This window comes from Paenibacillus sp. MCAF9 (assembly GCF_052114265.1).
In the GTDB taxonomy this organism is placed as follows: domain Bacteria; phylum Bacillota; class Bacilli; order Paenibacillales; family Paenibacillaceae; genus Pristimantibacillus.
The window spans coordinates 115,344-346,029 of record NZ_JBFREL010000007.1; the positions used below are offsets into that span (position 1 = coordinate 115,344).

At 45.2% G+C, this 230,686-nt stretch carries 186 protein-coding genes and 2 riboswitches (2 of these 188 only partly in view); of the genes, 169 read left to right on the forward strand and 17 right to left on the reverse strand.

From position 1 onward, the window contains the following. Window positions 1-2,325: the 5' portion of a helix-turn-helix domain-containing protein gene (locus AB4Z45_RS14645; protein WP_441910097.1), read on the reverse strand. It extends 9 nt beyond the left edge of the window; only the first 2,325 of its 2,334 coding nucleotides appear in the window; its start codon is at window positions 2,323-2,325; its stop codon lies beyond the left edge, outside the window. Between the two features lie 133 nt (window positions 2,326-2,458). Here AB4Z45_RS14645 and AB4Z45_RS14650 point away from each other — a divergent pair, with 133 nt between their 5' ends. The 4 genes from AB4Z45_RS14650 (at window position 2,459) to AB4Z45_RS14665 (ending at window position 11,538) form a co-directional block, all read left to right on the forward strand. After that, window positions 2,459-5,578 (forward strand): beta-galactosidase, encoded by a 3,120-nt coding sequence (locus AB4Z45_RS14650; protein WP_441910098.1) that lies wholly within the window; start codon window positions 2,459-2,461, stop codon window positions 5,576-5,578. A 1,826-nt stretch (window positions 5,579-7,404) separates the two neighbouring features. Beyond that, window positions 7,405-8,577 carry a PP2C family protein-serine/threonine phosphatase gene (locus AB4Z45_RS14655; RefSeq protein WP_441910100.1) on the forward strand — a complete coding sequence of 391 codons (1,173 nt, stop codon included), beginning with the start codon at window positions 7,405-7,407 and terminating at the stop codon, window positions 8,575-8,577. 69 nt (window positions 8,578-8,646) lie between these two features. After that, entirely contained in the window at window positions 8,647-9,021 is a 375-nt protein-coding gene (locus tag AB4Z45_RS14660; RefSeq protein WP_441910101.1) for a hypothetical protein, read from the forward strand. 219 nt (window positions 9,022-9,240) lie between these two features. Next, window positions 9,241-11,538, forward strand: a complete 2,298-nt coding sequence (locus AB4Z45_RS14665) for a helicase C-terminal domain-containing protein (protein ID WP_441910253.1) — start codon at window positions 9,241-9,243, stop codon at window positions 11,536-11,538. On the opposite strand, the gene AB4Z45_RS14670 is transcribed toward AB4Z45_RS14665, so the two are convergent. Beyond that, a complete protein-coding gene (locus AB4Z45_RS14670; protein WP_441910103.1) occupies window positions 11,539-12,027 on the reverse strand; it encodes a hypothetical protein in 489 nt (162 codons plus the stop codon). It lies immediately after the preceding gene. 513 nt (window positions 12,028-12,540) lie between these two features. Between AB4Z45_RS14670 and AB4Z45_RS14675 the strand changes: the two genes are divergently transcribed. Beyond that, on the forward strand, window positions 12,541-14,286 hold the full coding sequence (locus AB4Z45_RS14675) for an ABC transporter ATP-binding protein (RefSeq protein WP_076266316.1): 1,746 nt from the start codon (window positions 12,541-12,543) through the stop codon (window positions 14,284-14,286). A gap of 22 nt (window positions 14,287-14,308) precedes the next feature. Continuing rightward, complete coding sequence (locus AB4Z45_RS14680; RefSeq protein WP_441910105.1) at window positions 14,309-16,330, forward strand: ABC transporter ATP-binding protein; 2,022 nt, start codon at window positions 14,309-14,311, stop codon at window positions 16,328-16,330. Window positions 16,331-16,410: 80 nt separating this feature from the next. Here the strand turns inward: AB4Z45_RS14680 and AB4Z45_RS14685 are convergent, their stop codons facing one another. Continuing rightward, window positions 16,411-18,156, reverse strand: a complete 1,746-nt coding sequence (locus tag AB4Z45_RS14685; protein WP_441910106.1) for a methyl-accepting chemotaxis protein — start codon at window positions 18,154-18,156, stop codon at window positions 16,411-16,413. A 285-nt stretch (window positions 18,157-18,441) separates the two neighbouring features. On the opposite strand from AB4Z45_RS14685, the gene AB4Z45_RS14690 reads away from it, so the two are divergent. Beyond that, window positions 18,442-19,359: a hypothetical protein gene (locus AB4Z45_RS14690; RefSeq protein ID WP_441910107.1), complete on the forward strand. Its 918-nt coding sequence runs from the start codon at window positions 18,442-18,444 to the stop codon at window positions 19,357-19,359. Window positions 19,360-19,467: 108 nt separating this feature from the next. On the opposite strand, the gene AB4Z45_RS14695 is transcribed toward AB4Z45_RS14690, so the two are convergent. After that, window positions 19,468-22,104, reverse strand: a complete 2,637-nt coding sequence (locus AB4Z45_RS14695; protein WP_441910109.1) for an EAL domain-containing protein — start codon at window positions 22,102-22,104, stop codon at window positions 19,468-19,470. A gap of 156 nt (window positions 22,105-22,260) precedes the next feature. Next, a complete protein-coding gene (locus AB4Z45_RS14700) occupies window positions 22,261-22,824 on the reverse strand; it encodes an FAD-dependent oxidoreductase (RefSeq protein ID WP_441910110.1) in 564 nt (187 codons plus the stop codon). Between the two features lie 229 nt (window positions 22,825-23,053). Here AB4Z45_RS14700 and AB4Z45_RS14705 point away from each other — a divergent pair, with 229 nt between their 5' ends. Both AB4Z45_RS14705 and AB4Z45_RS14710 read left to right on the forward strand, forming a co-directional pair. Further along, window positions 23,054-23,494, forward strand: coding sequence for a MarR family winged helix-turn-helix transcriptional regulator (locus tag AB4Z45_RS14705; protein WP_076266311.1), 441 nt, complete (start codon window positions 23,054-23,056; stop codon window positions 23,492-23,494). 27 nt (window positions 23,495-23,521) lie between these two features. After that, window positions 23,522-26,737, forward strand: coding sequence for an MMPL family transporter (locus tag AB4Z45_RS14710; protein ID WP_441910112.1), 3,216 nt, complete (start codon window positions 23,522-23,524; stop codon window positions 26,735-26,737). A 71-nt stretch (window positions 26,738-26,808) separates the two neighbouring features. On the opposite strand, the gene AB4Z45_RS14715 is transcribed toward AB4Z45_RS14710, so the two are convergent. Then, window positions 26,809-27,420: a PadR family transcriptional regulator gene (locus AB4Z45_RS14715; protein WP_441910254.1), complete on the reverse strand. Its 612-nt coding sequence runs from the start codon at window positions 27,418-27,420 to the stop codon at window positions 26,809-26,811. Between the two features lie 196 nt (window positions 27,421-27,616). On the opposite strand from AB4Z45_RS14715, the gene AB4Z45_RS14720 reads away from it, so the two are divergent. The 5 genes from AB4Z45_RS14720 (at window position 27,617) to bcp (ending at window position 33,081) form a co-directional block, all read left to right on the forward strand. After that, the gene (locus AB4Z45_RS14720) at window positions 27,617-29,167 is read left to right on the forward strand and encodes a helix-turn-helix domain-containing protein (RefSeq protein ID WP_441910113.1); all 1,551 of its coding nucleotides are present in this window, start codon (window positions 27,617-27,619) and stop codon (window positions 29,165-29,167) included. Window positions 29,168-29,301: 134 nt separating this feature from the next. Beyond that, the gene (locus tag AB4Z45_RS14725) at window positions 29,302-30,633 is read left to right on the forward strand and encodes an ABC transporter substrate-binding protein (protein ID WP_441910114.1); all 1,332 of its coding nucleotides are present in this window, start codon (window positions 29,302-29,304) and stop codon (window positions 30,631-30,633) included. A 222-nt stretch (window positions 30,634-30,855) separates the two neighbouring features. Then, window positions 30,856-31,914: an asparaginase gene (locus tag AB4Z45_RS14730; protein WP_441910115.1), complete on the forward strand. Its 1,059-nt coding sequence runs from the start codon at window positions 30,856-30,858 to the stop codon at window positions 31,912-31,914. A 1-nt stretch (window position 31,915) separates the two neighbouring features. Further along, window positions 31,916-32,596 (forward strand): VOC family protein, encoded by a 681-nt coding sequence (locus tag AB4Z45_RS14735; protein ID WP_441910116.1) that lies wholly within the window; start codon window positions 31,916-31,918, stop codon window positions 32,594-32,596. A gap of 14 nt (window positions 32,597-32,610) precedes the next feature. Further along, on the forward strand, window positions 32,611-33,081 hold the full coding sequence (gene bcp, locus AB4Z45_RS14740) for a thioredoxin-dependent thiol peroxidase (RefSeq protein WP_339205449.1): 471 nt from the start codon (window positions 32,611-32,613) through the stop codon (window positions 33,079-33,081). 73 nt (window positions 33,082-33,154) lie between these two features. On the opposite strand, the gene AB4Z45_RS14745 is transcribed toward bcp, so the two are convergent. Then, a complete protein-coding gene (locus AB4Z45_RS14745; protein ID WP_441910117.1) occupies window positions 33,155-35,017 on the reverse strand; it encodes an LTA synthase family protein in 1,863 nt (620 codons plus the stop codon). Between the two features lie 340 nt (window positions 35,018-35,357). On the opposite strand from AB4Z45_RS14745, the gene AB4Z45_RS14750 reads away from it, so the two are divergent. After that, window positions 35,358-36,254, forward strand: coding sequence for a M15 family metallopeptidase (locus AB4Z45_RS14750; protein ID WP_441910119.1), 897 nt, complete (start codon window positions 35,358-35,360; stop codon window positions 36,252-36,254). Window positions 36,255-36,347: 93 nt separating this feature from the next. On the opposite strand, the gene AB4Z45_RS14755 is transcribed toward AB4Z45_RS14750, so the two are convergent. Further along, window positions 36,348-36,503 (reverse strand): DUF1540 domain-containing protein, encoded by a 156-nt coding sequence (locus AB4Z45_RS14755; RefSeq protein ID WP_076266302.1) that lies wholly within the window; start codon window positions 36,501-36,503, stop codon window positions 36,348-36,350. Window positions 36,504-36,576: 73 nt separating this feature from the next. Between AB4Z45_RS14755 and AB4Z45_RS14760 the strand changes: the two genes are divergently transcribed. Beyond that, complete coding sequence (locus AB4Z45_RS14760) at window positions 36,577-37,548, forward strand: nucleoside hydrolase (RefSeq protein WP_441910120.1); 972 nt, start codon at window positions 36,577-36,579, stop codon at window positions 37,546-37,548. Window positions 37,549-37,705: 157 nt separating this feature from the next. Here AB4Z45_RS14760 and AB4Z45_RS14765 read toward each other — a convergent pair whose 3' ends face one another. Continuing rightward, complete coding sequence (locus tag AB4Z45_RS14765; protein WP_076266300.1) at window positions 37,706-39,022, reverse strand: deoxyguanosinetriphosphate triphosphohydrolase family protein; 1,317 nt, start codon at window positions 39,020-39,022, stop codon at window positions 37,706-37,708. Between the two features lie 205 nt (window positions 39,023-39,227). Here AB4Z45_RS14765 and cls point away from each other — a divergent pair, with 205 nt between their 5' ends. The 21 genes from cls (at window position 39,228) to AB4Z45_RS14870 (ending at window position 60,234) form a co-directional block, all read left to right on the forward strand. Beyond that, window positions 39,228-40,676, forward strand: a complete 1,449-nt coding sequence (gene cls, locus AB4Z45_RS14770) for a cardiolipin synthase (RefSeq protein WP_339205444.1) — start codon at window positions 39,228-39,230, stop codon at window positions 40,674-40,676. A 1,382-nt stretch (window positions 40,677-42,058) separates the two neighbouring features. Continuing rightward, window positions 42,059-42,454: a Fur family transcriptional regulator gene (locus AB4Z45_RS14775; protein ID WP_076266298.1), complete on the forward strand. Its 396-nt coding sequence runs from the start codon at window positions 42,059-42,061 to the stop codon at window positions 42,452-42,454. Continuing rightward, on the forward strand, window positions 42,430-43,263 hold the full coding sequence (locus AB4Z45_RS14780; RefSeq protein ID WP_441910122.1) for a winged helix-turn-helix transcriptional regulator: 834 nt from the start codon (window positions 42,430-42,432) through the stop codon (window positions 43,261-43,263). Before AB4Z45_RS14775 ends, AB4Z45_RS14780 begins: the two co-directional genes overlap by 25 nt. A gap of 169 nt (window positions 43,264-43,432) precedes the next feature. After that, window positions 43,433-44,887, forward strand: a complete 1,455-nt coding sequence (locus tag AB4Z45_RS14785; RefSeq protein ID WP_441910124.1) for a catalase — start codon at window positions 43,433-43,435, stop codon at window positions 44,885-44,887. Between the two features lie 653 nt (window positions 44,888-45,540). Beyond that, a complete protein-coding gene (locus AB4Z45_RS14790) occupies window positions 45,541-45,717 on the forward strand; it encodes a hypothetical protein (protein ID WP_441910125.1) in 177 nt (58 codons plus the stop codon). 351 nt (window positions 45,718-46,068) lie between these two features. Further along, a complete protein-coding gene (locus tag AB4Z45_RS14795; protein WP_441910126.1) occupies window positions 46,069-46,740 on the forward strand; it encodes a DUF559 domain-containing protein in 672 nt (223 codons plus the stop codon). 267 nt (window positions 46,741-47,007) lie between these two features. After that, window positions 47,008-47,490, forward strand: coding sequence for a CcdC family protein (locus AB4Z45_RS14800; RefSeq protein ID WP_441910128.1), 483 nt, complete (start codon window positions 47,008-47,010; stop codon window positions 47,488-47,490). Window positions 47,491-47,509: 19 nt separating this feature from the next. Continuing rightward, on the forward strand, window positions 47,510-48,856 hold the full coding sequence (locus AB4Z45_RS14805) for a DUF2252 domain-containing protein (RefSeq protein ID WP_441910130.1): 1,347 nt from the start codon (window positions 47,510-47,512) through the stop codon (window positions 48,854-48,856). 235 nt (window positions 48,857-49,091) lie between these two features. Continuing rightward, on the forward strand, window positions 49,092-49,637 hold the full coding sequence (locus AB4Z45_RS14810) for a glutathione peroxidase (protein ID WP_441910131.1): 546 nt from the start codon (window positions 49,092-49,094) through the stop codon (window positions 49,635-49,637). A gap of 1,070 nt (window positions 49,638-50,707) precedes the next feature. Beyond that, window positions 50,708-52,072: a sodium-dependent transporter gene (locus tag AB4Z45_RS14815; RefSeq protein ID WP_441910133.1), complete on the forward strand. Its 1,365-nt coding sequence runs from the start codon at window positions 50,708-50,710 to the stop codon at window positions 52,070-52,072. Window positions 52,073-52,198: 126 nt separating this feature from the next. Then, window positions 52,199-53,872 carry a glutamine--tRNA ligase/YqeY domain fusion protein gene (locus AB4Z45_RS14820; protein ID WP_441910134.1) on the forward strand — a complete coding sequence of 558 codons (1,674 nt, stop codon included), beginning with the start codon at window positions 52,199-52,201 and terminating at the stop codon, window positions 53,870-53,872. Between the two features lie 77 nt (window positions 53,873-53,949). Further along, on the forward strand, window positions 53,950-54,552 hold the full coding sequence (gene mobA / locus AB4Z45_RS14825) for a molybdenum cofactor guanylyltransferase (RefSeq protein WP_441910136.1): 603 nt from the start codon (window positions 53,950-53,952) through the stop codon (window positions 54,550-54,552). A gap of 152 nt (window positions 54,553-54,704) precedes the next feature. After that, window positions 54,705-55,211, forward strand: a complete 507-nt coding sequence (locus AB4Z45_RS14830; RefSeq protein ID WP_441910138.1) for a GNAT family N-acetyltransferase — start codon at window positions 54,705-54,707, stop codon at window positions 55,209-55,211. After that, window positions 55,208-55,921 (forward strand): metallophosphoesterase family protein, encoded by a 714-nt coding sequence (locus AB4Z45_RS14835; RefSeq protein WP_441910139.1) that lies wholly within the window; start codon window positions 55,208-55,210, stop codon window positions 55,919-55,921. Before AB4Z45_RS14830 ends, AB4Z45_RS14835 begins: the two co-directional genes overlap by 4 nt. A gap of 3 nt (window positions 55,922-55,924) precedes the next feature. Next, window positions 55,925-56,377, forward strand: coding sequence for a VanZ family protein (locus tag AB4Z45_RS14840; RefSeq protein WP_441910140.1), 453 nt, complete (start codon window positions 55,925-55,927; stop codon window positions 56,375-56,377). Window positions 56,378-56,451: 74 nt separating this feature from the next. Continuing rightward, on the forward strand, window positions 56,452-57,513 hold the full coding sequence (gene hisC / locus AB4Z45_RS14845; RefSeq protein WP_441910141.1) for a histidinol-phosphate transaminase: 1,062 nt from the start codon (window positions 56,452-56,454) through the stop codon (window positions 57,511-57,513). Next, window positions 57,513-57,950 carry a hypothetical protein gene (locus AB4Z45_RS14850; protein WP_441910143.1) on the forward strand — a complete coding sequence of 146 codons (438 nt, stop codon included), beginning with the start codon at window positions 57,513-57,515 and terminating at the stop codon, window positions 57,948-57,950. The genes hisC and AB4Z45_RS14850 overlap by 1 nt, the downstream gene beginning before the upstream one ends. A 157-nt stretch (window positions 57,951-58,107) precedes the next feature. Then, complete coding sequence (locus AB4Z45_RS14855) at window positions 58,108-58,713, forward strand: TetR/AcrR family transcriptional regulator (RefSeq protein ID WP_339205428.1); 606 nt, start codon at window positions 58,108-58,110, stop codon at window positions 58,711-58,713. Continuing rightward, the gene (locus AB4Z45_RS14860) at window positions 58,665-59,102 is read left to right on the forward strand and encodes a DMT family transporter (RefSeq protein WP_441910144.1); all 438 of its coding nucleotides are present in this window, start codon (window positions 58,665-58,667) and stop codon (window positions 59,100-59,102) included. Before AB4Z45_RS14855 ends, AB4Z45_RS14860 begins: the two co-directional genes overlap by 49 nt. Before the next feature lies 1 nt (window position 59,103). Then, the gene (locus AB4Z45_RS14865) at window positions 59,104-59,427 is read left to right on the forward strand and encodes a DMT family transporter (RefSeq protein ID WP_441910146.1); all 324 of its coding nucleotides are present in this window, start codon (window positions 59,104-59,106) and stop codon (window positions 59,425-59,427) included. A 129-nt stretch (window positions 59,428-59,556) separates the two neighbouring features. Continuing rightward, the gene (locus AB4Z45_RS14870) at window positions 59,557-60,234 is read left to right on the forward strand and encodes a protein kinase domain-containing protein (protein WP_441910147.1); all 678 of its coding nucleotides are present in this window, start codon (window positions 59,557-59,559) and stop codon (window positions 60,232-60,234) included. A gap of 66 nt (window positions 60,235-60,300) precedes the next feature. Here the strand turns inward: AB4Z45_RS14870 and AB4Z45_RS14875 are convergent, their stop codons facing one another. After that, window positions 60,301-60,510 (reverse strand): hypothetical protein, encoded by a 210-nt coding sequence (locus tag AB4Z45_RS14875; RefSeq protein WP_441874673.1) that lies wholly within the window; start codon window positions 60,508-60,510, stop codon window positions 60,301-60,303. 303 nt (window positions 60,511-60,813) lie between these two features. On the opposite strand from AB4Z45_RS14875, the gene AB4Z45_RS14880 reads away from it, so the two are divergent. The 7 genes from AB4Z45_RS14880 to AB4Z45_RS14910 all read left to right on the forward strand — a co-directional run bounded on the left by AB4Z45_RS14880 (window position 60,814) and on the right by AB4Z45_RS14910 (window position 67,242). Further along, the gene (locus tag AB4Z45_RS14880; RefSeq protein ID WP_076266281.1) at window positions 60,814-61,233 is read left to right on the forward strand and encodes an RrF2 family transcriptional regulator; all 420 of its coding nucleotides are present in this window, start codon (window positions 60,814-60,816) and stop codon (window positions 61,231-61,233) included. A 73-nt stretch (window positions 61,234-61,306) separates the two neighbouring features. Continuing rightward, window positions 61,307-61,618: a thioredoxin gene (gene trxA / locus AB4Z45_RS14885; protein ID WP_054025488.1), complete on the forward strand. Its 312-nt coding sequence runs from the start codon at window positions 61,307-61,309 to the stop codon at window positions 61,616-61,618. 284 nt (window positions 61,619-61,902) lie between these two features. After that, a complete protein-coding gene (locus tag AB4Z45_RS14890) occupies window positions 61,903-62,685 on the forward strand; it encodes a glycosyltransferase family 2 protein (RefSeq protein WP_441910148.1) in 783 nt (260 codons plus the stop codon). Between the two features lie 51 nt (window positions 62,686-62,736). Continuing rightward, window positions 62,737-63,081: a DUF2304 domain-containing protein gene (locus AB4Z45_RS14895; RefSeq protein WP_054025487.1), complete on the forward strand. Its 345-nt coding sequence runs from the start codon at window positions 62,737-62,739 to the stop codon at window positions 63,079-63,081. Further along, window positions 63,081-63,425 carry an EamA family transporter gene (locus AB4Z45_RS14900; RefSeq protein WP_339205425.1) on the forward strand — a complete coding sequence of 115 codons (345 nt, stop codon included), beginning with the start codon at window positions 63,081-63,083 and terminating at the stop codon, window positions 63,423-63,425. The genes AB4Z45_RS14895 and AB4Z45_RS14900 overlap by 1 nt, the downstream gene beginning before the upstream one ends. 32 nt (window positions 63,426-63,457) lie before the next feature. Next, window positions 63,458-64,717: a phospholipid carrier-dependent glycosyltransferase gene (locus tag AB4Z45_RS14905; RefSeq protein WP_441910150.1), complete on the forward strand. Its 1,260-nt coding sequence runs from the start codon at window positions 63,458-63,460 to the stop codon at window positions 64,715-64,717. A 140-nt stretch (window positions 64,718-64,857) separates the two neighbouring features. Further along, a complete protein-coding gene (locus AB4Z45_RS14910; RefSeq protein WP_441910151.1) occupies window positions 64,858-67,242 on the forward strand; it encodes a YcdB/YcdC domain-containing protein in 2,385 nt (794 codons plus the stop codon). A 92-nt stretch (window positions 67,243-67,334) separates the two neighbouring features. On the opposite strand, the gene AB4Z45_RS14915 is transcribed toward AB4Z45_RS14910, so the two are convergent. Continuing rightward, window positions 67,335-67,478 (reverse strand): hypothetical protein, encoded by a 144-nt coding sequence (locus AB4Z45_RS14915; RefSeq protein WP_441910152.1) that lies wholly within the window; start codon window positions 67,476-67,478, stop codon window positions 67,335-67,337. A 350-nt stretch (window positions 67,479-67,828) separates the two neighbouring features. Here AB4Z45_RS14915 and ychF point away from each other — a divergent pair, with 350 nt between their 5' ends. The 3 genes from ychF (at window position 67,829) to prmC (ending at window position 71,439) form a co-directional block, all read left to right on the forward strand. Continuing rightward, the gene (ychF, locus tag AB4Z45_RS14920; protein WP_076266277.1) at window positions 67,829-68,929 is read left to right on the forward strand and encodes a redox-regulated ATPase YchF; all 1,101 of its coding nucleotides are present in this window, start codon (window positions 67,829-67,831) and stop codon (window positions 68,927-68,929) included. Between the two features lie 238 nt (window positions 68,930-69,167). Beyond that, a complete protein-coding gene (gene prfA / locus AB4Z45_RS14925) occupies window positions 69,168-70,238 on the forward strand; it encodes a peptide chain release factor 1 (RefSeq protein WP_076266276.1) in 1,071 nt (356 codons plus the stop codon). Window positions 70,239-70,488: 250 nt separating this feature from the next. Further along, window positions 70,489-71,439: a peptide chain release factor N(5)-glutamine methyltransferase gene (gene prmC / locus AB4Z45_RS14930; RefSeq protein WP_441910154.1), complete on the forward strand. Its 951-nt coding sequence runs from the start codon at window positions 70,489-70,491 to the stop codon at window positions 71,437-71,439. Window positions 71,440-71,942: 503 nt separating this feature from the next. Here prmC and AB4Z45_RS14935 read toward each other — a convergent pair. Continuing rightward, window positions 71,943-72,380 (reverse strand): carboxymuconolactone decarboxylase family protein, encoded by a 438-nt coding sequence (locus AB4Z45_RS14935; RefSeq protein WP_441910156.1) that lies wholly within the window; start codon window positions 72,378-72,380, stop codon window positions 71,943-71,945. 170 nt (window positions 72,381-72,550) lie between these two features. Next, window positions 72,551-73,423 (reverse strand): RNA polymerase sigma-70 factor, encoded by an 873-nt coding sequence (locus AB4Z45_RS14940; RefSeq protein ID WP_441910157.1) that lies wholly within the window; start codon window positions 73,421-73,423, stop codon window positions 72,551-72,553. A gap of 184 nt (window positions 73,424-73,607) precedes the next feature. Here AB4Z45_RS14940 and spoIIR point away from each other — a divergent pair, with 184 nt between their 5' ends. The 61 genes from spoIIR (at window position 73,608) to AB4Z45_RS15245 (ending at window position 137,780) form a co-directional block, all read left to right on the forward strand. Beyond that, window positions 73,608-74,372, forward strand: a complete 765-nt coding sequence (spoIIR, locus tag AB4Z45_RS14945; RefSeq protein ID WP_441910158.1) for a stage II sporulation protein R — start codon at window positions 73,608-73,610, stop codon at window positions 74,370-74,372. Window positions 74,373-74,496: 124 nt separating this feature from the next. Further along, entirely contained in the window at window positions 74,497-75,558 is a 1,062-nt protein-coding gene (locus tag AB4Z45_RS14950) for an L-threonylcarbamoyladenylate synthase (RefSeq protein WP_441910160.1), read from the forward strand. A 123-nt stretch (window positions 75,559-75,681) separates the two neighbouring features. Next, window positions 75,682-76,242, forward strand: coding sequence for a manganese efflux pump MntP (locus AB4Z45_RS14955; protein ID WP_441910162.1), 561 nt, complete (start codon window positions 75,682-75,684; stop codon window positions 76,240-76,242). A gap of 142 nt (window positions 76,243-76,384) precedes the next feature. Next, a complete protein-coding gene (locus AB4Z45_RS14960) occupies window positions 76,385-76,963 on the forward strand; it encodes a low molecular weight protein arginine phosphatase (RefSeq protein WP_076266269.1) in 579 nt (192 codons plus the stop codon). 83 nt (window positions 76,964-77,046) lie between these two features. Continuing rightward, window positions 77,047-77,127: riboswitch (ZMP/ZTP riboswitch) on the forward strand. A gap of 98 nt (window positions 77,128-77,225) precedes the next feature. Further along, on the forward strand, window positions 77,226-77,684 hold the full coding sequence (gene rpiB, locus AB4Z45_RS14965) for a ribose 5-phosphate isomerase B (RefSeq protein WP_441910163.1): 459 nt from the start codon (window positions 77,226-77,228) through the stop codon (window positions 77,682-77,684). Between the two features lie 16 nt (window positions 77,685-77,700). Beyond that, window positions 77,701-78,306, forward strand: a complete 606-nt coding sequence (locus tag AB4Z45_RS14970; RefSeq protein WP_441910164.1) for a TIGR01440 family protein — start codon at window positions 77,701-77,703, stop codon at window positions 78,304-78,306. 98 nt (window positions 78,307-78,404) lie between these two features. Next, window positions 78,405-79,652: a serine hydroxymethyltransferase gene (glyA, locus tag AB4Z45_RS14975; RefSeq protein WP_441910165.1), complete on the forward strand. Its 1,248-nt coding sequence runs from the start codon at window positions 78,405-78,407 to the stop codon at window positions 79,650-79,652. Between the two features lie 721 nt (window positions 79,653-80,373). Further along, on the forward strand, window positions 80,374-82,056 hold the full coding sequence (locus tag AB4Z45_RS14980) for a peptide ABC transporter substrate-binding protein (RefSeq protein ID WP_441910166.1): 1,683 nt from the start codon (window positions 80,374-80,376) through the stop codon (window positions 82,054-82,056). 134 nt (window positions 82,057-82,190) lie between these two features. After that, on the forward strand, window positions 82,191-83,126 hold the full coding sequence (locus AB4Z45_RS14985; RefSeq protein WP_054025472.1) for an ABC transporter permease: 936 nt from the start codon (window positions 82,191-82,193) through the stop codon (window positions 83,124-83,126). After that, entirely contained in the window at window positions 83,123-84,046 is a 924-nt protein-coding gene (locus AB4Z45_RS14990) for an ABC transporter permease (protein ID WP_441910167.1), read from the forward strand. Before AB4Z45_RS14985 ends, AB4Z45_RS14990 begins: the two co-directional genes overlap by 4 nt. Before the next feature lie 13 nt (window positions 84,047-84,059). Then, on the forward strand, window positions 84,060-85,058 hold the full coding sequence (locus AB4Z45_RS14995) for an ABC transporter ATP-binding protein (protein ID WP_339209780.1): 999 nt from the start codon (window positions 84,060-84,062) through the stop codon (window positions 85,056-85,058). Beyond that, window positions 85,055-86,017: an ABC transporter ATP-binding protein gene (locus AB4Z45_RS15000; protein WP_076266262.1), complete on the forward strand. Its 963-nt coding sequence runs from the start codon at window positions 85,055-85,057 to the stop codon at window positions 86,015-86,017. Before AB4Z45_RS14995 ends, AB4Z45_RS15000 begins: the two co-directional genes overlap by 4 nt. 515 nt (window positions 86,018-86,532) lie before the next feature. After that, window positions 86,533-87,630: a hypothetical protein gene (locus AB4Z45_RS15005; protein ID WP_441910168.1), complete on the forward strand. Its 1,098-nt coding sequence runs from the start codon at window positions 86,533-86,535 to the stop codon at window positions 87,628-87,630. Window positions 87,631-87,798: 168 nt separating this feature from the next. Then, on the forward strand, window positions 87,799-88,428 hold the full coding sequence (gene upp / locus AB4Z45_RS15010) for a uracil phosphoribosyltransferase (protein ID WP_076266260.1): 630 nt from the start codon (window positions 87,799-87,801) through the stop codon (window positions 88,426-88,428). Window positions 88,429-88,466: 38 nt separating this feature from the next. Continuing rightward, complete coding sequence (wecB, locus tag AB4Z45_RS15015) at window positions 88,467-89,615, forward strand: non-hydrolyzing UDP-N-acetylglucosamine 2-epimerase (protein WP_441910169.1); 1,149 nt, start codon at window positions 88,467-88,469, stop codon at window positions 89,613-89,615. A gap of 190 nt (window positions 89,616-89,805) precedes the next feature. Beyond that, window positions 89,806-90,039, forward strand: coding sequence for an AtpZ/AtpI family protein (locus tag AB4Z45_RS15020; RefSeq protein ID WP_076266259.1), 234 nt, complete (start codon window positions 89,806-89,808; stop codon window positions 90,037-90,039). Further along, window positions 90,032-90,400, forward strand: coding sequence for an ATP synthase subunit I (locus AB4Z45_RS15025; protein WP_076266258.1), 369 nt, complete (start codon window positions 90,032-90,034; stop codon window positions 90,398-90,400). The genes AB4Z45_RS15020 and AB4Z45_RS15025 overlap by 8 nt, the downstream gene beginning before the upstream one ends. A 22-nt stretch (window positions 90,401-90,422) precedes the next feature. Then, on the forward strand, window positions 90,423-91,187 hold the full coding sequence (atpB, locus tag AB4Z45_RS15030; RefSeq protein ID WP_441910170.1) for a F0F1 ATP synthase subunit A: 765 nt from the start codon (window positions 90,423-90,425) through the stop codon (window positions 91,185-91,187). Between the two features lie 76 nt (window positions 91,188-91,263). Beyond that, window positions 91,264-91,479, forward strand: a complete 216-nt coding sequence (atpE, locus tag AB4Z45_RS15035) for a F0F1 ATP synthase subunit C (protein WP_053373757.1) — start codon at window positions 91,264-91,266, stop codon at window positions 91,477-91,479. An 85-nt stretch (window positions 91,480-91,564) separates the two neighbouring features. Next, a complete protein-coding gene (atpF, locus tag AB4Z45_RS15040) occupies window positions 91,565-92,047 on the forward strand; it encodes a F0F1 ATP synthase subunit B (protein ID WP_339205409.1) in 483 nt (160 codons plus the stop codon). Beyond that, the gene (locus tag AB4Z45_RS15045) at window positions 92,044-92,583 is read left to right on the forward strand and encodes a F0F1 ATP synthase subunit delta (protein ID WP_339205408.1); all 540 of its coding nucleotides are present in this window, start codon (window positions 92,044-92,046) and stop codon (window positions 92,581-92,583) included. Before atpF ends, AB4Z45_RS15045 begins: the two co-directional genes overlap by 4 nt. 25 nt (window positions 92,584-92,608) lie before the next feature. After that, window positions 92,609-94,123, forward strand: coding sequence for a F0F1 ATP synthase subunit alpha (atpA, locus tag AB4Z45_RS15050; protein ID WP_076266254.1), 1,515 nt, complete (start codon window positions 92,609-92,611; stop codon window positions 94,121-94,123). A 143-nt stretch (window positions 94,124-94,266) separates the two neighbouring features. Next, window positions 94,267-95,127 carry an ATP synthase F1 subunit gamma gene (gene atpG, locus AB4Z45_RS15055; RefSeq protein ID WP_054025458.1) on the forward strand — a complete coding sequence of 287 codons (861 nt, stop codon included), beginning with the start codon at window positions 94,267-94,269 and terminating at the stop codon, window positions 95,125-95,127. A gap of 78 nt (window positions 95,128-95,205) precedes the next feature. Further along, window positions 95,206-96,609: a F0F1 ATP synthase subunit beta gene (gene atpD, locus AB4Z45_RS15060; protein WP_076266252.1), complete on the forward strand. Its 1,404-nt coding sequence runs from the start codon at window positions 95,206-95,208 to the stop codon at window positions 96,607-96,609. A gap of 24 nt (window positions 96,610-96,633) precedes the next feature. Beyond that, a complete protein-coding gene (locus AB4Z45_RS15065) occupies window positions 96,634-97,032 on the forward strand; it encodes a F0F1 ATP synthase subunit epsilon (RefSeq protein WP_076266251.1) in 399 nt (132 codons plus the stop codon). 301 nt (window positions 97,033-97,333) lie between these two features. After that, a complete protein-coding gene (locus tag AB4Z45_RS15070) occupies window positions 97,334-99,556 on the forward strand; it encodes a methyl-accepting chemotaxis protein (RefSeq protein ID WP_441910172.1) in 2,223 nt (740 codons plus the stop codon). Between the two features lie 159 nt (window positions 99,557-99,715). Continuing rightward, window positions 99,716-101,329 carry a spore germination protein gene (locus tag AB4Z45_RS15075; protein WP_441910174.1) on the forward strand — a complete coding sequence of 538 codons (1,614 nt, stop codon included), beginning with the start codon at window positions 99,716-99,718 and terminating at the stop codon, window positions 101,327-101,329. After that, window positions 101,326-102,582: a Ger(x)C family spore germination protein gene (locus tag AB4Z45_RS15080; RefSeq protein ID WP_441910175.1), complete on the forward strand. Its 1,257-nt coding sequence runs from the start codon at window positions 101,326-101,328 to the stop codon at window positions 102,580-102,582. Before AB4Z45_RS15075 ends, AB4Z45_RS15080 begins: the two co-directional genes overlap by 4 nt. A 9-nt stretch (window positions 102,583-102,591) precedes the next feature. Continuing rightward, entirely contained in the window at window positions 102,592-102,834 is a 243-nt protein-coding gene (locus tag AB4Z45_RS15085; RefSeq protein WP_441910176.1) for a hypothetical protein, read from the forward strand. Window positions 102,835-102,839: 5 nt separating this feature from the next. Next, window positions 102,840-104,075, forward strand: coding sequence for a GerAB/ArcD/ProY family transporter (locus tag AB4Z45_RS15090; protein WP_441910177.1), 1,236 nt, complete (start codon window positions 102,840-102,842; stop codon window positions 104,073-104,075). 136 nt (window positions 104,076-104,211) lie between these two features. Further along, complete coding sequence (locus tag AB4Z45_RS15095) at window positions 104,212-104,526, forward strand: NADH-quinone oxidoreductase subunit A (protein ID WP_256710814.1); 315 nt, start codon at window positions 104,212-104,214, stop codon at window positions 104,524-104,526. Beyond that, window positions 104,511-105,029, forward strand: coding sequence for a NuoB/complex I 20 kDa subunit family protein (locus AB4Z45_RS15100; RefSeq protein WP_076266244.1), 519 nt, complete (start codon window positions 104,511-104,513; stop codon window positions 105,027-105,029). Before AB4Z45_RS15095 ends, AB4Z45_RS15100 begins: the two co-directional genes overlap by 16 nt. Further along, on the forward strand, window positions 105,026-105,667 hold the full coding sequence (locus tag AB4Z45_RS15105; RefSeq protein ID WP_441910179.1) for an NADH-quinone oxidoreductase subunit C: 642 nt from the start codon (window positions 105,026-105,028) through the stop codon (window positions 105,665-105,667). Before AB4Z45_RS15100 ends, AB4Z45_RS15105 begins: the two co-directional genes overlap by 4 nt. Window positions 105,668-105,674: 7 nt before the next feature. Further along, window positions 105,675-106,775 carry an NADH-quinone oxidoreductase subunit D gene (locus AB4Z45_RS15110; protein WP_076266242.1) on the forward strand — a complete coding sequence of 367 codons (1,101 nt, stop codon included), beginning with the start codon at window positions 105,675-105,677 and terminating at the stop codon, window positions 106,773-106,775. Further along, on the forward strand, window positions 106,775-107,791 hold the full coding sequence (nuoH, locus tag AB4Z45_RS15115; protein WP_441910180.1) for an NADH-quinone oxidoreductase subunit NuoH: 1,017 nt from the start codon (window positions 106,775-106,777) through the stop codon (window positions 107,789-107,791). Before AB4Z45_RS15110 ends, nuoH begins: the two co-directional genes overlap by 1 nt. A 16-nt stretch (window positions 107,792-107,807) precedes the next feature. After that, window positions 107,808-108,257, forward strand: coding sequence for an NADH-quinone oxidoreductase subunit NuoI (gene nuoI / locus AB4Z45_RS15120; protein WP_054025448.1), 450 nt, complete (start codon window positions 107,808-107,810; stop codon window positions 108,255-108,257). Beyond that, on the forward strand, window positions 108,258-108,773 hold the full coding sequence (locus tag AB4Z45_RS15125) for an NADH-quinone oxidoreductase subunit J (RefSeq protein ID WP_076266240.1): 516 nt from the start codon (window positions 108,258-108,260) through the stop codon (window positions 108,771-108,773). Window positions 108,774-108,777: 4 nt separating this feature from the next. Then, window positions 108,778-109,080, forward strand: a complete 303-nt coding sequence (gene nuoK / locus AB4Z45_RS15130) for an NADH-quinone oxidoreductase subunit NuoK (RefSeq protein WP_339205398.1) — start codon at window positions 108,778-108,780, stop codon at window positions 109,078-109,080. 8 nt (window positions 109,081-109,088) lie between these two features. Then, a complete protein-coding gene (gene nuoL / locus AB4Z45_RS15135; protein ID WP_441910181.1) occupies window positions 109,089-110,960 on the forward strand; it encodes an NADH-quinone oxidoreductase subunit L in 1,872 nt (623 codons plus the stop codon). Beyond that, window positions 110,957-112,588, forward strand: a complete 1,632-nt coding sequence (locus AB4Z45_RS15140; RefSeq protein WP_441910182.1) for a complex I subunit 4 family protein — start codon at window positions 110,957-110,959, stop codon at window positions 112,586-112,588. The genes nuoL and AB4Z45_RS15140 overlap by 4 nt, the downstream gene beginning before the upstream one ends. A 3-nt stretch (window positions 112,589-112,591) precedes the next feature. Further along, complete coding sequence (locus AB4Z45_RS15145; protein ID WP_441910184.1) at window positions 112,592-114,145, forward strand: NADH-quinone oxidoreductase subunit N; 1,554 nt, start codon at window positions 112,592-112,594, stop codon at window positions 114,143-114,145. Between the two features lie 691 nt (window positions 114,146-114,836). Further along, window positions 114,837-117,995 (forward strand): S8 family peptidase, encoded by a 3,159-nt coding sequence (locus tag AB4Z45_RS15150; RefSeq protein ID WP_441910185.1) that lies wholly within the window; start codon window positions 114,837-114,839, stop codon window positions 117,993-117,995. Between the two features lie 115 nt (window positions 117,996-118,110). Continuing rightward, window positions 118,111-118,377 carry a DUF1146 domain-containing protein gene (locus AB4Z45_RS15155; RefSeq protein WP_076266234.1) on the forward strand — a complete coding sequence of 89 codons (267 nt, stop codon included), beginning with the start codon at window positions 118,111-118,113 and terminating at the stop codon, window positions 118,375-118,377. 300 nt (window positions 118,378-118,677) lie between these two features. Continuing rightward, window positions 118,678-120,114, forward strand: a complete 1,437-nt coding sequence (murA, locus tag AB4Z45_RS15160) for a UDP-N-acetylglucosamine 1-carboxyvinyltransferase (RefSeq protein WP_441910186.1) — start codon at window positions 118,678-118,680, stop codon at window positions 120,112-120,114. Between the two features lie 173 nt (window positions 120,115-120,287). Next, the gene (locus AB4Z45_RS15165; RefSeq protein WP_441910188.1) at window positions 120,288-121,265 is read left to right on the forward strand and encodes a LacI family DNA-binding transcriptional regulator; all 978 of its coding nucleotides are present in this window, start codon (window positions 120,288-120,290) and stop codon (window positions 121,263-121,265) included. A 191-nt stretch (window positions 121,266-121,456) separates the two neighbouring features. Next, window positions 121,457-122,764: an ABC transporter substrate-binding protein gene (locus tag AB4Z45_RS15170; RefSeq protein ID WP_083681614.1), complete on the forward strand. Its 1,308-nt coding sequence runs from the start codon at window positions 121,457-121,459 to the stop codon at window positions 122,762-122,764. Between the two features lie 106 nt (window positions 122,765-122,870). Continuing rightward, a complete protein-coding gene (locus tag AB4Z45_RS15175; protein ID WP_441874703.1) occupies window positions 122,871-123,755 on the forward strand; it encodes a carbohydrate ABC transporter permease in 885 nt (294 codons plus the stop codon). After that, window positions 123,755-124,582 carry a carbohydrate ABC transporter permease gene (locus AB4Z45_RS15180; protein WP_441910255.1) on the forward strand — a complete coding sequence of 276 codons (828 nt, stop codon included), beginning with the start codon at window positions 123,755-123,757 and terminating at the stop codon, window positions 124,580-124,582. Before AB4Z45_RS15175 ends, AB4Z45_RS15180 begins: the two co-directional genes overlap by 1 nt. Before the next feature lie 24 nt (window positions 124,583-124,606). Further along, entirely contained in the window at window positions 124,607-126,064 is a 1,458-nt protein-coding gene (locus AB4Z45_RS15185; protein WP_441910190.1) for a glycoside hydrolase family 32 protein, read from the forward strand. A gap of 11 nt (window positions 126,065-126,075) precedes the next feature. Next, entirely contained in the window at window positions 126,076-127,026 is a 951-nt protein-coding gene (locus AB4Z45_RS15190; protein WP_441910256.1) for a carbohydrate kinase family protein, read from the forward strand. Between the two features lie 649 nt (window positions 127,027-127,675). Beyond that, a complete protein-coding gene (locus tag AB4Z45_RS15195) occupies window positions 127,676-128,056 on the forward strand; it encodes a DUF3846 domain-containing protein (protein ID WP_441910192.1) in 381 nt (126 codons plus the stop codon). A 331-nt stretch (window positions 128,057-128,387) separates the two neighbouring features. Continuing rightward, the gene (locus tag AB4Z45_RS15200; RefSeq protein ID WP_441910194.1) at window positions 128,388-129,893 is read left to right on the forward strand and encodes an efflux RND transporter periplasmic adaptor subunit; all 1,506 of its coding nucleotides are present in this window, start codon (window positions 128,388-128,390) and stop codon (window positions 129,891-129,893) included. Beyond that, window positions 129,890-130,657, forward strand: coding sequence for an ABC transporter ATP-binding protein (locus tag AB4Z45_RS15205; RefSeq protein WP_441910195.1), 768 nt, complete (start codon window positions 129,890-129,892; stop codon window positions 130,655-130,657). The genes AB4Z45_RS15200 and AB4Z45_RS15205 overlap by 4 nt, the downstream gene beginning before the upstream one ends. Beyond that, window positions 130,599-131,789, forward strand: a complete 1,191-nt coding sequence (locus tag AB4Z45_RS15210) for an ABC transporter permease (protein ID WP_441910196.1) — start codon at window positions 130,599-130,601, stop codon at window positions 131,787-131,789. Before AB4Z45_RS15205 ends, AB4Z45_RS15210 begins: the two co-directional genes overlap by 59 nt. Window positions 131,790-131,913: 124 nt before the next feature. Further along, on the forward strand, window positions 131,914-133,104 hold the full coding sequence (gene spoIID / locus AB4Z45_RS15215) for a stage II sporulation protein D (protein WP_441910197.1): 1,191 nt from the start codon (window positions 131,914-131,916) through the stop codon (window positions 133,102-133,104). Between the two features lie 82 nt (window positions 133,105-133,186). Then, window positions 133,187-133,933: a peptidoglycan DD-metalloendopeptidase family protein gene (locus AB4Z45_RS15220; RefSeq protein ID WP_441910198.1), complete on the forward strand. Its 747-nt coding sequence runs from the start codon at window positions 133,187-133,189 to the stop codon at window positions 133,931-133,933. Between the two features lie 194 nt (window positions 133,934-134,127). Next, a complete protein-coding gene (spoIIID, locus tag AB4Z45_RS15225) occupies window positions 134,128-134,415 on the forward strand; it encodes a sporulation transcriptional regulator SpoIIID (RefSeq protein ID WP_441910199.1) in 288 nt (95 codons plus the stop codon). Window positions 134,416-134,539: 124 nt separating this feature from the next. After that, window positions 134,540-135,532, forward strand: a complete 993-nt coding sequence (mreB, locus tag AB4Z45_RS15230; RefSeq protein WP_076266222.1) for a rod shape-determining protein MreB — start codon at window positions 134,540-134,542, stop codon at window positions 135,530-135,532. A 175-nt stretch (window positions 135,533-135,707) separates the two neighbouring features. Beyond that, entirely contained in the window at window positions 135,708-136,571 is an 864-nt protein-coding gene (locus tag AB4Z45_RS15235; protein WP_076266221.1) for a flagellar hook-basal body protein, read from the forward strand. A 32-nt stretch (window positions 136,572-136,603) separates the two neighbouring features. Beyond that, on the forward strand, window positions 136,604-137,446 hold the full coding sequence (locus AB4Z45_RS15240) for a flagellar hook-basal body protein (protein WP_076266220.1): 843 nt from the start codon (window positions 136,604-136,606) through the stop codon (window positions 137,444-137,446). A gap of 16 nt (window positions 137,447-137,462) precedes the next feature. Further along, window positions 137,463-137,780, forward strand: a complete 318-nt coding sequence (locus AB4Z45_RS15245) for a DNA-directed RNA polymerase subunit beta (protein ID WP_083681610.1) — start codon at window positions 137,463-137,465, stop codon at window positions 137,778-137,780. A gap of 144 nt (window positions 137,781-137,924) precedes the next feature. Here AB4Z45_RS15245 and AB4Z45_RS15250 read toward each other — a convergent pair whose 3' ends face one another. Beyond that, a complete protein-coding gene (locus AB4Z45_RS15250; protein ID WP_441910200.1) occupies window positions 137,925-140,129 on the reverse strand; it encodes an Ig-like domain-containing protein in 2,205 nt (734 codons plus the stop codon). A 245-nt stretch (window positions 140,130-140,374) separates the two neighbouring features. Here AB4Z45_RS15250 and AB4Z45_RS15255 point away from each other — a divergent pair, with 245 nt between their 5' ends. The 17 genes from AB4Z45_RS15255 (at window position 140,375) to AB4Z45_RS15335 (ending at window position 170,152) form a co-directional block, all read left to right on the forward strand. Further along, a complete protein-coding gene (locus tag AB4Z45_RS15255) occupies window positions 140,375-140,908 on the forward strand; it encodes a CDP-alcohol phosphatidyltransferase family protein (RefSeq protein ID WP_441910201.1) in 534 nt (177 codons plus the stop codon). A gap of 175 nt (window positions 140,909-141,083) precedes the next feature. After that, window positions 141,084-141,515 carry a 3-hydroxyacyl-ACP dehydratase FabZ gene (fabZ, locus tag AB4Z45_RS15260; RefSeq protein WP_056631018.1) on the forward strand — a complete coding sequence of 144 codons (432 nt, stop codon included), beginning with the start codon at window positions 141,084-141,086 and terminating at the stop codon, window positions 141,513-141,515. Between the two features lie 33 nt (window positions 141,516-141,548). Further along, window positions 141,549-143,276 (forward strand): phospho-sugar mutase, encoded by a 1,728-nt coding sequence (locus AB4Z45_RS15265; protein ID WP_441910202.1) that lies wholly within the window; start codon window positions 141,549-141,551, stop codon window positions 143,274-143,276. 35 nt (window positions 143,277-143,311) lie between these two features. After that, a complete protein-coding gene (locus AB4Z45_RS15270) occupies window positions 143,312-145,456 on the forward strand; it encodes a DUF5693 family protein (RefSeq protein WP_441910203.1) in 2,145 nt (714 codons plus the stop codon). Then, complete coding sequence (gene csaB / locus AB4Z45_RS15275) at window positions 145,420-146,568, forward strand: polysaccharide pyruvyl transferase CsaB (RefSeq protein WP_441910204.1); 1,149 nt, start codon at window positions 145,420-145,422, stop codon at window positions 146,566-146,568. The genes AB4Z45_RS15270 and csaB overlap by 37 nt, the downstream gene beginning before the upstream one ends. 64 nt (window positions 146,569-146,632) lie before the next feature. After that, window positions 146,633-147,337 carry a WecB/TagA/CpsF family glycosyltransferase gene (locus tag AB4Z45_RS15280; RefSeq protein WP_339209776.1) on the forward strand — a complete coding sequence of 235 codons (705 nt, stop codon included), beginning with the start codon at window positions 146,633-146,635 and terminating at the stop codon, window positions 147,335-147,337. 103 nt (window positions 147,338-147,440) lie between these two features. Next, entirely contained in the window at window positions 147,441-148,583 is a 1,143-nt protein-coding gene (locus AB4Z45_RS15285; protein WP_441910205.1) for a glycosyltransferase family 4 protein, read from the forward strand. A 260-nt stretch (window positions 148,584-148,843) separates the two neighbouring features. Continuing rightward, complete coding sequence (locus tag AB4Z45_RS15290; protein WP_441910206.1) at window positions 148,844-152,983, forward strand: S-layer homology domain-containing protein; 4,140 nt, start codon at window positions 148,844-148,846, stop codon at window positions 152,981-152,983. Window positions 152,984-153,499: 516 nt separating this feature from the next. Continuing rightward, window positions 153,500-156,079, forward strand: a complete 2,580-nt coding sequence (locus AB4Z45_RS15295) for an S-layer homology domain-containing protein (RefSeq protein ID WP_441910207.1) — start codon at window positions 153,500-153,502, stop codon at window positions 156,077-156,079. Between the two features lie 214 nt (window positions 156,080-156,293). Then, a complete protein-coding gene (locus AB4Z45_RS15300) occupies window positions 156,294-158,384 on the forward strand; it encodes a hypothetical protein (RefSeq protein WP_441910208.1) in 2,091 nt (696 codons plus the stop codon). A gap of 79 nt (window positions 158,385-158,463) precedes the next feature. Next, on the forward strand, window positions 158,464-158,955 hold the full coding sequence (locus tag AB4Z45_RS15305; RefSeq protein WP_441910209.1) for a hypothetical protein: 492 nt from the start codon (window positions 158,464-158,466) through the stop codon (window positions 158,953-158,955). A 112-nt stretch (window positions 158,956-159,067) separates the two neighbouring features. Then, window positions 159,068-159,343 carry a small, acid-soluble spore protein, alpha/beta type gene (locus tag AB4Z45_RS15310; RefSeq protein ID WP_430056936.1) on the forward strand — a complete coding sequence of 92 codons (276 nt, stop codon included), beginning with the start codon at window positions 159,068-159,070 and terminating at the stop codon, window positions 159,341-159,343. Between the two features lie 158 nt (window positions 159,344-159,501). Next, window positions 159,502-160,716, forward strand: a complete 1,215-nt coding sequence (gene metK, locus AB4Z45_RS15315; RefSeq protein ID WP_076266208.1) for a methionine adenosyltransferase — start codon at window positions 159,502-159,504, stop codon at window positions 160,714-160,716. Between the two features lie 183 nt (window positions 160,717-160,899). Then, entirely contained in the window at window positions 160,900-165,282 is a 4,383-nt protein-coding gene (locus AB4Z45_RS15320; RefSeq protein WP_441910210.1) for an Ig-like domain-containing protein, read from the forward strand. 191 nt (window positions 165,283-165,473) lie between these two features. Then, window positions 165,474-168,179, forward strand: a complete 2,706-nt coding sequence (locus tag AB4Z45_RS15325) for a stalk domain-containing protein (protein ID WP_441910211.1) — start codon at window positions 165,474-165,476, stop codon at window positions 168,177-168,179. Window positions 168,180-168,255: 76 nt separating this feature from the next. Beyond that, the gene (locus tag AB4Z45_RS15330) at window positions 168,256-169,416 is read left to right on the forward strand and encodes a sensor histidine kinase (protein ID WP_076266205.1); all 1,161 of its coding nucleotides are present in this window, start codon (window positions 168,256-168,258) and stop codon (window positions 169,414-169,416) included. 7 nt (window positions 169,417-169,423) lie between these two features. Beyond that, window positions 169,424-170,152, forward strand: coding sequence for a response regulator (locus AB4Z45_RS15335; protein WP_076266609.1), 729 nt, complete (start codon window positions 169,424-169,426; stop codon window positions 170,150-170,152). Between the two features lie 165 nt (window positions 170,153-170,317). On the opposite strand, the gene AB4Z45_RS15340 is transcribed toward AB4Z45_RS15335, so the two are convergent. After that, entirely contained in the window at window positions 170,318-171,907 is a 1,590-nt protein-coding gene (locus AB4Z45_RS15340) for a SpaA isopeptide-forming pilin-related protein (RefSeq protein WP_441910212.1), read from the reverse strand. A gap of 31 nt (window positions 171,908-171,938) precedes the next feature. After that, a riboswitch (cyclic di-GMP riboswitch) is annotated at window positions 171,939-172,022 on the reverse strand. A gap of 245 nt (window positions 172,023-172,267) precedes the next feature. On the opposite strand from AB4Z45_RS15340, the gene AB4Z45_RS15345 reads away from it, so the two are divergent. The 29 genes from AB4Z45_RS15345 (at window position 172,268) to argH (ending at window position 201,455) form a co-directional block, all read left to right on the forward strand. Further along, window positions 172,268-172,729: a glycosyltransferase family 2 protein gene (locus AB4Z45_RS15345; RefSeq protein WP_076266203.1), complete on the forward strand. Its 462-nt coding sequence runs from the start codon at window positions 172,268-172,270 to the stop codon at window positions 172,727-172,729. Between the two features lie 193 nt (window positions 172,730-172,922). Beyond that, the gene (locus tag AB4Z45_RS15350) at window positions 172,923-175,166 is read left to right on the forward strand and encodes a DEAD/DEAH box helicase (RefSeq protein WP_441910213.1); all 2,244 of its coding nucleotides are present in this window, start codon (window positions 172,923-172,925) and stop codon (window positions 175,164-175,166) included. Further along, window positions 175,163-176,047 carry a ComF family protein gene (locus tag AB4Z45_RS15355; RefSeq protein WP_441910214.1) on the forward strand — a complete coding sequence of 295 codons (885 nt, stop codon included), beginning with the start codon at window positions 175,163-175,165 and terminating at the stop codon, window positions 176,045-176,047. The genes AB4Z45_RS15350 and AB4Z45_RS15355 overlap by 4 nt, the downstream gene beginning before the upstream one ends. A gap of 114 nt (window positions 176,048-176,161) precedes the next feature. Then, entirely contained in the window at window positions 176,162-176,578 is a 417-nt protein-coding gene (locus tag AB4Z45_RS15360; RefSeq protein WP_441910215.1) for a TIGR03826 family flagellar region protein, read from the forward strand. Window positions 176,579-176,686: 108 nt separating this feature from the next. Continuing rightward, window positions 176,687-176,953, forward strand: a complete 267-nt coding sequence (gene flgM / locus AB4Z45_RS15365; RefSeq protein ID WP_339205363.1) for a flagellar biosynthesis anti-sigma factor FlgM — start codon at window positions 176,687-176,689, stop codon at window positions 176,951-176,953. Window positions 176,954-176,961: 8 nt separating this feature from the next. Continuing rightward, window positions 176,962-177,465, forward strand: a complete 504-nt coding sequence (locus tag AB4Z45_RS15370; RefSeq protein ID WP_076266198.1) for a flagellar protein FlgN — start codon at window positions 176,962-176,964, stop codon at window positions 177,463-177,465. A 19-nt stretch (window positions 177,466-177,484) separates the two neighbouring features. Continuing rightward, entirely contained in the window at window positions 177,485-179,044 is a 1,560-nt protein-coding gene (gene flgK, locus AB4Z45_RS15375; RefSeq protein ID WP_441910216.1) for a flagellar hook-associated protein FlgK, read from the forward strand. Window positions 179,045-179,068: 24 nt separating this feature from the next. Further along, window positions 179,069-180,040, forward strand: coding sequence for a flagellar hook-associated protein FlgL (flgL, locus tag AB4Z45_RS15380; protein WP_441910217.1), 972 nt, complete (start codon window positions 179,069-179,071; stop codon window positions 180,038-180,040). A 12-nt stretch (window positions 180,041-180,052) separates the two neighbouring features. Continuing rightward, entirely contained in the window at window positions 180,053-180,619 is a 567-nt protein-coding gene (locus AB4Z45_RS15385) for a DUF6470 family protein (RefSeq protein ID WP_441910218.1), read from the forward strand. A 100-nt stretch (window positions 180,620-180,719) separates the two neighbouring features. Beyond that, on the forward strand, window positions 180,720-181,112 hold the full coding sequence (locus tag AB4Z45_RS15390) for a flagellar assembly protein FliW (protein ID WP_441910219.1): 393 nt from the start codon (window positions 180,720-180,722) through the stop codon (window positions 181,110-181,112). A gap of 15 nt (window positions 181,113-181,127) precedes the next feature. Beyond that, complete coding sequence (gene csrA / locus AB4Z45_RS15395) at window positions 181,128-181,352, forward strand: carbon storage regulator CsrA (protein ID WP_430056973.1); 225 nt, start codon at window positions 181,128-181,130, stop codon at window positions 181,350-181,352. A gap of 139 nt (window positions 181,353-181,491) precedes the next feature. Next, window positions 181,492-182,850, forward strand: a complete 1,359-nt coding sequence (locus AB4Z45_RS15400; protein WP_441910220.1) for a flagellin N-terminal helical domain-containing protein — start codon at window positions 181,492-181,494, stop codon at window positions 182,848-182,850. A 166-nt stretch (window positions 182,851-183,016) separates the two neighbouring features. Then, complete coding sequence (locus AB4Z45_RS15405) at window positions 183,017-183,685, forward strand: acyltransferase (protein ID WP_441910221.1); 669 nt, start codon at window positions 183,017-183,019, stop codon at window positions 183,683-183,685. Between the two features lie 263 nt (window positions 183,686-183,948). Then, window positions 183,949-185,475: a flagellar filament capping protein FliD gene (fliD, locus tag AB4Z45_RS15410; RefSeq protein ID WP_441910222.1), complete on the forward strand. Its 1,527-nt coding sequence runs from the start codon at window positions 183,949-183,951 to the stop codon at window positions 185,473-185,475. A 63-nt stretch (window positions 185,476-185,538) separates the two neighbouring features. Beyond that, window positions 185,539-185,907: a hypothetical protein gene (locus AB4Z45_RS15415; protein ID WP_441910223.1), complete on the forward strand. Its 369-nt coding sequence runs from the start codon at window positions 185,539-185,541 to the stop codon at window positions 185,905-185,907. A 191-nt stretch (window positions 185,908-186,098) separates the two neighbouring features. Next, window positions 186,099-186,473, forward strand: coding sequence for a flagellar protein FlaG (locus tag AB4Z45_RS15420; RefSeq protein WP_441910224.1), 375 nt, complete (start codon window positions 186,099-186,101; stop codon window positions 186,471-186,473). 72 nt (window positions 186,474-186,545) lie between these two features. Further along, window positions 186,546-186,971 (forward strand): flagellar export chaperone FliS, encoded by a 426-nt coding sequence (gene fliS / locus AB4Z45_RS15425; RefSeq protein ID WP_430056987.1) that lies wholly within the window; start codon window positions 186,546-186,548, stop codon window positions 186,969-186,971. Between the two features lie 240 nt (window positions 186,972-187,211). Then, on the forward strand, window positions 187,212-187,409 hold the full coding sequence (locus tag AB4Z45_RS15430; RefSeq protein ID WP_028608231.1) for a cold-shock protein: 198 nt from the start codon (window positions 187,212-187,214) through the stop codon (window positions 187,407-187,409). 239 nt (window positions 187,410-187,648) lie between these two features. Beyond that, window positions 187,649-188,194, forward strand: coding sequence for a ribosome hibernation-promoting factor, HPF/YfiA family (gene hpf, locus AB4Z45_RS15435; RefSeq protein ID WP_441874782.1), 546 nt, complete (start codon window positions 187,649-187,651; stop codon window positions 188,192-188,194). Between the two features lie 140 nt (window positions 188,195-188,334). Then, a complete protein-coding gene (gene secA / locus AB4Z45_RS15440) occupies window positions 188,335-190,842 on the forward strand; it encodes a preprotein translocase subunit SecA (RefSeq protein WP_441910225.1) in 2,508 nt (835 codons plus the stop codon). Window positions 190,843-190,909: 67 nt separating this feature from the next. Next, window positions 190,910-192,017, forward strand: a protein-coding gene (gene prfB, locus AB4Z45_RS15445; protein ID WP_339205338.1) for a peptide chain release factor 2 whose coding sequence is annotated in 2 segments (ribosomal slippage) — window positions 190,910-190,981 and window positions 190,983-192,017 — 1,107 coding nt in all. Because the reading frame shifts where the segments join, the coding sequence is not laid out codon by codon here. Between the two features lie 105 nt (window positions 192,018-192,122). Further along, the gene (locus AB4Z45_RS15450) at window positions 192,123-193,007 is read left to right on the forward strand and encodes a YitT family protein (protein WP_441910226.1); all 885 of its coding nucleotides are present in this window, start codon (window positions 192,123-192,125) and stop codon (window positions 193,005-193,007) included. A 319-nt stretch (window positions 193,008-193,326) separates the two neighbouring features. Further along, complete coding sequence (gene argC, locus AB4Z45_RS15455; protein WP_441910227.1) at window positions 193,327-194,376, forward strand: N-acetyl-gamma-glutamyl-phosphate reductase; 1,050 nt, start codon at window positions 193,327-193,329, stop codon at window positions 194,374-194,376. 69 nt (window positions 194,377-194,445) lie between these two features. Next, window positions 194,446-195,684, forward strand: a complete 1,239-nt coding sequence (argJ, locus tag AB4Z45_RS15460; protein ID WP_441910228.1) for a bifunctional ornithine acetyltransferase/N-acetylglutamate synthase — start codon at window positions 194,446-194,448, stop codon at window positions 195,682-195,684. Between the two features lie 9 nt (window positions 195,685-195,693). Beyond that, entirely contained in the window at window positions 195,694-196,521 is an 828-nt protein-coding gene (argB, locus tag AB4Z45_RS15465) for an acetylglutamate kinase (protein WP_441910229.1), read from the forward strand. Window positions 196,522-196,526: 5 nt separating this feature from the next. Continuing rightward, window positions 196,527-197,735 (forward strand): acetylornithine transaminase, encoded by a 1,209-nt coding sequence (locus AB4Z45_RS15470; RefSeq protein ID WP_441910230.1) that lies wholly within the window; start codon window positions 196,527-196,529, stop codon window positions 197,733-197,735. A 37-nt stretch (window positions 197,736-197,772) separates the two neighbouring features. Further along, the gene (gene argF / locus AB4Z45_RS15475; RefSeq protein WP_339205333.1) at window positions 197,773-198,732 is read left to right on the forward strand and encodes an ornithine carbamoyltransferase; all 960 of its coding nucleotides are present in this window, start codon (window positions 197,773-197,775) and stop codon (window positions 198,730-198,732) included. 51 nt (window positions 198,733-198,783) lie between these two features. Then, window positions 198,784-200,013, forward strand: coding sequence for an argininosuccinate synthase (locus tag AB4Z45_RS15480; RefSeq protein ID WP_076266169.1), 1,230 nt, complete (start codon window positions 198,784-198,786; stop codon window positions 200,011-200,013). A 26-nt stretch (window positions 200,014-200,039) separates the two neighbouring features. Next, on the forward strand, window positions 200,040-201,455 hold the full coding sequence (gene argH / locus AB4Z45_RS15485; protein ID WP_339205331.1) for an argininosuccinate lyase: 1,416 nt from the start codon (window positions 200,040-200,042) through the stop codon (window positions 201,453-201,455). 130 nt (window positions 201,456-201,585) lie between these two features. Here argH and AB4Z45_RS15490 read toward each other — a convergent pair whose 3' ends face one another. Then, window positions 201,586-203,052 (reverse strand): VanW family protein, encoded by a 1,467-nt coding sequence (locus AB4Z45_RS15490; RefSeq protein ID WP_441910231.1) that lies wholly within the window; start codon window positions 203,050-203,052, stop codon window positions 201,586-201,588. A 288-nt stretch (window positions 203,053-203,340) separates the two neighbouring features. Between AB4Z45_RS15490 and ftsE the strand changes: the two genes are divergently transcribed. From ftsE to AB4Z45_RS15515, 5 genes are all read left to right on the forward strand, one after another. Beyond that, the gene (gene ftsE / locus AB4Z45_RS15495) at window positions 203,341-204,027 is read left to right on the forward strand and encodes a cell division ATP-binding protein FtsE (protein WP_076266167.1); all 687 of its coding nucleotides are present in this window, start codon (window positions 203,341-203,343) and stop codon (window positions 204,025-204,027) included. Next, window positions 204,017-204,934 (forward strand): permease-like cell division protein FtsX, encoded by a 918-nt coding sequence (gene ftsX, locus AB4Z45_RS15500; RefSeq protein ID WP_076266166.1) that lies wholly within the window; start codon window positions 204,017-204,019, stop codon window positions 204,932-204,934. Before ftsE ends, ftsX begins: the two co-directional genes overlap by 11 nt. A 12-nt stretch (window positions 204,935-204,946) precedes the next feature. Beyond that, entirely contained in the window at window positions 204,947-206,206 is a 1,260-nt protein-coding gene (locus AB4Z45_RS15505; RefSeq protein WP_256710788.1) for a murein hydrolase activator EnvC family protein, read from the forward strand. Window positions 206,207-206,388: 182 nt separating this feature from the next. Beyond that, entirely contained in the window at window positions 206,389-207,846 is a 1,458-nt protein-coding gene (locus AB4Z45_RS15510) for a S41 family peptidase (protein ID WP_441910232.1), read from the forward strand. Window positions 207,847-207,951: 105 nt separating this feature from the next. Beyond that, on the forward strand, window positions 207,952-209,247 hold the full coding sequence (locus AB4Z45_RS15515) for a PDZ domain-containing protein (protein ID WP_441910233.1): 1,296 nt from the start codon (window positions 207,952-207,954) through the stop codon (window positions 209,245-209,247). Between the two features lie 86 nt (window positions 209,248-209,333). On the opposite strand, the gene AB4Z45_RS15520 is transcribed toward AB4Z45_RS15515, so the two are convergent. Further along, a complete protein-coding gene (locus tag AB4Z45_RS15520; RefSeq protein ID WP_441910234.1) occupies window positions 209,334-214,508 on the reverse strand; it encodes a SpaA isopeptide-forming pilin-related protein in 5,175 nt (1,724 codons plus the stop codon). 445 nt (window positions 214,509-214,953) lie between these two features. On the opposite strand from AB4Z45_RS15520, the gene AB4Z45_RS15525 reads away from it, so the two are divergent. From AB4Z45_RS15525 to AB4Z45_RS15570, 10 genes are all read left to right on the forward strand, one after another. Next, window positions 214,954-216,114, forward strand: a complete 1,161-nt coding sequence (locus AB4Z45_RS15525) for a response regulator (protein ID WP_441910235.1) — start codon at window positions 214,954-214,956, stop codon at window positions 216,112-216,114. Between the two features lie 224 nt (window positions 216,115-216,338). Continuing rightward, complete coding sequence (uvrB, locus tag AB4Z45_RS15530; RefSeq protein WP_441910236.1) at window positions 216,339-218,339, forward strand: excinuclease ABC subunit UvrB; 2,001 nt, start codon at window positions 216,339-216,341, stop codon at window positions 218,337-218,339. A 19-nt stretch (window positions 218,340-218,358) separates the two neighbouring features. Then, window positions 218,359-221,241: an excinuclease ABC subunit UvrA gene (gene uvrA / locus AB4Z45_RS15535; protein WP_339205325.1), complete on the forward strand. Its 2,883-nt coding sequence runs from the start codon at window positions 218,359-218,361 to the stop codon at window positions 221,239-221,241. Between the two features lie 241 nt (window positions 221,242-221,482). Beyond that, complete coding sequence (locus AB4Z45_RS15540) at window positions 221,483-222,391, forward strand: carbohydrate ABC transporter permease (protein WP_076266160.1); 909 nt, start codon at window positions 221,483-221,485, stop codon at window positions 222,389-222,391. 21 nt (window positions 222,392-222,412) lie between these two features. Next, window positions 222,413-223,237 (forward strand): carbohydrate ABC transporter permease, encoded by an 825-nt coding sequence (locus AB4Z45_RS15545; RefSeq protein ID WP_339205323.1) that lies wholly within the window; start codon window positions 222,413-222,415, stop codon window positions 223,235-223,237. Window positions 223,238-223,358: 121 nt separating this feature from the next. Next, complete coding sequence (locus AB4Z45_RS15550) at window positions 223,359-224,717, forward strand: ABC transporter substrate-binding protein (RefSeq protein ID WP_076266158.1); 1,359 nt, start codon at window positions 223,359-223,361, stop codon at window positions 224,715-224,717. Window positions 224,718-224,827: 110 nt separating this feature from the next. After that, a complete protein-coding gene (locus tag AB4Z45_RS15555; protein ID WP_441910237.1) occupies window positions 224,828-226,633 on the forward strand; it encodes a cache domain-containing sensor histidine kinase in 1,806 nt (601 codons plus the stop codon). Next, window positions 226,608-228,212, forward strand: a complete 1,605-nt coding sequence (locus tag AB4Z45_RS15560) for a response regulator transcription factor (RefSeq protein WP_441910238.1) — start codon at window positions 226,608-226,610, stop codon at window positions 228,210-228,212. The genes AB4Z45_RS15555 and AB4Z45_RS15560 overlap by 26 nt, the downstream gene beginning before the upstream one ends. A gap of 16 nt (window positions 228,213-228,228) precedes the next feature. After that, the gene (locus tag AB4Z45_RS15565; RefSeq protein WP_441910239.1) at window positions 228,229-230,079 is read left to right on the forward strand and encodes a DUF2264 domain-containing protein; all 1,851 of its coding nucleotides are present in this window, start codon (window positions 228,229-228,231) and stop codon (window positions 230,077-230,079) included. Between the two features lie 9 nt (window positions 230,080-230,088). Next, window positions 230,089-230,686, forward strand: the 5' portion of a protein-coding gene (locus AB4Z45_RS15570; protein ID WP_441910240.1) for a glycoside hydrolase family 88 protein. 518 nt of this gene lie beyond the right edge of the window; the window shows 598 of its 1,116 coding nt (coding positions 1-598); it begins with the start codon at window positions 230,089-230,091; the stop codon falls past the right edge of the window.

The window sequence follows — 230,686 nt, forward strand, 5'->3', positions numbered from 1 at the left end:
ATGGAGAACTTCGGGAGCATTGAGCTTACGGTATTGTCCAGGGGTAAGTCCTGTTTCTTTCTTGAATTTACGAATAAAGTTCGGTGTATCCAAGTATCCGACTTGCTCAATAATGTCTTTAAGTGGAGCATCGGTGCTCAGCAGCAGGCGCATGACCTCATCCATACGGCAGCGCGAAATATATTGTGAAAAGTTGAGGCCTGTTTTTTCTTTGAAGCTGCGGCTCAAATAGGAAGTTGAGATCGCGTATTTCAAGGCGATATGCTCCAGGCTGAGCGTGTAATCCGCATATTGCTGATCCACGTACGCTACGATATCGTCCATTAAAGAATGCTGCTCGGTCTCGGTATTTCGTTCCACCTGGTCGCAAATTTGTTCGGCAAGCCTATTCAGCTTTTGTTCGGTCTCTTCGAGTGTATCGAAGGTTGCCAAGGCAGAAATATGCTGAATAACGCTGTGCATGCCCATTTCAGAGGCTGCCCGCAGCAGGGCATTCAGCAGGTCATAGCAAAAGCAGCGCAGTAAGGATACCGATAATGACTCGTTTTTCATATCAAGGATGATGCTGCTAATCATTTGTCTGGCTACGATTGCGTTTCCTTGCTTTAAGCTTTGCTCTAGCTTGAGCAGCGATTTCTTGGAGATCCAGAATGTCTCTGTATCCGGCGAGCTGAGCTCTGCCAAGTGTTCAAAGTAAGTGACATGGCCATTGCCGCCTGCCAATCGGAATTCCAGCGCGGTAGCCGCTTCGATAAAGGATTGATTAAGCTCTGCCAGATTCTCGTATGGCGTACCAACCCCTAGCGATGGCAGCAACTGCGAGTTCTCCATAATCATGAGCTTTATGGACTCAACGATTTGTTCAATCTGCTCCTGCAAAGGTACGGACTCTGCTGGTACAAGGCTAACCATGAACGCAAATTGCTCTGCTGGGGAGAACTCGATCCCATAAACTCGCGAATGAAGATCCGGCAGCTCCAATTCATGGAGCATTTCCTGCATCTGCTGGCGTTCCTGACGGGAATTTTCGCCCGTATTGGAAGCATTCCAAGCCAAAATAACAGAGAAATAATACCCTTGCCCCTGCGGAAGCTCAAGTCCTGCATCCAAGACTAGCTGCTCGATCTCTGGGTCGTCAGGCTTGCCATGCTTGAGTAGAAGCAGTAAGCACTGATTGCGAACATAAGGCACCTGTATATCTATTCGAGCATTATAATCATGAATGGTCTGCTTGATCCAATCCCATTCGTTGCTGATTTTTGCTGAATCTAATGCAGTGCTTTTGCTCTTTTGTTTGGCGAACTCCATTAAATCTTTAATGGGATGGTATTGACGCTTGGCCAATAACATAGCTGCGGCAATGCCCGTCAGTACGACGATACTGAATACTAGCAGAATCAGAGTCTGAATGTGAACGACACGGCTGAAAAATTGATGGCTCGGCATTGCGGCGACGTAAGTCCATCCATTCTCTTGCGATAGGACAGCAACAACAGACTGCTTCTCGCCGTTCAGTGTCAGGCTGTGAATGCCTGGCTGCAAAGCAGAGAGGATAGCTAAGTCACCCTGCGGCATGCTTGCTCCATGATTATTGGCCGTCAGCATTTTGCCGTCCTGATCAAAGATATAGCTGCTGCCGGAAAAATTGTTGAGGATGGAATCCATCACTCCGGTCAGCTTGGACTCTTTCATCAAATAGACAACGGTTCCATAAGGAAAAGGATCATTTGGCATAATCGGAACGAGCAGCGTAAGCATAGATTCCTTGCGATAGTTAACGTTGACCTGCTCAGCAGGACGCATAATCGGACCTTTGGCTTCATTTAGGTCATGAAGTAAATCCTCTTTACTCACTTGATTAAACTGATAGGTTTGGCTGAATAAAACATCTACATTGGTAAGGCCGCGAGATGAGTAAATAGTAGAATCATCATGGAAATATAGGAATAAATCTTCCAAAATGCTGCTGTTGGCTTTGTAGGTAGAAAGTTGACGAATAGCTTCCCAGCCAAAATAGGGATCACGAACCATATAAGGCGTTAATTGCTCGTCGTAGGCTATTTTGCTGGCGATTTCCTGAAGCTCTCTCATCCGGTCATCAATCGTCATTTTTACTTGATTCAATTGATTTACATTGGACTGCTCTATCTCTGAGCGAAGACCAGTGACTGCGTTTTCATAAACGAATATGGTAACTCCAGTCAATGGGATTAGGAAGATAAGTATGTACGACAAGGCGTATTTCAGAAGTAAGCTTGATTTCAAATGATTCCAATTTATTTTGGCTCGTGACAACGAAGTTGACTTATTTGTGAGCTTTGACACGACTGTGTTCGCCTCCAGTACGTAATTGTAATCCATGTTCAATCATGATGCTTAGTCTTTCATTATGCAATAAATAGCGGATCATGGAAAGTAAAGATCCATAAACAATAGAGAAATGATAGGAGCGAGAACCATGAAAGCAGTACTATTTTATGACCCTACTTTTCCGTTAGAAGGCTGTGCTCCAAATACAGAGGCACTTCAAAAGCTGAATAGTCTGTTTAAAGTAACCGATGCGGATAGATTGTCAGCAGCTCTTAGAGAAGACGGGGTAGACTGCCTCGTTCATTTGCACGGATCGTATTTTCCGAAAGCATCATGGTCGGAAATACTCGCTTTTGTAAAGCGGGGCGGGGGCTTGATTCATGCAGGCGGAGCCCCTTTTAAACAGCCGGTGAGCCGGGATGGCGAGCAGTGGGACGTACAGCAGGAGATGACAGCGTACCATCAGGAACTATTTATTCATGAAGCCCTTGCTGTTGATCATACGCGTTCAACTGAATTATGCCACAATCAGGAGCTGCCTTTGCTGCAGGGCAAGGAGCATTTGTTCACGATTGAACCTACGTTTGGCCTTATTTTGCATGTGACGCATGAGCGGGATCAGTTGAATCAGGCCACGGGCTCGCAGGGACCAATGAATGCACACATTCGCCCGCTTCTGAAGGGAATGTCTGCAGGCGGCCGGGAAGTATCGGCTCCTGTCGTTCTGATCGAGCATAACAAGGGCGATTTTGCAGGCGGACGCTGGTTGTTTGTGAATCAGCAGCTGACTGACCGTTTCTGGTCGGGCGCAGGAGCGGATGCCCTTGCAGAATGGGCGGCATTTTGTGCAAGGGGTGTGACTGAGCTTTGGATTAAGCCGAGCTACGCGGTTTATTATGAAGCAGAGAGACCGCATCTGACGCTTCAAGCACAGCAGATTAAAGCGGCATACGGCTATAATCAAAGCGGCAAGCAAGAGAACTGGTCGATGGCTATTTCTATTTATAAGCAAGGAGAGGCTAAGGCGGTATGGGAGCATCGGTTGAGTGTGAGCGTTGGAAGCGAAATCGAGTATATGAGTTTTAGTGTACCGCTTTCTATTGAGCCTGGCTTGTATGAGATCGTGTGTGAAGCCGAAGCTGAAAGCGGAGAAAAAAGAGTACTGCGGCAGGGCTTCTGGGGGTATGACCGCGATTTGCTGGAGAGAGGTACGCCGCTTGCAGTTGGTCGGGATTATTTTGAGAAAAATGGCGCTCCCTTCCCGATTGTAGGAATGACGTATATGACCTCGGATGTTGGCCGGAAATTTGTGTCTATGCCGAATGCCGCGATCTGGGATCAAGATATGGCGACGATGAAGGAAGCCGGCATCAACCTGATTCGTACCGGTTTATGGACGGCGTGGCGGCATCTTATGTTCGAGGATGGACATGCATCGGAAGAGCTGCTCAGAGCTGTTGATGCTTTTATTTTGACAGCGGCTAAACATGAGATTGAAATGACCTTCAGCTTCTTCGCCTTTGCTCCCGAAGCTTGGGAAGGCAAAAATCCGTATCTCGATCCAAGAAGCGTACAAGCACAAAAACGGTTTATTGCAGCGATCGTATCCAGGCATAAACACACGTCCAATGTACAGTGGGATTTGATCAATGAGCCTTCATTATTTGATCATATGCGCATATTCTCAGGGCCTCGCTCCATGCATGATTCTTTTGAAAAAGCAGCCTATGTGAATTGGCTGAAGCAGCGGCACGCATCGATTGGCAAGCTGCAGACGCGGTGGAATATGACGAGCACGGAGCTGCCGGACTTTGAAGCGGTCACCTTGCCGGAGCAAACGGACATCGCGTTTGATATTCAAGACGTGAAGAAGCTGAAGAAAAATACGCGCTGGCTGGACTATACACGGTTTACGATGGATATGCATAACCGCTGGGTAGGGGAGCTTACGGCAACGATTCATGCCATTTCCCCGCGTCAGCTCGTGACCGTTGGCCAAGATGAGGCGCTTGGCATGGGGCCGCGTCCTTCTCCGCTAATTTATGCGGAAAGCGTAGATTACACAACTGTACACACTTGGTGGCTGAATGACAGGCTGCTATGGGACAGCGTATATGGCAAAGATCCTAGCAAGCCGACCTTGATTCAAGAAACGGGCATTATGTATGTGGAAATGCCGGATAATAGGGCGAAGCGTTCAGAGGAAGAGCTGAGGAACATCTTGGAGCGCAAATATGCATATGCTTTTGCCGCAGGCGGCGCAGGTGCGGTGCAGTGGCTGTGGAATACAAACTATTTCATGGACAACGTTTGCGAGTCGAATATCGGAGCTCTGCGGGCTGACGGGACACAGAAGCCGGAAGCGGATGTATCCTATGATTTCGGCAAGTTTATTGGGCGAATTTCGAGCTTGTTTAAGGAACGCCAGCTAGAGGAGATTGCGGTAGTGTTTCCTTACTCCAATGATTTCTCCAGCCGCCGTTTTGCTTGCGAAGCGACAGGAAACTTGACTCGTGTGCTGGGCTACGAAATGAAGCTTCCGCATCGCGGCATTGGAGAGTTTCACTTGGAAACCTTGCAGCGCGACAAACCAAAGCTCATTATCGTTCCGAGCGCGCACAATTTCAGTGATGCTGCGCTGACGGAGCTGCTTGCGCATGTTGAAGCGCATGGAGGCACGCTGCTCTTCACCGGACCTATTGGGCTGGATGAATATTGGAAGCCAACCTCACGGGCGGAATCGATTGTGGGGCCGTATCGTTTAAGCAATATATCGCGGGAAGAAACGCTGCAAATTGGCGAGCGTACCTTCAAAGCTTCTTTCGGAGGCAAGAAGATTGGCGAGTTGAACAAGGAAATTACTTTGGACAGCAGCGGAAGCTATTCGGATGGCATTTCAACCGTTCGTACTGTAGCCCATGGATTAGGCAAAGTCATGTGGTGTCCGCTGCCGCTGGAGCTTAACGAGCGTACGGATACACTCATTGCACTTTATGAGGCTGCGCTGCATGAGGCTGAGGATTTAAAGCCAGGCATCGTATGGGAAGCAGGCGGAGACCACCCGGGCATCTTTGGCAGCAAGCTGCAATTTAAGCAAGGAAGCTTATATACTTTTATCTCGGAAGCGGGTACGGATTGTCCTGTTACTGTGCGTGACGCAAAAACCAACAAGAGCTACAGCTTCGTGCTGGAGAGCGAACGCTCGGTTCTATTTGCGACAGATTTGGAAGGCAATGTGCTGGCATCTTATCGCGATATTATCGTTTGAGTGATGTAATGGGGTTAGCTTAGACAACTGCAATGTTTAGCGAGGGGCTGCTTCAAAGTTAGATAAATCTACTTTTGGAACAGCCTCTGTTTCTTTTTAGGCAGCTTTTTTTCAAAAAAAGCAGCCTGACTAACTGTAACTGAACGAAGTTAAACAAACATAAGCCTACTTTCTAGCTCTATTTTTGAACAATGGGATCTATTGAAGAAAATAAGGCTAAATTTTAGCTCTATTTTTGATCAATGGGCTTGTTTGTTGATAATAAGGCTATATTTTAGCTCTATTTTCGTTGAATCGGCTCTAAATCATGCTGATTTGCTGGTGATGGGAAAGTATAAGACTACTTTCTAGTTCTATTTTTGATTAATGGACTCGTTTGATGAAAATAAGCCTATATTTTAGCTCTATTTTCGTTGAATCGGCTCTAAATCATGCTGATTTGCTGGTGATGGGAAAGTATAAGACTACTTTCTAGTTCTATTTTTGCATAATGGGCTTGCTTGATGAAAATAATCCTATATTTTAGTTCTATTTTGTTTGAAACGGCTTCATATCATGCTGATTTGCTGGTGATGGGAAAGTATAAGACTACTATCTAGTTCTATTTTTGATTAATGGACTTGCTTGATGAAAATAGCCTATATTTTAGCTCTATTTTGTTTGAAATGGCTTCATATCATACTGATTGCGGGTGATGAGGAAGTTTAGGACTACTTTCTAGTTCAATTTATGATCAATGGGCTTGTTTGTTGAAAATAAGCTTATATTTTAGCTCTATTTTCGCTGAAACGTCTCCAAATCATGCTGATTTGTGGGTGATGCGGACGTTTAGGACTAATTTCTAGTTCTATTTTTGATTATTGGCAGCGTTTGATGAAAATAAGCCTATATTTTAGCTCTATTTTGCTGAAACGGCTCCGAATCATGCTGATTTGCTGGTGATGAGGAAGTTAAGGCTACTTTCTAGCTCTATTTTTGATCAATGGGCTCGTTTGATGAAAATAAGCTTATATTTTAGCTCTATTTTGCTTGAAACGGATTCATATCATGCTGATTTGCTGGTGATGGGGAAGATTAAGGCTAAATTCTAGCTCTATTTAGAATAATAGGCTTGTTTGATGAAAATAGGACTATATTTTAGCTCTATTTTCACTGAAAAGGCTCTGAATCATGCTGAATTGCGGGTGAAGCGGACGTTTAAGACTACTTTCTAGTTCTATTTTTAATTAATGGGAGCATCTGATGAAAATAGGACTATAATTTAGCTCTATTTTCGCTGAAACGTCTCCAAATCATGCTGATTTGTGGGTGATGCGGACGTTTAGGACTAATTTCTAGTTCTATTTTTGATTATTGGCAGCGTTTGACGAAAATAAGCCTATATTTTAGCTCTAATTTCACTGAAAAGGCTCTGAATCATGCTGATTTGCTGGTGATGAGGAAGTTTAAGGCTAAATTCTAGCTCTATTTTTGAATAATGGGCTTGCTTGATGAAAATAAGCCTATATTTTAGCTCTATTTTGTTTGAAACGGCTCCGAATCATGCTGATTTGTGGGTGATGAGGAAGTTTATGTCTACTTTCTAGCGCTATGTTTGATCAATGGCAGCGTTTGATGAAAATAAGCCTATATAAGCAGGGGCGGATGAGCATGCCGCATGGCTTCTTATCTTTTTGGAATGCACCTTCTTTTTGTGCATCGGTTCGTTTCCGTCTAAGAAGCTGCTTATTATGCACGTTTGCTACTTATAGTTTCGGCATAAATCCATGCTAACGCAAATAAAATGGTAGATGGTGGGTGACAACCTGAGGCGAGGCGGGGATCTAATGAACAGAAGAGGGATCATTAAAGGTTTGGCTATTGTTTTATTGCTGCTTGTAATCGTCTATATCGGAGTAGCGGCGATTCCGGATAAGCAGTTGGAACAGCTGTGGACTAGTGAGCAAGGAGAGATTATTGAGATAGCGATCGCAATTGGCATGATTGGCTTTGGGGCCCTGCTTATCCTGATTATTGTATTCGATCTTCCAGCTGGCAACAGCCGCATAAGCAATCCCAGCCATGGAGTGGTTGAAGCCGCTGGAGCTGGAGCGAAGACGGAGTCAAGGCCAGAGGTTGCCGTACCGCCTGCTTGGGAGCCGCCACCCGTCCCTCTAAAAACACCTTCAATCGAGCAGATCGTTAGAGCCGCAAACGCTGCTGCTGAGTTGATATCAAATAGCCGTAATGCTGTCATCACGATGAAGGTCATTACCGGTCATGCCCAGCATATTGGCGAGCGTGAGGAGCAGCAGGATGCTTATGGCTTCTCGTCACTCGATGATGAAGAAGCTATTGAGCGTCACGGTGTGCTTGCTGTGCTTGCGGATGGCATGGGCGGCTACGCTATGGGGAAGGAGGCGGGGCAGCTTGCCGTGCAAACGATGCTGAATGAATATATAGCCAAATCAGCAGAGGAGTCTATCCCGCGGGCATTGGAACAGTCGCTCCATCTTGCCAATCAAGCTGTATATGAGATGGCGCTAAGTCATGAGCTGGAATGGAGCGTCGGAACGACGCTTATTGCGACCGTCATTCATCAAGGAGAGCTGTACTGGATATCTGCCGGCGACAGCCGAATTTATTTGTTTCGAAGCGGAGTGCTCATGCCGCTAACGAGGGATCATATTTATGCGAATCGGTTAAGGGAGTATGTTTTGGCGGGCAGTCTAACACAGAAGGAAGCCGAGTCGCACCCGGAGCGCCATTTATTAACGAGTTATTTAGGTATCCCTCGCATAACAGAAATCGATGCCAATCAAGAGCCGCTGCACCTTTTGACGGGCGATCTAGTTATATTGTGCAGCGACGGGCTCTATGATGACTTATCAGATAAGCTGCTGGAGGAGGCGTCGTGCTTATATCCTCCGCTTGCCGCAGCGTTTATTTTGCAGCATGTGCTTGCAGAACAAAGGCCTTACCAGGATAACGCAACGATAGCCATATTAGCTTGTGTGTAGGCTTATGGTTAGAAACGCCCAGATAGTGGGTAGTATAAGGTAGGTGATATGAAGAAGGAGGTCTTTATAATGGATAATGAACATGATGTGCGGCATGCTAAAAGCCTAACAACGGAAAAGGATATCGATCCTGATTTTGGTTTGTTTACGGAGGATGCGAGTGGCGCAGCTGTGCCTCATGCATCGGAGCTGTTGGAGAAACAGCATCCCGATATTCACGTGCTTGAATCTCATATTCCTGCTTCGCTGGATAATCGTGCGGGGCTGGACGACGAGGTGGATACGCCAGAGGGAATTTCTGAGGAGCTGGCTTCGGTGCCCGATGCGGATGTTATGGCGAAGGACAGTCCGATCGATCCTGCGTCTCCCGGTGAGGAATTCCACGGCATTGACCTATTGAATGGTGTCGGCAATCACCCTGAGGATGAGACGGAAGAGCTCTAACTACTGATCCGAATAGATTAGCTGGAGAATAAGGCTTCCATAATAGACGTCTATGTTGTATTCCATACAATATTGACGTCTATTTGTCGATTTAAAACATGCGATAAGTAGCTTCGCCAAGCGAATAACAAACATAACTGTTGTGCGATGACGATGATGCTTATGTTACAATAGAGGAACAAATGTTCTTTATGGGAGCGGTAGAAGGAAAATATGCTGATAAACGATACGGTCACGATATCGGTGAGAAACTTAGTCGAATACGTATTTCTGAGCGGCAGCATCGATGTAAGGCTTAATGCCATCGATACGATGCATGAGGGCACGAAAGCGCATCAGAGAGTGCAGCTAACCTATGGTGAGCAGGATCAGAAGGAGGTCTATGTCAAAGCGGATATCCAGTTGGATGATCTGCTGTTTGTCGTGGACGGACGATGTGATGGACTGCTTGGGACAGACCCGATATTGACCGTAGATGAAATCAAATCGACTGGCGGTGACTTGGATCGTATAGCGGAGGACGGTTACCCCGTCCACTGGGCGCAGGCGCTATTTTATGCCTATATGTATGCTAAGGAGCATGAACAATCCGCAATGCGCGTACAGCTTACCTATGTGCAGACGAAGACAGAGGAAGAGCGGCGGTTCATGCGGGAAGTCAGCTTCGTAGAGCTGGAGCAATACGTCTATGAGATTACTGCGCGATATGCTCCTTATGTGCAGCAGCTCCGCAAGCATGAGCAGCTAAGGAATGAGAGCATTAAGGGGCTTGCTTTTCCGTTTGAGACGTACCGAGCAGGGCAGCGCAAGCTTGCCGGAGCGGTCTACAAATCAATTGAGGAAGGCGTTCGTTTGTTTGCGAAGGCGCCGACAGGTATAGGGAAAACCATTTCGACGACCTATCCAACGATCAAAGCGATAGGAGCAGGCATGCTGCAGCGCTTTTATTATTTGACAGCAAGGACAACAACAAGAGCGGCAGCCGAGGACGCCTTGATTTTCATGCGCGAGAAAGGGCTCCATCTACACGCTGTGACGATTACAGCAAAGGATAAAATATGCTTCCAAGAGGAAGTCCGCTGCGAGAAAGAGCATTGCCCTTACGCGGAAGGCTATTATGATCGGATTAATGGAGCCGTGCTCGATATATTGGAGCAGGAAACGATTATGACGAGGCCAGTTATCGAAGCCTACGCCCATAAGCATAAGGTTTGTCCATTCGAATTTTCGCTGGATTTGGCGTATGCGTCGGATGCGGTTGTCTGTGATTATAATTATATTTTTGACCCGCGCATTTCATTTAAGCGTCAATATGCGGAGATGAAGAAACGGACAGCGCTGCTGGTGGATGAAGCGCATAATCTTGTGGATCGAGCGCGGGAGATGTTCTCTGCGGAGCTGACAAAAGCTCCGTTTCTTGCGCTGCAGCGTGAGCTGAAGGGCGTGCATAACGATGGGTATCGCACCGCCAAGGCAATCAATGATTATTTCATCGCGCTGCGCAAAAGCAGCGATGGGGCGCCTCATTTGATTCAGCGGCAGCTGCCGGAGGAGCTGGTCGCATTAGTGGATGCATTCGCGTCGGCTGCGGAACAGGCGATAGCTATAGGTGTTAACGGAGACAGCGCGCTGCTGGATACTTATTTTGCAGCGCAAAATTTTGTGCGGACAGCTAAGTTATTTGATGAGCGTTATGTCGTTTATATCGAGCTTTCGAAGAGCGATGTTCGGCTCAAGCTGTTCTGCCTTGATCCCTCTCAATTGCTGCAGCAGGTCGGCAAGGGTTATCGCTCGCATATCTATTTCTCTGCAACGCTCTCTCCCGTATCGTATTATATGGACATGCTGGGAGCGGGAGAAAATGATTATACGCTCGCAGTGCCGTCTCCTTTTGCGAAGGAACAGCTTGATGTAGTCATTAATCCGCTTTCTACAAGGTACCATGACCGCGATCAATCTAAGCTGCCGATAGCGAAGCTGATTATGGAGCTGATGAGTGAGCGTCCGGGTAACTATTTTGTATTTTTCCCATCCTACGCTTACATGAATGCTGTTTATGAGACGTATATGGAGCTGAAGGAATGGTCTGTTCCAACAGGAGCGGCCTCGGATGCAGAGGTACTGCTGCAAACGCCCGATATGGCAGAGGAAGAGCGGGATCGTTTTTTAGGTACATTTCAGGCTGGGAGCGGGAAGTCCTTGATCGGTTTTGCGGTGATGGGCGGCGTGTTCTCGGAAGGCGTTGACCTCGTCGGAGACAGATTGGTCGGCGTTATCGTTGTTGGGGTAGGTTTGCCGCAGCTTGGTGTAGAACGCAATATGCTGAAGGATTATTTTAACGAGCAGGGCAAGAATGGGTACGATTATGCTTACGTATTTCCGGGAATGAACAAGGTGCTGCAAGCTGGAGGAAGGCTCATCCGCTCGGAAACCGATCGCGGCACACTCGTGCTCATCGACGATCGGTATTTGCAGTCCCAGTATCAACGGCTTTTGCCTGAGGAGTGGAAGGGATAATCAATTGACAGAATCGGACTCTGTTTTTGGTTTGCGGCTGAGAAATGACGGCAAATGCACGGAACCAAACCTTTTCTCGACAAATGCTGCAGCCGATAAGGTGATTAATAACCCGAGCAGCGATCCGCATACGGACAAGGGAACGACCCAGAATAACGTGGGATGTGTAAAAAAAGGAATGAGTGCGACGGCCAAAATCGGAGGCGCGTTCCATTTGAAGGTTCGGATGCAAAAAATAACGATGATAAGCGTGAGAAGCAGCGAAAGAGCGCTCGCGTTCCAGTGGGCAAATAAAGAACCGATAAGCGAGGAAAGCACGGCGCCAACGGCGATTTTGCGAAGCTCGGCTTTCTCGAATGGACGCGAGATGAAGAGCAGGCTGAAGGCACCCAAGGTAGGGAAAAACAAGGTGTGCATACTCGGAATATGTAACGAAATCCAATAAATCGTGATGATATATAAGCAGATTGCATAAGTTCTAATACGCATGCTGTAAAATGACCTTCTTTCTAAAATAAGTGGCTGCTGCAAGCCATTTTACATTTTACCTTCCCCATTCTTGTACCGTCAATCGCTGATATATTCCATTTGCCATCTTGCTCGGCATAATTTGTTTTTTTACCAATCGGTATTGACAGTAATTTCTATGGATGGTAAAGTGACTAATATATTTTAGCGAGAGGAGGGTTACGTTACATGAACACTTACGATTACAATCAATTTGCAGCAAAGAATAACCATCATTTGAACATGAATAACGTAATCCATCCGCGCGTTGTTTCACTTTGATTAAGGGTAAACCCCATCATCAGAGGCGCATGATTACGTCATCGTAATTATGCGCCTTTTCTATGACCTCGCGAGACTTGACTATGTTCTAAGTCGCGTTTTTTTGAGGGGAAGAAGCGTGTCGTTACGACGACACGCTTTTTTTTGTGTTCTCGGGAGTAAATCGAAGGTAAACGAAGCTTGGATGGATAGCGGAAGGTGTGGTAGAGAAGCATGTTTAGTGTACTCAAAAAATTAAGCTGGTTTTTTAAATTGCATTGGAAGCGTTATACGGTTGCTATAACACTTCTAGTTCTAACAGGAATTATTGATGTCATCCCGCCTTGGCTTATTGGCTATACGATTGATGGCATACATCAGGATCTGCTCGGTCAAGCCGATTTTAATCGCGTGCTTTACGGCTGGATCGCACTAACGGTAGTAGGCTATGTCATTACGTACATATGGCATTATAAGCTGTTTGGCGGAGCATTCGTGCTGGAGAAGCTGCTGCGGTCGCGATTGATGGGACATTTTTTACGAATGACCCCCACCTTTTATGAACGCAATCGGACGGGCGATCTTATGGCGCGCTCGACCAATGATTTAGGAGCAGTTGCGCAGACAGCCGGCTTCGGTATTTTAACGTTAATCGATTCGACCTTATTTATGATTACGATTCTAATTGTTATGGCAGGCTTGATAAGCGTGAAGCTTACGCTTGCCGCATTGCTGCCGCTGCCGCTTATGGCGCTTGCGATGAAGCATTACGGTAAAAAAATTCACGAACGTTTCATGGATGCGCAAGACGCATTTGGCGATTTGAACGATCAGGTGCTGGAATCGGTATCTGGTGTTCGCGTTATTAGAGCATTCGTTCAGGAAGAAGCAAGCGAGGCGCGTTTCAGCGCCAAAACAAATGAAGTGCTTAACAAAAATATTGCTGTTGCGCGCATCGACGCGTTATTCGAGCCGACGATGAAAATACTCGTTGGAACAAGTTATTTGATCGGGCTTTGTTATGGCGGATATCTTGTATTCCATAATGAAATTACGCTCGGGGAGCTCGTATCCTTCAACGTATTTCTTGGTATGCTGATCTGGCCGATGTTTGCAATCGGTGAGCTCATTAACATTATGCAGCGCGGCAATGCTTCGCTCGATCGTGTAAGTGAAACACTTGGCTATAAGCCTGATGTTGCTGATGCAGCAACGCAGGTGAAAGTAGATGAACCAACGTCCGTTGAATTCAAAAATGTGACGTTCCGTTACCCATCCTCCCAAGTCGACAACTTGGTTGATCTTTCCTTTGCGTTATCGCAGGGGCAGACGCTTGGTATCGTAGGCAGAACAGGCAGCGGCAAGACTACATTGCTGAAGCAGCTGCTTCGGGAATATCCACTTGGACGCGGCAGTATTCATATATCTGGAGAGCCACTTGGCAGCTTGAAAATTGATGACATGCTGGGCTGGGTCGGATATGTGCCGCAGCAGCCTATCTTGTTCTCGAAGACGATTCGCGAAAATATTTTCTACGGTCTAAAAGAAGGCACAGATGCTGATTTGCAGCGAGCACTCGAGCGAGCTTCATTCGCCAAAGATATTAAGTTTTTGCCGGATGGACTTGAGACGATGGTAGGCGAGCGAGGCGTGGCATTGTCCGGCGGACAGAAGCAGCGTGTAAGTATTGCGCGTGCCCTTATCGCCGATCCGGAAATATTACTAATGGACGATGCTTTGTCAGCTGTTGACGGGAAGACGGAATCCGAGATTATTGAGGGCATCCGTACAGAAAGAGCAGGCAAGACGACATTCATTACGACGCACCGGTTATCCGCAGTACAGCATGCGGACTGGATTATCGTTCTCGACGAAGGACGAATTGTGCAAGAAGGCACGCATGAGCAGTTGCTGGAGATGGGCGGCTGGTATCGCGAGCAGTATGACCGTCAGCAGCTTGAGGCTATTATTGAAACGTAATAAATTGGAGGCGTGAAGAGCAATGGGCAACACAGGAAAACGATTGTTTCAATACGCCATGCTTTATAAAAAACCGATCCTGCTTGCGCTTCTTCTGCTTGTGCTTGCTGTATGCGCAGAGCTTGCAGGACCGCTAATTGCAAAACGGATGATTGACCAGAATATTCTCGGCATCGAGAAGAAATGGCATGAAGTCGAAGCAAAACAAGAGTATGCGGTTCTTTATAAAGATAAATGGTATAAGCGCGAGGATCACTTTGCCGCTTCGGAACAGAAGGGCAAGGAGGTTCGCGTGCTGCAGGTTGGACGCAAATTTTATTGGCTGGAGGATGCGCTGGTATCCGATCAAGGCAAACGTGTCGTAGAGGGGAACAACCTCGCGGTGACAAACAAGGAAACGGGCGAAACGGTCTCGTATCCAGTAACACAGCTTACATCACAAGAGCTGTATTCCTTCTATAAGCCGGAGTTTCCGGCGTTAATGAAGCTAGCAGCTATGTATTTCGGATTTTTGCTGCTCGTAGCTGTCTTCACCTACGGACAGCGGCTTATGCTGCAAACGTCAGCGAATCGTATCGTGCGCAAGATGCGTACGGATATATTTGCTCACACGCAGCGGCTGCCGGTCAATTATTATGATAATTTATCAGCTGGGCAGGTTGTCTCGCGGGTGACAAATGATACAGAAGCTATACGCGAGCTGTATGTCGCTGTGCTGGCGAATTTCTTTACAGGTGTTATTTATATGGTGGCTATTTATGGAGCCTTGTTCTTGCTTGATGTGCGCTTAGCGCTTCTGGCTCTGCCGCTTGTGCCAATCCTCATCATTTGGATTATCGTTTACCGCAAATTCGCTGCTCGCTATAACCGTATCATTAGATCAAAGCTGAGTGAAATCAACGGAATGATCAATGAATCGATACAAGGGATGACGATTATCCAGGCGTTCCGCCGTCAGAAGGAAACGACGAAGGAATTTGAGGAAATGAATGAGCATTATTATAAATATCAAAACAAGCTGCTCAGTCTCAACTCGGTAACATCGCATAATCTTGTCAATGTTATACGGAATACATTGTTCCTCATTGTACTCATTATGTTCTGGGGCGATTCACTCCGCGGAGCGGTATCGGTCGGCGTGCTTTACGCATTCATCGATTATATGAACCGTATGTTTGCGCCGATCGTTGGTATCGTAAACCAGCTATCCAATCTCGAGACGGCACGCGTATCTGCAGAGCGAGTATTTAAGCTGATGGACGAGGAAGGAATCGATGTCGTTTCCGGCAAAATGGACCGATATAAGGGCGATGTTAAGTTCGAGGATGTTTCTTTTGCTTATAAGAAGGATGAATATGTGCTGAAAAATATTTCCTTCCACGCTCAACAAGGCCAGACGGTTGCGCTAGTAGGCCATACCGGTTCAGGCAAAAGCTCGATTCTTAATCTGTTGTTCCGTTTCTACGATTCGAACGAGGGCAAAATCATCGTAGATGGCACCGATGTACGCGATATGCCGAAGCAGCTGCTAAGGCAGCATATGGGTATCGTTCTTCAGGACCCATTCCTATTTACCGGAACGATTGCATCGAACATCAGCCTTGATAACCCGGAGATTAGCCGCGAGAAAATTGTACAGTCGCTGCGTGACGTTGGCGCTTACGACATGTTCAGTCAGTTCCAAGGCGGCATTGATGCTCCTGTTATTGAGAAGGGAAGCACACTGTCTGCTGGTCAAAGGCAGCTGATTTCCTTTGCAAGGGCACTTGCTTATGATCCCGCTATTCTTATTCTCGATGAGGCGACAGCCAGCATTGATACCGAGACGGAAGCCATCATTCAAGAGGCACTTGATGTACTGAAGAAAGGCCGCACGACGTTCGTCATCGCGCACCGCCTGTCGACGATTCGCAGTGCAGATCAAATTCTTGTGCTTGATCGCGGCGTCATTGTGGAGCGAGGCAGCCATGATGAGCTTATGGAGCATCGCGGCAAATATTACGCGATGTATCAGCTGCAATTCGGCGCAGCATCTGCATCATAGAAAACGGCAAAAAAAGGCTAAGCGAGAGTCATCCCGCTTAGCCTTTTTTATTTGGGCAGATATTAGCTTTTGTTAGTACATCAGGTCTTGAAGCGGCTGATCGCCTCATTCAAGGTAGAAGCTAAATTACGCAGCTGCTCGGAGGAGCTTGCAACCTCCTGCATGGAAGCAAGCTGTTCTTCTGACGCCGCAGCGACACGCTGCGAGTTTCCAGCGGAATTAGCCGTTATGCCCTCAAGCGCATCTAGCGAAGCTGCAATTTGCTCGCTGCCAGCTGACATTTGCTCCGACGCTGCGGATACTTCCTGTACTTGACTGGAAACATGACGAATGGAAGTAACGATAGAGCGGAAGGACTCGCCGGCTTGTGCCGAGATGTTTGAGCCGAAACGCGCGGCTTCCACAGACTGCTCCATTGATGAAACGGCTGTTGCAGCATAACTTCCGATGCTATGCAGTATAGTTCCAATCTGCTCGGAGGATTCCTTGGAGCGTTCAGCCAGCTTGCGGATTTCATGGGCAACGACAGCAAAACCTTTACCATGCTCGCCGGCACGCGCCGCTTCAATAGACGCATTAAGTGCAAGCAGATTAGTCTGATTGGCTACATCGCCGATCAAGGCGAGGATGCCGCCTATTTTGTCACTCTGCTCCTTCAACTCATGCAAGGTCGTAACCGTTTCGACTACATTGGACTCGATCGTATTCATTTGATGCAATGTTTGATCAATAACGGTCTCGCCTTCTGTAGCCATTGCCGTAGTGTCCGCTGCCAGCTCAGATACAGATGAGGTCGACTCTGCAATTCTTTGAATGCCGATCGTCATTTCTGTCATCGCGCGCTGGCACTCTTGCAAGCTTTGCAGCTGTGTTTCAGAGCCGGAAGCAACTTCTTGAATAGCTTCGGTTACTTCTTCTGTCGCACGGGAGGTCTGCTCTGCACTCTGCTGCATGTTGAAAGCCGAGCCAGCTACCTCATCGGATGTTATTCGAATGCTGCCTGTGAGCTGACGAAGGCTTGCGATCATTTCATTAAAGGCGATAGAAACTTGAGCTATTTCATTGCCTCCTTTGACCGCAACGGCAAGCGTCAAGTCGCCATTCGCTGCTAATGAAGATAATTCCGCGAGTCGTTTGAGCGGCTTCAACGTCATTCTTACCAGTGCAACAATAATAAGTATGGCAATAAAGGCTAGCAGCGAGGCGATCCCTATGCTTTTCCAAAATATAAGATTTAAGGCATCATCGATTTGTTTGAAATCAACATCCATGCCAAATATCCCGATTAGTTTGCCGCTAGGGTCTTTTACACGGGCTAAATAAGAAATCCACTGACCATATTCATCTGTAACGGCATCGGTCAAAGCTGATCCCTTATTCAGCGCATCATCAATTTTGCCAGCGAATGCTTCACTCATTTCATACTCATCTCCAGGTCCAAGGCCTGCGGCGGAGAGAGCCTCATTGCTCTGCATCATCTTTATAAATTTCTTTCCGTCGCGTTCGATTACCTCAGGCATATACACATATGCATTTGCGACGATATCGTTCTTAATCATGACGTCAAGCTGCAGCTTAAGCATCTTGAACGTAGCATTATTGGTATCACGCCCTGCGGATACTTCGTTGTATCCGAAAGTAAGCATATCATGACCAGCCTCGATTTGATAACCAAGCGTTTGTCCAATCCGTTCAATTTCATCTAAATAGGATTTTTTCTGCGTGCTGTAGGATAAATACTCAGTGACGCTAATGACAATAACGAGAAGAAGGGCTAATACGATGGAGCTGGTAACGACTAAACTTCTGTCCTTAATTCGGAACATGCAATCACACCCCATAATGAAAAGTTAAGATAAGATAAGTTATCGTCGAATTATGTCGAAAAATGAATAGTAACGAAACAGTCCATTTTTTTACAATTCAATGAATGACATCTGTTATTACAATAACAAACTTTTATTAGATAAATATGGGGCTTTATGTTAGAAATGTGTTCAATTGCAGCATGTCTTCAGCCAACATTCAGCGGGGATTAAAGGAGGCTTAAGTTTTATTGTCTATGCTAGGTCTTGTAACAACAAATTTAGAATTGAAAGGTGGAATATTCAATGAAGAGAGCAAAAGCTATAACAGCAGGTGCTATTGCGCTAACGCTTGCCTTAGGGGCCGGAGGCCTATGGGCTAGCCAATATGTAAATGCGGCAGCAGCAAGCAGCGACGCGCAGCAAGAGCAAGGTGCACAAGCAGATAGCAGCGCAGCTAAGAAGGATCATGAAGGCAGACATGGTGGTTTCGGATGCGGCTTTGAACAAATACAGGAACAGTTGCTAACGTACTTAGGGCTCGATGAAGCGGCGCTTCAGACTAAGCTGCAAACGTCAACGCTGGCAGAGGTTGCAGTCGCGAGTGGGAAAACGCGAGCTGATCTTAAGGCTAAGCTTGTTGAATGGCTGGAGGCAGCTGAGGCAGCTAATCCGAAACCTGACGCAAAAGTAGAAGCAGACAAGCTTGCAGAAACTGGACAACAGCAAGCAAAGCCGGATGCTGCTGCACAGGCGGAGAAGCTGCTTGATTCCAAAGGATTAGGTTTTGGAAAGCATGGCGGCGGTGGTGAAAGAGGAGGCGGCTTTGAGAAAAACGTAGATGGCATAGCTGCAGCGCTAGGCATAACGGCAGATGTATTAAAGACGGAGCTTGAATCAGGCAAGACCTTGGCAGCAATCGCTGGGGAGAAGGGTGTTGCGATCCAAGTGATCATTGACGTGCAGGTAAAGGATCAAAAGGCGAAGCTAGCGGAGGAGCTGGCAGCGGGAACGATTACGCAGGAGCAATATGATACGAAGCTAGCTGAGGCTGTCGATCATGCAACAAAACATGTAAATGGAGAAATCCCGGCTCGCGAAGGCCATGGCAAGGGTGGACATGGCGGAAAAGGACCGCGTGGCGAACGCCCGAGTGACGATGCAGCGAAGAGTGAATCCACGACGGATACATCCGTAGCAGCAACTCCAGCTCCAACTGCATAACCGTTTTGTAGGCGAAATATTTAATAAGTCAGTGTAGACTTTAAAAAGATGAAGGAGCTGCTCCGGGTCTATGACCTTGAGGCAGCTCCTTCATGTCTGTTGTATAGCTTATTCATTCTTACCGAGAAGAAGCGCCAGCTCCTGTGGCGGCAGCGGTTTACTGAATAAATAACCTTGCAGCTCATCGCACTGCAGCTCCGTACAGAAATTCGATTCGGCAATCGTCTCTACGCCTTCTGCAACAACCTTCATATTCATGCTATGTACAAGCTCAATAATTGCTTTGACGATCGATGATTTTTTCTCGTCATTCGTAATGCCTTGAATAAAGGAACGATCCAGCTTTACGTCTGATATAGGCAGGCGCTGCAGCTGATTCAAGGATGAATAGCCCGTGCCAAAGTCATCGATTGATATTTGAATGCCAAGCCCCCGAAGGAAAAGAATAGTCTCGATCACTTGATCCATATTCCGCATAAATACACCTTCAGTAATTTCAAGGCTTACATATTGCGGATCAAGGCCGGTGTCCTTTAACGCTTTGACGATCATTTCAGATAAGTTCCCTTGGTAGAAATGTCTTGCTGAAATGTTTACTGATACGCATATATGCTGTAGTCCCTCATCCTGCCAAGCTTTATTTTGCCGACAGGCCTCATGGAAGACCCAGCTGTCAATATCTAATATAAAACCGGATTGCTCGGCAAGTGGAATAAACTTATCGGGCGGAATCATGCCAAGCTCGGGATGACGCCAGCGAATGAGCGCTTCAATGCCGCATAGCTCGCCGGTTGCAGCATTTATTTTTGGCTGATAATGAAGCGAGAACTGTTTGTTTTGCAGCGCATTATAAAGCCCGTTCTCGATCTGCATCTTCTCTGTCATCGCGGACACCAGCGTTGGCTTGAAAAACCGGTAGCAGCCGTCACCTTGCTCTTTGGCGCTATACATAGCAATATCAGCGTTTCGGATAATGGTATCCATATCGCCGCCATCCTGCGGGTACACGCTAACGCCGACGCTAACGGTCAAATAAAGCAGCGTTTCGTCGATCATAAAAGGCTCATTGAAAGAATCTACGACGGCTTGGGCATTTGCAGCAAGTTCATCTTCATTCTCATACTGTCCGACAAATACAAACTCGTCCCCACCCAATCGGAAGACGTTGCATTCATCAAACACCGCTGCTCCGAAGCGTTCTGCTGCCTTGCCAAGCAAAATATCTCCTACAGCATGTCCAAGCGTATCATTAATTTGCTTAAAGCGATTGATGTCAGCGAACATGATGGCTATCGGTTTTTTCATAGCAGCGTTCATAGTGATCATGTCTTGAAAATGGAGTGTGAATTGCAGCCTATTCGGCAGACCAGTCAGCATGTCGTAATAGGCAAGCTGATGCAGTCTTTCCTCCGATTGCTGCAATAAATAAGTTTGAGCCTCCAGCCTCTCGTTGCTTCGCTGCGATTCTTGAAACATGTGAATGAGATTGGTTGACATATGCTTGAAATTAGCAATCAACGAATGAATTTCTACAATACTGCTTCGTGGCCATTCCAATGTGTTCATCTCCTGAAGCTTCAGCGGAAGGTTCGTTGTTGCTCTCGCTAACCGAGTTAAACTGCGAGAGAGCCACCAATTAATGAGATACGCTAGAATGACGGCAAAGAAGGCAAGCCCGATCATATAAACAAAATGAATAAAATATTTGGAAAACAAATATTTTTGATGGTTTTTAATGGGGAAGTCAACGTAAACAAGCCAATCCGTTGCCTGAAGCTTATCTTTATATATCAAATTTCCATCATGCCAGGTCTGGAAATGCCAAGAGTATTTTTTTAAGTCAGGCATGACTAAATACGATTTTTTGTTGATGGGAGTAATGCTGCTTTCTTTGGAGAAATCAAGCATTTCACCTACAGTCTCAGGCGCGCTGGATGCAATAACTTTCTGGTCAATATTTGTCACAGAAATGATAGAATTCCCGGAATGTTTGCCAAGGGCCAGTTGAAGGAAAGCAATCTGATCCTGCTTCTCTACATCCGTGCTAACCGCCTGCCATTTATCCAATGATTCTGAAATGCGATTGACTTCGATCGAGGAGATTCGCTCGGCATATAGACTTACTTCTTTAATGGAGCTCAAGCTGTTAATGAAAATGTTGAGTATAAACGAAATGAATACGATACCGATGGAGAAATGAAACAGTACCTTGCTGAAGGAATTTGGCCCTTGCTGCGAGCGGGCAAACCCACTCCATTTGCGCAGTGGCATGTACTGGTAGATAATCTCAGCGAACAGTGCGTTAAATAGGCCATTCATGGCAACAATTCCTGCGATAAGAAGCAAATCCTGCGTTATGAGCGTTGAATGAAAGGAGTAGAACCAATAGATAGCGGGCATTCCGACTAGAACCCAGAAAACGGCGTCAATCCCAAACAGTTGATTCTTGTATTTGCGAAGAAGCAAGCCCGTAAAGGCAACTTCAATAAGGATGATGTAATGAAAGAGGGGCTGCTTTAATAAAAAAGTGCCTAGGAATAGGACAACTGCGCTCATTAAGAGTCCTGGCCAGTAACCGAATAATCGCAAGCCAAGAAGTGTAAATAGACTCGTTAATGAAAAGGTAATACCATACAAAAATTGAAAATGGTTCGACTCGGCGATTAGCGCAAGAAGCGCACATAAGGCAAATGCGAAAGCAATCGTCAATTGTTTGTTGTGCTGCTGAAACAATGGGTTGCTCACCGTCGGCCTCCTGGAAGTGTGACAAAACCTTTTACGTTCAAATAAAAGGGTGCCGAAGCACCCTGACAAGGATAGGAACATAAAAAGAGTTTGATTATTTTCCCTGTTATTCGACAATTTTTTCTAATATCCTGCTTTTGTTTCAGGAAGATACTGTTAAACCTTTAAAATATCGTGATCCACATAACGTTCGCCGTTTAATTCGCTAATGATGTTAATGGCAGCTTTTGCCCCATCCCCTGCAGTAACGACTGCATGCACGCTTACCCCAGCAACCGTTCCTGCCGCCCAAATGTGATCAATATTCGTTTTACCAGCCGCGTCTACCGCAATAACGGTTTTGATACGAGGCTCAGTACCCGGTTTTGTAGAGATCCCGATATGTTCAGCCAGCTCTGTCGAAACGCCTGTTGCAATAAGTACATGCCTTCCTTCATAGCTTCCGCCGTCTGTTTCCACCCGCAGGCCGTCAGTGATGGTAACGATATTTTGTACGGTTTCCTCCTTGAACTCTGCTCCGAATTTCTCAGCCTGTCGTTTGCCTGTATCCACAAGGTCAGGTCCGCCAATTTCTGAAATTCCGTAGTAGTTCTCGAACCAAGCGCGTTTTGTCATTCCTTTGTTGTTCTCAAACACGAGCGTCTTTTTGCCTGCTTTTGCAGTAAAAATGGCTGCACTTGCTCCAGCCGGACCAGCACCAATAATAACGATATCGTACATACGACATACCTCCAATAATGGTTGGTTTGATTACTTCACTAGTATATAAACGGCAGCTTGAAAAAAGCAAATGGCTTGTCCTTCTCTTGTTCACATCTGTTCACAATATATTCTAGATTAAGGCGTTGTTTTAAATAAAATCGTTTGATATAGTTCTATTATCGAACAGTTTCATAATAGAATTAATTTCGTGGATATTTAGAAACTACATATAAAGGGGGACACCAGTGTGGATCGAGCATCATTGAAACAACTCATCGATCGCTACGAAGCGGCTAATTTTCTTGTAAACCGTCGATTAAATGCGATGATCCGCGAGTTAATGCCAGATGATCTGACGGTAGACCAGTTTGCGACACTACGTTATTTGCATTCGAAGGAAATGAGCACATCATCCGAATTAGCGGACATTTTTTGCGTGGGCAAAAGCTCAATAACCGCGATCATTACGCGATTATTTGATAAAAATTTGATTCAAAGATTTCCAGATGAGAAGGATCGCAGGGTCATCTATTTAGCGCTAACCGAGGAAGGCAAGCAGGTTTGCGATCTCATGGAGGATAAGATACAAGTGCTGCTGGCCAAATACATTAATCGTTTTGAAGAGCAGGAAGCGAACTGTTTTATCGAAACCTTCGAGAAGCTTGCTAAAGAAATGATGAATCCATAGTTTTATTATATTTGAGGGGGAACAAAGATGAGAACCGTTTTGAAATTTAGATGGTTTGTTCTTATATTGTGGCTTGCTGCTGCCGTAGGCTTGATGCTCAGCGCGCCGAATATGGAAGAGCTTGTTCGTACGAAAGGGCAAATCAACGTGCCTGATGGATATTCTTCGTCGGTCGCCAGGGACTTGGAGAAATCGATTGGCGGAGGCGATAATGCAAGCGCCAGCAGCGGAATGCCTACCGTGCTTGTATTCCATAAGGATGGCGGTCTGAAGGACGCCGATTTAGCGGAAGTGAAGAGAGGAATCGATGAGCTGAAGAGCAAAGGCGAGGCTATCGGAGTTCTCTCCGTGACGACTCATTTTGATACCAAAGAGCTTGAGGAGCAAATGGTATCGAAGGATGGAAGCACCATCCTTGCGCTCGTTAATGTCGAGGCTGGCGACCGTGAGCTTGCTGAGCTGAGAGACGGTCTCTATGAGACGATTTCAGATGTGAAGGTAGAGCATTATTATACAGGAAACTGGCTTATTTCTGAGGATGTTGTACAAAGCTCGCAGGAAGGGCTTAAGAAAACCGAGTTTATTACGCTTGGATTTATTTTAATTATTTTGTTTGTAGTATTCCGTTCTGCGATTGCGCCGCTCGTACCGCTAGTGGCCGTTGGATTTACTTATTTAATATCACAATCCGTTATTGCGTTTTTAGTTAAATATTTTGATTTTCCGCTTTCCAACTTCACGCAAATTTTCCTAGTTGCCGTATTATTTGGGATCGGCACAGACTATTGCATCCTGCTCATTAGCCGTTTCAAGGAAGAATTGACGCATAGCGGCGGCGACAAGACAGAAGCAATTGTTCAAACTTACCGCACTGCGGGAAGAACCGTATTATTTTCTGGCTTAGCTGTGTTGGTGGGATTCTCAGCAATCGGATTCTCAACGTTTATGCTTTACCGCTCTGCCGTAGCCGTTGCAGTTGGAGTTGCGGTACTGCTTATCGCATTGTTTACGATCGTGCCGTTTTTTATGGCAGTGCTGGGTACAAAATTGTTTTGGCCGGCGAAAGGCTCGCTTGAGCATAAGCCGAGCAAGCTTTGGGGTACGGTGGGTAAGTTTTCACTAAAACGCCCTTTGTGGGCGCTCGTTATTTTGGCAGTAATTATCGTACCTTTCCTTACAGCGTATAAAGGTACAATTTCTTTCAACTCGCTGGATGAGATTGGCGATAAGTATGACTCCGTTAAAGCGTTCAACATTATTGCGGATAGCTTTGGACCTGGTGATTCACTGCCTACTACCGTTGTGGTCAAAGCTGATAAACCGATGGACACACCTGAGGGGCTTGCTGTACTAGAGCAAATCAGCCGCGAGCTTGCGAATTCTGGAGGCATCAAGGCCGTTCGCAGTGCAACTCGTCCTACAGGTGATGTAATGGAGCAATTTCTCGTGGCAGATCAAGTTACCACCCTTGAGAGCGGGCTTGGTCAAAGCGGCGAAGGCTTGGGCAAAATCGGTGATGGTCTCTCCGAGGCAAGCAGCGCGTTAAGCGAGAATAAGCCAAAATTAAATGAAGCTGTTGACGGCGCTGGTAAGCTCGTTAATGGTACGAATGAGCTGAAGGCTGGCATTGTACAGCTTGGCGCAGGTTTGAAGAAGATTCAGCAAGGGTTGCAGGATGGATCTGCAGGTGCGGGAGAGCTTAGCGAGGGCTTGAAGCAGGCGCAGGCGAGTGCGGAGCAGCTGGCAGGCGCGAGCCGTAAATTGCTTAGCAGCTACGAGCAGCTGGGCGGCGGTCTTGGTCAGCTTACAGGTGCATATAGCGCGATTGCATCCGAACAGGAGAAGCTGGCGAGCGGGTTATCCGGCGTACAGCAAAGTCTGACTGCACTTCAGGAAAGTCACCCAGAGCTGCAAACCGATGAGACTTTTAAACAAACGATGCTTGCTCTTGGAAATCTCCAGCAAGGAGCAGCAGGAATCAGCGGGCAGTTGTCTCAGCTTAATGAGCAGCTGACAGGCATTTCAGCGGGAATGACACAAGCAAATGCTGGTTTCTTGCAAGCAAGTGAAGGGCAAACGGCACTAGCTTCGGGTCTTGGCAAGCTGGCTGCAGGACTTGGAGAGCTGCAAAAAGGAATTGAGCAGGCAGCCGCAGGCCAAGGTCAAATTGTATCGAAGCTGCCTGGTGTCACACAGGGCTTTAATGAACTATCGGATGGTCAGAAGGAACTGCAGGCTGGGTTTGCATCGCTAAACGATCAGCTGGGCGAATTGACCGGCGGTTTGGATCAAAGCGTTGACGGCTTAACGAAGGTAACCGATGGACTCACATCCGCTGGCGGATATTTGAATAGTCTAGCGGAATCGCCGAATAAGCAAATGACGGGCTTTTATATTCCCGAGGAAGCCATCGCAAACAAGGAATTTCAGGCTGCCCTTAATGTGTATATGTCGGAGGATCGCCAAACAGCGAAGTTCGATGTCATATTTAAAGGCAATCCGTATGCACAGGAAACGATGGCGCAAATCGATGGACTGGAAGCAGCTGTTCACCGCGCGATTCAAAACACCGATTATAATGGATCACAGGTAGCTGTCGGCGGTGTAACGAGTATGAATAACGATTTGAGCAATATTTCAGCGTCGGATTATTCGCGTACGGTTATTCTCATGCTCATCGGCATTTCAATTATCCTTATCCTTTTGTTCCGCTCGATCGTCATGCCGCTTTATATGATCGCATCGCTTCTCGTTACGTTCTATTCCTCGATGGCGATTGCAGAGGTCATATTCGTAAGGCTGCTTGGGCAGTCGGGAATTAGCTGGGCGGTTCCATTTTTCGGATTCGTCATGCTCGTCGCACTAGGAATTGATTATAGTATTTTCTTGATGGATCGCTTTAAAGAATACCGACATCTGTCGCCTCAGGAAGCTATATTGGAAGCGATGAAAAACATGGGTACGGTTATTATGTCTGCAGCCGTTATTCTAGGCGGAACATTCGCAGCGATGCTTCCTTCAGGAGTTATGTCACTCCTGCAAATTGCGACTATTGTGCTTTGTGGACTGTTCATCTATGCATTGTTGATGCTTCCATTATTCATTCCAGTTATGGTACGCACTTTCGGTCCTGCTAACTGGTGGCCGTTTATGGGACGCAAACAGGATGCTGAGAAAACGGATCGTTTGCATAGCGGTCAAACGCTTAAGGGTCATCATGTTTCGCATGATTCAACTCACTAATTAATAAAGCAGGGTTATCCAGGGTCTTTGGTGCATGACAAAGACCTATGCGATAACCCTTTTCTTGTTACTTAACGTCCGGCCATTTCGTATGGAACCATAGCTGCATTTGCATTTTGCACGGACCCATCGAGAAAGGCGCTGATTTGCTGCTGCTGCTCAGTTAACAGACGCTGCAGCTCTTCTGCTTGCTCTTTGCTCGCCGATGCTTCTTGTTCGGCGCGTGTTACCAGCTTAAGCAGATTAAAGGATTCAATCGATAATCCAAGCTTAATCCGAATTTTCTCATTCCGGAATGATTCGGCTTTTGGTGATGCGCTGCCGCCCCCGGCGTTATTATGTCTCGTTTTTTCAGGAAGCAGCTGCAACTCAGCACGACCTTGCTCGGTAATTTTATAGACTTTTTTGGCGCTATCCTCTAACTGAACGGAGACGAAGCCGGATCCCACAAGCATCTGAAGCGTAGGATAAATGGAGCCGGCACTTGGTACATAAAGTCCGCCAGACTGCTCCTCTAAAGCCTTCATCATCTGGTAGCCGTGCATTGGCTGGTCGATGAGCAGCTTCATAAGCGCAATCTTCACGCCGCCGCGGCCAAAATAACGCTTGCTGCTGCGCGGATTGACTTTAGGCTCTTGCTTGCTATGTTGATGATGCTCATTGGAAACATCGTTAGTAGACATCTTCAAGTTAAGTCACCTCGATTTTTATGATAAGGAAAGCTTCTGTTTTTCAATGCTTGAGGGTGAAGTGAAACATAAGGGATCGCTCATCAGCTGTCATTTGGAATAAGCTTACTCTACTTACAGCATTGACAATGATAATTATTATTATTTACAATTTATAAAATAAAATTGTTTATTAAGGATGTGAGCGCGCATGTCGCAGCAACCGAATCAAACAAAGTACGGTGAAATGCTCTATATTGGCACGGAGGAAGTAAAGCTCCCGTCGCTGCACCATATGCAGTTGAACAATCGTGAGGAGCAATGCTTTGCGTTTGTGCTTCAACATAAAATAAAGGTTTCCATTGTGAAGAAGGGGCAGCACACGACTAAAAAAGCCGTTGGCGGTGAGTTGTTTCTCATTCCGTCCCATTGTGAATGTACGCTGCTTAATGAGGGCAACCATCTAGCTGAAATCGTACTTATCCGCTTCCGAAGCGGTTCGACAGCAGCAGGCGCAGAGATGCTCCCTTACCGAGACAGTATGGGATTAAAACTGCTGAGGCTGCCACAGGCGAGAAGCTGGCTTCAGGACTTTCAAAGCGACTGCAGTACTGATGATGTGGTTTTATACTATCAGCTGCAATCACAGCTTTATGCAATGGTCGCTGCGCTCATTCAGTCCGTCCAGCAGCCGAGAGAGACCGAAGCTGATTTAATTGGCTACGTCGAGCAAGCCAAGCAGTTTATGATTGAGCAGTTAAGCACACCGATGGATATGGAGGAGCTTGCAAGATCCTCAGGGGTGAGTACGAGCCGTTTTTATCAAGCCTTTCGCAGTTATACAGGACTTACACCGCTTAAATATATGACCAAGCTGAGGCTCGATGCTTCTATGCGCATGCTCTCAGGTACGTCTTCTTCCATCGTCGACGTGGCCCATTCCGTCGGCTATCCTGACGAGTACTATTTTAGCCGTCTGTTTAAGAAACATATGGGACTGGCTCCTACGGAATATGCTCAGCTTGCGAAGAAACGAGTAGCCACGCTTGTATCTGTGTTCGCGGGCGACCTATCAGCTATCGGCATGCCTACTTGCTTGTCCTTTATTCGGTTGAGCACTCACCAGCATGAACGGGCTCTTCAGCAGCTGCGTGAAGCAGAGCCGGATCTCATATTGGCAGGTATGCTGGATGAGGAAATGTACGCGGCATGTTCGGCTATCGCTCCGGTTCTGATGCTCGATTGGAAGGCTTATTCCTGGAAGGAGCGGCTGCTTGAGATAAGCAATGCATTAGGCTTGTCCACCGTAGCAGAGCGCTGGTTATCCTATTATGAGATGAAGGTGCAAAACGCTCGTGAGCAGCTCAAAAACAGTCTAGGTAATGAGCCTATCTTAATTGTTCATGCCGGAAAAACGGGCTTTCGTATATTTGGCCCGCGCCGCCGCAAGATGAAGGATCTTTTTTATGATGATTTGCAAATGACCTATCCGAAGTCGGCACACGAGATCGGATTTCTTGATACGAGCTCGCTAAGGGAGATCGCTGAGCTAGGCTGCAGCAGCGTTCTCTTCCTCGTACCAGCGGAGGCTTCCCGTGATTATTGCAATCAGCTGGAGGAGGGCTGGCGCCGCTTGAGGGAAAAGGATGCGCGTAGAAGATGTATCTTTATCGGCTATCACGACCGGCTGAACTATAATCCGACCGTCCACGATGGGCTCATCGATGAGACAGTGAGGCATTTGATGAGTTACGCGCAATAAATAAGAGCGCTCGTTCAATTTTATCTGTGGTAGTCTGCAAAAAAAGAAGAGGTCAGCTGTATTGATTGAAGCGCGTGCAGCCGATAAATAAAGTAATGGTTATGCATCATTACTTTTTGATCGGGAGGGAATTTATGAAGCTCACTCAAATGGGCAAAGCACTATACCCGCTCTCGTTAATTATCATGATATCTTTCATAAGCGGTTGTACGCTTAATCCAAATAGTCCGGAACCCCTTGAACAGACACCAGCTCCGAATAAGGTGACTTTAAAAATTGTTGAGAGCCTAATGACGCCGCTGCGGACAGTGGAATTAGACAAATTAATTGCACAATTTGAACTCGACAATCCAACCATTGAGATTGTGAGAGTGACATCAGAATACGAGACCGCTGATCAGACGATCTTGACGATGCTGGAGCAGAACCAAGCGATTGATATTGTTGAGGTGCGTGACGTTACGGTACATCAGCTTGCGGAAAGTGGTCTGATAACCAGCTTGGAGAGTTATATTTCATCATGGAGCAACTATATGCTGCTTAACAATAATGCAAAGCTGATGTCTAGAGATGCAGGCGATGTTGCTTATTATATTCCGAGCAGTCTTTATCAAGTGCAGCTTTATTATCGCAAGGATTGGTTCGATGCCAAGGCGCTGCAAGTGCCAGAAACATGGGAGCAGCTCTTCTTTGTCGGCAAGCAATTGACGAAGCCGATGGAGAGGATATATGGCTTTTCCTTTCGCGGAGGCAGTGGTGCCGTTAATACGTTGTCTTCAATCGTTCAGGACTATAACGGAGAGAAAGTCGATATAAGCGATTCCATGTTTAATACGGATGGCTCGACGATATTCTCAGGCAAGCGGGCAGCAGAGGCTGTTGAGCTTTACAAGAAGATTTATACAGAGATTTCAGACCCTGCGTCCATAGATTGGGGCTTTAATGAACAGGTTCAAGCATTTGTGAACGGCAATGCGGCTTTGCTTATCCAAGACTCAGACGTGATAGAGATGATCAAGGAAAAGCTGGAGAGCAGCCAGTGGGCAACAGCCCCTTTGCCTACAGGGCCTGATGGGATCTCCCATTACAACGTTGGTGCAGCCGGCTGGGGGATTGCTTCCCAGTCTAAGCATAAGGATGAGGCTTGGAAATTCATTTCCTATTTGTCATCGATTGAGAACAATCGCGCCTTTGCTGATGCCTCAGGCGTTATATCCATCTATAACAATACGATTGAAGAGGAGAAGTATTCAACTGGGCCGTATGCTCCTTATATGCTGATGGCAAATGACCCCGATCGATTTCAGGGCGTAAGAAAACCGAGCTATTATAAAAATTATAGTCAATTTTTTCAAATGGGAACGGATTTGGGTCGACAACATTTGATGAATGTCATTTCTACGGAGGAATTGCTTAAGCAGTTCGATGTTTTTTGGCGGAAGCAAGGAAAACAGGAGCGAGATTAAATGAATGGAGGATGCTGTAGGCATGTGAGTTGCAAATGCCCAGCACCTCTTTTTTTAATTGGATGAATAGGCGATGTGATCTCGTATGAAGCGAGTTGCACAGGGCAACATGTAAGGATAGAGCTTGTGCCTTGACCAGAGTGTAGAGCCGCATATACGATAGTAGAAGTTATCTTTTTTTATCGCTGGCTAGCGATTGCAGGACAATAAGGAGGAACATTTGTGAAGCAGTTATTGGTTGTTTTTACAGGCGGGACCATTGGAAGCAAAAAGCAGGGAAACGGCATCGATGTTAATGACGCGGGATCTTATTCGCTTATAGATGATTATATCAACAGTGCTGAGCAGCGCGATGATGTTAGACTTGATGCGATACAGCCGCTTAACTTGTTAAGTGAAAATATGACGACCGAGGATTGGATCGCGCTTGCAGAGGCTGTCCATGGAATAGATACAGACTCGTATGCTGGGATAGTCATCACCCATGGTTCGGATACGCTGGCTTATAGCGCAGCGATGATCGGTTATTTGTTCGCAGATACAAAAATTCCAATTGTGCTGACCGCCAGCAATTATCCGGTTGCCGATGAAAGAAGCAATGGGCGCCGTAATTTTGCAAACGCAATCGATTTTGTAGTGGATGCACAGCTGCCGGGCGTATTTGTCGTTTACGAGGATGACAAAGGGGATGCACTTGTTTACTTAGCAACTAGAGTAACGCAAGCGATGTCCTTTACGGATCAATTCGGCAGCCCCTACGGCGTGCCGTACGGAAAGATGGCAGACCGAATGTTCAACTGGCTGGAGCATGATAGAAATCCAAGACCGGAAGCGCTGAGTACTAAGCCTAAAGCGTCGTTTGCATGGGAGCCGGATACTCTTAAGCTCGATTCCAGCATCGTCTATATTCGGCCATATCCGGGCTTGAACTATTCGCTGTATGATTTTACAACGATTCGGCCGAAGGCGATCCTCCATGATTTGCATCATTCGGGTACAGCAAGCGCAATAGAAGCAGGGCCGTACTCTCTTCCTGCGTTTATTGCAAACTGTAAAAAGCTTGGCATCGATGTATACATATGTCCGATCCGAGATCGTTCGGCAGCCCTATATTCGTCGTCGCTGCGCCTTATTGAAGCGGGTGCCATTGTCATTGAGAAGCTGTCGGTTGAGGCTGCAATAACTAAGCTCATGCTCGCATATGGTCTATATGATGATAAAGCACAGGCAAAAGCTTTCGTAACGGAAAGTGTTTTGTATCACGAACATAACGAGGTGTAAAATGATTATAGAAAAGCTGGTGCTTTTGACTGAAAAAGCAGCAAGCATTTTGCCTTTTTATAGGGATGTGCTGGCATTGCCGGTTATTCGCTCCGAGAAGGACAGCTTTACCGTTAAGGCAGGCTGGAGCGAGCTGACCTTCCAAGAGACTGGTGATCAAGCTGCTGAAGCGTATTGTTATCACTTTGCCTTTACGATTCCTGAGAATAAGCTCGAGGAAGCAAAAAAGTGGATCGAAGCGCTTGTTCCAATTGGTACGGAGGCAGGTCAGGATGTGTCGTATAGTGAATCATGGAACTCGCATTCTGTTTATTTTGAAGACCCGTCGGGTAATATTTTAGAGTTGATTGCTCGCCATACGATGGATAACGGTGTTGAGCGTCCCTTTGACCCGCAGCAAGACATTCTTTGTATCAGTGAAATTGGCATAACGACCAGCGACGTTCCTACAGCAGTCGATCAATTTGCAGAGCTTGGCATCATGACCTATAGGACGCGCAATGATAATTTCAATCCAATCGGCGATGATAATGGTATATTTATAGTGGTTGGAAAAGGAAGACGCTGGCATTTTACGAACAAAACCGCAGAGAGCTTCCCAGTTCATGTGACCGTGCGCGGGCTGGGTGAGTTGTACTTGGCGGAAGGCGAGCAAGGTTTGTTGATTGAAAATAAAAAGTAGAGGAGCATTCAACGATGGGAGAACATTTAAAAGTAGGGGACCAGGTCCCGAATTTTAAGCTGCAAGCATCCAATGGCAAAGAAGTTGAGCTTGCAGATTACTCAGGCAAGAAGCTCGTTATTTATTTTTATCCGCGCGACATGACGCCCGGCTGTACGACTGAATCATGCGATTTCCGTGACTTTAACGGCGAATTCGGCACGAATAACACGGAGGTAATCGGAATCAGCCCAGATGATCTTGCATCTCATGAGCAATTCGTAGACAAGCATGAGCTGCCATTCCTATTGCTGTCTGACACCGAGCATACGGTTTCGGAGCTGTTCGGCGTATGGAAGCTGCGGAGCTGGAACGGTGAAGAATTTATGGGTATCGAGCGCTCGACTTTCCTGCTTGATGAGCAGGGCAAGCTTGTTAAGGAATGGCGCAGCGTAAGCGTGGATGGACATGTGAAGGAAGTACTTGAGGCGGTAAAAAGCAGCTAGCTTTGTCATTTGCGTAAAAAGAGGCTCCTCTCGAAGCGTGATATTCGCTTCAAGGGGAGCCTTTAGTTTTTTATTATTTGGTTTTCCAAGAAGGCAATTGGCTAACATAGCTGTCAGACAAGTTGAGGAGCTCTAATGCACGCTGATACTCATCTTCTGTCGCAGCCTGCTCCGTAATGCCGTCTCCGGCTAATGAATAGTGCTTGCCGTCCTCATATCCGCTGCCTGACATGAATAGCTCTTTGCTGCTTAAGAATGAGCCAGTCGGGAGATAATAACGTTGTGGCAATACGTTATACGACTGATTAAACAAGTCTTGGCCGAAATGGATATGATCATCAAGTGAAATGCCAAGCATGTTCGCGATCGTAGGCAATACGTCAACTTGACCGCCTAGCTGATCGAATACTTTGCCTTCTGTTACGCCTGTAGATGCAACAACGAGCGGAATGTTGATCATATCGGTGTAGCTGTATTCATGACCATAAATTTCAGCCATAAGCGCTTTGTCATCACGATCCAGCGAGTATACTGGAAGGCCGAGATGGTCGCCGTATAACAAGATTAAGCTGTTGTCCCAAATGCCGCGTTCCTTCAAATCTGCAATGAATTCGCCAAGTGCGAAGTCAGCGTAGTTTTGTGCACGGATATAATCACCAACAAAAGTTTTCTCATAACGCTCAGGGAGCGTCATTTTGTATTTGTCAGCAGGAATGGTGAATGGGTGATGCGATGTCATCGAAATAACATGGGAATAAAATGGTTTGCCATTCTCGCTCATGCGTGACATTTCAGCAGCTGTTTTCTTGTAAAGCTGCTCATCGGAAGCACCAAAAAATACGGTATCTTCATCTCCAAAAAACTTCTGATCGTAGTAACGGTCGAAACCAAGCGCTTTGTAAAGCTCGCCGCGATTCCAGAATTCAACAACATTCGTATGGAACGTAGTTGTGTCATAGCCGTTTGCTTTCAACAGTTTCGGCAAGCTCGGAAGCTCTTTGTCGGCATAAATCATCGTTGCCGCGCCGCGTGGCGGAATATAGAAAGACGTGTTTACGACGAATTCCGCATCGGATGTATTGCCTTGGCCGACTTGCTGATAGAAATGCTTGAAGTAATAGTTTTCGTTAACCAGCCTATTAATGTTAGGCGTAATCTCTTTTCCGTCAATCTTCAAATTGACGAGGAAGTTTTGAAATGACTCCATTTGAATAATGATGACGTTTTTGCCTGCTGCTGTTTTCCACAGCTGCGGAGCGGCAGGTGTTTCGATCTTTTTGACGGAATCGATTTTTTCTTGCGTGATATGGTTTGGATCAACAAAGTCAATCGTTTTGTTCTTGAAAATCATATAAGCCTCGTAATTGAGTATGCCCATTTGCTCCGCTTTGACGATCTCATTCATGCTGGCGCGGTTAGGCAAAATGTTGAACAAGCAAAGCGCAATTGAAATGCTGAACAGGGCAAGGACAAGTCGTTTGCTTTCCTTGACGGAGCTTTGTTTCTTCCAATTCACGGCTTTCTTAGGTCTAAACAACAGCACAGCCATAATGATAATGTCGATAAAGATGAGCAAGTAGTAAGGGTCCATCAGTGAAAATACGCTATTTTTTACCGCGGTGACTTGGTTTACCTGCTCTAGAGCGAGATAGGTTACAATAACACCGTAATACTTGTAATACATAATGACGGCAAATAATATGAGTGTCATTACTAGATTTGCTATTAAATAGTAAATAAGTTTACGTTTCGAAGCGAACCACTCTATGAGACAATAAACAATGAGGACAAACGGAATTTCTTTTAAAATAGTAGTCCACGAAAAACCATCCTCGAAAATGACCATCCAAGCCAGATAGCTTTTGAGAAGCATGATAAATGAAAAGAAAAGGATGGGACGAGTGCTTAATAATCGTTTTGGAGTTAAAAATGTCATATAACCGCCTACCTTTCACAGCAAAAACTGGCCATCTCACAGAGGCAGCCAGGCCGCTAATCATAATATACGTTCGTTCTGTAAATTCTTATCCATTATGCTCCTAATTATAGTCGAATGTCAAAAGGCAAAAGGCTCCTCCATGTCCAATCATAATTTATTGTAAATAACAAATTTATAAGGATTTTTGATTATTCCTATTCATTACAACATTTCCAAGCTATTAGATTGAAACATTATTGCTGATTTAGTAGTCTATTAATTAGATGCTATTAGACAAACCATGAATACAAGTATAATTACATGAAATATATGTAAAAAATTATGTTGGAGGCTTATCATGAAAAAAAGAAGAAGAAGGCTGCTGCTGTTTATTATTGTATGCGCAGGAATGGTGTTTGGTTACTCTTTATTTAATAAGGATGAGACAACCACGATTCCGCCAAAGCAAGCTTCCGCTGATGGTTCCACTAACGGCGGGGAAGTGTCGGGCAGCATAGGTTCTGAGCCTACGGATAAGCCGAGCGGCGGAACTCCAACAGATGGACAGCCAACAGCTACGGATAAGCCCGGTTCAAGCAATAATGGTAATGGCGGCAAGGGCTCTGGCACAGGAAAAGCAGAGCAGACTGAGGATGGAATGGTCGTTATTGCCAAACCAGAGGATATCGCGGTGCTTGTGAATAAGCAGCACAAGCTTCCGGAGGAATACAATCCCACGGATTTAGTTTATCCAGACGTTCGGTTTATATTTGCTGAGAAAATTGAAAAACGCATGATGAGACAGGAAGCAGCTACAGCGCTTGAGAAGCTGTTTGCAGCCGCTGAGGATGATAACATCCAGTTGGCTGGTGTATCGGCTTATCGCTCGCATAAGACGCAAACAACGCTCTTTGATCGCTATGTGAAGAGGGATGGACTCGAAAAGGCAAGAACCTATAGCGCTTTTCCGGGAACAAGCGAGCATGAAACGGGACTGGCGATCGATGTGTCGGGTAGTGACGGCAAGTGTGCGGCTGCCGATTGTTTTGCAGATACAAAGGAAGCGCAGTGGCTTGAGAAGTATGCGCATGAGTACGGATTTATTATTCGTTACTTGGAAGGCAAAGAAAAGATTACAGGCTATCAATATGAGCCTTGGCATTTGCGGTATGTAGGTGTGGACGTGGCTACTGAGATGGCGAAGAGCGGAGAAGTGCTGGAAGAGTATTTTGACGCGGTTCCTGTCACAAAATAAGAAGCAATAGCGCAGCGCAAGCTGTATTCGGACAAGCCTTATTGTTCATGAAGGATAGTCGCTTGCGCTGCTTACTATTGGTAATGCCCTTCGTTAGATCTTTGCTTCAAACGTTTTGCAATCTGTTTCTTCGGAGTTGCTGGCTTGCTTGCCGCGATTGCTGACCACATAAATAGAAGAGGCGCCGCAGTGATTACCTGCTGCCCAGAACTTGCATGAATTCACTTCGCACAGTACATCCTTAGCCATTGACAATTCACCTCCTCTCTATATAGGATGGACAAACGATATATCGTTTTATACTCAGGAAGGATGGATAGATATGGGAGTTAAGCTTTATTTTAATCATGACGCCGGTGTAGACGACCTGGTATCGCTTTTTCTTCTTTTGCAAATGAAAGATGTTGAACTGCTTGGGGTTTCCGTTATTCCAGCCGACGGCTATTTGGAGCCTGGCATCAAAGCCAGCAGCAAAATCATTGACCGCTTTGGCGACCCTGTCAAAAATAAATCGCTTGAAGTGGCTAGATCAAATTCACGCGGTGTAAACCCATTCCCTGCTGAATGGCGTATGCATACGTTTTTTGTGGACGCGCTGCCTATTTTGAATGAATCGGGAACGATTAACACGAAAGTATCTGCGCTGCCAGCGCATCAACATATGATTGAACAGCTTCGCAAATCGGATGAGAAGGTGACATTGCTGTTTACAGGTCCGCTTACGGACCTAGCAAGAGCGCTGGATGAAGCTCCGGATGTGGAAGCGAAGATTGAGAAGCTTGTATGGATGGGCGGCACGTTTAATGAGAAGGGCAATGTTCAAGAGCCTGAGCATGACGGAACCGCAGAATGGAATGCTTTCTGGGACCCTGAATCTATGCACCGCGTATGGGCAAGCAGCATTCCGATTTTGCTTGTTGCGCTTGAGAGCACGAACAAAGTACCTCTTACGATGGATGTACGCAACCGCTGGGCATCGCTTCGCAAGCATGAAGGACTAGATTTTGTCGGTCAATGTTATGCTGCATGTCCTCCACTTGTTTATATGGAGACGAACTCGACATATTATTTGTGGGATGTGCTTACGACAGCTGTTGTCGGCAATCCGGATCTTGTGGAAATTAAGACGGTACACAGCGGCGTGATTAAGGATGGACCTAGCCAAGGCCGTACGGTGGAAGTGGAAGGCGGTCGCCCGGTCAGCCTTGTCTATGATGTTGATCCTGTTCGATTCTTCGATTATATTACTGACCTTTCTGCAAGTGCGGTTAGCTACAATGTTAAGCATGACTAAACCATAACAAAAAGCGCAGCTTCGAATGAGTTACACTCATTCAAGGCTGCGCTTTTTTTAAAATATAAGAAAGTATATTATTTTCTCATACTTATCTTATATTTCACCGTCTAAGCTGCTTCAGCGTCAGAAAAACGCCGAAGGCGCTTTAGCTTGTTTAATCCATTTCATAAATCGAACCTGATTTGCTGGCATAAAGCTCGGCGTACACCTTCTCAGCGTAAGCATCGGTCATACCCGAAATATAATCCGCAACAAATCGCGGCCAGCTCCATTTGTTCTTATGGATCTCGTAATTTTCTATCCAGTCTGGCGGAATGATAAGGCGACCAGATTCTTGAACCTTGAAGCTGTCCCATAACCGTCTTATCATAATTTCACTGCGCATTTGCAAGCGCTGAACACGGAAATCCTTAATGAGTGTTACCCATGCAAGCTTCTTCAAAATCTCCATCGTGCGGAGCAACTCGATATCCTGTTGTCCATTGTTGACGAACGTGACCTTTTTCCAGCTGCGCGATGTATCGTCTATAATGCCGACTTTGCCTGCAAACAAGCTGACCCAGCGCGCTTTCATCTCCCGCCTTGTGCGCGAAGCTTCACGATCACAGCTTGCATACAGCTCCTGCCACTGCTCGAAATAGGAGACGAGTACACGCTTCACCATCGCAGGGATATCGACCTCACCCCAGCCGATTCCGGTGTTGCCTTTATCCTCGACAATTTCCTGAACAACATGGTCGATAAGTCTGCTGTCTTCAAAGAAAGTACGGTTCATTTGGATTTTACCTGCACGTATGCCGTCTTCGATGTCATGTGTGGAATAAGCGATATCATCACATAAATCCATGAGCTGTGCTTCCAATGTAGAACAGCCTTCTGGGATTTTCCATAAATGGCGAAGCTGTTCAATCTCTCCCCACTCTGTGCTGTAAAGCCCTTTTAGACGGCCAGGCTCACTGAGACTAAAAGGATATTTATTAATAGCAAGCAAGACAGCTGCAGTTAAATCAAGGCCGCTCCCGCTTCCTGCCCTTTTCTCTAAAAACATCAATATTCGAAAATTTTGCGCATTGCCCTCGTATGGTATGCCATACTCCTCCATGAGCAAATGGTTGAGCACTTCTTCACCTTTATGTCCAAAAGGGGGATGACCCAAATCATGCGCGATCGCGGCAATCTCGACGACAGCGGGATCTAATATGAGCCCCGGATGCTCCTTGCGCGCAAGGAAATCATATTGTTTGCCTAACTTGCGAGCAACCTCGCGTGCAATTTGCGACACTTCGAGAGAGTGGGTTAGCCTTGTTCTATAGTAATCGCCCGTACCTGCGCCAAATACTTGTGATTTACCTTGCAGGCGGCGAAAGGCGGGAGATTGAATGAGTCTCGCATAATCTCGTTCATACTCATCTCGCTCCTCGCTTAAAGTACCGAGCGCTTTCTCGTCCAATCTAAGCTTGCGTATGTCCATCGTAAGTCCTCCAGTGCCGTTTATGCGGGTATTATTGAAATATATTAGCTCATCTAGTACATGTTGTAGATAGGTTTTTTTACGTCTTAAATTAGGAAAAATGCTTTGTTGCTTGAATTGTAGCATATAATGAGGCTTGAACATACACCGTGCTTGGAGTATGATCGCATTAGCTTTAACATAAAACTGAGGTGCTATAATACGGATGGTCATAATGCAAAATGCATCTGCAATTATTATGCTGCTAAACATTTTTTTGGCGATTACGGTTATCTTTCTAGAGAGGCGCAGCGCAAGTACAACTTGGGCATGGCTGATGATTCTTTTTTTCATCCCCGTTTTCGGCTTTGTTTTGTATTTAATATTAGGGCAGAAGGTACGTAAAAGAAAGCTGTATAAGCTGCTGGGCGATAGTCAGCGCATTATCGAGCATACGGTCGAGAGGCAAATGCGCCAGCTGCGAGAAGATGAAATTGTATATAATGATCCTGCGATGCGAAGTTATCAAGACATGATCTATATGAGTCTGAAAACGAGCTATGCGGTATATACGAGCAATAATGCGGTTGAGATCTACACGGAGGGCAATCAGAAGTTTGATGCTCTGCTTAAGGATATAGAATCAGCCCAGCATCATATTCATCTCGTTTATTATATCGTCCGAGACGATGAGCTTGGCAGAAGATTGGTTAAGGCGCTGGCAGCGAAAGCGGCAGAGGGCGTAGAAGTCAAGTTTTTGTACGATCATATAGGAAGCTCAAGCTTGCCGAAGCGTTATTTTGCGGAGTTGATTGCAGCAGGCGGCAGGGAAGCGGCGTTTTTCCCATCGCGAATTCCTTATTTGAATTTAAAAATCAATTATCGCAATCATCGCAAGCTCGTTATCGTTGACGGGCAAGTCGGTTATATTGGCGGCTTCAACATCGGTGATGAATATTTAGGATTAAACGAGCATTTCGGCGAATGGCGGGATACACATCTTAGAGTTCGCGGCAATGCCGTGCTGCAGATGCAGGCGCAGTTTCTGATGGATTGGAATTTAGCGGCTTCCGGTCGAATTGAGCTCAACGAGCTGTATTTCCCAATAATGAGCGATGATACGGGAACGATTGGCATGCAGCTTGTAGCGAGTGGTCCGGATACGCAATATCAGCAAATTAAAAATGGCTATATCAAAATGATTTATTCAGCTCGGAAAACAATCAGCTTGCAAACGCCATATTTTGTACCGGATGAAAGCTTGATGACCGCGCTGAAGATCGCTGCATTGTCCGGGGTAGATGTACGTATTATGCTGCCGAGCAAGCCAGATCATTTCTTTGTATATTGGGCAACTCATTCTTATTTGGGAGAGCTTCTCGCAGGCGGAGTGAAATGTTATATGTACGAGAAAGGGTTTCTTCATGCAAAAACGCTTGTCATCGACGGCAAGGTGGCGTCCGTTGGAACGGCCAATGTCGATATTCGCAGCTTTAAGCTTAATTTCGAGATGAATGCGTTTATCTATGATACGCAGACATCGGCGAAGCTGCAACGCATTTTTGAAGATGATGTCAAACATTGCACGCAGTTAACGGAGCAAGTTTATGCTAATCGTCCAATCATCAATCGATTGAAAGAATCGATTTCCAGGCTGCTTAGTCCAATATTATAGACGCGACATCAGTCAAATTCAATAGACGTGACATGAGTCCAATCCAATAGACGCAAATCAGTCCAACCCTATAGACGCACATAAGAAGGGCTTCTGCTTATCTGAGATAACCAGAAGCCCTTCACGTGCTTGGTAGAGAACTATTCAATTTATTCTAACGCTCCAATCCGCTGTTTGCCTCTTCTTCGTCCTTTCGAATTTGTTACAAACCCTATCGACTTCGATCCTAATTTTATTGACCTCGATCAACTTCCTTTCGATTTGTTTCAAATCCTTGTTGCTTGTAAGTACTTCTCATCCAAATGATCGACTACATCCGTCTTCGCTATTGTCCCAGCATGTCCGGCAGTGATTGAATACTCCTTCCCGAGATTATGAGACATGCATCGCTAACCTACTTCAATGGGCTATCCCCTCTCGTTTAAGATAGGCTTAGTATACACCTTTATTTGAATTTTGTAAATATTCAGATTATTTAATTCGACAAAAAATTTTGAGTTGTTTTTTAGGTGTGATTTTGCGTGTGAGGTGGGGAGGGTTTTCATCTTAAAGTAGTATATTCTGCAGCTACTGGTTATGGTGAATAGAATTAGGCGGGATGGTGGCGGGTGTAGAAATGGTTGCTTTTATTGAATGAAGGTCATGCGGGAATATGAAGGATCGGAGTAATGGAGGATGGAGCACGGGATGATGGATTGTAATGGACGTAGAAGTTGAAGTATTGGTGAATGGAGCTCGGGTAGAAGTTTGAGTAACGGTGACGGGATGCTGACTGGATTGCGATAGACGTAAAAGTGGAAGTAATGGTATTCGAAACTTAAGAATTACAGTCTGGATGGTGATGGACGCAAAGTTGCTGTTGAGATGTATCAAGTTCAGGCTGAACACTGGCGGGTAATAGTAGTAATCAAAGTTTTGTTACGAGTAGAGCTCAAGTTGTTTTGTAACGGGTGTAGAAGCCGAAGTTAATGATGAACTGTGTTCATGCTTGCCTCTAACGAACTTAGAAGTCGCTATTATAATGATTTAGGCATAATCTGAATTCTAACGAACTTAGAGAGCGCTATATGCTCAAAAATGAGTTAAATCATTGATATTGGAGGCTAATAGGGTTATCTGGGTTCGTTACGTTTGCAAGTGTGTGGAATTGAAGCAAATAAGACTTCTGGGGTTCGTTACAACTTTTCGCGAGGCGCTTTAGCAGAGTTCGTGTGGCTTCTGTGTGAAGTTAATGAGTTTTCATATTGTTTCGTCAAATATTGGCTGTGGCTTTGAGCCGCCTTTTTGAATAAGGAGGATAAAGGAAAGCCTGTGAGGTTGACCGTATTCGACCTTCAATTTATACTTAGTCTAAAATCAGTAGTAAAAGGAATGATCTTTTTATGAATAAAATTAACTTAACGATACAGCGCAAGGCCATCTTTGAAGTTGTGCAGCAAGCCCATGATCACCCGACGGCGGCCGATGTCATTGAACGGCTTCGGGGCAAAGGCTTCAACTTCGCTTACGGCACCGTGTACAACTCATTGCGTTATTTGACAGACGTGGGTCTCATTAGAGAATTGAAGCTTGGAGAAACGGTTAGCCGCTATGATGCTCGGACGGATGAACATCAGCATATTGTATGCACTGTATGCGGGCGTGTGGATGAAGTGCTGACCGACTTGCCGAGTGAGTGGATGGAGAAAGTGGCTTTGGAGACGAAATACAAGATCGAGCATGTGCAAGTTGTATTAGAGGGGGTTTGTGATCAATGCGCGACGAAACAACCACAATGAACAACGATTTTATGAACGAGGGCATGCCACTCGACCAGAGTGCTGCCGCAGCCGCTGGCTATTCAGAGGAAGAGCTGCTGCAAAACGGGATGCTTTGCTCGATCACGAAGCGGGTCATGATTATTAGCCCGTTTCCAGAGAGGGTCAAAAGCCTGCTCGTCGCGCTTTCATCCGAATGTTTTGATGTGTTTTCACTGCATGATTTCAATAAAAGCATGCTCCAAAGCTTGCAGCCGGAGCTGCTCGTATTTGATGCAATCCCTGTAGCTCAAGCTGCCACGAGCCATACGCTGCAAGCAGGTGCAGAACTGGTGGAAGCAGCTGAGCTGCATGCGGTTCCTGTCCTCATTTTAATGGATCAAAAATCGTATGAGAGCCGTGAGACTTTTGCCCTCGGCGCATCTGAGCTGCTGGTCTGGCCAGCTAAACCTGAGCAAGCGATAAAACAAATCAACCGTATGCTTCTGAATAAACCAGCAGCAGCTGCGAAAGCGGATAGCGATATTCGTGTGTTTAAGGATATTGCAGTTGATCTCAAAAAAATGACCGTTGATCGGGCGGGGCAGCGAATTGAGCTTACGAAGACGGAATATGATTTGCTTCTGCATTTCATGACATCGGACGGCTCCGTTCTAACGCGTGAATCTTTGCTCGATACCGTTTGGGGGCTGCATTTCTATGGAGGCAGCAACTTGGTGGATGCTCATATTAAGAGCTTGCGCAAAAAACTAAAGGACAGCGCCGTAGCGCCAAAATATATAGTTACCGTGCGTGGTGTAGGCTACCGGATAGCGGATATTCGTGACTAAGGGGTAAGTGCATCATTTTAGGTAATGAATTTCACCAGCATGTTGTGGTTCATGAAATATTCATTTTTCATTCATTAGGCTTTCATGACAGTTGACCGTTGATTCGATAAGATTGTTTTATGAATTTAGATCAAGTCTAAATATATAAAATGATTGATGAGGTGCTATCATGGAAAACTATATGACAACGAACCAAGGCACGCCGGTTGGCGATAATCAAAACTCGCGCACAGCGGGGCAGCGTGGACCAACACTAATAGAGGATTACCATTTGCTTGAGAAGCTTGCGCATTTTGATCGGGAGCGTATTCCAGAGCGTGTCGTGCATGCCCGGGGAGCAGGCGCACATGGAGTATTTCGTACGGAAGTTAGTATGAAGGATCATACGAAGGCTCTTTTTATGCAGGAGCCGGGAGTAGAGACGCCTGTATTTGTGCGCTTTTCAACGGTTATTAACGGAACAGGTTCGCCGGAGACGGCGCGCGACCCACGCGGCTTTGCGGTAAAGTTTTATACGCAGGAAGGTAACTATGATCTTGTTGGAAACCATTTGCCGGTATTTTTCATTCGAGATGCGATGAAATTTCCTGATATGGTGCATTCCCTCAAGCCGGCGCCAAATACGAATGTCCAAGAGCCTGCGCGCTACTGGGATTTCATGACGCTCTCCCCAGAATCGACGCATATGCTCACCTGGTTGTTCTCCGATGACGGAACGCCTGCTACTTATCGTGAAATGGACGGATTCGGCGTTCATGCCTTCAAGTGGATTAATGATGATGGTAAGCCGACCTATGTTAAATACCATTGGAAGTCGCTGCAAGGAGTACGAAACTTTACAGCAGCGGAAGCTAGCGTGATGCAAGGCAAAGACTTCAACCATGCGACACGTGATTTACATGATGCAATTGAACTCGGCAACTTCCCAGAATGGGAGCTTCATGTACAGCTTATGCCTGTCGATCATGTGGAACGGTATGCGTTTGATCCGCTAGATCCAACGAAGGTGTGGCCGGAGGATATGTATCCGTTGCAAAAGGTAGGCACGATGACATTGAATCGCAATCCAGTAAATTATTTTGCAGAGGTTGAGCAATCAGCTTTCTCGCCAAGCACACTTGTTCCAGGAATCGAGCCATCGGAGGATAAATTGCTGCAAGGCCGATTGTTCTCTTATCCGGATACTCAGCGCTACCGCCTTGGAGCGAACTACCTGCATATTCCGGTAAATTGCCCGTATGCACCTGTTCGCAACTATCAACGAGATGGTGCAATGACAATGCATGCAAATCCTTCTCCAGTGAATTACGAACCTAATAGCTCATCAGAGAGTCCAAAGGAAGCAAAGGCTTATGCTGATTCTTACGCACCTCCTCTGGGACAGGCTGGCCGCCAAAAAATCGATAAAACTGACGATTTCACTCAAGCGGGCGAGCGCTATCGCTCACTGCCTGAAGATCAACAAGCAAACCTAATCGCCAATTTGACGGGTGAGCTAGAGCAAACTAATGATGATATAAGACTCCGCGCCATCTGCAACTTCTTCCGGGCTGATCGCGAATTAGGCATGAAGCTTTCGCAAGCGCTGGGCGTTGATATCCGCAAGTTTGTACCTCAGAGTTAATTCAGAAGCAAACGGGAATATGATGACAGAAGCACGCTGAATATGCGTGTTTCTGGGTTTCCCATCTACATATTCTTAAATCCACTAGAAGCCATGAGCAAGCTTAAAAGCAACCTCCAGCTGTGAGAAACCACAATTGGTCAAACCAAACTTTAAAAGATATCCCGTTCAAGACGAACGATTTAACCAAGAATGAAGAAACTTTTAACCACCCAGTACTCTACTCAACAATCTACGAACTATTGAACCGACGTATCGACGAACCCAAGAACCAATGAAACACGAACCCACGAACCCACGAACCCGCGAATTGATGTATCGATCAACCCGCGAACTGATGAACCGTTGTATCGATGAACCTACGAACCTACGAACCCACGAACTGATGAACCGACGAATCCACCAAACAAACTAACCCATTTTTTCAATATCAACTAACACTAACAGGAAAACCTCCATCTAATTTTACTAATTCGGCTGATTTTAGTCATTTAGAAGGAAAACCTCCCGTTAATTTGTTGGATATTAGCAAATTCCGCTGAAATGGACTGAATTAACAGGAGAAATTCCTGTTAAATTAATATTTTCCGTAAAAAAGTGTGAATTAGCGGTAGAAATTCCAGTTAAGCTACTTTTCTTTGAGGAGACAAGTTATGGAAGCAAATAAGTTAAATTTCTTATGCGAAGGATACGTTCATTTTAACCAAATCACTCATCATCAATTAACACTAACAGGAAAACCTCCATCTAATTTTACTAATTCGACTGATTTTAGTCATTTAGAAGGAAAACCTCCCGTTAATTTGTTGGATATTAGCAAATTCCGCTGAAATGGACTGAATTAACAGGAGAAATTCCTGTTAAATTATTAATTTCCGTAAAAAAGGGTGAAATAGCGGTACATATTCCAGCTAAGTTTCTTTTCTTTTGAGGAGACAAGTTGAGGAAGCAATTTAGTTGCGTTTCATGCAAACTGATCGTTTTTATGAGGTGGATAAGGTTGGACTTTCAGGCAACGGATAAGTTTGATATAACGTTAAAAAGAATGCAAGAACAACACTTTCCATATGATTCCAGATGCCTTATAATCAAAGACAAGAGACGAAGAACGTCCCGTTACCACTCACTCTAGAGTGAGTGGTAACGGGACGTTTTCTATTTTCCAGAGGGGATGATTGAAGGTGACTTATGAGGAGGCGCATCGCTCATTTATTCAATACCATGTAGATAAAAGGTCAGGGGAACGTCGCGGAAGGCTGGAAAGAGGGCATGGACATGCGGAATCCAAATTTTTGTGTAATGTCTGGTGGCCTTTGTGTGGAGATTTTCGAAACCTACATCCTGAGTATGAAGTATTGGATTGGCGCGGCAGATCCTATTTTGCAGATTTTGCTTGGTTTTCCGGTACCGTAAAGCTCATTATTGAGATCAAAGGATTTGCATCTCATGTTAGAGACATGGATCGACAAAAATATTGTCATGAACTAAACCGCGAAACCTTTTTGCATGCGATGGGTTACCCGGTCATCTCTTTCGCTTATGATGATGTTGAGAAAAACCCTGAGATATGTATGACCATGCTCAAAATGGTGATGAGCAGGTACCAGGCTAGGCGAGCACCAATAACACGAATTCAACTAGCAGAGAAAGAGATCATGCGGCTTGCTGTTCAACAGGCTCGTTTAATCAGGCCGAGGGATGTGGAGCGTCATTTTGGTATTGATCATAAAACAGCAGTAAATTTATTGAAAAAGTTATGCTCAAAAGGAGGGCTTATCCCTCTCTATCGTGGCAATCGACAACGAGTCGTAGGATATGAGCTCGCTCATGACTTTCTTCATTTTCTGGAGTAATGGTTCAATCATTATTGCGACCGGCTTCAGCTTCTTACTTACATCGCAGCTTCCAAGAAGCTAGACGAAAATGAGGAACTTTTAGATTAGAAAAAAAGCCTCCATAGACGGTCATAGTCTTAAAAAAATAGCGTATGTTTGCGATGTTTATGGTTTTGAAGTACGATGGAATAAAGAGTAATTTATTGCTGCCTTGTAAAGGATTAAGAGCATTTTCGCGATTATAAAAATAGGGCATCCACACCATGAAAACGGGGGTAATTAGCGGTGCTGCTGTCAACGCAAGCGATTCAAGTTGGTTCCATCGTCATATCAGCTCTTGCCGGTCTTACACTTATTATCCTGCGTATGCGCGCTGGTAAACGGCCGACCTCATTGCGCAAAATCATCATACCGCCGTTAGGCATGGCTACAGGCTTCGTCATGTTTGCCTTTTCCCAGACGCATATTCCATGGTTTTGGGGGTTAGCCGCTTTTTTGACAGGCATGCTGATCTTTGCTTTCCCATTAATCGTCACGACCCGTTTGGAACGCGTGAAGTCGGAAATCTATGTAAGACGATCTAAAGCGTTTGTATTTATTATGCTGACGCTGTTCATAATCAGGCTTTCTCTGCATAGTGTCGTAGAGCAATATATGTCGATTCCGCAAACCGGGGCGGTTTTCTATTTGCTCGCTTTTGGCATGATTCTACCATGGCGTTTGGCTATGATTAGTGATTATATGAGACTGCAAAAAGTAGAAATGTAAGTTGAATGGGGGAGAATGTATGGATTCGAAGCTGACAGAACGAGTGAAGCTGACCCAGAGCAAACTTAGAAGACGAACACTATCTGCGATTTTTCAAGAATTTGATCAAAAAATAATGAAGCTTGAGCGCGGCAAACGTGAAGAAAAGTATCTTAAAATGTCGGAAACGCCATTTTCTTTTTTTCGCGGCAGCGCTTATTTGTTTTATTTTGACGCATCACGAATTTGGTTTCCCTATCATACGCCAGAGGGGCGTCCCACTTGGGTTCAGGGCGATCTGCACTTTGAGAACTTTGGTGCTTTCCGCAATGAGCAAGGTACGCTCGTCTATGATGTGAATGATTTTGACGAAGGTTATCTGGGCTCGTATTTGTATGATTTGATGCGAATGTCGGTAAGTATAGCGCTCGTCGGCAGGCTTAAAGGACAAACCCATGCTAATCAGATTAGCGCGATTGAAGCTTATCTGCAGGCCTATTCCAAACAGATGCGACGATTCGCAAAGGGCAAGGATGATCCTGGCACCTATGTGATTGATATTGAGCGTGCGGAAGGTCCCGTCAAGAAGCTGCTCAAAAAACTGCAAAAACGCAAGGATCAGCACTTCCTTGAAAAGGTTACTGCGCTCGTACAGGAGCATAGGCAGTTTGCAACGACAGATGAAATTGTATCTCCGACTGACGAAGAACGTGAGGCTTTATTGCAAGCATGGCCGATGTATTTAGATACCGTCAAAGCCGATGACTCAGAAGAATTGCGTCATTTTCAGGTGAAGGATATTGCAGTGAAGCATGGATCAGGGACAGCATCTATTGGGCTCGATAGATACTATGTACTGATTGAAGCAGGCGAAGATGCACAAGGCGAGGACGATATCGTGCTTGAGGTAAAGGAAGTGCGCGTTCCGGTTCCAGCTTATTTTATGCCTTATGATGAGACATTTTGGTCTATGTTTGAGCATCAGGGACAGCGCGTAACCATGACTCAGAGAGCGATGCACCATGAGGCAGACCCGTATCTTGGATGGCTATCCATTGGAGAGCGGCAGTTTTATGTGCGTGAGCGATCACCCTATAAGAAGCGGCTTAAGCTAGAAGCGCTTGATACGGCTGGAGATTTGCTGTCGGTTACGACAAGCATGGGCAGGCTGACCGCAAAAATGCACGCGAGGGCGGATGCCGATGTAGCGCAAGGTATTCTTGCGTATCACAGTGAGATTGAGATTGTGAAGGCGATGGGCAATGACGAGGATGCTTTTTGCACGTCAATTGCCAATTGGGCGCTTTCCTACGCAGATCAAGTGGAACAGGATTATGCTTTGTTCACGGAATGGCTGGGCAGTAGAAAGAAGCAATCGCAATTATAAATAATGGGACTGCACCTCGGTGCAGTCTTTTTTTGCGTAGCAGCTATAAAAAAAGGGTTCAGCGCAGGGGATTACATATAGCGACTGGATAATTGGTTTTAGAACCATGCTTCGTTTTTCCTATATAGGCTTTAGGTTTGACATTCATTTGTTCCCCATGGTATTCTATGTAATAATTAAATTGTGTACAATTTAATTTATTATAACTCACATATTTTAGAGGAGGCAACAAACAATGAGCATTTACTCACATGAGCTGCAAAGCATTGATGGTAGACAACAAAGCATGGAACAATATAAAGGTAAGGTGCTAATTGTCGTCAACACAGCAAGCAAATGCGGCTTTACACCACAATACGCGGATTTGCAAAAACTATATGAACAATATAAAGATCAAGGTCTTGAGATTCTTGGTTTTCCAAGCAATCAATTTGGCGAGCAGGAGCCGGGTGCAAACTCTGATGTTCAAAGCTTTTGCCAGTTGAACTACGGTGTGACATTCCCTCTTTTTGAGAAAACCGATGTACGGGACGAAACCGCTCATCCTCTTTTCAAGCAGCTAACGGAAGATGCGCCTTTCCAAGGTTTTGATACAAGCAACCCTAGCGGTAAAATGCTCAATGCTTTCCTCTCGGAGAAGCTGCCTCATTATCTCGAAGGCAACTCAGTCAAATGGAACTTTACTAAATTTCTAATTGACCGTGAAGGCAATGTCGTAAAACGGTTCGAATCGACCGATGAACCTGCCGATATGAAGGCTAATATCGAGCAGCTGCTATAGTGCTCCCTCACTTAAAAATGAAATAGATGCGGCTTCCGGGCGAAAAAAAGCCCATTTAATGGTTTTTTTAGTCGTTTTGTAGGTAAGACTGTTGTCTAATGACGAATAGCTTCCGTATATCCAAACATTCTTCGATGTGAAGGACTATGCTTCGACCTTTGGAAGTGAATGCAAAGCTTACTTCTATATACGTGAATCGGATGGTTCATAGAAGTGATAGAGAATAAACTAGCCTCATTACGGACAACGAGATGTGCGAAGCTTAATCAATATGCTATCGCAATGCCGTAAAATCAACGGTTAATTGCTGAGGTTTTGATAGAGTGAACAACGAGCAATAGATGGGTTTTAATTGGGAGAACAACGGATGCAACTGCACGTTCACACACCGTCTATTAAGCAAAATGAGATTGGCCTAACCTCAGTTTAAGAGTTAATTGTTGGGCTTATCATACACTTCATACTGTGTCATTTGATCCTGCAATTCTTATGGAAATATCGTACTTACACTCTATTCAATTAATATAAAACAGAAGTTGAAAATGGACAGAAACGATAAATTGTTTCTGTCCATTTTTTGCTGGTCTTAAATATCTTGAAACTCAATATTTGAGCATTTTTTGATCTCAGATTGAAGTTGTAAATATGCAATAATATTCAGATAAACTATGTACTGAATTAACATATTTCTTTAATATATAAGGATTTATCCATTTCATGTGCGTGTGTAATTCGAAGTTTAAAAAGGTTTATATATACAAAAATAAAAGTTACTCAGTCCTGTTGACTAGAATCAAATGAATAAATAGAAGCGAAAACGGAGCGGCAATGAGGCAGTGTGAAATATGCTGATTTATGATACCGTTCGTGCCACCATTCTGATGATTGGCGAAGCACAAAGCAACCATCGTCAATACACGTTCCAGCCTGTCGGACTCAGTGTTTTTCAAATGAAACTATACCGGCTCAGACCGTGCGCTTGCAGATATATTTTTTGAAAAAGGTTATACTACCCATCGGAGCAATAGATAAGTCGCAGACAGCTTAGATTACTACAGGAGGAATGGCTTATGAAGGATCAAAAACAAGAAGGAGCCTCGCAAAGCGGGGAAATCGGTACAGGGGAGCGGTTTACGTCCTCGGGTTTTATTTTGGCAGCAATAGGCAGTGCGGTCGGCCTCGGCAATATGTGGAGGTTCCCGTATATTACAGGTAAATATGGAGGAGCGGCCTTTTTTCTTCTATTTTTTATATGCATGCTGCTAGTAGGACTGCCGGTGCTGCTAGCGGAATTATCAGTAGGTCGAGGCGGCCGCGGCAATGCGTCCTCTTCGTTCACTCGGCTGGGCGCGCATAAGCTGTGGAGCGGCTTCGGCGTTATTATCATTTTGGGAGCGTTCGTTATATTGTCGTTCTATGCGATAGTTGCAGGCTGGACTTTGCATTATGCGATGTTGTCTTTTACAGGCCAACTGTTTGAAAATAATGATTTTGCGCAGCAGTTCAGTGATCTTAATGGAAGCTGGATGCCGGTATTCTGGCAATTCATCGTCTTGCTGCTAACGGGTCTCATCATTATTCGAGGTGTATCGGCAGGTATTGAAAAGGTTAATAAAATTTTTATTCCAGGGCTGCTTATACTGCTCATTGTACTTTGTGTGCGTGTAATGTTTCTGGATGGAGCCGGCGAAGGCGCAGCCTTTTTTCTAAAGCCTGACTTTAGCAAGCTGACAGCGGAGTCTGCATTCGTAGCGCTTGGCCATGCCTTCCTATCCCTTTCCCTTGGCATGGGTACCATTATTACTTATGGGGCGTACGTGGATAAACGGCAGTCGCTTTCTCTAGCAACAGCAGCAGTAGGTACAGGCAATATTGTTTATGCACTTCTTGCAGGACTGATTATTTTCCCTACTACCTTCGCATTTGGACTCGAGGCTTCGCAAGGCCCTGGTCTCGTATTCGTAGCCTTGCCTGCAGCATTCTCAGCTATGCCGTTAGGGTGGCTGTTTGGAGGGCTGTTCTTCGTAATGATCGCCTTTGCATCGCTTACTTCAACCATCTCACTGCTTGAGGTGCCGGTTGCTTTCGTTCGCGAGAAATTTGGCTGGAGCCGGAGCTTTTCAGTTATTTTGTTATCCATTCTTTGCTTCGTTATTGGGGTGCCATCGGCTTTATCGCTTGGTGACAAAATACCTTGGCTTACGTTTGGCGGGAAGTCGTTTTTTGACTGGGTCGATTTTGTATGCACAAACATCGTTCTGCCGCTTGGCGGACTAGTCGTTACTATATTTGTCGGGTATGTATGGAAAGGCGGAGCTAAGGAGTCAGGCTTGTCTGCATGGTGGGTGCGAGTATGGTTATTCATGCTGCGTTATGTGGCACCTATTCTGGTATTGCTCGTATTTCTTTATTCTTCCGGCATTATTTCGTTCTAGTCCTCTGGATTGCTATTCTCGGGAGCGTGCTCTGAAAGTGGCTGATACATACTAAGTATTATAATTTGACGGGAATTTGTGTATTATAAGAGGATAAATATTTTCCGTGGGAAAGGTTGGTCGCAGATGGAGAATGCAGTAGATAACAAGTCCTCATCCTCGAATTTTATAAAAAGCATCGTAGTCGAAGATTTGAAGAGCGGCCAAGTGAAAGAAATCGTCACTCGTTTTCCGCCAGAGCCAAATGGCTATTTGCATATTGGACATGCCAAGTCGATTTGCTTGAACTTTGAGCTGGCTGATGAATTCAAGGGCAAGACAAACTTGCGTTTTGACGATACGAATCCGTTAAAAGAAGATACTGAGTATGTAGAGTCCATCCAAGAGGATGTTCGCTGGCTTGGCTTCGAATGGGACGACCTTCGCTTTGCTTCCGATTATTTTGAAGAGCTTTACAACCGTGCGGTGTTTCTTATTCAAAAGGGCAAAGCATATGTATGTGATCTGACAGCTGAGCAAATGCGCGAATATCGCGGCACGTTGACTGAGCCTGGCAAGGAAAGCCCGTATCGGAACCGTACAGTAGAGGAAAACCTTGATTTGTTCGCACGCATGCGCGCAGGCGAATTTAAGGACGGCGAAAAGGTGCTGCGCGCAAAAATTGATATGGCTTCACCGAACATCACATTGCGTGATCCTGTGCTGTATCGCATTGCGCATACGCATCATCACCGCACGGGAGATGCTTGGTGCATCTATCCGATGTATGACTATGCTCACCCGCTAAGCGATGCCATTGAAGGCATCACGCACTCGATCTGTACGCTGGAATTTGAGGACCACCGTCCACTCTATGATTGGACGATAGCTGAATGTGAGATGGCTTCCACACCGCATCAATATGAATTTGCCCGCCTGAACGTAACGAACACCGTTATGAGCAAGCGCAAGCTGAAGCAATTGGTGGATGAAGGGGCTGTAGACGGCTGGGATGATCCGCGTATGCCAACGATCAGCGGTTTGCGCCGCAAAGGCTATACACCGGAATCGCTGCGTGCTTTCTGCCGTGAGATCGGTGTATCGAAGAGCAACAGCCTAGTGGATGAGCGCAACCTGGAGCATTTTATAAGAGAAGACCTGAAGCTGAAGGCGCTTCGTACGATGGCTGTATTGCGTCCGCTTAAAGTGGTCATTACAAACTATCCAGAAGGTCAAACCGAGCTGCTTGATGCCGAAAATAATGCAGAAAACGAAGAGATGGGAATCCGTCAAATTCCGTTTTCGCGTGAGCTATACATTGAACAGGATGATTTCATGGAAAATCCTCCGAACAAATATTTCCGTCTGTTCCCTGGCAATGAAGTGCGTCTAAAACATGCTTACTTCATTACATGCCAAGAGGCGATCAAGGATGCAGAGGGCAATGTGATTGAGCTGCGCTGTACCTATGACGTGAAGACGAAGAGCGGATCCGGCTTTAATGAACGTAAAGTGAAAGGCACCATCCACTGGATTGAAGCTTCTCAGGCGATAGCTGCTGAGTTCCGTTTGTTTGAACCGCTCATTACGAGCGAAGCGGAAGATGAAGGCAAACCTTTCATGGAATGCATCAACCCGAATTCACTTGAAGTATTGCAAGGCTTTGTTGAGCCTAATATGAAAGATGCAGTCGGCGGCGATAAATTCCAATTTTTCCGTCACGGCTACTTTAATGTAGATCCGAAGGATACAACAAGTGAGAAGCTTGCCTTCAACCGAATCGTTTCATTAAAGAGCTCGTTCGATCCGTCCAAGGCGTAAACCCGTCAAAAATAATACAAGCCTGCCTTGCCTGAGTGCTCGGCAGGCTTTCTTTCTGTTTAGAGGGGGATGAGAAGATGGCGAAGCATAATATTTATGGCTTAATACTAGCCGGAGGCTTAAGCACGAGAATGGGAGCCGACAAAGCGCTGCTGCTTATTGAAGGCAAACCGCTCCTATATCGTCTCGTACAACAGCTAACAGAGCTTGTGCAGCATGTAGTTGTTTCAGTAGGATCGCCTGAGCGTGAAGAGCTTTATCGTAAAAGCCTTGAAGATTTAGGAGAGACGGTAAGCTTCGTGACGGATCATTATCCAAAATGCGGCCCGTTATCGGGAATGCACGCGGGTTTGTCCATGATTTCAGAGGGTTATGTATTTGTTATGGCGTGTGATATGCCGCAATTGTCCGAAGGATTGCTGGCTGAGCTAATGACTCATGTGGAAAAAGGGGTAGACGTAATCCATGCGTCTGACCAGCCTTTCCATGCTCTCTATCATGCTAGCATTGCAGTTCAAATAGAGGAAGCGCTAAAGGATCAAGATTATCGTCTCATGGGTCTATTGCACCGGCTTCAAACCATCGAGGTTTCTCAGTTAGAGCAGCACGGGGTATCTGTTTTTACGAATCTCAACACGCCTGAAGATTATAACAAGTATAGGCAGGAACAAGGGGACTGAAGAAGCTCGCCCTTTATAGGCGGAATTAGACGGAATCTACCATGCAGCATAGATGCTTAAACATTCAGCGATGTGATATAATTTGTCAAAGTTGTAATAGGCCTATTTAAAGCAGCATCCATCTAGACGTAGAAGGGTAAGAGGTGGCAGGTATGACCAAAGAACTCAAATATGAAATTATCGATGCGCAGCTAAGTGATCTAAGGCGTATTGTTGATATTTATAATTCAACAATTGCAAGCAGAATGGTGACGGCTGATCTTGAGCCAGCTACTGTAGCTAGCAAAAAAGCGTGGTTTGATGACCATTCTCCTGATTTCAGGCCGCTATGGGTATTAACGATTGAAGGGGAAATCGCAGCTTGGTTTAGTTTCCAATCGTTTTATGGCAGGCCGGCTTACAATGCGACTGCCGAGATAAGCATTTATATAGCGGAAGAATACCGTAAGCTTGGTCTTGGAACGGTACTGATTCAGAAAGCGATTGAGGCAAGTCCGGGCTTGGGGATAAATACGCTGCTTGGTTTTGTATTTGGACATAATGAGCCGAGCCTCGCTCTGCTTCGTAAGTTTGGATTTGAGGTTTGGGGTCATTTGCCTAAGGTAGCGGTACTGGACGGTGTAGAAAGAGATCTGGTGATCTCGGGGAGGCGTATATGAAGCGAACGCTTGTGATTAGTGATATTCATGGATGTTATACACCTTTTAATGATTTGCTTGAACGTATGAATTATTGTCCCGGCGAGGATCAGCTTATGCTGCTTGGTGATTTCGTTGATCGGGGGCCGCAAAGCAGAGAAGTGGTAGAGCAGGTCATCGGCTTAGTCCAAAAGGATGGAGCAATTGCCATTCAAGGCAATCATGACGAGAGGCTCGTTGATGTTATGCTGGAGCGAAGCGAGCAGGCGCTGCTTAAGTTTACCGGCCATGGCGGCAGGCAAACCGCAGAGAGCTATGCTGGCATTAAGCAAGGTCCGATTGAGTATGTTATCGATCAAGCCAAAATAGCTGTTCAGGAGCGTTACGCGCATCATATGACTTTTCTGGACAACCTGCCCTATTATCATGAGGATGAACACTTTATATATGTACATGCGGGTCTTAATCCGAATTACTTGAATTGGAAAGAGCAGCCTGCTAGAGATTTTCTTTACATAAAACAACCATTCCTTGAGAGGCCGACCAATGTAGAAAAAACGGTTATTTTCGGCCATACAAAAACCATCGATATTCATGGAAAACCAGATGTTTGGTTTGGCGCAGGGAAGATTGGCGTTGACGGAGGATGTGCAACAGGACATCAGCTTAACGGACTAGCGATTACAGGAGCGGCAGAGTTTAACGTGTATTCTGTCCCTTGGAGATTGTAAGGGATGCGCGGGTATTCGAAAGCCATATTCAAAAGCTCTCTGCTGAATATGTTGATTACCGTAATTGCTTTGTTCTACACCTTGATCATGTGCTGGCTTTTATTTCATCGTGGCCGTCATTTTGGCGAGGGGTATAACTATAATTTGGTACCGCTTTATACGGTAAAAAAATATATCATCCATTATGATCATTTCAATCCTGACATTTGGTTCAAAAACTTATTCGGAAACATTGTCTTGTTCATACCGATCGGCATATTCCTGCCCTTATTAAATAAGAAGTACTTGAAAGTATTTAGACTGACAATGGTCACGATTATGTTGATTACAGCCGTTGAGCTTACTCAAATGTTGACGCGGGTGGGCAGCTTCGACATTGACGATATTATTCTTAATACGTTTGGCGCGCTGCTTGGACTGCTGATGACTAGGCTTGTCGTTCGTCGGACTCTGTAATTAACAAATCTTTTAATGTTAAAATAATTGAAAAGAAGCGATAGAAATATCGATTACGAAAGGAAGAAATGTCATTGAGTAAATTTTGGAGTCCGCTTACTGCTTCACTGGTGCCGTATGTCCCAGGCGAGCAGCCTAAGGATAAGACGTATATCAAACTGAATACGAATGAGAATCCGTACCCGCCATCTCCGAAGGTAATTGATGCGATCAAAGGAGCAGCTAATGCTGATCTGCGGCTATATCCTGATCCTACTTGCGAGGGGCTCGTGAAAGCAGCTGCCTCCTATTACGGATTGCGATCAGAGCAAGTGTTTGCAGGCAACGGTTCTGATGAAATTTTAGCTTTTGCTTTCGCAGCTTTTTTTGATCCGGCTAAGACGGTACTGTTCCCTGATATTACTTACAGCTTCTATAAGGTGTATGCGAAGTTATATGGCTTGCAGACAGAGCTTATCGCATTGGACGAGCAATTTAACGTTCAAGTCGAAGCTTTCCATTCGGACAACGGTGGTATCATCATACCGAACCCGAATGCGCCAACGGCTCAATTGCTTCCGCTCGATGATATACGTACATTGCTTGCAAGCAATCCTGATCAGGTTGTTATCATCGACGAGGCGTACATTGACTTCGGCGGACAATCAGCAGTGGAGCTTATTCACGACTATCCGAATTTGCTTGTCGTTCAAACACTCTCGAAATCCCGTTCGCTCGCTGGCCTTCGCGTTGGTTTTGCTTTTGGCAGCGAGGAGTTGATTGATGGATTGAACCGAATCAAAAATTCATTTAATTCCTATACGATGGATCGGCTTGCTTTGGCAGGCGCCATTGCTGCTCTTGAGGATGACGCTTATTTCCGAGATACGACGGAGAAGGTCATTGCTACACGAGAACGTGTAACGGAGCAGGTGAAGGAGCTCGGCTTTGCTGCAACAGACTCGAAGGCAAACTTCGTCTTCATTTCGCATAAAACGATAGCAGCTAAGGACATCTTTGTGCAGCTGCGCGATAAGGGCGTGCTGGTCCGGTATTTCGATCAACCTCGAATTAATGAATATTTGCGGGTGAGCATTGGAACGGATGAAGAAATGGATGCCTTTATTCGGGCACTCCAAGAAATCGTAGGCAAGTAATGGAAGAGGTTACGAAGGAGCAATTGTTGTTTCGGCGGTCGATGCGGTTGGTACTAGCTTTAAGTGCCATCTATGCTGCTGTGAGTAATGTGTTTCTATATACAGCTTATTATTATAGCGGGATTGTGGAGCAGAGCTACATCATTTGCATGATTATGATTATTGCGTTCTCTTTGCCGATCGTAAAGTTTTTTCGAAATCAGCATTGGTACTTTCCGATCTTCATATTTTTGTTCTGGATCCCGTTTAGCGTGCTTCTCGCATTTATACTAAGCCAAGTGCTTCCTCTTTCGGACAATACGGTCGATTTTGGACTGCTGCTTGTTTACTGCCTTATTTTGAACGTTATCGTTACGCTGCTTGGCATTACACTCGGCATGATCTTTAATGGAGGATCTACCCTTTGGAAGAAATATAGCCAAGCCTCAAAGCAATAACAATAAAGCCATGTATGATCTCCAATGAAGGGGGAGCATGCATGGCTTTATTTGATGATCGTTATTTTCATCTTGACTAAATGATTATTTCATTTTAAAATTTGTAAAAACTAACGTTCGTTAGGCAGGGGAACGAAAGCGGATCGGAGGGAATGACATGAGTGCTGAATTAACAACGTCGGAACGTATAAAGCTGGCGGCGCTGACGATGTTTGCAGAATCAGGCTATGAGGGGGCATCCTTGTCTGAAATTGCTAAGGCAGTGGGCATTAAGACGCCGTCCATATATGCACATTATAAATCGAAAGAACAACTGTTCTTGCAGCTCATTCAGGAAATGATTGTTGAAGAGCATAATCAGTTTATAGAGCTTCTTCAAGATATGGATCAGGCGCCGATTAAGGAGCAAGTACATCGACTGTTTACTTTTTTTACCGATCTCACTCATTTAACGACAGGTCAAGCTTTCTTGAAGAAAACGATGCTTGTACCGCCGCGCCATTTGCGCGAACAGCTCAATCAAGATTTATTGCGCTATGAGTATGAGCTGAACAAGGGAATTATTAGCGTGCTGGAAAAGGGAGCGTCGCAAGGGTTGTTTAACCTGGAAGAGACGGAACGGTTAATTGCTACCTTTTATGTATGTGTAGATGGCATCCTTGTTGAGAATCAAATATATGGAAAAGAGCTGCTTGAGAAAAGGAAGCAAATGGTGTGGCAATCATTATGGCAGATTTGGACGATGACAGCGAGAGAGGATTGAAAAAAATGCAATGGGTCTTTTTATTATTAGCGGGGTTTCTTGAGGTAGGCTGGACGTTTGGCCTCAAATATTCGGAGGGCTTTACAGTGCTTGTTCCAAGCATAATAACAGTGGTGCTGCTTGCCATAAGCTTTATGCTGTTTGCCCGCGCAATGCGTACGATTGAGATTGGCGTTGCCTATGCTATGTTTACGGGAATTGGAACAGTAGGCACTGTTCTCGCAGGCATTATTATACTGAATGAGCCGGCTGATTTTTGGCGCTTGTTCTTTATCGCATTGCTTGTAGGGGGCATAGTTGGACTTAAGCTTGTGTCAAATGACAAGCCGGCTCCTGACAAAGCACCAAAGGCTGTAACCAACATAGAACAAGATAAGGTGGGTTCATAAAATGGCATGGGTCTTTTTAATCATATCAGGCTTCGGCGAGGTCGCCGGCGTTACTTTCATGAAGCTCTCTGATGGCTTTAAACGCTGGAAGGGAACGGTAGGGGCGATTGGCGCTGGTTTCGTGAGCTTTTTCTTCTTATCTAAAGCGTTGCAGACGATACCAATTAGTACGGCATATGGGATATGGACCGGAATTGGCTCTATAGGCAGCGTAGTGCTGGGTATGGTGGTTTTTGGAGAGTCGAGAAATTGGCGCAAGATGCTGTTTCTCTCTATGATTATTTCAGGCGTTATCGGGCTGAAAGTAGTAAGTGGAGGCCATTAGGATCAAGTGTGAAGCGAGACCGTGCAAAAGGGCTGTAAAGCTTTTTGGTGCGGTCTTTATTTTTGCAGCTGCTGGTCTTACAATGAAAGGAAAGCATGTATGTAGATAGGGAGAAGAGGAGTACTTACTATGGAGGAGAAGCAGCTGAATACGTTTATAGCTCTTATGGAGCAGTCATTGCTCTCGGAGCTTGTGCTTGATAGCGTTGACCCCACAAATCCAATCCGAGTAGCGGAGACGCCGCATGGTTGGAGACTGCTTGGGGCGGGCAATTACGCCGGCGTATTTACACATCAGGATTACTCGGATATAGCTGTGAAGGTTTATGCGCCAGGCCGCGACGGCTGGGAGAGTGAATGCGAGGTTTACCGGAGAATTGGCACTCATCCTGCTTTTTCAACTTGTTATCATGCCGGAGAATATAAAGGCCATTATTATCTGGTTTTAAAGCGACTAAAGGGAAAGACCTTATATCAGTGCATCATTGATGGAGCAGCAATACCAAAAAAGGCAATAGAAGATATTGATCAAGCGCTGGAGTATGCAAGATCCCGCGGTTTGTTCCCTCATGATGTGCATGGAAAAAATGTAATGATCAAGGATGGACGAGGCATCGTACTTGATATTTCAGATTTTTTGAAGGAAGAGCCTTGCACGATGTGGGATGATTTGAAGAAAGCCTACAATCGTATTTACATGCCTTTTCTATCCAAAAAACCGATTCCGGTTCCCGAATGGGTGCTGAACGGCGTTCGCAAAGGTTATCGTTTTATGAGGAATTCATCCGTAGTGGGACGCTCGTCCTAGGGAAGCAGCACAAGCAGCGGCTGCCCTGCAAGGGTGCCGCTGCTTGGCAAAGCTTTGCCGCACATCTTAATGCTCCTCGTCAAACGCGTCCAGCAGCGTCTTGGCGAGATCGGCATCCTTTTTAAGCACATGAATCCGTTTCAAGGAATTGCCCTCAATGGTGATTTTGGTTTTCAATCCATTAGTTTTGAAATGAGCTTCCAATCGGTCTATGAGCTCCGATCTAGAACCCCCTTCCGTACGAATGACTATCCATCGATTCCAAAATAACGCCATTATGCGTCACCTCCTTAAAGTTTTACATTGTAAAACTAGTGTAGGAAGCCATGTGCCCATTGGATTTGAATGTCTTCTTATACGTTCAAATCAAATAAGGATGCACCTTTCATATTTATTCAGCAGAAGCCTTCAAACATGACAGAAAACCCAAAAAAACATTTGCCTTTAATCCAAAATCTGTTGGGGAATAACGTGATTGCTCCTGCCGTATCCTAAGAAAGCGAGATGGCGACCTGACCTATTGACAAACTTAACTGTAACGGATAAAATTACAGTATAAAGCAGGGAGGCCCTTAAACAGTGAACAGCGAATTTACGATTGCCGTACACAGTCTCGTTTACTTGGCTTATTTACCGGAAAGAATGGCTAGCAGCGATATGATCGCCGAGAATGTCGGCACACATTCTGCTCGTGTTCGCAAGGTAATGGGTGGTTTGCGCCGCAGTGGATATGTGGATACCCGTGAAGGCTCAGGAGGCGGCTATAGGCTGACGATTGACCCGAATGTGGTAACACTTGCCGATATCTATCGCGTGATGGCACAAGGCTCGCTAATTCCGAGCTGGTGCTCGGGCAACCCAGAGATGGATTGTGTTGTTGGGTCGAATATGAATCAAGTGATGTTCGGCATATTTTGTACAGCGGAGAAGCAGCTGGAAAGTCATTTTAGCGCGATTACGATTCAGGATGTGTTGAAGCAAATTCACGCATGCGGTTAGCAAATGATGTTTCATTTAACGGTGAGACGGGTATTCCCTTTATCATACACATTGTTTGGAGAGGATGATTGAAATGGCAGTAGCATTGACGAAAGAAAACTTTAACGAGTCCATTCAAAACGGCGTTTCCCTTGTAGATTTCTGGGCACCTTGGTGTGGACCTTGCAAAATGCAGCTACCAATCGTTGAGGAGCTTTCCGCTGAGCTGGAAGGCCAAGCAGTAATTGCTAAAATTAACGTTGACGAGCAGCCAGAACTTGCTTCACAATTCGGCGTAATGAGTATCCCAACATTGATTTTGTTCAAAGACGGTCAACCCGTTGACAAAATGGTTGGCGTACAATCCAAAGATGCTTTGAAAGCAAAAATTTCCGGCCAAATGTAAGCAACATTTTGTAATAAATAACCGTCTTAATATCGTCTGGTATCAGTGAGCAACTGGTGTCAGGCGATATTTTTTTTCTGGAAACTCTTATTTTCAGTAAGATAATATTGGTATAAAAGGTTCTAATTGTGAATGTAAAATTCGACCTAATTAAGCAAATGTTAAGGAAATAATAAGCGTTTATACCAACCTTATCTGTTGCTTTATACTAATTTAGTTAGTAGAATTAAAAATAATTGTACGCAGCAGCGTACCCTAACTTTGATTTATGGAGTGGTGATGTAGTGAACGCAGTCAGTACGAAAAAGGACAAAACGGTTACCGGAGAGTCCCTGCGGCAAGGTATAACATCTTCAAAAATTTTGATCATTATTCCGGCTTATAATGAAGAGCACAGCATAAGCCATGTGATACATGATGTGAAGACACATTGCCCAACTGCTCATATTCTGGTCATTAATGATGGCTCCAAAGACCGTACACGTGAAGTAGCTGAAGCGAACGGTGCTTCTGTTATTACACTCCCGACCAATTTGGGCATCGGCGGAGCTATGCAGACGGGATATCGTTATGCCCATCGTTATGACTATGATGTTGCCGTTCAAGTGGATGGCGACGGTCAGCATAAGGCGGAGCAGCTTCATTTGATTTTGGACCCCGTGCTTAGCGGGAAAGCGGATTTGGCGATTGGTTCACGTTTTATTGAACAAACCGGCTTCTTGTCCTCTGCAACGCGCAGAGTCGGCATCAAGATTTTATCTACTATTGTTACTGCAATGACACGCAAACGTGTGCTGGACGTTACCTCAGGGTTCCGCGCTGCAAATAAACGTGCGATTGCTGTATTCCAAAGCGATTATGCGACAGACTATCCAGAAGTGGATTCCATCGTGCTCATTCATCGCAGCGGATTGCGTACAAGCGAGGTAGCTGTCGTGATGGAAGCACGTACAGGCGGTACGTCATCAATAAATGCGATGCGTTCGGTTTATTATATGGTTAAGGTAACATTGTCGCTATTCATTCGCAGCTTGAAAGCAACGAAGCCAGTCGAGGTTCAATCTTAGAAAAATGCTTACGATGAGAGTTTGCTCTGCAAACTTTAAGGAGGATACACCATGCAAGCCTTGTGGATTATCACAAGTGTGGTTTTTTTGTTCGTGCTGATTATGTTGATTAACCGGAGATTGCTCCGTGAGCAGTATTCTATGCTCTGGCTGTTGTTTGGTGTAGTGATGCTGATTTTGTCTGTACGCGTCCAGATTATTGATACGCTGGCCCACGCGATTGGTATTGCTTATGCACCGGCGCTGCTTTTTCTAGTCGGAATTTTATTTTGTATTATGCTTATTTTGCATCTTACAGTCATTGTATCCAAATTGTCAGAGAAGGTTATTCGTCTTACACAAGAGCTTGGAATTTTACATCACGAGCTGCATGAACGCAAAAGGTCGGATTCATAATGGCATATATCATATTGTTTCTTAATATTTTGCTGCTTGTTTCTGGCCAGTTATTGTGGAAAACAGGAATGAACAAAATGGATACGGCGAAAGGCGACACATGGGTCTCGTTATTGTGGTCGCCTCATATATGGTCGGGACTTGTTTTGTACGGAATTGCTACCGTTCTTTGGTTGTACGTACTTAAGAAGCTTCCGCTTAGCCTTGCCTATCCGCTGCAAAGCTTGGCTTATGTAATAGCGCTGGTTGCAGCTGTATTTATATTTAACGAATCGGTACCGCTGCAGCGCTGGATAGGCGCAGCTATTATTTTGGCGGGTGTAATCGTACTCGCTTGGAAATAAGCCGCTTTCAACATTGGGGAGGATCAATTTACGTGGTGGAATGGGTTAGGAAAAACAAAGCATGGACGATAGCGATCGTTCTTATTTTTATGCTTGCCTTGTGGCTGAGGGTTGATTTTCTTACATCGGTCAAACATAACATTTCACATGATTCGAAGTATTACGATGAGATGGTGCACCGGTTGCTTGATGAAGGCATTTACGCCTACAAGGAAGAGGTTCCAAATGCAAGGGTAACACCGGGTTATCCACTATTTATGACTGGTATGTATTTAGTGGCTGATCAAATCGGCGTAGAGCCGTTCCCGCTTATTCGTTGGGTACAGGTGTTAATTAGCATGGCTACACTCATTATCATTTATATGATTGCGATGCAGGCAACAAGAAACAAATGGGTTGCTATTGTAGCGTTTTTTATTAGTGCAATTTATCATCCCTTTATTTGGGCAAATGGAGCAGTTCTCACAGAAACGCTCGCATTATTTCTCTTAATGGCCTATCTGTCTATGCAGTTATATGCCTTTCGTACGGAACGAAAGCGCGATGCTGCGCTAGCGGGTATCTTGTTAGGCCTGACAGTACTTGTTAGGGCGGAATTTCTACCGATTTTTGTTCCTTTGTACGGAGTGTTTTTGCTTCAGAAATGGTACAAGAAGAAATCGGGTGTGCAGACCGAGGTCTCCAAATGGGCTATTTTCAAAAAAGTTCTATTAATGGGTGTTATTACGGGGCTCTGCCTATCGGCTACGATGCTTCCTTGGTGGATAAGGAATGTCGTTTCATTAAATGAGTTTGTATTGACTGCTTCACAGTCCAATCCGTTCAAAGCGGGTACTTATCCGAATAAAGATTATACAGACAAGATCGTTGATCCAACGGGATTGACGCAGGATGAGGTCGCTTGGGCGCGCATCAAAGCAGGCTTCACGCAGCAAACCTGGAAATATGTAAAATGGTATACGGTAGGAAAGCTTAAATATACTTATACGCATATGTTCTTCGGCTCGGGACATGCTCCTTTATACCATGCTTATCCGAAGGTAGCATACTTGCATGTACTGATTATATACAGCACGATTATTCCTCTGCTTGCGCTGATATGGAGATGGAGACATCCTGCAGCCATGCTGGCGGTGGTCATCTTCGTCATGACGATGATTAGACTTGTGTTCGTACCGGAATATCGTTATAACTTTACCGTTATGCCCCTGTTTATTATATTGTTCTCTTGGCTCGGTATTTATATTTTGCAAAAAATATGGGCATATATTGAACGTAGAAAAACGGCGTAGCAGTTTTAACTGTATATTATCAAAGACTGCCTAAAGGACAAGCGCCTTGGGGCAGTCTTTTTTCGCTTATTGTGCAACTTCCGCAATGTATGGCGCGTCTAATTTATGAATAAATTGGAAAAGCATTGGAGGGTGAAGCAGTGAGGATCAATCATCGAAAGAGGCTTGCGGTAGTGCTATCAACAGCGATGCTTATGAGTATGTTGCCAGCAACGGCATTTGCTGAAAGCTCAAACAAGCCAGCAGTGACGAATGCAGCAGCAAAAGCCGTGCCATCGTCGGAAGGAGACATCATGAAAGAAGGATTTGCAGCTCCAGTTGATGTAGCAATAACGAAGGAGAAAGCGGAAGCGCTAGCGAGGCAGTATGTAAGCATTCCGAAGGAGTATGTCCTCCAAGGAGCTAGTCTTAATATGGAAGTGATGGCTAGCGGCAAACGCAATGCTTGGGGACTGGATTTCGTGAAAAAGGTGAACGGCAAGCATTTGGGAAGCATCTACGTTCGTATTCATGCGGATAAAGGTCAGCTTCTTGAGTTCAACTCTTATACCGATAACCCATCTGCCAAACCAACGTATCCGCTTAAGGTTGAACGTGATGCCGCTCAGCAGATTGCGCTCCAATTCATAGATAAAATCGCAGCTGATTATAAAGGACAAATTCAATACAATCCTGACTATGGTGTTCAACTGCGTCCACCGCTAACGGGTGAGGTTGTGCATTCCATTCGTTATGATCGTTTGGTGAATGACATACCCTATGTAGATAACTACATAGAGCTTGAAGTGGATAGTGAGGGGCATGTCCGAAGATTTTCCTTGCAGTGGGATGATACAATTATTTTCCCAAAAGTAGATGCAAAGCTGTCGGCAGCAGAGGCAAATGAAAAGCTGAGGGCAGCAGCAGCTCCACTGCTAGCTTATATCGTGCCTTACAATATGCAGGGGAAAAGGAAACCTTTGCTTAGTTACGAGCTTCAGCCTATATCGATCGATGCGGTGACTGGCCAGTTAAAGGATCAGTCGAGAGAAAATTATTTTAGAGCGGGAACGATATCGGAAATTCCTATATCCGAGAAACCTTTAGGCGAAAAGCCGAAGGCGGGGGCAGTTACCGAGAAGCAAGCGATAGATGCGGTAAAAGCTGCTTTTGCGCTGCCGGCAGGGGTGGAGCTGAATGGTTCCAACTACAGTGAAAATAGCAATGAGAGCACGGGTGAAACCGAAGCCTATTGGCAGCTGAATTGGACAGTGAAAAAGGATGGCAAGGAAGTGGGCTCAGCTTCAGCTTCCGTTAACGGTCGCACTGGAGAGGTTCGCCATTTCAATACGTATATGTATAACGAACAAAGTCAATCAGGCGGGACAAAGGTGACGCTAGAGCAAGCGTCAACAGCAGCGGTAGAAGCGATTAAGAAACGTCTGCCATGGCTGACGGATGAGCTATATTTGGTCAAACCTGATCCGAAGCAATATGAGGGGATTGTCGCAGGGCAACCTAGTCAATACTATTTCAATTTTGTACACAAAATCCATGGCGCAGTGGTTGAGTATGACAACATTAACTTGTCGATTCATTCAAGCACTGGGGAAGTTGTAAATTACGATGCTAATTTGTCAAACTTTGAATATCCAGCTGAGGCTCCTGCCTTGATTAAGAAGGAGCAGGCAGTTGACAACTGGCTGAATTATTACCGAACACAGCTTACGTATCGGCTTGTGCAAAGCTTCGCATGGAACGGGCAGCCTATTCCAATTGAAAAATATAAGTTGATGATTGCTTCAGGAGAAATAAGAGGCGACGAAGTGGATAGAAAGACAGAAGCAGAACTAGTTTATCAATTAGTGCCTAAGCTAATGGATGAGTCGGTGTTCCTCGATGCGGAGACAGGCGGCTGGCGAAATCGGGAAACAGGTGATGTCACACAGCTCGAGAAACCAAAGGCTAAGGATATTGATGGACATTTTGCACAGCGTCAGCTTGAACTAATGGTTGCATACAAAGCGCTTGATGTGAAAGATGGTCTTGTACGTCCTAATGAGGCCGTTACACGCGGAGAGTTGATTAAAATGCTGGTGCTAGCGCGCAGCAGCGGAGTATCGCCGCTCGCCATGTCCTCTAGTAAACAGCTGAAAGGTGAAGGCTCATTTAACGATGTAGCTGCGGATTCCAGCTATTTCGTATATGTTGAAAGTGCATTGGAACAAAATTTGATAGATGTTGGGGATGGCTCCTTTAACCCTAACGGTAAAGTATCCCGTGATGAGATGGCTGAGCTTATCGTGCGAGCACTTGGTTATAATGCGCTTGCGAATTATGATCATATTTTTAAAGCCTCGTTTAAAGACTCGGATCAGATCCAGAATAAGGGGCAGGCAGCCATTGTTGTAGGTCTCAAAATTATGAGCCTATCCGATGGCAAGTTTTTGCCTAAGAAACAAGTGACGCGAGGCGAAGCATCGGTAGCGTTTTTCCGTTACCTTCAATCGCGCGCAGAGCTGCAAGAAGCGCCGCTTCGGATGTAATGTATTCTTCATACAAGAAACCTGGATTCTACAAGTGGATGATACGCTTGTAGATCCAGGTTTTTTATAGATAAGGGCTCGGAAATTATCCTTTAATCCGTTTTCTTCTTTTTCGAGGTAAAATTTGTTACAGATTTTGTATCCTCAATGGTATCGTTTACGAATGCCATATCTTGATTTTTGGCTTTCATATTCGTCGTTCCTTTGTAATTGCCATTATGAGTCTGATTTTCCATTAACTTGCCTCCTCAAATTTTAGGTGCTTGCGTGCACAGCTTAAGCCAGCGCCAACATAGTATTTCCGAAGCGCGGCTTATCATTCTCAGCAGTGACTATCTTGCGGCGAGGCACAAATAAGATACCGTTTAGGGGTATAAAACGGGTTAAAAACAAACGTCTGTTCAAATCAGGGTTTTATAGGTTTTCACAACATACAATGCTTTTATCGATCAGAAAACCGTCTTCATTTGCCAAGGAAGCCATCAAATGCCGTTTAGGCTTAACGGATGGCACTTTCAAAGTAGGTGACGCTGGGGTATAATAGCTGGAGTTGTTTACTTTCGGGAAAATAGGGGTGTCTTATAGCATGGCATTGAAAGCAGGAATAGTAGGTTTGCCCAACGTCGGCAAATCAACATTGTTTAACGCAATTACGCAAGCAGGAGCAGAATCTGCCAATTATCCTTTTTGTACAATAGATCCTAACGTTGGTGTTGTTGAAGTACCGGATGAGCGTTTGGACAAGCTGGTTGAGCTCGTTGTTCCTAAAAGCATCGTGCCTACAGCGTTTGAGTTTGTCGATATTGCCGGCTTGGTTGCTGGCGCGAGCAAAGGTGAAGGATTGGGCAATAAGTTTTTGGCGCATATCCGCGAGGTAGACGCCATTGTTCATGTGGTTCGCTGCTTCCAAGATGACAACATTACGCATGTATCTGGCAAGGTAGATCCAATTAGCGATATTCAAACGATTAATTTGGAGCTTATTTTGGCGGATATTGATTCGGTTGATAAAAAGATTGAACGCTCCCGTAAAAACCTTAAGGGCGGAGACAAAAAAGTTGCTCAAGAAATCGAAGTGCTTGAACGCATCAAGGAAGCGTTGTACAACGATAAGCCTGCTCGCAGCCTAGAGCTGAGCGATGATGAGAAACTGCTTGTTCGTGATTTGCATTTGCTGACAATGAAGACGGTTTTGTATGCCGCTAACGTGAGCGAAGACGAGGTTTCAAATTCAGACGGCAATGAGTACGTACAAAAAGTACGCGAATTCGCAGCTGCTGAAGGTGCTGAAGTTGTACCAATCAGCGCGAAGGTTGAAGCTGAGATTGCTGAGCTTGAAGGCGAAGACAAAGAAATGTTCCTTGAGGAGCTTGGCATGTCGGAGTCGGGCTTGAACCGTTTGATCAGTGCGGCTTACAAACTGCTTGGCCTATACACTTACTTCACAGCAGGTGTACAAGAGGTTCGCGCATGGACGATTCGCAGTGGAACAAAAGCGCCGCAGGCGGCTGGAGTTATTCATACCGATTTCGAACGTGGATTCATTCGTGCTGAGGTTGTTTCCTTTACAGATCTTGCAGCTGCGGGTTCGATGGTAGCGGCTCGTGAGAAGGGGCAAGTTCGTCTTGAGGGCAAAGAATATGTCGTTCGTGACGGCGATGTTATCCATTTCCGTTTTAACGTGTAAATATTAGGGGAATAATAGAGCCCTGTAAGTGCAGCTTTGCGCTTACAGGGTTTTGTTGCAATCAGGATCTTGCTGGATGCTCAGTAACCAATGGCGGTTGCCTGGCATATGAAGATTGAGGCGGTTCGTAAAAATGGGCATGATTAGCTGGCTGTAAATCGAAACCAGCAGTCGATAGAAACTCGATGATATGGTATAATGAACATTATCCTAATGGAATAAACAGAGGTGAATGATCGTGTTTGACCGTTTACAAGCACTCGCAGACCGGTATGAGAAGCTGAGTGAGCTATTGTGTGATCCAGATGTATCCAGTGATCCCAAGCGGCTTAGAGAGCTTTCCAAGGAGCAGTCGGATTTACAAGAGGCATATGATGCCTTTACGGAATATAAACAAGTTACCGAGCAGCTGGACGACGCTAAGCTGATGCAAGCTGAGAAACTCGATGACGAAATGCGTGAAATGGTTAAAATGGAAATCGACGAATTGAGCAAACGCCAAGCTGAGCTTGATGAGCAAATTCGTATCGTTCTATTGCCGAAGGACCCTAATGATGACAAGAACGTTATTGTCGAAATTCGTGGTGCGGCTGGTGGAGACGAAGCAGCATTGTTCGCATATGAGTTATATCGTATGTATACAAAGTTTGCTGATGCACAAGGCTGGCGTGTAGAGCTAATGGATTTCAGCGAGAACGACGTTGGCGGATTTAAAGAGGTAATCTTTATGATTACGGGCAAAGGCGCGTACAGCAAGATGAAATTCGAAAGCGGCGCTCATCGCGTACAACGGATTCCAGTAACGGAATCAGGCGGCCGTATTCATACATCAACATCTACGGTAGCTGTTATGCCTGAGGTTGAAGATGTGGAGATTGAAATTTTCGACAAGGATATTCGCGTGGATACGTTCTGCTCCAGTGGAGCGGGCGGTCAATCCGTTAATACGACGAAATCCGCGGTACGTGTATTGCACGTTCCAACCGGCATTATGGCGACTTGCCAAGATGGCAAATCACAGAATGAGAACAAAGCGAAGGCACTTGCCGTGCTTCGTGCACGTATCTCTGATGTTCGCCGTCAAGAGGAAGAAGCAAAGTATGCGGGCGAGCGTAAGAGCAAGGTTGGAACGGGAGATCGCAGCGAACGTATTCGCACATACAATTTCCCGCAAAGCCGTGTAACGGATCACCGTATCGGATTAACGCTTCATAAGCTGGATTCAGTGATGAACGGCGATTTGACAGAGGTTATTTCCTCCCTGACGATTGCAGAGCAAGCTGATCTTATGGAACGTGAAATGGCTTAACAAATTTGCGCTGGGTCGCTGGTTGCTTACAATAAGCAATCAGCGGTCTGGCGTTTTGTTCGGTTTGGGGAAGCGAAGGCGTGGCAAAGGCAAAGCATGTGGTTGTGTGGAGCACATAAATAGATCGGACATGGAAGCAAATTATTGTCGTATGTGCTGCTAGCTGTGAGGCAGTAATGGCAAAAGAGTGGCTATAGTTGCTGCATGATGGAGAAGGAAGTTACTTTAAAGTGGGAAGGGCGATACAGGGATGAGCAAGCATTCGGAGGAGCAATGGTTTGTTGCGCCATTAACATTGCGGCAAGCAGGCATGCAAGCGACAGCGATTTTGCAATCGGAAGCGGTGGAAGAGCCGCGCAACAATGCAGAGCTTCTGCTCATGCATTTGCTGAATATGGATCGAGCGGCATTGCTGCGTGATGGCAGTGAGTTTTTTCCTGCAGAGCGGTTAGCAGAATGGGAAGGCCTCATACGTCGTAAGGCTGCTGGGGAGCCTGTTCAATATATTATTGGTGAGCAATGGTTTTATGGGCGGCCATTTACAGTCTCGCCTGCCGTGCTCATTCCGCGTCCGGAAACAGAGCTGCTCGTCGAGGCTGTGCTTGAGGCAGCTGATCTTATTTGGCCCCCTGCGTTGATTGCAGGGGATATGCAGCCGCCGACCATTGTCGACGTCGGCACAGGCAGCGGCGCCATCGCCGTGACGCTAGCTTCGCAGCGTCACGCATGGCGCGTATGCGCGTCCGATCTATCGCCGGACGCGCTGGCAGTCGCCCGCACGAACGCGATCCGCCATGAAGCGGCGGATCGGTTGACATTCGTGCAGGGCGACCTGCTCATGCCATTTGTACATGGGCATGAGCAGGGTGAACTGCAGCACGGCGAGCTTCGCATCGACGTGCTTGTATCCAATCCGCCGTATATACCGGCGGCGGATATGTTAGAGCTGCAGCGCGAAGTTCGCGACTATGAGCCGCATCTCGCGCTGGAAGGCGGGCCGGACGGGTTGATCCCGTACCGGCGCATGCTGGAGCAGCTTCCGCTGCTCGCGCAGATGCCTCGCATCGTCGCATTCGAGCTCGGCATGGGCCAGCCTCGCATCGTTGCCGACATGATGCGCGAAATGTCGCAATGGGACGACATTCGAATCATCAGTGACTACGCTGGAATCGAGCGCCATGTCATTGCAACGAGGAGTTAGCTTCGCTTGCAGCAAAAGAGGCTTCCCCAAAAGTAGAATTATCTACTTCGGGAAAGCCTCTATTTCATTTCAAGCAGCCATTTTCAAGCAGCAGCCTGACTGGGCTCAGCAAAATAAATCTATTTCATAGATTTATTTTCACTCGAACGTACCATTTAGCGCGTTTTTATGGGCGTTGCGCAAACATAAGCCTACATTCTGGCTCTATTTTCGAGAAAATGATTACTTTGACGAAAATAAGACTATATTTTAGTTTTATTTTTGCTGTACCACATCAATTAGCGCCTTTTTGAGAGTGATGAGCTAACATAAGCCTACATTCTAGCTCTATTTTCACGGAAAGGGCTACTTTGACGAAAATAAGCCTATATTTTAGTTTTATTTTTGCTGTACCACATCAATTAGCCCCTTTTTGCGGGTGATGAGCAAACAATAAGCCTACATTCTAGCTCTATTTTCTCGAAAAGGGTTCCTTTAATGAAAATAACACTATATTTTAGTTTTTATTCCGGCATCATACCGGTGCTTATCGCAAGACGGTTCCACCCGTTGATCGTAATAATAGCCATAATAATCTCGCCGACTTGTTTGCTCTCGAAATACCGGGCAACTTCTTCATATACCGCATCAGGCACATGTTCCTTCGTAATGACAGTGACAGCCTCCGTCAAAGCGAGTACCGCTCGCTCCTCCTTCGTAAAGTAAGGCGTATCGCGCCAAGCGCTCAATGCATAAATCCGCTGCTCAGTCTCGCCTAAGCTTCTAGCGTCTTTCGTGTGCATATTAATGCAGAATGCACAGCCATTTATTTGCGATGCGCGAATTTTAATCAATTCTAGCAGCTGCTTGTCGATGCTCGTAGTGCCTAGGTATTTTTCCATTCCGCTCATTGCCTGATATGCAGCAGGTATTTCTTTAGCTATTTGGACTCTTTCTGTCATGTTCCTCATTCTCCTCTATGTTCTAATTATTTGCTTTCATCCTCTAAGACAAAACACAGTTATCGGATGTGACAGAAGATTAAAAAATTTTTTATTTAGTCGTCCTTGTCTAGTCGTCTTTGTTTAGTCATCCGGTGTTCACGATTGGCGGATCGTAAATTTTCAAATGGTCATTCGATCCGAACATGCTTCAGCTTATCAGGGTTCAACATGACATAAATCCGCTCAACCTTCTGCCCTTCCTCATCGAGCCGAAAGCTGATAACACTTCTAGGCATACCGGCTTGGTTAACGATGACGCCAGCTTGTCCGTTCACGTCAGCGAATTGATGGCCATCTCCCAAGAAGGTCTTCGGAATAACACCCTTCAAAAAGGCGATGACTCTTTCTCTGCTAATAATAGCGAAAATAGCTGCACGTACCTTGCCTCCTCCATCGGAGACAAGAATCGCTTCTTCGGATAAAAGAGAAATCAATTTCTCGAAATTTCCAGAAGAAGCTGCTTCCATGAAGGCAACAGCGAGGGGCTCGGCTTTATCCGTGTTCATGGGTAGCATCGATCTATCTTCCTGAAGCTTCTCTTTGGCTCGGCTGTATATTTTACGACAGTTTGCTGTCGTTTTATGTAAGCATGCAGCGATATCCTCATAGTCGTATTGAAGTGATTCTCTTAAAATAAACACAGCCCGCTCAACTGCTGTTAGCTGCTCAAGCATGACAAGCAGCGCGTAGGAAATCTCTTCATGCTCCGCATAAATTTCAGCAGGATCCAGCTCAACGGTGCTGACGTCTGGTTCGGGCAGCCACTGTCCAACATATACTTCTTTTCTTTTGCGCGCGGATTGGCTGAGATTGATCGAGCGGTTAGTGAGCATTCGAACGAGATAGGCCTTCTCATTTTTAATTTCACTAGGGTCCAAAAGGCTGTAGTCTGCAAACACATCCTGGACCAATTCCTCGGCCTCGCTGAATGTGCCAAGCATCCGATAAGCAATGGAATGGAGCAGCGGTCGATACGCTGCATAAGTTTTTTGGAAATCCATTCTTCATCCATCCTTCTCATTTATTGAAAATAGTATAGCCTGCTAGAAGAGCGTCTGCGATAAGATAAAAAATAGATAGATTGATAGGTTTATATATTAAGCAAAGCGGACATAATGACGGATAGATACGTTCCGGAACGCAAGCAGACGCACTGACGGGTGCGACGAGAGGAGCTTGTGTTATATGTCCAGCCATTATTCTATTCATTCCTATTCCAATATTTCTAAATCCGCTCATTCTAATTCGGGTAAGGCTAATAAATTTGTTTATCGCAAATCATATGGTTTTATTATTTTTGCACTTATCATTTTAATTATGAGCTGGGAAGCTCAGCAAATGGATGCTGCGGTTGCAGGCGGAGAGATCCCACAGGAAGCCATTCGCCTTCGTATTTTAGCCAATTCCGATAATCCTGCTGATCAAGTCGTGAAACGTCTTGTCCGGGATGAAATCGTTAAAGCGATGAATAGCTGGGTGACGGGACCTCAGACGATTGAGGAAGCACGTCAGACGATTCTCGCTAATATGCCTGAAATTGAACGCATTACAGCAGAAGTGCTAAAGAGCCGCGGCTTTGAATATGGCTCATCCGCAGAGCTTGGAATGGTACCGTTCCCGACAAAAATGTACGGCAATCAAGTTTACCCTGCTGGCGACTATGAAGCCCTTCGTATTACACTTGGCGAAGGCGGCGGACAAAATTGGTGGTGTGTATTGTTCCCGCCGTTATGTTTTATCGATGCTGTAAGCGGTGAAGCATCAGCAGCAGCTGGAACAGAGACAGAGCAAGCATCAGTTGTGAAATCGAATAGTGCAGCGGCTAAGACAGCTTCATTAGCAGCAGCTCCAGCAGATACTCCTTCCCAAGGCGAAGCGCCGGAAGCAAAATTTTTTATTTGGGAAATGATTGAATCTTTTATCAATTGGATTAAATCACTGTTTTCATAAGAAACGACAGCTGCACCTTTGAATGTAAAGGTGCAGTTGTCGTTTCTGCTTGTTTGCGGGTGCTTATGCTATAATAACGAATGAATGAACAATTTCAATTAAGAGCAAGGATTGAAGGATAGAGATGACTAAAACAAATGTATGGCGCGTAAAACAGGCTCATGATTCTCAGCTGCGGGAACAATTATCGGAGGCTGCCAGCCAATTAAGAGAAGGCGGTATTATTGCTTTCCCTACGGAGACGGTTTATGGGCTTGGCGCGGATGCTCGCAGCTCGGCGGCGGTTGAGCGGATATTCACCGCAAAGGGACGTCCATCGGACAACCCTCTTATTGTGCATATTGCGGGTCGCAAGCAGTTAGATGAGCTGGTGCTGCCGTATTCGGAGCTGGCTTCATCGTTGATGGAACAGTTTTGGCCAGGACCACTTACCATTGTACTGCCCGTTCGCGAGGATGCGTTATCGCCGCTCGTAACGGCAGGACTGTCTACCGTTGGTATTCGAATACCGGATCATAGAACAGCGCTTGCGCTGCTTGAGATCGCAGATTGTCCAATTGCTGCACCAAGCGCCAATCGTTCTGGAAGGCCAAGCCCAACACTTGCTGAGCATGTGCTGGAGGATTTGGATGGGCGGATCGATGGTCTTGTTGATGACGGTGCAACAGGCGTCGGCCTGGAATCTACTGTAATTGAGCTTGCTGGCGAGCATGGCATTCGAATTTTACGGCCAGGCGGCATTACGCGCGAAGCGCTTCAAGAAGCGGCACCCCATGCGTTGGTTGATAGTGCCTCGGTAGATGAACCGGAGTCGGCTCCGCGATCGCCAGGCATGAAATATACTCATTATGCGCCACAAGGGGAGCTTGAGCTTGTGCAAGGCCAATTTGAAGCTGTGTCAGCGTACATTCGAGATCAAGTAGAAGCTGCAAAGAAGCGCGGCGAGGTAACTGGCGTACTTGCTTTCGAAGAGAGATTGAATCGCTACGATGCAGATCATGTTTTCTCATTAGGCAGCGAGGCGGAGCTTGGCACAGCAGCGCACCAGCTTTATGCGGCATTGCGAGATTTTGACGGGGCAGGCGCTCAGCGTATTTGGGCAGAGGGCTGCACGGAGCATGGGATCGGCGCAGCGCTTATGAATCGGTTAGCCAAAGCGGCTGGAAACCGAATTATTCGTGTATAGAAAGCACTGTAAGGGGAACGATCATTTTTGAAACAAAATTAGCTTGAAACCGCACTAGTATGTTTGTCCTCATGTCCGCATATGTTTGGTAAAGACTACAAGCGGACATGGGGGAGATAGGCTGTGATTGAAGCACAATTACAAGCTGGACAGTTTTTGACGCTGCTTTTTATTGCGGTGGCACTCAGTCTAGACGCATTTTCTCTGGGACTCGGAATAGGGCTCAAAGGCATAAGGCTGCGAGATGTTTTGAAGCTTGGCATTGTAACTGCATTGTTTCATATGATCATGCCGCTGGCAGGTATTTTTACAGGTCAATACGTCGGCTCCTTGCTTGGAGATGTAGCCACGACTGCGGCAGGCATTTTGCTAGTGCTGCTCGGCGGACATATGATTTATAGCTCGCTGCGCGGCGAGGCGGTTCAATCTTTTGACCATAAATCTTTTTGGGGCTTGCTCGTGCTTTCGCTTAGCGTCAGTATCGACTCGTTCTCAGTAGGCATTACGCTTGGGATGTTCGCTGCAAACATGTTGATGACGGTTTTACTTATCGGTCTGCTCGGCGGGCTGATGTCGATATGTGGTTTAATGCTGGGGCGTAAAGTCAGCGGTCAGCTTGGCGAATATGGCGAGGCCATAGGCGGAGGAATTTTGTTCGTGTTCGGCATCTTGTTTATCTTTTAGAATACAAGTAAGAAAGCGGAACAAAATTTCAGTCTTATTTTAAATTTCAAGCCAAAGCTGCTTTAGCATCTAAGGAATGCTGCAGGTGTTTTCGCTTAATCGTTGAACAGCTTGGAATAACGTGCAAAAAGGAGTTGGCAGTGTGAAACGTATTTTATTTGTATGTACAGGCAATACATGCCGCTCACCGATGGCAGAGGCTATGCTTCGCCGAATGGCTGCATTGAGAGGGATCACCGTAGCCGTTCGCTCCGCAGGCATATCTACTATTGATGGACTGCCCGTGTCAGCTCATGCTGTGGAGACCCTTAGGCAGCGGGACATCGAGCATAAGAGCACGTCGCTGGCGCTGACGAGCGAAGCGGTTGGTTGGGCTGATATTATTTTGACAATGACGGTTAATCATAAGCGCGGTTTGCTGCAATGGCATCCCGAAGCGGTCGACAAAATCTATACGTTAAAGGAATATGCAAATCAAGACGCACAAGTGCTCGCCGATATTGAGGAGCTGGAGCAGCTTTATACAGAGCTTCATATGAAGCAGGCGCTTGGCCAACAGCTGACGACTGGCGAGAGAAGACGATTGCTTGAGCTGGAGCGTCGCATACCGAGCTTTGACATCGTTGATCCTTTCGGAGGCTCGCTTGCTATATACAGCAGCAGTGCTAACGAAATAGAGGACGCGCTCGTCAAGCTGCTGGACAAGCTGGCCAAAAGATAAGTGTTCAGGGTTGCGGAAGTCATTTTTGTTCCCGTTCGATTGATTTTTGCAGCTGTATAAGATATAATAAAATGACAATATACGGTTTCCGATGTAACTGGCGACGGAAGTGGGTAACCACGGTGGAGCATCGGAATATACGGCCGGTCGCCTGGGCAAAGAGCAGCATGCTAATAAGCATGTCATGCTCTTTTTTCGTCTTTTTGGGCAAAAATAGGTATACTAGCACTGTGATGTTTCATTTCTAAGGAGGTCTTTTGCGTTGAAAATTGCTATTGGTGCTGACCATGCAGGTTATCGTTTGAAGGACGAAGTTGTACCGTTTCTTCGATCGCTTGGTCATGAAATTGAAGATCTTGGCTGCAACTGTGACCAATCCGTCGATTATCCGGACTATGCATTGCCCGTATGCGACCTTGTTACGAGCGGCAAAGCAGAGCGCGGTATACTCATTTGTGGAACAGGTATCGGCATGTCGATTGCGGCTAATAAAGTACGCGGCATCCGCTGTGCGCTTGTGAATGATATGTTCTCAGCCAAAGCCACTCGGGAGCATAATGATACTAATGTTTTGGCGCTTGGGGAACGAGTAATCGGTCCTGGAGTGGCACTCGAAATTATTCGCATATGGCTTGAAACGCCGTTCTCAAATGGAGAACGCCATGTCGGTCGTGTTAGTAAAGTGAAACAAATTGAAGAACAGTACATCAGCCAGTCCTAATTAGGGGGCATTCGCAATGAACGTAGACGAAAACGTACAGCTTGGAAGCATTGCAGAACAGGTTGAGCAAATTGTTCGGGAACTGGCAGCGGCAGGCAAGCTTGGCATGAGTCAGCTGCTAGTAATCGGTGTAAGTACTAGTGAGGTGCTTGGTCATCGCATCGGGACTTCGGGCACCATTGAAACGGCTGCACAAATTTACGCAGGCGTTGAAGCGGTTCGCAGCGAAGTTGGCTTTATTCCCGTTTATCAATGCTGTGAGCATCTGAATCGCGCGCTTGTCATTGATCAAGCTTCTGCAGAACGATTGGGGCTTGATATTGTAGGTGCAGTGCCAGTGCCTAAAGCGGGCGGCTCCATGGCAGCTTATGCCTATCGTCAGCTGAAGGAACCTTGTTTGGTGGAAACGGTGCAGGCGCATGCGGGCATCGATATTGGTGATACGTTTATCGGTATGCATTTGAAGCGGGTGGCTGTTCCCGTTCGTCCGACGATTCGTGAAATTGGAGGAGCGCATGTCACGATGGCTATCACAAGGCCAAAGTTAATAGGCGGCTCCCGAGCGGTATACGAGCTTAGCGAGAATCTAACGGCAGAGCAATCTGCTGGAACTTGCGAATAGTTGATTTATAGCGATAATTTTTTGATTTTCAGCGTCTAAAGGACACCGAAGACGTTTTTGCTTGATAAAGGGTATCTAATTTGAGGAGGAATTTAATCATGGAAAATTTGCGCAAACAAGACCCAGAAGTATTGAAAGCTCTAGGACTAGAACTTACTCGTCAACGTGACAATATCGAGCTTATCGCATCCGAGAACATCGTTAGCGAAGCGGTTTTGGAAGCTATGGGAAGCGTTTTGACGAACAAATATGCAGAAGGTTACCCAAGCAAACGTTTCTATGGCGGTTGTGAGCATGTTGACATCGTTGAGGATATTGCCCGCAACCGTGCGAAAGAGCTTTTTGGCGCTGAGCATGCGAACGTGCAACCACACTCCGGCGCACAAGCGAACATGGCTGTTTACCTTGCAGCTTTGCAGCCTGGCGACACTGTGCTTGGTATGAATCTAGCACATGGCGGACATTTGACACACGGCAGCCCTGTTAATGCATCTGGATTGCTTTATAACTTTGTTGCATATGGTGTACAAGAAGATTCCTTCACTATTGATTATGAAGAAGTTCGCAAGCTTGCTTTCAAGCACCGTCCTCGTTTGATCGTTGCAGGCGCTAGTGCATATCCGCGCACAATCGATTTCGAGAAGCTTGGCAAAATTGCTAATGATGTAGGCGCATTGTTTATGGTTGATATGGCTCACATCGCTGGTTTGGTTGCTGCAGGCCTTCACCCGAGCCCGGTGCCTCATGCGCATTTTGTAACAACTACAACCCACAAAACCCTTCGCGGACCTCGCGGCGGTATGATCCTTTGTCGTCAACCTTGGGCTGCTGCGATTGATAAAGCAGTTTTCCCAGGCTCGCAAGGCGGTCCTTTGATGCACATTATCGCTGCTAAAGCAGTAGCTTTCGGCGAGGCGCTTCAACCTGAATTCAAGCAATACGCAACCCAAGTTGTTAAGAACGCTAAAGTTCTTTCGGAAGAGCTTGTTGCAAAAGGCTTTAATATCGTATCTGGCGGAACAGACAATCACTTGATGCTGCTCGACACACGCAATCTGAACATTACAGGAAAAGTAGCAGAACATGTGCTTGATGAAGTAGGCATTACGGTTAACAAAAATGCCATTCCGTTTGATCCAACAAGCCCGTTTGTAACATCCGGTATTCGTATTGGTACACCTGCAGCGACAGCTCGCGGCATGGAAGAGAACGCAATGAAGGTTATTGCTGAGGTTATTGCACTTGTGCTTAACAGCCCTCAAGATCAAGAGGTGCTCTCCAAAGCGCGCGGCATGGTTCGTGATCTTACTGCACAATTCCCGCTTTACCCTGGCATGACTTACTAATCATAAATATATTATTAATTAAAAAAAGACCTATTTGTGCATATGCATGAATAGGTCTTTTTTTGATTATATGCCGTGCATAAATAATATATCTAAAAAAATAATACAATTAGAAGCTGCGTGGAATAAATGAGCAAACGTCAATGTTGAAATGAAAAAACGTTCATTTTGCACAAGCGAAAAATAATAATTAAATATAATGGTCGTTATTATTTATGTTATAGTATAAACACCGAAAAAATACGTTATATATTTGTGGAATATATATGTAATTTAAAACAATATGGAAATATAAAGGATTTTCAATTTAATCTGTATTTTTAAGTATTAGTGCTATTTTTGTAAATAAATGACTGTAAAAATATTAAACTGAAATATTATTAAAATAATTAACTGAATAAACGCTGTACAGCATTAACGCAACAGAATAATTAATTGAATAAACGCGTTAATGTGTTAAAGAACAGTGTATAAAAGTAATTATAAACAAAAATTTACAGCTTACATATTCTTGATAAATAATTAACATGGTTGTATAGTGAAATTTATTATTATATTTAAACTCATTGTTTAAGTGGGGAAAATGTTTAGCATTGCTCAAAAGGATACGTATATTTGCATTGGACAAGCTAGAAGAAGATGCAAACGTTTGTGTACAAAGCGAGTAAGTTGGACGATTTTGCCATGTTGAACTGAGCAGAAAAAAAACGGGAGGATTACAATGAGAACAAGAAAGTCTGCTTTATCATTTATTGCTGCTTTACTCATTCTTGCTATTGTCGCTGTTGGTTGTACGCCTAAAGAAGAAACAGGCAACAACGGTGCTACGAACGGCGCAACAAACGGCGCTACAAATGGAGGAGCATCCGAAGCGAAAGTTTTCAGAATGAACATTCACTCTGAGCCTTCGACACTTGACCCGGCACTTATGGAAGACAACGTATCAGGTACACTTGCAACTGGTATCTACGAGGGTCTAACTCGTAAAAACGAGAATGGTGAATCCATTCCTGCAACTGCTGAAAGCTGGGTAAAATCAGAAGACGGCAAAACCTACACATTTAAAATCCGCAAAGACGCAAAATGGAGTAACGGCGACCCTGTTACTGCAAATGACTTCGAATTCTCTTGGAAACGCGCACTTGATCCAGCTGTAGGTTCAACTTACGCGTACCAATTCTACTACATCGTTGGCGCACAAGATTATAACGAAGGCAAAACGACAAACACGGATGCTGTGGGTATCAAAGCTCTTGATGCTCAAACGCTTGAAGTTAAGCTCGTTTCACCTACACCATACTTCTTGAGCCTTACATCATTCTATGTTTACAACCCTGTTCATCCTTCTGTGAAGGACAACGAGGCTTGGGCAGCTGATGCTAAAACAATCATCGGTAACGGTCCTTTTAAAATGAGCGAATGGCAGCACAATACTTCCATTAAGCTTGTTCCTAACGAAAACTACTACGATAAAGCACAAGTGAAATTTGCAGGCGTTGACTTCACAATGATCGCTGAATCTGCAACTGAACTTGCTAACTACGAGACAGGCAAACTTGATTACACTGGTAAACCAACTGGTGAAATCCCAGCTGAGCAAATTCCGGTTCTAAAAGAATCGAAAAAAGACGAGATCGTTACTAAAGGTATCGCAAGCTCGTACTACTACCAATTCAACACAGAAGAAGTTCCTTTCAACAACGTAAAAGTACGTAAAGCACTTGCAATGGCGATTGATCGTCAAGCAATCGTTGAGAGCGTAACAATGGCTGGCGAAGTTCCTTCGTTTGGTTTTGTACCACCAGGCATCATCGGTTTGAAAGAAGATTACCGTAACGAAGTGAAAGATGATTTCTTCACTGAAAATGTTGACGAAGCAAAAACATTGCTTGCTGAAGGTCTAGCTGAGCTTAAGCTTGCTAAGTTCCCTAAAGTAACATTGACGTTCAACACAAGCGACGGCCACAAGAAAATTGCTGAAGCAATCGTTGAAATGTGGCGTCAAAACCTTGGTATCGAAGTTGGTATCGAAAACCAAGAGTTTGCTGTTCTATTGAAAAACCGTACTGCAATGAACTATCAAATCGCTCGCGCAGGTTGGGGAGCTGACTACAACGATCCAATGACTTACTTGGATATGTTCGTAACTGGCGGCGGTCAAAATAATACAGGTTTTGCTTCACCTGAATACGACGCTTTGATCAAAAAAGCGAATGCAAGCGGAGATCAAGCTGAACGTATTGCGGCTATGACTGAGGCAGAAAAAATTCTTATGGAATACATGCCGATTATGCCAATTTACTACTACAGCAACGTTTACATGCTTAAACCTGGATTCAAGAACATCTTCTTGGACTACAAAGGGGACATCGACTACACAAGAGGTTTCTACGAAGCGAAATAGTCGTCCTTCCAGCACCTGAAGCTAGGGATATATGCGGGGTGTCCGCATATATCCCTTTCTTGTTGACAGATTCAGGCTTTATCACTTTTTAGCATTACTTCTTGTTTATATTCTGTAAGGAGGTGTCCATTGCGTTGATAAAATATGTATCCAAGAAGTTTCTGTCCATGTTTGTCTCGTTGTTTGTTCTTGCGTCCGCTACGTTCTTTCTTATGAAAATTATCCCGGGCGATCCCTTCATTAGGGAGAAGGCTATTCCCGAGAAAATAAGGGAGCACCTCTTGCAAATGTACGGCCTTGATCAGCCGGTATGGAAACAATACTTGATGTATTTGAACAATTTGCTTCATGGCGACTTAGGGATGTCAATGAAGCAGCAATATATGTCCGTTACTCGTATTATTAAAGAAAGCTTTATTTACTCTGCGCAAATCGGTCTTTTTGCCGTTATTGTGTCGCTAGCATTAGGTTTGATTCTGGGCATCATTGCGGCTCTTAATCATCGTAAATTTTTGGATAGCTTTACGATTGTTATTGCAGTGCTTGGGGTATCGATTCCCAACTTTTTGGCAGCATCAATTTTACAGTTCGTCCTAGGCAGCAAGCTGCGTTGGCTCAATGTATCGGGACTTAACGATCCTACAGATTTTATTATGCCTGTTCTTGCACTTTCGTTTCTTCCGGCTGCATTTATCGCGCGTCTGACGCGCTCAACAATGCTAGAAGTACTATCCGCTGATTATATTAAGACCGCTCGTGCTAAAGGTCTCAGCGGCCGCATTATCTTGGTTCGTCATGCTCTACGCAATGCTATTTTACCAGTAGTAACTTATATCGGACCGATGACCGCTAACATTATTACCGGTTCTGTCGTTGTCGAACAAATTTTTGGTATAGGTGGAATTGGGAAATATTTTGTACAAAGTATTACTAACCGCGACTATACGCTCATAATGGGGCTTACTTTATTTTATGGAATTATCCTGATGGTTGCGCGGTTCTTGACTGACGTTGCTTATGGCTTTGTCGATCCGCGTATCAAGCTAACAAGAGGAGGCGGAAAAGGATGAAGGATAAGACCTTTACGCCGGATCAATTCGCAAAGCTGAACAAAGATGAGAAGCACACGGAAGTAGTTGTTCGTGAGAGCATCTCAGCATGGAAAGATGCTTGGCTGCGTTTGCGTTCCAACAAAATAGCCATGTTCAGCTTAATAGTTTTGCTTATCGTCTCCCTTACGGCGATTTTTGGCCCGATGATATCGGAGCAGGATTTTCAAACGAATCACTTGAAAGAAAAAAATCTGGGCCCTAACGCTACCTACTGGTTTGGTACAGATGATCTCGGACGGGATCTTTTCACCCGTACTTGGATGGGTGCTGGAATATCTCTGCAGGTTGGTATATATGCTGCATTAGCTGACTTGGTACTCGGAGTTATTATCGGCGGGATTATGGGTTATTTCGGCGGACGTGTCGATGAGATACTGAACCGTTTTTGTGAAATTCTATACTCCATTCCAAGCATGCTTATTATCATTCTTTTGATTGTCATATTAGAGCCAAGCATGTTCACGATCGTGCTTGCGCTTAGTATAACCGGTTGGATCAGTATGGCTTGGATTGTGCGCGGCCAGATCATGCAGCTCAAAAATCAAGAATACGTTATGGCAGCTCAAGCGCTCGGCGCAAGCACTCCACGTATTCTATTCAGACATCTTATTCCTAACGCAATGGGTCCGATTATCGTAACGTTGACGCTTACTGTTCCAAGTGCGATCTTCGCAGAGGCATTCCTCAGCTTCTTGGGACTAGGTGTTCAATCCCCGGCTGCGTCTTTGGGTACGATGATAAATGATGCAATTAAAGCATGGACACTGTATCCGTGGAGAATGATTTTCCCAGCAGCTGTTATAAGCATTACGATGCTTTGCTTTAATATTTTTGGCGATGGTCTGAGAGATGCGCTTGATCCGAAAATGAAGAAGTAGGAGGTGGTCAATGATGGAGAAATTACTTGAAGTAAAAGACCTTCGTGTTAATTTCAAAGTTCGAGGCGGTATCGTTAAAGCGGTTCGCGGTGTGAATTTTCACGTCAACAAAGGCGAGGCAGTAGCCATCGTTGGGGAGTCCGGTTGCGGCAAAAGTGTAACTGCACAATCGCTCATGCGTTTGATTCCATCGCCTCCGGCCGATACTAAAGGATCGATTATGTTTAAAGGCCAAGAAATTTTGAAAATGTCCAATAATCAAATGGAGGACATTCGCGGTAAAGAGATGGGGATGATCTTTCAGGATCCAATGACCTCTCTTAACCCTACGCTGACGATTGGCCGTCAAATTACAGAGGGACTAATCAAGCATCAAGGAATAAGCGGTGCAAAAGCGACTGCACGCGCGATTGAGATGCTTGATCTTGTAGGTATTCCGAACCCTGCTTCACGAGTTAATCAATATCCGCATCAGTTCTCTGGGGGCATGCGTCAACGGGCGATGATTGCTATCGCGCTTGCATGCAATCCATCGCTTCTTATTGCGGATGAGCCAACAACGGCGCTAGACGTTACAATTCAAGCGCAAATTATGCGAGTCATGAAGGACTTGCAGCAAAAGCTTGGCACTTCTATTATTCTTATTACGCATGATTTAGGCGTTGTAGCAGATATGTGTGACCGCGTTATCGTTATGTATGCAGGCAAGGTTGTGGAAACCGGTACGAAATGGGAGATTTTCAAAAACCCTAAGCATCCTTATACAAGAGGTTTGCTGCGCTCCCTTCCTCGTCTTGACCAGAAGAAGGAAGAGCCGTTGGTACCGATTTACGGTATGCCGCCGGATTTGATTAAGCCGCCGACTGGCTGCAGCTTCTGTGCTCGCTGTGATGAAGCCATGCGGGTTTGCGTGGACAATGATCCTGAATTGCTCCCAGTGGACGGCAATGAGAATCATGAGTCGGCATGCTGGCTAGCACATCCTTATGCAAATCGGGAGGTGTCAGTATGAGTGCGCCATTAATTGAAATTAATAATTTGCGTAAATCGTTTAATTTAGGCGGAGGAGCGACGCTCCACGCTGTTAATGATATATCTTTCTCCATCAAAAAAGGAGAAACGGTCGGCGTAGTTGGTGAGTCCGGCTGCGGAAAATCAACAGCTGGTCGTACTATTATGCGGCTGTATGAACCAACTAGCGGCGGTGTTAACTTCGACGGGCAAGATATCTATAAGTTGAAGGGTCCTAAGCTAAAGGAACTTCGCCGTGATATGCAAATGATATTCCAAGATCCTTACGCATCATTAAACCCGCGTATGACGGTTATGGACATCATCGGAGAAGCACTTGATATTCACAAGCTTGTTGCAAGCAAGAAAGAACGCAAGCACAGAGTTGAGAACCTGCTAGATGTCGTAGGTCTTAATCCAGACCACGCTACAAGGTATCCTCATGAATTCTCTGGCGGTCAAAGACAGCGTATTGGTATTGCGCGCGCGCTTGCCGTTGATCCGCGCTTCATCATTGCAGATGAGCCGATCTCAGCGCTCGACGTATCTATCCAAGCGCAAGTTGTTAACTTGATGATGGATCTACAGCGCAAGATGGGTTTAACTTACTTGTTTATCGCGCATGATTTGTCCATGGTTAAGCATATAAGCGATCGTGTAGCCGTTATGTATCTTGGTAAAATCGTTGAGCTTGCAGAGAGCAGCGAGTTGTATGCGAGCCCTGCTCACCCTTATACAAGGGCTCTGCTTTCGGCTATTCCAATTCCAGACCCGGAAATTGAAGCGACTCGTGAGCGTATTGTATTGACTGGCGATTTGCCTAGCCCAATCAATCCGCCTACAGGCTGCCAGTTCCATACGCGTTGTCCGATTGCGACAAACAAATGCAAGGTGGATGAGCCAGCTCTGCTTGAAGTGAGAAAAGGGCATTTTGCTGCTTGTCACTACGCGTCAGTATAATCATTATCAATTCTCTAGCATAAAGCTAGTTGTGAATAAGTTTTTGAAAAAAGATGGGGCAAGGATGATTCCTGCTTCATCTTTTTTTATTTTTAGTAGGTTGTGCACAAAAATGTTGATAACATGTGGACAATTGTGAATAACTCATGCCAAAAATGTGGATAGTTTATCGTTTAAACGTTTTTTCAATAAATAATTTATTATTTTTATACTGATTGTGGATAGAAGTTTACATGATGACTTCAAGGTTCACTATATAAGCTTGAGGAGAGCGGCTTCGCCGTGTGTAAGTGCAAGGAGCAGGATCGTAGAGCGGTTGTACTGGACATTGCGGGGTTAACAGAGGGAAACTCTCCCGTATCATGAAGCAGGCATACAGGGCAGTACAACGCTGTTTAAAGGCTTCTATTCAGAAGAGAGCCTCGAATTTATAGTGACCTTCATTATCCTGATGACCCGTGCGATTAGGAGATGTGTTAATATATGGGTAAGACGAACCGACGTGGAGGGTTAGGATGGATCAAGTGGTAACGATATTGATTATTGTAGTTTTGGTTATTGTTGTATTAAGTGCACTATCAAAATCGAATAGTTCAAACAGCAAAGCTAAATCAGGCGGCAGAGGCAGAGAATATGCTGGCCGTACCAATGCGTTTACACCTTGGCCAAATGCCGAGCTGCCGACTGCACTTGGCGTGCCGTACGGGCACCCTGCGAGAACCGCGGCGGAACGCTTGGAGTCCGCGCTAGGTATCGATTTTGAGAGCCGAGTGAAGGACAGGGTATTAAAGGAATTCCCAAAAATATCAGATAAAGAATGGAATTGGACCTGGTTTGATCTGAAGCGATATTTTCTTATGTGCGGTATCATGCGCAGTGTTCCTATGTATAGCAAGCAGGTTGATGCGGTATGGCATGAAATGCTTATGTTCACGAGGGAGTATGAACAGTTTTGCATGAAATTCTCCGGTGCAATGATTCATCATGCACCTCATGCGCCAGGTGCGCAGCCGCTCCCAGGAGAAAGAGCGATGTTCGACTGGGCTTATGGCGAGCTGTTTGGGCAGGCGCCGGTTAGCGGCAGAATATGGGGAGCCTTTTACCGAACGCAAATGTCGGAGCAACGGCTGGAGGAGCTTGCTAGCTGGAGTACAGAAGAGCTGCGCAAGCAATGGTTTAACGTGAGTACGACAGAGAGACACTCTGATTTGAAAGCTACAGCTAACTACATGATAGACAGAGCCAAATCTCAGCTTTTGGCTGCTGGAAAGGGCAAAGCGCCTTACGGGAAAGAGCCTAGCTCCGCAAGCAGCTATGGGTATGATCCTGTTTTAGGAGCAACCGGCCTATTATCAGGTCTTCTCATTTACAATTCTATATCGCACCCGAATGATTTTGCCCAGCAGATGGATCAAGCTCAAAATGAAGAGGAACGTAAAGCGAATGGAAGCGGTGATACCACTTATGCTTGCAGCGGCTCATCCGACGATGGAAGAGATGACCATTCGTGTGGAAGTGACGGCGGTGATAGCGGATCAGGCGGTAATTCCTCCTGCGGAAGCGGTGGAGACGGCGGCGGATCATCCTGCGGCGGCGGAGGCTGCAGCAGTTAAAAGGAATATACTTACAGTGGCCTGTGGCTCCTAATTTTGGAATCACTGGCCTTTATTTGCGAAAACACAAAACTCAAGATGCAAGGGCTTGTTTACAATGCTATAATATACGGGATTGTGTGAAGACTACTATACAATAACAACAACAAACGGGAGGAATACGGCTCCATGAGCAAAGTAATTATTTGCGACCATCCGTTAATTCAGCATAAGCTGACTTTTATTCGGAATAAAGAAACGAATACAAAAGATTTTCGGGAATTGGTTGATGAAGTTGCAACATTGATGTCTTACGAAATTACGAGAGAAATACCGCTTGATACGATTAAGGTGCAGACGCCTGTAGCCGAGACGGATTCGAAGGTTGTATCCGGAAGAATGCTTGGGCTTGTGCCTATTTTGCGCGCTGGCCTTGGGATGGTTGACGGTATATTGAAGCTGATTCCATCGGCAAAGGTAGGGCATATCGGTCTAGCGAGAGATCATGAAACGCTCCAGCCTAAAGAGTATTACATTAATTTGCCTACAGATGCACCGAATCGTCTGCTTATTGTTATCGATCCGATGCTTGCTACGGGCGGCTCTGCTATCGCAGCGATCAATTCACTGAAAAATCATAATTGCGATCAAATTAAATTAATGTGTCTTATTGCTGCTCCGGAGGGCGTGAAGGCTGTTCAAGAAGCGCATCCTGATGTCGACATTTATATCGCCGCACTTGATGAGCGTCTGGATGAAAGAGGCTACATCATCCCTGGTTTAGGCGATGCTGGAGACCGCATGTTCGGAACAAATTAGCACAGTGTCGTATGAAATGATAATAGGAGTGGAATCTTTTGTCTAAACTGAAGGTAATGACTATTTTTGGAACACGTCCGGAGGCAGTCAAGATGGCGCCGCTCGTACTCGAGCTCCAGAAGCGAGAGGATGAAATCGAATCGATCGTTTGTGTAACTGCGCAGCATCGCCAGATGCTTGATCAGGTACTCGATTTTTTTGAAATTCATCCAAATTACGATTTGAATGTGATGAAGGATCGTCAAACATTAACGGAGACGACTGTTCGCGTGCTGGAAGGGCTTGATCCTGTTCTAACGCAAGCGAAGCCTGATATCGTGCTAGTTCATGGCGATACACAGACAACGTTTCTAGCAAGCTATGCAGCGTTTCTTAAGCAAATAAAAGTTGGCCACGTTGAGGCGGGGCTTCGTACTTGGAATAAGCTTTCTCCGTATCCGGAAGAAATGAATCGGCAGCTTGCCGGCGTGCTCTCAGATGTGCATTTTGCTCCGACAGAATGGTCGGCCAACAATTTACGCAAAGAGAACAAGTCGGATGCTGCCATTTATGTGACTGGGAACACCGCTACTGATGTATTTCAATATACGGTGGATGAGTCTTTCTCGCATCCGGTCATCGACTGGGCAAAAGGGAAACGGATGATTCTCATGACAGCACATCGTCGTGAAGCGTTAGGAGAACCGCATCGCAATATTTTCAGAGCGGTGAAACGAATCGCCGACGAGCACGAAGATGTAGTCGTTGTGTATGCGGTCCATCCGAATCCAGCTGTAAGGGAGCCTGCGAATGAAATTTTGGGCGATCACCCGCGTATTCGCTTAATAGAACCGCTTGATGTATTCGAGTTCCATAATTTTTACCCGCATGCCTTTATGATCATGACGGATTCCGGCGGTTTGCAAGAAGAGGCTCCATCGTTTGGCGTGCCGACTCTTGTGCTTCGCGATACGACAGAGCGTCCAGAGGGCATCGAAGCTGGAACGCTAGAGTTGGTAGGTACAAATGAGGAGCTGGTGTACAGCAGAGCTCATGCACTGCTAACCGATTCTCAGCTGTATTCTCGCATGAGTCAAGCTGCTAACCCATATGGGGATGGCACCGCTTCCGAGCGTATTGTAGATGCGATCTTGCATCATTTTGGCAGACTAAAGGATCGTCCTGTTTCGTTCACAGAACGTTCATAGATTACACAGGAGTGATGAGCTGAGAGGCGAATGTACAGCATACAGTAGTACTGTACGGTTTCCGGGACGCACAACACCTTATGTATCAAGGGTTTTGGTCGATCAATTCACCAAAAGTTTGCAGTGATTTCAATTGACAAACATGTTGTGGCTTGGATAAAATAAATGAGGATTGACAGGGGTATGAACCATGAATAAAAAGGACAGAAGGGACAATCCACTGCTCGCAGCCGGACTAGTCGGCGCACTCGGATTGCAAGTCGCTGTATGTATCTTTTTAGGCTATTGGATCGGCTCTTCTCTCGGGAACCGTTTTGGGGACGCGAAGGGATGGACGCTCGGTGGCATACTGGTCGGTCTGGCTGTCGGACTACTCTCAGCCATTCTGCTTGTTAAGAAGGTTATGGAGGACGCCGATGGATAAAATAATGAAGACAGCATTACGTACGCTTATTTATGCAATGGCGGTATGCCTAATTGTATGGGCTTTCTTGCCGGACTGGCGTACGGTGTCTCTCGGTCTTCTTGTGGGATTGGCAGCAAGTTCCATGAATGCGTTTTTACTAAGACGCAGAGTAGAAATGGTCACCCTAGGAGCAGCGGGGGTTGGGCCACGCAAGAGAGGTCTTGGTCTAGGAAACCGCATCGCAACAGTGTTGCTGGTTGCCATGATCGCCTATCGTTTTCCGGAGGATCTCAGCATGCCGGCCGCGTTAGCTGGCTGTATGGTCATGCCGTTTATTCTTTTGGTAGCAGCATATATTCACAATAAACGACAATCTTAGCGGAAAGGGGTGAAAATTTTAGATGCATGAATTTCCGGTGATGCCACTGGGGCCGTTTAATATTGACATTTCGACCTTGGTAGCACTTGTGGTTTCAGTCATTGTGACGTTCTTGATCGCTAAGCTGGCTGTTCGCAACCTTTCGGTGGACAACCCTTCGAAGATGCAGAACTTTTTGGAATGGGTCGTTGATTTCGTTCAAAACCTTATTTCGAGCACAATGCCTGCAAAACGAGTCAGACCGTTCGTTTCTTTAGGAATGACGCTGATTATGTTCATTTTCATCTCCAACCTGCTCGGTTTGCCTTTCGGTATTGTAACCGAAACTAGTACTGTTAATGAAAATATCGGTGTTACGCAGGAGTTATTGGATGAGAAGCATGGACATGTTGAACTTGCTTGGTGGAAATCGCCAACTGCTGATATTTCAGTAACGGCAGGGTTAGCGCTTATCGTATTCGTAATGGTCCATTTCCTTGGTCTGAAACAGAATAGAAAGCACTACTTGAAGCATTATTTCCATCCTTACCCAGTATTCTTCCCAGTTAACCTTATTGAGACAATCGCTAAGCCAGTAACACTCGCGCTTCGGTTGTTCGCTAACATCTTCGCAGGTGAAGTACTGATTGCAACAATCCTGATGATGGGCTGGATTGGTACGCCGTTCCTGGTTGCATGGCAGGGCTTCAGTCTTTTTGTAGGCGGTATTCAAGCTTTCTTGTTCACGATTCTTACGATGGTATATATTTCACAAGCTGCCATTCACGATGAAGAGGAAGCACATTAATTTTCGCTTTATGCCTTAATTCAACATTGAGGTTGGTTATACAAAAAAACAACAATTTTCGAGGAGGATTTTAAAAATGGAATTATTAGCAGCAGCTTTGGCAGTAGGTTTGGGTGCAGTTGGCGCGGGTGTAGGTAACGGTATGATCGTTAGTAAAACAGTTGAAGGTATCGCTCGTCAACCTGAACTTCAAGGTAAATTGCAAACAACAATGTTCATCGGTGTAGGTATCGTCGAAGTTGTGCCTATCATCGGCGTAGTTATCGGCTTCTTGGCTTTCTTCCAAGCTTAATAACTGAAATTGGCGGGGAAGGCCTTAGCCCTCTTCGCCTTCGTTATGATTAAGACAATATTGTGGTGAGAAAGGAGCGGCATCTATGTCATGGGTTTGGGAATCTACAGTAATCGCAATGGTTGCGTTTGGTGTTTTGTACTGGTTACTCAATAAGTACGCATTTGGCCCATTATTCGAAGTAATGGAGAAGCGCAGACAGCTTGTGCTTGAACAAATGAATACAGCTGAGAACAGTCGTAAAGCGGCTGAGCAGCAAATGGAAGAGCAGAAGGCTGCACTCCAACAAGCTCGCAAAGAAGCTTACGAAATTATTGAACAATCCAGAACAACGAGCTCGAAGCAAGCAGACGAGATCGTTCAAACAGCAAAAACAGAAGCATCCCGTCTGAAAGACGATGCTCTCAAAGATATCGAAAGCGAGAAAAACAAAGCAATTGCAGCGCTTCGTACTGAAGTTGGCGGCATCTCCGTAAAAATCGCATCGAAAATTATTGAGAAGCAAGTGGATGAGAAATCACAAGAACAGCTTGTTGGTCAATATTTGAAAGAAGTTGGAAATAAATGAGCCGCGATGCAGTCGTAGCGAAGCGCTACGCTAAAGCACTGTTCGAGGTTGCACAGCAGCAAAAGGTTGTTTCAGAGGTTCAGGAGCAGCTTAAGCTGATCGTGCAAGCTCTTGAGCAGGACGCTGACATTGAAAAGTTCCTGTCTGTTCCAAGTATTGCTCCAGAACAAAAGATTGCCGTTCTAAAAGCAGCATTCGGTGATCGAGTATCTTCACTGGTATTCAACACTGTACAGATTCTTATTACTCGCAGACGCCAAGATATTATTGCTGAGGTTTATGCAGCATATACGAAGGTTGCGGGAGATTCGCTCGGTCAAGCACATGCTACGGTTTATTCCGCACAAGCTTTGTCTGATGCTGAGCTTGCTAACGTAGCGGCGCAGTTCGGACAATTGACTGGCAAAGCTATTATTGCTGAGCAAATAGTAGAACCTTCATTGCTTGGTGGCGTACAAGTACGCATCGGCGACCGTCTTTATGATGGAAGCTTGTCCGGCAAGTTGGAACGTTTACAAAAATCGTTTAAAATCTAATGCACTGTAGATAGGGGTGAACGAATTGAGTATCAGACCTGATGAAATCAGCACGCTGATTAAACAACAGATCGAAAATTTTAAATCCGAAATTCAAGTCGTAGACGTCGGCACCGTAATCAATGTCGGTGACGGTATCGCCCGCGTACACGGTTTGGAAAATGCGATGCAGGGTGAATTGCTCGAATTCTCAAACGGTGTAGTCGGTATGGCTTTGAACCTCGAAGAAAGCAACGTCGGTGTCGTTATCCTTGGACCATACACGGATATTCGCGAAGGCGATCAAGTTAAACGTACAGGCCGTATCATGGAAGTACCTGTCGGCGAAGAGCTTCTTGGCCGCGTAGTAAATCCACTTGGACAGCCACTAGATGGTAAAGGTCCAATCAACACGACTCAATTCCGTGCGATTGAATCTCCAGCACCAGGCGTAATTGACCGTAAATCGGTTCATGAGCCTATGCAAACAGGTATGAAAGCTATCGACGCAATGGTACCAGTAGGCCGCGGACAACGTGAGCTTATCATCGGTGACCGTCAAACGGGTAAAACATCCATTGCAATCGATGCAATCATCAACCAAAAAGGCAACGGCGTAAAATGTATTTACGTTGCTGTTGGTCAAAAACAATCCACTGTTGCAAACGTTGTGGAAACACTTCGTCGCCACGGTGCTCTTGAATACACGATCGTAGTAACTGCTGGTGCATCTGAGCCGGCTCCATTGCTCTTCCTAGCTCCTTATGCTGGTTGTACAATGGGTGAGTACTTCATGTACAAAGGCGAGCACGTTCTTGTTATCTACGATGATCTATCGAAGCAAGCTGCTGCTTACCGTGAGCTTTCCCTATTGCTTCGTCGTCCACCGGGTCGTGAAGCATACCCAGGTGATGTATTCTACCTTCACTCCCGTTTGCTAGAGCGTGCGGCTAAACTAAGCGACGCTAGAGGCGGCGGCTCAATGACGGCATTGCCATTCATTGAGACACAAGCATCAGACGTATCGGCATACATTCCTACGAATGTAATCTCCATTACAGACGGTCAAATCTTCCTAGAAGCAGATCTGTTCTACTCCGGTCAGCGTCCAGCGGTTAACGTTGGTATCTCTGTATCCCGTGTAGGTGGTTCCGCTCAAATCAAAGCAATGAAAAAGGTTGCTGGTACGCTTCGTCTGGATCTTGCGGCTTACCGTGAGCTTCAAGCGTTCTCGCAGTTCGGTTCCGACCTTGACAAATCGACGCTAGCTCGCCTTAACCGCGGTGCGCGCACGATGGAAATTCTTAAACAAGACGTTAACAAGCCGATGCCTGTTGAGAAGCAAGTTATCTCAATCTTCTCTGCTGTTAAAGGTCATTTGGATGAGATTCCAGTTGGCGATATCCTTCGCTTTGAGGAAGAGTTCCACGCGTACCTCGATTCGAACAGCCCTGAAATTGGCCAATCGATCCGCGATACTAAGGATCTTGTTGCTGACAACGAGAAAGCTCTCGTTGAAGCTATCAATAAATTTAAGAAAAGCTTCTCTGTATCGGCATAATTAAGCATATACGGGTGAAACTTATACCTTCTTATAATCCAATATAAATCGAAGCCCGTTCTTTATGTTCGGGCCTAGATAACTTTCTCCACCAACACCAGGCTTTGGAGCAGGTCCAAAGCAACAAAGGCGGGTGAAACCAAATGGCAAAAGGTATGCGCGATATTAAACGCGAAATCAAGAGTAAACAAAATACGAAGCAGATTACGAAAGCAATGGAGATGGTTGCCGCTTCCCGCCTAAGAAAGGCACAAGAAGCAGCGCAAGCATCACGCCCATATGCTGAGAAGCTGAAGGAAGTTGTAGCAAGCATCGCAGCTGGCACTAAAGATGTGAAGCATCCGATGCTAGAGAAGCGTCCAGTGAAAAAAACGGGTTATCTCGTTATTACATCGGACCGTGGACTAGCGGGCGGCTACAATGCGAATATTCTTCGTAAAGTAACGCAAACGATTCGAGAGAATCATAAGTCGACGGATGAATATGTATTGTTCGTTATCGGACGGAAAGGTCGCGACTATTTCCGCCGCCGCAATATGACAATCGTTGAGGAAGTTATCGGCTTGCCGGATGCTCCTACATTCGCAGACATTAAATCGGTTGCTTATTCAGCCGTTAATATGTTCTCAGAAGGCGCTTATGATGAGTTGTACTTGTACTATAACGAATTTGTTAATGCGATTACTCAAGTGCCGACAGACGTACGTTTACTGCCTCTTGCAGAAGTAGGCGGGAACACGGCTGTCACATCGTATGAATACGAGCCATCACCGGAGGGCGTGCTTGAAGTGCTGCTGCCTAAATATGCGGAAACGCTTATTTACAGCGCAGTTCTAGACGGAAAAGCAAGTGAGTTCGGGGCACGTATGACTGCCATGGGAAGCGCCACGAAAAACGCGACGAAAATCATCAACCAATTGACGCTCACTTACAATAGGGCGCGTCAAGCAGCGATTACACAAGAAATTTCCGAGATCGTTGCTGGGGCAAATGCTCAATCTTAATATATACACTGCAAGGGCCAGGCGCTTGCGATAAGCTGACCGGCGTGCAGTTACAAGAAGGAACCAGGAGGGAAAACCATGAAAAAAGGACATGTTGTATCCGTCATGGGTCCGGTCGTAGACTTAGAGTTCGAACGCGGCAATTTGCCGGAAATTTTGAACGCTGTCAAAATCGAGCAAAAGGGCGAAGCAGGCGGCATTGATATTAACTTGACGCTTGAAGTAGCCGTTCACCTCGGTGACAATAAGGTACGTGCCGTAGCTATGAGTACGACAGACGGTCTTGTACGCGGTATGATTGCCGTAGATACAGGCGCACCTATTACTATTCCGGTTGGTGCTTCTACGCTTGGTCGCGTATTTAACGTGCTAGGCCAACCAATTGACGAAGCTGGCGATGCTTCATCGGTAGTTAACCTTCCGATTCACCGCGCAGCACCTGCTTTCGACGAATTGTCCACGCAAGCGGAAATTCTTGAAACAGGAATTAAAGTAATCGATCTTCTCGCTCCATACGCAAAAGGCGGTAAAATCGGCCTCTTCGGCGGCGCGGGTGTAGGTAAAACGGTTACGATTCAAGAGCTTATCAACAACATCGCACAAGAGCACGGCGGTATCTCCGTATTTGCGGGTGTTGGTGAGCGTACTCGTGAAGGTAATGACCTTTACCACGAGATGAAAGATTCCGGCGTACTAAGCAAAACAGCGATGGTATTCGGCCAAATGAATGAGCCGCCAGGCGCACGTCAACGCGTAGCCTTGACTGGTCTGACAATGGCTGAGTATTTCCGTGACGAAGAAGGAAAAGACGTACTATTGTTCGTCGATAACATCTTCCGTTTCACACAAGCAGGCTCCGAGGTTTCGGCCCTTCTAGGCCGTATGCCTTCCGCGGTAGGTTACCAGCCAACATTGGCAACTGAAATGGGTCAATTGCAAGAGCGTATTACGTCTACGAAAAAAGGTTCGGTTACTTCGATCCAAGCGATCTATGTACCTGCCGATGACTATACGGATCCAGCTCCAGCAACGACGTTTGCCCACTTGGATGCTACAACGAACTTGGAGCGTAAAATTTCCGAGATGGGTATCTTCCCAGCGGTTGATCCACTCGCGTCATCTTCACGTATCCTAAGCCCATCTGTATTGGGTGCAGAGCACTATAACGTAGCTCAAGGCGTTAAGAAAATTCTTCAGCGCTACAAAGAGCTTCAAGATATTATCGCAATCCTTGGTATGGATGAGCTAAGTGAAGAAGATAAATTGACCGTGTCTCGCGCACGTAAAATTCAACTATTCCTTTCTCAACCGTTCCACGTTGCTGAGCCGTTTACAGGAACTAAAGGTAAATATGTACCTGTAAAAGAATCGGTTCGCAGCTTTAAAGAAATTCTCGAGGGCAAACATGACGACCTTCCGGAAGAAGCTTTCCGATATGTTGGTGTGATTGAAGAAGCCGTGGAGAAAGCCAAAACGCTTTAATAGCGAAAGGCGGGAGGAATCCACATGAGTTCTTTTTTAGTAGAGATTGTAACACCTGAGCGTAAAGTATACGCAGAGACTGCGAATATGGTTAGTGTAACAGGCGTTGAAGGTGAGCTTGGCATATTGCCAAATCACATTCCACTTGTCACACCGCTTCGTATTGCACCTGTCGTTATCAAACGCGGTAATCAAGTAGATGTAGTAGCAGTTAATGGAGGCTTCATCGAAGTACGCAAGGATAAGATCGTTATCCTTGCTGAGAGCGCTGAGCTTGCAACTGATATTAACGTTGAACGTGCAGAAGCCGCTAAACAGCGTGCTCAGCAGCGTCTTGCTGCGAAGCAAGACCAAGTTGATTTCCGCCGTGCAGAGCTTGCTCTGCAGCGTGCGATGAATCGTCTGCATATTAAACACAAATAAGCAACAACCACCAAAGCACTGTCAGCGCCTTAAAGGCGCTGGCGGTGCTTTTTTTATAGGAAAAGAGAGGTTAGATGTAAAGATAGCTAATATGTAACATATTATAGTGTAGATGAAAGTCAGTGCTGAATTCCAATGTCAGGTTGATTCGAATATTCGTGTTTCACCCCCTATTCGGTGTTATGTATTCTGAAATATGCGTATTTTCGACAAAAAAACTAATTATTTGTATATAATTCCCTCTAATATATGTTAATATAGTTAACATCATAGACAATGAGAATAGCGGGGGGAGAATCATATGTTTGACTGGCTAGGTATGAAAGTAGGGTTTCCGCTCTGGGTTTCATGGCAATTGAATAAAGATATGAAAACAGATGTCGAGCAAAGCTTTGAGGGGATTGCGGAGACACGTAAGGAATTGCTAACTGCATGGGCAATGGAGTATTGGAATTACATCGATCAATTGGGTGGCCAACTGACAGAACTCCTCGCTCAAAACAAAGATTTTACTACTTCTACTGAACAGTCGCAAATAGAACGATTATTTGAAAGAACATATGCTCGAGCGATCGATATAACCGAGCTGTTTTTACTCGATGTGAAGCAAACCGTTATCAGCTCCACACACATTCCGCATATTGGGACAATCTATCAAGAAGATAGCAGCTTGCAGCTTGGACTGAGCTACACTAAGCAGTTGAGCAGCCCTCGTCGATGCTTGTTTGGGCCTTATAGTGATTCTCTCACCTTAAAGCTAGGAGCACGTTCTTCCTCTTTTCATGACAAAATGACTCTATTATTTATGCTTCCAATTACGGTAAATGGCAGCTTTGCAGGGACGTTATGCGCGCGTGTGCCGAATGATGTACTAGGAGATTTAATTCAGCGAGAATCGGGCCACGTCTATCCTGATTCGGGTGATAATTATATCTTTATGGCGAAGGCAGGCTTAAATACTCATATAGCGCCAGGGACGGCTCTATCTCGAAGCAGGTTCGAGGACCGAACATTCACACATGGTGAAAATCTCAAGGATGGCGTAACAACTGATTGGGGCAAAGTTTCGATCAAGGAGCATACAGAGCTTGAAATTGTCTTTAATGATCCGGCAACTGGGCAGCTTCATCCTGGGGTTGCGAATACCATTGTAAACGACAGCAATCTATTCGTTGAATATCCAGGTTATTCGGATTATAGGCATATATCGGTTATTGGTAAGGGAGTGACCTTTCAGCTGCCGCATTGTCCGGACAAATGGGGGATGATGTGCGAGGGAGATTTGGAGGAAGTATATCGCATTCGCAGTATAGGATGGAGACAACGCAAGCTGCAGCTTATATCGATTACGAGTGTTAGTATTTTGTCCGCATTGCTTATGTTTTTTATTGCCGTTCATGCTCCGGTTTGGGTGACTGCAACAGCGGCAGGTTTATTCAATCTTGTATTTGGATTGTTATTCATTGCTGCCTTTCAAAATAGGGAGTCGAAGCGTGTCGTATCGCATCTGCGCCAAATTAATCGTTTTATTCGCATCAATGCAGAAGGAAAGGGCGATCTGACCCAGCGCTTGCAGCTTAATCGTTTTGATAATGATGAATCGAAAGAATTAGCCAAATGGATTAACAATATGATAGATTCCTTGGAAGGCATAATGCTGCAGGTTAAGCTTGCTTCCTCTGATGTTCTATCCAGTCAATATGTACTGAACGAATCAGCAGCTGTCACTTCAGCTTCAACGGAACGAGTTAGCGGGAAAGTGTCCGATATGATTGGAAGCATCCGATTGCAATTGAAGGATATTGATATGGCGAAGGATGCTGCAGGCGATATGCAGGCAACGCTGAAACAGATCGAAGAGCAGGCAGCAGGGCAGATTGAGGTAGCCAAAGCCGAGGTTGATCGCATCGGGGAGAAGATGCTTCACATCTCTGCCAAGGTAGGAGAAACCAACGGTACCATTCATAAATTTATGGATACGGTGCAAGAAATACAAGGGGTCTTGCATGTTATTGAAGAAATATCTGCACAGACGAATTTATTAGCGCTTAATGCATCGATCGAGGCAGCGAGGGTTGGTGAGCAAGGCAGAGGTTTTGCCGTTGTGGCGTCGGAAATCCGCAAGCTTGCCGATCTGACCAAAAAGTCGACCGAGGAAGTGCATGAAATTACTCGTCACATTTATGATGAAGCGAAACAAGCGTACGCCTCTATGGATGAAGGCACTCGCGTGGTTGAAGAGGGCAATCAGCTTGTAGCAGCCGCTGCCAGTACTCTTGCTTCAGCACATGCCGAGGATCATCGCAAGACACAGGTCGTTGATGAGGTCGTGCAGCTAATGGAGAAAATCGCACTGGTAAGCAGAGAAAATCGGAGGATTTCTTCCGATGTAGAGAGCAAAGTACAAGAGCTCATAGGCGAAATGACGAATGTGAGACAAACGTCTCAGAGCGTGGAGTCTATAACGACGCTGCTTCAACAGCTTGTTGGCCAGTTTAAGCTGACAGAATCACGAATAAGATAAGTGAACGAGATAGGGTTGCAGAAGTCCGTGTAAAACGGAGCTGCGGCTCTTTTTTTATGCGATGCATTCTTTAATCAACTAAGACACAATACATAATAATGCCATGGAAGAGTTATCCTAAGCATCAATCCAATTGAGCAACAGAAAGGAGATGGGTAAATGTTCCGAACCTATAAGCAGGGCAATGGCAGCGCTGGTCAAAAGGCTGATAAGCGTATAACCAAAGCAGAGATGCATGAAAAGGAGCAGCTTCAGCCTTTTGCGGAGAAGGCCCTTTTCACTTCTCTGGAGCAAAATATGGAGACCATGAAGCGTGAGCTGGGCGAGAGCCAGGATATTATTTATCGGGAGCTGCAGTTAACGGATAGAGGTCACACGAAAGCGCTAATTGTTTATGTACAAGGGATGATTGATGATGAACGCTTTGACCATTTTGTCATTCAACCCATGCATGTGGGCAAATATCCAGAGGATATTGATTTAGAGCCTGTTGAGCTGCTTGCGTTTATGAAAAACAATTTGCTCTCAACGGGTATTGTTAATGATTTATATGATTGGAAGCTACTTTTTCAAAAATTGTTTATGGGTTATTGCGTCATCATGATAGAAGGTGCAAGCCAGGCGATAGCAACCAATGTAGTTGGGGGAGCAAGAAGGAATGTAGAAGAGCCGAAAACCGAGATGGCCATTCGTGGTCCTAGGGAAGGGTTTACGGAGTCGATTAGAACAAATACATCGCTGATTCGCAGGAAGATACGAAGCCCGAAGCTGTGGATGGAGCAATGGACGATCGGAGAAATTTCACAAACTCCCGTATGCATTATGTATGTCAAAGATTTGGCGGATGAGAATGTGCTTACGGATTTAAGAGAACGCCTGGAAGAAATACAAATTGACGGCATACTTGAATCCGGTTATATCGAGGAATTAATTACGGATCAGAAGTGGTCGCCGTTTCCTACCATCATGAGTGTAGAGCGGCCGGATGCTATCGCAGGCAATTTGCTTGAGGGCCGAATAGCGATTTTTGTTGATGGGACGCCATTTGTTCTCATAGTGCCTACGATTTTAAATATGTTTTTTCAGGCTTCAGAAGATTATTATCAGCGGTTTGATATCGCGACGTTTCTGCGGATGCTTCGTTTTGTTTCCTTTTTAATCGCACTGCTTATGCCGTCGATATATGTCGCAATCGTTGGATATCATCAGGAAATGATACCGACTCAGCTGCTGCTAAAGCTTGCAGCACAGCGGGAGGGTGTGCCTTTTCCCGCCTATTTGGAAGCTTTTATTATGGAATTTGTATTTGAAATATTGCGGGAAGCCGTTGTCCGAATGCCTAGTGCTGCGGGTAACACGATATCGATCGTTGGAGGTCTCGTTATCGGACAGTCGGTCGTAGAGGCAGGAATCGTCTCGCCAGCCGTCGTTATCGTCGTTTCCTTCACAGCGATTGCCAGCTTCGTATCTCCTAACTACAGTCTTGGAATTGCGGCTAGGCTCCTGCGCTTTCTGCTGCTTCTAGCAGCGTCGACACTCGGTTTTTATGGAATTGGATTAGTGGTGCTGCTGCTTCTGCTGCATTTGAGCAATTTAAGATCGTTTGGCATGCCCTATATCAAACCATTCGCCCCGATGTATTTAAAGGATATGAAGGATACGCTGGTTAGGGCGCCACTTTGGATGATGCGGGAACGGCCAGTGAAGCTTGCTTCGAGTAATAGAGTTAGACAAGACATTGAAACGGAGCATAGGAAGGAGCCGCAGCAATGAGCCATGGCAGCGTCAATGCAAGGAAACGGATATTTTCATTCAGGAAAATAGGACGGAAGCTCATTCTTGTATGGACAGCATGTATGCTGGCACTATTGAACGGCTGTTGGGATTTACGCTATTTGGACAAGCTCGGTGTTGTATACGCCATAGGAGTGGATGATGATCCAACTGGAAAAAATAAGCTTCAATTGACCGTTCAGGTCGTATTGCCCCAAAACGTTGCAGCGGAGACTAAAGGGGCCATTGGCGGCACCGCGGTGACAACGTTTACGGAAAAAGGGGACACATTGTTTGAGGCGATTCGAAAAATGTCGACTAAAACATCTAGACGGCTTTTTTTCTCCCACACACAAATGCTGATCGTCAGCGAGAGTATGGCTAGAAAAGGCATCTATCCCTTAGTTGATTTAATTGAGAGAAATCCAGATATACGGACTGATATTTCAGTGCTTATTACACGGGGGACGAGGGCGGAGAATTTGCTACGGTTAACGACGCAAACAGAATCAATTCCTGTGAATCAGCTTCGGGAAATGATTGAAGTGAATCAGTCTGCGTATGCGTCGAACTATGTCGTGTTAGTCAAAGATTTAACGAGACTATTGGGAAGAGGGAAGCAGCAGGCTGTATTGCCCTCTGTTCTGATAGAAGGGAATAAGGAGCAGGGCCATTCGAATGATAATTTAAACACCATACCTGCTAAAGCGATTCCGGTATTGTCGACGATGGCTGTTTTTCGCGATGGCAAGCTTGTTGGCTATTTGAAGTCCAAGGATTCAAGAGGTCTATCTTGGCTTCAAAATAAAGTGGAGAGCACTGTCGTAAAGCTTGGATGCCCGGAGTCAGAAGGGGAGCTCATTGTTGAGGTACAGGATACGGCGACCGTGTATAAGGTTAAACAAGATCCGGATGGTCATCCAATTATACAGGTCCATATTAGTATAGGGGGTGGAATTCAAGAAATCATGTGCCACGGCGTCAACATCACGGAGGAAAGTGTACTGATCAAGATCGGCAAAATGACAGATAAAGCGATCGAGGAAGAGGTAGCGGGCACAATCAATAGCGTACAGAAGAAATTCCACACGGATGTATTAGGGTGGGGAAAAGAGGTTTATTTTCAAGAACCTAATATTTGGAGGGAAATCGAAACGGACTGGGAAGATATTTTCCCTCAAGTGAAAAGCGAAGTCATCTGTACGACTCAAATAACAGGCTCAGGTGTACGAGGCGAATCTATATCGAAATGAGTGAATAGTATGATGGCTCTCATTGTCCTCTTCTTATTTTCCGTTACGGTTGGAACGGCAATATGGAGAAGGAACAGCAAAAAAAACCGTCATCGCGAGGGGGGCTGGGCTTTGGTTATTTTGGTCATAGGGGTGGGGATTATGATGGCAAAGCTAATGCATCTACCGATACCCAATCCAGCAGATTGGCTTACGGCTATTTTCTCGCCTGTATATAAACCCATATTAAAGTGGATTGAAGAGGGGACATAGCATAGATGAGCAAATTTGCGGGAATAAACAATGCCGAGATTACATCGGGGCAATGCGCTAAAATATTGTTTTTATTTGCACTTGGAAGTGCAGCGCTCATATTGCCAACAATGGTGACGTCGATTGCCAAGCAGGATGGCTGGATTTCAATGGTGCTCGCAGGACCGTTTAATTATTTCATACTGCTCACTTATCTAGCGCTTGCTGATCGTTTTCCAAAGCTGACTTTGGCGCAATACTCGGAAAAACTGCTGGGGGTTTGGCTAGGAAAAGTAGTAACTTTACTGTATATTTCTTATTTTTTGTTGTTAAGCGCATTGGTACTGCGGAATATATCCGATTTTTTGAATTTATCCGTATTGCCAGAGACACCGGAGTGGTTCATTAACCTCACCTTTATGATTGTGGTTATATATGGTGTTCTTTTAGGCATTGAGACGATTGCAAGAACGGGTGAGATTTTATTTGGATGGGCGGCCTTAGTTATTGGGATTGTTCTCATTGCTTTGTTCAATCAATTTAATTTTCAAAACTTTGAGCCTTTCTTGTACGACGGCTGGATAAGGCCGATTAAGGGGGTCTATCCGATTCTCGGGTTCCCTATTGCGGAATTCGTGTTTATAACGACGATTTTCCCGCTTGTACGTCAGGAGGATCGCAAAAAATTAAGAAAAAAACTGAAGCTCTCTGTTTTTGCCATTGCGTTTGTAAGTACGCTGATTACGATTTTTTTGGTTGCTGTAATGGGGGTGCAAGAAGCGGGCAGAAGTCCGTTTGCCGTCTATGATATGGCGAAAAACATTAATATCGAAGAGATATTGGTACGTGTTGAAATATTAGTTGCGATGGTTTGGATCGGAACGGTCTTTATGAAGCTTGCGCTTTGCGTTTATGTACTGACGGTTTTAACGGCTCAAATGCTTAAGCTTTCTACCTATCGTCCATTGGTCATTCCCTATGCTTTTGTCATTGTGCCTATCTCGCTCATGGTATATCGAAATGCGGCTCATGCGCATGAATTTGGCATTGGAGTATGGACGGTCTACAGCTTGCTGCATGGTTGTGTTGTACCATTATTGCTGCTCCTGGTTGCTGTTATTAGGGGGAAAAAGGATACGAGCGACGGTCGGTTTCAAGATGAGCAGAAGTCCAGCAGCCGCAGGCAAAAAGGGAATGAAGCAGCAGAAGGGGATTCCGATAAAACGAACAAGGAACCTGCCCTAGGCACAACTCCATCATAGACGGCGGTGGAAGCATTTGTTATAATTGTGAGGAAAATTGACCAAGCGGCTACCTACTCAAATTTACGGAGGCGATCGTGTGGAACACTACTCCAATAATTATGTCGTCGTGGCTATTTTTATCGTGCTTGGCATTATGCTTCCCGTCGTTGCATTAACTGTAGGAAGACTGCTAAGGCCGAATAAGCCAAGTGAGCTCAAACAAACCACCTATGAAAGCGGAAATGAGCCGGTAGGTGAGGGACAGGTCCGTTTTAACATCCGCTATTACTTGTTTGCACTAATGTTTGTCATCTTTGATGTAGAAACCGTTTTCTTATATCCTTGGGCCGTCGCATATAATAAGCTCGGCTTATTTGTGCTAGTCGAAATGTTGATTTTTGCGGGAATGCTGCTTATTGGTCTTCTATATGCCTGGAAAAAGAAGGTGCTGAAATGGAATTCAGTTTAGAATCAATTTCGTTAGAGGAACGCAAAGAGCTGGAACGCAACGTATTTATGGGCACCTTGGAGCAATTGAAGGCTTGGGCAAGAAGCAACTCGTTATGGCCGCTCACATTCGGTCTTGCTTGCTGTGCGATTGAAATGATGGGAACGGGAGCATCGCATTATGATCTGGATCGTTTTGGAGTGATGTTCCGTACCTCGCCGCGACAGTCTGACGTGATGATTGTGGCCGGTACAGTTACGAAGAAGATGGGTCCCCTTTTACGCAGGCTTTATGATCAAATGCCAGAGCCGAAGTGGGTTATCGCAATGGGATCCTGCGCAACGGCTGGCGGACCTTATATTAAGTCCTATTCAGTCATCAAAGGCGTCGATCAGATCGTACCTGTTGATGTGTATATTCCGGGCTGTCCGCCTAATCCGGCCGCGCTGATCTATGGCATCAATAAACTGCAGGAGAAAATTCGCTATGAAGCGAAGACTGGGAAGCGGGTGACCAGTCGATGAGTGAAGAGGATAAACCGGTCGCAGAGACGCCTCCCGTAGACCCGGAGAAGGAAGCCAAGCTGAAGGCAACTGCGGAAGCACGCGCAGCGAGAGCGGCAGCAAAAGCTAAGGCCGAAGCAGAAGCGAGTGAAGCAGAGCCGGAGCAGCCGAAAGCACCTTCGCCAAGGCAGCCTGAGCTTGATGCCATAGTCGCGCTTCTGAAGCAGGAAATCGCAGAAGCTTCGGTAGAGGATGCCTATGTAAATGAACTGAATGGCGATATGCCGATGATTATTTTACGCAATGAACACTGGCGTGAAGCTGCAAAGCTGCTTAAGGAGCACGAGCAGCTTCAATTTAATTATTTGCGTAATGTGTCAGGTGTCGATTACGAGACCCACATAGAAGTGGTATATCATATGATCTCGCTTGGAACCAAAAGAGAGGTCGGAATTAAGATAAAGACGGAACGGGAAGCGTCAGCCGTCTATTCGGCAACACCAGTCTGGGCAACAGCGAATTGGAATGAACGTGAAATTTACGATTTACTGGGAGTTGATTTTCCTGGACACCCCGATATGCGGCGGATCATGATGCCTGATGATTGGGTGGGCCATCCGCTGCGCAAAGATTATGAGTCGATAGATTCGGAGGTGTAGGCAGCCCTTGATTCGTACAGAAGAACTGCTACTAAATGTAGGTCCTCAGCATCCAAGCACGCATGGCGTATTCCGGATTATCGTTAAGCTTGATGGTGAAGTCATAACCGAAGCGACACCTGTCATGGGTTATTTGCACCGAGGCACAGAGAAGATCGCGGAAAACTTGAATTTCACGCAAATCATCCCCTACACCGATCGAATGGATTACGTCTCTGCAATGACTAATAATTATGTTCTCGTACATGCAGTGGAAACGATGATGGGGCTTGAAGTACCGCAGCGGGCGGAGTATCTCAGGCTTCTCGTTATGGAACTGCAGCGTATAGCCAGCCATCTAGTATGGTGGGGAACTTATCTGCTTGATATTGGGGCAATGAGTCCGTTTCTTTACGCATTCCGTGACCGGGAAATCATTATCGATTTATTTAATGAGCTGTGCGGCGCAAGATTAACTTACAACTACATGCGAGTTGGCGGAGTGAAGTGGGATGCGCCTCCGGGCTGGCTGGACAAAGTGCGCGACTTTATTCCTTATATGGAGAATAAGCTGCAAGAGTATGATAAGCTCGTCAGCGGCAACGAAATTTTCCTTGCCCGCATTAAAGGGATAGGAAAATATGATGCGGCAACAGCAATTGATTATGGCTTATCTGGAGCCAACTTGCGTTGTACAGGTGTAGACTTTGATATTCGCAAGGCGGAGCCCTACAGCTTGTACAGCCAATTTGAATTTGATGTACCGCTTGGAAAAGTGGGAGATTGTTATGATCGCTATCGGATTCGGCTGGAAGAAATCCGCCAAAGCTTGCGTATTTTGAAGCAGGCGCTGGAGCAATTCCCTTCAGGCGGGGAGACGATGGGGAAGGTTCCGCGCGCAATAAGGCCCCCTGCAGGCGAGGTGTATGTGCGGATCGAATCGCCGCGCGGCGAAATTGGCTGCCATATCGTATCCAAAGGCAAAGCAGAACCCTATAGGCTCAAATTCAGAAGACCGTCATTCGTTAATTTGCAAATACTGCCGAAGCTGCTTGTAGGCGAAACGATGACAAACCTCATTACGATACTAGGCGGCATTGATATTGTCGTCGGGGAGGTCGATTGCTAATGCAGTCATGGCTTAACCAATCGCTAACTTGGGGAAATGCACTTGTGCTGTTCCTTTGGGCTGTCGTATTTTTATTCATTGTGCTTGGTTTCGTCACGTACGCCATTTATTTCGAGCGTAAAGTAATCGGGTGGATGCAGCTTCGCATCGGTCCCAATCGCGTAGGGCCCTTTGGCTTGCTGCAGACGGTAGCGGATATTTTTAAGCTGCTCATTAAAGAAGACACGATTCCGAGCAAGGCAGATCGGGCATTGTTCATTCTTGCGCCTGCCCTAGCATACATACCGGCATTCTCCGTACTCGCTGTACTTCCCTATACACAAAACTTATATTTCGCAGATCTGAATGTTGGTTTGCTCTATTATGTAGCCCTTTCAGGCATCTCGACGCTTGCCATCGTGCTTGGCGGCTGGGCTTCCAATAATAAGTATGCGCTCCTTGGGGGTATGCGCTCGGCGGCACAAATGATAAGCTATGAGGTACCGCTTGTTATTTCGGTAGTAGGCGTTATTTTGCTTAGCGGAAGCTTGAATCTGCGTGATATTGTAGCGGCGCAGGATGGCGGCTGGTTTTGGAATTGGAACTTCATTCCTCAAATTATCGGTTTTATTGTCTTTATTATTGCAGCTGTATCCGAGCTCAATCGTACGCCCTTCGATTTGCCGGAGGCGGAATCTGAGCTTGTTGCAGGTTATCACGTTGAATATAGCGGCTTTCGGTTTGCATTTTTTATGCTCTCGGAATACGTATACGTTTATGCCATTGCTGCATTAACAACAGTATTGTTTCTGGGCGGCTGGCACGCACCGGCGCCATTTCTTGATTTTGTACCGGGTATTATATGGTTTTTGCTCAAATTTGCGTTTATTGTGTTTTTCTTATTTTGGATTCGTGCTACACTGCCGCGCATACGGGTAGATCAGCTTATGGGTCTTGGCTGGAAGGTGCTGCTGCCGGTGTCGCTGCTTAATGTGTTTCTAACGGCTGTATATTTGGAGCTGTTTATTAAGAATTAGCAAAGGGGAGAAGGAAATGAAAGGAATGCTGCAAGGACTGGGTGTAACGCTCAAATCAATGACGGCTCCAAAAGTGACCACCTCCTATCCTGATGTGCCCTTTGTCATGCCGGACCGCTTCCGTGGTATTCAACACTTTATCCCGGATTTATGTATCGTTTGCAACCAATGCGCACGCATTTGTCCAACCGACTGCATTACGCTGACAGGCAAACCGAACCCGGACCCTGATAAAAAGGGCAAGGTAATCGATACTTTTGATATTAATTTTGAAATATGCATCTTATGTGATCTGTGCACCGAGGTTTGTCCGACCGAAGCGATCGTTATGTCCAATCATTTCGAGCTGGCAACCTTCAGCCGCGATGATTTGTTCAAGGATGCAGAATGGCTGACAGACAATAATACACTTACTCGGCAGGACAATAACAATATCGGAGCGCCGGCCAAAGGGGGCGCAAAATAGTTGTTCAATATTGATTTTACAGGCGAATTTGTCGCTTTTTTTATCTTCTCAGCCATCATGATATGCGGCGCTGTCCTAATGATCAGCTTAGAGAAGGTCGTACATATGGTCATCTCTATGGCTGCTGTATTTCTAGGCTTAGCCGGAATGTTCGTGCTTCTGGAAGCTGAGTTTGTCGCATTTGTTCAGGTGCTTATCTATGCTGGAGCAGTCTCGATTCTAATGATATTCGGTATTATGATGACGAAACATCAGCCAGGCGAGCGTGAGCCGGTGAAGCCGCTCCATGAAACGCTTGCCGCCGTAGGCGCGCTCAGCTTGTTTGGCCTATTGTTTTATGCGATCCGTTCAACAACTTTTCCAGAGCCGCAGTCTTTTCAAGCTGGAGAAGACAATACGATGGCAATTGGCGAGCTCTTATATACAGGGTATGTGATACCGTTCGAGCTGCTCTCGGTGCTGCTGACGGTAGCATTTATTGGAGCAATCGTACTTGCTAAAAAGGAGGAGGAATAATTACATGCTTCCTTCCTATTTAACGATGGCGGCTATTTTGTTTTGCATTGGGCTATATGGCGCATTAGTGAAAAGAAATGCAGTCGTCGTACTGCTCTCGCTTGAGCTAATGTTGAATGCGGTCAACTTGAATCTTATTGCCTTCTCCAAATATGGTGTTGTTCCGTCATTGACGGGGCAAATTTTTTCATTATTTACAATTACAGTCGCAGCGGCAGAAGCAGCGATTGGGGTAGCTATATTAATAGCATTGTTCAGATTGCGCGGGACAGTTAATGTCGATGAGTTTGACAAAATGAGGAGGTAGCGCGGCGTATGAATATGTACTCACAGACGGCTTGGTTAATTCCGCTGTTTCCGCTGGCAGCATTCCTCGTTTTGACGGCGCTCGGTCGAAGCTATCGACGAGCGGGCGTTATCATCGGTTCGCTTGGATCATTTGGCGCCTTCGTTCTATCTTTGCTTATTATGATTGATCGACTTGGTACCAATGAAGTGGATTATAATTATTCCTTTGATTGGATTGCTATCGGAGATTATACGCTGAAGATTGGTTTCGAGGTGACCAACCTGACAGCGCTTATGCTGGTGGTCGTGACACTCGTCAGCTTTCTCGTGAATGTATACTCGGCCGGTTATATGAAAAATGATGAGCGAATAACCGTGTTTTTTGGTTATGTTGCCTTGTTCACATTCTCTATGCTGGGACTTGTATTATCCGATAATTTATTATCGCTTTATATTTTCTGGGAACTAGTCGGCGTATGCTCGTTCTTGCTCATTGGCTTCTGGTTTACACTGCCCAAAGCGCGAGCGGCGGCCAAGAAGGCATTTATTGTAACAAGAATCGGCGATGTTGGCTTGCTGATCGCTATTATGCTCCTTTTCTGGTATATGCCGGATCATGCCCTTGATTTCACTACGATTCAAAGCGTATTTGATGGGCAATCGGGTGCGATTACGAACGGGATTACGACTTTGATTGCTTTGCTTATTTTTGTAGGCGCGATCGGCAAATCAGGCCAGTTTCCGCTTCATGTGTGGCTTCCTGATGCAATGGAGGGCCCGACACCGATCAGTGCACTGATTCATGCTGCTACTATGGTTGCGGCAGGCGTATTCCTTATTGCACGAACGTATGATATTTTTCAGGATTCTGCAGCTGCTATGGAGACCATCGCATATGTAGGCGGTTTTACAGCTATATTCGCTGCGACGATTGCACTCGTACAAAAGGATATTAAACGGATATTAGCCTATTCCACGGTCAGCCAGTTGGGTTATATGATGATGGCGCTTGGTCTGGGTTCCTTAACAGGCGGCATCTTCCACCTGTTCACGCACGCTTTCTTCAAAGCGCTGCTCTTCCTTGGTGCTGGCAGCATTATTCATGCGGTACATACACAGAACATTCATGAGATGGGCGGACTTGCCTCGAAAATGAAAGTGACGACATGGACGTTCGCAATCGGCGCTTTAGCGCTTGCTGGCATTCCGCCATTATCCGGCTTTTGGTCGAAGGATTTAATTTTGACGGTTGCTTGGGAGACGAATCCACTATTATTTATTGTAGGTTTGGCAGCCGCTTTCTGTACGGCGCTTTATATGTCTCGGTTGTTCTTCCTTGTATTTATGGGAAAACCAAACGAGGCCTCTTCTCATGCGAGTGAATCACCAGTTTCGATGACGCTGCCGATGATCGTGCTGGCTGCTCTCGCCATTGTTGTTGGGTTTATTGAGACGCCATGGAACGGCGCATTTGGCTCATGGATCACTGATGGGGGAGAGTCCTTGCATAAAAGCGGCATCGCCATTGTTGCATCCATTGCGGTTGGCCTTTTAGGTATCTATATTGGCTGGCTCATCTATGGAAAAAACAGTGTGAACAAAGATGTGCTGCAAGAAAAAATGCCTAAGCTAGTCAAGCTGCTGGAAAATAGTTATTACATCGATGAGCTTTATGCCGTTATCATAGTGAAGCCGCTGAAGCTGATTGGCTCTGCGCTTATGGCGTTTGATTCTTATGTCATAGGCGGAATCGTGAGGATGACAGGCACGGCTGTAACCTCGGCTGGGAGAGTGGCTGCCCGTCTGCAGAACGGTCAAGTACAAACCTACGGTTTGGCAGCTGTTATCGGGTTCGTCATTCTTGTGGCTGCTATCGTTGGAAGGAGGTTCCTGCCATGAGCATCCTGAGTGACATTCCGATATTATCACTTATATTACTGGCACCGCTGCTTGGTATCATCGTTCTGCTGCTGCTTCCGAAGCAGCGCAGCAGCTGGATGAAAACAACGGTTGTCATAACCACATTAGTTCCTTTGCTGCTCTCCTTGTGGCTTTATGCTGATTATAATAAGCAGCAGGGCGGGGCGGCATATGACGAGCAATATAGCTGGGTGGAAGTGCCGCTAAATAAAGAGGTGCCATCGGGCGTATCCGAATTTAAGTTTACGTTTCAATATGAGCTCAGCATTGACGGTCTGTCGCTTCCGCTTCTGCTTCTCGCAACGCTCGTATCTGCAATGGCTGCACTTGCAGCAGTTCATATCAAGAAAAGATGGAAATCTTTTTTCGTATGGTTTCTGCTGCTGGAGCTCGGAATGCTTGGCGTATTTTTAGCCCGTGACCTATTTTTGTTTTTTGTATTTTTCGAGATTACGCTTGTTGCGATGTACTTCTTAATCGGAATTTGGGGTTACTTCAATCGCGAGCGTGCGGCTAATCAGTTTTTAATCTATAACGGAATTGGTTCAGCCATTATGCTGATTGCGTTCGTTATTCTCGTGAACACAGCTGGCTTCCGCGTGGATCAAGTAGGCGAACAAGTTAGCTTTATCTACAGCGGCAGCTATACAGACATCTTCCGCAACATGGCGGACGCATCCGCTTGGGTTAACCTGACTAATGAGCAGCTTGGTTCAATTAATCCATTCCAGTTGACGGATACGATGCAATGGGTGCTGTTTATTATGCTGCTGGTTGCTTTCGGCATCAAGCTGCCGATATTTCCATTCCATACTTGGATGCTTAAGGTGCACACAGAAGCTCCGACCTCGATTGTCATGATTCACTCCGGGATATTACTGAAAATGGGCGCTTATGGATTACTGCGATTTGGGATTATGCTCTTCCCTGATCAAGCGCGACAATTTGCGACAGTGCTCGCTGTGCTTGGCGTCATAAATATACTGTATGGAGCGCTGCTAGCCTTCAGGCAGCGGGAGTTTAAACTAGTGCTTGCTTATTCCTCCATCAGCCATATGGGTATCGTATTGCTCGGGATAGCTGCAATAAACGAGATTGGCTTGCAGGGAGCTGTATACCAGCTTATATCGCACGGACTCATATCTGCCTTGTTATTTCTGATTGTTGGCAGCATCTATGAACGAACGGGAACGACCGAGCTGCAAGAGCTGGGTGGGTTAGCGCGGTCTATGCCATTTATAAGCGGCGTACTGCTGACTGCGGGGCTCGCTTCACTCGGTTTGCCGGGCTTATCCGGTTTCATAGGGGAGTTTCTATCGCTGCTCGGCCTATTCGAGTCGCATCGCTGGTTGACTGCGGCTGCGGCGCTGGGCATTATTTTGACCGCTGTCTATATGCTTCGCGCTGTACTTAAGATTACATTTGGTCCACAGCGTGAGTCGTTTGGAGCATTTAAGGACGCAAGGCTAATTGAGGCGGCTCCCATGATTGTGCTGCTTGCATTCATTGTGCTTCTCGGCTGTTTTCCTTCCGTCCTTACGGATACTGTGCAGCATGGCATGGATAAGCTGTTCGGACAATTACTTGCATCAAGGGCGGGGGGATAAACCATGTACGAAGGCGTTTCATTTATACCACTAACATGGACGGATATGCTCTACCTTGCCCCTGAGTTTATGCTGGCCGCCATGTTTTTGTTTCTTGTTGTATTGGATTTGTTCTTGCCGAAGCGTGTGAACAGAAAATTCACAGGGTGGCTGACGTTAGCGGGCATTCTTGCATCACTGCTGCTAGTCGTGCTCCGGGTGTTGGATATGAATCAGGGAGGAGCATCTGCCGACTCTATCCATCTGCTAAGCAACAGCTACCGCATTGATGATTTCGCCAGCCTGCTGAAAATTGTATTTTTAACGGGTACTGCGCTTATCATCCTGCTCGCCATTGGATCGGATCGGGATGAAGTGGAGATAACAGACAAATCAGAGTATTTCTATTTGGTGCTTCCCGCGCTTATGGGCGCGATGATGATGGCTTCATCAGGAAACCTGGTTACGTTGTATATCGGATTAGAGCTTCTTAGTATTACAAGTTATGTATTGGTTGGCATTAGGCGCAAATCAACTTTGTCTGCTGAAGCGGCATTCAAGTATGTCATTACGGGCGGGATTTCCTCGGCGATGGTGTTGTTCGGCATGTCGTACATTTACGGCATAACCGGATCAGTCGATTTGGGTGTAATTGGGGATGCTTTGCCGCGGGCGATGCAGGATTTCAAAGCGCTTGCTTATGTGGGCTTCCTGTTTATGATTGCTGGATTCGGCATTAAGATTGCAGCGGCTCCGTTTCACGCGTGGGCGCCTGATGTATATCAAGGGGCTCCAACGCCTGTGTCGGCTTTTCTAGCGGTTATTGCCAAAGGTGCTGCGCTGGCTGCTATATTTAGGGTTATGTTTAGCACTAGTTTATTCAGCGCAGCGGGAGAAGCGGCAAAAATATCAAATGATCTCTTCCTGGTCCTGCTGGTGATGGCTGCTGCAGCGATGCTCGTCGGAACGACAGCTGCGCTTAAACAAAGGAACGTGAAGCGATTGCTGGCCCTATCAGGAGTAGCCAATGCGGGTTACATGCTGGTGCCTATCGGTATTTCAATAACGATGGTTCATAGCAGCAACTTCTCTGAATTTGTTTATTATTTGGTTGCTTACTTGTTTATGACGATAGGAGCGTTTGCTGTCTTTACGGTAGTTAGCCGCGCATCGGGGCATGAGGAGCTGAAAAGCTTCGCGGGCATGTACTACCGAGCGCCTTGGACGGCAGCGGCTATGGTAGTATTTATCTTGTCTTTATCAGGCTTGCCGATTTCCGGCGGATTTTTTGGGAAGCTGTTTATCTTGCTCGGTGCAGCGAATGCTAAAGCTTATTGGCTCGTAGCCGTTATCGTCGTAAGCAGCGTCATTTCTTACTATTTCTACTTTGGCATTGTTCGTCAAATGTTCATGCGCAGCGGAGAAGAAAATAATGAAGTGCGAATATCTGGAGCAACGGGAGTTGTGATCTGGCTGTGTGCAGCAGCAACGATTGCACTAGGTATTTTCCCAGGACCGTTAATGCAATGGATTGATGCCATATTCTCGATCAAGGGCGATTTAATGATGATGGGATAAGCAGATTGTAGTAGAGTGATGCGAAGCATTCGTATTCTAGAGGTGTGAAAATAATAGGTCGTTTAAGTAGATGATGAACGGATGTCTATTTAAACGATCTATTTTTTTGTTTAATCGATGAAGGGGATTTTCGAAGCGGCACAGAGGAAATAGAAAGTAGTTTATAAGCTGAAAATTAGCCTTAAAGTTAAAGTTACTGTTAAGGACACAGACTGTAGCAGCAGTTTTAGATATGATGATAGTAATGGCTGGATTATAGTCATTTCTTGCATATAGCAAGAAATGAGGAAGCTGTCTGATGCTGTTTTTATCAGGAATTACGAGCAGAAATATAATTACAGTGTTTCAGCGGAGAATGTTGCGGGTAATGTGCAGCAGGGGAAGTGTAGGTTCATAGTATAGTAGACATGAAGTACTATTCTTTCTATGTGAACCAGTGTTGCCGCTCGTCTATATTTACCGGGAAATAATAGTTTGTGCCGAATACTGACGTTCCGAGCTGTGGAGCGGGATAGTTGTAGGACTTTTGTCCTTTTTGTCTTACAGAAACAAGGGAATTGATACCTGCAAAGAGAAATTGTAGTTAAGGAATATCCAATTGAAAGTGGGAACAAACCATAACCCGTTTCATACGAAAAGGCAGAAAATGATGAGCACTCAAAAAGAACCAAAGCGATTACGAAATTCACAAATGATTAGTCAGAGCCCATCTGATGATCGACAGGGCTCTGCGCTCAAAAAGCATACAGCTCGCTTGTCTATGCAAGCAATCGCCATTGCCACGCTCGCCGCGCGCAAGCTCCTTCGTCGCGCGCTGCCCGCGCTGCTGATCGGGAGCATCACCCTCGGGGGCATAGCCCCCGCAGGGTTCGCTCCCGGAGCGGCGCCTACGGCGCTGGCCGCAGCATCCCCTGCGGCTGAGGGCGCCGAAGGCGCCGATGCAGAGCAGCCGCAAAGCTGGCTGCTCAAATGGCGTGACCCCGCGCTAGCGCATGAGCTGCGCGGGACAGAGGTGCTCCGCCGCCAGAATGAGGCGGCGGTCATGCTCGTACGTCCGGCCGCTGAAGGCGCGGACGTACAGGAATGGCTCGACCGGCTGCGAAGCCTGCCGGGCGTAGAGTACGTGCACCCGAACAATAGGGTGCATATGCTTGCTCTGCCTGCCGGCGAGTCGGAGGACGCAGCCTCGGCAGGCTCAGAGGCCGCGCGCAGCAATGCACGGCCTAAAGAGTCTTCACCATCCAATGTATCACCCGCAGCTTCTGTACCTAACGAAGCATCGCCCTCAGAGACACCTTCGACTCCGCCAGCGGCGCCGCAGGAGTCTGAGGCTGCTTCCACAGCGAAGATTGCCGCAGCGGCTACAGCATTGAAAGCAAATGATCCTGAGTTGTCTAAGCAGCTTTATCTCAGTCAGATCGGCGCGCAAAAGGCGTGGGAAACCGTTCGCGAGCAGCAGCAGCTTACGATAGCGATCGTGGATACAGGTGTTGATTTGGAACATCCGGATTTGAAGCCTAATCTTGTTCCAGGCGCTAATCTAGTGAGCCCTGGCGAGTCGCCCGATGATGACAATGGGCACGGTACAAGTGTAGCAGGTGTTATCGCAGCTGTAGGAAATAACGGCATTGGCGTATCAGGCATACTGTGGAAAGCCAAAATCATGCCGATAAAAGCGCTGGATCACCGAGGTGACGGAACAGAACAGGAGCTCGGCGAGGCCATATTGTATGCCGTTCGCAGCGGAGCAAGCATCGTTGTGCTGTCGGTTGGCCTGCATCGATTTTCTCCGTACATGCTCGACATTGTACAATATGCGGAAAGCAAAAACGTACTGCTCGTAGCAGCGGCAGGCAATGACGGCGTCACCTTTGGAGAGAAAGCTGCGGTAAAATACCCGGCAGCTTATCCGACGGTACTCGCTGTCGGTGGCGTCAAGTCGAATAATACGGTCGATAGTCGATCGAATCGAGGCACTGAGCTTGATCTTGTCGCACCTTGGAATGTATATACAACAGCCATTGGTGGACTCTATAAGAAAGAAGAAGGAACTTCAATGGCGGCTCCGCAAGCCGCAGCTGCTGCAGCGCTCATATGGGCTCGCTACAAGGACATGAAGCCTTACCAGATACGCGAGCTGCTGCGCCAAACAGCTAAGGATATTGGACTGCCAGGTGCGGACAGCACGTCAGGCTACGGTGTGCTGCAGATCGACCAAGCGGTACGTTCAACCTTGAAGCCAGACGGCTTTGAACCGAATGACACCCAATCAACTGCTGCACGGTTTCCGCTGAACAGCCAAATTTCGGCTTTGCTGCAGGGCGTATCCGACCATGATTGGTATCAAATCGATGCGCCGTATGATGGCACGCTGACCATACAATATGAAGGGCTTGTTCCTAGCGGAAAGATTGTTCCGCCTGTTAGGCTCACCCATTACATGAATGGCGTGAAGCAAAGCACGAGCGATACGAAGCTTGCAAGCAGGTCCATTGATCTTGAGGTTAAAAAAGGGCGGCAGCTCATTCATCTGGAGCTCATCAATCAGAGCAGCAATGATGAATTGCCTTATCTGCTCACGTCTTCTTTTACGATGAAGCCGGATGATTACGAGAAAAATGATAAATCGTTTGAAGCCTATACATTGCAGCCTCGTACGCAGTCGATTACGGGAAACTTTCATCAAACCGCCGATCGCGACTGGTTTACGGTAACCTTTACGCAGAGCGGGAAGCTAAGTCTTACGCTTAGTACGAATACGGCACGTATTGATCCTGGGCTTGCTATACAGAAGGCAGGGCAACAATTAATGGTGTACGATGATGAGGGTGAAGGGGAGACTGAGCAGTCGCCAGTCATAACTGTGACTCCTGGTAAATATTATATTCGTGTTCACAATGCGATCTCCTCAGAAGCTAGTCCGACCATAGGCACCTACATATTGAAGATGGATTATATGCCAAAATATGATGATCCGAATGAACCAAACGATAAATCGTACGAGGCGTTTATGATTAATCCAGGTACGGAGTACCTTGGTGTAATTAGCAGCTACTCCGACGTAGATTGGTTTCAAATCCGGGTTTCAAACGCCAGCATCATCAGCATGACGGTAAACGGTGTGCCGCTTGACGTTGATTTGAGCCTCTTGCTCTATGATAAACGGATGAAGCAGCTTACGGCATCCAAAACAAAAGCAAGCGGGAAGCTGCAAACCGAAGAAAAGCTGCTGCAGCCTGGAGTGTATTACGTGAAGCTGGAAGCAGATGCTCCTTTTGACAAGCAGTATTATCGCTTAAAGGTAAAATCAGAGGAGTTGGTTGCTGGATTCCGTGATATTAAAGGTCATTGGGCTCAAAATGAAATCATCGCGTTAAACAAAAAAGGCATTATTAACGGAACAGGACAAAATCGTTTTGAGCCTAGACGCTCCATAACGAGAGCTGAGGCTGTTTCAATGGTTGTGAAGGCATATAAGCCAGCTTCATCAAGTCGCGTGCAAGGGAAGCGATTCAAAGACGTCCCATTAAAACATTGGGCTAATGATGCGATTACGAGGGCTGTAGAGCAAGGCTGGGTAAAAGGATTCCCGAATGGCGAGTTCAAGCCGGATCAGCCGATTACAAGGGCGGAAATGGCAATGATTATCGGTTATGCGGAAGGTGTACGGCCTAAGCTGCCTGTTATTGATCCGTTCGCTGATGTACCAAAGTCTCATTGGTCAGCACCCATGCTGTATGCCATGAAGTTGAACAAACAAATTGAAGGGATAGAATCAAATCTGTACAAACCAAGCCTGCAGGCTAGCCGTGCAGACTACACGGTGCTGCTCCACCGATTTATCACCTAATATTTTCATCAAACAAAATGGCTTCCAGTTACGTTAATAATATGAAGCAATGAAATGCTGCTTGTAAAGCTGCTTGAGTTTGAAGCTTAAAACATGAAAAAGCTCAGGAGGCATCATGGACGTTAATTATGGTCTTATAAATGGTTTGCAAAACTACACCGGAATGACCGGGTTGTTTTCTATAATCATTGTTATTCTCAGCATTATTCTGGTGTGGTTTGTATTGCAAGAGGTGAAATGGGAAGCTTTTTTCCGTTTTCCAAAGAGTCCAAAGGCCCGTTTGTTTCAAGTATTTGTTGCTATTATTATGGGTCATTTGTTAGCAAAATTCATCTTGGAATATTGGGGCTACACCGTTCTTCTCAAATCGTTTGTCGAATAACAAAAGCGAAACATGTCAACAATGGGTAATACATGACGGTCTCAAAAAGCCGATGGCTTGCGAATAGGTATAAATCAGGACCCGTAATCGAACCGGAAACGTAGTTTTTTCGTGAAAAAGAGACGTTTTTGGAGAAAAAAGTCATAAAATGCGCTGGGAATGACATGTAAAAAATGGTAATAATATAACGCTTGTCGATTGGTGTAATTGAGTGATAAGATGAAGGTTGGGTAAAGTGAGATAAACCTTTTTTTTCACAAATAGGAAATAGAAAATGCAGTTCGCGGAGGGAACCAAAAGATGACCAAAATTATCGTCCGCGGAGGCCAGCGTTTGAAGGGAACGGTCCGTGTTAGCGGAGCAAAAAATGCAGTACTCCCCATTTTAGCGGCCTCATTATTGGCGACAGAAGGAGACAGCGTCATCTATGACGTACCCCTCCTCGACGACGTTATGACGATTCAGAAGGTGCTTGCCTCTTTAGGCGCACAATTATCCTATAATAATGAAACGATGCGCATTACAGCGCAGTCCATTACGAATTATGAAGCTCCTTATGAGCTTATTCGAAAAATGCGGGCATCCTTCTTAGTTATGGGTCCTCTTCTTGGTCGGATAGGCAAGGTAAGAATTTCATTGCCTGGCGGCTGTGCGATCGGCACTCGTCCGATTGATCAGCATTTGAAGGGCTTTGAAGCGATGGGCGCTGAAATTACGCTTGGACAGGGCTTTATCGAAGCCAGTACAAAGACGCGTCTTAAGGGTGCGAAAATTTACCTAGACGTAGCCAGCGTAGGCGCAACGGAAAATATTATGATGGCAGCTGCTTTAGCAGATGGCACAACGATTCTTGAGAATGCAGCCAAAGAACCGGAAATCGTGGATTTGGCCAACTATATCAATGCTATGGGCGGCAAAGTTCGTGGCGCTGGTACAGGAGTTATTCGTATTGAAGGCGTGGACCGGATGTATGGCGCAGCCCATAATGTGATTCCTGACCGTGTTGAAGCAGGCACGTATATGATTGCGGCTGCTATTACAGGCGGTGACGTATTCGTTGAAGGTGCAATTTCTGATCATTTGACGCCGGTAATCTCTAAGCTGCAGGAAATGGGCGTAGAAATTACGGAGAGCGATAACGGAATTCGTGTACAATCGAGCAAGCAATTGAAATCGGTTGATGTGAAAACATTGCCGCATCCAGGTTTCCCGACAGATATGCAATCTCAAATGATGGCTCTTCTCCTCGTATCTGAGGGAACAAGCGTTGTGACGGAAACGGTTTTCGAAAATCGTTTTATGCATGTCGAGGAATTCCAGAAGATGAACGCTCAAATTAAAGTCGATGGACGTACAGCTATCGTTAATGGCGGTATGCCGCTAACGGGTGCAAAGGTATGCGCTACCGATTTAAGAGCAGGAGCAGCACTTATTTGTGCGGCTTTGCGGGCGGAAGGCGAGACTGAAGTAACAGGTCTGCATCATGTGGATCGCGGTTATGTCAACATTACAGGCAAGCTTGCAGCTCTTGGGGCTGATATTCATCGTATTGAGCTGATTAGCGAGGAAGACACGGCGGCAAGCAAGACATCCGTTTCGGTCCAAGTTACATCGGCAGTGCGTGATACCGCTGCTGTAGTGGCGATCTCTTCAACGTCTTCTGATGTGGATACAGCTGCTTCCTTTAAGCGTGAGAAAGAGGTTGCGGTTCTCAAAGTTCAGCCGACGTGGGCTTAATTTTCCGTTAAGAACAAGATAAAGAAGCTGTTTCAAATAAGTCGCAAAGGGCTTATCTGAAACAGCTTCTTTTTGTTTGGACAATCTATACTTTTGAATTATTTATTAAGTATAATAAGGCTAACCATTTAGCTATAATGGTTACTACTACTGCAATAAGCAAAGGGGCGGCCATGGCAACGATACACGATGTGGCAAAAATAGCGAACGTATCCGTGACGACGGTTTCCCGCGTTTTAAACAATCGGGGTTATATTAGTGAAGCAACGAGAACGAAGGTTTATCAAACGATGGAGCAATTAAATTACCAGCCGAATGAGATTGCCCGCTCTTTACTAAGAAAACAATCTAACGTTATTGGTCTTATTATACCTAGTGTAGCTCATCCTTTTTTCAGCGAGCTCGCGAATCACATAGAAAACTATGCTTATGAGCTCGGCTTCAAAATGCTGCTTTGCAATTCCCAGCTTGACCCGCAGAAAGAAAAGGATTATATCGAAATGCTGAAGCGCAATCGTGTGGATGGCATTATTATGGGCAGCCATACGCTTCAGGTCGATGAGTATAAACATTTGAACTCGCCAATTGTTACGATTGATCGTCAAATCAGCAGTGAAATTCCGTATATCTCTTCCGATAATTATGCAGGCGGGAGCCTTGCGGCACAATTGCTGGTTGGTGAGGGCTGCAAAAAAATTGCGCATATATGCGGTAATTTGGAGCTTCATTTGCTTGCAAATCAGCGTACAGAAGCGTTTCAAGCCGTGATGAAGGAGAAGGGGATCGAGCATGTCATTATTCAGACTGATATGAATGTGTTTGATCAACTCCAGTACGAGCAAATTATACATCAGCTGTTTCAGGATCATCCCGATCTGGATGGCATTTTCGCAACGAGTGATATTATTGCTGCTTTTGCAGTTAAGGAGTGTGTGATCGCCGGCAAACGAATCCCGGAGGATGTGAAAATTATCGGTTATGACGATATTAGCGCAGCCAGATGGCTCACGCCTGAGCTGACAACGGTGAAACAGCCGATTGCAGGAATTGGAAAAATGGCGATTGATTTGATTATGAAGCAGATGAACGAGGAAGCTTTCGAATTCGAAAATATTTTACCGGTTGAACTGATTAAACGAGCTTCTACATAGATTGAAAAAACGTGAAAAACCCAAGCGCAGCAAGGGTTTTTTGTTTTTTTAAAAGTTATGTCAATCGTTTAACATGTCAAACGATTGACATACTCTTATTCACAATTATATAATACGTTTTGTAAGCGGTTTACACGATCGGTAAATCGTCTTTCAATCTTTTTCAATCTCAAAAAATTGGGGGCAATCAAATGAAATCATTGAAATGGATGCAGGCGATAGCATTATCGCTAATGGTAGTTATGGTTGTAACGGCATGTGGCAATTCGAATAATGCGGGATCGTCTAATGGAGGTTCTGCAGTAAAGATATCGTTGCTTAACTCGAAGGGCGAGATTCAAGCCCAGCTCGAAGAGGCTGCGAAAGTATTTAAAGAGGATAATCCTAACATTACGCTTGAAATTATACCGGTACCGGCTGGACAGTCACCTTTTGAGAAAGCGTCTGCGCTTTATGCATCAGGAAACCCGGCTACCATTACGATGCTCGATACAGGAGATGTTGAGAAATTCAAGGATCGTGTTCTTGATCTTAGCGGTGAGAAGTGGATGGCGGATGCCGTTGACCGCAGCACGGCGCTAACGACATTTGATGGCAAAAACTACGCTTTCCCGCTTGCAGTTGAAGGTTATGGTTTTATTTATAACAAAGCTGTTGTAGATCAAGCGGTAGGCGGAACATTTGATCCAGCAACGATTAACACAACAAGCGCACTTGAAGAGCTGTTCAAGAAAATCGAAGCTTCGGGAAAAGCGCCGCTTATTATCTCGCCGATGGATTGGTCTCTGGGAGCACATTATTTGCCGCTGGCTTACGCGGGTCAATCAGCTGATACGGCTGCAGTTGCAAAGTTCATAGACGATTTGAAGGCTGGAACAATCGATTTAGCTAGCAATACGGTTTTCAATGGACTAATGGATACATTCGACATCATGACAAAATACAATATCGACAAAGCTTCCCCATTGTCCGGTACCTATGAGCGCGGTCCAGAGGTGCTTGGTAAAGGAGAGGTGGGCATCTGGTTCCAAGGGAACTGGGCTTGGCCACAAATTAGCAGCTTTGATACGGCAAGCGGACAATACGGCTTTCTACCTGTCCCTATAAGCAACAATCCAGATGATTTTGGCAATACACAAGTGTCTTCTGCGGTTTCGAAGCGTTTGGTCATCGACAAGGAAAAAAATACGGCTGAGCAGCAGGCTGCTGCAAAAACGTTTTTGGAGTGGATGGTATACAGCGAGAAGGGGCAAGACTTCCTCGTGAACAAAGCGAATATTATTCCAGCATTCAAGAACATTACACTTGAAGCGAAAGATCCGCTTGCAAAGTCTATTTCTGAACATATCGCAAACGGCAAAACAGAGGATTCAATCAGCACGCTGCCAGCTGACCACTGGGCTAAGCTTGGCGCATCGATGCAGAAATATTTAGCAGGTGCTTCGGATCGTGCGGAGTTGACGAAAGATATTGTGGAGTATTGGAAGACGGTTAAATAATCCTTAATAGCTTATAGAAGGCTTACCCCGCCAAACGACGGGGTAAGCTGTTTACTCTTTATCGTATTTTGACTTACAAAACCATGCTTGAATGTGAGGGATCATGATGATAACGGAAAAAGGGCTGTGGAATCGATTGCGATTGCGGCTGCTGTTTACCGGACCGACTTTGTTTGCTTTTCTTGCTGTAATGATTATTCCATTCTTGTATGGGATTTATTTGACCTTTACGAATTGGGATGGCATATCGACGACAAGCAGTTTGGTTGGATTTGAGAATTACGTAGCGGTATTCAAGGATGCTGTTTTTTGGAAATCCTTTTTGCTTACGTTAAAATATGTTTTTATTTCAGTTGCCCTTATTAACGTCGTTGCGTTTTTGCTAGCCTACGTATTAACGAGAGGATTGAAGGGGCAAAGTATTTTTAGAGCAGGCTTCTTTATTCCCAACTTGGTAGGCGGCATTGTACTCGGCTTTGTATGGCAATTTATTTTCTCGAATGTACTCGTGTATCTAGGCAAAGAATGGGGTATTCCGTTATTCAGCTCCTCATGGCTGGCTGACCCGGACAAAGCCTTCTGGTCGATGATTATCGTCACGGTATGGCAATATGCCGGTTATATGATGGTTATTTATGTAGCTGGGCTTATGAATGTGCCTAAGGATATTTTGGAGGCAGCAAGTATTGATGGTGCGAGCTTATGGACGAAAATGCGCAAAATGATTTTGCCGCTGATGGTTCCATCGTTTATCGTCTGTATTTTCCTATCACTGCAAAGATGCTTTATGGTTTATGACCTGAACGTTTCACTCACAAAAGGCGGACCGTTCAAAAGTACGGAAATGGTATCGATGCATGTTTACGAGAAGGCATTTCTATCGCGGGATTATGGCGTAGGCCAAGCAGAAGCATTTGTCCTGTTCCTGCTTGTGGCGACGATTACCATAGCACAGGTTTATTTTAGCAAGAAGCTGGAGGTTGAGGCGTGATGGAGAAAAAGAACCAATGGCTCGCATGGACGAAGTTCATCGCCCTCTTCGTTATTTTAGTTCTGTTCGTCGTTCCTTTCTTTATGCTGCTCATCAACTCATTTAAGGAAAACAAGGCAATCACATCAAGTCCGCTTTCCTTGCCGGATAGCCTAAGCTTCACGAACTATACAAATGCATTTGAAAAAATGAATTTCATATCGGCATTTATGAACTCTGTAGTCATAACTGTGCTTAGCGTTGTGCTTATCTCTATTTTAGCTGCAATGACGGCTCATTATTTTGTGCGAAACCAAACAAAAACGAACCAATACATGTTTTTTCTTATGGTTGCGGCCATGATCATACCTTTCCAAGCCATTATGATCCCTCTCGTCAAAATATACGGAACCATTGGTCTTCTTAATAGCAAATGGGCCCTTATTTATATGTATGTTGGATTTGGCAGTCCGCTGGCCGTCTTTATTTATCATGGGTTTGTAAAAAGCATACCAGCCGAGCTGGAAGAAGCGGCGCTTATCGATGGCTGCACGCGGACGCAAACTTTCTTCCGTATCGTATTTCCGGTGCTTGCTCCGACGACGGTTACGATTGCCATTTTGAATGTATTATGGATTTGGAATGACTTTTTATTGCCTTCCCTCGTGTTGATTTCGCCGGATGAGCGGACACTGCCGTTGTCTACTTTCTATTTCTTCGGTACGTATTCGGTTGATTATGGACCATTAATGGCAGGGCTTATGCTGACCATATTGCCTGTGCTTGTTGTCTACTTGTTTGCGCAGAAATATATTATCCAAGGAGTCATGCAAGGCTCAATTAAATAATAAGTAAGGGTTGGATGCTTTATTTTGTATACAAGAGAAAATGCCGACACATTTATTGCAGAACGCAAGTATTTGTTGAAAGAGGAATACCGCCTTGCTTATCATTTAATGAGCGAGTTTGGCTGGATGAATGATCCGAATGGTTTTGTTTATTATAACGGTGAATACCATATGTTCTATCAGCATTATCCCTATCAGCCCGTATGGGGGCCTATGCACTGGGGACATGCGGTTAGCCATGATCTCATCAAGTGGAAGTACCTCCCGGTTGCACTTGCGCCCGATCAGGACTATGACCGTGACGGCTGCTTCTCTGGCAGTGCTGTTGAGCGGGATGGCAAGCTGTATTTGATGTATACGGGACATTTGATAACGGGCCCTAATAGAGAGCTTGATTATAGTCAAAATCAAAATATCGCAGTTTCCGACGATGGCATCCATTTTGAGAAGCTGGCTAGCAATCCTGTCATTGGTTCAGATCAAATACCGTCAGGATTCAGCCAGAAGGATTTCCGAGATCCGAAGGTATTCGAGCACGACGGTGTTTATTATGCAGTTTTAGGGTCAAATGATGGACAGGGACACGGACTTATTTTGCTATATCGTTCAACGGACCTTGTGAGTTGGAGTTTTAGCGGGGAAATCGCGCGCAGTGATGGGAAGCTTGGCGACAACTGGGAGTGTCCTGATCTGTTTGAGCTCGGAGGGCGTGACGTGCTGGTGATGTCGCCGCAGCGTATGCCTGCGCAAGGAGATGACTATCGTAATCTGCATTCCACGACCTATATGATTGGACGCTTGGATATTAAGCAAAGCAGATTTCAGTATGATCGGTATGAGCCGGTTGACTGCGGCTTTGATTTTTATGCTCCGCAGACAACAGTTGATGAAAAAGGCAGACGCATTATCATCGGCTGGATGGAGGCATGGGAACAAGAAATTCCGACGCAGCTTGGGCATTACTGGGCCGGCGCTATGACTTTGCCGCGCGAAGTTATTTTGCAGGGTGAGTCGTTATTGTTCAAACCGCTTGAGGAAATGAAAAATTACCGGAAAAATGCTTATGAGGCAAGCGATATTAACTTATCAGATATTGTTAAAGATATGGGAGTTAGCGGCGATTGTTATGAGCTGGAGGTCGTATTCCACGCAGATCAAGCCAAGGAATTTGGATTGAAGCTGAGGGTGCACGGCGAGGAAGAAACCGTATTGTCTTATCAGCAAGCAGAAGGCAAATTCCGTTTTAATCGCGATAAGTCAGGGATTGGTCTTGGCGGTGAGCGCAGGACGAGTGTTGAACTGAAGGATGGTTTGCTGGCTTTGCGCATATTCGTCGATAAATCCTCCGTCGAGGTGTTCATTCAAGGCGGCGAGAAGGTGATGACAGGCCGTATTTACCCAGGTACTGAATCTCTCGGCATATTCGCCTACGCAGAAGGTGCTTGTAATATGGTATCCTTTAAAAAATGGGACATTAGCTAGGGGGGCTTAATCTGTCTAAACTATATACGATTGGTGAAGCGTTAATTGATTTTATTCCGGATACTCGCGGCATTGAACTCAAAGATGTCGTTGGTTTCACGAAGGAAGCAGGAGGCGCTCCAGCTAATGTTGCTTGTGCGGTTGCGAAGCTAGGCGGCAGCAGTGCCTTCATAGGTAAGTTGGGTAAAGATGCTTTCGGTGACTTTCTCTTGGAAACGATGAAAGCGTCAGGTGTTGATACCCAGCATGTGCTTCAAACGAATGAAGCAAATACTGCTCTTGCGTTTGTAAGCTTAAAAGCCGACGGGGACCGCGATTTTTCTTTCTACCGAAATCCAAGTGCCGATATGCTGCTTTCAGAGGATGAGATTAACGAAGAGTGGTTCGCTAAAGGAGATATTTTACACTATTGCTCAGTAGATCTTATTGAAGCTCCTGTGAAATATGCACATCTCAAAGCGATTGCGGGAATGAAAGCAGCAGGAGGACTCATCAGCTTTGATCCTAACGTGCGCCTGCCGCTATGGGCAGATCATGAGCAGTGCAGACAAACGATACTGCAATTCATTCCTTTGAGCCATCTTGTCAAAATAAGCTCGGATGAGCTTGCTTTTGTGACGGGAATTGAAGACGAGAAAGAGGCTATTGCTTCTTTGTTTGTCGGAGACGTTCAAGCTGTTATTTACACAAAGGGAGCGGATGGTGCGGTGTGGTATACGTCTTCCTACGAAGTATCTACTCCTGGCCAGAAAGTAGCCGTTGTGGATACGACTGGGGCTGGCGATGCTTTTATTGGAGCGCTGCTGTACCAGATGCAGCGAAGTGAAGAAGCGTTAAGCGAAATGAATGGCGATACGGCCAAACGTTTGGTTTCGTTTGCGAACGCCGCCGCTGCTCTTACGACAACAAGAGCTGGCGCGATTTCGTCGCTGCCTGTTTTGCAGGAGCTTCCTCCTTTATAAGTGCACTTTATGAGAGTATGTTTCTTTCTCGTCAGTTTGGGTGAGGGGGACATGCTCTCTTTTTTATGTGTTAAGGTATGGATAGATGGCAGGTATGGCAGGTATGGCAGGTATGGCAGGTATGGCTGTAAGCACGTAGGTGTTCTTACAGCGAAGAAACGGCGTGGTTAGCTGTCTGTAAGCACGTATACGTTCTTAAAGTGCTAATTTGGTGTATGCGTCGGCTAAAAAGAATGGCTGTAAGCACGTATGTGTTCTTACAGCGAAGAAACGGCGTTGGTTAGCTGTCTGTAAGCACGCATACGTTCTTATAGTGTGAATTCGGCGTATGTGGCGGCTAAAAAGAATGGATGTAAGCGTACCTGTAGTACTTGAATAAGTAGAGAGCTCGTGAAGCTTGAAATTGCCGGTTACACGATGTTTATAGTGCGTGGTTACTTCCTGTTAAGCCCGGAAGATACCCGAAAGTTGTTTTTGATACCCTGTAACTTTCTTCTAACATATATTTGTTCCTATTTGATATCTAAATAGGGCTATTTGACGCACACCTTGCTCGCATGTACTCAAGTGATAGTTTGTAATGTGGTAAGCACTTGTCATAGAATTAATAAAAATCATTCATTTTGAATATCGAAGGGTGCGTTGTTGTATGGCTGCCATGAAGGTCATTGTCGCTGAAATCGAAAAAGACATAGAAGTAAAAGAAATAGAAATAAATGAGAACATCTACGATGGATTAGAAGAAATTGCAGAGGGCAACGTCGAGTCTATTACTATATGGAATGACGTTGTTTTATGGATTAACATGGACTTGCAGACAGATGGATCAGCATACAATTTCCATCTTACAGAGAAATTGCGAATCAGAAATCAGGATGAGTATGAACCTAAAGTATCCATTATTGGAAATGCTGTCTTCACTGGAACCGATGAAGACGGCGAACCGGTTGGGTTGACAGAAGACGAGATTAAGGCTGTCATGAGCAACTTCATCGACCGTAAGACCTATCACCAATTTACTAGAAAATAATACGAACGAATGAGGACGGAGAGGGATCTCCGTTCTTTTTTTATTTCTTTTCTTTATTTAGTAACATTGCCCCTGCTGACGATTTCTTGCCGCCTTACATATTATTTCATAATGATATGTATGCTCCCATCCGTTCAATAGGCGGGAGCTATTTAACGTACAAGTTTAGAGCAGAGGAAAAGCAATGATTAGTTGTTTGTAAGCACGCATGCGTTCATGTATTTACGCCAAGCTTCCTACAGCATAAAAGGAGCAAGCTTGTTCATCTTCCGTTCATTTTTGAATGCTATAGTCGATCTCACTAAGACCAATGGAAGGTGGATTAAAGCAGATGAAGAAGTGGACGATAGGGCTCGGCATTTTAATTATTTTAGCCGCGGCTGGAGCAGGTGCCTATTATTTTTATTTTGCTAAGGATAAGGAAGCAGCAGGTGTAATGCCTACGTCTCTGACGGTGCAGGCGACAAAAGGGTCAATCGTAAAACAAATTAGCGGGACAGGCTCGGTAGCAGCTAATTCGAGGGAATCAGTGACTGCTGGCAAGAGCGGCACCATAGCTACTGTGAATGTCAAAAAAGGAGATAAGATTAAAGCGGGACAAATTCTTGTTACCTTTGAGTCTGCGGACGACAATGATGACAAAATTAAATCGATCAATAAAAGCATCACAAAACTACAAGAAACGATTACTGAATACCAACAAAGCTATAAGGAAGCAACGGGCACTGAAAATGAAGAGGCCACGAAGGCATCGCTTCAAAAGAATATTGAGAATGCAAACGATGAGATCGCAGACTACCAAGATCAACTGCAAGATATCTATGAAGCACAAGAAAAAGAGGAAAAAGTAGTGACAGCCTCCATAGATGGCGAAGTTACCGAAATGTCTATTGAGGTAGGCGATGAGGTGAATGCCAATACGGCAATAGCTACAATTGTAGATTATACGAAGCTGGAATTTGTTACATCTGTGGATGAGCTTGATATATCTGCTTTAAAGGTTAATCAATCGGCAGATTTGTCCTTAAGCGCGCTGACTGACAAGAAGATCAATGCAACCGTATCGGATATTGCGATGGAGGGTACTTCCAATAACGGTTCATCTTCATTTGAAGTGAATTTATTGCTAAAGAACATTGAAGGCGTGAAGGCGGGGATGTCTGGTGAGGCAGCCATTACAATTGCGTCTAAGGAAAACATCATTCTTGTACCAGTAAATGCTGTCGTCGAAATGGGCACACGGTCTTTCGTTCGTATTCCGTCCGAAAATGGCGGAGCGGGTGCATCGGCAGGCGCTGGACAGGCTGGGCAGCAGCAAGAAGGGGCAGCTGCTCCTGGTGGAGCTGTAGACGGGAAACAAGGAACGGCGACCGGACAAGGCACTACAACAAGCGGAGTACAGAAAGCCCCGACGGGGGGAACAGGAACAGGGGCAGCGAGGCAAGGTGCTCAGGGTGCGCAAGGCAATGGTGCAAGAGCAGGCACGGGTCAATCCATTGCAGCAGATGGAGCGGCTTCAGCAGGACAATCGGGAGCAGGTCGTGCAGCCGCTGGCGGCGGATTTGCAGCTGGCGGTCGTGGCGGCCGCATGCCGGATGCGCTTGGCGGCCAGCTGGTTGAGGTGACCACAGGACTCAGCAATGAAAATTTTGTGGAAATTGTTTCCGGGCTAAAAGAAGGGGACAGTGTGCTTGTTCCGATTGCCCAAGGAACGGCTGGCATGGGCAGCAGCTCTGCGGAGACGACAATGCGGCAGGGCGGCTTTGCTGGCGACGTAATGGTCTTCCCAGGAGGCATGGGCGGAGGAATGCGGACAGGAACAGGTGGTCCACGATGAGCTCAACGCTGAATGGTCCATTAATAGAAATGAACAAGATCACAAAGTTTTATACGATGGCGCGTGAAAAAATGACAGTGCTCCATGAGGTCTCTCTCACGGTTGCACGAGGTGATTTTCTAGCCATCGTGGGTCCATCCGGCTCTGGAAAATCGACGCTTATGAATATTATTGGCTGTCTTGATTTGCCGAGCGAAGGAAGCTACAGGCTTGAGGGGCTTGAGGTGACTGGACAAAGCGATAATAAACTGACGGAAATACGAAATAAAAAAATTGGATTTATTTTTCAAGGGTATCATTTGCTTCCGAAGCTCACAGCACTTGAGAACTGCGAGCTTCCGCTTATTTATCGGGGGCTGCCGGGCAAGGAGAGGCGTATGCGCGCGATGGAAGCGCTGAATAGAGTAGGGCTCGGTGATCGAATGAACCATCGCCAAAACGAGCTGTCGGGCGGGCAGCAGCAGCGTGTTGGCATTGCGCGCGCTCTGGCGACTAATCCGCCTATACTGCTTGCCGATGAACCAACAGGCGCGCTTGATTCTAAGACAGGCATGGAAGTGCTCAATATGATGGATGAGCTCCATCGCGCGGGCCAGACTATCGTTTTGATTACACATGATATGGAAGTAGCCAAACGAGCAAGCCGTACGGTCATTATACGGGATGGGGTGTTGACGGAGCGGGAGCAAGAGAGGAGGGACAGCGATGAAGCTTACGCAAGGTCTCAGGATGGCAGTCAAGAGCGTCTTATCCAACAAGCTTAGAACAATATTATCGATGCTCGGTATATTGATCGGTGTTGCAACAGTTATTGCGCTTGTAGCTATGGGGAAGGCTTCCTCCAATGAAGTGGCTAAGCAGGTATCTTCCCTTGGCAGCCCAAACTCGCTCTCCGTTAATATTCTTGGACGTGGAACAGTTACGACGCTGTCAGTCGATGAAGCGAATGAGCTTGGAGATGTCATGAATATTGCGGGTGTTGCGCCTGTGACGAGCACAACAGGATATGCGAAATACGGCAAGACGCAGGTATCCGTTACCGTAGAAGGAATAACCGCCGCTTATGAGGAAGTGAAAAGCTTTCCCGTACAGGATGGCAGGTATATCGCCTCTCCAGATATAACAAACAACACAAAGGTTGCGCTTATTGGGGTGGAGACCGCGAAGGATTTATTTGAGGACGAGAGAGTGGACCCTGCGGCGGCAGTAGGGAAAAAGATAACGATAAACGGTTATAATTTCACGATTGTTGGATTGCTGGAATCGCAAGGAAGCTCACTCAGCGGCTCAAATGACGAGAAAATATTAATTCCGATAACGACAGCTCAGAAAATATTCCAAACAAGCGGCGTTTCTACTATTAACTTAATTGTCTCGGATATAGATCGTATGGCTGCGACGGTTACTGCCGTCGAAGCTGTTCTCTATGAGAAATTCCGTGGCAATGAGAATGCCTACAGGGTGTTTAATCAAGAGGAAGCGATGAAGACATTAAATTCCGTTAATGAAACGATGAACAGGCAGCTCATTTATGTAGCGATCATTTCTCTTATTGTAGGTGGAATCGGCATCATGAATATTATGCTAGTGTCTGTAACAGAGCGAACGCGAGAGATTGGCATTCGTAAATCATTGGGAGCAAAAAAGCGGGATGTTATGTTTCAATTTCTAGTAGAGGCGGTGTGCATCAGCGGTTTGGGAGGCGCACTAGGAATTGGACTTGGATATATCGCCTCTTTTACTATTGGAATGATTATGAAAACGGAAACGGAAGTACCTTTAGATACTGTATGGTTAGCTTTTGTTTTTTCTGCCCTCGTAGGCGTTATATTTGGCTATTTGCCTGCAAATAAAGCGGCCGGTCTGCGGCCGGTTGACGCGCTTCGGCATGATTAGACTTTAAGGTTCTACCCTATTATTTGTGCTCATAGAATGAACCATCAGGACCCGTATTAAGAGAGAGGAGGCGGCAGCGGCAGCTTCCTGCTTCCTTTTTCCGGCCAAGATGGAAGGAGAGCTCATGAGGCGAAGAAGAGGGACGTTTTCAATAGTTTCGATGATCGATCGTATGCGGACAAGCAGACCGATGGCCTTGTTTGCAATCGGAGCGATGCTTGGCGCATCTGTCATTCTAGTAAGGCTTTCAGTTGAAGAGCTTCATGATGCGAAGGCTGCTAGGTCTTTAAAAGACAACGCATCTATTAAAGCGGGTAATCAAACGATGCCGAAAACGGGCATATTGGATGATGCGGATGCGCTCATTCCAGCTTCTGAAAATGATCTTTTAAAACGGCCAACGGCTGGTGATGGGAAGAATGGAGAAACGCTTGATGCGATTGATCGTCTCGTTATTCGCGTTTATTTGACGAAGGAAAAGCGGATAGAGCGAGTTCCGCTTGAAGCGTATGTTCGCGGTGTAGTAGCTGCGGAAATGCCAATCGGCTTCGAGCTTGAGGCGTTAAAGGCGCAAGCCATTGCAGCACGTACGTATATGATTCGTAGAATTTTTCTTGGCAATGACAGCGGAGTTCCGGTAAAAGGAGCGGATGTGACGGACACAACCGATCATCAAGTGTATATTTCAGTTGCAGAGCTCGCAGCCAAATGGCCAAAGAATGAGCAGAAAAACAATATGAGCAAGCTTAATGAAGCAATCCTTCAGACGAAGGGCAAGGTTATCACTTATAAAGGCGAACCGATAGATGCCGCTTTCTTCTCTACCAGCAATGGATTCACCGAAAACTCGGAGGACTATTGGACGCAAGAAATTCCATATTTGCGCAGCGTGGCAAGCCCCTGGGACAAAGAGCTGTCGCCGAAATATAAAGAAACGGTCAAGCTGTCGCTTAACGAGTTTTACAGTAAGCTAGGAGTAGCAAAGAAGAACTCTGCCAAACCTTCCATTCGTGTAATAGAGAAGACGGAAGGAAATCGAATCAGCAAGATAATTATCGGAGACAAAACGTTCACAGGCCGAGAAGTGAGAGAGCTGCTAGGACTTGCTTCCTCTCAATTTATTTGGAATATAAAAGATAAATCGATATCCATAACGACTTTTGGTTATGGGCATGGCGTCGGCATGAGCCAGTGGGGAGCCAATGGAATGGCGCAATCAGGGGCAAAAGCCGAAGCTATTCTGGCTCATTATTATTCTAGCGTTCAAGTGGAACAAGCTTCGAAGCTATCGGAAGAGCTGAGAGCTCGCTCGTAATTTGAACTCTTTCAATATTTCGTATTCACCTCACGTATAAACCTAGCAGATCTGGTAACAATGGCTAGTGAGGTGATAGAAAATGAATGATCAAAATCAAAGTAAACCGAAGCAAAGACCAGAAGAAACTCCCAAAACTGTTCTGGGAGGAACGTCTGCCGCCAAATCTAGCAGTGGATGGAAGAACCTTTTTGCAAAGCGATGGGTATCTCCAGCAATCTTCATGGCCGCGGCAGCAATTATCGTAACCTTAATGTGGATCTATCAGGGGGCGGATACAAAACCGACAGCGACAACAGGAAAAACCGAGCCTTCTGAAGTTACACAAGGGGAAGCGTCAGGAACGCAAGGCAAGGATGAAGAAGTGCAAGAAGTTATTGCTGCCAACGAATCGATCCATTGGCCGCTAGCTGACAAAACCGTGCTTAAAGAAGTGCTTCCATTCTACGATGCAAAAGCAAGTGACGCAGAACGCGAAGCTGCATTGATCCAAACGGGTGACAAGTTCTCTCCTCATATGGGTATCGACTTTGTTGACCCAAATGGAAAAACATTTGATGTGCTTGCAGCATTATCAGGCAAGGTTACTTATGTGGAGCAGCATCCAACTAACGGCAACTCCGTCGAAATCACACATGAGGGCGGTCTAGTGACTGTTTACCAAAGCTTAGCGGATGTAACAGTTAAAGAAGGCGATGATGTTACGCAAGGTACAGTAATCGCAAAAGCCGGTCGCAATGATTTGGAACGCGATTTGGGCATCCACCTTCATTATGAAACAAGAAGCAATGGCAAGGCGATAAACCCAAGCTCGTTAGTCCAAGAGTAATACAAGTTAAACCATAACGTCAGCTTAGTATAAAAATAGGACTTTAGTCGTACAGGCAGGGAGCAATTCCCTGCCTGTTTTATGTTTTTATGAAAATTTATTCACATTCCTGCCTGTCAAGCTTGGCCACAACGAATATATACGGTGCCTACTCATATAATGTACCAAACTATCTCGAGTAGGGAGGCGGGAACGTGCACGATTACATTAAGGAGCGAACCATTAAAATAGGCCGCTGCATCGTGGAAACGAAGCATACGGTGCGGACGATCGCCAAGGAGTTTGGCGTGTCTAAAAGCACTGTGCACAAGGATTTAACTGAGCGGCTTCCTGAAATAAACCCCGATTTGGCCGATCAGGTAAAGCACATTCTCGAGTACCACAAATCGATTAGGCATCTGAGGGGAGGAGAAGCGACCAAAATTAAATATAAAAAAACGAGTACAAAAAAGCGTGAAGTACTCGCAGCAGGGAAGCGTTGAAGTTTTTTCACGAATTATAGAGGAATTTTGTCTTTTTTGGCGAATAATAAACGTTAGCGGTTTCTGTGTCAAGGGAACCAAATGTACGTTTTGTAATTATTATTCGTTGGGGGACTTAAGCCTTATGTTGAGCAAGGATATTGGGATTGATCTTGGTACTGCTAATGTATCTATACATGTAAAGGGAAGAGGCGTTGTACTCGATGAGCCTTCTGTAGTTGCCATTGAGAGTGATTCAAAACGCGTGCTGGCAGTTGGCGAGGAAGCGCATCGCATGGTAGGCAGAACGCCGGGCAATATTATTGCGATTCGTCCGCTGCGTGATGGTGTTATTGCGGATTTTGAAATTACGGAAATTATGCTTAAAGCATTTATTGATCGCGTGGAGGGACGGAAATGGTTTAGCCGTCCCCGTATTCTTATCTGTGCTCCAACCAACATTACTTCTGTAGAGCAGAAGGCTATTCGCGAAGCTGCAGAACGCAGCGGAGCAAAAGAAGTATTTCTTGAGGATGAACCAAAAGCCGCTGCGATAGGGGCTGGAATGGATATCTTCCAGCCTAGCGGCAATATGGTCGTTGACATTGGCGGGGGCACGACAGATGTAGCCGTTCTTTCTATGGGCGACGTTGTCACTGCCTCCTCCATTAAAGTCGCAGGGGACAAGTTTGACGATGCGATTATGAAGTTTATCAAGAACAAATACAAGCTTCTAATCGGTGAAAGAACAAGCGAGGATATTAAAATTAAAATTGGTACTGTGCTAGAGGGCGGAAAACAGGAAGAGATCGATATTCGCGGTCGCGACATGGTTTCAGGCCTTCCTCTCACATTAACGATTCGTTCAGGAGAAGTTCGCGAGGCGCTATGGGATTCCGTAATGTCCATCGTATCGGCTGCTAAGGCTGTGCTGGAACGCACGCCGCCTGAGCTGTCAGCGGACATTATTGACCGTGGTGTTATTTTGACAGGTGGAGGCGCTTTGCTTGGCGGACTAGATTCGCTACTAGCAGAAGAGCTTAAAGTGCCTGTGCTTATTGCGGAAGATCCGATGCACTGCGTCGTTAAGGGAACCGGAATCCTTCTAGATAACTTGGACAAGCTCGGGAAGAAGTAAAGACCGTATGCGGCCTATATAATAGATGATTTGCGCGGGTAGGGAGCCTTAGGGGGGCGTAGCCGAGGCGTAAATGAGCCATAGGTCGCATGGACAAGCTATTCAGGCAGCCTTGCTTTCAACCGATAACATATATAGCTAGGATCGATTGGAAGCACTAAGGGGGTAACAACGGATGTTAAGAGGATTGTACACCGCGGCGTCAGGCATGATTTCTCAGCAGCGCAGACATGATACGGTGACGAACAATATTTCGAATATTAATACGCCTGGTTACAAGCAGACAAACGCTGTCACACGTTCTTTTCCAGAGATGATGCTGTCATTGACAGGCGCTGGTCCGGAGAATTTCACCAAGATCGGTAAACTGACTAACGGTGTATTTGCGGAAGAAAGCTTGTCTATTCATTTGCAGGGCGATCTGACACAGACAAATAACTCGTCTGACTTTGCTTTGATCTCCAACATTGAAGTAGACGGGTTGTCCTTTGACGCCTCCGGTAAAAATATAAGCCCGGACGGTGAAATTACTTTTCAGCCTCAAGCCTTTTTTACACTGCAGGATCAAAATGGCGAGGTTCGGTATACGCGGGGCGGTAAGTTTACGCTGACCGAGGATGGCTTTCTTATGGGAAGTGACGGATCGAGCGTGCTTGGAACGAATGGTCAGCCGATTCGGATGCCTGCCGGTGTAGGTCTAGACAGACTCGTACTGACTGATAATCAACGCTTCGTTGATGCCAATGGGCAAGATATCGGCGTTCAATTGCTAATTAGCCGTGTTGATAATCCGAATATGCTTGTGCGCGAAGGAAACGGAAGCTTCCGATTCTCGGGTGAGGGCGGCGAAGCTGTCGCTATCGCTCCGAATGAACGCGTGGAAGTGAGACAAGGCTACATAGAGCGTTCTAATGTTGATACTGCGCAAGCAGCTATTGACCTTATGTCGGCGCTGCGTGCTTATGAAGCTAACCAGAAGGTTATCCAATTTTATGATCAAAGCTTAAGCAAAGCCGTCAACGAAGTCGGTCGCGTGTAACAACAGGTTGAAGCAGCGGAGGTGCACGAAACATGAACAGTTCAATGATTAACGCTATGGTATCCATGAATGGTCTTCAACAAAAGCTGGATCTTCTAGCCGATAACATAGCTAATGTGAATACGGTTGGTTACAAAAAGAAGGAAGCTACCTTTGAGGATCTTCTTACGAACTTAAGAACTCAGCCGGAAGCTTTCAATCAGCCTGGCCGAAAAACGCCGATGGATTTCACACAAGGCTGGGGCTCAAGAATGACAATGGTTCAGCCTAATTTGTCCCAAGGTCCAATGCAGGGAACCGATAAGGACACGGATATTGCGATCGAGGGAAATGCATTGTTCGAGGTGGAAGTGGACAACGCTGGCAACCGTGCTTATACACGCAATGGAGCGTTTCAGTTGACGGTCGGCGCAAACGGTGATACGATTTTGGCAACGGAAGACGGATATCCAGTCGTAGCTAATGTGAGAAATGCTGTGACAGGAAACGTGGTTGAGGGCAATATCGTAGTACCACAAGGGTACAGTTTGCGGGTTAATCCAGATGGAACGGTGCTAGGAGTATCTTCCGAACGCACAATTCCGCTTGGCAGCATTAAGCTGCTCCAAGCTTCGCGTCCTGCGGCACTAACTGCTGTTTCTGATAACCTGTTTGTCGTTGCAAACGGAATTAATGCTGGTGATGTCGTGCAGCAGACCGTGCCGAACTCGGAAAATAACATTGTGCTGCGTCAAGGTTACTTGGAGCAGTCAAATGTCGAGCTGACGGACGAGATCACCGAGCTTATTAATGTGCAGCGCGCTTATCAATTGGCAGCTAGAGCGTTATCGTCAAGTGATACGATGATGAGTCTTACCAACGGGCTGCGCGCATAAGGATAGGATGATGTGAATGAGTATGGCCGATGAGCGAATGGACCACGAAGCAAGCGGATCCGGGAGTAAAGCGGAAGAGAAAAGCTCAGGGAGGCAGAAGCGCGCCAGTCGCGTGAAGGCTGAAGAGAAGAGCTCCAATAAGAAGCAACGGCCCAAAGGGGTAAGCATGCTGCTGTGGCTTTTGCGCAAAAGCATCGTACCGCTCATAATGATCATTATGCTTGTGGCAGGCTTGTACATTGGTTACGCTGTAATAGGCAAGCAGCCTGAGGATGAGGTTTTTAGCTGGGCAACATGGCAGCATCTCTATGACTTAGTGTTTGCTGAATCGTAATCAATTAAATAGAAAAAGGGATGTCCGCTTTGCAGTGTTTGCTGCGCAGCGGGCATCCTTTTTTTGATATTATTCATTATTTGTGCAAGTGAAAAACTCGTCGTGTAACGAGGCAACGAGCTTCTCACTTGCTGCATTTTTGAACTATTTTACACTTACTCTAATCGTCACGCTTTTACCTGCATAGGTTGCTTTAATGGAAGCGGAACCCTTGCTAACAGCGACGATCTTGCCATTTACGACTGTTGCGACACTAGCTTTGGAGGATGTCCAAACGGCGTCGTCCGTAACGTCAGCCGGGTTGCCAGTCGTAAAGTTTGCCTGAAGCTTAGCCAAATAGACTCCTCCAGGGCTGAGCTGAACCGATTTGCTGGATAGAACAAGTGATTTCAGTTTAGGTGAAACCACGATAGGAACGATGACCGTTTTGCCTTGGTATGAACCCGTAATCTTAGTTGTTCCTACGGCAATTCCTTTAACCGAGGTACTGCTAACGGTTGCGATATTAGGATTGCCAGACTCCCAGTTCATTTTTGAACCTAGTGAAACCTGCTTGCCGCTCTTGTAATAACCTGTAACCTTAACGGATTTGGATTTGCCAGGGTAAAGATCTAGAGAGATCGGGTCAACAACAAGCTTGACGATTTCTTCCTCTATTCTTACACGTACCGTTACGCTCTTAGTCAGGTAAGTAGCAGTGAGCGTGATGCTTGTCACATCTAAGCCCTTCATCGTCGTTTCTTTCAATACGATATCATCTGATGAAGCCTTCCATTTCACTCTGCTCGAAATATTCTCTTCTTCTCCGTCTTCATTAATAACGTTTACGGAAGGGAGAGGCGTTTCTTTTCCTAAAATAATGCTAAGATCCTTAACGTCGGCAATCAGCTTTAACGGCTTCATGTGAACGACTAATTTTACATCCGCTTTATAGTTTTGAAGGGATGCGGTAAGAACGGACTCTCCAAGAGCTTTGGCTGTCCATTGACCATTTTTAATCGTTGCAATCTTCTCATCTGCGGATGACCATTTTACGATTTTGGATACATCTACCTTCGAGCCATCAAATGTTGTTGCCATGACTCTAGGAAGATCCTCGCTAATATCGGTATAACCATCGATAGTTTCCGTTTCAATACTAAGTTCAGTTATGCTCGGATACACTGTAATCTCGATGCTGCGGCTTACACCTTTGTAGCTGGCTGTAATTCTAGCTGTACCGACGGATTTAGGTTTTATCAATCCTTTAGAAACCGTAGCAACCACGACGTTCGAAGACGTCCATTCGGCTTCATCAGTAACATCGTCAGAATCATTTTTATTATTCAGGACATCTGCTCGTACCTGTAAATCCTTGTCCTGAAGCTGCAGATGGTATTCCTTCTCTGGTGAGAGCTTGATCGACTGGTAAGGTGTACGTATGACCACATCGATCGTTGTACTAACCCCTTTGTAGGATACTGTGATCGTCGTTTTTCCGGCACCTACTGCAGATACTACGCCTAGTTTAACTGTGGCTACTTTTTCATTAGCACTAACCCATTTTGCATCTTTTGTTACATCCAGGATCGAACCGATCTTTGGATCGACGGATGCCGTTAATACTTTATCATCACTGCCAATGTCGATTTCGACCAGTTTGCCAGAAGTACCTGAATCGATCGTAATCGACTTGTAAGGTGAGGTTACATTTAATGTAATCGCATCGGATTTGCCCTTATACTTTGCCGTAATTGTAACGGCTCCAACACCTAGCAGCTTAATAACACCTTCATCTACGGTTGCGATCGCAGCATTCGATGTTGTCCAAACAGCTTCACCTGTCACAGGTAGCGGATCTTTGTTTCCTTTCAAGCCGTTAAGCGTGAAGGCCAGATTTTGACCAATCTCGATATCCAGCGTTGTTGGAGCGGTTACTCCGTTCTGCATCAAGCTTACGGAATCATAGATATAGTCTGATGAAGCCTTGATAGAAATGGTGAAGCCTTTATAAGTAGCGCTTATCGTTGCGGTTCCCTTGCCTACACCCGTTAAGACGCCTTTTTCCACTTTGACAAGAGCGGTATTCGATGATTTCCATGTCGCATCGGCAGTAACTTCTTTTCTAATGCCTGTACCTGTTGCATAAACGGCTAGATTAACCTTATCATCTTCAACAAATGTTTCCAGTGATGATGTGCTGCTGTTGTAATCCGATGGGTCATAGGTGAAATCAATGCCGGTGATCGTATCTTCAGCGGCGTTGACAATGCCGGTCATGGAAGTCATAACCATTACGATTGCAAGCGTAGCTGCGAGCCACCTGCGAGTTACTTTCAACGACTTATACAAGCGTAAACTAAAATTCACTACATCCCTGTCCTTTCTTGTTTAAAGTAATTGGTATTCTATTTATAACGGTAAGAAGATGGTGAAAATGAATAACGATCACAAAATGTATACATAAAAAAATTGCAAATAGTCAGTTAGAACTAACTTCTGCAATTTGTTCCGCTTATTAGGAACAGCGGATAGTTTTATTTTTACGGAAGGTAGTTGTATAATAGTTGGGAACCATGGTGGACCGTCAGTTATAGGTAGAGGAGCGTGAATAGTTGAATCTGCCGAATCTATTAACATCATTGCGTTTTTTATTAATCCCTGTCTACATCGTGATTTTTGCGGAAGGACATATGATTCCTGCCTTTTTGATTATGGTTGCTGCCGGTATTACCGATGTTCTTGATGGTTATATCGCACGCAGAACCGGTCAGATCACGACGGCTGGAATGATGCTTGATCCGCTTGCGGACAAGATGATGCTGATCACTGTTATTGTATCGCTGCTCGTATCCGGCCATATTTCCTGGGCTGCGGCTGCAGCGATGTTTGTGCGCGATTTGGGCATGATAGCGGGGGGATTCTATTTTCACTTTCAAGGGAAAAAGACGGTGCCTGCCAACTGGATGGGAAAGCTGACAACTGTGCTCTTTTATGCAGCGATAATGCTCATTTTCTTTGAAGCGCCGAATGCTCATGTCTATTTGTGGGGCGTTATTGGCTTTTCATTCATTACTTCAATGATGTATATCGTCATGTTTAAAGCGCTGAATAAACACATAACAGAAACACCTACTGGACATTCGTGATCATCAAGTCACTACATATGAACAAAGAGGCTTGGCGGAGGACACTTCGGGTCCAAGCAGCCAAGCCTCTTATCTTAACCTTCATAAACTGCAGTTTATGAGGGATATGTATAGTGTCGTACAGAATGACACTTTTTATACTTCCTAACTTAACTTTTGAGAGGGGTTTTTTTTCATGTTGGATATTAACCAAATTCAAGAAATCATTCCGCACCGCCCGCCGTTTCTGCTAATCGACCGTATTTTGGAGGTTGAGCCAGGCGTACGTGCAGTCGGTCTTAAAAATGTTACGATGAATGAACCTTACTTTGTTGGTCATTTTCCGGGTTATCCGGTTATGCCAGGCGTGCTTATAGTAGAAGCGCTTGCGCAAGTAGGTACTGTAGCGATGCTGATGATTGAAGCCAATCGTGGAAAGCTTGGTTTTTTTGCAGGCATCGACGGCTTCCGCTTTCGTGGTCAAGTTAAGCCTGGCGATACGTTGACGCTTGAGGTCCAGATTACAAGACTGAAGGGCTCTATTGGAAAAGGACAAGGAACAGCACGGGTTGGCGATCAAATCGTTGCCGAAGGCGAGCTTATGTTTGCTTTATCTAATCCTTCATAAATTAAAATTCATGAATGAAAGAGGCTGCTAAATATGACGAACGAAACGAATGCTAATGTTATTGCTAAATATGAAGCGTGGCTTAATGATCCGTTGATTGATGCAGGAACAAAGGACGAGCTTCGCAGTATTGAAGGACAAGAAAAAGAAATTATGGATCGTTTTTATCGCGACCTTGAATTTGGAACGGGCGGCTTGCGCGGCGTAATGGGTGCAGGAACGAATCGTTTGAATACTTATACGGTTGGTAAAGCAACACAGGGACTAGCAAATTGGCTGCTTGCTGGCAAATCGGCGGATGGAGCGGCTCCTTCTGTTGTTATCGCTCACGATTCCCGCAATAATTCACCTGAGTTTGCACTCGATGCAGCGCTTGTGCTTGCGGGCAACGGTATCACTACTTATTTGTTCACAGCGCTTCGTCCAACACCGCAGCTTTCTTTTGCGGTACGTGCGCTGAATGCAGCAAGTGGAATTGTCATTACGGCAAGCCACAATCCGCCTGAATATAATGGTTACAAAGCATATGGCGCTGACGGCTGCCAGCTTATTCCTGAGGAAGCTGAACAAGTTATTTCTGCTATCAGTCAAATCGCGGGTTTCGATGAAGTGAAACGGGTTTGCCGCGAAGAAGCGGAAGGAAAAGGATTGCTGCGCTGGCTTGGAGATGACGCCGATCAACAATTTATTGATACGGTTGTTGCTCAGAGCTTGAATGCTAATCTTATTAAAGGTGAAGTTGGAGAAAAAATTAGTGTTGTCTTCACACCTCTACATGGCACTGGCAACATGCCTGTTCGCGAAGTGTTGAAGAAGGTTGGTTTTAAAAATGTACACGTCGTACCGGAGCAAGAGCAGCCGGATGGATATTTTAGCACTGTAAAGTCTCCTAACCCGGAAGAGCGCGAAGCGTTCACGCTTGCGATTAAGCTGGCGCAGCAGGTGAATGCCGATATCATTATCGGTACTGATCCTGACGCAGACCGTATGGGTGCGGTTGTGAAAAACAATGAGGGCGAGTACGTGGTACTCACTGGGAACCAATCGGGTGCGCTAATGGTTCATTATGTGCTAAGCCAGTTGAAGGAACGTGGACAGCTGCCAGACAATGGCGTAGTGATCAAAACGATCGTAACAAGTGAACTAGGCGCAGATATTGCCCGTTCCTATGGTGTAGCGGTTGAGAACACGTTGACCGGCTTCAAATATATTGGTGAAAAAATGACTCGGTATGAGCAAACAGGAGAGCATACCTTCCTATTTGGCTACGAGGAAAGCTACGGATATTTAACAGGAACTTATGCGCGTGATAAAGATGCGATCGTTGCTGCGCTATTAATTGCTGAAGCTGCAGCTTATTATAGCAGTCAAGGAAAAACGCTATATGATGTTCTTTTAGAGTTATACGCTGAGCATGGCTTTTATTTGGAGGGTTTGGAATCACGTACACTAAAGGGACTTGATGGCGTGCAAAAAATAGGCGCTATTATGGATGACTGGCGTCAAAACCCGCCTGCAGAAATCGGCGGCGTCAAAGTGGAGCGCGTGCTTGATTACGGCAAAGGCCAAGATGGCTTGCGTCCGGAAAATGTATTGAAATATTTGCGCGCGGATGGCTCATGGTTCTGCCTTCGTCCATCTGGCACGGAGCCAAAAATCAAAGTTTATTTTGCGGTTAAAAGTGAGTCGAAGGATGCTGCTGTTGAGGCGCTGCAAACATTGCAAGCCTCCGTTATGGAACGGGTAGACTCTACCGAATAGTACAATAATTAACCTGTTTAGAACGGAGGAATTGTGTGTTTTTACGTTGGCAGCAATGGAATCGGCGCGCAAGATTCGCATTATGGATCATTGCAATTATCGGGGTGGCGGCAGCATTGCCGCTCGGTGCCGTTCGGATGGAAATGGAAAAATCGTCGAAGCAAGTAGAATATGTATTTGATTATCGGGATATTATTGAGGTGGCGGAGCGTCAGGCTAGGCCGCAGCAATTTTTAACGGAAAAGCTGGAGATGCTCAAGGAAGCTGGCGTCACTACAATGGCTGTTTATGAGAGCTCTCTGAAGGATCTGCAAATCTCCGGCAGACTTACTTTCTACAGTTCCAGAGATGCTGCACTCCTGCAAAGTAAATTTGAGCCGGTAGGCCAAAACTTTACTTATATTTTGTTCAATGGGCCCAAAGAAGAGGAAATGATTGGTCCTATTGTGCGCGAAGCGCTTGATCGTTCAGAGGCTGTGTATAGCAATTGGTCGTACGGTGGCCGAAATGGCTTAGTTGTTGAGATGCCAATTGCAGAAGCAGTTATGAAAACGATGGATTTTGATCCGATTTCACTTGAAACGATTCATAATGCCGGACTTCAAATATTGCCTCGCTTATCTGACCGTATTAAGCCTTATGATCAGCAGGCAACAGATGCTATGCTTGCGAAATTGAAGGAATACGATGTAGACCGCGTATTGTTCGACGGTGACAAAGTAAAGGGTGCATCCGATCAAGCGATGGATAACAGCCTTTATCAGTTCGGAGAACTGCTCAAAAAATACGATATGGGCGTAGCGACCATAGAAAATTTGAAAAAACCGCAACAAGGCATAAATAAATTAGCTTATATTACAAATTATAATGTAGTCAGATTATATTCATTGTCGGAGAACGACGGTATGACGATGACGCCGGAAGCTATTGCTGATCGTTTTCTTTTAGCGGCAAAGGATCGAAATATCCGGATGTTTTTCTTGAACGGGACAGCTCAGTCCAATACGGATAAAGCAAAGGTGGTTCACTCCTTGGACCGCATTGCTGAGGCAATGAGTGAAGAGGGCGGAATCGTAGATAAGCTCTCGAACGCCGGCTTTACGCCAGGCAAGCCAAAACCGTTTGATCATGAGCAGCCTTCATGGAATAAACCGCTGCGTGCAATCGTTGCTGCGGCAGCAGTAGCACTGATTACTTTGTTAATCGGCGCATTTATTCCAGGCGTGTATATTCCAGTTTATGCGATTGGCTTAGTTGGAAGCGCAGGCTTGTACAAGCTAAACAGCTCGCTTATGGAGCAAGGACTTGCATTAGGTGCTTCAATTGCCGCTCCTACGCTGGCTCTTATATGGGTAATGAATCGGATTTATTCCCGTACCGTTGGCGAGCGTCGTGTTATTGGCGGAACGAATTGGTCAGTAGGAAGAAGCCAGCAAGGGCAGACTCCTCAGCAGCCAGGTGCTGTATATGAGAACGGCAATCGTATGAAATGGATATTCCCTGCCATATCTACGGGAAGACGTTTTGGTCTTGCTCTGAATTGGTTTATTGTGGCGACGCTCATCTCTCTTATGGGAGCGCCGATGATATTCGGATTGTTGAACAATATTACGTACAATCTTGTATTGGAACAATTCCGCGGCGTAAGTGTGCTGCATTTGGCTCCGATTATCCTTGTGGCCATTTATGTGTTTTTCTATAACGGTCAAACATCAATCGGAAAGCTGCGCAAGCTGCTCTCACAACCTATTACCTTAACGTGGATTATAGTAGCTGGAGTTATTGGCATAATCGGCTTCTATTACTTGTCTCGTACAGGTAACGGTGGACAAGCGCCTGCTATTGAGCTGCTTATTCGCGGCTGGCTGGAAAATACATTCGGCGTACGACCGCGCTTTAAAGAGTTCATGCTTGGTCATCCGCCGCTGCTGCTTGGCTTGTTCCTTGCCCTTCGTTATCGTGCGGCATGGCTGCTTGTAATCATTGGTTCGATTGGTCAATTGACGATGGTTGATACGTTTGCACATCTTCATACACCACTTTACATTTCTATGATTCGTGTAGCGCTCGGCTTGGGTACAGGTATAATAATCGGATGTATCTTGATTTTGGCATGGCAGATCGTGGAAGGAGCAATTCGTAAATGGGCACCAGCCATCATCCGCAAGTTCGTCGAATAGTAATTTCAGGCTATTATGGCTTCTACAACAGCGGTGATGAAGCGGTGCTCAAATCGATATTGCTAGCACTAGAAGAAGAAGGCAAGGCGCAGGGCGTGCAAATTCAGCCGATCGTTTTATCAGGTGATCCAGATTGGACAAGCCGCATGTACGGCGTTGAAGCTGTTCGCCGCATGCACCCAGGAGATCTATGGAAAGCATTGAAAGGCAGCGACGGTCTAATAAGCGGAGGCGGAAGCCTCCTGCAGGACGTTACAGGCGCCAAAACGATTCCTTATTATACTGGCGTCATGAAGCTGGCCCAATTGCTGGGTAAGCCAACATTCGCTTATTCGCAAGGGATTGGTCCTGTGATTCGGCGCTGGATGGACCCTATGATTCGCGGAGTGATGAAGCAAAGCGCATATGTATCCGTTAGGGATGAGGAATCCGCCGCTTTGCTTGGACGAATCGGCGTGCCTAGTGATCGGATCGATGTTGTTCCTGATCCGGTCATGGGCTTGCCGCTCCCTGCAGGTTCATCAGCGGCTGGACAAGCTTCCGACCCTACTGCTGCGCCGCTGGTCGGTGTATCGCTGCGCCCCTGGCGCAGTGACGGCGCCGATCTCGAACGCGCCGCCGATGCGCTAGTCGCGCTGTCGAAGCGCATGCCTGTCCGGCTGCGCTTCCTGCCGTTCCACACACCCTCCGACACTGTAGCGTCGGAGCAGGTGCTGGAACGGCTGCGCGGCAGGCTCGGCGATGGTTCCACCGCCGAGTTGGCCGCGCCCGGCGACGACCCCCAGCAAATGCTGCTTGAGGTCAGCCGGTGCGACGCTTTGCTTGGCATGCGCCTCCATGCGCTTATTTATGCCGCAGGCCAAAGAGTTCCCATGCTTGGCCTCTCGTACGACCCGAAGATCGACCAATTTCTGGGTCGACTTGGCATCAAAGCCATCGGCACGACGGAGCAGCTCGATGCCGAAAAATTCGCAGAAGCAGCGGGTTTGCTGCTGTCTGACAAAGAGGGCTGGCAGGCAAAGCACAAGCCAGCAATCGATCTTTTAAAACAACAATCGCAAAGACCGGCGCAACAAATTGTACATTTGCTGCGTCATACATTATCGAGGTGAGTTCCTCTTGTCGAAACAACTACCAACTGTGCCGTTATACGGCATACCATTCTCCAAAGTGGGCATGGATGACACAGTCAATTACTTAATAGAAGCGATCGAAGAAAGACGCGTAACCCATGTGATTACCGCTAATCCGATCATGATTATGTCTGCCGTCGAGGACCCCAAGTATAGTGCGATGATGCGGCGCGCAGATCTTATTGTGCCTGATGGTGCAGGAGTTGTATGGGCGGCCAAATACGTAGGACAGCCTGTTGCAGAACGTGTGACGGGGTTTGATCTCCTTCACCGCTTGCTGCATGAGGGTGAAAAGCGTAGATGGAAGGCTTACCTGCTTGGCACCTCACAGGAGATTATTGAAGCGGCGGCAGAGAAGCTGCAGCTGCAATATCCTCAAGTGAAAATTGTAGGCTATCGGAACGGATTTTTTGGCCCTGATCAGGATGAGGAAGTCATCGAAGAAATCCGTGCGGCTGCTCCTGATTTATTGTTTGTGGCACGAGGTGCGGATACGCAGGAGCCGTGGATTGTGAAATACAAGCAAAAGCTGGGCGTACCATTGATTATGGGCGTTGGCGGAAGCTTCGACGTTGTTTCGGGTAAACTAAAGCGGGCTCCGAATATTTTCCAAAAACTTCGGCTTGAATGGTTTTATCGCTTGCTGCAAGAGCCTAAACGCTACAAAAGAATGCTTGTTTTGCCGAAATTCGTAGTGAAAGTGGTTCGCGACAAAGAAAACGTTACAAAACCTCGACCTACACCGTGAAATTCTCGTTAAAACCATGAAAATTGGTTGAAAACGGGGTTGGAGTTTCCTTTCCAATCGGAGTATAATTCACTTCGGTAGAAAGAAAAGGGGAGTTGCACACATGCCGGTAGGCTTGCTGTATTCAATTGGGTTCATAATCGCTCTTGTTCTAGCCATTGCGATGACGCCGCTTGTTAAGAAGTTTGCTTTCAAAGTAGGCGCAATAGACAAACCAAATCACCGCAAGGTACACACGCGCATTATGCCGCGTCTTGGCGGTCTAGCTATTTATATTGCATTCGTTGGCGCATTCTTTATTTTATCGCCATTTATACCAGACGGCTTGCTCCGTCCGCAAGATTCCAATATGATCAACGCGCTGCTAGTCGGCGGTACGATGATTATTATTTTAGGTGCATTCGATGACCGCTTCGAGCTTTCAGCTAAAGTGAAGCTGCTCGGTCAAATCGCGGCGGCATGCGTAGTCGTTTTCGTCTTCGACGTTAAGATCAACTTGCTGAACATTCCGTTCGGCGAAACGATGCAGCCAATTGCCGGATGGATCAGCATTCCACTTACGATTCTCTGGATCGTCGGTGTAACGAATGCCATTAATCTGATCGATGGCTTGGACGGGCTTGCTGCCGGCGTGTCAGGCATCGCGATTGCAACGATTGTTGTGATGGCATCACTGATGGGCTTCCAACCAGTTATCTTACTGAGTACATTGCTGCTGGGCGGAATTGTCGGCTTTCTCGTTTTCAACTTTCATCCCGCAAAAATATTTATGGGCGACTCGGGCTCGCTGTTTCTCGGCTTCAGTCTAGCAACGCTTTCGATGCTTGGCTTCAAGCAGGTAACGATGGTATCGTTTGTAACACCGCTGCTCATTATCGGCGTTCCGCTTTCGGATACCTTCTTCGCAATCGTTCGCCGCTGGGTAAACAAGAAACCGATATTTGCACCAGACAAAGGGCATTTGCACCATCGTCTGCGCGACCTTGGCTTCAGCCACCGTCGTACCGTACTTATCATTTGGGGAGTAGCTGCTATATTCGGCGGACTCGCAATCGTGCAATCAGCTGTCGTGCAGTCGAGCGCAGCGAACTGGATTACTTTTGCCGTCATATGTATGCTAATGTTTTTCTTGCAGATTGGGGCAGAAATAACCGGTATCGTGGACAAAACACGCAGGCCGCTTATTAATTTCCTAGCTCGAATGAGACTTCGACTCAAGCTGGATGCTGAATCCCGTTCCAAATAAATAAGAGCTCTGAATCCTTTAACGGAATCAGGGCTCTTTTTTTGATGGAAATCGACCAAATAGCTAAAAAATTGGGAGCCAAAAGCCGATAACAACTGTACAGAACTTTTCTGCGGTCAGATCTCCTAACTGCAATTGCATCAAAGCTGACTAAAGAGGAAAAGGGAGGAAGATTTATTCAAAGGTAAGCCGCATAGTCGTCAGGCCATTTATCATTCAAATACCCATGCTCGCCATATACATAAAGGAGGAACATTGTTTTGAAAAGATTACTATCATTAGCGCTAACGCTGGCACTGTTGATTACATTGTTGCCGCCGTTCGGAGCTTCACAAACGGTAACAGCTGCAACAGGAAGCTTCAGCTTTCCGACGGAAAAGGAACTATCTACGGAAGCAAGAGTCACAACCGATCCGCGTTTTACATTGAATGGATCAATCACTGGTGTAGATCCTACTTCGGTTTCTTACAGTATTGTTCAAGTTATTAATAACAAGGGCACTGCTGACCCTACAGATGACGATCTTGGCTCTAAACGTGAGAACATAACGAGCAATATTTATATTAGCGGATTTAATATTCAGGTATATAACGTAGAATTATTTCCTGGCTTGAACCGCATTACGTTCAGAGGTATTCAAGGCGGCGGCGAAGTGACAAGCTCGATCTATATTGAGTATCACAACGGGCCTGTATTTTACGATTTAGTTGCCCAATTAGACGGTAACAAATTTGCAATTGAAGAAGTTGGAACAACGGTTGTACATTCAACGACTTCCGCTGGCAGACAATCCGCTGATATCAGTATTACTGGTTTCGCTCCAAATGCGCAGCAAGTAACGGTGGATGTGAACGGGAGCAGCAAAACCTATTCGGTTAACAGCTCCAACAATTATCAGTTTGCCGCTTCTCCGATTACGGTGAACAAAGGAAAAAACTTGGTTACTATTAAAGTAAAAAACGCGAATCAGACAGTTGAGACAACACGCGAGATCGCCTTTTATAACGGACAAGTGACCTTTTTAGATGTGAATCTTAATGGTAAAAATGGTGCGGTTAATACGGCGGAGCCTTTAGAGTACAATCCAAACCTACTAGTTACGGATTTGAATTCAGCAAGTGTCACAGGAAGAATTATCGTGCCTAACTTCTTAAAGGACGATGACGGTGACGGTAAGCTTGATCCTCATCCAGATCCAACGAAGAGCATACCTATCGAATATACGATTACGCAAAATGGAGACAGTTCTTTTAAATTGACACAACCAGCAGGTGCTACTGCTACACCAGCACCATTAGGTACTTATACGGGTCAGGAAGCATTCTTTATTTATAATTTCACTCGACCAATCGGTACGGATCATACGGGTAAGCTGGATTATAATAAGGTCTATAATATTCAATTAACAGCAAAAAACGCAAAAACAGAATCGCTTGGCCAAAATGGCAGTGAAGGTACTGGGCTAATGAGTTTCTCGCTTCGCAATGGAGCGGCTCAGTTCATCGACAATATTAATTATTTAAATGGTTATAAAACAGGGACAGGTGAATCACTCACAGGTACTCCGCTTGAAGGAGCTAATATCTATAGTGTTCCTTTCGCGATGGAAGTGTTGGTTGGTAATGCTGATGTATCGAAGACGGCTAATCTAGTTTCAGTTACAGGGATCAAAAATGTTTCCAATGCAGCTGCACCGAGCAGCTACGATTTCGATGACGTAAGCAACATCAAAAATGTATCGAGTGATTTGATCAATAAATTTGTAAACATTAATGGAAAAGTATATAAGCGTGAAATTCTTGTATTTCACAAACTCCCGTTTGAAGGTACTCAAACGGTAACGCTTAAAGTTGGCGGCGTGACGAAAGATGTTAAGTTTACAATGCTCTTCGGACCTTATGTAAGCTATACAAGTGTATTTGACAACATGACTGTATATGATGACACGAACAAGCTGCAATCTGAACGAATCACAGCGGCTATTTCAGGCGCTTTGAGTGACTTTAAAGGTATTATGAATAATATTAATAATACTTCTGAGGTTCGTTACACTTTTCAAGCAAATGAAGCTCAAACAGTATTTTTCTATGTGAATAACACGCCGATTCAACTGCAGCAGCAAGCGGGCAAACCTGTAACTAATTTTGAAATTGTTCCAGGCCAAAGGACAAATGCATTCAATGCATTGTTTAGTGGCGAGAATGAGATAAAATTCGTATTCCAAGGAAGTAAAAACTCTTATGAGAAAAAGATCAAATTATATTTGATTCCAACAAACCTGCCGGTTATACCAGTAGAAGGAACAAGTATCTATCCTTACAGCAGCAAATATACGGAACCAGTTCCGAATGATCCAAACTTCGTGAAGCGCGGCGCAATTTTCACGACTAACGAAGCAAACATGAATATTTTTGGTACGTTCGATTTTATCGATTTGATAGCTACTGGCAGCACGAACACGGATATTTTGGCTAATATCCAAGCTAATATTAAATTGATGAAAGATAGTACAGAACTTACAGATCCAGATAAATACATTTTGAAGATTGAGAGCAGCTCACTTAAAACGCCAATTCGTTGGAATTTGAGCAATGAGTTAGTCATTATGAAGGGCGCAACAGTTCTAGGTAAAGTTAATGAAAGTACTACCAATAATATTGCTAACCTAGCTGTACGTTATGATATAGACACCAAGACGTTCTCGTTTGTATTAAACTCGCAGGCTCTAAATCCTGACGGCAGTTCGAGTGTGTATACTTTCACTGCATACAACAATGGAGAGACTGGTCCTAAAGCTTCTTATCGACTTGAAGTGGATCCAACCTCGCTTCCTTATACGATTTTGCGTCCGATTTTGCCAAACAAAGCGATCGTGAACCAAAATTTCATTGAGGTTATTATTGATGCACCAGGTGCAAGCTCTGTTACCATCAACAAGCAAATTGCTGAGAAAATTGATTATGATTCGGATAATAATCCAGCAACTATTGAAGAGCTTTATAAAAACACCTATCGTGTCTATGTAAATAAGCTGAAAGTCGGTAAAAACAAAATTGACTTTATTATTTCAAGTGCAAATGACAAGGTGCAAAGCAGCATTGAGATAACGTATGCTCCAACGAATATTCCGGGTGCTCAATTCATGGAGCCGATGGATAGCAGTCACAAAATCTTTGATGGAGCGCTTTCGTTAAAATTCGAAAAGGGTACAACGTTGATCCGTACAGATTTTAACGTACCTGCAAATTTAAAGAACCAAGTATTTAGTGGTCATAATTTATTGTTTGCAATTGCCAATCCAGAGGATGGGGTTGTTGATCGCCGTGAATTAGAAGCGTGGCCGCCGAATTTTAATATTATTATGGAAAGCTTCGGGACAAGATTCAGATTGTCTTACCCGACAAGGTTTACAAAGGCAAGCCCTGTTTACTGGATTGATGCAGGTTTGGCAGATGATCCTGCTACGGGTGCATACGATCCTTTGAAAATGGGTGTAGACCCTTATCAATTCCCGAACGCTAAGGGCACGGGCGGAACAAAGATTCCTACTTATGATGATCGCCCTGACAATCGCGAGTTGGTAACATCTAAGACGGGAACCTTGACGCTTGGCTTCGATCCGAACATGAAGGACAGCATTGGAACGATTATCACCGTTTATCGTTACGATGTTAAAGCAAAGTATTGGGAAAATATTGGCGGTAAAGTAGATGTGAAGAAAAACACAATTACGGTTCCGTTCAGTAAATTTGGTTATTATGTAGTTGGTAAAATGGTTTATTCCTATACAGATATGACGTCTCATCCGTATGCTAGAAACTTCCTTGAAGCGATTTACGCCAAAGGAATTATGAATGCAGCAGGTTTTGATGATTTTGGTTCCAATATTTATATTTCTCGCGGTGAATTTGCAAGAATGATGGTTAAGGCGCTAGACATTCCGCTAAACTATGAGCTTAGCAAGCCGCATTTTGATGATGTACCGGCTATCGTTAATCCAGATGCATTATGGGATTATAGATATGTAGAGACAGCAGCGAGGGAAGGTATCATACGAGGCACGGGTCCACGTACGTTCCAGCCAAGCGCTGCTCTGACTAGGGAAGAGGCATCTGTTATTATTGCAAGAGCACTGGACATGAAACTAGCAACTGATTCCTCGAAGATCGATAAAGATCTCGAGAAAACATTTAAAGATGCTGGCAACGTCAATTTCTATGCGAAAAGTTCTGTACTTGCTATTGCAAAGAAAAAATATATTCTTGGATCTCCTGTAGATCCAAGCAATCCAAAAGGTGGTTCAGTGTTTGAACCGCGTTCGAATTTGTTGCGCTCTGATGCTGCGATTATCGTAGCTCGAATTTTGGCGGATTTAGGTAAGCTTCCTAAAATCGGTTAAAAATAAAAGTTAGAAAAATCTGGTCGTAGGATTTTTATGCGGCCAGATTTTTTTACGCCATTAAAGCATTTGCCTCGCGAGAGAAACTTTATCCATGGAAAATGTTTAGCATCGACGAGCTCTATGAAAACAAGCTATACTAACAAAGCAGGGAGTAGATTACAGTTAGATGTACATAATTAAGAAAAAACGGAAAAAGAAAAAACTTTTAAAGTTTTTTTAAGAACATCGCAACTTTTCATTGTCACGTGCGTTTAAATACATGACGTTGTAACAAACACATGATTTGATGCGCGAGACCTACTCATGCTGGAAACAAATTGGAATGAATTCTCAACTTCCTCTTTACGGTACGACCTGCCCATTGTATAATGTTAAAGTGGTGCCGTGACTCTAGCAATGTTCTCGCATTTTTTACAAGTTTCTACGACATGATTTTACAAATGGGTTTATCATGATTGTAGACATCATTTATATCAAATCTGTGCTCAACTCTGGAAAGGGGGTGAATCGGCTATGAGGGAAAAGAGCAATTCACTATTTAAACAAAACTCTCAACAACCGCACGTATTTAGAGGAGGAGAAATAAAGGTTATGAAGAAAAAAATAGCAGCATTTGTGCTAGCTACCGCGCTAGTACTACCATTATCCGTTCCAGCTTTTGCAGCAACACCATCTGATGTTGTTGGCAAACCGGTACAATCAGCAGTTGAAGAACTAACTGCACTAGGAATCATTTCAGGTTATGAAGATGGTACATTTAAACCAGAAAACACAATTACTCGCGCTGAACTTGCGAAAGTAATCGTTATCGGTTCCGGTAACGAAGGCGCAGCTAAATTGATGGAATCTGTTAAACCTACGTTTAAAGATGTTAAAGCAAACGTTTGGTACACAGGCTACATCAACGCAGCTGCAACTAAAGGCTTCATCTTGGGTGATGCTGGTACTAAAAACTTCCGTCCAAGCGATGCAGTTAAGTTTGAAGAAGTTGTAGCAGTATTGGTTCGTTCCCTTGGTTACCAAGAGAAAAAGTTGTCAGGCGTATGGCCTTATAACTACCTACTGAAAGCACAAGACCTTGGCTTGTTCGACAACGTTGATCTTAATGTTGGCGCAAAAGCACTTCGTGGTGTTGTAGCTCAACTGACTTCTAACACTCTTAACGCTAAATTGGTTTCGTACAACGTTGATGGTAACGAAGTACTTTCCAACAGCACATTGATTTCGAAACTTGGTAATTCTTCTTCAGCTGAGCTTCTTGCAGCTTCTGTAGTTGACGGCAAAGTTAAACTTCGCTGGACTCAAAAGAATACTGCAGGTAACGACGAGTTGAAAACTGATACTATCGCTACTGCTTCTAACTTCATCGTTACTGGCGGTAAATCACTAGTTGATTTGCTTGGTCACAACGTAACAGTTGTTAAAGGTAAAGATGGTAAAGTTCTTGCAATCACTGATGCACAAGACACTGCTGCTACATTGACTGGTACTTTGGAAGCTGGCCAAACTGCTGGTTCCGTTAAAATCAAAGTAGGATCAGAAGTTAAAACTAAAGCTACTGTTGCTAGCACAGTTTACTTCGTAAACGGCGAAGAAACAGCACTTTCAACTGCAAGCACAGGCGACACTGTAACATTGTACTTGGTTAACGATCAAGTTCGCGTTGCAACTGCTGAAAAATGGTCAATCAAAGATGCTCTTGTAACTTCGGTTGAAGAGAAAAATGCTTACCGTGATGCTCGTGTTAACACGAACCAAACTAGCGCATTCATCAATGATGCTACATCTGTAACTATTGACGGTAAAGTAGCTAAAGTTACTGACCTGAAAAAAGACGATGTAATCAGCGCTGTTTCCAAATCCGGTAACGTTGCTATCAAAGTTAATGCAGTTCGTAACACTGCTACAGGTAAACTTGAAGCTGTAGGTACTTCAAATGGTACTGCTAAATACACTGTTGCTGGTAAAGTGTATGAAAAATCAGACAAAGCTGCAAATGATAACATTGCTACATTGATCGCTGCAAACATTGGTAAAGAGTTTACTCTTCTACTAAGTGCAGACGGTAAAGTTGTTAAAGCATCTGCTCCAGAAGCAGCTGTTAACAAACCATACGTAGTAATCCTTGAAGCTAAAACAGCTCAAATCCTTGAAAACGAAGCGATTGTTAGCAAAACTAAAGTAACTTACTTTGATGTTAAAGCTAACAAAAACGAAGTGAAGTACACTGATGTTGCTCTTTCAACATTTGCTGGACTTGAGGGTCAATTGGCTGAGTTGGTATTCACTGATACTAAACTTACTGGCGTTTCAGCTAAAACAGATGTAAAAGGCGCTGGATACAATGTTTCTAAAGTATCTGCTTCAGAAATCGTTCTTGATACAACTGCAACTGACACTACTAAATACATCATCAATGCTAACACTGTTGTAATTGATGCTACTAAGCTTGGTGCTGAGAAACTTGAAGACCGTAAATTGGTTGTTGGTACACTTGCACAAGTAACAAAAGCTGATAAAGCGTATGTAAATGCTAGCGGTGCAACTGCTAACTACATCATTTTGAAAACTGATACAGATGCAAATGCAGAAACAGGCGCTGCAATCTACGGCTTGTTTGTATCAGCTGACAAAACTGCTACTTCAGCAACAACTTCTACGTACACTGTTACATTGAACGTAAATAATCAAAAAGTTACAACTGAAGTAACTGGTGCAGCGTTCTTCACTAACATTGAAAACACTGCTAAAAACACAATCATTAAATTGACTGATACACCAAACACAAGCAAACTTTATGATGTTGTATCTGTTGTTGGAACTTCATTGACTTCAGTATCCATTGCTGCTAACCAAAACGACAACACGTTTGGTAGCAACAACGGTAACTACATCATTACTCCTAACACTGTTGTATATGTAGTCTCTGCAGATGGTAATAACATCTACACAGGTGGATACACAGATGTTAAAGAGCAAAATGGTACTATTGCAAACAGCACAACAGTTTCTAGCGTAACTGTAGCTGAAACTGGTAGCGTTTATGATGTAGATCATAAAGAAGCTGCTGTAATCGTAGTAAAAAGAAAATAGTAATCATGTTCGCATGATGGAAGAAGGCTGAGAGCTCGTCTCTCAGCCTTTTTTTTTGTTCATACATCGTTCATAATAAAAGGTTATATTTTAATTAAGATATATTGATTATTGTTGCGAAAGGAGGATATGAAGGAATTTATTTTTATGCGAAACTTATTGGTAAATGTTTGCGTCTAGATATGTATACCAAAAGATACGGAGTGAAATGAAAATGCAGAAGAGTTTTAAAAGATTGTCTATGATACTATCGTTCTTTCTTGCATTAGTGGTACTGGTAAGTGCAGTACCTGTATCAAAGCCAGTTGAGGCTGCAACGGCTTCCAATGTTTTTAAGAAGGTAAATATTACAAAGTCATCCTATATTCAATTAACAGACGCGAATTTAATTCCAAGTGCAACCGGTGCGACTGCTAGCTTTACCTTTACCATTTATAATGGCGACAGCAGCGCTATTAACTTGGTCGATTATTGGGCCCGATTAAAGACAACGGGAGGAACAAAATATACGTTAACCTTACTTGAAGCCGACAAAAAAAAGAAGGCTTTGCCCAAAACAACAACAACTTTAACTTACTATAGTGAAGTTGGATCAAAAGTTACATTAGATCAACTTGTTGTAAATATTATTAAATTTGATTTTAGCGTTTCTGGATATGAAAAAACTATTGGGCAGTATACATTTCCAAAAGGATACTCTAATTTTGTTAAAGCAGGTGGGTATCAGGGTGTACTTGCTAATAACTCTTTAGTCAACTTGCGCATTGATCAAATTAATATAACAAAGTCTGCAAAAAACTATAATGTCAATTTGACTTACGTAGCACGAAATACAGGGAAATTCGGTGTACCATTGCCGCAATATAACTATTATGCCCAAACACCTAAAGGATTATATAAGCTAGCTTTAAGAAATAAAACAGATGAAACGCTAACATTAGAACCATCCGTACTTAATGCGGTTCAGCTAACTGGATCCATCCCTTTGTCTGTTGCGACAACTGGCTGGAAGCTTATAGTTACTAATAATGTTGGCGCAGAAACTAATAAAGTCGAGATACCAGTTGTCGTTTTTGATATTCCATTCAAAGTGACAACAACAACATCTACTTCAACCAAAACAACATTTACGAATGATGATGGTACATATGAAGTAGAACTAAATGCTGTACAGAGGTTCCCATGGAACAATGATGACAATGTAATCGCGGATCTAATAGTTAGAAATAAGGGTTCAGTATATCTGCCTTTACCTGATCTAACAGGAATGCTCATTGTTGATGACAACATCAAGTTGAACGGCAAAGCAATTAAGAAGTTCGGCGATATTGGATTAGCACCTGGAGCTTCAACAACGATTAGTTATGTTGGATCAATACCTTACAGTTATACTTGGAAGAAGCTTAAACTAAGGTTGTCTCAGAAATCTGGAGAAACAGTTACGGAAATTGGGGAACTTACCAAATCAACAATCGTACCCGTTAAGCAAGTAGATGTAGGTGCTATATTTGTTCAGCAGAATAATGGTGCTCCATATAATGCAATTGTCACTGATGTTAAAACTTTCAGAGGTGACAAAGCGGATATGTTCGCCGTATTCGTTGAGTTGACAAATAAACAAAAAAGAATTGGGTCACTTCCATTACTTGCAGGGTACTTTAAAACTACAGATGGAAATCTTTATGAAGCGAAATTTACGAAAGCAACAAACGCTATCAAATCAGATAGTAAGGACCAACTCATCGTATGGGCAGAACTACCTGAAAATGTAGATCGTACAGGTATTCAGCTTTTGATGGGAGAAGCATTTGATGAGAATGGTTTATTGCAAGGAACTGCAACTGCTAAAGGGTACCTGCGAGCAGCACAATTTACTTTGCCTGAAGAGAAATTAGCTAGCAGCAACTTTACAGGATTAGAGGTTGGACCGTATACCGTCGATATGAATATGTTTAATGTATGGATGAATGGTACAAGAATGGATATAAAGGTCGGAGGTAATGTTAAAAAGGATACTAATTTTGACGGATATACACAATCACAATTGGTGTTTGAAGTTGAGCATGAGGAAACAAAACAAGTTCTTATTTCGCAAGCGATAGATCTAGATGGAAAAGATGAAAAAAGCTTGAAGTGGAAAGTTGGAGCAAATTACAGTGATCCTGATAAAGAAATGGGAGACACATTGCTTTGGGAAAATTACCAATTGAATATCTATGAGACTTTTAACGGCAATAGAAAAAAATTAGCTACAATGCCTATTTCATTCTCATCTTCAATTAACTGGCTAGACGGAAAGCACTAAACTTATAAAAAAACTGGTTTCTCCTACTTAAATCTAGTATCTTTATAGGAGATGAGAGATAGAGAGGAGACTTCCAAAAGTGAAGAAAAAGGTAATACGCGGTTTAGTTGCAGTTGTTTTAGTAGGAGCAGGTGTGTGGGTCGGCGTAAACTTTGCATCACCGCTTGAAGCGGAATCAAATGCGCTGACTCCGGGCTCTGTAGAAGACCCTGTTGTCACTAAAAGCTATGTGGATGAACAACTCGCCAAGCTAAGCGGAGGCACTCCTGGAGGCGGTACGACGACGCCTGTCGAGGACACCGCGCTAGAAGTTGTCACAGTGCCAGCTGGCAAGACGCTAATGGCTGGCCAAGGCACAGAGGTCATTGTACGTGTAGGAAAGGCAATTGCTTACAGCTCTGACGCAAGCGGTATAGCTGACCTAACTGGCGGTACGGATTTAACTAAAGGGAAAGCTGTTCCAACCAACCATTTATTGCTTTTCCCACGTGAGGGCCGCGGCATATTGCCAGATCCTAATCAAAAGAACGGCTTGACGGTATTGGTTAAAGGGAAATACAGCTTGCAATAATATGGATGGATGTTCAACATTTTACCCGAAATGACAATAGATTATACGCTTCAAAGAAGATGAAAGGATGCACAATACAATTGTGTTCCTATATTCTTTGGAGGTGCCATTTATGAGTCGTTCGAATAAAGTAGTAGTACCAACAAGTAAAGCAGCATTAAATCAACTGAAATATGAAATTGCTGCAGAATTTGGTTTAACCTCAGGCGGTTATGCAAGCGAAGGAGCGGACACTGAGTTTGCTGGCGAACTAGGGGCATCCTCTGGAGCCGGAGGCCACAGCGTACACTGGTCAGCATTATCAACGAGGCAAGCTGGTTCAGTGGGCGGAGAGATCACCAAAAGGCTGATAGCTCAAGCAGAATCAGTGCTTGGCGGTTATCAATAATTATTGGAAATTCCGGCGTCCATTGACACAAAGCGACATTTTCGGTATCATACTGTTTTAGAAGAGTTGTAAAACAACCTTTTCCTACGGGAAAAGGTTCATTTTTTGTGTAGAATGTCCGCACTTATTAATATTAAGGTTGTAGGAGGTTGATACGGATGTCGGTTAAAGGACGCCATTTGTTTACATCAGAATCAGTTACTGAAGGCCATCCGGATAAGATTTGTGATCAAATATCCGATGCTGTCTTAGATGCATTTCTAGAAGCAGACCCATACGCTCGTGTAGCTTGTGAGGTTTCTGTAGCAACAGGCCTTGTACTTGTTATTGGTGAAATTAGCAGCCGTGCTGATTTTATTGATATTTCTTCAATTGCACGCCGTACGATTAAAGAAATTGGTTATACACGTGCCAAATACGGCTTTGACTCCAGTACATGCGCAGTATTGACTTCGCTCAATGAGCAGTCCGCTGACATTGCGCAAGGCGTTAATGCTGCGCTTGAAACTCGTGATGGCAAAGACATGAAGCAAGAGAACGAAGATATCGGTGCAGGCGACCAAGGTCTAATGTTTGGTTTTGCTACAAACGAAACACCTGAGCTTATGCCGCTTCCAATCGCGCTATCTCACCGTATCGCTCGCCGCTTGTCGGAAGTACGTAAAAACGAGACGCTTGCTTACCTTCGTCCAGATGGTAAAACGCAAGTTACAATTGAATACGCAGATGGTAAACCCGTTCGCGTAGATACTATTGTCGTTTCTACACAACATGCGGAAGAAATCACGCTTGAGCAAATCCAACAAGATATTCTTGAGCATGTTATTAAGCCGGTTGTTCCAGTGGAATGGCTTGATGCTGATACAAAATATTTCATTAACCCAACTGGCCGCTTCGTAATTGGCGGACCTCAAGGTGATGCTGGTCTAACTGGCCGTAAAATTATCGTTGACACGTATGGCGGCTACGCTCGTCATGGCGGCGGCGCATTCTCCGGCAAGGATCCTACAAAAGTTGACCGTTCAGCAGCTTATGCTGCCCGTTATGTAGCTAAGAACATCGTAGCTGCAGGACTTGCAGACAAATGCGAAATCCAACTGGCTTACGCAATTGGTGTTGCACAACCGGTATCAATTAACGTAGATACGTATGGAACAGGCAAAATTGGTGAAGATAAACTTGTTGATATCATCACTAGCAACTTTGACCTTCGTCCTGCAGGCATTATTAAAATGCTTGATCTACGTCGCCCAATTTACAGACAAACAGCTGCATACGGTCACTTCGGCCGTACAGACGTTGATCTTCCTTGGGAACGCGTTGACAAAGCGGAGAAGCTTAAAGCAGACGCTGGCGTTCAAAGCGGAGTTTAAGATTCGATATACAATATAAAAGCCTCTATAGGCTGAAAAAAGCTGTCCACAAAGTAGTATGACTACTTCATGGACGGCTTTTTTGTTATTCAATCGGTACAAAAAAGTAGTTTAACCTAAATTTTTCATGCTTAGAAACCGACAAATAAGGTACGAGTGTAATTTTTTGAGGAGTGAATTGAAATGAATCGAACGAGCAAGCTATCTTCGTTTATCGCTGTTATGCTGTTGCTCCAATTAAGCCTAGCAGGCTGGTCATCGGCTCCGCAGCAAGCGGCAGCAGCGGCTTCCGGCCCTGTCGTACTTAGTTTGAGCCCAGCCGACGATCTAATTAACGTGTCGATCTCCGCTGATTTAAAGATGACCTTTGATGAAAATGTAAGCAAAGGCTCTAGTTCAACGTCTATTAATATTTATGACTATGCAACAAGCAACTTGGTAGAGAGTATACCTCTATCGTCTAATCGTATTACTATTGATTCATCACAACGTGTCGTGACAATAGATCCGTCTAATAATTTTGCTTTAAACACGAATTATTACATATTGGTAGATGCCGGTGCGTTTGTTAACCAATCCAATGGTGTTGGTTATGCCGGTATAAAAAGTGCCAGCAGCTGGAATTTTCGTACCGTTGCTGAAGTTGATGTAACCAGGCCTTCTCATACGGGCTTGGCGCCAACTGTCGCTCCAATTGCGGTGACTACACCGATTACGATTTCATTTAATGAGCCTGTTTATGTTGCAAGTGGCAACATTCAAATTAGCTCGGTTGAGGACAGCCGTACTATTGCTGTTACATCCAATGCGGTAAGAGGCAGCGGGACGAACCTAATCGTCATTCAACCTCCTGCAGCGCTGCAGCCTAATACAACATACACCGTTACAATTCCAGATACTGCATTTCAAGATGCGGCGGGGAACCTATATTACGGCACATCATGGGTTTTTACAACGGATGCAGCACCGGTGAACGTAGCTGCACCATTTGTTCCGGCAGATAATGCTACTTCCGTACCAGTAAACTCAGAGCTGTTTATCACTTTTGATAAAGCTATACAAGCACGTGCGGACAAATATATTGAAATACGCAGAATTAGCAATAATACTACTTTTGAGCGTTTTAGTGCTCTTTCTTCGAGAATTACAGTTACCAAAAATCAAGTAAAAATAACTCCAAGCTCTAACTTTGAGCCGAATACAGCTTACTATGTTTTAATTGATGCTGGAGCCTTCACCCAGACAGACCCGAATGGGTCTCAATGGTATCACGGTATTGCTGGAGCATCCGTTTGGAATTTCAGTACAGATCCTGGCTATGAAACCACTCCGCCTCTTGCAACAGAATTATTGCCGGTAGCGAATGGATCCATCACCAGCTTAAATTCTGTACTCAAAATTAATTTTAATGAACCGGTCTTCCCAAGCAGCGGAGTCATTGAAATAAGAGAAACTGCAACAGGATCTTTGTTCCGTACGATTCCAATTACTTCGGAACGCGTGACTGGCGGCGGTACCTATCAAATAACGATAGACCCCAATAAAGCGATAAACGGAGAGTCTGAGAAGGCTTTCGTAAACAATACGAAATACTATATAACGATTGGCAATCGCGCTATTCGTGATGCAGCAGGTAATCATTTTGCCGGAATATCCTCATCGACGTATTGGTCTTTTACGGTTTCTCAAGACACGGTAAGACCAACGCTTTCTTTATTGAACCCGCTTAACAATGCGGTTTCAGTAGGGCTAAATCAAGCCTTTACAGCGACGTTTAGCGAACCGATAAAAAAAGGGGCAACGGGTTCGATCCTATTTAACCCAATTGGGGACAAATCACTGCAGCCGATCCCAGCAAACTATTATGTAGATGGCAACAATAATAATATGTTAGTCATAGCGCCAACACAGCCTTTTACTGCAAAAACTTCTTATTATGTAACGATTGATGCGAGTGCAGTAACCGATTTGGCTGGCAATAGTTTTGCTGGAATATTAAATGAATATCAATGGACTTTTCAATCATTTGGTTCTGATACGACAGCTCCTACATTAAGCAAGCTCGAGTGGAGCGGATCAACGATTACAATGACCTATAATGAAGATCTGAATGTGCACGCGGTACCTTCTACAGGAAGTTTTTATGCGACAGTTAATGGGGCGCCTCGTTCTGTTGTCGGTGTTCAAGTTCGCGGAGAAACAGTCATTCTAACGTTAGCTAGCCCTATTGTAGCGGGACAAGTGGTGAAGCTCTCTTATTCCAAAGCAGCAGTTAGCCCAATTCAAGATACTTCAGGAAATGAAGCAATAAGTATTGCAAATCAGGACGTATCAGGTGCTAAGGATGTTTCAGCACCAACCATTGTAAGCGGGAATGCTTCGGGTACAGCGATTACTTTATCTTTTAACAAGGATCTAGCGACTGTGAACAGCTACGCCTATTTGCAATTTACAGTTAACGCAGGCGGAGTAAATTACAGTACAACCTCGATCTCAAGCACAGGCGGCAATATTTTGTTAACGATTAATGGCTCGATACAAAATTACCAGAACGTCTATGTGACCTATGCTCCGGGCACGTATCCCATCCGTGATACGGCAGGCAATTATTTGGCAGCGTTTAATAACTACAGCCTCTATAGTACGCCAGACACAGGTACACCTAATCTTCAGTCCATTAGCGTGAGCAGTAATATCGTTACGCTGAGCTATAATAAAAGTTTAAATCCACAAAGCGTTCCATCAGTGGGGCAATTTTATGTTTTGGTAGATAATATTGCACGCTCTGTTATTCAGGTTCGGATTTCTGGAAGTTCAGTTTTATTGACTCTTTCATCAGCTGTAACAGGGAGCCAGATTACGGCAGTTTCCTATTTGGCATCCGTAACGTTAATAACAGATCTTGCCGGCAATGCAGCACCTTCGTTTAACAATGTAACCACAGGTGGTGGAGGCAGCGGAGGGCAAAATGGCAACATTTATGGCGTCATTGCAAAAGGCTCTACGCTTACGATTAATTTTGCAGAATCATTAAATCCAAGCTACGTGCCGTCTACCGTTCAGTTTGCTGTTAACGCAAGTAATTCTGTTAAATCGATATCGAGGGTAGATGTTAGCGGGTCGTCCGTTATACTAACGTTAACCTCTCCTTTTGCCATAGGAGAGACGGTTTCAGTAACTTACTATTCAACTGCGTCAGGGCTTCGAACAAACAGCGGTTCAACGATCAATAGCTTTACGAACATAAACGCTGCGAACCAAACGACGATACTTGATGGGTTATCAGGTGATTTTGAAACGTCTGATGGCGGCGGCATCGGCTTGAAAACAACGGCAGCAACGACAATGTTTGACGTATCACCTGCTGGTGTTCAAGCCAACCGATATACCATTTCGAACGATAAGCTCCTTACAGCTTTTCAGACAGCTCGCTCAGCTGGCTTAACTAGTCCGCGTGTAGCCTTTAAAGTGCCAGCATCAGAGAGAGCTGCTATTGTAGCTGTTCCAATCAATGCGCTTGACGCAGCGTATCGCTTGAATTCGAACTCGATATTTGCTGTTCAATATGGAGATGTCACATATGAGCTGCAATTAAATGCTGCAGATTATATGAAAATTAATACGTTACTAAACGGTAATAGCGCGACTGGTCAATTAATCATTCGCATTGACCAAGGGTTATCAACGCTAACTGGTAGTATCAGTACAAAAATTAATAGCTCAAATACGAGCTTGCTTGCAGGTCCTTATCATTTTGATATTAATGCTGTGAGTGGGTCGATTCAAAAGCCATTCAATGATTTTAGCGGTTATGTTTCAAGAACAATCCAGACGTACCAAAATGCAGATTTTAAAAATACTGCCGTTGTATGGTTCGACCCAACAACAGGAGGGCTCTCCTATGTTCCGACCGAGCTTACGACAAGCGGCGGGAAGACGACAGCAACTTTTAAAAGAAAAGGAAACAGCGCTTATGCGCTTGTTAGCAATTCATCCAGCTTCTCCGATCTATCGAAGCATTGGGCAGCTTCTGCTATCCATATCATGTCGCGCAAATTCATCGTGGAAGGGCGCTCGGCAACGAAGTTTGAACCAGAGAAGGCAATTACACGCGGTGAGTTTGCGACCTATATCGCTAAAGGGCTTGGCCTCAGCAGCGACAGGAGTGCAGCAGCTAAGTTCAAGGATGTAAATGCAAACACAGCGATGGGGGCGTATATTGGAGCCGCCTCAGCGGCTGGTATCGTCGCTGGCAATACGGACGGCACCTTCAAGCCAAACAACCCGATTACACGTCAGGAAATGGCCGTTATGATGATTAGAGCAGCGAAGGTGGCTGGTCTAACGGTGCAGCTGCCAGAATCGGCCGCATCTTATCTCAAGAAGTATACGGATCGAGGCAAGGTTGGCGCTTGGGCGCAGACAGACATGGCGAAATCAGTGTACATTGGTGTGATTAGCGGTAAAACAGCAACAACATTGAGCCCGCAAACCAATGCAACTCGCGCAGAAGGAACGGTTATGCTTCTTCGTTTACTGCAGAAGGTGAAATTCCTTTCGTCATAATAAATGAACCAAAGCAGAGCAGCTCGCCCAAACGGCGAGCTGCTCTTTTTATGTCATTCATTTCCACGATGTACATAGCTGATATCTATCACCCTATAGAAAGCGATAGCAGTCTTCTATCATGCGTAACTTTTCTACTACTCTTGTAGTCTATAACTAATAGATTAATGGATGGGAGAGTTGTAAATCTAATGAGTAAGTTTCAAAAAATCATAGATCGGCAGTCAGAAGGCTTAGGAAAACGGGTTATAATTGTCGTATTAGGTGGAGCACTGCTAGTACAGCCTTTAGCTTCAATCTTGCCTAGCAGCTGGCAGACGGCAGTCATTCAATCAGCAGAGGCTGCTGCCGACCCTACGCTTAAGCTGTCGCAGCAATCATTTATAACAGCAGGTGCCAAGCGCCTTGACTATGTATTCCAAACGACGCGCGGCAGCTCCAAGGTGCAAACCGATGTGCATGTCATTGAAATCGATCTTACCAATCCCTACGTATCCATAAATGCGATGAGTGGAAAAAATAATAGCATAGGTCAATTAAATACGATCCTTAATATGACAAAAGAAAACGGAGCCGTAGCTGGCATTAATGCAGACGTATTCGTAATGGGCAATGAGGGCGCCCCGCTTGGCGGGCAAATCGCAAGCGGCATGTTTATGTCGAGTCCTGCGAAGCTGAAGGGGATGTACGCATTCTCGGTTTCTAAGGACCGCAAACCTATGATTGACAACTATAGCTTCAATGGCCAGGTAACGGCATCAGACGGCTCTACCTTCCCGCTGGAAGGGCTTAACCAATCTGCTTATATTCCGGAGACAACGGGCTCTAATTATAGCCATGTCAATATGATGTATATTTATACAAGTGCTTGGGGCGGTACAGAACGCCCGAAAAACTCAGGCTCCACGCCTACCGAAGTATTAGTTCGCAATGGCGTAATTGAGGAGATTTCAATCGATAAAGCAATCGCAGGTCAAGCACCTGCTGATGGATACATACTCCGGTCGCATGGCCTTGCTGCTAATTATGTGAAGGAGCATTTACAGGTTGGGCAAACGATCAATGCGGATTATGCGCTCGTTTCGCAAACGACGGGAGCGAAGGTTGATCCGAACTCTTTTGAAATGATGGCTGGCGGTCATACATTGTTAGTCAATGCGGGTGCAGTAGCTCCATTCTCACGCGATATTACAGGCGTAAGCGGCTCTTCCTATACATCTCGTTCAGCGGTTGGCTATTCACAGGATGGCACTAAAGTATATCTCATCACGAGTGAGCGCAGCGGCGGGAATACGGGTGTAAACTTGAAGGAGCTTCAGCAAATTATGCTGCAGCTAGGCGTATATAAAGGCGTCAATCTGGATGGCGGCGGTTCTACAACGATGATCGAACGTCCACTGGGAACAAATGATTTGAAGCTGTCGCATCCTACGCAATACGGCACCACCCAAAGAAGTGTTGCAAACGGCATAGGCGTATTCACAACTGCTCCAGCAGGTTCGTTGAAAGGCATTTCTGTGAGCGGCGCTAATGTTATGTTTATCGGTCAAAAATCGTCGTATTCATTAAAAGGCTATGACACGTACTATAACCCGTTTGAAGTAGACAATTCATCTGCCGTATGGAGTACCGAGAACGCTATTGGAACGTTCAAAGGCAATGAATTCACTGCCACAAAGGCGGGTAAAACGAATCTCACTGTGAAATCAGGAGCGATCTCTACCAAACAAGAAATTGAAGTGATTGGACAGGATCAAATTGCATCGCTCTCCATTGATACGAGTGCAGGTGTGCTGGCAAAAGGAGCAACGATTTCTGTTCCGCTTACTGTAAAGCTGAAAAACGGTAATTCATATAAGCTTAGCGCTGACTCCGTGAAGTGGGAGTTTGTTGGATTTACCGCATCTAGAAACGGCGATAACCTAACTGTGCAGTCGGTTAACGCAGGTACAAGCACCGGGTATGCCATTGCTCGTTATGATGGTTTTCCGACAATGATTCCATTCACACAAGGGGAAGCAGTGAGCACCTTTGAGGATTTTGAAAAATCGACCTATCCCATTACATCACAGGTCACGCCTGCGACAACGACAGGAAGCGTAAGCTTGGTATCCGATTTCCAAGGACAAGCTTCTTCGAAAGCATTAAAGCTGGATTATGATTTCACAAACGGCACTGGAACTAAAGCATCGTATGTAGTATTTAATACAAACGGTCGCGCGATTGAAGGTTCACCTACTTCCATGACTGTAGATCTTTATGGCGATAACAGCCTGAACTGGGTGCGCGCAGAGTTCATTGATGCGGATGGCAAAGCACATCTTATCGACCTTGCCAAACAGCTTGATTGGAGCGGCTGGAAGAATGTGAAGATGAATTTATCCTCTGCAGGGATGAAATTCCCTGTTAAACTAAAAAGAATTTACGTTGTGACGATCGCCGAAGGGCAGGATGAGCGTTCTGCAACAGGTTCTATTGGACTAGATAATATGAAGCTGCAATATCCGCCTTCCGTAACGGTTGATTCACAAACTAAGGTCGTAATGACTGTAGGCAAATCTGCTGCGACGGTTAATGGAAAAGCGATTACGCTTGATTCAGCACCCATCGTTTTGAATGGAACGACATTTGTACCTGTCCGGTTTGTATCCGATGCCATGGGAGCGAAGCTGTTATTTGACGGAAAAACGGGACAAGTTACCGTTCTTCGCGGCAATAAGCTGATGGAAATGACACTCGGCAAAAAGGATCTTATTTTAAATGGCGCACTCCAATCGTCAGATATTACGCCTATCGTTCGTAACAATCGGACGCTCATTCCGGTCCGTTTATTTTCAGAGAAACTAGGCCTAAAGGTCGGGTATGACGGGAAAGCGAAAAAGATTACCATCGATTAACGATGGACGAAATATATCCAATCTGTGGTATGATAGAGTAGATTAACCTTTAATATAGAAAGGTTGCCGATCTACAGTGGACCACCTTACAGTCGATATAAATCGAGTCATTAAAAACGCAATCGAAGTGATGGAAGACAGCAAATACCAGATTTATGAAATATGTGAATCCGCGCGCACGGAGCTAGAATCACTCGAGCAGGAGCTTGAAATTGTCCTTCAAGAAACGGTGAAGACAATTGACAAGGTTGACCAGCTGGAGCAAGACTATCGCCGTGCGCGTATAAGGCTGACAGAAGTGAGCCGGGATTTCGTACGCTACAAGGAAGATGACATTAAGTCTGCCTATGAGAAGGCTACACAAATCCAGCTGGATTTGATGGTCTACCGCGAGAAGGAATCCTACTTGAAAGCGCGTCGAGATGATTTGCAAAAACGTGTTCGGAATGTAGAAAATTCCATCGAGCGTGCTGAAACGATTGCTTCGCAAATAAATGTCGTACTTGAATATTTATCGGGTGATCTTAATCAGGTTACTCGTATTCTTGAGTCTGCCAAAACCAGGCAGCTGCTGGGATTGAAAATTATTTTGGCGCAAGAGGAAGAGCGTAAACGGATCGCCAGGGAAATCCATGATGGTCCCGCGCAATCACTCGCTAATATCGTTCTTCGAACAGAAATTGCAGAACGTATGCTAATCAAGCAGGAATTTGTGATGGTGCAGGAAGAATTAGTAGATTTAAAAGGACAAGTGCGCTCCGGCCTTGAGGAAATTCGCAAAATTATATTTAATTTGCGCCCGATGGCGTTGGATGATTTGGGACTTGTGCCGACTCTTCGTAAATTCACACAGGATTTTGAAGAGAAAACAAAAATACATACCATATTCGAGCTTATAGGTAAAGAAACTCGGATGCCCTCTGCAATGGAAGCGGCGATATACCGCTTAGTTCAGGAAGCTTTTACCAATGCACTAAAACATGCGAGCGCTTCACATGTAATGCTCGAGATTAACTATCAGCCACAGCATATTTCACTCGTAATTCAAGACAACGGCGTTGGATTTAACAGCGATTTAATCGAGCAGGATGCTACTCGAAACGCACATTTTGGATTGGTAGGGATGAGAGAACGCATTGAGCTAATAGAGGGAAGGATGGATATAGACTCAAATCCCGGTAGAGGGACGAAAATTATAATAGATATACCTACTACTGCCGAATCTAGAAAGGAGTAAGATGATGATGATCCAAAGAGCTGCAAGCAATGTGAATACAATCAAAATTTTACTTGCGGATGACCACCAGCTGTTTCGTGAAGGACTTAAGCGGATTCTAAACATGGAAGACGATCTTGAAGTTATCGGCGAATGCGGAGACGGCATTCAAGTTTTAGAATTTTGCAATCATACCATTCCTGAGATTGTCCTGATGGATATTAATATGCCTATAGAGAACGGTGTCGTGACGACTGAACGATTAAAAAGTATGTTTCCTGATGTTAAGGTTATCATTTTATCTATCCACGACGATGAGAGCTATGTATTTGAAACCCTTCGTAAAGGGGCTACGGGTTACCTTCTGAAGGATATGGAGGCAGAATCGCTAATTAACGCCATTCGTTCCGTTGTCCAAGGTCATGCCTATATCCATCCTAAAGTGACAGGCAAGCTCATTAACCAGCTTCGCCGTATGACGTATTTGGATGAGATGGGAATTGTCTCAGGTGCTGCAGCTGCTCAGGAACCGGGAGTTAAGTTCGTTGCTGGCGATGAAAGCCCATTAACACGCCGTGAGGCAGAGGTGTTAAGGCTTATGGCAGAGGGCAAGAGCAATAAGCTTATTGGAGAGTTTTTATTCATTAGCGAAAAAACGGTTAAAAACCATGTGAGCAGCATTTTGCAAAAGATGGAAGTTGATGATCGTACGCAAGCTGTTATCCAATCGATCAAATATGGATGGGTTACACTGTAGTAGCCTTTTTGATCATTACTTACATATCGAGCAAAACCCCGTATCGGTTGATGCGGGGTTTTTTGTTTGCATATAAGGTTGCCTTGCAATGGTTGTGTAAAAGAAAAACACTCCTAAGCTGTATAAAACCAGCCTAAGAGTGCGTGGTAAAACCTATAATCTTAACTATTTTCTTTGTTTTTGTCTGCGAAGAGAAATAAATCCCGCTGAAAGGGCAAATGCCCCGATGAGATAATAAGGAACCGGACTGCTTTCGCCTGTTTTTGGCAGAGTAGCAAGCGGGACTTGATCTTCATCTACAGCAACAACAGGATCGATTGGCGGCTCGCCTTCCCCACCTTCAGTAACTCCTCCAACAGGTGGATCTTCATCATCAATTTCGACGATTGGTGTTGCTTCAGGTGACGATGTAGGTGTTGTCGTTACCGTAGTTGTTGCAGTAGGCGTGTTGTTAGGCGTGCTCACAGGTGTGGAAGGTGGTGTATTGTTAGGTGTGCTCTCAGGTGTTGGAGTTGGTGTAGCTGTAGGCGTGCTCTCAGGTGTAGGAGATGGTGTAGTTGTAGGAGTGCTCTCAGGTGTAGAAGATGGTGTAGTTGTAGGAGTGCTCTCAGGTGTAGAAGATGGTGTAGTTGTAGGTGTGCTCTCCGGTGTAGAAGTTGGAGTAGCAGTAGGTGTCGCTGACGGTGTTGGAGTAGGCGTAGAGCAGGTTTCGCCTGCGTTCACAAGTGAAAGCTCTTTCTCCTTGCCCCAATGGATCTTCAGCGTATTAGGTACAGCTTGTGGATCAGTTGGGTTGACAAGCTCCGTATTCGTTGAAAAGCTTACGGAACCTTTTCCAGGAATTACGCCATTTCCTGTTTGAGCAGAATTCGGAACTTCCCATGAATAAGAAACCTCAATGTTACTCTCATTGGTTACTTTCCAAGCTCTTGTTTTATTCGGGTCGGCGGAGCAGGCCGTTTCAAGTTTGAGCTTAGCCGTATTGATAACTGCTTTTCGCACAGAGTTATCTGTGGTTACTACGATCTGCTGGGTAGCCACTAAATCGGTGGTAAAGCCATCTAAGGTTAATTCTTTTAATGTGTAGGTGCCGATAGGCAATTCGTTGAATTGCAGAATACCGTTACTATTGGTAACGCCGCTTTTGACTAATTTACCGTCTTTCCAAAGCTCGAAGGTAATGCCAACATGAGGAGCCCCTTCGACATTATTTAAAAATTTGTTGATGATGATACTGCCCGTACAGCTGTTCGAAAGCTTTAGATTCCATGCTAAAATTTTGTCACCATGAGCGCCGGGACCTAATGTCTTAATTAAATCTCCGCTATAGATATCTAATTGATAAGGCAAGCATCTGGGAATGTTAATCGTAACGGAGTAAGTACCTGCTTTTGGATATATAATAGACTGTCCCTCAAAAAATGTTTGCTTGTTGTATGGAATGGTTGTATCGCCGGGTCCAGGTGCCCAGTCAGCAGGGCCTTCATAGCCGGAGAAACTGACTCTAACACAATCTTTTGTCGTCTGGAACGTAGCGGTAGCTGTTCCGTTATTATTGACTACGATATTGGAATGCGTGGCAATGACATCCTTGCGATCCGATGAATACTGTGGACAGCTATTCTCATCTACGAGTGCCGCAGCATTTGTACCTTGATTGCTATCACCTTCCGCCATGGCAAGGGAACTAAGCGACAACGAAAAAATTAATAACAGAGCCAGGGCTAAACTGATTTTTTTCCTAAAATAACGCATCTTTCACTCTCCTCTTAGATACGTAGTGGGGTTCCAAGAGGGCCGGTTACACTACTAGCTCCATATAATCCAAGTGTCCAATTGTAGATTATACTTCATCGCTTCCCTAGTTATTTTGATTGTGAAAATCCACTCTCCCTTTCTATATGCGTGCACCGGTTAGATATGCATGCTTTCATATTAAAATGATAACATGTATTGGAAATTGCTCAAGGGTGTTTCTTTGTCAGAAAATGACTAATAATCATCATAAAGCAGGATATATTTTTGGCATAACACACATTTTGTCACCTTGTCCCTTGATTGCGGAACCAGTGGGCTCTTCATGGCATATAGTGTCACAAAGAGGAGGTGGCCGCCATGTTTGAACTTCTACTTCTTGTTATTGGCTGTTATGCTTTGGCTGCATTGTCGGTGCATCTGGCGTATCGAATTTGGCGAGGGCGCCAGCAATCCAGCAAGCATTATGTGCTCGTAGCTGACGTTCAGCAAAACAATATGGAATGGTATGTACGTTCGCTGTTTTCTTTCTCTCGGCGAATGGGAAAAAACGTTCGTTTGACGATCGTAGATCAAGGGGTTACAGAGGAGACACTGGCTATTGTTGAACGATTAGCTAGAAAGGGCGATGAGGTCAGGATTCACTCTAATGGATCTAATCCTTTGTCTGAAAGCGAAGGCAGTAAGCGCTCTCAAACAGAGGGTGTGGATGGAACTCAGCTGCTATGGCTGCTCCAGGCAGAAGGAGTTGTGTCGCTTTCTGATCATGCGGTGCTAATTGATTTGCAAAATCCGACAGATTTGTCGAAAATGCCATTTTAGTATATAATCTACGGTAATGAAATAGTCGGAGTGAAGCACACTCAATAACGCAAATGCGTTGTTGGGTGTGCTTTTTTTGTTTACAGTGCTTTCCAACATCATTCTCCTTTTGTCTGGGAAGGGAGAGGCCGTATTTAACTTAACAGATGAATAATGAAGTCAGTTCTATAAAGTGTCAAGGGAGCGAATAGAGATGAAGGCTCAATTGTATGTTGTTAAAGTGAAAGGCTGCTGGCAGGCTCGACTGACTATCAAGGCAATGGTGGATAAATACTTCTGGATGCATGGAGCGTTTGGTGAAGCGGGATTCTTGAACAACGAGATCGCAGAGGAGGGATGGCTGCTAAAAGAAGAACTGCCGCTCGGGGATGCGTGCATTGCAGTGGAGCTTTGGGATGCGGCTATTAAACGTGGCAGCGGCGGCAGAAACAGTGCGAGTAAAAGCTTGAATGAAGGAGGACGAAATGCTGATCATGAGGCGATTGAGCTATTGGCCGCATGTGCGGAGGAGGCAAAAGCTGATGGGGCGGGTGGAGATGCAGCAACTGGCGGGTTGAATAGTAGTAAACAGAAATACAGCGAGCTGGAGAGAAATTATCGGAAATACAGTGGAGAAGTAGAGCAAGCAGGTGAAAATAGCAAGATTAGTTTGGGGAGTCGTTGGCGCTTTTTGAGTAGTCGAGGGAAGCGGAAAGGAGCGTTGGCGATAGAGAAGCTTTTTGGTTTAGTGGAGAGGTGGGAGAAGGTAAGGGGCGCTGTGGTTGGGGAAATAGGAGGAGCAGTGCTTGCGAATAATGGTGAAAAGCGTAGCAGCGCTAAGCGTGTGGGTGGCGAGGAAGCGGGAGTTTATAGCGCTGAAGAGCTGGGAGAGATCGCGGCAGGAGCGAAGCTTGCCGCGGGTATGCTGCAGGGACGTGCGCTTTTGCGAAGCGAGGCGCACGCCCTGTTGTCTAGCGCAAGCTGTCCCGGTGCCGCGGCAAGCTGGAGAGAATTGCTCCAGCTTGCTTCGCTGCTCGGGCAGGTGCGCCTGAGCGGATCAATCGTCGCCGTTGGTGGCGGGCGATTGAACGCTTTGGGGCGCCGCAGGCGCGAGCGCAGCTGTTTGCGCTGTGGGAGCGGCGAGGCGCAAATGCACCGCACGGCATGTGCAGCGTGCGGGAGGCACTGCGCCTATTGTATGGCGTGCATTGGAATGGGGCGAAGCCGGGAATGTGAGCTGCTCATTACGGGGCAGCGCGCGGGGTTGAATTGGGCAGAGACGACGGTTCGCGGCTCTGGTAAGGGGTTGAGGCCGCTGTCGTATAAACAGCGGCTTGATAAATGGGGGCTTAGCCCTGCGCAGACAGCTGCAGCAGCCAAGGCGCTGCAGTTTGTGGAAGAGCCGCCGATAGATGCGGCTTTATCAAAGCTGGACAAGCAGCGACAGATGAGAGAGTTTCTTCTTTGGGCTGTAACAGGAGCGGGCAAAACGGAGATGGTTTTTCCGCTTGTGGAGTCTGTCCTGCTGCGCGGCGGGAAGGCGCTTATTGCCACACCGCGCCGTGATGTGGTGATCGAGCTTGACCCGCGTATTCGGAAAGCTTTTCCTAAGGCGTCAGTCGTAACATTATACGGTGGTAGTGAGCAGCGCTGGGAAAGCGGAGATATTACGCTTGCGACTACGCATCAGCTGATGCGGTTTTATCAAGGCTTTGATCTCGTTGTAGTGGATGAGCTGGATGCGTTTCCTTTTGCGGGCGATCCGCTGCTGCATTTTGCAGCAGACAAAAGCTGTGCGCCAGGCGCTGCTCGTTTGCTGCTGTCTGCTACGCCGCCAAGTGAGCTGCAAAGAGCAGCAAAACGCGGGAAGCTGCCTCATGCAAGAGTACCTGTTCGTTATCATCGTCATCCGCTTCCTGTGCCCAAGCTTCTTCAAACGCCGACAGTAAAGCAGATGCTTCAGCACCGCAAGCTGTCGTCAAAGCTGCTAGCAGCCATGGTATCATCCCTTGATCGAGGCGCTCAGCTGTTTGTATTCGTGCAGCAAATTGCTCAAACCGAGCCTATGGCGGCTTTATTGCGTGCTGCTCTTTCACATGCTGCTGTTGCGGCAACCTCTTCACAGGATGAAGAACGAACGGAGAAGGTGCAGCGTTTTCGCTCGCGGGATATACGAGTACTAGTCACAACTACTATTCTAGAGAGGGGCGTAACGATTCCTAAAAGCGATGTTTACATCCTTGATGCGGACGGAAGGTTATTTGACGAGGCTTCACTGGTTCAAATGGCTGGAAGAGCAGGCCGCTCTGCGGATGATCCATTCGGTCGTGTGTACTTTTGCAGCCATGATCGCAATCGACCACAGCTGCAGGCTGTACGCCATATTCAAACGATGAACCGCATGGCTCGCAAGCAAGGCTACTTGCTCCCCACAGCCAAAGGAGGCTCGCCGAAATGAACGTCTCGCCAAGAGCATGGCTGCAGCGTCTGCAATCCGCTTTCACCACATCCGCGCAGCTGCTCGCTCCAACGTCTGCCGCATGTCTCCTATGCGGCAAACCGCAAAGCGAGGCTCGCAGCGCGAGCAGCTACAACCACGCGAAGCTGACGACCCAGCTTCGCAAATCCCTTTGCGGAGCGTGCCTCTCCGCAATACCATGGCTGACCCGCATCGCCTGCCGTAGATGCGGGCGCGGCATCCCATGCGAAGACTGCATACGTCGTCCGCATGGCGCATTCATATGCAACCGCAGCGCGGTTCATTATAATCAAGCCATGCGAGCGATGCTCGCTTTGTACAAATATAGGGGCAATGAGCAGCTTGCTCCTTTGCTCGGGGATATGCTTCTGCCTGCTTTCGAGGCGATGACCTTTGAAATTATTCAACAGTCTATCGTGGCAAGCAGCAGCAGCCGCAAACCAAAAATATCGATAGCAGACTGCTGGGATGCTGTTACCTACGTTCCTGTAAGTGAAGAACGAGCAGCTGATCGGGGGTTCAACCAAGCGGAGCAGCTAGCCAGCCATATCGCGAGGCGTTTTCAGCTTCCGATTATGGAATTGCTCATTCGTTCGCGGCATTCAGAGAAGCAAAGCTTCAAAACGCGCTCCGAAAGAATGCGCGATACGCAATCTCTCTTTGAAGTGAATACGAACAATTTGAGCTTATTAGCCTCTGAATCACATAGCAAGAAGCATCTAAACGATAAAGCTATTCGTATACTTTTAATCGATGATATCTACACAACTGGAAGCACAGCAGAAGCCTGCTCTAAGGCTCTGCACCATTATATGGAGCTTTCGCTCGATATCTATATTTTGACATGGGCTCGTTCATAATCCAGCTAGGCTGATAGATCTAATAATTAGATTCATAGTGAAAAAGTTAGTGCTATCGATTAGAATGTAACTAATAGCTAGTATGGTTTTACAAAAAAAGGAGGGCTCAGAGCGATGAACCTAGATAATTGTCCTCGCTGCGGTAAGCTTTTTGCAAAAAACTTTAGAGACGTATGCCCGGCATGCATGCGAGATATTGATAAAGAGTATGAGCTTTGCGCAAACTATTTGCGTGAATTTAGAGGCTCAATTATTACTGAGGTATCTGATGCTACGGGTGTTTCGATTAAACAAATTACGAAGTTCATACGCGAGGGACGCATCTCCATTATGAATGCACCTAATATGTCATACCCTTGTGAATCTTGCGGAACTCTGATTCGTGATAATCATCTTTGCGACACTTGTCGCAATAGAATTGAGAAGGACAAGAAGCAGATGTTCCAAGACATATCGCGAAAAGAAGATTTAAAAAGTGCTTACAAGCAAACGGGTGTTTATAAAGGTTTAGAGAGATACAACGATAAATGATTTAAGTTAATATTTTGATGACTATAAAATTTCACTTGACTGAAGCCGATAATACTTGTAAAGGTAATCGGCTTTTTTAGTTCCTGTAAATAATGAGGTGGGTAAACAATGAAAATAAATGAGACGAATCGTATCGGAGCACTTAATCCATACCAGAAGCATTCGGAGTCCAGAGTAGGCGGGACAGACAAGGCTAAGCAGAAGGACGAAGTCCAAATCTCTGCTGCAGCTAAGGAATTGCTATCGACAAGCAAAGCAAGCGGAGCGGACAGAACAGAACATATTGAGCAGCTGAAGCGTTCGGTAGCAACAGGCAACTATCATGTGGAAGCTGGCAAGATAGCCGAGAAGCTGCTTCCCTTCCTGAAGGAGTAATCCTCTAAATGAATGAGTACATCCAGCAAATCATCGTGATTTTGCAAGAGCTTTTAGACGAGCACCTGCAGCTTATTGAATACGGCAACGCGAAGACGTCGGCTATTACTGTGAACCAAGTAGAGACGCTCTCGTATATTTCCAGCAAAGAGAAGAAGAGTCTTCAGCGGATCATGGATCTGGAGCAGCAGCGTATCTTTTTGATAGGGAAATATATGCTTGATCAGAAGCTGACTGCCCATCGTTCGTTCAAAATGGAGAAGCTCATACAAGCTGTATACCAAGCGAATGAGAAGCAGCAGCTTCAGGCGATATGGAATGAGCTGTCGGCAGCACTTAAGAAACTTCAAGATATTAACGAATTCAATCAACAGCTCGTAAGGATGACTCTGGAGCATTTGCATTTTACGCAAGATTTGCTGCTTGGTCCGACTGAGGAAGAAGCGACCTATCATCGTGCTGTTCAAGGCATGGCCTTAAATCGTAATGGCCGCTTTAATATGAAAACGTAACAAGAGAGGACAATATACGATGGCATCCACTTTTCATGGCTTAGAAACGGCAAGGCGCAGCTTATTTACTACTCAGTCTGCTCTGAATACAACTGGGCACAACATTTCAAACGCGAATACGGCAGGCTACTCACGTCAAGTGGTGAACATGACTGCATCAAGACCGATTGACGCGGTTGGTTTCTCCAAATCAACAGCAGCTGGTCAGCTTGGTACAGGTGTTGAGGCGTCTTCCATCACTCGGATTAGAGAGAAGTTTCTGGATAATCAGTATCGCAACGAATATAAATCACTGGGTAATTTCTCAGTTCAGCTCGATACGCTCTCTAAATTAGAGGGTATCGTTAATGAACCAAGCGACACGGGCCTTAGAACGGTGATCTCGAATTTTTGGAATTCGTGGTCAGACCTCAGCAAAAACCCTGAGAATGCGGATGGCCGCAAAGTCGTTATGGAACAAACGATGGCACTTGTGGATTCTTTTAATTACACAGCTAAGCAGCTCAGCGATTTAAAAGCTGATTTGACGGAAAATGTAGAGATTAACTTAAATACGGTTAATTCGATTACAACAAGCATCGCCCAGTTAAATGGCGAGATTAGACGGGTTGAAAGCTTAGGCGATAATGCAAATGATTTGCGGGATCAGCGTGACCTGATTACAGATCAGCTTTCGGGATTAATCAATATTCGCGTAGAAGACCAAGAGAGCGGCTATCGCATTACGATGGGCGGTACGGAGCTGGTGCAAGGAACAGCTACTGCTTCTCTAGATTCAGCAGCAGTTACTACAGCGGTTGCTAATGGTGATTTAAATAGCGGTGCTATTTATGGAACGATATATGCAAGAGATCATTACGTCGAGGGGTACATCGGAGAACTCAATAATCTCGTTCAAACGATGGCGAATGGCGAGTTTGAGGTTACGCTGCCTAAAGGATCTGTTTTGCCAGAAGGAACAGTATTGAATAACGTAACCTATACAGGCACAAATCGTACACTGAACGAAGATACAAAGGTTACGGTAAAAGGGTTGAATGGTTTGCATCAGCTTGGCTATTCGTTGGCTGGACAAGAAGCGGGTTTGCCTTTCTTTACAGATGCAAACGGCAGTACTGCTGGATTGAATGCCGGCAACATCACGCTTAATCCTGCAATTGTTGCAAATTCAAATTTGATTGCGACATCTATGCGAGTAGCTACGAATGCAGATGGTTCAGAGTCAGTTATAAGCGGTAACAACTCTTTGGCTGTCCTTTTCTCACAAATGAGAGATACTCGTTTCGACTTCGACGCGGGGACAGGTGAAAATAAAAACACGGTTGATGCTTATTTCCGTTCTGTTGTCGGTCAGCTAGGTGTACAAGCTGCGGAAGCAACTCGTATGCAAGCGAATCAACAAATTATCGTCGACCAAGTTGAATCCCGCAGACAATCGGTTAGCGGAGTTTCGCTAGATGAAGAAATGTCCAACATGATTAAGTTCCAGCATGCATACAATGCAGCTGCTCGAAATATGACGATGATTGATGAAATTTTAGATAGAGTTATTAATGGGATGGGCCGAGTAGGACTATAATTTTTAAAGCGGAGGTGAGACATTATGTCGTTTCGTGTAACGCAATCAATGATGAATACGCAGTTGCTTCGTAACATTACAAGCAATATGGGACGTATGAATAATTTGCAAAACCAGCTGTCTACGGGTATGAAGATTAATAAACCATCAGATGATCCAGTTGGTATCACTTTTGCACTGCGCTATCGCAGTGAACTTGATTCTAATGACCAATATTCCAAAAATGTAAGTTCTGCTTTATCTATGCTGGAATATACGGATACTTCTATTGGTCAAGCAGGAGATATTATGCAGCGCGTTAGGGAGCTGTTAGTCAAGGGTGCCAATGGAACTCTCGAACAAACAAGCCTTGATGCGATTAAAGTTGAAATGTCACAAATGTATAACCAAATGGTGGAAATCGGAAATAGTCAATTTAACGGAAAACAAGTATTTAATGGTGAAATGACAGGTGAGAAGCCTTATCCAACGATGGGTGTAGAAGGTACAACTGATTTGACAGTTGATCCGCCTTTGTTAAAAGCATACCAAGTCAGCTCGGATAACGGTTCAATTAAATATGAACTATCCGCAGGAATGAAGCTGGGAATTAACATTACAGGTAACGAAGTTTTTGGTGCGGGTATATCTCCTACGGCAACAAAAGCGGAAATAGAGAGCAGTGACAATGTCTTTTTACTGCTTCAACGAGCAAATGATATGCTTAGTTCCGGCGATCAAGATGGAATTTCTAAGTTGATAGGACAGGTAGAAAGCCGTATGAATACGATGCTTACGAAACGGGCTGAAGTAGGGGCAAAAGTAAATCGCATCGATATTGTTCAAAATCGGCTTTCGGATATTGAAATTAACTTAAAAACGGTACAGGCAAAAACGGAAGATGCAGATATGGCAGAAGTGATTACGAATATGAAGACAGAGGAAAATGTATATCAGGCTTCCCTATCTGTTGGAGCACAGCTTATACGTCCAAGCTTGGTTGATTTCTTGAGATAGGTGGAGATTAACATGCAAATTCCTCAGATTCAGATTCGTACGCAGGATGCCGCGCTCTCTATTGATGCCGATATGGGCAAACAGCGTCTTGAGCAGCCCGCTGCTACTGTAGATATGGAGCAAATCAGGCCAGAGCAACATTTTCAAACCACCAAAGGACGACTTGAAATTAATCAAGATCGATTATGGGATGCGTTAGCGCTTGGAAACAATTTGCAAACGATGAGCAAAATATATTCAATGGCTGCTGATATTGCATTGCAAGGCATTGCAAGGATTGTGGAGAAGGGCGATCAAATGGCCTCGATTCATTTAGGCGGAAATCCCATTGCAGAAATGGCAAGGGATTGGAAACGAACTTTTCCTGAATATGATTTCCGCGGGGAAGCCTCCTATGATAATATTGATATCGAGTATATTCCAGGTGAACTCACGATTGATACCACTCCAGGTCGAGTCGACCTTAATGTTCAAGTGAACAAGCCTATTCATGAATATGAGCGCGGCAAGCTGGACATTTATATGAGTCAATATCCTAAAGTGGAGATTATTCCACCACAGCTCGATCAGCTTATTTAGACGTTACTGTTTTTTTAGACTATAGATCATTTGCGCACGACGCATGAGATCTATAGTTTTTATTTTTAATAAATGAGGAATCCTAATAGGGGGTTATGAAGTGAATACAGAACAGCTAATTTATCAATTTGAACAAGGTATTCCAGGTTTCGAACATTTGAATGACTTTGTATTCGAAGAAGTAGGAAACGACCTTCCAATGAAGCTTATGAAGGCTTCTGAGGACGAAACGATATCGTTGCTGGTTGCGAGTCCATTTTTATTTTATCCAGATTATGAATGGGAACTCCCAGAAACCGTGAAACAAGAACTAAGTATTAACGGTGAAGAGGATGTCGAGGTTTGGTCTGTTATAACCATATCCACAGATTTTGCTAATGCAACAATTAATTTGCTTGCTCCGATCATTTTGAATAAAAGAACATTAGCAGGCAAACAGCTAATTCTTCACGATAATACATACAGTTCGCGCGCTCCACTCAATCGAACCTAAGGAGGATGAAAAGCCATGCTCGTTTTATCACGCAAAAGTAATGAGTCTATCATGATCGGTGCGAATGTTGAAATCATCGTACTCGGCGTAGAAGGCGATAATGTTAAACTAGGCATACGGGCACCGAAGGAAGTGGATATCTACCGCAAAGAAATATATATGGCGATACAAGCAGAAAATCGTGCGGCAGCAACTAGTGCGGTATCCATAGAGGATGTATCAAAATTTTTTAAAAAATAATTGTTTTTTTAAATATAAGCTATAAACAATTGATGGAGAAATCCGATAAATATAATAGCGCGATAATAGGACGGCCGAACTATTATCGTAAGCTTCCGCAAGGATGCGGAAATACGAAAATTTCAAGGAGGAAATACTAATGATTATTAACCACAATATCGCAGCTCTTAACACACACCGTCAGTTGTCTACTAACACTGCAGCAACTAGCAAATCCATCGAGAAATTGTCTTCTGGTCTTCGCATCAACCGTGCAGGTGACGATGCAGCTGGTCTAGCAATTTCCGAAAAAATGCGCGGTCAAATCCGTGGTTTGGACATGGCTTCCAAAAACGGACAAGATGGTATCTCTCTAATTCAAACTGCTGAAGGCGCTTTGAACGAAACTCACTCGATCTTGCAACGTATGCGTGAATTGGCAGTTCAATCTTCCAATGACACTAACACTGCTTCTGACCGTGGCGAGCTTCAAAAAGAGATCAACCAGCTTACAGCTGAAATCGATCGTATCGGTACTACTACTGAGTTCAATACTAAGAAACTTCTTAATGGTGGAGCTTCTGTAGCAGGTACTGTAACTGGTGCAAATGCAGCTAACATTAGTATTCTTGGTGGTACTGGTGATACAAAAGTTGGAGCACTAGCGAACATTACTGCTACTACTGCAGCTACAGCTGACAAAGGTAGCTCAACAGCTACATCGTTCTCTACAAGTGCAGTACTAACTCAAGCAAGTGCAATGACAGTTAACGGAATAACCTTTTCATTCGGTACTACTGATACAGGTCAAAATGTATTGGATAAAATCAATGATGCAAATATTGGCGTTAAAGCGACTATTTCTGCTGGTGGTAAACTAGAATTAACTTCAACAACTGTTGGTAGTAAATCCGACATGACAGTTACTGGTGTTACTGGTGACTTTGCTGGTATCGACACTACACTGGCTACTGGTCAAGGTACAGACGCAGTAATTGCAATTGCTGGTACTTCTTATACTGCCGAGGGTAATATTATTACTATTCAAAGTGGTAACCAAAAAGGATTGCAGTTACAGGTTAATGGTACTGCTGCTACTACAGCTTCAGTAGCGGTTACAGCTAACGGTGGCTTGAATTTCCAAATCGGTGCTAATGAAGGTCAAAACATGTATGTTTCTGTTGGTGACATGCGTGCAACCGCTCTGGGAGTAAATCAAATTGATGTTAGTAGCGCTACTTCTGCTAATACAGCAATTACAACAGTTAACAATGCTATCGAGAAAGTTTCTGGCGAGCGTTCGAAACTTGGTGCTTACCAAAACCGTCTTGAGCACACAATCAACAACCTTAACACTTCTTCTGAGAACCTAACAGCTGCTGAGTCGCGTGTACGTGACGTAGACATGGCGAAAGAAATGATGAACCAAACGAAGAACAACATCCTTGCACAAGCTGCACAAGCTATGCTTGCACAAGCTAACCAACAACCACAAGGCGTTCTTCAATTGCTTCGTTAATCTCCCCTTCCTATTTAAATTGATATTAAGCCTCAAGATCCGCATTTATAATGTGGAGCTTGAGGCTTTCTTTAAGATAATGGAATTACTAGATAAGTTTACATTTCTTTTAATAAATAGATTCATTCTATTTGAAATGATTATAAATTAGAAAAGGGGTATGTACGTGCTTCAACAGTATAAAAGTCAGTTTTATCATTTGGGTGAAAATATAGTTTGTAAAGAAGGTATTGTAATTGAAGGTATTGATAAAATGTCCATCGGTGACAATGTAAAGCTAATGCCTAATGTTACGCTTTTAGTAAATCCATATTTCGAGAATGACAAACAAGATGTAAAGGTTAGTATTGGAGATAGGTCATTTGTCGGAAGAAACGTTATCATTGAATCTTTTAATCAGGTTGTTGTTGAAGAAGATGTCTTAATTGGTCCTAGAGTATATATCTCGGATTCACAACACACGTATAGTAATCCTCAATTACCGATTCACTATCAGCCATCTAAATCTATGAGTAATAGATTAGTAGTAAAAAGAGGGGGATGGATTGGAACAGGTGCTGTGTTAGTTGGGGGAATTACCATTGGATATGGTAGTGTAATTGGTGCTAATTCTGTGGTTACCAGTGACGTTCCTTCTCACTGCGTTGTATTCGGAAACCCATCTACTGTGCTGAGAATTTATCATTACAAGGAACAACGATGGATTAATCCTACTAGTGAAGATGAATTCATTCAAATTTTACAGGAGCGCGGTGAGTTTCTTGGGTACGATGATAAAATAATATTGGAGCATATGCAATCACAATTAAAAGAAATAAAGGAAACTTCTAAATAATCCGAAGTATATAATAATGTTTACTGATAAGGGGCTTCTTTCGGAAGGCCCTATTTTGTTACTTGTAAATTAAAAAAACGAGAAAAAGATGTTAATAAATGGGTTGCCACAGTAAGTGCTACAAAAATGATGTAAACTTTATACTGCTATTTTATCTAATTTACCAATTCCCCTAAACAATATTCTATTTCAATCCGATACTACTAGTATTATACTCTCGGGATATTGATTTTAAATGAATGAGAAAAGGTAGGAGGATTATCATGGTAAACTCAATTCGTATGGGTGGCTTAGTCTCAGGTTTGGATACAGAATCTATTGTTAAAAAACTAATGAAGGCAGAGAGTGCTCCGTTAAATAAGCTTCTTCAGAAGAAGCAAACTGAGGAATGGAGACGAGACCAATATAGAGAGATGAACGCTCTCTTATCAGACCTAAAGAACAAAACATTTGATATGAAACTACAAGGAACTTATCAAAAAAAGGTTCTGGCATCTGACAATGATACGATCGTATCAGCAAAACAAAAAGGTAACCCAACCGCTTCTGTATATAATGTTGAAGTAGATGTGCTTCCAACAGCAGCTAAGGCTGCGACTGTGAAATTTTCTGCAGATAAAAATTTGAAAGATGGAACTATTGCACTTAATGAAGAGTATTCCTTTTCTATTGGTTCAGATCCTAATGATATTATTAAAGTGGAAAAAGGGGATTCCATTAACAGTATATTAGCAAAAGTTAATGCTCTTTCTTCGAAAACAGGTGTCACCGCAAGTTATTTGCAGGATGATAAATCCATTACATTTACAACAAAGGCTACTGGGGCAACAGCGGCTATCACGATTAAAAGTACTGATTTGCCAGCTATTAACAAACTCGGTTTATCAACAGGAACAGTGAACAGTAATAAAGCAATAACAGATTTTTCTACAAATCAAGGTTTCCAGTCATCAGCAGATGCTGAAGCACAAACCGTGAAGATTAACGGTATTCCTTATTCTGTTAATAGTACAACCTTCACATTTGATGGTGTGGAATTTAATATCAAAAGCAAAGGAACTACTAAGGTCGATTTGAAACCTGATGAAGATGCTATGTTCAAATCAATTAAGGATTATGTAGATAAGTATAATGAAATAATTGAGAAAATAAACAAAAAGGTCGATGAACGTACCTACAAAGATTTTAAGCCTTTATTAGCAGAAGAGAAGCAATCCTTATCTGACAAGCAAGTTGAGCAATGGGAAGAGAAGGCTAAGAGTGGTTTATTACGTCAAGACACACTGCTCTCAACTGGACTATCTCAAATGCGTCAAGCTTTGATGTCTAATGTAAAAGGCAGCGGTATGGATACGAAGCTTGATAGTCTAAGTGAAATTGGAATTACTACTGGTGCATATAACGAGAATGGTAAACTATATATTAGTGAAACCAAGTTACGTGAAGCTATTTCGAAAAATGGAAATGCTGTAATGGACCTGTTTACGAAGACGAGCAGCTCCACTGATCCTGCTACAAAATTTAATGAGAGCGGACTAGCAGAACGCTTATACAATCAGCTAAATAGTACGATGACTAAGCTTACTGAAAAAGCAGGCAGCAATGCTTCACTTGTAGATAAGAGTATCCTTGGTGAGGGCTTGAAAAGAATTAATTCGGATATAAGCAGATGGGAAAGTCGATTGCAGGATAAGGAAAATAGATATTGGAAGAAGTACACTGCGATGGAGACTGCAATGAATAAAGCAAATGCTCAAGGAAACTGGTTATCACAACAACAACAAGGTTGAGTTAGCTAAGTCATAAAGAAGTATTCAGTTTATCGAAGCTTCAGAAAGAGAGGGTTAGTGCTTATGAATGCCCCTCTAGATTCTCTACTCAACGATTTTTTGATATACACGCTTTCGTTAGAGAAGAGAGTATTAGACGAATATAGTGAACCCGAAGAGTGGCTTGAGCTTCTTAGTAAGAGACAAGAGCTTATAGATCATATTTCAGAATTGTTAGAGCAAGGTGTATCTTTCACAGATACGCAAAAAAAGGTGTATCTTCAGCCAGCCTATGAAGCGGATAAGAAAATTACTCCGCTCATGGATATCAGGAAACGAGACCTTGAATCAGACATGGTCAATATGAAGAAAACACAAGCGGTAAATCAGCAGTATGGCGAATATGGCAGCTCCTATTCGGCATACGGTGCGTTTTTTGATAAAAAGAAATAAAGCAATCATGGGCTTCTCCTTGGAGAAGCCCATTTTTATTTCATAAATATAGCAAAAATGACTCTAACAAAACACAAGTTTTCATCTAACACAAAAGTGAATAGTTGCCGATATATAAACTAGGACTATTGATGCGGAAGGAATGATAGGTAATGAACACTAATATACCGTCAACAGGGGCGATTAACTCGTTGAGTCGAAGTACTGCTAGTATTGAAAGTAGTAATTCTGTAGTAGAAAAAGTAAGTGTTAACGGGGCAAGCGACTCGCAAAATCTATCTAAATTTACTAGCTCAGCAGAATTGAAAAAGGCAGAGGCACGCGGTGAGCATGTCGCTATTAGCGAAGAACAGCTAGTTAAGGCCATCGATAGAGCGATTAAGGCCATCGAAGGGAAAAGCACAAACCTAGAGTTTTCTGTGCATAAACAAACGAATATCATTTCAGTGAAAGTATTAGACAGTACATCGGGTGAAGTCATTCGTGAAATTCCTCCAGAGAAAACGTTGGATTTTGTCGCTAAAATGTGGGAAATGGCTGGTATACTTATCGATAAGAAAGGCTAATTCATTATTGTAAGATGATGAACTCACACAGCACATAAATGACATTTTAATTTAGTTCTAGGAGGATAAACAATGCAACTTCAACAACGTAATAAGTATCTTCAAAGTACGATTCAAACAGCTACCCCAGGACAACTACTTATTATGCTCTACGATGGCGCTATCCGTTTTTGCCGTCAAGGAATTGAAGCGATCAAGGAACAACGCTATGAAGACGCAAATATAAGCCTTTTAAAAGTACAGGACATTATAAGTGAGTTCATCATTACGATTGATCGCTCTAACCCTATTTCAGAAAACTTGCTTAAATTATACGAATATTTTAACACTCGCCTAATTGAAGCGAATATGAAGAAAGATATAGAGCCGGCAGAAGAAGTGCTTGCTCATCTGATTGATTTAAAAGAAACTTGGATGCAGGCTGCTAAACAATACAATCAATTAGCTGCTCAAGCGAATGGCAATACATTCAAACAAACACAATCAACAGTTGTTTAATTAAAATAACGCTTGAGAGCCGCCCAATGGGTGGCTTTATTTTTTTCTGCATATCCCACGACCAGGCATTAAAATCCAGCTTTCGACACGATCCGATAAACGGCATAAACAGCTCAAAACCAAAATGTATTCGCTTACAATAAATTGTTTGACAATTCAATAAAGTGGGTGTTATAGTCAAATTGTGGGTTATACAAAGCGATGCCTCACAGTATTTGAAGATGAAGGGAATGTTTGCACATGCAAGGTAAAGTTAAATGGTTTAACGCAGAAAAAGGTTATGGATTTATCGAGACTGAGCAAGGCGGCGACGTATTTGTTCATTTCTCCGCTATCCAAACTGAAGGTTTCAAAACTCTTGAAGAAGGCCAATCCGTCGAATTCGATATTGTTGAAGGCGCTCGTGGTCCACAAGCAGCTAACGTAGTTAAACTGTAATTATCCGGCTGATCCAGCCAACCTATAATTTGGATCATTAAACAAGTAACTTACCAAGCTCCGGGAAACCGGGGCTTTTTTTTGTTGTCTGAAGTAAAATAGGGTGTCCGTGACTAAGTTGTGACAAGTCTACTAGTTCTATAGTTTTATTTATCTGAATATTCTAAATTGATAAAAAACTATTTTGATTTGAACGCTTACATATGCTATAATAAGACTATGTAAAGGAGGAGTTCCCCATGAACTACAACATTCGAGGTCAACACTTTCAAGTGACAGACGCATTGAGAGACTACGTCGAAAAGAAACTCAGCCGATTGGATAAATATTTTGAAGCACCAATCACCTCCGAAATTAACGTAACACTATCCGTCACCAAAGGGAAACATGCAGTTGAGGTGACCATACCGCTCACCGGTGTCATGCTAAGAGCCGAGGAGAAAAGCGAGGATATGTACGCATCGATTGATCTGGTTGCGGACAAACTCGAACGACAAATACGTAAACATAAAACTAAAGTAAATCGTAAGTTCCGTCAAAGCAGCGGTGTACGCGCTCTATTTAAAGAAGAAGGCTCCGCGGTGGGCGTCCTGGAAGAAGAGGATGATCTAGAGCTCGTTCGTACTAAGCGTTTTGCACTCAAGCCTATGGATGTGGAAGAAGCGATTTTGCAAATGAATATGGTCGGACATAATTTCTTCGTCTTCTCGAATGTGGACAACAAAGAGGTCAGTGTTGTGTACAAACGAAGTGACGGGAAATATGGTTTAATTGAGCAAGGCTAGCAATCATTATACACAACATTGAAGAGCCTTTTCTCCTTTATGGAGAGAGGCTTTTTCTTTTACAATCATCCTCGTTGCGGCGGTGTCGACAAACTGATACAATTTAATGCAAAGAGGCGTTACTACGAAAGGGGAATTCCATGCTCGGATTAGTGAAAAAGATATTTGGTGACCATAACGAGCGCGAGGTAAAGCGGATCCAACGGACGGTAGATGAAATAAATGCGATTGAGTCAAAATTCACTGCTTTATCTGACGATGCGCTTCGCGCGAAAACTGAGGAATTCAAAGCAAGAATTGAAAAAGGCGAGACATTAGATAAAATATTGCCTGAAGCTTTTGCAACAGTTAGAGAAGCATCCAAGCGTACGCTTGGCATGCGTCACTTTGATGTGCAGCTGCTCGGCGGTATCGTTCTTCATGAAGGTAAAATTGCGGAGATGAGAACGGGTGAAGGTAAAACGCTCGTTGCGACGCTTCCGGTTTATTTGAACGCATTGCTTGGCAAAGGCGTACATGTTATCACGGTCAATAATTATCTAGCGCAACGTGATAGTGAGCTTATGGGACAGCTGTATGGCTTCCTAGGCATGACTGTCGGATGTAACCTTCACGGCTTGTCGCATGACGAGAAGCAAGAAGCATATGCATGCGATATTACGTATGGTACAAATAATGAATTTGGTTTTGATTATTTGCGTGACAACATGGTGCTATACAAAGAACAAATGGTTCAGCGTCCTCTTTATTTCGCCATTATCGATGAAGTGGATTCCATTCTTGTCGATGAAGCGCGGACTCCGCTTATTATTTCTGGACAGGCTGCTAAATCAACAGAGCTCTACTTCGCCGCAGACCGCTTTATTAGCCGTTTGAAGCCTGAAGAGGATTTCACGATCGATATTAAGCTTCGCAGCGTTATGCTGACTGAGGCAGGCGTTGAGAAGACGGAGAAGGCATTCCAAATCGAGAACCTATTCGATCATGCGAATGTAACGCTCAACCACCACATACAGCAAGCGCTAAAAGCGAACTTCATTATGAAGCGCGATGTGGATTATGTTGTGGAAGAAGAAGAAGTTGTCATCGTTGATGAATTTACTGGTCGTTTAATGTCTGGACGTCGTTATAGCGATGGTCTTCACCAAGCGATTGAAGCGAAGGAAGATCTGAAGGTTCAGAACGAGAGCATGACCCTTGCGACAATTACATTCCAAAACTACTTCCGTATGTATCGCAAGCTTGCTGGTATGACGGGTACTGCGAAGACAGAGGAAGAAGAGTTCAAGCGTATTTATGGACTCGACGTTATTCAAGTGCCTACTAACCGTTCCATGATCCGTAAGGATATTGCAGATGTTGTCTACAAATCCGAACTCGGTAAATTCAAAGCGGTCGTGGAAGAAATCGTAGAACGCCACAGTAAAAATCAACCAGTGCTCGTAGGTACAATTTCTATCGAGAACTCGGAGAAATTATCAGATATGCTGAAGCGCAGAGGCGTTACGCACAAAGTGCTCAACGCGAAGTTCCATGCGGAAGAGGCAGAAATTATTTCGAGAGCTGGTCAAGCAGGCTCCGTAACGATCGCAACGAACATGGCTGGTCGTGGTACCGATATTTTGCTAGGTGATGAGGTTGCTGAACTAGGCGGTTTGCACATCATTGGTACAGAGCGCCATGAAAGCCGTCGGATCGATAACCAGCTGCGTGGTCGTGCTGGACGTCAAGGCGATCCAGGTTCATCACAGTTTTATCTATCGCTTGAGGATGAGCTGATGCGCCGCTTCGGTTCTGAGAATATTATGGGCATGATGGATAAGCTAGGACTGGATGAGGATCAACCGATTGAGAGCCGGATGATTTCTAGAGCGATTGAATCCGCGCAGAAACGCGTTGAGGGCAATAACTTTGACATTCGGAAAGTTGTTCTACAATACGATGATGTTATGAACCAACAGCGTGAGGTTATCTATAAGCAGCGCCGTGATATTCTTGGTTCGGAGAACATCCGCCAAGAAGTTATGGAAATGCTTAAGCCTGTCATCGAACGTATAGTTGAAGCTCACTGTTCGGAGGATATTCCAGAGGAGTGGGATCTTCAAGCAATCGTTGATTATGCGCAAGCGAACTTCCTGCAAGAAGGATCTTTGACCAAGGAAGAGATTTGGGGCAAAGAGAAGGAAGAAATCATCGATTACATTTATGCTGAAGTTGTTGCTTCCTATGATGAGCGTGAAGCAGAGCTTGGGGAAGAAACGATGCGCGAATTCGAGAAAGTCGTTGTGCTTCGTGCGGTAGATAGCAAATGGATGGATCACATCGATGCGATGGATCAACTCCGTCAAGGTATCCACCTGCGTGCATACGGCGGTACTGATCCGCTTCGTGAATATCAATTTGAAGGCTTCGAGATGTTCAAGGAAATGATCGAGAGCATCCACGAGGAAGTTGCAAGATACATTATGAAGGCACGCGTAGAGAGCAACCTGGAGCGTCAAGAAGTAGCTCAAGGCCAAACGACTACAACAAGCGGCGGCGGAGAAGCTATGGAGAAGCGCCCTGCTAAACGTGAGGACCGTGTAGGTCGTAATGATGCATGTCCTTGCGGCAGCGGCAAGAAATACAAGCAGTGCCACGGCAAGTAAGGAACGGCATTAAATAGCATGGCATAAAATAAAGAATGAACCATTATTTTGAGGTGAAGCGGAAGCTATGATAGACATAACGGTTAAACAAGACCTGCGTGAAATGGCCAAGCGGCTCCAAGAGCTTAGGGGGTCCCTTTGACTTAGATCTTAAGCAAGAAATGATTGCTAATTTCGAGGAGAAGATGACTTTCCCTGATTTTTGGGATGATAATGACAAAGCGCAAAGCGTTATTTCTGAGCTTAATGCGGTGAAGTCAGTTGTGGATCATTACGACGGGTTGAACAGCGAGCAGGAAGATCTTCAGATGATGCTGGAGCTGGCGGAAGATGAAGGCGATGAGTCGCTTGCATCAGACGTCGTGAGCGGCGTGGAGAAGCTCATGCGCAAAATTAGCGAGTTCGAGCTTCAACTGCTGCTTAATCAGCCTTACGATAAGCTTAATGCGATTCTTGAGCTTCATCCTGGTGCTGGCGGTACGGAGTCTCAGGACTGGGGTTTAATGCTTTACAGGATGTACACGCGCTGGGCGGAGAAGAGCGGCTTCAAGGTTGAGCTTCTTGATTACTTGCCCGGTGATGAGGCCGGCATTAAAAGTGTCACCATTTTGGTGAAGGGCTTTAATGCTTACGGGTATTTGAAGGCAGAGAAAGGCGTACACCGTTTGGTTCGCATTTCTCCGTTTGATTCTGCTGGTCGACGTCACACGTCGTTTGCTTCCTGTGATGTAGTCCCAGAAATCGATGACAGCATTGAGATCGAAATCCGAACTGAAGATCTTAAGGTGGATACGTACCGCGCAAGTGGAGCAGGCGGTCAGCACGTCAATAAGACGGAGTCGGCTATACGTATTACCCACATCCCTTCAGGCATTGTGGTTGCTTGCCAGCAGGAGCGTTCACAAATTCAGAACCGGGAACGTGCGATGAAGATGCTTCGTTCTAAGCTGTATGATCGGAAGATCGAGGAGCAGATGAAGCATTTGGCGGAAATACGCGGCGATCAATCGGAAATCGCGTGGGGAAGCCAAATCCGTTCTTATGTTTTCCATCCCTATAGCATGGTGAAGGATCACCGTACTTCTGTAGAGACAGGTAATGTCGGCGCGGTTATGGATGGCGACATCGACCCTTTTATCGATGGATATTTGCGTCATCAGATTCGTCACGAGTAATTTGCGACCATATACAAATGGATAGCTTCAGTGAAGAGTTCCAACACGGTAAACGTGTGGAACTCTTCTTTTTGCGATAATCGGCTTGCGAGGAGATAAAAAGGGATGAAAGAAAGCACGGCGAAGCGGAGAAAAGGTGGACGCAGTTATAGTCCGCGAACCCAATCCGTATGGAATATAGTTCAGCTTCTGATTGGTTCAGCTATCGTAGCGATTAGCTTCAATATGTTCATGGTACCCAATGGAATCGCTTCCGGGGGCGTATCGGGTATATCTATTCTCGTCCAAAGAGCAGCAGGCATTACTCCTGCTATCACGCAATGGGCGATTAATATACCGCTGTTTATCGCGGGTTTGTGGCTGCTTGGCAAACGATTTGGCGCAAAAACAGCGCTAGGATCGATTATTTTGCCGCTATTTGTGCTGCTGTCAAATGGCTGGCCATCACCTACGGACAATCCGCTGCTTGCGGCTATTTATGGCGGTATCGGGGTTGGTCTAGGGCTCGGACTTGTTTTTCGAGGAGGGGCTTCAACAGGCGGCTTGGATTTAGCTGCGCAAATTTTACATCGCTACACAGGCCTTCCGCTTAGCTTAGCGATCGTTTGTTTCGACGGCTGCGTCATTATTGCGGCTGGAATAATCATTTCTCCTGAGGTTGCGCTATACGCTTTGATTGGTTTATTCGTGACAAGCAAGACGATTGATTTTGTACAAAGCGGATTGCAGCTATCTAAGGTAGCTTTTATAATCAGCGACCATTCGGATGATGTTGCTGAAGCGATTCTTAATGATTTGGATCGTGGTTTGACGCGGCTTGATGGTCATGGCGGATATACTGGCGTAGGGCGAACGGTATTGATGGTAGTAGTCGGCCAGAATGAGGTGCCGAAGCTAAAGCAAATTGTGAAGTCTATTGATCCTGGCAGCTTTGTAATAATTAGCAATACAGCAGAGGTAATTGGTCAGGGCTTCAAGCTGGACAGCTAACAAAATAATATCCAAACGATACCATTAACGAGTTTTTTGTGCTAAAATGAAAAGAGAACATTTGTTCTTGTTTTAATGAATCCATCTCTCAAACAATTCATAAATTGAGCAAAATTATCATCATTTGTTCGTTGTATTAATATGAATTCGAATGTATAATAATACGAAACAATGTGCGTATTTCCATCAACTTCCGAATGTTGTACAATTATAAGTTGTGGAAGAAAACATCCTTTCCGCGTGCGGAAAGAGCAATAGATGAAGCTGCATAGTAGGGGAAAAGATAGCTTGCAGCATCTAGTTTCGGGGAGAGATTAACATGAGCATAAAGGTGAAAATAGCGATTATCGGTTCAACTGGCTATGGCGGTGTAGAACTCATTCGATTGCTCGCATCCCATCCGCTGGCAGAGGTGGCATCGGTCATTTCGTCATCCAGCGCAGGTACGTCAATAACAGAAGGATATCCACACCTCATCGGCATTAGCGAAGAGCTTCTTGATGATGTCGATCCTGCTGCGATTAAAGCAAAGGCAGATGTTGTATTTCTAGCTACACCTGCTGGCGTGGCAGCTAAGCTGGTTCCAGCTTTGCTTGAAGTTGGTTTGAAAATTATTGATCTATCAGGAGATTTCCGTTTGAAATCGCCAGCATTATATGAGCAGTGGTATAAGAAGCCTGCAGCGGATGAGGCTTACTTGAAGCAAGCGGTGTTTGGCCTTGCGGAAATATACGGCGACCAAGTGAAGGATGCTCCATTTATTTCTAATCCGGGTTGTTACCCAACTGCGACGCTGTTAGGTCTTCTCCCAGCTGTCAAAGAAGGCTGGATTGACCCGTCTACCATCATCATTGACGCCAAGTCAGGCGTTTCCGGTGCTGGCCGCGGTGCGTCGCTAGGCACTCATTATTCAGAACTTAATGAAAATTTAAGAGCATATAAGCTAAATCAGCATCAACATATTCCAGAAATTGAAATGGTGTTATCTCATACGGCTAATAAGCCGGTCGTGACTACCTTTACAACTCATCTCGTGCCAATGACACGCGGCATTATGTCTACGATGTATGCTGTCATTCAAGGCGAGCGGAGCACTAGCGATTTTATTGATCTCTATCGTTCCTACTATGAAGGACGCAAGTTTGTGCGTATTCGTCCAGAGGGACAATGGCCTTCTACTAAAGAAGTTTGGGGCTCCAACTATTGCGATATCGGCTTTGCCGTCGATGAGCGTACGAATCGTGTAACTATCGTTTCTGTTATCGACAACCTGGTTAAAGGCGCTGCGGGTCAAGCGATTCAAAACTTGAACCTGATGATGGGCTGGGACGAGACGCTCGGTTTGCAATTCGTTCCCGTTTATCCTTAATTAATAACGAAAACATTCCTACTGATCTTATAACCATACTCATACAGGTGAAGGAGATACGATTTTACGATGGGACAGGATAAAACAGCCTTGTTCTCGGTCGTCGCTGACGGCTCGATAACAACGCCTCAAGGCTTCAAAGCAGGTGGATTGCACTGTGGTCTCAAAAAAACGACGCGTCACGATCTTGGCGCAATCGTATGCGAGGTTCCAGCAGCAGCAGCGGGCGTATATACAACGAATGTATTTCAAGCTGCTCCGCTTCAAGTAACTCGTGAGAGTATCGGTGCTGGCGGCGTTCTGCGTGCTGTGCTTGTAAATAGCGGCAATGCGAATGCGTGCACAGGCAAGCAAGGCGAAGCGGACGCATACGAAATGCGCTCTAGATTTGCGGAATCAATCGGCGTATCTTCTGAACAGGTAGCCGTAGCATCTACAGGCGTTATTGGCGAGCTTTTGAAAATGGACAAAGTACGCGCAGGCATCGATGGCCTGCCTGCTAAGCTGGGCGGAGATCGCGCAGGCGCGGATGATTTTTGCCAAGCGATTTTAACGACAGATTTGGTTCAAAAGATGGTATGCGTGGAGCTTGAGCTGGACGGCAAACGTGTATATGTCTCAGGTGCTGCCAAAGGCTCTGGCATGATTCATCCGAATATGGCGACGATGCTTGGATTTGTAACGACAGATGCAGCCATTGGAAGCGAAGCGCTTCAGAAGGTGCTGCGCCTTGCGACGGATCTGACTTTCAATATGATTACCGTTGATGGAGATACAAGCACGAACGATATGCTGGTTGCTATGGCGAGTGGACTTGCTGGCAACTCGGAGCTGACAGAAGCCCACGAAGGCTGGGCAGCTTTTGTAGCGGCTATCCGTCATGTATGCGAGGTGCTTGCCAAAGCAATCGCCCGTGATGGCGAAGGCGCAACTAAGCTCGTTGAGGTGCAAGTGAACGGTGCGGTAAGCGACGATTCAGCACAAGCGATTGCAAAGACGGTTATCGGGTCGTCACTTGTGAAATCGGCCGTGTTTGGAGCGGACGCGAACTGGGGACGTATTATTGCGGCAGTAGGCCGTGCGGGCCAGCCGGTTAATCCAGAGACAGTTGACATTCGACTTGGCGATATTTTGACGCTTGAGCAATCCCGTCCTGTTGTATTTGATGAAGAGGTTGCCTTGGAATATTTGAAAGGCGATACCGTTGTTATTCGCGTTGACTTACATAATGGCGAAGGAACGGCAACAGCATGGGGCTGCGATTTGACCTATGACTATGTTCGCATTAATGCGGCATATCGGACATAAGCAAAGTAGATGCTTGGAGGGTATGGAACAGTGACGGAGCAACGATTTGTAATGAAATGCGGAGGCAGTACGCTAGCGGCGCTTCCTAACAGCTTTTTTGACGAGTTGCGGGAGCTTCAGCTCTCCGGCGTTCTTCCGGTCATTGTACACGGCGGTGGCCCAGCAATATCGGAAACGCTTGGCAAGCTGGGGATCGAGACGGGATTTGTTAACGGTCTGCGTGTAACAAACGATGCTGTGCTTGACATCGTTGAGATGGTGCTAGCAGGACGTATCAATAAAGAAATTGTGCGTAAAATTCAAATCAACGGCGCGAAGGCACTCGGACTATCCGGGGTGGACGGCAAGCTCATTCAAGCGCAGCCAGTTGCGAATGCTGCCGAGATTGGTTTTGTTGGCGACGTAACCGATGTAAATGCTGAGATTATTGAAGGTGTCATGGGCATGGGTTACATTCCGGTTATTGCACCAATTGGTATTGATGATCAAGGGCAGCGCTACAACATTAATGCGGATACGGCTGCAGGCGCTGTTGCGTCCCATCTCGGAGTAGAGCGAATGATCGTTGTAACGGATGTGCCCGGCATTCTCAAAACAATAGATGGACAGAAGCAGGTGCTTCCCGTTGTCTCCGTTGCTGAGATCGAAGAGATGATAACGAGCGGCGAGATTTACGGCGGCATGATTCCAAAAGTTCGCGCAGCCATTCAGTGCATTCAAGGACGTGTGCGTGAAGTTGTGATCGTAAGCGGCGAGGAGCCGGGTGTGCTGACGAGAGCGGTACGCGAAGGCGGCGTCGGTACACGAATTGTTCAAATCCATGAAGGGCGGGTGTAAGGTCGATGAGTGAAACGAATGCAACAGCTGCAGCTGACCAATCTCTTTTTCCAACCTATGCAAGATATCCAATGGCATTGGTAAAAGGTGAAGGCAGCTGGTTATGGGATGATAAAGGAAATAAATATCTTGATTTTATGAGCGGTATTGCTGTTACAAATCTAGGGCATGCTCCTAAACAAATCAAAGCGGCGCTTGTTAAGCAGCTCGATGAATTGTGGCATGTATCAAATCTGTTCCATATTCCGAACCAAGCGGATGCAGGCAAGCTCATTACCGACAATAGCTGCGCGGATGCTGTATTTTTCTGCAACTCGGGCGCTGAAGCGAATGAAGCGGCTATCAAGCTTGCACGCCGTTACAATCAGAAGGTACTGAACAATGGCCGGTTCGAAATTATTACTTTTGAGCAATCGTTTCATGGCCGTACGCTAGCTACGCTTACGGCAACTGGCCAGGATAAGGTGAAGGAAGGTTTTGCGCCGCTGCCGGCTGGCTTCAAAACCATCCCGCTGAACGACCTAGCTGCGCTTGAAGCGGCTGTATCTGATCAGACTGCAGCAGTCATGCTGGAAATGGTGCAAGCGGAGGGCGGTATTTATCCAGTTGATCCAGGTTATATGAAGGAACTTGTTGCGTTATGCGAGAAGCAAGGCATCCTTCTTATTGTGGATGAGATTCAAACAGGAATGGGGCGTACAGGCAAGCTGTTCGCATATGAGCACTACGGCATTGAGCCTGATATTTTCACGATGGCGAAAGGTCTTGGAAGCGGCTTTCCTGTTGGCGCGATGGCAGCAAAGGAAAAGCTTCGTGAAGGCTTTACCGCAGGCAGCCATGGCTCAACTTTCGGCGGGACGCCGATTGCAACAGCAGTTGTAAAGGCAACTCTAGAGACAATTGTTGGTGACAATTTATCGGAGCGCGCAGCGCAAAAAGGCGAATATCTCATTTCGCAGCTTCGCGAGAAGCTTGCAGGAAATGAATTTGTTCATGAGGTTCGCGGGCTTGGCCTGCTAGTAGGCATTGCATGCGCAGAGCCGATTGCCGATATTTTGAACGAGGCTCAGACACGTGGTCTAATCGCCATTTCGGCAGGGCCAAATGTCATCCGCCTATTGCCTAATTTACTCGTTACGGATGAAGAAATAGATATTGCTGTTGCGTTATTAGTCGAACTATTGGAAGCGAAGCGACCAGTCGTTAAATCATAAATGCTAGAACATTGTTTTAAGCTGAAGGAGGGCTACCATGCAAGGAATAGTAAACGAGGATTTGGCGCAAAGCTTGAAGGGGCGCGACTTTCTCATGCTGGTTGATTTTAAGCCAGAGGAAATTCGTTACTTGATCGACCTAGCGATTGATTTGAAGCAAAAACAAAAAGCAGGCGAAACTCACCATATTCTAAAAGGCAAGACGCTTGGCATGATCTTTGAAAAATCGTCTACACGTACGCGCGTTTCGTTCGAAGTTGGGATGTACCAGCTTGGCGGTCAAGGTCTATTCTTAAGTGGAAATGACCTGCAAATCGGTCGCGGCGAAACGATCTGGGATACAGCCCAAACGTTGTCCCGTTATCTAGATGGTATTATGATTCGTACATTTGCGCATCGCAAAGTGGTTGAGCTTGCTCGTGGAGCGACGATTCCGGTCATTAACGGTTTGACGGATCTTTCACATCCATGCCAAGCGCTTGCGGATTACCAAACCATTCTTGAGCAAAAGGGTCGTTTGGAAGGGTTGAAAATTGCCTATATCGGCGATGGCAACAATATGACTCATTCCCTGTTGATGGGCGCTGCGAAGCTTGGCCTTCATATGTCTGTTGCGACTCCTGAGGGTTACGAGCCGGATGCCGACATTATTCAGCAAACGAAGGATCATGCTGCTGAGACAGGCTCGCAAATTCACATTTGCCGCGATCCGAAGGAAGCTATTGCTGACGCTGATATCGTGTACACGGATGTGTGGGCGAGCATGGGTCAAGAAGCAGAGCAGAAGGAACGCGAGATTGCTTTTGCGGCCTATCAGGTTAATGAGGCGATTACAAAATATGCGAAGAAGGACTATCTCTTCATGCACTGCTTGCCTGCACACCGCGGCGAAGAAGTGAGTGAAGGCGTAATCGACGGCGATCGTTCGATTATTTTCGACCAGGCAGAGAACCGTCTTCATGCACAAAAAGCGATTATGGCAGCAATTATGTCCTAGCTTAAAAGCTATAAATATATGAATTTATTCGAAGGGAAGTAAAACAATACTATGGCAAAAGAAAAAATCGTACTCGCCTACTCCGGAGGCTTGGATACTTCGGTTATCCTCAAATGGTTGAAAGAAACTTATGACGCAGAAATCATCGCATTTACAGCAGATATCGGTCAAAAGGATGAGCTGGACGGCTTGGAAGCAAAAGCACTCGCAACGGGCGCTTCTAAAGTGTACATCGACGATCTTCGCGATGAATTTGCCAAAGACTTCATCTACCCGATGTTCCAAGCGGGAACGCTTTATGAAGGTCAATATTTGCTCGGTACTTCCATTGCCCGTCCGCTTATCGCTAAGCGTATGGTTGATATCGCTCGTGCAGAAGGCGCAGCTTATATCGCACACGGCGCTACAGGCAAAGGCAACGATCAGGTTCGTTTTGAGCTGACTGCTGCTGCACTTGCTCCTGAGATCGGCGTTATCGCGCCATGGCGCCTTGAAGCATTCCGTGAAGAATTCCCGGGTCGTGCGGAAATGATCGCTTATGCAGAGAAACACAATATTCCAGTTACGGCGTCTGCTGCGAAGCCTTATTCGACAGACCGCAACCTGCTGCATATCAGCTTTGAGAGCGGCATGCTGGAAGATCCTTGGTTCGATCCTAGCTCTGAAGAAAACGAAAGCATGTATGTGCTAAGCGTATCTCCTGAGAATGCGCCGGATAAAGCAGAATATGTTGAGCTTACTTTTGCAGAGGGCAATTGCACAGCTATTAACGGCAAAGAGCTTAGCCCGCTAGAAGTTATGGATACGCTGAATGAGCTTGGCGGCAAGCACGGCATCGGACGCGTTGATATGGTTGAGAACCGTTTCGTCGGCATGAAGAGCCGCGGCGTGTACGAAACACCAGGCGGCACAATTTTGTTCACAGCTCACCGCAAAATGGAATCATTAACAATGGACCGCGAGGTTATGCATCTTCGTGATTCGTTGATTGCAAAATATAGCCAGCTCGTATACAACGGCTTCTGGTTCGCGCCTGAGCGTCTTGCTTTGCAAGCACTTGTGACGGAATCGCAAAAAAATGTGAGCGGCGTTGTTCGCTTGAAGCTGTATAAAGGAAATGTTATCGGAGCAGGCGTACAAAGCCCAGTGAGCTTGTACAACCCTGATATTGCAACGATGGAAGCTGATCCAACGCAAGCATACGATCAAGGGGATGCGACTGGCTTCATCCGTCTGAACGCATTGCGTCTAAAAGTATCGTCGGCAGTTAGCAATAAATAAGGTTTACAAGGGAGTGTTACGAACCAGTGAGTAAATTATGGGGCGGTCGTTTTACAAAAAAAACGGACCAATTGGTAGAGGAATACACAGCATCAATCATGTTCGACAAGGAACTCGCTGAAGAGGATATTCAAGGAAGTCTGGCTCATGTAACGATGCTGGGCAAGCAAGGTATTCTTCCGCTGGATGACGTTGAGAAGATTAAGGACGGGCTGCACCGCGTCCTTCAACGCATCAAACGTGATGATATCGAGTTCTCAATCGGAGACGAAGATATCCATATGAATATCGAAAAGACGCTAATCGACGATGTTGGTTCTGTAGGCGGCAAGCTGCATACAGGACGCAGCCGGAACGATCAAGTGGCGACGGATATGCATTTATGGCTTCGCAAGCGCGTTGTCGAGTTCGTAGATATGCTTTATAAGCTTCAATCTGCACTTATCGAGCAAGCAAAAGCTAACATTGATACCATTGTACCTGGTTACACGCATTTGCAGCGTGCGCAGCCGATCCTGTTTGCACATCATTTGATGGCTTACGTATCAATGTTTGGACGCGATATTGAGCGTTTGCAGGATAGCTACAAGCGCATCAATGTACTTCCACTTGGAGCAGGCGCTTTGGCAGGCACAACCTTCCCAATCGATCGCCATTATGTGGCGAGCCAGCTTAAGTTTGACCGTGTTTATGAGAACAGCTTGGATGCGGTAAGCGATCGTGACTTCATTGTTGAGTTTCTTGCGGACGCATCGATCATCATGATGCATCTTTCGCGCCTTAGCGAGGAGCTAATCCTTTGGTCGAGCACGGAATTCCACTTTGTTGAGCTGGACGATGCATTCTGCACAGGCAGCAGCATTATGCCGCAAAAGAAAAACCCAGACGTACCCGAGCTTGTTCGCGGTAAAACGGGACGCGTTTACGGAGACCTTGTTGGCTTGTTGACGGTTCTTAAGTCACTGCCTCTTGCTTACAACAAAGACATGCAGGAAGACAAAGAAGGCATGTTCGATACGGTGAAGACGCTGCAAGGCGCGCTTCAGCTGTTCGCTCCAATGATCGCAACGATGAAGGTGAACAAGGAACGGATGCGTCAAGCCGTTAATCAGGACTTCTCGAACGCAACAGATATTGCGGACTTCCTTGTTGGCAAAGGCTTGCCTTTCCGCCAAGCGCATGAGGTTATCGGCAAAACGGTATTGTATTGCATCGAGCAAAACAAATACTTGCTGGACCTGACGCTGGAAGAGTTCAAAAAGTTCTCATCGTTGTTCGATGATCGCATTTATGCCGTGCTTCAACCAGAACAGGTTGTTAATGCTCGTAACGTTTACGGCGGCACAGCAAAAACACAAGTGCAAGATGCGATTGGTCGCGCAGAGGTGGCTCTAGAGCAAACTGCAGCTTGGGTGACCGAGTATCTTGAACGCAGCAGATAATGGATATCGCTCTTTAGCGAAATAAGGTTTATAAAATAAAAAGCAGTTCAGCGTTGCCTTGGAGGCAGCGATCTGAACTGCTTTTTTTGCTATATTCGTTAGCAGCCCGCACTTTGCTTGCACCGTTCTCCTAAAAAACGCCGTCCTCAAGCAGCGGCTCTGTCGTTTGCTGTGGCGGAGTCGGCGTTGCCGACGGCCCTTTCCCGCCTTTCATTGGACCAACCTCAACGATGGTTGGCTGAGCCTTGTACGTATCGCGCGACAAGCGGTCACGGGAGATAACCTTGCCGTCACGCGTAAACGTACGGTATGTTTCTACAACATAACCTTGTTTTCCTGATTCCACAGTAACCTTCTGGCCTGGCGATAGGCGAGCATTTGTTTTCTCCTGAATGGCAGGGGCAATCGATTTGAGCGTTACCGATTCGATATCATATTTTTCGTTTTCTTTCATCGTACCGAACAGCTTGATCGTCAGTTTGCGATCATCTACTGAGGTGCGAATGATGAGATATTTACCCGTTGTGTTTTTGAACCGAAAGTTAATCGCACCACCTGCATAAGTAGCATCTTGGCCAATAGGCAAATAAGCAACAGGCAAAGAGTGATTCCGCCGCTCAACAATTTCTAGCCCTGCTCGAAGAATAGCGTTATAAAGTGTACTTGAGACTTGGCAAATACCGCCGCCGATACCTGGAACAAGCTTGCCGTTCAAAATAACGGGCGCCTCCCGATACTCATATAATTCCTCTGCTCTCGTAATGAGCTTGTCATAATCAAATATTTCATCTGGCGCAAGCACCCAATCATTGAGCGTTTCTGCCGTTACAGTCACGTTATGGGCACGTCCTTCTGCGCTCGTCCTGAAATCAGTGGAAAATGATATGATTTTTCGCTCAATGCCTTCATCCCTCAATTTCTCAAGCGTCACTTCCGGATGAATGACGGTAATTGGCAGCTCAGCTTCAAAGGCCTTCTCAACAGGTGCTCCGATATTCTCCCTTTTTATGATAACCCAATCATTTACCTGATCGGCAAGCTTTCCAGTATCCAAGCGAAAAGCATCAACATGCGGTTCGTAGATGACTTGGTCGGTATCTGTGATCCTTCGGACAGCATTTTTGGTAGCACTCTTTTCAATCCAGCTCCACTGCTTGCGAAGTGCGGCATCAAAGGCGTCTGAATTCCAAGCTTGCGAGAGCTCATATTGTTTGGGGAACTGATAGCGGTAAACGGCACGATCCCATATTTCACCTTCGTCCAGCTTCAATAATGCCTCGCGAATGGTTTTGAATTCCGCTTTATACCCAAGCTCGTTTACGGTCCACTGCTTGCTGTCGCCGGCATTGGCAGCTGCATGAATGGTAATGGTGCGCTGCTGCAGCGAGCTCTCATATTCCTCAAGCAGCTTAAGGGCATCTGTTACTTTCATGCCGCCAACAGCGATGCCGCCGGCATCAACCCCATCAGGAACTGTTTTTTGCTGTGCATAATTCCAAATAAAGCCCCAACCTACTGCTGCAATAAGAAGCAGCGATGCTGCGATGATAATGCCAATATGGATACGTTTTATGATATGAATCACTCCTTTCTGCATGTCAAGCAAAAACGCCTTCGGCGACCTCAGGACGCTGAAGCGGTTTTTGACGGAGAAATATAAGCCCTTTATAAGCTAACAAACTTATAAATGCTTATATGTTAAAAAAGCAGTCTTATATGTATATGCAGCTTACTCTGCAATTTTGTCTAATACGTAATAGGAGGTTGATTCGACAATTGCTTCGATTATGAGATTTGTGAAAAATGAGGAAAGCGAGCTCCTTATGAAGGAATTCAGCACAAACTGTCGAAATAGTAGTACTGACTATAAACAGGATGTGATAATGTGATTGAGATGCAAGACATATGGAAAACGTACACCGACGGAACGCATGCGTTAAAAGGCGTCTCTGTTCGTATAGATCGCAACGAGTTTGTTTATCTAGTAGGACCATCAGGTGCAGGGAAGTCAACATTTATGAAATTGATTTATCGCGAGGAAGTACCGACAAAAGGACAGATTTCTGTTAATGGATTTAATATAGGAAAGTTGAAGCCGCGAAAAATTCCATTTGTTCGACGAAATATTGGCGTTATTTTTCAGGACTTTAGACTATTACCCAAGTTAACCGTATTTGAAAACGTTGCATTTGCCATGGAGGTTATAGAAGCCCCAACCCGCGTCATTAAGAGGCGAACGATGGAGGTGCTTGAGCTCGTAGGACTGAAGCATAAGCATGCAAGCCTGCCGGCACAGTTGTCGGGCGGTGAGCAGCAGCGTGTATCGATTGCACGAGCGATTGTAAATAACCCATCTGTTATCGTAGCGGACGAGCCCACAGGCAACTTGGACCCGGAAACGTCGCTGGGCATTATGAACTTGCTTGAGGAAATCAACTTCCGCGGTGCAACCATCGTAATGGCTACCCACAATAAAGATATCGTTAACTCCATACGCAAGCGCGTCATTGCAATCGAGAACGGCAATATCGTACGTGACGAGGCTAGAGGGGAGTACGGCTATGAAGCTTAGAACTATACTCCGTCATCTGCGAGAAGGCGCCAAAAACATCATTCGAAATGGCTGGATGTCGTTTGCTTCAGTAAGCTCGATATTTATATCCTTGTTCATTCTTGGCGTGTTTTTATTGCTCGCACTCAACGTCAATTCCATGGCGGCACAGATCGAGAGTCAAGTGCAAATTCGTGTGTTCCTACAGCTAAATGTAGACAAAGCGAAGATAACAGAGCTTCAGAACAAAATCGGCAATTTAACAGAGGTAAAGCAAGTAACATTTGTGTCTAAAGCAGAGGGACTAGAGCTGCTTCGTAAAAACCTAGGTGATGAGAACAAGGATTTGCTGGATGGTTATGAGAAGGAAAAAAATCCGCTGCCGGATTCATTTACGGTAGAGGTTTATGAGCCGCAATCGATCGAGGATGCAGCAAAACAGATCGATGCGATCAATAAAGCAGATGAGCTTATACCGATTGCCAAAATCAAATATGGACAAGGCACAGTCGAGACTCTTTTCAAAATTACAAATGCTTTGCGTTACATAGGTATCGTCGTTGTTGTAGGTCTATCCGTAACAGCAATGTTCCTGATCTCGAACACGATCAAAATGACCATTATTGCAAGACGCAGAGAAATTGGCATTATGAAGCTGGTTGGCGCGACGAATTCATTTATTCGCTGGCCGTTTTTCATTGAAGGTGCACTGATTGGAATTATTAGCTCGGTTATTACAACGGTAGCTGTGCTTGCAGGTTACTCGCAGCTTGTGAAATTTACGCAAATGGAATTATCGCTAATGATGATTAAGCTCGTCACGGTAGAGGAGTCAGGAATGCTGACTGCCACGCTGCTCATCGTACTCGGAACATTAATCGGCATTTGGGGCAGCACGATCTCGATACGCAAGTATTTGAAAGTGTAGGAGGATGCGAAAGTGAAGAAGAGGAAATGGCTGTTATTCACAGTTACGATGATGCTTGCGGTATTTGTTATGCAACCAACAGGAGGAGAAGCAGCTTCTCTTAGCGAAATAAAGAAACAAATAGCTGCCGCTAAGGCGGAAATGAAGGAAGCGGAGCAACGCGCAGCTAAAGCAGAGCGCCAGGCCGCTAATGCTCATAATCAGGCTAAGACAGCAGAGAATGAGAAGGTAACTATCCTTGGGAAAAAAACAGAAGCGGAAGCTTCTATCGCTAATTTGATGGCAGAGATCGATAATGTCGTCATCAACAAAACAAAGATGCAAGCACAAAGCGATGCGAAGGAAGAGGAATTGCTGCAGACCGGCCTTGAGCTGGAGCAGGCTGAAGAGCGTGTAGTGACACGCGATGAGCTGCTGCAATCTCGTATGCGTCTTATGTATACGAACGGTTTTGTATCTTATATGGACGTACTCTTAAGTGCGACTAGCTTTACAGATTTTATTGATCGATTCGATGCTCTTCAATCGATTCTGTCGCAGGATCGGGATATTTTGGCGGAGCAAAGAGAAGAGAAGGAGCTTGTTGCTCAGAAGAAAATAGAAGTAGAGAAGCAATTTGCTGAAGTGAAAAAGATTTATGAGAAGCTGGAGCAGTACGAAGCTCATCTAGTGAAGAAAGAGCAAGAGAAAGAAGTTATGATAGCGAGCTACAATACAAATATCAAACAACTGGATAATAAGCTTGTACAAATCGACTCCACGCTAGAGGAGCTCGAGGGCATCAGCAAGGAGCAAGAGGAGCTGCTTATGGCGCTTGCTGCGAAAGTATCGAAGCTGAATGCAGAGAAAAACAAAATATCGAATCCGTATACGGGCGGTAAACTGGGTATGCCGATAAGGGATAACTATCGCGTCAGCTCAAGCTTTGGCACACGGGTTCATCCGATTACAGGTAAAACACACACGCATACAGGCACGGATTTTGCAGCACCGCAGGGAACCGATATTTTCGCAGCGGAAGACGGTGTTGTACTCGTTGCCCAAAAGTGGAGCACATACGGAAATTGTGTCATTATTGACCATGGTAATGGCTTGTGGACGCTTTACGGACATATTCGTAATGGTGGAATCAAAGTTGAAAAAGGCGAAACCGTCAAGAAAGGCCAGAAAATTGCTGAGGTTGGCAGTACAGGCAATTCGACGGGACCACATTTACATTTTGAAGTGCGTAAAAACCAAACTCCTGTTAATCCAGGCGGATATTTAAAATAGGCAATCTTTCATAAAATACATCAAGAGGCAGCCCCTGTGGCTGCCTTGTTTAAAATCAAACATAAAATAAATGATAAAGTGATCATTTTTACCGAATAATGCAAATAATTGTAAGCGGCTTGTCATATACTAGAGTGGTCTTAAATCTAAGACCGTGTAAGATGAGAAGGTGGTGTAGACAGGTGCATTTCAAAGGACGGACAGTATTCGCGTTCGTTATGCTAACGATGATTGCATCCGTACTCGTTACGCTAACGATCGCGGACCAAATGATTAAACCGGACAAGCCAGCAGCGACTGCTCTTTCAGCAGCGGCAGCTGATGACGGTGATCGCTTCAGGCTTAAAAAAGAAGAGCTGACGAAGCTTAATGCGGTGCTGGAATTAATTGAAACAAAATATTATCAGAAGGTCGATCGCATGGAGCTGCTTGATGGTGCTGTAAGCGGAATGATGTCGTCGCTGGATGATCCCTATTCCGTTTACATGGAGAAGGACGTAGCTAAGCACTTTTCGGAATCGATCGAAGGCTCGTTTACAGGTATCGGTGCAGAGGTTACGCTTGAAAATGGACGCGTTGTCGTCGTTTCTCCGATTAAAGGCTCGCCGGCAGAACGTTCTGGCCTATTAGCGAAGGATATTTTGCTTTCGGTTAACGGTGCGAAGCTCGATGGACTGAATTTGCAGGATGCGGTAGCGAAGATTCGTGGTCCAAAAGGAACCAAAGCGAAAATTCAAGTACAGCGTGTCGGCTTTTCTGAACCGATCCAGCTCGTGCTCATTCGCGACGATATCGATGTGGAAACGGTATATGGCAGCCTGCAGCCGGATGGTACAGGCGTCATTGAAATCAGACAATTCTCACTGCATACGGCAGAGCGGTTTAAGCAGGAGCTCGCGAAGCTGGAGGAGCAAGGGATGAAGGGGCTTGTTCTTGATGTGCGCAACAATCCTGGGGGCGTTCTTCCCGTTGTTGTAGAGATCGCTCAAACCTTCCTAGCCAAAGGTACGACAGTTGTACAGGTAGAGGATCGTGAAGGAAACCGGGAAAAAACGCTGTCGAAGGGACAAGAAAAAACGTACCCCATAGCGGTTCTTATGAATAAAGGGAGCGCAAGCGCATCGGAAATATTGGCAGGAGCTCTGCAGGAAAGCGCGGGAGCGAAGCTCGTTGGCGAAACCTCCTTTGGCAAAGGCACTGTTCAAGTAAGCTACAACAAAGCGCTTGGCGACGGAAGCCTGCTCAAGATGACCATAGCCAAATGGTTAACGCCTAAGGGCAATTGGATTCATGAAAATGGCATAAAACCAGATCTTACGGTGCAGCCGCCGGATTTGTATACCGTTGCAAGACTTACTCTTTCCGATACGTTAAAGCAGGATATGCTGGGCGAACAAGTACGGAGCGTTCAAATTATGCTGCATGGTCTTGGATACCAACCCAAGCGTGAGGATGGTTACTTTGGAGCGGAGACGGCAGAAGCCGTTAAGAAATTCCAATCCGAGCATAGCTTGACGGCCACGGGACAGGTCGATAAGCAAACGGGTGAAACGCTTGAGAAGGAAGTTATTAAATGGATTCAGGATAAAAAGAATGATAAGCAGCTGCTTGAAGCAATTAAGGCGGTAGGCAGGAAATAATACGCGCATGTCGAATGAATAAGAGGTTGACTCTGTTTAACAGGGTCGGCCTTTTATTTTTTTAGGTTAATAAGGATATGGGGAACGAGCGAAGGAGTGTTAGCTTTGGAAACGGCGATCGAGTTATTGGAAATGCTCGGGCAAGCGGCTGTCCAATTAGTTGCACAGCCATTTTATTATATTGCGGTGTTATTCATCATTTTACAGTATACAAGGCAAATACGGGTGGAGAGGCAGATGTTTGCAGTAAAGCTGCATCATTGGCCAAGCTTGGTTTTTAAGGCGATGTTAACGGGTCTCTTGATTGGTGTAGCGGTTTCCATTGCAGGAGCATTCGTTGGCGTATCGTTGACAGGAGAAGCTGTTCTTTGGCTTTGGGCAGTTGCGGCTATCTTAATGCTGATTCGAATCAGATACTTATGTTTTGCGTATAGTGCAGGAGTCATTACTCTTCTTCAGTGGCTGCTCGGGTGGACAACGCTTACGGAGCGGACGGATTGGCTCGGTTCATTTGCTGTCTCCCTTGCAGGAATTGATGCTGCTGGTTTGCTTGTGCTTGTTGCGCTGCTTCATCTTGCAGAAGCTGTTCTTGTTCGCTGGCAAGGTGATCGATTATCAACGCCTTTATTTCTTGAGGGTAAACGTGGAAAGCTCGTTGGCGGCTATATGCTGCAGGGCTTTTGGCCAGTTCCGCTGCTTATGCTGGTACCGACAGGGGCGAGCGGATCATCTATGACGGCATTGCCGTGGACACCATTATTTGGAGCAGATTGGTCGCAAGGCTGGTCGTTCGTAGCGTTGCCTATGATTATCGGATTTACGGAAATGACACGTTCTTTATTGCCGCGTGAAAAAGCGAAGCATGCCTCGAAAGGGCTGCTGCTGTACAGCCTATGCTTAGCTGGAGCAGCAATTCTGGCTTGGTGGCAGCCTATGCTGCTGCCGCTTGCTGCACTGGTTTCACTGCTGCTGCATGAGGCTATTATATGGAGAAGCCGGGTGAGAGAAGCGGCTTTATCGCCATTATATGTGCATGACTCACGCGGGCTGCGAATATTAGGAATCGTGCCAGGCACTCCAGCGGCATTAATGGGGCTTTTGACAGGCGAGATTTTGCACAAGGTTAATGGTGTGCGTGTGCGGACAAAAGAAGACCTTTATGAAGCACTTGTTCAAAACTCCGCATTTTGCAAGCTGGAAGTATTAAATCTTGAAGGTGAATTAAAATTTGCGCAACGGGCGCGATTTGCTGGTGAGCACCATCAGCTCGGGGTCATTCTAGCTCCCGATGAACAGGCCAACTATTATGCATCGGCTGGGCCAGCGTCATTGCTGCAGCTGCTGCGCAGCTATCATGCTTCTAATCGGCGCGATGCGCAGGCGGAGAGAATGGATAGCTAGTTATAGCTCGAAGTAAAAAGGCTCGAAATAACAAAAAGGTGAATCAGGATATTCCTGATTCACCTTTTTTGCATCGTTTTAGTCACTTAGCGTCTTGTTCTTCTTTTGACCACAATTGTCGAAACACCAACAACGATCATAGCTAGACCTAGCAGCTGCATAAGCAGGTAGCTGTTCTCGCCTGTTTTAGGCAATACAGGAACGTCTGGTGTTGTGATTCCGCCGCGAGGCGGTTCCTCTACATCAATTTCGAAGAAGATTTCTTCTTCATTGCCATCTTTATCTTTAACGATAATAGAGAATGTATCTTTTCCTTTAAATCCAGGGTCAGGAGTGTAAACCCATTTGCCATCTGGTGTAATGACAACTTTACCATGATCAGGCTTTACGCCTCCAACAGGCACGCTGCCATCAGGAACTTCCACTTCACCTTCAACTGGTTTGTCTACTTCTGTAACTTCCTTTTCTGTGGAAGTAGTTGGCGCAGGCGTCGCAACTGGTGTTGTTGTCGGCTTCGGCGTAGTTGTTGGTTTTGGTGTCGGTGTCGGTGCTATCGTTGGCGTCGGTGTTGGCACGATTACTTTGTTGTTTTTAACCGTGACCGAATTTCCCGATATAGAATTAATGGTGACACTTACTTCGCCGCTGCCGATGATGCTGTAACCAGCAGGTGCTGAGATTTCCTTCAATACATAGTTTCCAAGAGGAAGTCCAGTGAAGGTTACTTTGCCATTTGCAGCCGTCGTTTGTTTGCCGTAGCTCACATTAGAGCTGCTGTACAATTCAAATGTAGCGCCAGCAAGAACGATTGTTGTATTCGCACTGTCTACTTTGGTTACTTCCAGCCTGCCAAGAGGATCTCTTGTATTTTTGATCTCTTTTGATACAGCAGGCGCATTGATCGTAACGTTTACTTCGCCATTGCCAATCATGCTGTAGCCGGATGGAGCTGAGATTTCCTTTAGCATATAGGTGCCGTAAGGAAGATCTGTGAACGATATTTTACCGCTAGAAGACGTTGTTTGTTTGCCTAAGCTTACATTAGCGCTGTTGAATAGCTCAAACGTAGCCCCAGCAAGAACGACCGTAGTATTATCGTAATCTACTTTAGTGACTTCCAAGGTTCCGAGCAGCTTAGCATTTTTCACTTCTTTGCTTACAGTAGAGGCATTAATCACAACGCTTAATTCACCGCTGCCAATGATGCCATAGTTGACAGGTGCTGAGATTTCTTTCAGCACGTAGCTGCCATAAGGAAGACCAGTGAAAGTTAGTTTGCCGGTTGAATCAGTTGTCTTTTTGCCTAGGCTGGCATTGGCGCTGTTGAATAGCTCAAATGTAGCTCCAGCAAGAACAATGGCAGTATTATCATTGTCTACTTTCGTTAATTCCAAGGTTCCGAGCAGCTGAATATTTTTAACCTCTTTTAATACAGTAGACGCATTAATCGTAACATTTACTTCACCGTTGCCGATGATGCTGTAGCCATAAGGTGCCGAGATTTCCTTCAGCACGTAGCTGCCGTAAGGAAGAGCCGTGAATACTGCTTTTCCGTTTGCAGCCGTCGTTTGTTTGCCCATGCTTACATTCGCGCTATTGAAAAGCTCGAACGTAGCTCCGGCAAGAACGATTGACGTATGATCATTGTCTACCTTGGTTACTTCAAGGCTGCCTTCTAGCTTTTCATTTTTCACTTTTTCAGATACTACAGCTGCATTAATGGTCACATTCACTTCGCCGCTGCCCATTATTTTGTAGTCTGCAGGTGCTGAAACTTCTTTTAGTACATAAGTGCCGTAAGAAAGGCCAGTAAAAGATACTTTGCCGCTGGTGTCTGTGGTCTTTTGACCCAAGCTTACATTGGCGCTGTTGAACAGCTCGAATGTTGCTCCTGAAAGAACGATTGCAGGATTAACGCTGTCTACTTTAGTGACTTCCAAAGTACCAAATAGCTTTGTATTTCCCACTTGTTTCGTAACAACAGAAGCATTAATCGTAACATTCACTTCACCGTTGCCGATGATGCTATAGCCGGCAGGCGCTGAAATTTCTTTCAGTACATAGCTGCCATAAGGAAGGCCGGTGAAAGTTGCTTTGCCGTTTGCGGCTGTTGTTTGTGTACCTTGGCTTACATTTGCGCTATTGAAAAGCTCGAACGTCGCTCCGGCCAGAACAGTTGCTGCATTAGCGGAGTCAACTTTCGTTACTTCCAAGCTGCCTAAAAGCTTCGTGTTTTTGATTTCCTTCACAACAGGAACGGTCGTTGAATTGATCGTTACTTCGTAGATGCCTGTACCATCAACTGCGTAGCCAGCTGGTGCACTTTTCTCTTTCAAAGTGTATTTACCGTAACGCAAGCCGTTATATTCAAGCTCGCCATTAGCGTTTTTATATGGTGTGATTACACCGCCGGTCGAATTGCGTGTTAGTTCAAAAACAGCGCCGGACAGCTTGAGCGTTGGATCATCTTTGTCAACTTTAACTACCTTTAAGTCGCCTTTATAGATACTGCCAGTGCCTTCTCCGCCGGATAATGCTATTTTCACCTCTGTCGCATTGTCAACAGGCTTGGAAATACCTCCAGCACCAGTAAAAGTAACCGTATTTGAAATGGTTTCTTTGTCTTTAGCATCAATAATGGATTGGTATTCAAGAATATAAGGTTTGGATATTTCATTGTTGAAGCTGAGCTCAAATGTCTCATCGCTTGAAATAGCTGGATCCGTATTTTCCTTGAAAGTTAGTTTATAGCCATGAACCGGATCTGTAGGGCTAATAGCCGAACCGGTTTTGGTTACATTGCCGTTGCTATTTACGCTTGTAAGATAAAGCTTAAATGATTCTTTGACAAGCGTTTGTTTTTTGCTAGGCACATCATAAATTTTTGCTTCGTCAACAGTGGACTGACCACGGTTAATATAAATTGTCCAATTGACGGAGTCATCGTTTTGCTGGCCTTCTTTGAATACATATTCACCGGCTTTTGGTATCGTCACGGAAGCAGTAAGATCCTTCGTTGTATAACCAGTGCCGCTTAAATAAGCATGATTGTTAATTGTTTTTTCCGTTGCGCCAAGCACTTTTCCATCCACATCCGTTTGGAATGTGATGAGGTAAGGCTCAGTAATTGGATTAGTAAATGCAATCTGCCATTGGTTATTGTTGGCAGTCGTTGGAAGTACAACGCTGTAATTTCCTGTTGGAGCAACGAGTGCACCAGGGGTCGTAGAGCCATTGCTGTTCACAGTCAGCTTGCGTACTTCAATCGATCCAGCCACGAGCTGTTGTACCGATTCCAGCGTATCTGTTACGACGGCATTGGCAATTGTTTTGCTATTGTAGTTAATGCCGATGTTCCATGTGATTTTTTTGTCTGTGGCATTATAGCTGCCATTCTTATAGCCGTTATCCTGTGTGTTCTTATTAGGCGTAAAAGTTGACGTTTCGGATTGATTTTTCTCTGATCCTACAGCAGTCTCTTTCCAGATCAGTTTGCCCGTATTTTTGAAAGAGAAATTTGTATTAGAGAAATAGGATCCGTCCGTATAGTCGTATTTCGTTGTATATGAGATAGTATAAGTAGAATTGCCATCTGGAAAATCGATTTTGAAGCCTTTTGTAGTGTCAGTTGCACCGGCCGGATCATACGTGATGGTATAAAGCGGACTATTCACGACAATACCATTTTGCTTAACAACCAGGGTGCCAGGTACAAGCTTTAAGCCGCCGCTGACGAAAGTATCTTCAAATTTCAAACCAAACAAATTGTATTTATCTCTATTGATTTCAACATTCCAGTCTATCGTTCTATCTTTGTAGTTAGCATTACTATTTGTTTTATGCAAAAAGTGCTGCTTAACATCTACGGTGACCGTATTGGATTCTTTACTATCCGAATAAACCGTATTTTTAATTGCTTTATCGTCATACAAATTGCCAACTGGCTTGGTTTGGTAGGTTATTTTATAAGCGCCAGTGATTGGGTTATTGAAGGACAGCTTAAAACCGTTCTTGGTGTTTTGATTTTTGGGATGACTGCTTACATCATAGTCCAGAGTATAGTCAGTCGACGGTATTTCAGTTCCTGGCGTGCCAGCAACCGGATCGGCCACAGGGAATACTTTAATGGAACCTGGTACAAGCTCATGGCCTTTATCGAACAAATCAGTCAAAACAGCGCTTGCTATCGTATCTTCGCCAAAATTGTATTTAATGGTCCAATCGATGACTTGAGCAGCTTCATTATATGTACCTGATTTCTCAAGCAGTTTGCCGCGGCTGTTTGTTATCGTGTCTGAAGCAGAAACATCGGTAATATTGCTGCCTTTTAATGTAGCCGTATTTTTGAAGTTAGCTTTTGTAATGTCGGTAACAGCGGTATCAAATACAATGCGATAAACCGAATTTATATTTCCTAAGTCTAGCTGCAATTTATTATCAGGTGAAACGGGTGCAGTCACTTGATAGTCAGCAGGCGCATTTTGTAGTATTGGATTAGACAAGACGCCATCGGTGTCTGAAGTCATTTTGTAAACCTTCAGCGAGCCTGGCGTGAAAGTCAGACCAGCAGGAATCGTATCCGTGACAACGGCTCCGTTAACTTTTTTGAGATCCTTGTTCACATCAACTGTCCAAGTAATATTCTCAGCATTAAAGCTCTTATCCGGTGTTCCCTTTTTGCTAATTGGAGATGTCACACCTTTAGGTGCAATCGGAATGGTGATGGTATCGCCGATATTAAATTTAATAGGTACTTCTGTTTGGTTGCCGACGCTTACTTTTGTGAAAAAACTCCAGAAACTGAGTGTTCCGGAAACAGGTGTCCCTTTGTTGATCTGCTCATTAAATGTGACAGTAACCTTATGCCCATTTAACTGATAGGTTCCAACGCTAGGTTCACCAGGTGGAGCACTTAAGGGTTTCTCTGTAATATTTCCGCTGTGCATGACTAATTCTGGAGGCAGATCAAATGTGAATTGATCACCCATGGAGTACTTATGATCCTCGGGAAGCTCCCACTCGTAGTTTAACGAGAGAATATCTTTGTCAAGGTTGACACGGATTTCAGGATTGACATAATAAACAGAATTATAAACTGAAGCGATAACTGAATTAGGTGTAGCTGTGTCAGTCAAAGTCATTTTAGTAATAATATTATCATTAATAGCAGCTGCCTCTACCGGCTTCAAAATACCGGCAAAGTTTACGTATTGAAAAATTAGCAAAAAAGCGATCATGAGTGCAGTTGTCTTTTTTCTCATTTCTTGGTATCCTCCATCTTAAAATGCTCGAGTATTCATTTATTTCTAGTTATTTGGAGCTAGCAGCAAAACATCATCCCTTTCTTTATTAAAATGAGCTTCATGTAGTGATCGGCCTGCTGTTAGTTGGGAGAGTTATGTATATAAGGGTGCTTTGCGATAAAAGCGCCGACCTGACAGAGAGGTAGGAGTACTTGATGGCATTTTTGGTTGAAAACGCATGGTAACCGTACACGATTTCGGCATATTACGATCTATTCCAACATAATTCTTATTCTATAGAACAGTACTATACAATTTCTGAACACGGTAGGTCTTTTTACTCATATATAGTTACAAAAGCATGAATAATTATTGAAAAAAAGCCGATATGAAAATAGATGAAAGAAAATTTCTAATTGTAAACAAAATTGGATGATTGTGAATGTGATAGGAGTGTAGAAAAATGAGGGTTCTTGTAATCGATGATGAAAGACTGGCTCTCGTTCAACTGGAGCGGGTGCTCCGCCAATCGATGGAAATAACGAGCATTGATGTGTTTCAAAATCCAAAACAAGCAGTGGAGCAGGCGAGTGAGCTGCAGCCTGATGTTGTTTTTCTAGATATCCATATGCCTGAATTATCTGGCATTCAAGCAGCCGAGCTTATTCAAGAAATATGTCCGCAAGCAGATATTGTTTTTGTCACGGCGCATGATGAATACGCGATAAAGGCGTTTGAGCTGAATGCAGTTGATTATTTGTTAAAACCGCTTCAGAAATCGCGCGTTGAGATAACAATCGAACGTTTATTGAAGCGCAGGAGCATAAAACCGTTGTCGAAAGAAATTGAGAAGCAGGAGCAGACCGTTTATTGTTTTAAAACGCTGCGTTTTCAATCCTCCCATGGACAGCTTCCAGAGCTGCCGAAATGGCGAACCGCTAAAGCCCAGGAGCTTTTTTGTTATCTGCTGCATCACCGCGGGCAAATTGTACACAAGTCGATACTGCTCGATTTATTTTTTCCAGAGATGGATATGAAGCGAGCGATGACACAGCTGTACACGGCTATCTATCAAATTAGGCAATGCCTTCAGAAAATGAACATGAACATAGCGATTCATAATTCCAGTATTCAAGAAGGTTATATTCTCGATATGGGACAAGTCGTTCTTGATATGGAGCAGTGGGAGCAAGGTATGGTAAAGCTTAGCGGTTCGATTTCAGAGGATCAGGATCAGGCTTTGCGGCTGCTAGGTGAATATGAGGGCGACTATTTACAGGATTACGGATATCTATGGGCGGAGTATGAGCGAGAGCGTTTGCGTCAGCTATGGCTGAGTTTGGCGAGGACGCTAGCTGCTTATTATTTGGAGCGCGGCGATCGAACAAGCGATGCATTGCAATTGTATGAAAGAATACAAACGATGGACCCTTACCAGGAGGAGGAGGGGCTGATCGTGATGAGGCTTTATGATGAGCTGGGCTGTTACGATAAGGTGACTTTCCACTATGAGCGCCTTCTTCAAACGATAGAAAATGATCTGGGACTTACCGTTCCTTTGCAGGTGACGGAGTGGTACAAGCAATGGCAGGAGAAGAAAAACGGCAAGGAAATGCTTTTATGAAAGAGGAACAACAGCATAAATGAGAATACATCAGCGCAGGCGAGCAACTGACTATGCTGTACGTATTCTTTTTTTGTTTTCCGACGTTGCGCGACTTTAAGGATAACGTTATAATAGATGGGAACAAACATTCTTATTTTGAAATATCAGATGAAATGAAATGACTATATTTGACTATAATGATAAAAGCATATATTTCGGAATGATGGGGGTGGATGATAGGCGTGAGTGAGCTCGCAAAAGAAACAAGGCTGTTTGAGTTAAAATCGGATTATACGCCGCAAGGCGATCAACCAAAGGCAATCGAACAGCTTATAGAAGGTATTCATGCAGGTAAGAGACATCAGACGCTTCTGGGAGCAACGGGTACAGGCAAGACGTACACAATTGCGAACATGATCGAGAAGCTAAACCGGCCAACGCTTGTAATTGCCCATAATAAGACGCTGGCAGCACAGCTGTGCAGTGAGTTCAAAACTTTTTTCCCTGACAATGCAGTAGAGTATTTTGTGAGCTACTATGATTATTATCAGCCGGAAGCATACATTCCTTCAACCGATACATTTATTGAGAAGGACTCCAGCATAAACGATGAGATCGATAAGCTTCGACATTCAGCGACGAGCTCTTTGTTTGAACGCCGTGATGTGATCATCGTAGCGAGCGTTTCCTGTATTTACGGTCTCGGATCTCCGACGGAATACGGCGGCCTCGTGCTTTCGCTCCGTGTAGGGATGGAGAAGTCGCGGGATGCGATTCTGCATAAGCTGGTCGATATTCAATATCAGCGCAACGATATCAGCTTTACGCGCGGAACGTTCCGTGTTCGCGGCGACATTGTTGAGATCTTCCCAGTCGCCAATAATGAGCGGGCTATTCGTGTAGAGCTCTTTGGTGATGAGATTGAGCGCATTTCAGAAATTGATGTGCTCACCGGCGAAATCATTGGCGAACGCGATCATATTGCCATTTTCCCTGCTTCTCACTTCGTTACTCAAGAAGAGACGATGAAGGTAGCGCTCGTCAATATTGAGAGGGAGCTGGAGGAACGACTCGCCGAGCTTCGCGAAGCAGGCAAGCTGCTCGAAGCACAGCGGCTGGAGCAGCGGACGCGCTATGATTTGGAAATGATGGCGGAGATGGGCTTTTGCTCAGGCATTGAGAACTATTCGGGGCCGCTCACTTTTAGAGAGCGAGGGGCAACGCCTTATACGCTGCTTGATTATTTCCCTGATGATATGGTTATTGTTATTGATGAGTCCCATGTGTCGCTGCCACAGATTCGAGCGATGTATAATGGTGACCGGGCGCGTAAAGAGATGCTCGTTAATCATGGCTTCCGCCTTCCGTCAGCGATGGATAACAGGCCGCTGCGCTTCGAGGAGTTCGAGGCGAAGGCCAAGCAGCTCGTTTATGTATCTGCAACGCCAGGTCCTTACGAAATTGAGCATACCGACAAAATGATCGAACAAATTATTCGTCCTACCGGTCTAATTGATCCGATTATTGATGTCCGCCCAACGAAGGGACAAATCGATGACTTGCTGAACGAGATTCGGGATCGCATTGCGAAGGACGAACGGGTTCTTGTTACAACACTGACGAAGAAGATGTCAGAGGATTTAACCGATTATATGAAGGAGATAGGCATTAAGGTAAGGTATCTCCATTCCGATATTAAGACGTTGGAGCGATTGGCCATATTGCGTGACCTTAGGCTCGGCGTTTTCCACGTGCTCATTGGAATCAACCTGCTTCGAGAGGGCCTCGATTTGCCTGAGGTATCGCTCGTTACGATTCTCGATGCGGACAAAGAAGGGTTTCTTCGCTCAGATCGCGCGCTTATTCAAACGATTGGACGTGCGGCGAGAAACAGTGAAGGGCGCGTCATCATGTATGGTGATAAGATTACCGATTCTATGGATCGCGCGATCAAAGAAACAGAGCGTCGTCGTACCATTCAGCTGGCATACAACGAGAAACACGGCGTTACGCCGCAAACGATAAAGAAAAAGGTTCACGATGTAATTGAAGCGACGAAGGTAGCCGAGCAGAAAGCCGACTACTTAACCGGTGCCGGCGTGGACAAAATGACCAAGAAAGACCGTCTGGCGCTTGTTCAAAGGCTGGAAGCGGAAATGAAAGACGCAGCAAAAAACTTGCAGTTCGAACGTGCAGCAGAACTGCGGGATGCGCTGCTTGAACTGCGTGCCGAGATGGGCTAAGAAGTAGGAGGAGAAACGATTGGCTAGCGATAAAATAGTTGTGAAGGGCGCTCGCGCCCATAATCTAAAAAACATTGACGTCACGATACCGCGCGACAAATTTGTGGTACTGACGGGGTTAAGCGGCTCCGGTAAATCTTCACTTGCATTTGATACCATCTATGCAGAGGGACAGCGTCGTTACGTTGAATCATTATCCGCTTATGCACGCCAATTTCTTGGGCAAATGGAAAAGCCGGATGTTGATTCTATTGATGGGCTTTCACCAGCTATATCTATTGATCAGAAGACAACAAGCCGCAATCCCCGTTCTACGGTCGGAACGGTTACTGAAATTTATGATTATTTGCGGCTCTTATTTGCCCGTATCGGCAAGCCGCATTGTCCAGAGCATGGGATCGAAATAACGTCGCAGACCGTTGAGCAAATGGTTGACCGAATTATGGAATACCCGGAGAAGACGAAGCTGCAAATTTTGGCTCCGCTTATTTCAGGCCGCAAAGGCGAGCATACCAAGCTGCTCGCAGACATTCAGAAGCAAGGTTTTGTTCGTGTACGCGTGAATGGTGAATTGCGAGAGCTCAGCGAGAAGATTGAGCTGGAAAAAAATAAAAAGCACAGCATCGAAGTGGTTGTCGACCGTATAGTCGTGAAATCAGATATTCAAACGAGGCTTGCGGATTCAATCGAAACTGCACTGAAAATTTCTGAGGGCCGCGTGCTCGTTGATATCATCGATCAGGAGGAGCTTCTATTCAGCTCAAATCTGGCTTGTCCAGAATGCGGTTTTAGTATCGAAGAGCTGGAGCCGCGCATGTTCTCGTTCAATAGTCCTTACGGGGCATGTCCGGATTGTGATGGTTTAGGCATGAAAATGATCGTTGATCCAGATTTGCTCGTACCTGATATGAGCAAGTCGATTGCGGATGCTGCTTTCCTTGCTTGGGCGGGCAGTACGTCAAATTATTATCCGCAGTTTCTAAGTGCGGTTTGCGTGCATTATGGCATACCGCAGGATGTTCCGGTATCCGAGCTTGAGCCGGAGCAGATGAAAAAGATATTATATGGAACAGGCGGAGAGCGTGTACGTTTCTTATATGAGAACGATTTTGGGCACCGCAAAGAGGCTTATGTTCCATTCGAAGGCATCGTTCATAACCTTGAGCGGCGTTATAGAGATACCGCATCGGATATGATGCGCGAGCATATTGAGAACTATATGAGTGCTAAGCCATGTGCAGGCTGTAAGGGACAACGTCTTCGCAAGGAAACTTTAGCGGTTACGATCAACGCGCAGCACATTTCCCAAGTCACCTCCTTATCTATTGGAGATGCACAGCGGTACTTTGATTCGTTAAAGCTGTCTCAGAAGGAAATAGCAATCGCAAACTTGATCTTGAAAGAGATCAACAGCCGACTAGGTTTCCTTGTAAATGTAGGATTAGAGTATTTGTCATTAAGCCGCGCAGCGGGTACACTGTCAGGCGGAGAAGCACAGCGTATTCGATTGGCAACACAAATCGGCTCAAGCCTTATGGGCGTCCTTTATATATTGGACGAGCCAAGCATTGGGCTGCACCAAAGAGATAATGATCGCTTGATTGAGACGCTTGAGCATATGCGCAACCTTGGAAATACGCTCATCGTCGTTGAGCATGACGAGGATACGATGCTGGCAGCCGATTATATTATCGACATCGGGCCTGGAGCGGGTATACACGGAGGCATGGTCATTGCAGAAGGTACGCCAGAGGAAGTGATGGCGAATGAAAACTCATTGACGGGCCAATATTTGAGTGGACGCAAGTTTATTGAAGTGCCTTCCGAGCGCCGCAAGACGAGCGACAAATGGTTAGAGGTTCGTGGCGCGAAGGAGAACAATTTAAGAAACGTAAATGTGAAGATTCCACTTGGTGTATTCTCAGCGGTAACCGGTGTTTCGGGTTCTGGGAAGTCGACCTTCGTTAATGAAATTTTGTACAAAACGTTAGCGCGTGATTTGAACAAAGCGAAGACGCGTCCTGGACAGTACAAGGAAATGCGAGGCATCGAGCATTTGGAGAAGGTCATCGATATTGACCAATCGCCAATCGGCCGAACGCCAAGATCAAATCCAGCTACGTATACCGGAGTATTTGATGATATCCGTGATTTGTATGCGAGTACGACGGAATCGAAAGTACGCGGCTACAAGAAGGGAAGATTCAGCTTCAATGTGAAGGGCGGACGCTGCGAAGCCTGTCGCGGCGATGGGATCATTAAGATTGAGATGCACTTCCTTCCTGATGTCTATGTGCCTTGTGAGATTTGCAAAGGTAAACGATATAATCGAGAGACGCTGGAAGTGAAATACAAAGGTAAAAATATTGCAGAAGTGCTGGAAATGACCATAGAGGACGGCTGTTCATTCTTCGAGAACATTCCTCGTATTCATCGGAAAGTACAGACGCTGCTTGATGTAGGTCTTGGCTATATGAAGCTGGGTCAACCAGCTACCACATTATCAGGTGGTGAAGCACAGCGCGTTAAGCTGGCTGCTGAACTTTATCGTCGTTCCACGGGCAAGACGCTTTACATTTTGGATGAACCAACAACGGGCTTGCACGTACATGACATCGACAGATTGTTGACCGTTCTTCACCGCTTGGTTGATTCAGGTGAATCCGTACTCGTTATTGAGCATAACTTGGACGTCATTAAGACGGCGGATTATTTGATAGATCTAGGTCCAGAAGGCGGCAATGGCGGCGGTATGATTGTTGCAACAGGCACGCCGGAACAGGTTATCAAAGTTGAGCAATCGTATACAGGCAAATATTTAAAACCGATTCTTGAGCGTGATCGCGAACGTACAACAGCGCGTCATAAAGAGAATCTGAAGGTTGCTGCGGCAGCCGAATAATGAAGTGAAAAGAGGGAGCAAGCTGAGTATTCACTCAGTTTGCTCCCTCTTTTTTTTTGCATATTTTCAACCTAAATAATATGAAACAACAATTAAGAATAAATGAAAGTGATTAAGCTCAAAAAACGTGTGAACAGATAAAAAGTAAAATATGTTCCAAAATACAAAGATCTAATTCTTATGAGCCTCCCGTTTTTTTTCTAAAATGAAGCATATAAACAAAGTTTGAAGGAGGAGCTTCATGAGACAGAAAAAAACGTTAGTCCAGCTCAGTATGGGAGCAAGGGAGCAAATTGCAGGCTATTTATTCGTTGCTCCTTTAATGATCGGACTCGTTGTACTTACATTGATTCCTGTATTAGGATCACTGCTGCTTAGCTTTACGAGTTGGAATTTTGTTGCGGGAATTGATGCAATAAAATTTGTAGGTTTTGATAATTTTGAACGGCTGTTTAATGACTCTGTTTTTATGAAAAGTTTAGTAAACAATCTCATCTTCATTATTACGGTGCCCATTACGATCGTACTGGCATTGGTGCTGTCGATCATTATTGATAAGCATGTGTACTTGAAGGATATGTTTAAAGTCGTTTACTTTTTACCGTACATTTCTAGTGTTGTGGCTGTAGCTATGGTATGGCAGGTGCTCTTCCATCCTTCGTATGGACCGGTAAACAATTTCTTAATTTCGATCGGATTCGAGAATCCACCGAAGTGGCTGGCCGATATCGACTATGCGATGCCATCCTTGATGATGATTCAAATTTGGATTCTGCTCGGCTATAACATTATTATTTTCATAGCTGGCTTGCAGGGCATACCGAAAGATCTTTATGAAGCAGCTGACATTGACGGCGCGAATACTTGGACTAAATTCCGTAAAATTACGGTGCCTTGCATATCGCCAACTACGTTCTTCCTGCTCGTAACTGGAATTATTGGTACTTTCAAAATTTTCGATTTGATTCAAGTGTTAACGCAGGGCGGTCCCGCTAACTCAACGACCGTTATCGTATATGAATTATATGACACAGCATTCAATCAATTAAAAACAGGCTACGCATCGAGTATGGCTCTCGTACTTTTTGTCATTTGCCTAGCAATAACAGGCTTGCAGATGCTCGCACAAAAAAAATGGGTGAACTATTAATTCAGGAAGGAGGAATTGGCAATGAAAAATGTGAATGTGTCCAAAATCGTATGGACAATTATTATGGCAGCCTTCGGCATGATGTCGCTGCTCCCATTCTTGTGGATGCTGACCACCTCATTCAAACCGGAAGCAGATGTGTTCAACTTTCCAATTGAATGGATTCCAACGAAGTGGCATTTGATCGAAAATTACAAACAAGTGTGGACAGGAGGGTTTCTCCGGTATTACACGAACTCCATATACATTACTTTAACGACAACCGTGATCAATGTATTCGTATGTGCACTGGCAGCGTTCGGCTTCTCTAAACTGCGTTTCCGAGGCAGAGACACGATGTTCCTTCTTGTTCTTGCCTTATATATGGTGCCGCCACAAGCGTCGTTGGTACCGCAATTTTTATTGTTCAACTGGTTGAACCTCATCGATACGCATATTGGTCTTATTCTTATTAACAGCTTTAGTATTATTGGAGCGTTTATGCTCAGACAATTTTTTATGGGCGTAAATAATGAATATATGGAATCGGCGCGCATGGATGGTGCAGGCCATTTTCGTTCCTTTTTTCAAATTGCGCTGCCGCTCATTCGTCCGGGTCTAGCGACCTACGCGATTCTGCGATTTATATGGACATGGAATGATTACCAGTATCCGCTTATCTTTTTGAAGTCGAAGGATCTATTTACGATTCAGTTGGGCATTAGGCTTTTTGGAGACCAATATGGTGATATTTACTCCCTTATGATGGCAGGCGCAGTATCGGCGATCGTTCCTTTGCTTATTATTTTTGCGATTGGTCAAAAACAGGTTATCGAAGGCATTTCTCTTGGCGGTGTAAAAGGGTAACAAAGTCAAAATAGTTTCTCTTCAGTAAAATATGGGAACTTCGAATCAGAAATGAACGTGGTAGGATTTGTTTGTAGACGTTTTCATAACTAGTCGTGTTATAAATATTAGGAGGGTTACGATGAAAAAGAGATTATCGATGATGTTATTGGGGTTAGCAGTATTCGCATCGGCTTGTTCCGGGGGCAATAATGGTGGAAATTCAAATGCTGGCGGCGCGACAAACGCGACTAATGCTCCAAAAGAGCCAGCAGCAGAGCAAGTAACACTGAAGCTAAGCACGTGGCAAACGGACGGCAAGGCAAAGTGGACGGAAGTTATTTCGGCTTTTGAAGAAAAACATCCGAATATTAAGGTAGAACTTGACCTCTTGAATGAAAAAGGCGATTCCATTGCTTCCATGCAAAAGCTGGATCTAATGGCTGCATCCAATGATCAGCTTGATATTATCGAATTGCCTTACACGAACTATTCACAGCGCGCAGATATTGGATTGCTGGAGCCTTTGGATAGCTATATCGAAAAGGATGGATATAAATACGAAGACGAGTACCTGGTAGACACGAAGGTAAACGATAAAATTTACGCTTTGCCTTCCTCCATGCAGCGTTGGTTCGTGCTTTTGAATAAAGAAATGCTCGACGAGGCTGGATTGCCCGTTCCAACGGACTGGACTTGGAAAGAGTTTATGGAATATGCGCAAAAATTAACGAAGGGCGAAGGAACAACGAAACGTTATGGAGCTTATTTGCATAACTGGCCGGATTACTTCCAATTGCAAATGATGAGCAAGCCTTCGGAAAATACATTCCTGAAAGCGGATGGCACATCCAATGCGACGGACCCTGTGCTTAAAGCAAACTTGGAAATGATGAAAAAAATGATGTATGAAGACAAGAGCGCTAATATGTACGAGGATATTATTTCGCAAAAGCTTGCTTACCGCAACCAATATTTCAACGGTCTAGCCGCAATGCTGCCGATGGGTGACTGGATGGTAGCTGAGTCCGGAGGTACGGATGCCATTCCAGCTAATTTCGTAACTGCATTCGCACCGCTTCCGAAATTGGATGGCGAAAGCAAACATTATTCCCCAGTACAACCGACTTATATGGGAGTTGCGGCGAAATCGAAAAATAAAGAAGCGGCTTACACCTTTGTAAGATGGTATACCTCTGAAGGTCTTGCTGTCAGCGGCCGTGTATTCTCCGGCTGGGCGAAGTCTGATTCCAGCAAGCTTATCGATACCATTGTGGCGGCTGCAAAAGATCCTTCAAAAATCGATGTAGAGTCATTGAAATATACGATGAGCACTACGGTTCCAGGAAATGCGCCAGTACCTGCCAAATATGCAGATGAAGCGAAAAATACAGTTATTCCAGAAGCGGAATTGTATATCTTAGGCAAACAAGACGTGGATACAACGATTGCAAACATTGATAAAAATATCGCAGAGGTTGTTAAGAATAACGGAAATTAATGACGAGTTTTATTGAAATTGATCTTTCGTATTAAAGGGCTTACAATGTTTTGGGACAGAAAGAGCATCAATTTCTGTCCCTATTCTATTCAGATATGAGGCCTGCACTTGTGTTAATTCGACAAGATTCATTACGGATGAAATTAGTTTGGTCAGCATTGATTTGTTTTGTCATTCCGCTAGCTGTTATTTACCTCGTCACCAACTATTTAACGAAAGATATTATTTTGGACAAAGTGGTCATGAATGCGGAAGACTCGCTCAAGGTTGCTAAATCAGAAATTAACAGCGTGTTTGAGCAGACATTGAATTTATCGAATTTTGTGTTAATGAATGCTGAAATACGTCAAATGCTAATGGTCAACAAAGCTGAATTAACGCTGCAGGAGCAAAAGCAGGAATATGCGGTTAATTTCAGTAAGCTGTCGCGAATTTTGGATGATCTTTTTATTCAAAAAAATGATTTTCAAGTTACGATTTTAGGGGTGAAGGAACCCTTTTATACAAACTATTCACACAGTGATTTGAACCCGAGATTGTGGTACGAGAGAAAATGGTTTCATCAATTAAATGAGCTGCCGATATTTTCTACCTATTGGCTTGGCGAACAAATTCAAACAGACAAGATGACGACGAATTACGTAACGATGGGAAGACCGATCAAGAAGACGGCAAGTATTCCAATTGGCTATATGATCGTTAATATAAATGAGCGCTTAATACGCCCCTATCTTACAACAAATGAGAATCAGGAAATGTTTTTGTTAGACTCAAACGGCGTCGTGATCTCGCAAGCGAACCCATCCAAAATAGGAGAAAAGCTGCTTTGGTGGAAGCCGGAGGGGATGGGCCGAACGATCGAAATCGAAAGAAAAAAATATGTTTATGTCGAGCAAAAATTAGAGAGCAACGATTGGCGGGTCGTTAGCCTTATTCCAATGTCTGCGGCCATTGATAAAAACAAACAGGTGTTGTTCGTTAGCTTCATCGTTCAAGCGTTGTTCTTCTCGTTATTTTTCGTGCTGTTGACAATCCGAATATCTGCATTAACGAAGCCTATTCGTGATTTAAGCGTGTTTGTTACGAAAATTGGACGTGGTCAGCTCGACGAGCGCAATAATATACGCGGGCATAACGAAGTCGGCCATTTAGCGAAAACGATAGATTTTATGCTGGATCGCATTCAAGAGATGTTCGAGCAAATTACATTAGAGCAGGCGAAAAAACGAAAAGCGGAGCTAGAAATGCTTCAGGCTCAAATTAATCCGCATTTTATGTTTAACCTGCTCAATTCGATAAGGCTCAATATACTGATTCAAGGGGATCAGGAGAATGCGGAATTAATCAAATCGCTTTCCTCTTTATTGCGAATGACGATTAATCGGGATAATGAGTTTATTCCTCTGGAGGAAGAGGGAGACACCGTGCTCCATTATGTGAAGCTTATGAATTTCCGGCATGCCAATCAAGTAAGAGTCGCTTATAACTTTGAGGCTGGCTGCGAGCAAGCATTGGTTCCGCGATTCATGATTCAACCGTTAATAGAGAATGCGATCATTCATGGATTCGAACAATTTGACGGTGAAATATTTATCGATGCGAACAAAGAGCATGACAATGGACGTGAGCTGCTTCGAATTGTGGTGCGAGATAACGGAATTGGAATGACTAAAGATAAGCTGAAAGAGCTTCAAGCGAAAAGTGAGGATGTACGCGACCCGCAGGAAAGCGAAAATAAAAGCTTTTCGGGCATCGGCGTAAAAAATGTGTTTCAGAGGCTGCGGCTCGTTTATGGAGAGTATGTCAAAACCACAATTGAGAGCGAGTCAGGTGTCGGAACGAAGATAACATTAATATTCCCATTCGAGTGTAAGAGAGCAGGTGCGCAGCATGTTGACGGCAATTCTAGTGGATGATGATTATCCGGTAGTACGTTATCTCTCTCAAACTGTTTTGTGGCATGAACTTGATATCCATTTGATCGGCTGTTATTCAAACGGTCTTGAGGCTTGGGAGGCAGCATGCCAGAGTCCGCCTGATATTATACTAACCGATATTGGCATGCCAAAAATGAGCGGGCTTGAGATGCTTGAGAAGTTTTGTGAAATTAATCCAAAAGGCAGAGCCGTTGTTCTGTCCTGCCACAATGAATTTAAATATGCACAGCAAGCGCTGAAATTGAATGTGAAAGATTATATTTTGAAAGAAAGCTTGGATGTCGAGCAACTACAAGCCATATTGAAAAATATCGTGACCGATTTGCAATTAGAGAACAAAAAAGCGACGGATATGGTGTTGTACAAGCAAAAGAATCAATCCGCGTTTAAAGAAAAGTTTTTGAAAGACACCTTGTTTCAATCCTATTGGACAAAGGAAGCATGGTTGGAGCAAGCTCGGACGAACGGTATTTCACTCGATGCCAAAAGCTATATTCCACTAGTCGTTATTATTGATCGCATGTCGACCGTTGCAAGCAACAGGAAGTTGAACGATTATACGATTGCGTTCTCCGTTGAAAACGTCTTGCACGACTTATTGGATGCTTCACGTTGGGTGACCTTTCGTTATAGCAATAAGCAGTTAGTTATTTTGTACGGCAGCAATGATCCAGCCAAAGAGCAGCAAGAGATTTATTATGCGATGCAGGAAGCTATTGCCGTGATCTACAAGTATTTAAAAATATCCGTCTCCTGTATACAAGGAAGAGAAACGAGAGGGCCGAAAGAAATGCAAGGGGTCCTGCTTCCGATGCTGAAAGAGCCGGAGCATTGCTTTTATCTCAAAGAATCGGCAGTACACCATTTCGGAGTGGTGTCATTTTCCAAAGATGATATGTATACAGAGTATTCTCAATTGTTTGCGAGCATCAATCAAAGCATCGCTTTAAATGAACCAGACGAGCTGCGGAAAACGATTGTGGAGTGGACGCATGAGGTTCGAGCAAGAAGGTTTCATCCGAGCAACGTAAAGGAATTAGTGCTGCAGCTGCTCATGGACCTGCAAATGAAAACAAAAGTTACACTGCAGTATCACCCATTCTTATCGGAAGAGAAGCTGTACGATGCGGTGAATGCGATTGAAACATTAGATCATTTGGAAGAATGGATGATCCAGCATTTGAATGAGCTATCCAGAAGGCTAAGTATATATGCGATCAGCTCTAAACGTACGGAAGTGATCAAAGCACAGCAATTTGTTGTGTCGCATGTAACGGAGAAAATGACGCTGGAGGATATGGCTAACCATTTGAACTTGAATTCCAGTTATTTTAGCCGCTTGTTTAAAAAAGAGACAAATCAAAATTTCATCGAATATGTCAATATGGTCAAGCTTCAGAAAGCGAAGGAGCTTCTCCAGCAATCCAGCAAAAGCGTTGAAGAGATTTCCGATTATTTGGGTTATGCCAACAAAAGTTATTTCATTAAGTTGTTCAAACGTGAGATGGGCATGAGACCTAGCGAATATTCGGTTTGGAGCAAAGGTCATTTTGAGTGAAACGGAGAGAGCTTTTATGGCAGCAACGAGAGAATTAGATCAGGTGAGATTACAATTGAAAGCAGATTTGCAGCAAGCGGTTAGCGAGGCTTTTGAACCGTTGAAGGAGCGCTTCACTCCCGGATACGCAGGTTTGGATCTCGGTGCGACAGGAGCGATTCATAGTGAAGCTATTGCCTTGATGGAAGCTTTTGCCCGTCCATTATGGGGACTAGTTCCGCATGCCTGCGGCGGGGGAGAATCAGAGCTGTGGCCGATGTATGTACAGGGCATCATTCACGGAACCGATCCGGATCATGAGGAGTATTGGGGCAGTTTCGGAACGAAAGACCAGAGAATGGTAGAGCAATCTATTCTTGGCTTAGGACTCGCGCTTGCTCCCCATAAAATATGGGAACCGCTAACTGACAAGCAAAAAGACAATGTATACCGCTGGCTTAATCAAATAAATCTCGTTGATCGTTCCAATCCGAATAACTGGCTGATGTTTACGGTGCTAGTGAATGTGGGCTTCCAAAAAGTAGGTTTGCCGCACGATCAGGACATAATGGACACCTACCTGGACACTATTGATTCCTATTACTTAAGCGACGGCTGGTATTCGGATGGGAAGACGGATCAGCGGGACTATTATATTCCGTTCGCCATGCATTATTATGGACTCCTCTATGCCAAGCTGATGGAGAAAGAGGATGCGGAGCGGGCTGCGCGTTACCGTGAGCGTGCAAGTCTATTCGCTCAGGATTTCATACATTGGTTCGCGGAGGATGGAAGCAGCATCCCATTCGGGCGCAGCCTCACGTATCGTTTTGCACAAGTTTCTTTCTGGAGTGCGTTAGTATTTGCGGATGTGCTGCCTTACTCCATGGGAGTGATGAAAGGCATTATTATGCGCCATTTGCGCTGGTGGTTCTCACAGCCGATCTTTACGCCTGATGGCTTGCTAAGTATCGGATATGCTTATCCGAATTTACTGATGGGCGAAGGCTATAATGCGCCAGGATCTCCTTATTGGTCGTATAAAGCATTTCTTATTTTAGCTTTGCCGGATGAGCATCCCTTCTGGCAGGCAGAGGAAGAGGCATTGCCTGAGCTTAAGCCGCTTGTCGCTCAGCCGCATGCACGTATGACCATTAGCCGTCCGGAAGGTCATAAGCATGTTATTGCCTATGGCTCAGGCCAAATGGCTAACTTCGATATGTCGCATAGCGCGGCAAAATATTCGAAATTCGCCTATTCGACCTTATTCGGCTTCAGCGTGCCAAAAGGTTACTACGGGCTTACGCAGGGGGCCTATGATTCGACACTTGCGCTAAGTGAATGCGATGAGCATTACCGAGTTCGGCGATTTTGTGAGGAATTCCGAATTCAGGAGCAATCGGTCTACTCCCGCTGGCTGCCATGGGCAAATGTAGAGATACAGACATGGATTATCCCGGCGGGCTTGTGGCATGTTCGTGTACATCGAATCAAAACGGAGCGCGAGCTTGATGTCGCCGAGGGTGGATTTGCGGTTCAGACGTTGGCAGGTGACGCAAAGGATCAAGCAGTTGTCCTAACGGCAACGGGAGGCGTGCTGGCAAAAATGCCGGATGGAATGAGTGGAATGATTAACATTTCCGGCTTCGAACAAGCGATGATGGTTTATCCAGAGGCGAATACAAATGTGCTTAAGCCTCGAACGATGATACCCACGCTAACCGCTCGTTTGACTCAAGGTGAGCATATACTCATATCCGCTGTCTTTGGTGCGACGAACAGCAAAGAGAACGAGCTGGAGTGGTTAAACCCTCCTAGCGTTGAGCGGGAAAGCTCGGGGAAAGTAATAATCGGAAATATACTTCATAATGACATTCTTCTGAGGTGATAAATAGTGATGTGGCAAACAGCAATTGACGATGCGATAGTTAAAGTGAAGCAAAATATAGGTAAACATCCAGGCAAGCTGCCGCATATTTCGGAGGGGCAGCGTTATGAGTGGGGAGAGAATGATGACTGGATCGAAGGCTTTTATATTGGCATGATGTGGCTTGCCTATGAATCTAGTGAAGATGTTTTCTATAAGGAAGCAGCACAGTCCTTTTTGCCGAGCTTTAAAGACCGGCTTGATCGCCATGTAGCGCTCGATCATCATGATATTGGTTTCCTATATTCGTTGTCAGCCGTTGCAGAGTGGCGAGTGACAGGAAGCGAAGAGGCCCGGATGGTGGCGCTTGAAGCTGCTGAAAGGCTCTATTCACGCTGGCGGCCGAGGATAGGGATCATTCAAGCCTGGGGCAAAGAGGATGACCCGGAAAACGGGGGACGAATGATCATTGATTGTTTAATGAATCTTCCACTATTGTTCTGGGCCTATGAACAGACAGGCGAACAAAAATATTATGATATTGCCTACAAACATGCTTGTGCCAGTCAAAAATTTCTGGTTCGTGGCGACCGATCATCGTATCATACGTTTTACTTCGATCCTAAGA

Excerpts from the sequence above, each read along its gene's own strand:
- AB4Z45_RS14875 (WP_441874673.1), bottom strand. The coding sequence starts at position 60,510 with ATGGCGTTATTTTGGAATCGATGGATAGTCATTCGTACGGAAGGGGGT.
- AB4Z45_RS15310 (WP_430056936.1), top strand. The coding sequence starts at position 159,068 with ATGAGTCGTTCGAATAAAGTAGTAGTACCAACAAGTAAAGCAGCATTA.
- AB4Z45_RS15360 (WP_441910215.1), top strand. The coding sequence starts at position 176,162 with ATGAACCTAGATAATTGTCCTCGCTGCGGTAAGCTTTTTGCAAAAAAC.
- AB4Z45_RS14865 (WP_441910146.1), top strand. The coding sequence starts at position 59,104 with ATGGCATGGGTCTTTTTAATCATATCAGGCTTCGGCGAGGTCGCCGGC.
- AB4Z45_RS14785 (WP_441910124.1), top strand. The coding sequence starts at position 43,433 with ATGGAAAACTATATGACAACGAACCAAGGCACGCCGGTTGGCGATAAT.
- AB4Z45_RS15550 (WP_076266158.1), top strand. The coding sequence starts at position 223,359 with ATGAAAAAGAGATTATCGATGATGTTATTGGGGTTAGCAGTATTCGCA.
- argF (WP_339205333.1), top strand. The coding sequence starts at position 197,773 with ATGCAAGGAATAGTAAACGAGGATTTGGCGCAAAGCTTGAAGGGGCGC.
- AB4Z45_RS14690 (WP_441910107.1), top strand. The coding sequence starts at position 18,442 with ATGAAGAGAGCAAAAGCTATAACAGCAGGTGCTATTGCGCTAACGCTT.
- AB4Z45_RS14750 (WP_441910119.1), top strand. The coding sequence starts at position 35,358 with ATGAAAAAAAGAAGAAGAAGGCTGCTGCTGTTTATTATTGTATGCGCA.
- AB4Z45_RS14675 (WP_076266316.1), top strand. The coding sequence starts at position 12,541 with ATGTTTAGTGTACTCAAAAAATTAAGCTGGTTTTTTAAATTGCATTGG.
- nuoH (WP_441910180.1), top strand. The coding sequence starts at position 106,775 with ATGCAGTCATGGCTTAACCAATCGCTAACTTGGGGAAATGCACTTGTG.
- flgK (WP_441910216.1), top strand. The coding sequence starts at position 177,485 with ATGGCATCCACTTTTCATGGCTTAGAAACGGCAAGGCGCAGCTTATTT.
- atpB (WP_441910170.1), top strand. The coding sequence starts at position 90,423 with ATGCATGAATTTCCGGTGATGCCACTGGGGCCGTTTAATATTGACATT.
- AB4Z45_RS15005 (WP_441910168.1), top strand. The coding sequence starts at position 86,533 with ATGGATCAAGTGGTAACGATATTGATTATTGTAGTTTTGGTTATTGTT.
- AB4Z45_RS14680 (WP_441910105.1), top strand. The coding sequence starts at position 14,309 with ATGGGCAACACAGGAAAACGATTGTTTCAATACGCCATGCTTTATAAA.
- metK (WP_076266208.1), top strand. The coding sequence starts at position 159,502 with ATGTCGGTTAAAGGACGCCATTTGTTTACATCAGAATCAGTTACTGAA.
- mobA (WP_441910136.1), top strand. The coding sequence starts at position 53,950 with ATGGCGAAGCATAATATTTATGGCTTAATACTAGCCGGAGGCTTAAGC.
- argC (WP_441910227.1), top strand. The coding sequence starts at position 193,327 with ATGAGCATAAAGGTGAAAATAGCGATTATCGGTTCAACTGGCTATGGC.
- csrA (WP_430056973.1), top strand. The coding sequence starts at position 181,128 with ATGCTCGTTTTATCACGCAAAAGTAATGAGTCTATCATGATCGGTGCG.
- prmC (WP_441910154.1), top strand. The coding sequence starts at position 70,489 with ATGAGCAAGCATTCGGAGGAGCAATGGTTTGTTGCGCCATTAACATTG.
- trxA (WP_054025488.1), top strand. The coding sequence starts at position 61,307 with ATGGCAGTAGCATTGACGAAAGAAAACTTTAACGAGTCCATTCAAAAC.
- AB4Z45_RS15480 (WP_076266169.1), top strand. The coding sequence starts at position 198,784 with ATGGCAAAAGAAAAAATCGTACTCGCCTACTCCGGAGGCTTGGATACT.
- fliD (WP_441910222.1), top strand. The coding sequence starts at position 183,949 with ATGGTAAACTCAATTCGTATGGGTGGCTTAGTCTCAGGTTTGGATACA.
- AB4Z45_RS14700 (WP_441910110.1), bottom strand. The coding sequence starts at position 22,824 with ATGTACGATATCGTTATTATTGGTGCTGGTCCGGCTGGAGCAAGTGCA.
- AB4Z45_RS15265 (WP_441910202.1), top strand. The coding sequence starts at position 141,549 with ATGACGAACGAAACGAATGCTAATGTTATTGCTAAATATGAAGCGTGG.
- AB4Z45_RS14670 (WP_441910103.1), bottom strand. The coding sequence starts at position 12,027 with ATGCGTATTAGAACTTATGCAATCTGCTTATATATCATCACGATTTAT.
- AB4Z45_RS14895 (WP_054025487.1), top strand. The coding sequence starts at position 62,737 with ATGCAAGCCTTGTGGATTATCACAAGTGTGGTTTTTTTGTTCGTGCTG.
- AB4Z45_RS15520 (WP_441910234.1), bottom strand. The coding sequence starts at position 214,508 with ATGAGAAAAAAGACAACTGCACTCATGATCGCTTTTTTGCTAATTTTT.
- AB4Z45_RS14995 (WP_339209780.1), top strand. The coding sequence starts at position 84,060 with ATGGAGAAATTACTTGAAGTAAAAGACCTTCGTGTTAATTTCAAAGTT.
- argJ (WP_441910228.1), top strand. The coding sequence starts at position 194,446 with ATGGGACAGGATAAAACAGCCTTGTTCTCGGTCGTCGCTGACGGCTCG.
- AB4Z45_RS14735 (WP_441910116.1), top strand. The coding sequence starts at position 31,916 with ATGATTATAGAAAAGCTGGTGCTTTTGACTGAAAAAGCAGCAAGCATT.
- csaB (WP_441910204.1), top strand. The coding sequence starts at position 145,420 with ATGGGCACCAGCCATCATCCGCAAGTTCGTCGAATAGTAATTTCAGGC.
- AB4Z45_RS14720 (WP_441910113.1), top strand. The coding sequence starts at position 27,617 with ATGTCGCAGCAACCGAATCAAACAAAGTACGGTGAAATGCTCTATATT.
- AB4Z45_RS15345 (WP_076266203.1), top strand. The coding sequence starts at position 172,268 with ATGTTTGAACTTCTACTTCTTGTTATTGGCTGTTATGCTTTGGCTGCA.
- AB4Z45_RS15145 (WP_441910184.1), top strand. The coding sequence starts at position 112,592 with ATGTACGAAGGCGTTTCATTTATACCACTAACATGGACGGATATGCTC.
- AB4Z45_RS14970 (WP_441910164.1), top strand. The coding sequence starts at position 77,701 with ATGAACGTAGACGAAAACGTACAGCTTGGAAGCATTGCAGAACAGGTT.
- AB4Z45_RS15370 (WP_076266198.1), top strand. The coding sequence starts at position 176,962 with ATGAATGAGTACATCCAGCAAATCATCGTGATTTTGCAAGAGCTTTTA.
- nuoI (WP_054025448.1), top strand. The coding sequence starts at position 107,808 with ATGAAAGGAATGCTGCAAGGACTGGGTGTAACGCTCAAATCAATGACG.
- AB4Z45_RS14810 (WP_441910131.1), top strand. The coding sequence starts at position 49,092 with ATGAGCATTTACTCACATGAGCTGCAAAGCATTGATGGTAGACAACAA.
- AB4Z45_RS15560 (WP_441910238.1), top strand. The coding sequence starts at position 226,608 with ATGTTGACGGCAATTCTAGTGGATGATGATTATCCGGTAGTACGTTAT.
- AB4Z45_RS14725 (WP_441910114.1), top strand. The coding sequence starts at position 29,302 with ATGAAGCTCACTCAAATGGGCAAAGCACTATACCCGCTCTCGTTAATT.
- AB4Z45_RS14815 (WP_441910133.1), top strand. The coding sequence starts at position 50,708 with ATGAAGGATCAAAAACAAGAAGGAGCCTCGCAAAGCGGGGAAATCGGT.
- AB4Z45_RS14710 (WP_441910112.1), top strand. The coding sequence starts at position 23,522 with ATGAGAACCGTTTTGAAATTTAGATGGTTTGTTCTTATATTGTGGCTT.
- AB4Z45_RS15195 (WP_441910192.1), top strand. The coding sequence starts at position 127,676 with ATGGCTGCCATGAAGGTCATTGTCGCTGAAATCGAAAAAGACATAGAA.
- AB4Z45_RS15080 (WP_441910175.1), top strand. The coding sequence starts at position 101,326 with ATGAGCCATGGCAGCGTCAATGCAAGGAAACGGATATTTTCATTCAGG.
- AB4Z45_RS15235 (WP_076266221.1), top strand. The coding sequence starts at position 135,708 with ATGTTAAGAGGATTGTACACCGCGGCGTCAGGCATGATTTCTCAGCAG.
- bcp (WP_339205449.1), top strand. The coding sequence starts at position 32,611 with ATGGGAGAACATTTAAAAGTAGGGGACCAGGTCCCGAATTTTAAGCTG.
- nuoK (WP_339205398.1), top strand. The coding sequence starts at position 108,778 with ATGCTTCCTTCCTATTTAACGATGGCGGCTATTTTGTTTTGCATTGGG.
- AB4Z45_RS15090 (WP_441910177.1), top strand. The coding sequence starts at position 102,840 with ATGAGCAAATTTGCGGGAATAAACAATGCCGAGATTACATCGGGGCAA.
- AB4Z45_RS15415 (WP_441910223.1), top strand. The coding sequence starts at position 185,539 with ATGAATGCCCCTCTAGATTCTCTACTCAACGATTTTTTGATATACACG.
- murA (WP_441910186.1), top strand. The coding sequence starts at position 118,678 with ATGACCAAAATTATCGTCCGCGGAGGCCAGCGTTTGAAGGGAACGGTC.
- AB4Z45_RS14650 (WP_441910098.1), top strand. The coding sequence starts at position 2,459 with ATGAAAGCAGTACTATTTTATGACCCTACTTTTCCGTTAGAAGGCTGT.
- AB4Z45_RS15245 (WP_083681610.1), top strand. The coding sequence starts at position 137,463 with ATGAGTATGGCCGATGAGCGAATGGACCACGAAGCAAGCGGATCCGGG.
- AB4Z45_RS14760 (WP_441910120.1), top strand. The coding sequence starts at position 36,577 with ATGGGAGTTAAGCTTTATTTTAATCATGACGCCGGTGTAGACGACCTG.
- AB4Z45_RS15155 (WP_076266234.1), top strand. The coding sequence starts at position 118,111 with ATGGACGTTAATTATGGTCTTATAAATGGTTTGCAAAACTACACCGGA.
- AB4Z45_RS15150 (WP_441910185.1), top strand. The coding sequence starts at position 114,837 with ATGATTAGTCAGAGCCCATCTGATGATCGACAGGGCTCTGCGCTCAAA.
- AB4Z45_RS14855 (WP_339205428.1), top strand. The coding sequence starts at position 58,108 with ATGAGTGCTGAATTAACAACGTCGGAACGTATAAAGCTGGCGGCGCTG.
- AB4Z45_RS15065 (WP_076266251.1), top strand. The coding sequence starts at position 96,634 with ATGAGTTCTTTTTTAGTAGAGATTGTAACACCTGAGCGTAAAGTATAC.
- AB4Z45_RS14715 (WP_441910254.1), bottom strand. The coding sequence starts at position 27,420 with ATGTCTACTAACGATGTTTCCAATGAGCATCATCAACATAGCAAGCAA.
- AB4Z45_RS15070 (WP_441910172.1), top strand. The coding sequence starts at position 97,334 with ATGTTTGACTGGCTAGGTATGAAAGTAGGGTTTCCGCTCTGGGTTTCA.
- ychF (WP_076266277.1), top strand. The coding sequence starts at position 67,829 with ATGGCATTGAAAGCAGGAATAGTAGGTTTGCCCAACGTCGGCAAATCA.
- flgL (WP_441910217.1), top strand. The coding sequence starts at position 179,069 with ATGTCGTTTCGTGTAACGCAATCAATGATGAATACGCAGTTGCTTCGT.
- spoIIR (WP_441910158.1), top strand. The coding sequence starts at position 73,608 with ATGTCCAGCCATTATTCTATTCATTCCTATTCCAATATTTCTAAATCC.
- fabZ (WP_056631018.1), top strand. The coding sequence starts at position 141,084 with ATGTTGGATATTAACCAAATTCAAGAAATCATTCCGCACCGCCCGCCG.
- AB4Z45_RS14780 (WP_441910122.1), top strand. The coding sequence starts at position 42,430 with ATGCGCGACGAAACAACCACAATGAACAACGATTTTATGAACGAGGGC.
- AB4Z45_RS15490 (WP_441910231.1), bottom strand. The coding sequence starts at position 203,052 with ATGCAGAAAGGAGTGATTCATATCATAAAACGTATCCATATTGGCATT.
- AB4Z45_RS14830 (WP_441910138.1), top strand. The coding sequence starts at position 54,705 with ATGACCAAAGAACTCAAATATGAAATTATCGATGCGCAGCTAAGTGAT.
- AB4Z45_RS15200 (WP_441910194.1), top strand. The coding sequence starts at position 128,388 with ATGAAGAAGTGGACGATAGGGCTCGGCATTTTAATTATTTTAGCCGCG.
- AB4Z45_RS15210 (WP_441910196.1), top strand. The coding sequence starts at position 130,599 with ATGAAGCTTACGCAAGGTCTCAGGATGGCAGTCAAGAGCGTCTTATCC.
- glyA (WP_441910165.1), top strand. The coding sequence starts at position 78,405 with ATGGAAAATTTGCGCAAACAAGACCCAGAAGTATTGAAAGCTCTAGGA.
- secA (WP_441910225.1), top strand. The coding sequence starts at position 188,335 with ATGCTCGGATTAGTGAAAAAGATATTTGGTGACCATAACGAGCGCGAG.
- AB4Z45_RS15205 (WP_441910195.1), top strand. The coding sequence starts at position 129,890 with ATGAGCTCAACGCTGAATGGTCCATTAATAGAAATGAACAAGATCACA.
- AB4Z45_RS14870 (WP_441910147.1), top strand. The coding sequence starts at position 59,557 with ATGGAGGAGAAGCAGCTGAATACGTTTATAGCTCTTATGGAGCAGTCA.
- upp (WP_076266260.1), top strand. The coding sequence starts at position 87,799 with ATGAGCAAAGTAATTATTTGCGACCATCCGTTAATTCAGCATAAGCTG.
- AB4Z45_RS14755 (WP_076266302.1), bottom strand. The coding sequence starts at position 36,503 with ATGGCTAAGGATGTACTGTGCGAAGTGAATTCATGCAAGTTCTGGGCA.
- AB4Z45_RS15320 (WP_441910210.1), top strand. The coding sequence starts at position 160,900 with ATGAATCGAACGAGCAAGCTATCTTCGTTTATCGCTGTTATGCTGTTG.
- AB4Z45_RS15105 (WP_441910179.1), top strand. The coding sequence starts at position 105,026 with ATGAGTGAAGAGGATAAACCGGTCGCAGAGACGCCTCCCGTAGACCCG.
- AB4Z45_RS15075 (WP_441910174.1), top strand. The coding sequence starts at position 99,716 with ATGTTCCGAACCTATAAGCAGGGCAATGGCAGCGCTGGTCAAAAGGCT.
- AB4Z45_RS15100 (WP_076266244.1), top strand. The coding sequence starts at position 104,511 with ATGGAATTCAGTTTAGAATCAATTTCGTTAGAGGAACGCAAAGAGCTG.
- AB4Z45_RS15450 (WP_441910226.1), top strand. The coding sequence starts at position 192,123 with ATGAAAGAAAGCACGGCGAAGCGGAGAAAAGGTGGACGCAGTTATAGT.
- AB4Z45_RS14835 (WP_441910139.1), top strand. The coding sequence starts at position 55,208 with ATGAAGCGAACGCTTGTGATTAGTGATATTCATGGATGTTATACACCT.
- AB4Z45_RS15170 (WP_083681614.1), top strand. The coding sequence starts at position 121,457 with ATGAAATCATTGAAATGGATGCAGGCGATAGCATTATCGCTAATGGTA.
- AB4Z45_RS14900 (WP_339205425.1), top strand. The coding sequence starts at position 63,081 with ATGGCATATATCATATTGTTTCTTAATATTTTGCTGCTTGTTTCTGGC.
- AB4Z45_RS15350 (WP_441910213.1), top strand. The coding sequence starts at position 172,923 with ATGAAGGCTCAATTGTATGTTGTTAAAGTGAAAGGCTGCTGGCAGGCT.
- cls (WP_339205444.1), top strand. The coding sequence starts at position 39,228 with ATGGTCATAATGCAAAATGCATCTGCAATTATTATGCTGCTAAACATT.
- AB4Z45_RS15045 (WP_339205408.1), top strand. The coding sequence starts at position 92,044 with ATGAGCCGCGATGCAGTCGTAGCGAAGCGCTACGCTAAAGCACTGTTC.
- AB4Z45_RS14655 (WP_441910100.1), top strand. The coding sequence starts at position 7,405 with ATGAACAGAAGAGGGATCATTAAAGGTTTGGCTATTGTTTTATTGCTG.
- AB4Z45_RS14775 (WP_076266298.1), top strand. The coding sequence starts at position 42,059 with ATGAATAAAATTAACTTAACGATACAGCGCAAGGCCATCTTTGAAGTT.
- AB4Z45_RS15085 (WP_441910176.1), top strand. The coding sequence starts at position 102,592 with ATGATGGCTCTCATTGTCCTCTTCTTATTTTCCGTTACGGTTGGAACG.
- AB4Z45_RS15545 (WP_339205323.1), top strand. The coding sequence starts at position 222,413 with ATGAAAAATGTGAATGTGTCCAAAATCGTATGGACAATTATTATGGCA.
- AB4Z45_RS15295 (WP_441910207.1), top strand. The coding sequence starts at position 153,500 with ATGAGGGAAAAGAGCAATTCACTATTTAAACAAAACTCTCAACAACCG.
- atpE (WP_053373757.1), top strand. The coding sequence starts at position 91,264 with ATGGAATTATTAGCAGCAGCTTTGGCAGTAGGTTTGGGTGCAGTTGGC.
- fliS (WP_430056987.1), top strand. The coding sequence starts at position 186,546 with ATGCAACTTCAACAACGTAATAAGTATCTTCAAAGTACGATTCAAACA.
- AB4Z45_RS14790 (WP_441910125.1), top strand. The coding sequence starts at position 45,541 with ATGGAAGCAAATAAGTTAAATTTCTTATGCGAAGGATACGTTCATTTT.
- AB4Z45_RS15300 (WP_441910208.1), top strand. The coding sequence starts at position 156,294 with ATGCAGAAGAGTTTTAAAAGATTGTCTATGATACTATCGTTCTTTCTT.
- AB4Z45_RS15430 (WP_028608231.1), top strand. The coding sequence starts at position 187,212 with ATGCAAGGTAAAGTTAAATGGTTTAACGCAGAAAAAGGTTATGGATTT.
- AB4Z45_RS15280 (WP_339209776.1), top strand. The coding sequence starts at position 146,633 with ATGGATGACACAGTCAATTACTTAATAGAAGCGATCGAAGAAAGACGC.
- AB4Z45_RS15025 (WP_076266258.1), top strand. The coding sequence starts at position 90,032 with ATGGATAAAATAATGAAGACAGCATTACGTACGCTTATTTATGCAATG.
- AB4Z45_RS14950 (WP_441910160.1), top strand. The coding sequence starts at position 74,497 with ATGACTAAAACAAATGTATGGCGCGTAAAACAGGCTCATGATTCTCAG.
- AB4Z45_RS15470 (WP_441910230.1), top strand. The coding sequence starts at position 196,527 with ATGAGTGAAACGAATGCAACAGCTGCAGCTGACCAATCTCTTTTTCCA.
- AB4Z45_RS15095 (WP_256710814.1), top strand. The coding sequence starts at position 104,212 with ATGCTTCCCGTCGTTGCATTAACTGTAGGAAGACTGCTAAGGCCGAAT.
- AB4Z45_RS14685 (WP_441910106.1), bottom strand. The coding sequence starts at position 18,156 with ATGTTCCGAATTAAGGACAGAAGTTTAGTCGTTACCAGCTCCATCGTA.
- AB4Z45_RS14940 (WP_441910157.1), bottom strand. The coding sequence starts at position 73,423 with ATGGATTTCCAAAAAACTTATGCAGCGTATCGACCGCTGCTCCATTCC.
- hpf (WP_441874782.1), top strand. The coding sequence starts at position 187,649 with ATGAACTACAACATTCGAGGTCAACACTTTCAAGTGACAGACGCATTG.
- AB4Z45_RS15525 (WP_441910235.1), top strand. The coding sequence starts at position 214,954 with ATGAGGGTTCTTGTAATCGATGATGAAAGACTGGCTCTCGTTCAACTG.
- flgM (WP_339205363.1), top strand. The coding sequence starts at position 176,687 with ATGAAAATAAATGAGACGAATCGTATCGGAGCACTTAATCCATACCAG.
- mreB (WP_076266222.1), top strand. The coding sequence starts at position 134,540 with ATGTTGAGCAAGGATATTGGGATTGATCTTGGTACTGCTAATGTATCT.
- AB4Z45_RS14935 (WP_441910156.1), bottom strand. The coding sequence starts at position 72,380 with ATGACAGAAAGAGTCCAAATAGCTAAAGAAATACCTGCTGCATATCAG.
- AB4Z45_RS14990 (WP_441910167.1), top strand. The coding sequence starts at position 83,123 with ATGAAGGATAAGACCTTTACGCCGGATCAATTCGCAAAGCTGAACAAA.
- AB4Z45_RS15240 (WP_076266220.1), top strand. The coding sequence starts at position 136,604 with ATGAACAGTTCAATGATTAACGCTATGGTATCCATGAATGGTCTTCAA.
- AB4Z45_RS15325 (WP_441910211.1), top strand. The coding sequence starts at position 165,474 with ATGAGTAAGTTTCAAAAAATCATAGATCGGCAGTCAGAAGGCTTAGGA.
- AB4Z45_RS15020 (WP_076266259.1), top strand. The coding sequence starts at position 89,806 with ATGAATAAAAAGGACAGAAGGGACAATCCACTGCTCGCAGCCGGACTA.
- AB4Z45_RS15565 (WP_441910239.1), top strand. The coding sequence starts at position 228,229 with ATGGCAGCAACGAGAGAATTAGATCAGGTGAGATTACAATTGAAAGCA.
- nuoL (WP_441910181.1), top strand. The coding sequence starts at position 109,089 with ATGAATATGTACTCACAGACGGCTTGGTTAATTCCGCTGTTTCCGCTG.
- AB4Z45_RS14840 (WP_441910140.1), top strand. The coding sequence starts at position 55,925 with ATGCGCGGGTATTCGAAAGCCATATTCAAAAGCTCTCTGCTGAATATG.
- AB4Z45_RS15340 (WP_441910212.1), bottom strand. The coding sequence starts at position 171,907 with ATGCGTTATTTTAGGAAAAAAATCAGTTTAGCCCTGGCTCTGTTATTA.
- AB4Z45_RS14660 (WP_441910101.1), top strand. The coding sequence starts at position 8,647 with ATGGATAATGAACATGATGTGCGGCATGCTAAAAGCCTAACAACGGAA.
- AB4Z45_RS14805 (WP_441910130.1), top strand. The coding sequence starts at position 47,510 with ATGGATTCGAAGCTGACAGAACGAGTGAAGCTGACCCAGAGCAAACTT.
- AB4Z45_RS15220 (WP_441910198.1), top strand. The coding sequence starts at position 133,187 with ATGAATGATCAAAATCAAAGTAAACCGAAGCAAAGACCAGAAGAAACT.
- AB4Z45_RS15180 (WP_441910255.1), top strand. The coding sequence starts at position 123,755 with ATGGAGAAAAAGAACCAATGGCTCGCATGGACGAAGTTCATCGCCCTC.
- AB4Z45_RS14850 (WP_441910143.1), top strand. The coding sequence starts at position 57,513 with ATGGAAGAGGTTACGAAGGAGCAATTGTTGTTTCGGCGGTCGATGCGG.
- AB4Z45_RS14915 (WP_441910152.1), bottom strand. The coding sequence starts at position 67,478 with ATGGAAAATCAGACTCATAATGGCAATTACAAAGGAACGACGAATATG.
- AB4Z45_RS15540 (WP_076266160.1), top strand. The coding sequence starts at position 221,483 with ATGAGACAGAAAAAAACGTTAGTCCAGCTCAGTATGGGAGCAAGGGAG.
- AB4Z45_RS15335 (WP_076266609.1), top strand. The coding sequence starts at position 169,424 with ATGATCCAAAGAGCTGCAAGCAATGTGAATACAATCAAAATTTTACTT.
- AB4Z45_RS15165 (WP_441910188.1), top strand. The coding sequence starts at position 120,288 with ATGGCAACGATACACGATGTGGCAAAAATAGCGAACGTATCCGTGACG.
- spoIID (WP_441910197.1), top strand. The coding sequence starts at position 131,914 with ATGAGGCGAAGAAGAGGGACGTTTTCAATAGTTTCGATGATCGATCGT.
- AB4Z45_RS15140 (WP_441910182.1), top strand. The coding sequence starts at position 110,957 with ATGAGCATCCTGAGTGACATTCCGATATTATCACTTATATTACTGGCA.
- AB4Z45_RS14745 (WP_441910117.1), bottom strand. The coding sequence starts at position 35,017 with ATGACATTTTTAACTCCAAAACGATTATTAAGCACTCGTCCCATCCTT.
- AB4Z45_RS15000 (WP_076266262.1), top strand. The coding sequence starts at position 85,055 with ATGAGTGCGCCATTAATTGAAATTAATAATTTGCGTAAATCGTTTAAT.
- atpG (WP_054025458.1), top strand. The coding sequence starts at position 94,267 with ATGGCAAAAGGTATGCGCGATATTAAACGCGAAATCAAGAGTAAACAA.
- AB4Z45_RS14765 (WP_076266300.1), bottom strand. The coding sequence starts at position 39,022 with ATGGACATACGCAAGCTTAGATTGGACGAGAAAGCGCTCGGTACTTTA.
- AB4Z45_RS14820 (WP_441910134.1), top strand. The coding sequence starts at position 52,199 with ATGGAGAATGCAGTAGATAACAAGTCCTCATCCTCGAATTTTATAAAA.
- AB4Z45_RS15355 (WP_441910214.1), top strand. The coding sequence starts at position 175,163 with ATGAACGTCTCGCCAAGAGCATGGCTGCAGCGTCTGCAATCCGCTTTC.
- AB4Z45_RS15385 (WP_441910218.1), top strand. The coding sequence starts at position 180,053 with ATGCAAATTCCTCAGATTCAGATTCGTACGCAGGATGCCGCGCTCTCT.
- AB4Z45_RS14980 (WP_441910166.1), top strand. The coding sequence starts at position 80,374 with ATGAGAACAAGAAAGTCTGCTTTATCATTTATTGCTGCTTTACTCATT.
- ftsX (WP_076266166.1), top strand. The coding sequence starts at position 204,017 with ATGAAGCTTAGAACTATACTCCGTCATCTGCGAGAAGGCGCCAAAAAC.
- AB4Z45_RS15285 (WP_441910205.1), top strand. The coding sequence starts at position 147,441 with ATGCCGGTAGGCTTGCTGTATTCAATTGGGTTCATAATCGCTCTTGTT.
- argB (WP_441910229.1), top strand. The coding sequence starts at position 195,694 with ATGCTTGGAGGGTATGGAACAGTGACGGAGCAACGATTTGTAATGAAA.
- atpD (WP_076266252.1), top strand. The coding sequence starts at position 95,206 with ATGAAAAAAGGACATGTTGTATCCGTCATGGGTCCGGTCGTAGACTTA.
- AB4Z45_RS15400 (WP_441910220.1), top strand. The coding sequence starts at position 181,492 with ATGATTATTAACCACAATATCGCAGCTCTTAACACACACCGTCAGTTG.
- atpF (WP_339205409.1), top strand. The coding sequence starts at position 91,565 with ATGTCATGGGTTTGGGAATCTACAGTAATCGCAATGGTTGCGTTTGGT.
- AB4Z45_RS15175 (WP_441874703.1), top strand. The coding sequence starts at position 122,871 with ATGATAACGGAAAAAGGGCTGTGGAATCGATTGCGATTGCGGCTGCTG.